Genomic DNA, 224,814 nt, shown 5'->3' with positions numbered 1-224,814 from the left:
TGCTCGCCGGACAGGTTGGTACGCCCACGGAACACGGCGAAGGTCAGCCCTTTCGATTCCGCCTCGCGCATGAACGTCTCGAATCCCTCCATGGTGTGCTTCAGGGCACTCATCGCCTCGCGTACCGTGCCGCTTTCCAACAACCGGCCGTGCATGCGGCCGAAGCGCTTGCCCAGAACCCCGTATAGACGGATGGTGGTGAGGCCCTGACTCAGGGTGTCATTCATGGACCTGTTCCTCTCGTAAAGAGCCGATTCCGACGGCTCGCTTGAATATGTCGTTCACTGCGGCATCCGCGTATGCCGCAAGACCAGGCGCGTGCGTTCGATCCAGGGTCCGCCGAACACGTCTCGGGTCGACAGCCGTCCGTACAGGTGGTGCAGCAGGAACGGTCCGTCGCCGCCGAGCGCCTGGACCGGCTCGCTGTCCAGACGCCAGTCATTGCCCAGGTAGATGCCCGCGTGGTTCGGGTGCAGCGCCCTCCCGACCTGCATCACCAGCATGTCGCCGCGGCGGATTCCGGCCAGCGGCACCGGCCGGAATCCGGCCGCCGCATAGTGCTGCTCGTAGAGGCTCTCGCCGGTTTCCCACCAACCGTCGCGGCGCGGATAGTCCGGAAGCTCCAAACCTGCCTCGCGGCGGTACCAGTCGCGACAGAGGCTCCAGCAGTCGAGCACGCCGTGGGCGAACTCGCGGCCGAGCAGCGGCGCCCGATAGCCCTCCGGCGCTAGATGCGCGACATCGCCTTCCGGCCAGGACAGGATCACCCAGGGCAGACCATGCAGTTCGCAACTGACCCGATCGGCCATGCTCGGCGTGGCCGGAACGTCCGGGTGGCTGTGGACGATGGCCAGGACCTCGCCCTGGTCCTCGGCAGCGCACCAGTCCTGGTGATCGATCACGAAGTGCTCGCTGGGCGATCCGGCTGCGTTGCGACAGGCCACGTAGCGGCGTTGACGCACACCGCGAACGATCAGCCCGCAGCATTCGCGCGGATGCTCGCGGGCGGCGTGTGCGGCGATGGCCCGCTGCAGGCTGCGGCTCAGTTCCATGCTCACATCCTGACCAGGCCGGCGCCGGCGAAGCCGCCGTGGGACAGCGGGTTGTCCGCGCCGAAGCGCAGCTTGCAATCGCTGACCCGGCCGCCGCAGCGGTCCAGCGCCGGATCGTCCACCGGATTGCCGTCGGCATCGAACATCGCCGTACCGATGTAGTTGCAGTCCTGCCCGCGGTACTCGTTGGTGATGCACCAGTGGCACAGCGAGGTGATCTGGCGCGCCGGGATCTGCTGGCCCTGGAAATCCGGCGGAGCGGACAGCTCCCAGGTCACCTGGACGCTGTTCTCGGCGGTCTTCTGCTCGAGGAACCAGATGTTCAGGCGCTCCTGGGAGGGGTCGGCCTGCGGGTTGCCTTCGGCGAAGTTGGCCGCATCCAGGTAGTGCGCATAGGTCTCGCGCACGGTCAGGCGCGCGCCTACCAGGCCATCGAAGAACAGGCAGAGCGCGCTGATGCTGCCGTCGATGTTGCCCACGCTAAGGGTCGGCGAACTGGCCCGGCCGTCGCCGCGCTGCTCGAAGCCGCGCGCCTCCAGTGGCCAAGCTTGGTAGGCGTTGCCCTGCCAGTGGATCGGCCCCTGCTGCAGGTGGCCGTGGAAGCGCAGCATCTCGCCGCCGAACCCGGTGCAATCCAGGTCGAACAGGCGCACCAGCGCCCCAGGCTCGAGGGCCTGGTCATCGGCTGTGATGGTCATGCTTACCTCACGGATTGAAGACTTGCTGGAAGGTGGTGTTCAGGGTGAACACGCCGTTGCCGCGCGGCCGCAATTGCCAGCCCTGGGCGCGCACCCGTACCGGTTCGCCAGTGGGCAAGGTCCAGAGGAACGAGCGGTAGCCGCCGTGGCGCTTGAGGAAATCGCGGATCGGGCCGATCAGCGCGAGATCGCCGGTACGCGAAACCTGCCAGGTCTCGCTGAGGTTGTTCAGCCCGTCGCCGAGCGCCTGGCTGTAGCCGCCGCCGTACTGCACCTGACGTACCAGTTGGTTCGCCTGGCCGGCGGAATCGATCGAGATGTCCCAGGTAAAGCGTTCCAGATCAGCCATTCACCATCCTCCATACCAGGCCGCCGGGGCGCAGCTCCTGCGCCACCACGTTGCGCGCGGCATCGTTGATCATTCCCGCCAGCTGCTGTCCCGTACCGTCGTCGCCGCTGGCCGTCGCCGCGCCCTCGCGGCCACCGCCCAGGCTGACGCTGGTGGAGAAATTGAAGACGTTGCCCCCCTCGCCGCCGCCGAGCGCGCGCACGCCGAGCACGCCATCGGAACCGCGACTCAGCGGCATGATGGCTTCCGGCCCACGCTCGCCGATCAGCGCCGGACGACCGCCGGCCATGCTGAACAGCGCCGGCGCGCTCTGGATGCCATCGTTGAAGGCACCGCCCCTGGCGAACCCAGGCATGCCTCCGGCGCGTTGCTTGCTGACCCAATTGGCCATGTCCGAGCCGGTATAGTCGGAAATCCGCGAGCCCGCCGTTGCGCCGCTACCGAAGAACCCGCTGACCGCACCGACGATGCTGCCGATGATCTGCAGCGTCGCCTGCCGCGCGGCGATCCGCGCCATATCCTGGATCACCGAGTCGGCGAAATCCTTGAACGACAGCTTGCCCGTGGTGGCAAAGGTGAACAGGGCGTTCTCCATATTGGTGAAGGCGTTGGTAAACAGCATGTCCATCATTCCCGAGACGTCCTGCGCCTGGTCGCGCAGGCTCGCCCAGGAGGCGTCCATCTGTTCGACCCAACTGCCCACCGGCTTGCCAGCGGCCGAAGCCCCTCCAGCCGAGACCTTGGAACCGTCCCCGGTCTGCCCGGAAGCAGTGGCCACCATCGCGCCGACATCCATCGCCGCTGCCGGCATTGGCGCGGCACCCTGGGCCGCGGGAGCGCCCGCTGCCGCTTGTCCCGCAGCTGCGCGGGCCTTTTCCAGTAGCGAGGTATAGGGCTTCTGGCTGGCCAGTTGCGCCTCGGTGATGCCGGCCTTGCCATTCATCCAGCCGAACAATCCGTCCAGGGCGAGCATTGAAAGCTGCCGCGCGGCGATCCGGGCGACATCGTCGATCACCGTCTTGGCGAAGTTGCTCAAGGACAGCTTTCCGCTAGTGGCGAAATTGAACAGCGACTTCTCGAGCTTCTCCGACGCATTCCTGAACAGCTCGTCGGTCATCCCGGAGATATCCTGCAGGGGCGCGCGGTAGGCGCCCCAGACACTGTTCATCTGCAACAGCCACTGCTTGAAGACCTGCGACTGGAGCGACGGCTGTTCCTTCTCGTCGTCGCCAGCCTTCGCCTGTCCCTTGCCCGCCTTGTCGTCGACCTTGGGCTTCTCGGTACCGACGCTGGCGACCCAGCCAAACAGCCCGTCCAGCAGCATCAGGGTCATCTGCCGCGAGGCGAGGCGCGCAGCATCGGCGTAGGCGGCCTTGCCCACGTTGGCAAGCGACAGCTTGCCGGTCTCGCTGAGATTGAGCAGCGCCTTGTCGAGCTTGTCGGAAGAGTTCTTCAGTAGTGCTTCGTTGAGCTTGGACAGATCCTGGAGTGGTTCGCGATAGCTCTTCCAGGCTTCGCCCAGCTCCTTCTGCCGGGTCTTCCACTCGGCCAGTACCTTGTCCTGGGCGCTCTGCACAGGCTTCTTGGCCTGACCCGCCTGGCGACTGGTCCTGCCCAGCATGTCCAGCGCCTGGTCCAGCACGCTGCTGGCAATCAGTGCCGAACTGTCCAGGCTTTTGCCGATAGCCTTGCCAGCCTTTTCCGCGCGCGCCTCCATGGCGCGCATTTTCTGATCGTTGATCCTGCCAACCTTGTCCATCCCGGCCCTGTACCCTTCGCTGCGAAGGACCAGGTCGAGCGTCAGGCTGCCGTCGGTATTCGTGGCCATGATTCATGTCTTCCAGAAAAAGACCCCGCCGCAGCGGGGTGGCCTGTCATGCCCATTGATCCATCGCCTGGTGCAGCGAAAGGGGCTGGAGAGCCATATGCGGACGGAACGCGTCGGGATCGGCGTCCGCTCCCAGCGCATGCCCGAGCAACGCAGCGATCCGAGCCAGCGCAAGCTCCAGCCGGTGTCCCGGATGGAGCGAGCCGCGCTTGTTCAGATAGGCGACCCAGGCGCGGTACTCGGCGTAGCTGAGCCGCTCCTTGGCCTCGGCAATGGTCGACCCGCCGACGCCGTTCAGCACCAGTTCGTGCCAAACCTCGTCGGCGGGGGTCAGTTTTTTTCCGCGTCCTCGACCCGGTTGACCTCGCCGACCGCCTGCAGCAGCAGGAAGCCCAGCGCCGGGTCGAGGTCGTAGGCCTGTTCGTAGGTCAGGCTTTCCTCTCCCGTCTCGCCCAGGCGAATGCATTCGGCGAGGTAGCGCGCGTTGCGGCTCTGCTGGTCGCCTTCGGCGGAGAACAGGCGCTCCACCGCGCCAAAACTGTTGCGTCGGACGAACACCTGGAAGGTGTCGCTGACCGCCTTCTTCCTGCCGGCGGGAACGCGGGTCCAGCTAATCTCCTTGCGCACCAGCGCCGACTCGATGAAACCGCCCGCCGCACGAAGTTCGTTGAGATTCATCTACGCGCTCCTCAAGCCGACTTCGGCGTCCACTTGCCGGCGCCGGAACGCTGGATGGTGGCCTGGGTAGCGACCAGCGTGTTGCTGGCGAAATCGAAGGGGAAGTCACTGACGTAGCCTTCGAAGGTGAACCAGGTGCGCGCCGGCGGCAGCACGAAATCGTCGCCTTCGGTGCTGACGGTCGGCTTTACGTCGATTCCGTCGGACCAGCCGATGGCCCACTTGACGCTCGTCTCGCCATCTTTCTCGGACAGCTGGAACAATCGAACGTGACTGGCCAGGCGTGGATCGGCGTTGATGCCGAGTGTCGCCTGGCCAGGGGTGCGCAGGCCTTTCTTGTACTTGCGCGAAGTGTCGCTCAGGCACGGGTCTTCGATCTGGTCGGCCGGATTGCCGCCCGGGTTGAACGAGGTCACGCCTTCGATCTCCAGGACGGTAGCGGCACCGGTACCGGATACCGGCGGAACCAGGGCGTAGATCTGGGTACCTTGAGTCAGGATGGACATGGAAAACTCTCCTTTATGCACATGAAAAGACCCGCACCAGGCGGGTCGTCTGGCCCCGTCCCCAGGACGGTCGGCCGTGGCGCGGTACGCGGTCGGCGAGGAGCCTCCACGTCCCGAGCCGTTGTCGGATGCAAACGAAAAAGCCCGGCACACGGGCCGGGCTCTGAGGTTGCAGGTGACATCCCTTGGGGGGACACACCTGTACAAGCATGACTACGTTGTACCGGCCGATTCCCGGCTCAACAACGCTGCGGAATCAATACACGGCAATATGCGCCGGACACACGTCCATCGACGTCCATATGCGCCCAGTGTCTCAGCGGCAGGCACGCAATGCCGCCTGCAATTCGAGTTCATAGCCCTGCCGCTGGCGGCGCTCGGCGAGCAATGCGCGAACCTTGGCCTGCAGCGAATCGCCGGCCTTCAGCGTGGCGCCGGCCCAGCTCGGCGGGCGCACGTCAGGTACACGGCAGGGCACTGCCAGGGGAACCTCGACGCGCACTGGGCGAGGTGTCGTCGGTGAGGCTGCGCAGCCCGCGAAAAGCAGACAAAGCCCCAGCAGGAGACGAGTCATAGTCCCAGCTCCCGGTCGATCGCCGCACCTGCCGCCTGGCAGTCCGTGCCAAAGTCGGGTTCTTGGAGCAGACGCACGGCCGCGGCATACTGCTCCGCGGCTTGCGCCCTGGCCTCGCCGAGTGCCTGCTCGGCATCCTTCGCGCGCCTCTCGGCGCTCGCCCGCACCGCCGCCAGCGCGCGCTGCTGCTCATCGAGCAAAGCCTCGAGCTGGCCGCTGGCGACGCGGCTGGCAGTCAGTTGGCCCAGGGCCTCCTCCAGTTGCGGACGATAATGGCGGGCAACCAGGCCGCCGCCGAGCAAGGCGCCGGCCAGCAGGACCAGCAACACGGCCGGCAGGAGCAGAGCGAGCCGGCTCATGACAGCACCGCCCTGGCCCGCTGCCACAACGCCAGGCGCTCCGCCTGGCCATTCAGGCCGCCGTTGATGCGGCGGGTGATGGCAGCGAACTCGCCGCGGTCGGCCAGCTCGTTGAGCCCGTGACCGGCCCACCACCAGGCGGCGCTGCGGGCCGCCGGCACGGGCTGCTCCAGGCGCCAGGGCTCGGCTTCCAGCGGCTCGCCGAGGGCCTCGCCGACCAACCGGTAGTTGGCACGCCCGGTGATTTGTAGCAAGCCACGCCCGCGAAAGCGCCAGCCATCGCCGGACGCTTCGTCGCCATTGCCGTTGCGCGTGGCGTAGGTGTTGTCGGCAATCGCCTGCGGATTGCGCGCCAGCCGCAAGGCCAACGCGTTGGGCTGCCCGTCGGGGCCGAGATAGCGGCTCGGCCAGGTCGCCGCCAAGCCTTGGGCGCTGTAATTGAGGTTCTCCACCAGCCGGGTCAACTGGCTGCTTTCGTGGCCGACCTGGGCGAGAAACGCGGCACGCCGCGCCGGTGTGTCGATCTCCCTCTCGTCCATGGCCCGTTGCAACGCCGCAACGAAAACGCCCGCGACGAGGCGGGCGTTGGGAAAAATGCGCAGCAATTGCTGCTCGGTCAGTTTCATCGATCCTCCTGCACTCCGATGGGTTTCAGGCGTCACCCCTTGCCGCCTCGGCCGCCGTTGCATTGCACGACAGTGGTCCATCCGCTGGAGCTGTAGGTGTGCTCCACCGAGTCGATCAGGAACTCGCCGTCGATTCCCGCCTTGAAGCCTTGGAGCAGCAGGCTGCGCTCGGCGAACAGGTCGCCACGCCCTGGCAGCTCCAGGCGCACACTGGCACTGGAGCGGCTGAAGCTCGCCAGGCGAGCCTTCGCCGCCTGCTCGGCCTCTCCACGGCTGGCATAGAGATGCCGGTCGACATGCTCGCCCGTAGCCGTAGCCGGTGCCTTCGGGTTCTTCAGCTCGACGCTCTTGACCTCGCCGCTGCCGAGCAATTGGTAGCGGGTCTTCACCGTTCTCATCAGGCTGCGGTCGTCGTAGGTAACGTCGAAGCTGCCGACGTCAGCACGTCCCAACACCAAAGGTTCGATCCGACGCCCCGTGGCGCTCTGCCCGCTCTGTCGCGGCAGCACCATGAGCATGCCCTCGGCCAGCTTGGCGGTGCAGTCGTATTGGCGCGCCAGACGGGTGACGAAGTGGTAGTCGGACTCGTTGACCTGGTCGACCCGGGCGATCGCCACCTGCAACGGACACTCCACGCGCCAGCCGTTGCGTGCGCCAACATCGCGGCAGACCTGAGCCAGGGTAGTGCCCTCCCAACCTCCGCTGCGTATCGTCTTGCCACTGCCGCGCATGTCGCCGGCCTTGGCAGTGACGGTCAGGCAGTCCGGCGGACCAGCCCACTGCAAGGTGTCCACGGTAAAGCGTCCCATGCGCATCAGTGGCTCGCCGGCATAGCCGAGATGAACCTCCAGCACCGCACCGCGCCTGGGTAAGGCCACCTGTCCATCGCGATCGTCGATCCTCAAGGTCAGGCTGTCGGACTCCATGCCCGGCTTGTCCAGCAGGGTCAGCTTGAGCAGGCGGTCATTCAGCCGCTGGGTGACGTCGGTGCCGTCGGCAACGATACGGAAACTCGGTTGCACCTGGTTTCTCCAGAAAAGAAAAACCCCGCCAAGGCGGGGTTGCGGGTGAGCGGTCGATCAATCCCACAGGCGCACCTGTTCGACATTGACCACCGGCATGTCAGGGAAACTGATCAGCAAGCCGGCGCGGAATGGCTGCTGCTCATCGGCCAGCCCGGGATTGGCGTCGAGGGTCGCCTCGACGCAGCCCAACAGATGGCCATAGACGTGGTAGCAGAGGCTGTCCAGCATGTCGCCGTCAGCGGTTCGGCAGGTCGTCGCCATAGCGCTTGAACTCCAGGTCGAAGGTTTGTTTGCGGGGAGCGCCGTTGCCCAGTAGGGCGCTCTGGTTCTCGCTGATCCGCACCAGACACCAGAGGCCCATCTGCACCTCGCCGTAGCCGCTGCTCAGGATCAGCGGCTCACGCCGCTCCGCCAACCGGCGCAGCGCTTCGAGCTGCTCCAGACCGACGACCTTTTCCTGGTTACCTACCTGTCGACGCAGCGGGAATACCGCACCCTTGAGCAGGATGCTCTCCTCGCCCATGCCGACGCTCTGCAGCGCCGGCCGCCGACCCAGGCGCACCTGCCCGCTCCAGTTGTAGGCACTGTTGCGCTGCAGGGCGTCGAAGGCGGCAGTATTCAGGTTGAAGTAGAACGGTTGGGCATTGGCGGTCAGCGGCTGCAGTACCAGCAGGTGCGGCAAGGGCGCTGCGGCCTCGCTCGGGGGCGTCGCCGAGGGTGCCAGCAGCCACGACGGCAGCACCCCCGCCAGCGTCGGACTGATGTCGCCAGCGACCTTGCCGACCGCCTGCGCGGCACTGTTCACCTGCACCTTCAGCGCATCCAGGCGTTCGTCGATACCAAGCAACGCCCGGCTCGCCCGGTCATAGGTGGAGACCACGCGGTTCACCTTGCCCTGCGCCTGGCCGATGCCGCGCATGGCACGCTGCAGCCGGGCAGCCATTTCCGGCGATACGCCGGGCAGGTTCTCCAGCTCCGCGGCTGCGCCGCGGATCTCGCTGATCGCGCCGTTCACCGGAGCGACCACCTTGTCCAGACTCTTGCGTCCGGACTCGCCGGCGCGACCCAGGTACCTCAGGCCGGCCTGCAATTGTTCCAGATATGCCATGGGGACTCCTTAAACCATCGCCGGGTCGTAGAGGCTGCGCCGCTGCCGCTCGTCGGCGAAGTCGACAAGCATGCGTTGCAGGTAGGGCAGCAGCTCGTCGGCCAGGCGCTGCGGCTCGTGCACGTTGCCTTGCACCGTCAGGTTGATCTGCGGCGCGAAGGTCCAGTTGGGCGCAGCCGCGACGGGTCCGGCCTGTGGTACGGCCACCGCCGGCTTGTTGTCCGAGGCCGCCGGCGGATCGCCAGCCAGACTGCGCCCCAGGCGCCCCCCCAGTTCGCTACCGCCCCAGGCGCCGATAGCGCCGCCAACCAATCCACCGATCAGCGTACCGACCACCGGCACCACCGAGCCGATGCTCGCTCCCAGAGCGGCGCCAGCCAGGGAACCAGCCAGGGAGCCACCTGCCTCGCCATAGGCAACGGTCTTTTCGCTCTCCGACAGGTCGCTGGAGTAGACCTCAGCAACATCGATCAACGACGAGGCCACTTGCAGCGGCGCGTTGCGTATGGGCAAACGCGACAGGCGCGGCAGCTTTCCTGCCATCGCCCCCAAGCCTCCTCCAGCCGAGAAGCCAAGGGATGGAAGGGAGCGGGCCTTCAGCCCACCGCCCTTGCCTCTCTTCCTGCGTGGTGTTTGACCGCGCTTTCGTTGTGCTGGCCTCCTCGCGGACTCCAGCGTAGAGTCGCCTCCCGGCACCGGCCAGTTGGTAACGAACACGCGCTGTATTTCGCTACCACCCGATACCCGGCCTGCACCCCGTTCGATCAGGTCGCCGACGGCAGCGGTCCCTCGCCGACCGAGCCGACCGCCACGCAGCACGTCGATAGCGCCGCGCCCTCCCTTGTAGGCGAGATACCCGGATAACACCGCACCTGCGGCGGCGGTAAGACCGGCCGTCGTCCGCGGATAGGCTTCGAGCAGCTCCGCAGTCGACTCGCCGAGTACCGCGCTCCCCTTGGCCAGGTTGTCCAGATATGGATTCAGGGCGCTGCCCAAAGCGGTCTGCGCCCTCTCCCAACTGTCGCTGGAAGCCTTCCACAGCTCCTGGGACATCCCCTTGCGACGCTGCGCATCGCGCTCCGAAGAGCCTACGGAAGACTGCTGGGATTCGAGCAAGCCCTGGAACTCGCCGCGCGACGCTCGATAGGCTTCAAGCGCCGGCGACGCCGCACCGGCGCTGAGCTTGCCGCCCTTATCCCGATAGCGCGCAGCCAGCTCCAGGTTGGCCTCCAGCAGACTCGCTCCGTCCTTGCGCAGCGCTTCCAGGTCCCGGTCGTAGTCCTGGCCATAAGCGCGTTTCAAGCTGCCGCTGCTGACGAACTCCAGCCAGGCCTTCATCCGCACGTCCGCTTTGTCTGGCGTGGTGTTCTTTGCCTGAATCTCCAGCAAGGCCCCCAGTGCACCGACATCGCCGGCCGTGGCCTCTCCCGCATTGCCCAGCGCTGACAACAAGACAGGCAGGCGACGCGCCAGGGCCTCACTGCCAACTCTGCCTTTACCCAGGACGACCAGGCGGTCGAGGGAGGCGGACAATTGCTCTGGCGAGTCCGAACCCTGGGCCAGTTGCAACGCTCGAACCAGCCCCGCAGCCTCGGCTGAAGCAATCCCTTGGCCAAAGCCGAAGCGGCCCGCCAGTCCCAGATTCATTTGCGCGGCGGCGAACCCCATGCCGGTGGCGTTCAAGTGCTCCAGCATGTCCAGCGTCGCCGTGCGTCCCAGGCCGCTCTGGCTGGCACTGTCCTGGATCAGGGATGCCAAGGCTGGCTCCCGGCCGACGTCCAGGCCGTTGCGGATCGCCAGGTCGCGCAACCGCGCTTGATAACCGGCAGCCGTCTTGCTGGCTTCCACGACCAGTCCAGAAAATGCGCTAGCCAATGGCATTGCCTGGCTGGCCTGCTCCAGCCGTTGCAGGCCGCGGACCTGCATATCCAGGCCACGCTGCATCTCGCCCAGTCGAGCGTAGGCATCGCCCGCGGCCCTGGCCTCGATGCCGAGTCGCTTCAGTTGCTCCTGGCGTTCGCCAAGCTGCCGGGCATGCTCAGCAACGCCGCGGTCCCCGACCTTGCGCATATCGGCGAGTTCTCGCTCCAGGCGTATGGCGTCTCCCAGCACATCTCTCAGGCTGGACGCCTGGCGGGAACGTTCCTGGAGACTGTCGAGCCGTGCCTTGACGGTCTCGAATGCCTTGCCCAAGGAGGGGTCGGCGATGCCGCCGATGGAGACCACCAGGTCCATGTCTTTACTCATGACGGTTCGTCTCGTCTGTTATCGATGTCCGCCTCCGCGGACCTACTGAAGTAGCGCGGGCGCCGCTCGCCTGGCGGACGGCGCCGTCGCTCACTCCTCGCCCTCGGCGAGCCACCAGAGCAGGTCGCCCAGGGTCATGCGCTCCAGTTCGCTGGCCTGGAAGCCCAGCTCAATGGCCAGGCGCCTCGCCAGTTGACGCATACGCGAAGGTGTCGTCCGTGTCGTCTTGCACCAGGCGAAAGTAGGCGCCTTGCAGCCGCTGGTAGTCGCTCAGCTTCAGCCCCTCCAGGTCCTGGCGGCTGACCTGTGCCAGCGAGGCGAACAGTTGCAGTTCGCGCTCCTCGGCATCGTCGCCGGCCACCTTGCCGGCCAGGCGGATATCACGCACGGTGGGTGCACGCAGGGTCAGCGTGTCGACGCTGACCCCGTTGCACTGTGCCGGACGCGAGAGACGAACGAGGGCGGCGTCAGCATCCAGCGTCAGCCAGCCCGGCAGTCGATTCTCTTGGGTCATGTCCGGAGCTCCTCTTACAGGCCGAGGTCGTTGCGCATGCCGGCCAACTGGTCGACACCGTTGATCGCACGGACACCGTTGACCGGATCGATCTCGTAGACCTCGCGGCCATCGACTTCCAGCTTGTAGTAGCTGACCGCAACGGCGTACTTGAACTCGGCTTTCTCGCCGGCCTTCCAGTCGCCCGGGTCGACTTCCTTGAGCAGGCCGCGCAGGGTAGCCACCACTGGCACGCTGGCGCCCTTCTGGCCCTTGAAGGAGCCGCGGAACACGCCATTGAAAGCGCTCTGGTCGGCCAGGCCGAAGAAATTCAGTGCTTCTCGGCGGGCACCGTTGGTCGAGAACTTGGCCTCCATCGCCTCCAGGCCCATGTCGATGGATACCGGCGCATCCATGCCGCCGGCACGGTATTGCTCGGTCTTCACAGCCAGCTTGGGCAGGGTCAGGGATGGCACGTCACCGGCGAAGCTCACGCCGTCGATGAACAGGTTGGTATTGGTCAGGGTTTGCGGAATCATCACGGGCGCTCCTTAGGCGACATCCAGAACTTCGGTGAGCCACTGATCGGTCACCTCGACACGGAAATTGGGGTTCTCGGCAGGCGGCACATCGGTGAAGCGGATGTTCCAGTACACCTTGCCCTGGGCCAGCTGGCTGGCGCTGTTCAGGTCCGGGTCGGCATAGACCTCGAAGTTGATCACCGCGCCCTGGTTCTTCAGATCGCGCATGAAGGCGCGCAGGCCCTCGGTGACATCCTTCACGTAGGTCTTGGTGATGCCGCGGTCCACCGCCCACTTGTGCCCGGCGAGGATCGCATCCATCACCAGGTCCATGGTCCGAACGCGGGTGACGAAAGCCCACTTGCTGTCGCTGGACAAGGTGCGATTGCCCCACAGGCGATAGCCATCGTCGCGAATGATCGTGGCGATATTGGCGTTGTTGAGCAGGTTGGCGCGACAGGTCTCATCACCGTCGAGGAACTCCACCGGACGGCTGGTGCCGGTGATGCCCTTGATCTCCTTGTTCGACGGCGAGGACCAGAAGCCGTACTCGGCGTCGGTCCAGGCGAACAGGCCGGCGGCGTAGGCCGAAGCCGGGGCCTTGCGTGCGGCATTGGTGGCGCTGTCCCAAACCTGCACGCCCGGGTCGACCATGAACAGGCGCTTGCTGCCGAAGTTCTTGGCGTAGGCGACGGCCGCCTCGTCGGTGCTATTGGGGCCATCGAGAATGGCGATGGCCCGCAGTTTCTCGGCCAGCCCGTCCATGGCGGTGGCCACCGCTTGCTGGGCCGAATGACCCGGCGCAACTAGTAGACGCGGCTGAGCATTGAAGCGGCTCTTGCCGTCTAGCAGAGCCTGAAGTCCGGTGCGCTCGCCGGCGGCGCTGACACCACCTATGACGGCGCTGGCCTGGGCCTCGGGAGTCTCCGCGGCTTCCACGCCCACCGCCACGATCACGGCCTGGGCACGGTTATAGATGGCCTCGCAGGCCAGGTAGATAGACGAGCCGATGCCGAACGCCGCGGCGGCGTCCTTCTTGCTGGTGAGCAGCACCGGAACGTTGGGCTTGGCGCTTGCCTGCGCCCCCGGCGTGAACACATCGCAGAGGCCGATGACGGAGCTGGCCGGCAGCGCGATGGTGCGCGCACCGATATCGACGTTGGTTACCGTAACGCCGTGGAAGAAACTCATAGGTAGATCTCCATTAATGAAAAACCCCGCACGGGGCGGGGTTCAGGGGGTGATGAGCGATTGGAGCCAGGCAGGCGGCTCGGGCCTTGCGTTCAGGTCGGGAAACTCCGCGGCAATAGGCCAGTCGCGAAGAACGGCGCGATAGAGAGTTAGCTCACGAAGCTGCTCCTGGCTCAGAGTCGTAGTTTTTCCCAGGTCCTGCTCGTCACGATGCCGAGCGAGAGGCCCGTCGGTGAGCTGTAACTGCCGGTCGCGCCAGATGCGTTCCCGTTGGACGAGAATGTCCTTGGCCGGAGCCGGCGGATCGACGCAGATAGGGCGACCGGTGTGGTCCGTGACAATTCGTTTCCCTTCGCTCTGCGCACGAAGAAGAGCCTGGTACTCGGCGTCTTCGAGAGGATGCATTTCATCCTCCAGAGGCATGCGGGACCCATGAATTTCCTTCGAATAAAAGCCGCCCGTGGCGGCATGGAAAAAAATCATTTTCACCTCAATAGCCGATGGCCATCACTCTGATGCCATAGTTTTGAGCCAGTCCGTAGTACTCGGAGGAAACGATCACACATCCCGTGTTGCTGACGCTGACATCGGCGACCGTAACGGTCGACGCGGACGTCGCTGGTCGCCCCACCTCCTTGACCGTCGGTACGACATGCAGACAGGCGCTAGGGAATGCGATCGGGAACGTCAAGGTACGATCAATTATTCCACCGGGATGATCTCCTACGTTCACCTGCATCCACTGGACGATCAGACCGGTATCGTTGTCCTTCCACCAACCATTGAGCGCCCGGCTCGCCGTGGCCGGCACTCCGGCACCAATGTTGTTGCGTGCTCCGGCCGCTGTATTGGCGCCAAGGCCACCACGAGCGAGAGGCAAGATGCCGGAGGTGATCTGGCTGGTATCGTGGTTATGCCCTGAGGGCGGGAAAGTTGCCGGCTTACCCGGCAAAGCCGCCCAGGTAAATCCCGCCTTTGGCAGGTAGCTGGCCGGATCGAAGTTTCCATCGTCCCAGTTCTGCCGCCACGGACGCCAAGAGCCCGCATAGCAGCAGCGCGAATATGTGCTTCCGTTGAGTGTTACGTAGGTCTGATAGATATGGTCTGCATGTGCGCGGTAGACAATCAGCAAACCGGCCAGCCCCACGGGATAGTTAGCTCCACCCGCCGCCCATTCCGATGTCGATTGCAACCACCATCCGGAATTGACGAAGCTGTTTATATTGACGCCATTTCCAATGGCCCCGTCAGTCGTCTTCGTGAAGGAACCTCCAATGTCGCAGCGCTGCCAGGGCAACCACTCCCGGATGCTAGGGTTGGCCGCGTAGGACACCCGTACATACATCTCAGATGTAGCGTTGTAGCTCGTTGCAATCTGCGAAGCATTGCCGTTCTGATCCGGATAGAACATCGACTGGATGTAGAAGTATCGTCCGGCAACAGGTCCGTTCGCATGATTGGTCAGCATCAACGGCACGGTCGCGGTGTTCGGATCGCTACTGTTCGAGACAGCAGTAGCCAACCCGCGCGCGAATACCGGCAAACGCTGCTCGGCCAGCACCCCGCTGACCAGCTTCGACGCATCCAGCCCGGGAATGTCCGTCGCCGCCAGCGCCATTCCAGCAGTCACCCTTCCCTTCGTATCCACGGTCACCTTCGGATAGCTGCCCGCCGCCACACCGGTAGCGGAAAGACTCAGCGGCGCAGAAACATTGGCACTGCCGTCGAAGGTCACCGACCAGGAGGCATCGCCACTGGCTGCCAGGCTGCGCGGTGCGGCCAGCCTGCTGGATGACACGGCGTTGCCATCGACTCGCAGCGCATCGGTGATGCCATAGCCGGCCAGGGTGGTGGCCTTGTTCGCTTTCTGCGCCAGTTTTCCGTCGGTATCGGCCTTGGTATAGGCATCTCCGATCGCATAGCCGGCCAGGGTGGTCGGATTGCTGCCCTGGGTGACCACCCCGTTGGCGTTCACCGTGACCGAACGATAGCTGCCCGCCGTCACGCCGGAAGGCGCCAGGCCAATGCTGCGGTCGGCAGAAAGATCGCCCCCACCGAGCAGGCCATTGCCAGCCAGGATCTTGCGGCCCTTGAAATCGGCAGCGACCTTTTCCTTCACCCAGTCCTGAGTGGCGTAGATGATGCCGTTGTCGATCAGCAGCTGGACATTCTCCAGGCCGGAGAGCGCGATGTTCACCCGAATGGTCTGGGTCCGCGCACTGCCACTTTCCATTGCAGCCTTGTAGCTGGGCGGGCAGTTGGATACCGCGACGAACTTGCCGTCGGCATCCTGCAGGCCGATCTCGCGGATCCAGAAGCCACCTACCTCAACTGGCAGCACCACCTCGGCAACCAAGGTATTGGCGTTCTTGTCGGAAACGAACAGCCGATTCAGCTGGGCCCGATGGCGTTGGTTGATCAGGCTCTTCTGCGCCGCAGAAGGCAATGGATCCGGCGTGTCGCCCGGCGCACCGCCGGCATCGCCGATCAGCATATGAGTCGGCTGCCATTTCTTGCCTGCTGCGCTGGCCGTAGCCAGCGCAGCGGCACCTATGTCGGTGAGCAGGCCACCGTATTTTGGAGTATTGGTCGTCATGTCACTGTTTCCAGGGGAAGATTTCCAGGGTGTCGCCGTCGGTCACGGCTAGTCCGTGACGGGACCGGATTACCGGGGTAATGCGCAGGTCCAGCCGGGTCAGGTGTCTGCTCACCGGGCGGACGTCATCGAGCAAGCGCTCCAGCTCCAGTACGGTGCCTTCGTCGATGCCACGGTCGCTGACGTCCACGGTGATCTCGAAGGTCCCCGGCACGCCGGTCGGGCTTCGCTGCCACCATTCGGTGACCTCGCTCAGCGCACCGATCGGCTCGACCACTTGGCGCAACGCAGTCAGCGTGCCTTTGCGCTGGTGCAGGACGAAGGACGTCGCTACCGCATTGCGCTTGGCCTCGTCGCTCCAGTCCGGGTCCCAGCGGTCCACCGAGCGCGTCCAGGCCAGGTAGGGCAACAAGGCCGCCTCACAGCGTGCCGGATCGTGAAGCTCACGAAGCGGCACCGGCAGTTCGGCAGGCAATACATCACCCAGAGAGCGTTCCAGAGAACTCCTGTTTGGCGGCAGCAGTCGGCTACTCATCGACGCCTCCCAAGGTGATCGCGTACCCCGTGCAATAGGCCGCCTGGGTTTCATCCAGGACCACGTCGGCCGCAGGCTCCTGCAGTTCGACGCGCTGCACGCCTTCGACATGCAGGGTGGCGAACAGGGCCGAACGCCGGATGTCGCGGCCCAGGCGGCGCTGGGCGGAAATGTAGTCGCGCAGCGAAGCCTCGGCGGCGGCACGGATCAGCTCGGCCTCGGGACCGGGAAACAGGTAGAGCTGCGCCTTGACCTGATAGGGAACGATTCCTGCCGAGCGCACCGTTACCCGATCCGCGACAGGACGCACGTCCTCCGCGTTCAGCGCCAGGCGCACTGCCTGCAACACCGCTTCCGGTGCCTGCCCGTTGCCTTCCACCCCGAGCACGCTGATCAGCACTTCGCAGGGCGCCGGACTGGTCGCAGAGGCATCCGCCACCCTTCCATCCGCGCCCAGCGCATGGGCTATATAGGCGTTCCGCGGTCCTGCGACGGACAGCTGCTCGAACGCGAGCTGGATGCGATTGCGCAGCGACTTGTCGCTCTCGTATTGCGCCTCCACCGGCGGTACCGCCTCGGGCTGAGCGGGCCTGATCAGCAAACGCTGCACATTGAAGCCGGCACCGATCTGGTCGAGATCGGCACCGCTGGCGTATGCCAGCATCACCGCCCGCGCCGCATCGTTGATCCGCGCCCGCAGCAGCAGTTCTCGATAGGCCGCCAGTTGCAGAAGCTTGAGAACCGGATCGGACTCCACCTCCGCTGTCCATTCGCCAGCCATGGCTTCGCGGAAGTCGCCCAACAGCTCTTGGTAAATCGTCTCGAAATCGAGGTTTTCGATAACCTCTGGCTCCGGCAACTGGGAAAGATCGATGATCACGCCGAGACCTCCATATTGATGTTCTCGCCCTCGAACACGCCGCTCAGGAGCAGATCCACGCGGCCATCGACGACCGCGACGACTCGCACGGCAGACAATCCGATGCGCGGTTCCCAGCGCCCCAGGGAACGGGCTACCTCGGCCTGCACGGCGCTTTTCCAGCCTTCGCTCACCGGCATGTCGACCATCCGCCGCAGCTTGCTGCCGTACTCGGGGCGCATGCGCCTGCTGCCCAACGGGGTGGTCAGGATGTCCTCGACGGACTGTTTAAGATGAGCCAGGCCGGACAGGGGTAGCCCGCTACGGCGATCCATCCCGATCATCGCCCTGCCCTCCCGCTCCGGCAGAGACAGGCCGCGCCTGGCTCCGAATGGCTGTGAGTGTTGCCCATGGCGAACTCCGCAAACGAAAAGGCCCGCTCGCGCGGGCCGGTTGAATGTTCGACGGACCGCCCTTCGGCAGCCCCGTCGTATGTTCAATGGGTGTGGTGGTTGCTGTTGCCGGCGGTGTCGATGATCGAGCCGCCGCCGAGGATGTCTCCGCTGACCGTCAGTGTCCCGGCGATCTCCACCGGTCCTTCCAGGCTGATCTTCGGCGCCTTGAGACTGACCGCCCCGTCGCTGACCCGCACCTCGCTGGCGCCGACCCTCACTTCCACGGTGCCGCTGGGCAGCTCGACGCGGTAGCGATGCGCAGCCCAGTCGTAACTCAACGAGGCGCCGTCGTCGAAACGCCAGGTCTCACTGCTGGCGCTGTTGTCCGGCGCCGTGCCCGCATCGCCGTACAGACCGGGAATAAAGGTGCCCATTGACACTCCGCCCGACGGGCTGAGCAGTACCCCCTGTTCGCCTATGCTCGGCGCACGCCAGTGGCGAACCTTGCCGGCTGCCAGGGAGTGCCAGCGCAGCCAGCCGCTGGTCCAGTCGCCGGAGCGCACCCGTACCCGCGCCGCTGCCAGGTCCACGGCGACCACCACGCAGGGCAGGATCATCGCGGCGAGCATGCGGTCATGCTCCGCACTGACATAGCTCATGCCAACGCCTCCGGAGCGAAGTAGTCCGGCTCATGGCCGGGGCCGGTCTGCGGGTCGAAGCCCAGCATCAGGCTGCCGGGCGGCTGGTCCTCCCAGGCCCACTCCGGGTCTCCGAGACGCAGCGACTGCGTCCACTCGACCAGCCAGACACGCAGGCTCTTCAGCTCCTCGCGACTGCCGTCGACGGCCGAGCGTACGAAGCGCGCCGGCTGCAGAGACAGGTTCCAGGTCTGCTCGCGCAATGTCCGAACGATTCCGCAAGCAATGGATACCGCCTGGCGATCGGCACCAGGCGGCACCATTATCCGCGCCTGCAGGCGGCACAGCAGGGCACTCTCGCCGGTACCGGGATCGCGCTCGGGCAGTAGCTCGGCTATTTCCAGGGAAACCGCCGGGGTATTTTCCGGCACGCCTGGCCAGAAGCCGATCAACTGCGCCTCCGGCAGACGCTCACGCAGTACCTGCTCGATGGCCGCGTACAGAGCCTCGAGCGTAACAGCCTGTTCAGGCATGGTTGACTCCTTCGATCAGTTTCAATGCGGGCCACGGTCGTCCGACTGTTCCTCGGGCAGCTCGCAAACCCCCAGGCGCCGGGCGGCCCAGCGTTCGTAGAGACCGACTGCGATCTCCGCGCCGGCCGCGGCGGTCAGGCTGCCCAGCGCCGCGGCGAACAGCAGCGCGGCGCCGCAAGCCAATGCCAGCAGCATCACCGCCACGCCGCAGACGATCGACGCGCCGGAGCGCAGCGCCAGGCGCCGCAACAAGGCCCAGCCGCCGAGACCGGCCTTGTCGGCACGCCACATCTCGCCGCTGACGCCGCCCAGCGCGGCGAGCAGGATCAGTACCCAGAGCGGCATTTCCGTCAGTGTCTGCGGTTCGTTGCCCATGGGTCCCTCCTTGGCAGGCAGCGCCGGGCACGTCCGCACGAACGTTTTCCCGGGCAATAAAAAAACCCGGCGCCAGGGCCGGGTTCCGGTGCTTCACGAGTGCCTCCCTGGGGACGCACCTTTACAAGAATGACTACTTTTTACCGCCCGATTCCCAGCCCGGCAATGCCTTCTCGACAATCCACTGCAATAGGAGGGAGACGCACCACGATATGAGGGTGATATACCACCCTGGGAACCTTCGCCAGGCATCCGGGCAAGCGCATACCCACTTCCGATGTGGAAAGCCCGGCATCGACTGACGAAAAGGATGGCTACGCCAGCCCGAATCCGCCTCTACCGTGCAGGGTCCGCTGCTGTGCATGGGACTCACCGCCTCCATGGGCGACAGGCATAAAAAAACCGGCTCGAAGGCCGGTTGGAAAATTCCAGGGGGGACACGGTATCCGGTCCAGGAACTCAGGCCACCCGCCGCAGCAGGCCGTCCTGGATACCCTGGTGCGCCACATGCAGGCGCAGATAGAAGGTGTTGCGGCTGCAACCGCAGTGGCGGTACTTCTGCTCGGGGAAGCTGTCGCGATTGAGATAGTGCTCCACCACCACGTTCTTCAGTTCCTCGGGTAGGCGATTTACCAGGCGATCGACCTCCGCCACACGGTCGAGGATCACCCGGCTGCCACGGTGGCCGCGGACCACCTCGCCCTTGCTGGCGATCAGCATGGCGATCAGGTTGCCGCCGGCGTAGCCGCCTCCGTTGCTGCCTGGCGCGTGCATTTCCTCGGCCCAGAGCTTGAGCATTTCATCGATGGCTTTGATCACGGTCGTGTCTCCTTTCACTGCCCGCGAGGGCTCGGCATGAGGTCGGTTCAACGGCGCTCGTGGCGGTCCTGGCAGTCGATGCAGCGACTGCAGCCCGGTGCCGCCCGGCGGCGCGCCTGGGGAATGGGCTCGCCGCAGTCCTCGCAGTCTTCCGCGGACTCGCGGATGGCCAGCGCCGGGCGCGCCGCCAGGAGGCCGTCGAGGCGAGCCAGGACCAGTTCGTTGGCGTGATCGGCAAGGTCAGCCATGGAAAGCCTCCCTGGCGTGCCCGACGCCCGACGGCCGAATGGATGGAACATGACAGATGCGCGGCGCCGGTTCGGCGACCTGCGTTCCTCTGCGCGGAAATGGCGAGTGCGTATCTCGCGACATGGCAATGACTCCCTGTACGACGCCGCCGTACCTGAAGCAGGTCGGCGACAGAATGAATGAGCGGGACGGAGCGTCTGCATGGACGGCGCTCCGGCCCTCCAGGTGCCGGAGCGCTTTCCCATGGCCCCGGCACCCAAGCAGTCGGCACCTGCATCGTCGGTCGCCGACAACCGGGTGCGTCCCTGCACCCATGTGAAATCTCTGAAAGGCGGGTGGGAAGTTGTGGAACTCACCCCTTCCGCTTTCTGACGGAAGAGAAATTACAACCAAAGCTATTTATCGTCAACACCTAGGCTCTTTACAGAAAATCCATCGGTCTGTAGATTGCCGAGCATGGACAAGAGCACCCAGATCCCGCCCGACAGCTTCGCCGCTCGCCTCAAGCAGGCCATGGCGATGCGCAACCTGAAGCAGGAAACCCTCGCCGAAGCGGCAGGGGTTTCGCAGAACACCATTCACAAGCTGACCTCGGGCAAGGCCCAGAGCACCCGCAAGCTGATCGAGATCGCGGCGGCCCTGGGCGTCTCGCCGGTCTGGCTGCAGACCGGCGAAGGCGCTCCAGCCGCGCGCAGTGCCGTGTCCGTGGCCGATGGCAGCCCATTGGTGCTGGAACCGCTGCATCCGTGGGACAGCGACACACCGCTGGACGAAGACGAAGTGGAACTGCCGCTGTACAAGGAAGTGGAGATGTCCGCCGGCGCCGGACGCACTGCGGTACGCGAGATAGAGGGGCGCAAGCTGCGTTTTTCCTATGCCACGCTGCGTGCCTCGGGCGTCGATCCGTCGGCGGCGATCTGCGCCCAACTCACCGGCAACAGCATGGAACCGCTGATCATGGATGGCTCCACCATCGGCGTGGACACCGCCACCACCCATATCACCGATGGCGAGATCTACGCCCTCGAACATGACGGCATGCTGCGGGTGAAGTTCGTCTATCGCCTGCCCGGCGGCGGCATTCGCCTGCGCAGCTTCAACCGCGAGGAATATCCGGACGAGGAGTACTCGCCGGAGGACATGCGCAGCCGCCAGATCAGCATGATCGGTTGGGTCTTCTGGTGGTCCACCGTACGCCACCGGCGCGGCCCGTCCCTGGTGCGGTGAGCGCCTGGCGCTCGCCCGCTCTACAACTTCAGCTATTGAATAAAAAAACAACCTAAGCTATATTCCCCTCAACGACGTGTAGCCGCAGGAGGGAATACCATGCAGCCATCCATCGCCCCTAGCACTCCGATTCCACGCCAGGAAACCGTGGAATTGGTCTACCGCATCTTCGGCGACGTCCTGGTGCCGCTGGAGCAGGTTCGCGAACGCTGGTTTCGCAACCTGAACAAGGAAAACTTCAGCAAGGCCCTGGCATGCGGGCGGATCGCCCTGCCGGTGACAACCCTCGACGATAGCCACAAGGCCATGCAGTTCGTGGCCCTCGATCACCTCGCCGCCTACGTCGACCAGCGCGCGAACCAAGCCGGAAGCGCCCGTCGAGCACAGCCGGGCGCTGATAGCATCGCATCCTGAGCGGCCCGCCGTTGCCAGCATCGTAGGGAGCGACACCATGCTCCGCCTGGCGGATATCGCGTGGTGATGTCCCCCCTACGAAAGCGCCTTCTGCGTGGGCAAGTAATGCCGAAGGCGTCATCCGCCAACCGGACATATCGATCACTTCACCTTGAGGCGGGTTCGGCGTCCTGCTCCCTGGCGGATATCGCGCCGCGATATTCGCCCTACGAAAGCGGTGCCGCGTAGGGCGAAGCCAATGCGTGGGTCCAGCCGGGCACAAAAAAGGCGGATGACGCAAACGCCATCCGCCTTCTTTTCTTCCGCCTCGCGCCGTCTTATTCGACGCTCTGCTCGGCCAGCGCCACGGCGCGGAACATCGCCCGGCGCTTGTTGATGGTTTCTTCCCACTCCAGCGCGGGCACCGAGTCGGCAACGATACCGCCGCCGGCCTGCACGTGGAGTTCACCGTTCTTGATCACCGCGGTGCGGATGGCGATGGCGGTGTCCATGTTGCCGTTCCATGCCAGGTAGCCGACCGCGCCGCCGTAGACTCCACGCTTGACCGGCTCCAGCTCGTCGATGATCTCCATGGCGCGGATCTTCGGCGCGCCGGATAGAGTGCCCGCCGGCAGGATCGCCCGCAGCGCGTCCATCGCGCTGAGCCCCTCGCGCAATTGCCCGGTGACGTTGGACACGATGTGCATGACGTTGGAGTAACGTTCGATCACCATTTTTTCGGTGACCTTCACCGCGCCGATATCGGACACCCGCCCCACGTCGTTGCGCCCCAGGTCGATCAGCATCAGGTGCTCGGCGATCTCCTTGGCGTCCGACAGCAGATCCTGCTCCAGCGCCAGGTCGGCCTCTTCGTTGATCCCGCGCGGACGGGTACCGGCGATCGGGCGCACCGTCACCAGGCCATCCTCGACCCGTACCAGCACCTCCGGCGAGCTGCCCACGACATGGAAGTCGCCGAAGTTGAAGAAGTACATGTAGGGCGTCGGATTGAAACAGCGCAGCGCGCGGTACAGGTCGATGGGCGCCGCCTTGAATTCGATGGACATGCGCTGCGACGGCACCACCTGCATGCAGTCGCCGGCCAGGATGTAGTCCTTGATCCTTCCTACCGCGTTTTCATAGTCCTCGCGGGTGAAGCTGGCACGAAACGCCGGCTCACGACCCTGGGCCGCCTCGAGGTCGAGGCCGCGACGCGGGGTGATCGGCTGACGTAGACGCTCCAGCAGCTCCTCCAGACGTGCCTGGCCGCGCTCGTAGGCATTTTCCTCGGAGGGATCGGCGAGGACGATGGCGTGGATCTTCCCGGCCAGGTTGTCGAATACCACTACGGCATCGGACACCATCAACAGGATATCCGGGTTGCCCAGCGGGTCCGGGTTCGGACAGGTGGCCAGGCGTTTTTCCACGTAGCGCACGCAGTCGTAACCGAAGTAGCCGACCAGGCCGCCATCGAAACGTGGCAAGCCGGGCACGGTGGGCACCTGGTAGCGCGCCTTGAACTCCTCGACGAAAGCCAGCGGGTCGGCGCAATCGAAGCGCTCGGTTTCCATGCCATCGATGCTGATCCGCACTTGATGGTCGTAGACCCGCAGCACCGTGCGGCACGGCAGGCCGATGATCGAATAGCGCCCCCATTTCTCGCCGCCCTGCACCGACTCCAGCAGGTAGGAGTTCGGCGCGTCGGCCAGCTTCAGGTAGATCGACAGCGGCGTGTCGAAGTCGGCAAGGGTCTCGAAGGACAGCGGGATGCGGTTGTAGCCATCGGCGGCCAGCCGCAGGAATTCTTCGCGATTCATGATCAGCCTCATCGGAGGAGAGAACGGTCAACAGGGTGCAAACGCGCGCCGGCTATCCGGCGGAGGATGATGTCAGGCGCGCCAGCGCCAACGCGCCAGGGCCTTGATGACCTTCATCCAGAGTTTGCTGACCGCCACGGCTTGATCTCGCTGGTCGGAGGGGGAAAGGGAGTCGTCCGGCAACACTATCTCAGCGGCCTGGTCGGCGCAAGGCAGCAGGTCGCGCAGGTTGTCGATGACCAGGGTGGGCGCTTCCTCGGCGATCGGCCGGCCGTGGTTGTAGCCATAGGTCAGCGCCGCGCAGCGCACGCCGGCAGCTTTGGCGGCGAGCACGTCGTTGCGCGAGTCACCGACGAACAACGCATCTTCGGGCTCGATGCCGGCCATCTTCATCACGAACAGCAGCGCCGCCGGGTCGGGCTTCTGCTGCGGCAGGGTGTCGCCGCCGATGATCCAGCGAAAATAGCGACCCAGCTTCATCTCATCCAGCAGCGGAGCGACGAAGCGCTCCGGCTTGTTGGTGATCAGCGCCATTTCCACGCCGTTGCGCTTGAGCCACTTGAGGGTGTCGACGACGCCGGGGTAGACCTCGGTGAGCGCATGACTGTCGGCATAGGCCTCCATGAACAACGCCAGCGCGGCTTCGGTTTCCTCCTCACCGATGCCGTCGTGCTCGATGCTTCCGGCCAGGGCGCGACGCACCAGGACGCGTGCGCCGTTACCGATCCACTGGCGGACCTTCTCGATGCCCGCCGGCGGCCGCCCGAGGCTGGCGAGCATGCTGTCGACCGCGGCGGTGAGGTCGGGAACGGAATCGACCAGCGTGCCATCCAGGTCGAACATCACCAGACGCGGCAGGCGCGTGGCGAAGAACGGCTCCGCAGCGCTCATTACTGGTGCGCCTGGGCCAGTTCGGCATGCATGGCGCGGATGACCTCGGCGTAGTCCGGGGCGTTGAAGATGGCCGAGCCGGCGACGAAGGTATCGGCGCCCGCCGCGGCGATCTCACGGATGTTCTTGACGTTGACGCCGCCATCGATCTCCAGGCGGATCTCGCGACCGGAGGCATCGATCAGGGCGCGTGCCTCGCGCAACTTGTCGAGGGTACCGGGGATGAATTTCTGCCCGCCGAAGCCGGGGTTGACGCTCATCAGCAGGACCATGTCGACCTTGTCCATCACGTACTTCAGCACCTCCAGCGGAGTGGCCGGGTTGAACACCAGGCCCGCCTTGCAACCGCCGTCACGGATCAGTTGCAGGGAACGGTCGATGTGCTGTGAAGCTTCCGGATGGAAGGTGATGTAGGTGGCGCCAGCTTCGATGAAGTCGCCGATGATGCGATCCACCGGGGACACCATCAGGTGCACGTCGATCGGCGCGCTCACGCCGTACTTGCGCAGCGCCGAGCAGACCATCGGGCCGATGGTCAGGTTCGGCACGTAGTGGTTGTCCATCACGTCGAAGTGAACGATGTCGGCACCGGCGGCGAGCACCTTGTCCACGTCCTCGCCCAGGCGGGCGAAATCGGCGGAAAGGATCGACGGAGCGATGGCGAAGGGTTGCATGGCGCACCTCAAAGGGGATCACGGAAGGCGCGCATTGTAGCCGTTATCGGTTTTTGGCGGTGAAAATGACGACTTTTCGCCGCAGCAGCCGACGCCCGGACCAAGCCGGGCGCGCCCTGCGCCTCAGCCGCCGGGTTGTGCGGTACGCATCTTCTCGCTGCGCCCGCGCAGCCATTCCAGGGTCAGCAACAGCAGTACGGAGAAACCGATCAGCAAGGTCGCCGCGGCGGCAATGGTGGGGCTCAGGTTCTCGCGAATGCCGCTGAACATCTGCCGCGGCAGGGTGGCCTGCTCGGGACCGGCGAGGAAGAGGGTCACTACCACTTCGTCGAACGAGGTGGCGAAGGCGAACAGCGCGCCGGAAATCACTCCCGGAGCGATCAGCGGCAGGGTCACCCGGAAGAAGGTGGTCAGCGGCGGCGCGCCGAGGCTGGCGGCGGCGCGCACCAGGTTGTAGTTGAACCCCTGCAGGGTCGCGGAGACGGTGATGATCACGAACGGCACGCCGAGCACCGCATGCACCACGATCAGCGACAGGTAGCTGTTGCCGAGCCCCAGCGGAGCGAAGAACAGGTAGCTGGCCACGCCGATGATCACCACCGGCACCACCATCGGCGAAATCATCAGGCTCATCACCAGTGCCTTGCCGCGGAACTCGCCGCGGGTCAGGCCGATCGCGGCCAGAGTGCCGAAGACCATTGCCAGCAGGGTCGCCGCCGGAGCGACGATCATGCTGTTGGTCAACGAGCGCATCCACTCGGCGGACTGGAAGAAGTCGGCGTACCAGCGCAGGGAGAACCCTTGCAGCGGGTAGACCAGGAAGGTGCCGGAGTTGAACGACAGCGGCACGATGACCAGCACCGGCAGTACCAGGAACAGCAGTACCAGGCCGCAGAGGATGCGCAGGGAGTAGAACCACAGGCGCTCGACCGGGGACATGTAGGGACTCAGCATGACTCGCTCTCCAATGTGTTTCGTGCGGATCCCCCTCTCCCCGCCCTCCGGGCAACCTTTTTTCCGAAGGCAGAGGGGAATCGGTTGGCCTTCTCGGAAGGCCCTCTATCCCAGGCGCAGGCGGCTGGCGCCCACCAGCCAGCTGTAGACGACGTAGAGCACCAGGGTGGCGAGCAGGAGCAGGCCGCCGAGGGCGGTGGCCATGCCCCAGTTGATGGTGCTGTTGGTATAGAAGGCGACGAAGTAGCTGACCATCTGGTCGTTCGGGCTGCCCAGCAGCGCCGGGGTGATGTAGTAGCCGATGGACAGGATGAACACCAGCAGGCAACCGGCGCCGACGCCCGCGACGGTCTGTGGGAAATACACCCGCCAGAAGCTGGCGAACGGGTGGCAGCCGAGGGAAATCGCGGCGCGCATGTAGCTCGGCGAAATGCCTTTCATCACGCTGTAGATCGGCAGGATCATGAACGGCAGCATGATGTGCACCATCGCGATGTATACGCCGGTGCGGTTGAACACCAGTTGCAGCGGCTGGTCGATCAGGCCGAGCTTGAGCAGCGCGCCGTTGATCAGGCCACCCGATTGCAGCAGGACGATCCAGGCAGCGACACGTACCAGGATCGAGGTCCAGAACGGCAGCAGGACCAGGATCATCAGCAGGTTGCTCTTGCGCGTCGGCAGGTTGGCCAGCAGGTAGGCCAGTGGGTAGGCCAGCAGCAGGCAGATGACGGTGATCACCGCACCCATCCAGAAGGTGCGGGCGAAGATGTCCAGGTAGATGGCCTGGTCCGGGGTGGCGCGCGCCACTTCGCCGAGATCGTCGATCCGGTGGTCGAGGGCTGCGAGCAGGTAATAGGGCGTATAGCTGCTGGCGTTGCGGCGGATCACCTGCCAGTAGGCGGGGTCGCCCCAGCGCTCGTCGAGCTGCTCCATGGCGTCCTTGTAGGAAGCGGGCTCCTCCTTGAACGGCAGCTTGCGCGCGGTCTTCGCCATCAGGCTGCGATAACCGGCCAGTTCCATGTTCAGGCGCTTGGAGAGATCGCCGATGGTCTGGTTGCGACGAGCCTCGGCGAGATCCTGGCTGAGCGCCTTGTAGACGGAGTCGGCCGGCAGCGACTTGCCGTCCCAGGCGGAGATGGCTTCTACCGTCAGCGGCAACGAGCGAACCACTTCCGGGTTGGACACGCTCTTGTAGAGCAGGGCGGCGATCGGCACCAGGAAGGTCAGGACCAGGAAGGCCAGCAGGGGCAGGATCAGCGCCTGGGACTTCAGGCGGTTCATCCGCTCGGCGCGCGCCAGGCGTTGCTTGAGGGTGCTGCCGGCGGCCTGGGACATGGGCACAGCTGTGGCCATAGCGAACTCCGGAAAAAAAGCGGGCCGTCGGGGCGACCCTGGAAAGTGTGGAACGGTAGGAGGAGCCGCCGCGCGGCGGCCCCTCCGGCCCTCTCTGGAGGGTCAGGCGAGGATTACCTGGCCGCCCAGGCGTTGAAGCGCTGTTCCAGTTGTTCGCCGTAGTCGGCCCAGAAGGTCACGTCCATTGCCACCTGGTTCTGGATGTTTTCCGGAGTGGTCGGCATGTCCTTCAGCAGGGCCTTGTCCAGCAGCGGCACCGCCTGCTTGTTGGCCGGACCGTAGGCGATGTTTTCCGAGTAAGTCTTCTGCTGCTGGGGCTGCACCGAGAAGGCGATGAACTTCAGGGTCTCTTCCCGTTTCTTCGCCCCCTTCGGGATGGCCCAGGCGTCGAAATCGTAGATGCCGCCGTTCCATACCACCTTCAGGTTGCTTTCCTTCTGCACCGCGGCGATCCGACCGTTGTAGGCAGAACTCATCACCACATCGCCGGAAGCCAGGTACTGCGGCGGCTGGGCGCCCGCCTCCCACCACTGGATGCTCGACTTGATCTCGTCGAGCTTCTTGAAGGCACGATCCTGGCCTTCCTTGGTGGCGAGCACGCCGTAGACGTCCTTCGGCGCCACGCCATCGGCCATCAGGGCGAATTCGAGGGTGTACTTGGCGCCCTTGCGCAGGCCGCGCTTGCCGGGGAATTTCTTGATGTCCCAGAAGTCCGCCCAACTGGTCGGCGCGCTTTTCAGCTTGTCGGCGTTGTAGGCGAGCACCGTGGACCAGACGAAGAAACCCACGCCGCACGGTTGGATGGCGCCGGGCACGAAGTCCTCGGTCTTGCCGAACTGCGCCGGGTCGAGTTCCTCGAACAGGCCTTCGTCGCAGCCGCGCGACAGCTCCGGCGACTCCACTTCCACCAGGTCCCAGGACACGCTGTTGGTATCGACCATGGCCTTGACCTTGGCCATCTCGCCGTTGTATTCGCCGGCGACGATCCTGTTGCCGGTGGCTTTCTGGTAGGGCTCGTAGAACGCCTTGATCTGGGCGCTCTTGTTGGCCCCGCCGAAGGACACCACGGTCAGGTCCACCGCCATGGCCTGGGCCGCGCAGGCCAGGCCGGCCGCCAGGGTGGCGAACTTCAGGCTGGCCGCTTTCAGGGATTTCGACATTATTGTTCTCTCCACAGTGCAGGGTTGCTTCGGTACGGTTCGGGACTGCCGGCGCTCACGCCGCCGGCAGAGGGTCGAGCGCCCTCACATGCTCGACCTGCCAGCCCAGCGGAACCACATCACCGACGCTCAGCGTCGGGTCCAGCTCGGCGATCGGCTGCTTGACGAAGAAGTCGTCGCGGCCGCAGACCTCCAGGCGCACACGCACGTGGTCGCCCAGGTAGACGAATTCGGCCACGCGGCCGGAGAAACGGTTGACGCAAGACTCGCTGGCACCGTTCAGGCGCACCCGCTCGGGGCGGATCGACAAGGTCACCGGCTCGCCCGGCTGGCCGACGTTGACCGCCAGCGCCTCAACCTTCTCGCCGCGCGGCAGCCCGACCACGCAGCGCTCGCCGTCGCAACTGAGAAGCTGCCCGGATAGACGGTTGTTCTCGCCGATGAAGTTGGCCACGAAGGTGTTGCGCGGCTGCTCGTAGAGATTGCGCGGCGGCTCGATCTGCTGGATTTCGCCCTGGTGGAACACCGCCACCCGGTCGGACATGGTCAGCGCCTCGCCCTGGTCGTGGGTGACGTAGACCACGGTGACGCCGAGGCGCTGGTGCAGATGCTTGATTTCCATCTGCATGTGCTCGCGAAGTTGCTTGTCCAGCGCTCCCAGGGGCTCGTCCATCAGCACCAGTTGCGGCTCGAAGACCAGCGCGCGGGCCAGCGCCACGCGCTGCTGCTGGCCACCGGAAAGCTGCGCCGGATAACGCCCGGCGAAGGCGTCGAGCTGGACCATCGACAACGCGCGCTTGACCCTTTCCTTCACGTCGGTCTTGCTCATGCCACGGACGCTGAGGGGAAAGGCCAGGTTCTCGGCCACGGTCATGTGCGGGAACAGCGCATAGTTCTGGAACACCATGCCGATGTCGCGCTTGTGCGGAGGGACATTGTTGATCGAGCGACCGGCCAGGAGGATTTCGCCGGCGGTGGGGGTTTCGAAACCGGCCAGCATCATCAGGCTGGTGGTCTTGCCGGACCCGGAGGGGCCGAGCAGGGTGAGGAATTCGCCCTTGCGAATGTCCAGGTTGAGATCCTTCACGATGAGGGTCTCGCCGTCGTAGCTTTTCTGCACGCCACGGAAGCTGACCAGCACATCGCCGCCTTGAGTCTCGGCCATAACCGCACCTTTGTTCGTTTTATGGATGCTGTGCGAACAGCCTAGAGAACCCGGCGCAGGACGCAAATCGGCCGGCAAGAGAGTTTTCTATCAGGGGAAAGGAAAGCTCTTTGTAGGAATCGCCCTACAAAAAAGATGCCCCCCGGAATGGGCCAGACCGCTCTGGGAAGGAGCTTTCGAGAAGAGCAAAGGTTTGCGCGCCAGCGCTCTCCGGCTGGCGCGCAACGGCCTCCTCAGCGCTTGGCCCAGTTCTGGAAACGCTGCTCCAGGGCCTCGCCGTGCTCCGCCCAGAAGGCCACGTTCATACCCACCGCGTTCTGCATGTTCTGCGGCGCGGTCGGCAGGTTGGCAGCCACTTGCGGATCGAGCAGGCCTACCGCCTTGCGGTTGGCCGGGCCGTAGGCGATGTTCTCGGCGAAAGCCTTCTGCTGCTCCGGCTGGCTGGCGAAACGGATGAACTCCTCGGCCAACTGCTTCTTCCAAACCCCGACCGGCAGCGCCCAGAAGTCGAAATCGTAGACGCCGCCGCTCCAGACCATTGCCAGGCGCTGCTTCTCGGCCTGCGCCGCGGCGATCCGCCCGTTGTAGGCCGAACTCATCACCACCGTGCCATCGGCCAGGTCGCGCACAGGGTCCTGCCCGGACTTCCACCAATGGATATAGGGCTTCAGCTCGTCGAGCTTGCGGAATGCCCGCTCGACGCCGGCGGGCGTCGCCAGCGTCTGGTAGACGTCCTTCGGCGCCACGCCATCGGCCATCAGGGCGAACTCCAGGCTGTACTTGGCGCCCCAGCGCAGGCCGCGCTTGCCGGGAAACTTCTTCACGTCCCAGAAATCCGCCCAGCCCTGCGGGCTGCCCGCAACCTTGCCGGGGTTGTAGGCAAGCAGCGTGGTCCAGACGAAGATGCCGACTCCGCAGGGCTGCACCGCGCCGGGAACGAAATCCGCGGGATCGCCGACCTTCGCCATGTCCAGCTTCTCGAACAGACCTTCCTCGCAACCGCGCGCCAGCTCCGGCGCCTCGACTTCCACCACGTCCCAGGAGACGTGGCTGATCTCCACCATGCGCTTGAGCTTGGCCAGGTCGCCATTGTAGGAGCCATGCACCACGCGATTGCCGGTGGCGCTCTTGAAGGGTTTGTAGAACGCGGTTTCCTGGGCTTCCTTGTTGGCGCCGCCGAAGGAAATCACGGTCACGTATTCCGCCCAGGCGGGCGCGGTAACTCCGAGAAGGGCGCACAACAGGCCCGTCCTCATGGCTGGCAACATCGTTTCTTCTCCTTATCGTGTTGGCCGGCAAGCATCATTCCCTGCCGCGCGGAAGCCAGGTAGACAGCAGATCGCGAAAACCGGACCTGGCGCACAAGCCGCGAGCAAAACCTGGGCGAACGCCCCTGTCAGAGCAGGCGGTGCTCCATCGCGTAGCGCACCAGGTCGGCTACCGAATGCGCGTTGAGCTTCTGCATCAGGCGTGCCTTGTGGGTACTTATGGTCTTGTTGCTGACCGCCAGTTGCTGGGCGATCTCGTTGACGTTGGCGCCCTGCACCAGCCGCTCGAACACCGAGAACTCGCGCTCGGAGAGCAGCGCATGGGGCGGACGCGAATCGGTCAGGCCGACCTCGAAGACCATCCGATCGGCAAGGTCCGGGTCGATGTAGCGTCCGCCGCCGGCGACCCTGCGGATCGCGGTGAGCAGCAATGCCGGATCGCTGTCCTTGGTGGCATAGCCGGCAGCACCTATCTTCAGGGCGCGGGCGGCCATCTGCGCCTCGTCGTGCATCGACAGCACCAGGATCGCCGGCGGCTCGTTCAGCGCGCGAATCCGCGGAATCGCCTCGAGGCCATTGACGCCGGGCATGGAGATATCCAGCAGGACCACCTCGCAAGGCGTTCCGCGCAGGGTTTCCAGCAACTGCTCGCCATTGGTGGCCTCGCCGACCACCTGCAGGTCCTTGGCCATGCCAATCAGTTGCTTGATGCCTTCCCTGACAATCGTGTGGTCTTCAGCGACCAGGACTCGGATCACCACTCTTTGCTGCCTCACGCTGTTCCGCCTTGTCGGCGGTTGTTCTTGTCACGGGCCCGCGACGCCCAGCGGAATCCTCACGCTGAGCGTGGTGCCCTCGCCGGGGGCACTGTCGATGTCCAGCGTACCGCCCATCATCAGCACCCGCTCGCGCATGCCGACCAGGCCGAAGGAACTGCCACGCCCCACCGTGGCAACATCGAACCCGCGACCGTCGTCGCTGACGCTCAGGCACAGCTCGTCGCCCTCGCGCAGCAGACGCAGTTGCACAGTATGCGCCTCGGCATGCCGCATGACATTGGTCAACGCCTCCTGGAGGATGCGGAACAGGCCGATAGCCTTGGCGTCGACCAACTGCGGCGAGTTCTCCGGCACCTCCACCAGGCAGGGAATCTGCGTGCGCGCCTCGAAGCGCCGCGCCTGCCACTCCACCGCCGAGCCGATTCCGGCGTCGAGGATCGGCGGGCGCAGTGCGGTAGCCACGTCGCGCACCAGCTGGAACAACTGGGCGATCAGCTTTTTCATGTTGCCCAGGCGTTCGCGCAGGCCCTCCTGGGCATCGGCATAGGCCAGCTCGCACATCGAGGTTTCCAGCTTCAGCACCGTCAGCACCTGGCCCAGCTCATCATGGACCTCGCGGGCGATACGCGCCTTCTCCTCCTCCCGCACCGACTCCAGGTGCGCCGACAGCTCGCGGAGCTGGGCGCGCGACTCGCCGAGTTCGAGTTCGATCTGCTTGTTCGCGGTGATGTCCCAGACCACCCCGTCCCAGACCGCACGACCATCCTCGAAACAGCGCGCCGAAGCCTTGATGTCGGCCCAGCGCAATTCGCCCTGGCGGGTGAGGATGCGGCCCTGCCAATGCCAGTCGCGATTCTCGTCGAGGGCAGCCATCTGGCTCGACCAGTAGCGCTCGCGGTCGTCGGGATGGACCAGGCCACGAATGCCGCGGCCGCTTTCGATCAGTTCGCGAGCGCTGTAGCCGACCAGCGCCTCGCTGCCCTCGCTGATATAGGCGAAGTCGGAAAACGCGCCGGCCCGCGGGCGCTCCAGGCGGAAGACCATGCCCGGCACGTTGGAGGCGATGCCCTTCATCCGCGCCTCGCTTTCCTGCAATGCCTCGCGGGCACGGCGGCGCTCGGTGACGTCGCTGAGGAACACCACCAGATACTCGGACGTGCCGAAGCGCAGGAAGCTAAGCGAGACGTCGGCCGGCAGCCAACTGCCGTCGGCGCGCAGGCAGCGGGTCTCGAAGCTGAGCGGGCCCTCCTCGCTATTGCGCGCACGACGCCAAAGATTCAACCAGCGGTCCATGTCCAGGCCGGGCTCGAAGTCGGCCAGCGGACGGTCCACGAGTTGGCCGTCGGCATGGCCGAGCATCTGTTCGGCGGCGCGGTTGGCGTAGCGTACGCGGCTGTCCCAGTTGACCCAGAGGATGCCCAGGGTGCTGTTGTCGATGGAGAACTGGGTCAGGCGCAGCGCCTCCTCGGCCGCCTGGCGCAGCTCCAGGTCGCGGCGGGCGCCGTACAGCCGGGCTTCCAGCGCATGCTGCTGGCGCCGCTGGAGGAACACCGCCACCAGCGCGCCGGCCAGCAGCAGGCCGAGGAGGATCGACAGGTTCTGCCAGAACCCCGGCGACTCGCCGAGGCGCGGATACTTGGGTTGCAACCAGCGCTCGTGCAACTGGTCCAGGGACTTGCGCGGCAGCGAGCGCAACGCCTGGTCGACCACCATCGCCAGTTCCGGCCAGTCGCGACGGGTCGCCACCCGCAGCAGCTGCGGGTAGCCGATATCGCCAACCACCGCTAGCTCGGCGAACTCCGGTTCGCGGGTCAGGCGGCTGAGTTGCGCTTCGTCGATCACCGCGTAGCGTGCCTGTCCGGCGAGCACGGCGCGCAGCACCTCGCGTTCGGAATCGGCCGACACCCATTGCAGGCCGCTATAGGTGCTGCTGAGGTAGTCGGCTACCGAACTGCCGGCCCGCACGGCAACCCGGGTATCGCGCTCCAGTTGCTCCAATTCGACGCTGCCGCTGCCATCGCGCTTCCCCACCACCAGCCGGGAAACCCGCAGGTAGGGATCGGAGAACAGCCACAAGCGCAGCCCGGCTGGGGTCTGGCTGAGGCCGGGAGCGATATCCACGCGCCCAGCGCGCAGGGCATCGTCGAGCGCCGCCTGGTCGGGATAGCCCTGCCACCGCAAGGTCACCTGCATTGCCGTGGCCAGCCAGCCCATCAGCTCCACGTTGGCCCCGGAATACTGTTGCAGGCGGCGGTCGTACTGGGCATAGGGCGCTTCGGTGACCACCCCGACGCGCAATTCCCGATGCTCCGCCAGCCAGGTCCGTAGCTCCGCCGTCAGCGGCAAGGCGACCGACTCCTCCGCTCGCACGGGCAGGCTCAACAGCAGACAGAAGAAGAGCAGACAGCAACGACGCAACATGCCGGCGACACTCCACGGAATACACCGCAACGGAAGGAAAAGCGGGCATACCTTACCGCGAGCGCGACCGGCGAACCATGCGAAGGCTCGGCCTGACAAAGAAGTGCTCTGGGTTTAGGCTGCCTTCTGGATTGTCTATCAGGAATTTCCAATGCCGGCCTTCTCTCTACTGCCGAAGCCCTCCGCCCTGCTGCCGCTGCTATTGGCCGCCGCTTTCCTGCCGCCGGCTTTCGTTCATGCCGAAGAGGAGGCCGCCAAGGACCAGCCGCAGGCCCCCGTGGAACGCCCGGCGGTCAGCGAGCGCAGCCAGGACGAGGCCAAGGGGCTGGAGCGCCAGTTGCCGGAGGACGGCCAGCAGATCCTCAAGGCCGGCGACGAAAGCTTCCTCACCCTCTGGTTGCCAGCCAACACCGCCGAGGCCGAAGGTGTAGTGATCCTGGTTCCCGGTGATGGCGAAAGTCCGGACTGGCCGCAAGCCATCGGCCCGCTAAGGCGCAAACTGCCGGATGCCGGCTGGCAGACCCTGAGCCTGGCCCTGCCCGACCCGCAGAGCACCGCGCCGGTTACCCGCCCTGCGGAATCCGCCGCCAGCGCCAGCGCCGACAAGGACGCCAGCGCCGCGGACAGCGCAAGCAAGCCTGACGTGAAAGGCGAAAGCGGCAACGCGCCGGCGCCGGAAAGCACCGCCGAAGCCGGCAGCGGCGAACCGGCGCAGAGCGAGGACCAGGCCCCTCCCCCAGCCATCGATCCGGTCGAGCAGCGCAAGGCGCACGCCGAACGGGTCATGGCGCGCCTGCAGGCGAGCATCGACCTGGCCCTGCAGCACGAACCGAAAAGCGTCGTCCTGCTCGGTCATGGCACGGGCGCCTATTGGGCGGCACGCTACCTGGCGGAGAAGGAGCCTGCGGAAATCCACAACCTGCTGCTGGTTGCCGCGGAGGTACCGCGCGATTTTCGCCCGGCGCTGGAAGATATGGTGCCGAAGCTGAAACTGGCGACCGGCGACTTCTATTACCGCGACGCCCGCGCCGACCGCGAGGCGGCCAGGCTGCGCATGCAGGCCGGCAAGCGGCAGAAACACCCAGCCTACGTACAAATCGCGATGCAGGCGCTACCGGCCGACCCCAAGGCGGAGCAGGAGCAACTGTACCGACGAATCCGCGGCTGGCTCAGCCTTCACCTGCAGGCCGATGCGCAGAAACCTGCGGAGTGATCAGCGAAACCCCTCACGCTCTCGGACCAGGGCGTAGGCCGCCTGCAATTCACGGGTTTTCTCGGTAGCCGCACGCACGCGCTCGACGCTGGCGCCGGCTCCCGCCAGTTTGTCCGGATGGTGCTGGCTGATCAGCTTGCGATAGGCGCGTTTGATCAGCGCCGGCTCGCTTCCGGCCTCCACGCCGAGCAGCAGCAGGGCCTCACGGTAGCTATCCCGGGCGACAGCGCGCGTCCGCTTCGGCATGACCCGCGCCGACAAGCGTTCCGTTCGCTCCGCCGACCAACCCAGCCAGCGCCCCCATTGCAACACCAGTTGTCGCGCCGACTGGCTGAGCACGCCGCCAGCCCAGGCCATCCGCCAGCAGGCGAGCAATACTGCCTCCGCACGTTCGCCCTTCAGACGCGCGACCTCCGCCTGCAGATGGGCGATGCCGGCCTTGCCCTTGCCGAAGGACGCGATGGCACGCCGCTGGGCTCGCCTATCGAGCTTGCGCAACGCCATCTCCTCGCGCGCCTGGCGGATATGCATCTCCTCCACCCGCCCGCCGCTCTTGGCCAGATAGCCGAGCAACTGAAACAGCAGGTCGTCCTCATCGTTCACCGCCCGCCCGCGCAAGCGCGCCAGCAGGCCGCGCCAGGACTCCAGGCGCAACCTGCGGTCCAGCAGTTGCCCCAGCAGGCCGCCGAGCAGGGCGCCGGGGATGCTGGCCAGGGCCCAGCCGGCTCCGGCTCCGATCAGCGTAGCGGGCCAGAGCATCTCAGGCGTGCTCCGCCAGCAATCGCTCGACTTCCGCCAGGCGCTCGTGGGTACCGACGTCGACCCACTGCCCACGATGGTGTTCGCCGCTGACCCGCCCCGCGGCGATGGCCTTGCGCAATAGCGGCGCCAGCTTGAAGGCGCCCGGCTGGCAGCCCTCGAACAGCGCGGGATGCAGTACGGCGATCCCGCTGTAGGTAAGGTTGCCGCCCGCTTCGCGGGTCTCGCCCACCCGTCCGCCGGCATCCAGGTGGAAATCGCCGGCGGGATGGTGCGCCGGGTTGTCGACCAGCACCAGATGCGCCAGGTCGCCGTCGGCAAGATGCAGCCGAGAGTAGTCGAAGTCGCTCCAGACATCGCCGTTGAGCAACAGGAACGGCTGCTCGCCGAGCAACGGCAGGGCGCGGAAGATTCCGCCACCGGTTTCCAGCGGTTCACCCTCCGGGGAATAGGCGATCCGCCCGCCCAGGCGCGAACCGTCGCCGAGATAGGCCTCGATCTGCTCGCCAAGCCAGGCATGGTTGATCACCCAGTCGTCGACTCCGGCCTGGCGCAGCGCCAGCAACTGACGCTCGATCAATGGCACGCCGGCGGCCTCGATCAGCGGCTTGGGCGTGTGCAGGGTGGTCGGCCGCATGCGCTCGCCACGCCCGGCGGCGAGGATCATCGCCTTCATGCCTCGGCTCCCTGCGGCAGCGAGGCCAGCAGCTCGCCCAGTTCGGCCAGCTCGGGACGGCGCGCCACGGCGGTTTCCAGATAACGGAAGAAGCGCGGCACGTCACCCAGGTAGCGCGGCTTGCCGTCGCGGTGACAGATACGGGCGAAGATGCCAATCACCTTCAGGTGGCGCTGCACGCCCATCAGGTCGCTGGCACGGAGGAAGTCTTCGAAGCTTGGCGGCAGCGGGATGCCGGCCCAGGTCGCCTTCTTCCAGTAACGGTTCAGCGCGGCATGCACGCGCGGCTCCGGCCAACTGACGAAGGCGTCCTTGTACAGGCAGGTGACATCGTAGGTGACCGGGCCGTGCAGGGCGTCCTGGAAGTCGAGGACGCCCGGGTTGGGCTCGCTGAGCATCAGATTGCGCGGCATATAGTCGCGATGGACGAACACCCGCGGTTGCTCCAGCGCGCTGCGTACCAGCAGGTCGCAGATCCGTTTCCAGCGGGCCAGCGTCTCGCCCTCCAGCTCCACGCCGAGGTGGCGGGCCAGGTACCAGTCGGGGAACAGCTGCAGCTCGCGGCGCAGCACCGCTTCGTCGTAGGCAGGCAGGACACCGGCGACATCGACCTTCTGGAAGGCGATCAGCGCATCCAGGGCCGGTTCGAACAGCTCGTCGGCATTCCCGGGATGAAGCACGTCGAGGTAGGTCTGCCGGCCCAGGTCACTGAGCAGCAGGAAACCGTTCTCCAGATCCTGGGCGAGAATCCTCGGCACATGCACGCCGGCTCCGGCGAGCAGTCCGGCGACCTTGACGAACGGTCGGCAGTCTTCCTGGGGCGGCGGCGCGTCCATCACCACCAGGCTGCGGTCCCCTCCCTGCCAGCGGAAATAACGACGGAAGCTGGCGTCGCTACTGGCCGGGATCAGTTCGGCGGGGGGCACTTCCCCCCAACCTTCGGCAACGAACAACTCGGGCAAACAAGAGTCCAACCAGCGATTCAGCTGCTGGAAACGGGCATCATCAGACATTTACGGGGTTCTCCACGGCCCTAGCCGTTGCGCAGGTCATGCTTTATTATCCAGCATCTTTTTCAGCCCATCGAGAGGCGTGCGGCCCACCGGGCCGATGGCGCGCAGGAAGCCCGGATTAACAAGATGGCAGTGAAATCCCTCGTGTTTCGAAGAAAGTTTCCCCTGCTGGTCACCGGCAGCCTGCTGGCTCTGCAGCCGGTCGCAGCATTGACTGTACAGGCCGCCGATCAGTTCGACTGCAAGGTGTCGGCCACCGGCGGCTGGGATTGCTCCCCGCTGCAGAACGCCAATGCCAACCTGCCACCGCGCCCGGCGCATACCGCGACCTCGGTCAGCACCGCCGCGGCGGGCAGCAGCGTGTCCGGCAGCGGAGGCGAAACCGTCGAGGCAGAGCCGACCCAGCGCCTGGTCACCGAGTCCGGCGGTCGCGCGCTGAAATCCCGCAGTGCGGACTATTCGCACCTCGACTGGATTCCTCGGGAAAAACTGACCGCCGCCCAGTTGGCGGAAATCGGCCCCTATTGCGGCGGCTCCTACATCGAGCCGGTGCGTCCGGGCATGGATGACGGCGCGCCCAGCGACGAGAGCCCGACCTACGTATCCGCCAAGGCTTCGCGCTACGAGCAGGAAAAACAGATCGCCACCCTCGCCGGTGACGTGGTCCTGCGCCAGGGAAGCATGCAGGTGGAAGGCGACGAGGCCAACCTGCACCAGCTGGAAAACCGCGGCGAACTGGTCGGCAACGTCAAGCTGCGCGACAAGGGCATGCTGGTGGTCGGCGACCACGCCCAGGTCCAGTTGGACAACGGCGAAGCCCAGGTCGACAACGCCGAGTACGTGATCCACAAGGCCCATGCCCGCGGCAGCGCGCTCTACGCCAAGCGCAGCGAGAACGCCATCATCATGCTCAAGGATGGCACCTACACCCGCTGCGAACCGAGCAGCAACGCCTGGACCCTGAAGGGCAACAACGTCAAGCTGAACCCGGCCACCGGCTTCGGCACCGCGACCAACGCGACCCTGCGGGTCAAAGACTTCCCGGTGTTCTACACCCCGTACATCTATTTCCCGATCGACGACCGCCGCCAGTCCGGCTTCCTGCCGCCGAGCTTCAGCAGCACCAGCGACACCGGCTTCACCCTGGTCACCCCGTACTACTTCAACCTGGCGCCGAACTACGACGCCACGTTGTACCCGCGCTACATGGCCAAGCGCGGCATGATGCTGGAAGGCGAGTTCCGCTACCTGACCCACAGCAGCGAAGGCACCGTCAACGCCGCCTACCTGAACGACAAGGACGATCACCGCGAGAACTTCCCGGACTACAGCAAGGACCGCTGGCTGTACGGCCTCAAGAACACCACCGGCCTCGATTCGCGCTGGCTGGCCGAGGTCGACTACACGCGGATCAGCGATCCCTATTACTTCCAGGACCTGGATACTGACCTGGGTGTAGGCAGTACCACCTATGTCAATCAGCGCGGCAGCGTGACCTACCGGGGCGATACCTTTACCGGTCGCCTGAACCTGCAAGGTTATCAACTGGCGACCACCACCGACGTGACGCCTTACAACCGTCTGCCGCAGGTCACCTTCGACGGTTTCTTGCCATACAATCCGGGCGGCCTGAAATTCGACTACAAAACCGAATTCGTCCGCTTCGACAGAGACCTCGATGACGGATACTACATCGCGGACGAGAACGACCCTATCGGTTCCCGAGTACCCCGTGTCGACAACAACCTGAAGGGTCTGGCCCGGGCCAATGGCGACCGGGCACACCTGGAACCCGGCATGAGTCTGCCGATGACCCGGAGTTGGGGTTATCTGACCCCGACCCTGAAGTTCCTCTATACGAAGTACGATCTGGATCTGGACAGCCAGGGCAAGCAAACCCTTACTGCATATGACGAAACATTCGATAGCAGTCAGGATCGCTCGCTTCCGTTGGCCAAGGTTGACAGTGGCCTGTATTTTGACCGTGATATGACCTTTGCCGGCACGCAGTTTCGGCAAACCCTGGAACCAAGAGCGATGTATCTGTACGTTCCGTACAAGGACCAGGACAATATTCCAGTATTCGACACCAGCGAACCGTCGTTCAGCTATGACTCCCTCTGGCGAGAGAATCGGTTCTCCGGCCGTGACCGTATCGGAGACGCCAACCAATTGTCGCTCGGCGTGACTACCCGCTTCATCGAACCCAATGGATTCGAGCGCGCCAGCTTGAGTGCTGGACAGATTTACTACTTCCGTGATCGTCGTGTACAACTGCCCGGCCTGACCGAAAAAGATTTGGATCGTCTGCGTGCGACCAATCCTGATCTGAAAGATCCGGATACCGATAGCTGGCGTTCTCCATATGCACTGATGGGGCAATACCGCTTCAACCGCGACTGGAGGGTCAGCTCCGACTTCAACTGGAATCCCAACACCAGCCGTACAGAATCTGGCAGCGCCATGTTCCACTATCAGCCAGAAGACAATCCAAACAAGGTGGTCAATGCTGGCTATCGCTACCGCGAAGATGCTCGCCGCTTCAACAGCTCCACGGGACGGTTCATGTACGGCCGCGAGGACGACATCATCAAACAGCACGACTTCTCGGTCATCTGGCCGATGGTGCCGCAGTGGTCCGTGCTCGCCCGCTGGCAGTACGACTACAACAAGAACCGCACCCTCGAAGCCTTCGGTGGCTTCGAATACGACAGCTGCTGCTGGAAGCTGCGTCTGATCAACCGTTATTGGCTGGATGTGGACGACGATGCCTTCCTTACGCAGAACGCAAAGGCCGACCGCGGCGTCTTCCTGCAGATCGTCCTGAAGGGCCTCGGCGGCATCGTAGGCAACAAGACGGAAATGTTCCTCGACAAAGGCATCCAAGGTTATCGTCAACGTGAAGATCAAGCTATGTAATCGGCTGCGCCCCCTTGCATTGGGCGCAGCACTCCTTTGCTCCTTCGCGCATGCCGAAGTGGTACCACTGGACCGGGTCGTCGCCATCGTCGACAACGATGTGATCATGCAGAGCCAGCTCGACCAGCGCCTGCGTGAAGTGCACCAGACGCTGCTCAAGCGCGGCGCGCCGCTGCCGCCCGAGCACGTGCTGACCCAGCAGGTGCTGGAACGCCTGATCATCGAGAACATCCAGCAGCAGATCGGCGACCGCTCCGGCATCCGTATCTCCGACGAGGAGCTGAACCAGGCGATGGGCACCATCGCCCAGCGCAACGGCATGAGCCTGGAGCAGTTCCAGGCCGCCCTCACCCGCGACGGCCTGTCCTACGCCGACGCCCGCGAGCAAGTCCGTCGCGAGATGGTGATCAGCCGTGTGCGTCAGCGCCGGGTCGCCGAGCGCATCCAGGTCAGCGAGCAGGAGGTGAAGAACTTCCTTGCCTCGGACATGGGCAAGATCCAGCTTTCCGAAGAGTACCGCCTGGCCAATATCCTGATCCCGGTGCCGGAAGCCGCGTCCTCGGACGTGATCCAGGCCGCCGCAAGGCAGGCCCAGGAGCTCTACCAGCAGCTCAAGCAGGGCGCCGACTTCGGCCAACTGGCGATTTCCCGCTCGGCCGGCGACAACGCCCTGGAAGGCGGCGAGATCGGCTGGCGCAAGGCTGCCCAGTTGCCGCAGCCGTTCGACAGCATGATCGGCTCCCTGGCCGTCGGCGACGTCACCGAGCCTGTCCGCACCCCCGGCGGCTTCATCATCCTCAAGCTGGAAGAGAAGCGCGGCGGCAGCAAGATGGTCCGTGACGAGGTGCATGTCCGCCATATCCTGCTCAAGCCCAGCGAGATCCGCAGCGAAGCGGAGACCGAGAAGCTGGCGCAGAAGCTGTACGAGCGCATCCAGTCCGGGGAAGACTTCGGCGAACTGGCGAAGAGCTTCTCCGAAGATCCGGGTTCCGCCCTCAACGGCGGCGACCTGAACTGGATCGATCCGGAAGCCCTGGTGCCCGAGTTCCGCCAGGTGATGAACGATACCCCGCAGGGCGAGCTGTCCAAGCCGTTCCGCTCGCAGTTCGGCTGGCACATCCTGCAGGTCCTCGGCCGTCGCGCCACCGACAGCAGCGAGAAGTTCCGCGAGCAGCAGGCGGTAAGCGTACTGCGCAACCGCAAGTATGACGAGGAACTGCAAGCCTGGCTGCGGCAGATCCGCGACGAGGCCTACGTGGAAATCAAGCAGTGAGCCTGCGCTTCGCGCTCACTCCAGGCGAGCCGGCAGGTATCGGACCCGATCTGTGCCTGCTGCTCGCCCGCTCCGCCCAGCCCCACCCCCTGATCGCCATCGCCAGCCGCACGCTCCTGCAAGAGCGCGCCGGCCAACTGGGCCTGGCGATCGACCTTAAGGACGTTTCCCCGGCCGCCTGGCCAGAGCGACCGGCCAAGGCCGGCCAACTGTACGTATGGGATACGCCCCTGGCCGCCCCGGTCCGGCCCGGGCAATTGGACCGAGCCAACGCCGCCTACGTCCTGGAAACCCTGACCCGCGCCGGCCAGGGCTGCCTCGACGGGCACTTCGCCGGGATGATCACCGCACCGGTGCACAAGGGCGTGATCAACGAAGCCGGCATCCCCTTTTCCGGCCATACCGAATTCCTCGCCGACCTCACCCACACCGCCCAGGTGGTGATGATGCTGGCCACCCGCGGCCTGCGCGTGGCCCTGGCGACCACCCACCTGCCGCTGCGCGAGGTCGCCGACGCCATTAGCGATGAGCGCCTGACCCGGGTCGCGCGCATCCTCCACGCCGACCTGCGCGACAAGTTCGGCATCGCCCATCCGCGCATCCTGGTCTGCGGACTCAACCCGCATGCCGGCGAAGGCGGTCACCTGGGGCGGGAAGAGATCGAGGTGATCGAACCCTGCCTCGAGCGCCTGCGTGGCGAAGGCCTCGACCTGATCGGCCCGCTGCCGGCCGACACCCTCTTCACTCCCAAGCACCTGGAGCATTGCGACGCGGTGCTGGCGATGTACCACGACCAGGGCCTCCCCGTGCTCAAGTACAAGGGCTTCGGTGCCGCCGTGAACGTGACCCTCGGCCTGCCGATCATCCGCACCTCTGTCGACCACGGTACCGCCCTCGACCTGGCCGGCAGCGGCCGCATCGATAGCGGCAGCCTGCAGGTCGCCCTGGAAACCGCCTACCAGATGGCGGCCAGCCGCTGCTGACGGCGGTCGGCCATCGTTTAGCCCTGCCGGCCCGACGCTTCGCTGTTAAAATGGCGCCCTTTCGCATCCGCGCCTCCCGCCTTGGCCTGGGGCCCGCAGCATGGAACCGTTTCCAATGTCCGAGCTTTACCAACACCGCGCGCGCAAGCGCTTCGGCCAGAACTTCCTGCACGATGCCGGGGTGATTCACCGCATCCTCCGTGCCATCCATGCCCGCGAGGGTCAGCGCCTGCTGGAGATCGGCCCGGGCCAGGGCGCACTGACCGAGGGACTGCTGGGCAGCGGCGCACGCCTGGACGTGATCGAGCTCGACCAGGACCTGATCCCCCTGTTGAAGCTGAAATTCGGCCTCGAGTCGCGCTTCAGCCTGCACCAGGGCGACGCCCTCAAGTTCGATTTCGCCTCGCTGGTGGAGAGCGGCGAGAAGCTGCGAGTGGTCGGCAACCTGCCCTACAACATCTCCACGCCACTGATCTTCCATCTGCTGGAGCACGCGCCGGTGATCGAGGACATGCACTTCATGCTGCAGAAGGAAGTGGTCGAGCGCCTGGCGGCCACGCCGGGCGGCGGGGACTGGGGCCGGCTCTCGATCATGGTCCAGTATCACTGTCGGGTGGAGCACCTGTTCAACGTCGGCCCCGGCGCGTTCAACCCGCCGCCCAAGGTCGACTCGGCCATCGTCCGCCTCACCCCCTTCGCCGAGCCGCCCCATCCGGCACGCGACCCGAAACTGCTCGAACGGGTGGTCCGCGAGGCCTTCAACCAGCGCCGCAAGACCCTGCGCAACACCCTCAAGCCTCTCCTGAGCGTCGAGGACATCGAGGCCGCAGAGGTCGATCCGACCCTTCGTCCCGAACAACTCGACCTGGCCGCATTCGTCCGCCTGGCCAACCGGCTGGCCGAGCTGCCAGGCAATCGTTAGTCTGGTGAGACACTCGTCAGGAATCAGGCAAGCCGTATGAGCGATACCCAGCACCAGGTCAACGTCAGGGTCGACACCCGCTACCTTCCGGAACAGTCCGCCCCGGAGCAGAACCGTTTCGCCTTCGCCTACACGGTGACCATCGAGAACCAGGGCGAGGTTCCGGCCCAACTGCTGTCGCGCCACTGGATCATCACCGACGGCGACGGCCGCACCCAGGAAGTTCGCGGCGCCGGCGTGGTCGGCGAGCAACCGCTGATCGCCCCCGGCGCGCAACACACCTACACCAGCGGCACGGTGCTGGCGACCCGGGTCGGCAGCATGCGCGGCAGCTATCAGATGCTCGGCAGCGACGGAATCGCCTTCGACGCCGCGATCCCGGTGTTCCGCCTGGCCGTACCGGGAGCGCTGCACTGATGGCGGTCTACGCGGTAGGCGACCTGCAGGGTTGCCTGGATCCCCTGAAATGCCTGCTGGAGCGCGTCGCCTTCGACCCGGCCAAGGACCGCCTGTGGCTGGTCGGCGACCTGGTCAACCGCGGCCCGCAGTCCCTGGAGACGCTGCGCTTTCTCTATGCCATGCGCGAGTCGGTGGTCAGCGTCCTGGGCAACCACGACCTGCACCTGCTGGCGGTGGCGCACAAGTCCGAGCGCCTGAAGAAGTCCGACACGCTGCGGGAAATCCTCGAGGCGCCGGACCGCGAGCCACTGCTCGACTGGCTGCGTCGCCTGCCGCTGCTGCACTACGACGAACAACGCAAGGTCGCCCTGGTGCATGCCGGCATCCCCCCGCAGTGGAGCCTGGAAAAAGCCCGCCTGCGCGCAGCCGAGGTGGAGCAAGCATTGCGCGACGACCAGCGCCTGCCGCTGTTCCTCGACGGCATGTACGGCAACGAGCCGGCCAAGTGGGACAAGAAGCTGCATGGCATCGATCGCCTGAGGGTGATCACCAACTACTTCACCCGCATGCGTTTCTGCACCGAAGATGGCAAGCTCGACCTGAAGAGCAAGGAAGGCCTCGACACCGCGCCGCCCGGCTACGCCCCCTGGTTCAGCTTCCCTTCGCGCAAGACCCGCGGCGAGAAGATCATCTTCGGCCACTGGGCGGCCCTCGAAGGCCACTGCGACGAGCCCGGCCTGTTCGCCCTGGATACCGGCTGCGTCTGGGGCGCGCGGATGACCCTGTTGAACGTCGACAGCGGCGAACGCCTGAGCTGCGATTGCGCCGAACAGCGCGCGCCGGCCAGACCCGCCGCCACGCCCGCATGAATCCCCGGCGTCCGGTGGACGCCCTGTACAGAGGTACCCCGACATGAGCGACACCTTCCAGCGCATCGCCCCCGAACAGGTCCGCCAGCTCCGCGAAAACGGCGCCCAGGTGGTCGACATCCGCGACCCGCAGAGCTTCGCTGTCGGCCATATCAGCGGCTCGCGGCACATCGACAACCACTCGGTGGCGGACTTCATCGCCGCCGCCGACCTCGACGCTCCGCTGGTGGTGGTCTGCTACCACGGCAACTCCAGCCAGAGCGCCGCCGCCTATTTCATCCAGCAGGGCTTCAGCGACGTCTACAGCCTCGACGGCGGCTTCGAGCTATGGCGCAGCGTCTATCCCGCGGATACCAGCAGCGGCGAAGCGGAGTAGGCCACGCCGCTACCCCGCCAAAAAAACTGTAACTTCTCTCGCCTTTCTTCCTTTACTCCGTCCAGAACGAACTATTCTTTTCCTCAGGCCATCCAAAACAGGGGAGAGCCGGCACACCGGCTTCCGGGCCATCGGCTGTGACCGTTAGGAGCGCTGGCGGAAAGGGAAGCACCGTGCAGCGACGGAGTCTGGGGGATTCTCGCCGGCCTGGCTGGCGGCCCCCCCGCACCCGCACGACCGATCCCGCGCCGGCTCACTGCATCGAGCGAGGAGACGTCATGAGCATTTTCAGTCACTTCCAGGAACGCTTCGAAGCGACCCGCCAAGAGGAATATTCCCTCCAGGAATATCTCGACCTCTGCAAGCAAGACAAGACAGCCTATGCCTCTGCCGCCGAGCGCCTGCTGATGGCGATCGGCGAGCCGGAATTGCTGGACACCTCGGTGGACTCCAGGCTGTCGCGGATCTTCTCCAACAAGGTGATTCGCCGCTACCCGGCGTTCGCCGACTTCCACGGCATGGAGGAATGCATCGACCAGATCGTCGCGTTCTTCCGCCATGCGGCCCAGGGCCTGGAGGAGAAGAAGCAGATCCTTTACCTGCTCGGCCCGGTCGGCGGCGGTAAATCCTCCCTGGCGGAAAAACTCAAGCAACTGATGGAGAAGGTGCCCTTCTACGCGATCAAGGGCTCGCCGGTCTTCGAGTCGCCGCTGGGCTTGTTCAACCCCGACGAAGACGGCGCCATCCTCGAGGAGGACTACGGCATCCCGAGGCGCTACCTGCGCTCGATCATGTCGCCCTGGGCAACCAAGCGCCTCAACGAGTTCGGCGGCGACATCAGCCAGTTCCGCGTGGTCAAGCTGTACCCCTCGATCCTCAACCAGATCGCCATCGCCAAGACCGAGCCCGGCGACGAGAACAACCAGGACATATCCGCGCTGGTCGGCAAGGTCGACATCCGCAAGCTGGAGGAATACCCGCAGAACGACGCGGACGCCTACAGCTACTCGGGCGCCCTCTGCCGGGCCAACCAGGGCCTGATGGAATTCGTCGAGATGTTCAAGGCCCCGATCAAGGTCCTGCACCCGCTGCTGACCGCGACCCAGGAAGGCAACTACAACAGCACCGAAGGCCTCGGCGCCCTGCCCTACAGCGGCATCATCCTGGCCCACTCCAACGAGTCGGAATGGCACAGCTTCCGCAACAACAAGAACAACGAGGCCTTCATCGACCGCATCTACATCGTCAAGGTGCCGTACTGCCTGCGCGTGGCGGACGAGATCAAGATCTACGACAAGTTGCTGGTCAACAGCTCGCTGGCGCATGCCCACTGCGCGCCGGACACCCTGAAGATGCTCTCGCAGTTCTCCGTGCTGTCGAGGCTGAAAGAGCCGGAAAACTCGAATATCTACTCGAAGATGCGGGTATATGACGGCGAAAACCTGAAAGATACCGATCCCAAGGCCAAGTCGATCCAGGAATACCGCGACTCGGCCGGGGTCGACGAAGGCATGGCCGGGCTTTCCACCCGCTTCGCCTTCAAGATCCTCTCCAAGGTATTCAACTTCGACCCGCACGAGGTAGCGGCCAACCCGGTGCACCTGCTCTACGTCCTCGAACAGCAGATCGAGCAGGAACAGTTCCAGCCGGAAACCCGCGAGCGCTACCTGCGCTTCATCAAGGAATACCTGGCGCCGCGCTACGTCGAGTTCATCGGCAAGGAAATCCAGACCGCCTACCTGGAGTCCTACAGCGAATACGGTCAGAACATCTTCGACCGCTATGTGCTGTACGCCGACTTCTGGATCCAGGACCAGGAATACCGCGACCCGGAAACCGGCGAGATCCTCAACCGCGCCGCCCTCAACGAGGAACTGGAGAAGATCGAGAAACCCGCGGGCATCAGCAACCCGAAGGACTTCCGCAACGAGATCGTCAACTTCGTGCTGCGCGCCCGCGCCGGCAACAACGGCAAGAACCCGAGTTGGCTGTCCTACGAGAAGCTGCGCGTAGTGATCGAGAAAAAGATGTTCTCCAACACCGAGGACCTGCTTCCGGTCATCAGCTTCAACGCCAAGGCCAGCAAGGAGGACCAGCAGAAGCACAACGACTTCGTCAAACGCATGGTCGAGCGCGGCTACACCGAGAAGCAGGTCCGCCTGCTGTCGGAATGGTACCTGCGGGTTCGCAAGTCGCAGTAGTCTGCCATCGGTACGGTCGCTGCGACCGTACCGGTCGCCGTCGCATTCGGACCTCGGCGCCTCCGCTCCGGCGGGGCGCCACAGGCCCTGAGGAGCATTCATGAGCTACGTCATCGACCGGCGTCTGAACGGCAAGAACAAGAGCACGGTGAACCGCCAGCGCTTCCTGAGGCGCTACCGTGAACACATCAAGAAGGCCGTCGAGGAGGCCGTCAGCCGGCGTTCCATTACCGACATGGAGCACGGCGAGCAGATCAGCATTCCCGGGCGCGATATCGACGAACCGGTGCTGCACCATGGCCGCGGCGGGCGGCAGACCGTCGTCCACCCCGGCAACAAGGAATTCACCGCCGGCGAGCACATCGCCCGCCCATCCGGCGGCGGGGGCGGCCGCGGCGGCGGCAAGGCCAGCAACAGCGGCGAAGGCATGGACGACTTCGTCTTCCAGATCACCCAGGAGGAATTCCTCGACTTCATGTTCGAGGACCTGGAGCTGCCCAACCTGGTCAAGCGCCACATCACCGGCACCGACACCTTCAAGACCGTCCGCGCCGGCATCAGCAACGACGGCAACCCGTCGCGCATCAACATCGTCCGCACCCTGCGCTCGGCCCATGCGCGGCGCATCGCGCTGTCCGGCGGCAGCCGGGCCAAGCTGCGCGCGGCGCTGAAGGAACTGGAGCGGATCAAGCGCGAAGAGCCGGACAACCTCGGCGATATCCAGGAACTCGAGCTGGAAATCGCCAAGCTCCGCGCGCGCATCGACCGGGTGCCGTTCCTCGATACCTTCGATCTCAAGTACAACCTGCTGGTCAAGCAGCCCAACCCCACCTCCAAGGCGGTGATGTTCTGCCTGATGGACGTCTCCGGCTCGATGACCCAGGCGACCAAGGACATCGCCAAGCGCTTCTTCATCCTGCTCTACCTGTTCCTCAAGCGGAACTACGAGAAGATCGAAGTGGTGTTCATCCGCCACCACACCAGCGCCCGCGAGGTCGACGAGGAGGAGTTCTTCTACTCCCGCGAGACCGGCGGCACCATCGTCTCCAGCGCGCTGAAGATGATGCAGGAGATCATGGCCGAGCGTTATCCGACCCATGAGTGGAACATCTACGCCGCCCAGGCCTCGGACGGCGACAACTGGAACGACGACTCGCCGGTGTGCCGGGACATCCTCCTCAAGCAGATCATGCCGTTCGTCCAGTACTACACCTACGTCGAGATCACCCCGCGCGAACACCAGGCCCTGTGGTTCGAGTACGAGCGCGTGCGCGAAGCCTTCGAAGACAGCTTCGCCCAGCAGCAGATCGTCTCGGCATCGGACATCTACCCGGTGTTCCGCGAGCTGTTCCAGAGGAGGCTCGTCGCATGAGCAAGCGCCAGCCCATCGCCACCGGCTCGGAATGGACCTTCGAGCTGATCCAGCAGTACGACCGGGAAATCAGCAGGATCGCCGAGCGCTATGCCCTGGATACCTATCCGAACCAGATCGAGGTGATCACCGCCGAGCAGATGATGGACGCCTACGCCTCGGTGGGCATGCCGATCGGCTATAACCACTGGTCCTACGGCAAGCACTTCCTCAGTACGGAAAAGAACTACAAGCGTGGCCAGATGGGCCTGGCCTACGAGATCGTGATCAACTCCGATCCCTGCATCGCCTACCTGATGGAGGAAAACACCCAGTGCATGCAGGCGCTGGTGATCGCCCACGCCTGCTACGGGCACAACAGTTTCTTCAAGGGCAACTACCTGTTCCGCACCTGGACCGATGCCAGTTCAATCATCGATTACCTGGTGTTCGCCAAGCAGTACATCATGCAGTGCGAGGAGCGCTACGGGATCGACGCGGTGGAAGACCTGCTCGACTCCTGCCACGCCCTGATGAACTACGGTGTCGACCGCTACAAGCGTCCTTACCCGATTTCCGCGGAAGAGGAGCGGCAGCGGCAGAAGGAGCGCGAGGAACTGATCCAGCGCCAGGTCAATGACCTCTGGCGGACCATCCCGCGCGTCGGCGGCAAGGACAAGGAACAATCCATGGCGCGCTATCCGAGCGAGCCGCAGGAGAACATCCTCTACTTCATCGAGAAGAACGCGCCGCTTCTGGAGCCCTGGCAGCGCGAGGTGATCCGCATCGTGCGCAAGATCGCCCAGTATTTCTACCCGCAACGCCAGACCCAGGTGATGAACGAAGGCTGGGCGACCTTCTGGCACTACACGCTGCTCAACGACCTCTACGACGAAGGCCTGGTCAACGACGGCTTCATGATGGAGTTCCTGCAATACCACACCAGCGTGGTCTACCAGCCGTCCTTCGACAGCCCCTACTACAGCGGCATCAACCCCTACGCCCTGGGCTTCGCCATGTACCGCGACATCCGCCGCATCTGCGAGGAACCTACCGACGAGGATCGCCGCTGGTTCCCGGATATCGCCGGCAGCGACTGGCTGGCCACGCTGAAGTTCGCCATGAAGAGCTTCAAGGACGAAAGCTTCATCCTGCAGTTCCTCTCGCCCAAGGTGATTCGCGACCTGAAGCTGTTCAGCATTCTCGACGACGACCAGAAGGACGACCTGCTGGTCGCGGCGATCCACGACGAAGCCGGCTACCGCACCATCCGCGAGACCCTGGCGGCGCAGTACAACCTCGGCAACCGCGAGCCGAACATCCAGATCTGGAACGTCGACCGTCGCGGCGACCGCTCGCTGACCCTGCGCCACCAGCAGTTCGACCGCCAGCCGCTGAGCGACTCCACCGCCGACGTGCTCAAGCACCTGCATCGCTTGTGGGGCTTCGATATCCACCTGGAGACCCTGCAGGGCGACCAGCTCGTGCAGACCCACCACATGCCGCCCAAGGGCGCCAGCGAGGGCGAGGAAGGCTACCCGCGCCTGGACCTGATCATCCCGCCCATTTGATCGGTTGACGTCCACCCCGACCGCCGGCCAGCATGCCGGCACGGTCGGGGCCGCCCACAGCAGAACAAGAAGCCGGCCGTCCACGGGAGCCGCCATGCGCCTGTTCGCCATCGTCCTGCTCTGCCTCGTCCTGGCCACCTGCGCCAGCCACATCCCCAGCGCCCGGGTGACCCATCCGGCCAGCGCCGGACTGCCCGGCCTGCAAGGTTTCCAGTTGATGCCGCCGGAACAGGCGGTCGACGCCCTGCCCTACCGCAACCGCTATCCGCTGATAAACGCAGAGCTGCGCCAGGGACTGGCGGCCCACGGCTACCACGAGAGCGCCACCCCGCAATTCCGCGTCTACTACTGGCTGGCGCTACGCGACGCACCGCTGGAATTCCGCCCCGACCTTCCGCCCACCTCCGGCATGGGGCCTTATCTGGCGATCCACCGTCTGCGCGACGAAACCGGGACATTGCGCGTGCGCCTGGTCGACCTGGAGGAGCGCGTTCTCTGGGAAGGTATGGTAAGCACCGGCCTCAGCCCCGCCAGGGCCAATCCGGAACAGCTCGAACTGGCGGTCGGCGCCCTGCTCCGGCAGCTTCCACGCGCCCGCTAGGACACCCTGGGGTAGACTTCCGCCTATCACGCGGAGGATTCCCATGCAGATTTACAAGGTCGGCGGCGCCGTGCGCGATCGCCTTCTCGGCCGTCCGGTCACCGATATCGACTGGGTGGTGGTCGGTGCCAGCAGCGACGAGATGCTCGCCCGCGGCTACCGCCCGGTGGGCGCCGACTTCCCGGTCTTCCTTCATCCGCAGAGCGGCGAGGAATACGCCCTGGCGCGCACCGAGCGAAAGAGCGGGCGCGGCTACGGCGGCTTCACCTTCCATGCCAGCCCCGAGGTGACCCTGGAGGAAGACCTGACTCGCCGTGACCTGACCATCAACGCCATGGCCGAGGACGAACAGGGCCGGGTAATAGACCCCTACGGCGGCCAGGCCGACCTCGAGGCGCGCCTGCTGCGCCACGTTTCCCCGGCGTTCGCCGAGGATCCCCTGCGGGTCCTGCGCGTAGCGCGCTTCGCCGCCCGCTACGCCGGCCTGGGCTTCCGGGTCGCCGCCGAAACCCTCGCCCTGATGCGCCAACTGGCGGAATCCGGCGAGTTGCAGGCGCTGACCCCGGAGCGCAGTTGGAAGGAAATTTCCCGAGCCCTGATGGAACCCAACCCCGAGGTCTTCATCCAGGTCCTGCACGACTGCGGCGCCCTGGCCGAACTGATCCCGGAAGTCGAGGCGCTATTCGGCGTACCGCAGCCGGCGGCCCACCATCCGGAAATCGATACCGGCGTCCATGTCCTGTCGGTATTGCAGCAATGCGCCCGCCACCGGCAGCCGCTCAGCGTACGCTGGGCCTGCCTGCTGCACGACCTGGGCAAGGGACTCACCAGCGAAGCGGACTGGCCCCGCCATATCGCCCACGAGGCTCGCGGCGTGCCGTTGATCGATGCGGTGAACCAGCGCTTCAGGGTGCCGCGCGACTGCCAGGAACTGGCGCGCCTGGTGGGCGAGTACCACACCCACGCCCATCGGGCGCTGGAGCTGCGCCCGAATACACTGCTGGAGCTGTTGCAGAGCTTCGACGTGTATCGCCGCCCGCAGCGTTTCGAGGAGTTCGTCGCCGCCAGCGAGATGGACGCACGCGGCCGCCTCGGCCTGGAACAGCGGGACTATCCGCAGGCCGCCTACCTGCTCGGCGCGGCGCAGGCAGCGCGGGCAGTCAGCGTGAAGCCGCTGGTGGAAAAGGGCTTGAAGGGCGCGGAACTGGGCGAGGCGCTGAAGCGTGCGCGCCTCGCCGCACTCAAGGCCTACAAGGAAGAACGCGGAAAGGCCTGAAGCAGCGCTTCGGGAGTCAACGCCTGGCCACGCCATTCGAATGGCGCCGGCCAGAGCTTCTGCTGGATCCTCGTCTCGCGCCAGAGATCGCCCAGCGGCTGGCGGGCGACCGGATGCTCCAGGTTCGGCGCCAGCTCGGACAAGGGCCAGAGCACGAAAGCGTTCTTCAGCACTTCGGCGCGCGGCAGCACCAGGCCATCGAAATCGCCCACCAGGTCGCCGTAGAACAGCACGTCGATATCCAGCGGCAGCCCCTTGCGCTCTGGCGCATAGCGGCCATTGTCGGCCTCGATGTGCTTGAGTCGCAGGCTCAGTTCGGCCAGCGGCAGATCGGTGCGGGCAGACACCACCAGGTTGAAGAACGGCCCGCTCTTGATACCCACCGGCTCGCTCTCGAATACCGGCGAACAACGCAGGTCATGAAGGAAAGCGGCCAGCGCATCGAGGCCGGCATGCAGATGGCGCTCACGCTCGACATTGCTGCCGAGGCCGAGGTAGACCGGGATCAGCGACATCCGCGTTCGATCTCCACGCCAACGCCACGGGCCGCCGGCACCGCGCCGGGCTTGGTCACGCGGATGCGCAGCCAGGGAATGCCGCGCTCGCCCATCAGTACCTCGGCGAGGCGCTCGGCGAAGGTTTCCACCAACTGGAAATGCGATTCCCGGGCGAACTCCTGCACCCGCTCGGACAACGCGGCATAGTCCAGCGCCAGGGCGAGATTGTCGCCCGCGGCGGCCGGACGGTTGTCCCAGCCCAGGGTCAGGTCCAGGCGCAGGCACTGACGGATGCCGCGCTCCCAGTCGTACACGCCGATGACGGTATCGACCTCCAAGCCTTCGATAAAAACTCTGTCCACTTCGCTACCCGCTCCAAGGGATGCCACGACAAGCGTGCGCCGCCCCGTTAGAATCGAGGACATCCTCGTCCTCGGTGGAATCCATGGTCTGGCTACTGGCGATCCTCGCCTACCTGCTCGGTTCCCTCTCCTTCGCCGTCCTGCTCAGCCGCTGGTTCGGCACCCAGGACCCGCGCGCCAGCGGTTCCGGCAACCCCGGCGCGACCAACATGCTGCGCGTCGCCGGGAAGAAACTCGCCATCCTGACCCTGCTCGGCGACGTCGGCAAAGGCCTGCTGCCGGTGCTGGTCGCCCGCTGGCTGGGGCTCGGCGTGATGGAGGAGGCCTGGGTCGGCATCGCCGCCGTGATCGGCCACCTGTACCCGCTGTACTTCAACTTCCGCGGCGGCAAGGGTGTCGCCACCGCCGCGGGCATGCTCCTCGGCCTCTATCCGCCGGCCGTACTGCTGGCCGCGGCGGCCTGGCTGCTGACCTTCAAGCTGTCGCGCACCAGCTCGCTCGCCTCGCTGGTGGCCACCCCGCTGACCCTGCCGTTGCTGGCCTGGCAGCAGCCCGGAGCGCTGCTGCCGATGACCGTGCTGACCGGCCTGATCGTCTGGCGGCACCGCGCCAACTTACGCGATCTGTTCGCCGGCCGCGAACGGCATTTCTAATCCATAAAAGGAAAAAACTTCATGCAGTCTGGCCCAGCTGCGTCATCGACACCTGCCTGACTGCGACCTGGCGGCCACTCAGACCGCCGGCAGCGACTCCATCGGCCAGCGCGGCTGGACGCTGATCGCCGGGCCGTCATGCTGGCCGGCGAGCAGGCGCTGGCAGCCGGCGTAGGCGATCATCGCGCCATTGTCGGTGCAGAAGCGCGGGCGGGCGTAGAACACCTGCCCCTTCATTTCGCCGAGCATCTTTTCCAGGCCGCTGCGCAGCGCCTGGTTGGCGCTGACGCCGCCGGCGATCACCAGGTTCTTCAGGCCGGTCTGCTTCAAGGCGCGACGGCACTTGATCAGCAGGGTCTCGACCACCGCGATCTGGAACGCCAGGGCGATGTCGCAGCGGGTCTGCTCGCTGTCGTCGCCGGCCTCGACGCAACGCTGCCAGGTGTTCAGGGTAAAGGTCTTGAGCCCGCTGAAGCTGAAGTCCAGGCCGGGGCGATCGGTCATCGGCCGCGGGAACACGAAGCGGCCAGGAGTGCCGAGCTCCGCCAGGCGGGCGATTTCCGGACCGCCGGGATAGCCCAGGCCGATCAGCTTGGCGGTCTTGTCGAAGGCTTCGCCGGCGGCGTCGTCCACCGATTCGCCAAGCAACTGGTAGCGACCGATGCCGTCCACCCGCACCAACTGGGTGTGACCGCCGGAAACCAGCAAGGCGACGAACGGGAACCGCGGTGGCTGCTCTTCCAGCATCGGCGCCAGCAGGTGCCCTTCCATGTGGTGCACGCCGACCGCCGGCACGCCCCAGGCGAAGGCCATCGCCTGGGCACAGGAAGCCCCCACCAGCAGGGCGCCGACCAGGCCGGGGCCGGCGGTATAGGCGATCGCGTCGATATCCGCCGGCGTGCAGCCGGACTCGTCGAGCACCTGGCGGATCAGCGGCAGCATGCGCTTGACGTGGTCGCGCGAGGCCAGCTCGGGCACGACGCCGCCGTAGACGCGATGGAGGTCGATCTGACTGAACAGCGCGTCGGCCAGCAGGCCGCGTTCGCTGTCGTAAAGGGCGACGCCGGTTTCGTCGCAGGACGTTTCCAGTCCCAGCACGCGCATGGGCTTGAGCCTTAGAGCTTGGCAAATACGAAGCCGCGCATGATAATCGGCGGCTTTGCGCCAGACCAGTGTTTTTCGATCGGAGGCTTTGCATTCCTCCGGCCGAACCGTTAATATCCGCAACCCTTGAAAACCGACGTATCCGCGCCACCTTGCCGGAGTACGTTCAACCCCCGGTAATCAGTGAAGGTACGACCTGGATGCCAGCCGTCAAAGTAAAAGAGAACGAACCCTTCGACGTAGCCCTGCGTCGTTTCAAGCGCTCCTGCGAAAAAGCAGGTGTACTGGCTGAAGTTCGCAGCCGCGAGTTCTACGAGAAGCCCACTGCCGAGCGCAAGCGCAAGGCCGCTGCCGCAGTGAAGCGCCACGCGAAGAAAGTACAGCGCGAACAGCGCCGTCGCGAGCGCCTGTACTGATCCACTCGACGCCCACGCGTCAGTGATCGTGCCTCAGCCCGGCCCCGGCCGGGCTTTCGGCTTTCCGCCATGAGCGAAATCAAATCCCGCCTCCTCGACGCCGTCAAGGTCGCCATGCGCGCCCAGGACAAGCCGCGGCTGACCACGTTGCGCCTGGCCCTCGCGGACATCAAGCGCGTCGAAGTCGACGAACGCATCGAGGTGGATGACGCCCGAGCCCTGCTGATCCTCGACCGGATGATCAAGCAGCGCCGCGACGCCCAGCGCCAGTTCAGCGACGCCGGCCGCCAGGACCTCGCCGAGGTCGAGGCTGCCGAGATCCTCGTGCTCCAGGACTTCATGCCCAAGCCCCTGGACGACCATGAGATCGACGCCCTGATCGAGCGCAGCATCGTCGACAGCGGCGCCCAGGGTCCGCAGGACATGGGCAAGGCGATGAACCTGCTGCGACCGCAGGTCCAGGGTCGCGTCGACATGGCACAGGTCAGCCAGCGCCTGAAGGCGCGCCTCTCCTCCTGAAACACCGCGCCGGCCTGATCGGCCCGGCGATAATTGCTATGCTGCCGCTCTGCGCCCACGCGCCGTCGTTTTCGAGAACACCATGGCCGGCCTGATACCGCAAAGCTTCATCGATGACCTGCTGAACCGCACCGACATCGTCGAGGTGGTGAGTTCACGCATCCAACTGAAGAAAACCGGCAAGAACTACAGCGCCTGCTGCCCGTTCCACAAGGAAAAGACTCCCTCGTTCACCGTCAGCCCGGACAAGCAGTTCTACTACTGCTTCGGCTGCGGCGCCGGCGGCAACGCGCTCGGCTTCGTCATGGACCACGACCAGCTGGAGTTCCCCCAGGCGGTCGAGGAACTGGCCAAGCGCGCCGGCATGGACGTGCCGCGCGAGGAACGCGGCGGACGCGGGCACACGCCGCGCCAGCCGACCGACTCGCCGCTCTACCCGCTGCTCAGCGCCGCCGCCGAGTTCTACAAGCAGGCGCTGAAAAGCCACCCGGCGCGCAAGGCCGCGGTGAACTACCTGAAGGGCCGCGGCCTGACCGGCGAGATCGCCCGCGACTTCGGCCTCGGTTTCGCCCCGCCCGGTTGGGACAACCTGCTCAAGCACCTGGGTGGCGACAACCTGCAACTCAAGGCCATGCTCGACGCCGGCCTGCTGGTGGAGAACAGCGACACCGGCAAGCGCTACGACCGCTTCCGCGATCGCGTGATGTTCCCGATCCGCGACAGCCGCGGGCGGATCATCGCCTTCGGCGGCCGGGTGCTCGGCGACGACAAGCCGAAGTACCTGAACTCCCCGGAGACTCCGGTCTTCCACAAGGGCCAGGAACTCTACGGACTCTACGAGGCCCGGCAGAAGAATCGCGACCTCGACGAGATCATGGTGGTCGAGGGCTACATGGATGTCATCGCCCTGGCCCAGCAAGGCATCCGCAACGCGGTGGCGACCCTCGGCACGGCGACCAGCGAGGAACACATCAAGCGCCTGTTCCGCCTGGTACCGAGCATCCTGTTCTGTTTCGACGGCGACCAGGCCGGGCGCAAGGCGGCCTGGCGCGCCCTGGAGTCGGTGCTGCCGAACCTGCAGGACGGCAAGCGCGTGCGCTTCCTGTTCCTCCCCGAGGGCGAGGACCCGGACAGCCTGGTACGCGCCGAGGGCGAGGATGCCTTCCGCGCACGCATCACCCAGCAGGCCCAGCCGCTGGCGGAGTACTTCTTCCAGCAACTGATGCTCGAGGCCGACCCCGCCACCCTGGAAGGCAAGGCCCACCTGGCGACCCTCGCCGCGCCGCTGCTGGAGAAGATTCCCGGGAACAACCTGCGCCTGCTGATGCGACAACGTCTGTCGGAAATCACCGGCCTGTCCGGCGAAAACATCGGACAACTGGCGCACCACAGCCCGCCGCCGTCGTCCATGGACCACGGAGCGAGCGGCGCCTTGGACGGCGACGACTATTTCGCCGCCAGCGCCTACTACGAGAACGAGCCCTCCCATGCGCCGTTCGACGCTGCGCCAGGCTATGGCGAGGCGCAACCGCGCAAGAGCTGGAACAAGGACAAGAAGCCCTGGGACGGCAAGAAGTGGGATGGCAAGAAGAAGTGGGACAAAGGCGGCCGCGGCGACTTCAAGGCTCCGCAACGAACGCCGGTCAGCGTGGAGTCCACCACCCTCAACGCCCTGCGCACCTTGCTGCATCATCCGCAGTTGGCCTTGAAGGTCGACGATGCGGGCACCCTCGCCAGGGAGCAGGATACCTACGCCCAGTTGCTGGTGTCCCTGCTGGAAGCCCTGCAGAAGAACCCGCGGCAGAGCTCGATGCAACTCATCGCGCGCTGGCACGGCACGCCCCAGGGCCGCCTGCTGCAGGCCCTGGGCGAGAAGGAGTGGCTGATCGTCCAGGAGAACCTTGAAAAGCAGTTCTTCGACACCATTACTAAACTCTCCGAGAGCCAGCGTTTCGGCGAGCGGGAGGAGCGTTTACGCAGCGTCATGCAGAAGAGCTACAGTGAACTGACCGATGAAGAGAAAGCCTTGCTCAGAGAGCACTACAGTGTTGCCGCTTCATCGCCTTCCCAGAGCTGAACTGGCGCCTCAGCCCAGGCATCAGGTATAATCCTCTGCTTATTTTTTGCCCGCCAAGACCTTCAGTGGATAGGGTGTTATGTCCGGAAAAGCGCAACAGCAATCTCGTCTGAAAGAGTTGATCGCCCGAGGCCGTGAGCAGGGATACCTGACTTACGCGGAGGTCAACGACCACCTGCCGGAGGATATTTCCGATCCGGAACAGGTGGAAGACATCATCCGCATGATCAACGACATGGGGATCAACGTATTCGAGACAGCCCCGGATGCGGATGCCCTGTTGCTGGCCGAGGCGGATACCGACGAAGCCGCAGCGGAAGAAGCCGCAGCGGCCCTGGCCGCGGTGGAAAGCGACATCGGTCGCACCACCGACCCGGTGCGCATGTACATGCGTGAAATGGGTACCGTGGAACTGCTGACCCGCGAAGGCGAGATCGAAATCGCCAAGCGCATCGAGGAAGGCATCCGCGAAGTGATGAGCGCCATCGCCCAGTTCCCGGGCACGGTGGACAGCATCCTGGCCGACTACAATCGCATCGTCGCCGAAGGCGGTCGCCTCTCCGACGTCCTCAGCGGCTATATCGATCCCGATGACGGCAGCCTGCCCGCCGAAGAGGTGGAGCCGGTCAACCTGAAGGACGATTCCGCCGACTCGAAAGAGAAGGACGACGAGGAAGAAGAAAGCGACGACAGCAGCGACAGCGACGACGAAGGCGACGGCGGTCCGGATCCGGAAGAAGCCCGCCTGCGTTTCACCGCGGTCTCCGAGCAGCTCGACAAGGCCAAGAAGGCCCTGAAGAAGCACGGTCGCGGCAGCAAGCAGGCCACCGCCGAACTCACCGGCCTGGCCGAGCTGTTCATGCCGATCAAGCTGGTGCCCAAGCAGTTCGACGCCCTGGTCGCCCGCGTGCGCTCCGCCCTGGAAGGCGTGCGCGCCCAGGAACGCGCCATCATGCAGCTCTGCGTGCGTGATGCGCGCATGCCGCGTGCCGACTTCCTGCGCCTGTTCCCGAACCACGAGACCGACGAGAAGTGGGTCGACAGCGTCCTGAAGAGCAAGCCGAAGTACGCCGAGGCCATCGAGCGCCTGCGCGACGACATCCTGCGCAACCAGCAGAAGCTGGCGGCCCTGGAAAGCGAGGTCGAGCTGACCGTCGCCGAGATCAAGGAAATCAACCGCGCGATGTCGATCGGCGAAGCCAAGGCTCGCCGGGCGAAGAAGGAAATGGTCGAGGCCAACCTGCGCCTGGTGATTTCCATCGCCAAGAAGTACACCAACCGCGGCCTGCAATTCCTCGACCTGATCCAGGAAGGCAACATCGGCCTGATGAAGGCGGTGGACAAGTTCGAATACCGTCGCGGCTACAAGTTCTCCACCTACGCCACCTGGTGGATTCGCCAGGCGATCACCCGTTCGATCGCCGACCAGGCACGCACCATCCGCATCCCGGTGCACATGATCGAGACGATCAACAAGCTCAACCGCATCTCCCGCCAGATGCTCCAGGAAATGGGTCGCGAGCCCACCCCGGAAGAGCTTGGCGAGCGCATGGACATGCCTGAGGACAAGATCCGCAAGGTACTGAAGATCGCCAAAGAGCCGATCTCCATGGAAACCCCGATCGGTGACGACGAAGATTCGCACCTGGGCGATTTCATCGAGGACTCCACCATGCAGTCGCCGATCGAGATGGCGACCAGCGAGAGCCTCAAGGAATCCACCCGCGAAGTCCTCGCCGGCCTCACTGCCCGGGAAGCCAAGGTGCTGCGCATGCGCTTCGGCATCGACATGAACACCGACCACACCCTCGAGGAAGTCGGCAAGCAGTTCGATGTGACCCGCGAGCGGATCCGCCAGATCGAAGCCAAGGCGCTGCGCAAGCTGCGCCATCCGTCGCGAAGCGAGCACCTGCGCTCCTTCCTCGACGAGTGACGAACGAACCCCCGGCCTGAAAAACCGGGGGTTTTTCTTTGCCGCTTGCCCCGCCGCCCGGCGTCTACACTTCCGCTTATATTCCCGTCCACCGCGAGACCGCCTCATGCAGCGTCTGCAGGCCGTGCTTCTCCTGTGTCTGGCCTGCTGGCCGGCGCCCTCACGCTCACGCCCGAGGAGCGGGCCTGGCTGGCCGAGCACCCGAGCATCCGCCTGGGCGTGGACACCTCCTGGCCGCCATTCGAATACCGCGACGAACAGGGCCGCTACCAGGGACTCGCCGCCGGCTACGTCAGCCTACTGCAGGAACGCCTGGGCGTCAGCCTGACGCCTGTCGAACCGAAGACCTGGACGCAGGTCCTGGAGCAGGCCAAGGACGGTCGGCTGGACCTGCTGCCCGGCATCATGGCTACCCCGGAGCGCCAGGAGTACCTGAGCTTCACCCGGCCCTACCTGGACTTCCCGATCATCATCCTGGCACGCAAGAACGGCACGATGCCGAAGCGCATCGACGAGCTCTACGGGCTCAAGGTCGCGGTGGTCGACCACTATGCTCCTCACGAACTGCTGATCGCCCAGCATCCCGACCTTACCCTGCTGCCGCTGCCTTCGGTAGCGGCAGCCCTGCAGGCGCTGGCCACCGGCCAGGCCGACGCCTTCGTCGGCGACTTCGCCTCCAGCGTATGGAACCTCCGCCAGCTCAAGCTCAACGGCCTGGAGATCAGCGGCGAGACGCCATACCGCTACCAACTGGCGATGGCCGTGCCGCGCGGACAACCGATCCTCGCCGGGATCGTCGACAAGGTCCTCGCCGACCTCAGCGCCGAGGAGATCGAGCGACTCCAGGCCCCCTGGGTCGGCGGCCTGCTCGACCGACGTCCGGCCTGGCGCGAGATGGCGACCTACGGTCTTCCCATCGTCCTGCTGATCCTGGTCTCGGTCGCCATACTGCTGGCCATGAACCGCCGCCTGCGCCGCGAGGTGAATCGCCGGCGGCAATTGGAGCGCGAACTGCGCGACAGCGAACAGCACTACCGAGGACTGGTGGAAAGCCTGAATGCCATCGCCTGGGAAATGCGCCTCGAGGAGAACCGCTTCACCTACGTCTCGCCCCACGCCGAACGCCTGCTCGGCTATCCCCTTGGCGAATGGCTGCAGCCGGGCTTCTGGCAGCGGACCCTGCACCCCATGGACGCCGAGTACGCCATCCACTACTGCATGAGCGAAAGCCAGGCCGGACGCGACCACAGCTTCGACTACCGGATGCTCGCCGCCGACGGCCGGGTAGTCTGGATTCGCGATCTGGTCACCCCGATCACGCAAGGCCGGGACCTGCTCCTGCGCGGTCTGATGATCGACATCACCGAGGCCAAGCTCACCGAGCAGGCCATGCGCCTGTCCGAACAGAAGTTCGCTTCGGTGTTCCACCACTGCCCGGACATGGTGGTACTGGCCAACGGCGCCGACGGCCGCTTCCTCGCGGTGAACAGCACCTTCGAGCAGCAGATCGGCATCGCCGCCGACGACGCCATCGGCAAGACCGCCACCGAGCTGGGCATCTGGGCACTCCCCGGCCTGGGCCCGCAGGTCCTGGAAAAGCTCGGCCACGGCAACCTGACCAACCTCGAGGTGCCCCTGCGGCGCCGCAATGGCAGTACCTTCAGCGCGCTGCTCAGCGCCCAGCACGTGGCCCTCGACCAGACCCCGGCGCTGGTGGTAGTGATCCGCGACATCACCCACCTGGTGGAGACCCAGGAACTGCTGCGGATCTCCGAGGAGAAGTTCGCCAACGCCTTCCATGCCTACCCCGACGGTCTGCTGATCAGCCGCCTCGAAGACGGCACGCTGATCGACGTGAACGAAGGCTTCACCCGTCTCACCGGCTACCGCCGCGACGAGGTCATCTCCCGCTCCACGCTCGAACTCGGCCTGTGGGTCGACACCGAGGACCGCAAGCGCCTGATCTCGCTGGTACGCCACCACACCCTGACCCAGGGCTTCACCGCCCCTGTACGGGACCGCAACGGTGGCATCCGCCAGTGCGAGATGTCCGCCCACCGGATCAGCATCGATGGCGAGGACTGCGTGCTGACCATCGCCCGCGATATCACCGAGCGCCAGCTCATGCAGGAGAAGCTGCAGCAGGCCGCCACCGTCTTCGAAAGCACCGCCGAAGGCGTGATGATCACCGATACCCGCCAACGCATCACCGCGGTCAACCGCGCCTTCAGCGAGATCACCGGCTACAGCGAGCAGGAGGCGCTGGGACGCTCGCCCAGCCTGCTCTCCTCCGGACAACACGACTCCAGCTTCTACCTCGCCATGTGGAACCAGCTGGAACGCGACGGGCACTGGCAGGGCGAGATCTGGAACCGACGCAAGACCGGCGAGCTGTACCCCGAATGGCTGACCATCAGCGCGGTACACAATCCGCAGGGCGAGATCACTCACTTCGTCGGCGTCTTTGCCGATATCTCCACCCTCAAGTACGCCCAGGCCCGGCTCGACTACCAGGCCCACCACGATCCGCTCACCGGTCTGCCCAATCGCCTGCTGTTCGAGAGCCGGCTCAATCACGCCCTCGACGAGGCCCGCGAAGAGAGCCGTCCCGGCGCCGTGCTGTTCATCGACCTGGACCGCTTCAAGCACATCAACGACAGCCTCGGCCATCCCATCGGCGACCTGCTGCTCAAGGCCATCGCCGAACGCCTGCGCGACCAGTTGCGCGACGTCGATACCGTGGCCCGCCTGGGGGGCGACGAATTCATCATCCTGCTCCCCGGCCTGCACCAGGAAAGCGACGCCGAGCACGTCGCGCGCAAGCTGCTGAATGCCTTCACCGCGCCGTTCCAGGCCGACGGTCATGAATTCTTCGTCAGCGCCAGCGTCGGCATCGCCCTGTTCCCCAAGGACGGCGACGACGCCCCGACCCTGGTGAAGAACGCCGACGCCGCCATGTACCGCGCCAAGTCGCGGGGCCGCAGCCGCATCGAGTACTACACCCGCGAACTAACCTACCTGGCCACCGAGCGCATGGCGCTGGAAACCGAACTGCGCCGCGCCCTCGAGCGCGACGAGTTGCAGCTCTACTACCAACCCAAGCTGAGCCTGGAGAGCGGCTTGCTGGTCGGCGCCGAGGCACTGGTGCGCTGGTACCATCCGCTGTTCGGGGAAATTTCCCCGGAGCGCTTCATCCCCCTCGCCGAGGATTGCGGCCTGATCCTGCCCCTCGGCGACTGGGTGCTGGAACACGCCTGCCAGCAGATGGGCGAATGGCAAAAGCTGCACGCGCCGTTCGGCCCGCTGTCGGTCAACCTCGCCGGCGCCCAGCTCGGCCAGCCGCAACTGATCGAACGCCTCGAGCAACTGCTGGAGCTGTCCGGCCTGGAACCGTCGCGGCTGCAACTGGAAATCACCGAGAGCTTCATCATGAACCAGACCGAGGAGGCCCTCGCCGTCCTCCATGGCCTCAAGCGCCTCGGCGTACAGCTGGCGATCGACGACTTCGGCACCGGCTACTCCTCGCTCAGCTACCTCAAGCGCCTGCCGCTGGACATCCTGAAGATCGACAAGTCGTTCATCCGCGGCCTTCCCGACGATCCCCACGATGCCGCCATCACCCGCGCCATCATCGCCCTCGGCCGCAGCATGCAGCTCACGGTGATCGCCGAAGGCGTGGAAACCGAAGGCCAGCAGAGCTTCCTCACCCACGAAGGCTGCGAGCAGATCCAGGGCTTCGTCCTCAGTCCGCCGCTGCCCGCCGAGCTGTTCGCCAGCAAATTCCTCAAACCGCGCCAGCCGATTGGCGCTCCCCGAGAAGCGCCGGTATAATCCGCCGACCTTCTGGGGGCCTATAGCTCAGTCGGTTAGAGCAGAGGACTCATAATCCTTTGGTCCACGGTTCGAGTCCGTGTGGGCCCACCACCTTCAAAGCCGCGCACTGCGCGGCTTTGCGCTTTCTAGGGTAGTGGCCTCATAAACGACTCCATGGCCAAAAGGTACAAAGTCGGTACAGTACTGGTTAGCCAGTTTGCCTTTGGAGTCCTTATCTGATGGCAACAGTCGTCCCCCCTTCCCGTGGGCCGCAAAACGGATTGGCCGACCAACGAAAAAACCTTCCGCACCAAGCGCGACGCCGAAGACTGGGCACGCCGCACCGAAGACGAGATGGTACGCGGCGTGTACATCCAGCACTGCGGCTCCGAGCGCATGTGACCTGCCCCCATTTTGTAGCCCGAGAGCTACATGTCCCTGCATCAAATTTTATCGATGCCCAAGGGGTACGGCCGACCTCTGTCCACAAGGTTTTTGACGTGCTGAAACAGGCGCTTTAGCTGACTCAGTCACCCTGAACAGGCATGCTCATCAAGCTATCAACCCAGCTTGAGAATTAGACAGTGAGCCGAATAGTTGCCATTATCGGCTCACAAAATGAGCCGAATAGGCTCTCTAATCGGCTCATGAATATCCCTTATGAACGACCCACTCTGGATCTGGCAGCAGCCCGACTGGCCGCAGTTCAACTGGCAAGCCGAAGCGCTTGCACCAATGCTGCGCTCCTGTAGCCAGGCTCAGGGTCGTTTGTTAGGAATGCTCGGTGCCGTGGGGAGTGACACCGAAGTGCAGAGCAGCCTGGATGCCATGCTGCAGAACATCGTCACCTCTTCAGCCATTGAGGGAGAGCAACTGAATGTCGGTTCGGTGCGCTCATCACTGGCACGGCGACTGGGATTGCACGAAGAAGGTCGAACCACCTCTCGCTCCGAAGGCCTGGCGGAACTGCTGCTCGATGCCACCCACGCACATCAAGAGCCGCTAGACGAACAGCGACTGTTCACCTGGCACCGTTGGCTATTCCCCACTGATGAGCAACTGCTGACTCGACCGCTACACATCGGTGCACTGCGTGGCGAAGAGCCCATGCAGGTGGTTTCCGGTCGCATCGACCGCCCGACAGTCCATTTCGAAGCCCCTCCCCGCGCTGGGCTGGAAGCGCAACTGGCGGACTTTCTCGCCTGGTTCGAGAGCAGCCGCCGCGATGCCAGCCTCGATCCCTTTCTGCGCGCCGGCATCGCCCATTTCTGGTTCGTGACCCTGCACCCCTTCGACGACGGCAACGGTCGCCTCACCCGCGCTATCACCGATCTGGCATTGGCTCAGGGTGAGCAGCAAGCCATTCGCTTCTACGCCATGTCTGCGAGCATCCTCGACGACCGCGCCGGTTACTACCGCATTCTCGAAGCAAGTCAGAAAAGCACGCTGGATATCACCAACTGGCTGCAATGGTTTCTCGCGACGTTGCTCAACAGCCTGGAGCAGGCTCTTGCTCGTATCGACCGCGTGCTGGTCAAGGCGCGCTTCTGGCAGGCACACCGCAGCCAAACCCTATCGGCGGAGCAAGTCAAAGTGCTTAACCGCCTGCTCGATGGCGGCGAAAGGGGGTTCGAGGAGGGCATCAGTGCGGCGCAATACCAAGCTGTGGCCAAGGTTTCCAAAGCCACCGCGACCCGCCACCTGAGCGACCTGCTGGAAAAGGGCTGCATCGAGCGACTGCCCGGCAGAGGGCGTAGCACCCGTTACCAGATAGCACGCTGAGCGCCTGCACCGGGCTCACCAGTCCTTGATGCGTCATCGCGCCATAGGACAATGGTCGCCTCTCCATTAAGCAGCTCGGCTCAAGGAAGAAAGTGGATTACAGCCCGATAGTCGCCCAGGTCTGGGGCATGCTGACCTGGTTTATCCCGGCAGCCCTGCTGATCGGCCTGCTCAAATCGCCTTGGGCCAAGGGGCAGATCGGTGAACTGCTGGTGCGCCTGTTCGCCCATTGGCAACTGGACAGGCACACCTACCGCCGCCTGCACAACGTCACCCTGAACACGCCGGACGGCACGACACAGATCGACCACGTATTTCTCTCACCCTACGGCATCTTCGTGCTGGAAACGGCAGGTTTCCAGCACCTGCCGATAGGTCTCTACCATTGCATCGGCGAGCCGTGCTGCAGGTCACAGGCTTTGGTATGAAACGCCCCCCCACTGCGCGATCAATCGCAGGGTGTCGGCGGCAGCAGCGCAAGTTTCGGCGAAGGCGAACTGGCGCTGGCGGAGCGGAATCCGATGGACGTGGCGCTCTGCTCTCCGCCTGAGCGTGGGAAGGCACTTATCAGGCACTTCCGAAGGCACTACCGGACGATATCGATTCCATCGCCAACGCGGTAACTTCGAAGTACCTAAACCTTCATGAAACTGCAACTTCCAACTCGATCGACAGCTCTGGAAATACATCCTCGGTATTTTCCAAGCCCCTAACCAAAGTCTGGATCGTTTCGTCACAGGAAACGCTGGAGCGCCTATTCCAGAGCGCTTCGAACAATCGGTAAAAATAAAAACAAAATAATCAGACGCAGTTCAAAAACAACCAGAACAGATAGTTTTTCCGCCTTTCCCAACATGCTCCTCTCGCCTTGACTCGTTCGATGCAGCGGATCGCCCATGCGTATTTCCGGCATTGTCCGAGGCCCATTCCCTGTTCGACGCGATACCCGGCGCACCCATAACAATATGCCGCCCTCCACGGGCCGATAGCGCCAGTTGTGAGCCTGTCCACCACTGCATTTCCCTCACTGCAAGGAGAGAACATGAGTCGCTCACCCATCCCTCGCCACCGAGCGTTGCTGGCCGGTTTCTGCCTGGCTGGCGCGCTGTCCGCCCAGGCGGCCACCCAGGAAGAAATCCTCGATGCGGCACTGGTCAGCGGGGATTCCTCGCAACTGACCGACAGCCACCTGGTCGCCCTGCGCCTGCAGCAGCAGGTCGAGCGCATCCGCCAGACCCGCACCCAGTTGCTCGACGGTCTCTACCAGAACCTCAGCCAAGCCTATGATCCTGGCGCCGCCAGCATGTGGGTCCTGCCGGCAAACCCGGACAATACCCTGCCCTTCCTCATTGGCGACAAGGGGCGCGTGCTCGCCAGCCTGAGCCTGGAGGCCGGCGGCCGCGGGCTGGCCTATGGCACCAACGTGCTCACCCAGTTGAGCGGGGCCAATGCCGCCCACGCACCGCTGCTGAAGCGGGCGGTGCAGTGGCTGGTGAACGGCGACCCGGGCGCGGCTACTGCGAAGGACTTCAAGGTCAGCGTGGTCGGGGTGGACAAGACCGCCACTCTCAACGGCCTGAAGAGCGCCGGCCTGCAACCGGCGGACGCCGCCTGCAACGCGCTGACCGACGCCAGTTGCGCCAGCACCAGCAAATTGCTGGTACTGGGCAACGGCGCCAGCGCCGCTAGCCTGAGCGCCACGGTGCGCGCACGGCTACAGGCCGGGCTGCCGATCCTCTTCGTGCACACCAATGGCTGGAACCAGAGCAGCACCGGCCAGCAGATCCTCGCCGGCCTGGGCCTGCAGGAAGGCCCCTACGGCGGCAACTACTGGGACAAGGACAGGGTGCCATCCAGCCGCACCCGGACGCGTTCGGTCGAGCTGGGCGGCGCCTATGGCCAGGACCCGGCGCTGGTGCAGCAGATCGTCGACGGTAGCTGGCGCACGGACTACGACTGGTCGAAATGCACCTCCTACGTCGGTCGCACCACCTGCGACGACGTGCCGGGACTGAGCGACTTCAGCAAGCGCGTCGATGTATTGAAAGGCGCCCTCGACGCCTACAACCAGAAGGCGCAGAACCTCTTCGCCCTGCCCGGCACCACCTCGCTGCGGCTCTGGCTGCTGTGGGCCGACGCGGTGCGGCAGAACATCCGCTACCCGATGGACAAGGCCGCCGACACGGCGCGCTTCCAGGAAACCTTCGTCGCCGACGCCATCGTCGGCTACGTGCGCGAGGCCGGCGCGGCGCAGAAGGAACTGGGCAGCTACGCCGGCCAGCGCCAACAGTCGATGCCGGTATCGGGCTCGGAGGAAACCCTGACCCTCACCTTGCCGTCGGCCCAGGGCTTCACCGCCATCGGCCGCATGGCGGCGCCGGGCAAGCGCCTGAGCATTCGCATCGAAGACGCTGGCCAGGCCAGCCTGGCGGTCGGCCTGAACACCCAGCGCATCGGCTCGACGCGGCTGTGGAATACCCGCCAGTATGACCGCCCGCGCTTCCTCAAGAGCCCGGACATCAAGCTCCAGGCAAACCAGTCGGTGGCGCTGGTATCGCCCTACGGCGGCCTGTTGCAACTGGTCTACAGCGGCGCCACGCCGGGTCAGACGGTAACCGTCAAGGTAACCGGCGCGGCCAGCCAGCCGTTCCTCGACATCCAGCCGGGCGAGGACAGCAGCCAGGCGATTGCCGACTTCATCCAGGCGCTGGACGCCGACAAGGCCGACTGGCTGGAGATCCGCAGCGGCTCGGTGGAGGTCCACGCCAAGGTGGAGAAGGTCCGTGGCTCGATCGACAAGGACTATGGCGGCGACGTCCAGCGCTTCATCCGTGAGTTGAACGAGGTGTTCATCGACGACGCCTACACCCTGGCCGGCTTCGCCATTCCCAACCAGGCGAAGACTCCGGCAATCCAGCAGGAATGCGCGGCGCGCGGCTGGGACTGCGACAGCGAGACCCTACACAAGCTGCCCGGCACCCAGCACATCAACGTCGACCAGTACGCCCAGTGCGGCGGCGGTTGCAGCGGCAACCCCTACGACCAGACCTGGGGCCTGAACCCGCGTGGCTGGGGCGAAAGCCATGAGCTGGGCCACAACCTGCAAGTGAATCGACTGAAGGTCTACGGCGGGCGCTCGGGCGAAATCTCCAACCAGATATTCCCGTTGCACAAGGACTGGCGCGTGCTCCGCGAGTTCGGGCAGAACCTCGACGATACGCGGGTCAACTACCGCAACGCCTACAACCTGATCGTCGCCGGACGCGCCGAGGCCGATCCGCTGGCAGGCGTATACAAGCGCCTGTGGGAAGACCCGGGCACCTACGCGCTGAACGGCGAGCGGATGGCCTTCTATACCCAGTGGGTGCACTACTGGGCCGACCTGAAGAACGATCCGCTGCAGGGTTGGGACATCTGGACCCTGCTCTACCTGCACCAGCGCCAGGTGGACAAGTCCGACTGGGACGCCAACAAGGCCGCTCTCGGCTACGGCACCTACGCCCAGCGCCCGGGAAACAGCGGCGATGCCAGCAGTACGGACGGCAACGACAACCTGTTGCTCGGCCTGTCCTGGCTGACCCAGCGCGACCAGCGGCCAACCTTCGCGCTATGGGGCATCCGTACCTCGGCAGCGGCCCAGGCGCAGGTGGCGGCCTACGGTTTCGCCGAGCAGCCGGCGTTCTTCTATGCCAACAACCGGACCAACGAATACAGCACGGTGAAGCTTCTGGACATGAGCCAGGGGTCGCCGGCGTGGCCGTTTCCGTGAGTCGTAGCTGAGGGGGCTGGCGCGGGGTGATGCTTCTCGCTCCGCGCCGGTCCTCATGCCCCTCTCCCCGAAGGGATAGAGGGTCGGTCATGCCAGCGGGCAATGCCGTGCCAGGCTGGCAAGCCAAACTGTCGTTCAAGCTGAACGATCCTGCGCAATAATGAGCCCCTTCCACCAGCAAGGACCGCTCATGACCGACCGCCTTCCCTGCCGCGCCTGCGGCCATCTCATTCTCCCGACCACGGCGGCGAGGAACGACGGACTGTGCATTCCCTGCAAGGGCGGCTACCGGCAGAACATCGAGGATGGCAAGCGTTTCCACACGGAGCGACGGCGCTACCTGGCGAGTCCGCAGGCGCTGTACTGGAGCGCGCTGGTGAATCGCGTCTACGATGGCCGCGAGGGATTCGCCGGGCTGTCGCCGGCCGAACGGAGCTACTACGCAGTGAGCGTGCTCAGCGGCGAAGTGCACAACGGCGGCTTCGACCAGTACTTCGGCAACTCCTCCGGCGACCAGTACCAGGCGGCGCGCGCGGGTCTTCGCGAATTGGAGGCGGAGGACGCCCTGGCCCTGCTGGAGCGAGCCGCCGCCCTGCTGTTCGGCGACGGTCCGGTGCCAGTCTCCCAGGCCGAACGCCAATTGCGCATGCCGACCTGGGCCGATGAACCCGACCGCGACTGCGAAGCGGCCCTGGATGCGCTGGACACGCGCTTCTACGCCCTGGCCGACGCGCTGGGCGAACGCCTGCTGGCCCATGCCCGCCACCATGCATTGTTCGCCCTGGACGAGCCCGATGAAGCCTGAATTGGATGCCCTAGAGGCCTGGCTCGGACGACCGCTGCCGGCTGCCTTCGTCGCCGCTCTGGAGCAGCACGGCGGCCGCCTCGTCGAGCCGGGCCTGCTGCTCTACGCCGCCGACGAGTTGCTGGAACGCAACCGGGCCTTCGAAACCTCTCTCTACTGCCCCGGCTACCTGGCCATAGGCGACGACAGCGGCGGCCGCGCCGTGGTGATGGCCCTGGACGATCACCGGCAGGCGCTGTTCCTGGTCGACCATGGCGCGATGACGCCGGACTGCTTCGAACCCCTGGCACCCAGCCTGGAGGCCTGGCTGGAAGCCGGGCCCTGCCTGCCCGAATGACGGAGAAACGCCCATGATTCCTTTCGGCCTCAGCCCCGAACAATTCCGCGAGCGCTACCGCCGCGACCTGCAACGCGCCGCGCCGGGCGTGATCCAGCGCCTGCGCGAGCTGCTCCGGCAACCCCTGGAGGAAGGACTGCGCGACGGCGAGATCCAACTGTTCCTCGGCGAGGACGGACGCGACGCAGCGGAAGCGTGGTTGTACCTGAATGGCGCCAGCAACCGGGTGGACGCCAGCGACCCGCGCCTGTTTCCCGGCAAGGCGCTGGACCTGGCGCTCGGCCTGGGACATGCCCCGGATTTCGACGAAGCCTATTTCGCCGACGGCTTCGGCGGCGTCGATCTGCTCGCCGATACGCTGCAAGCCTGGTTCGCCGAGTGCTGGTGGAAGGCCGGCGGCTGGGCCTGGCCGATCCCGCTGTGGCTGCACGTACACGATGGCTTCGGCGACGGCCGTGGCATCGCCCTCACCGAACGCTGCTGAACAGGGAGACCACGCATGGAACTGATCCGCAACCTGGACGATGCGAACATGGGCGAAGTGTATTGGCGCCTGTACCGGCGCTACATCAGCCTGTTCATCGAGAACGAGGCCGACGACGCCTACGCCTGGCGCTGCGCCCGAGCCCTCGACGAACTGGATGACGCCGTGGTCGAGCGGCTTTGTGCCGCCAGCCTGCGCTACCGCGCCGCGCGCCTGGAGCGGCTGGGCGAGTCTGCGGAGGAAGTCGCGCCGGCGCGCGGGGTGCTGGAACGGATCGAGCCGGGCGAGCTGATCGTGCCCGACCCGGAACAGGGCGACGAAGCGGTGATCCACCTGTCGCTGAACTGCGAATGGGACCGCGAACACGGTATGGAATGGATCGTCCGGGGCGGCGAGGTGCTCTATGTCGGCCCCTTCCACGGCGAAGACCCGTGGCGGGACTTCACCGTGAAGGAACCATGGAACTACGCCTGAGCAGGGGCCTCAACGCTTGGCGATGATGTACACCGCGTGGACGATGCCCGGGATGTAGCCGAGCAGGGTGAGCAGGATGTTCAGCCAGAAGGCGCCGCCGAAGCCGACTTGCAGGAACACGCCCAGCGGCGGCAGGAGGATGGCGATGAGGATGCGGATCAGGTCCATGAACGGAACTCCTTGGTCCAGGGTCGATACGGTGTCCGGCGCGTGAGCCGGCGTTTTTTCGCGTCACCCTATGACTGACTCCCGCCATTCGCGGAGGGTTCAACCGCAACGGTACTCGCCGCCTGTCACGCGCAGCGGTACGCTTGAGCCTACGCTCATGCGAGCGGACAACCCGCAAGGAACATCCATGTCCGACCTGCCCCCGCGTCCCGCCTTCTGGCCGTACCTGCCGGGCTACGCCCTGTTGCTGCTTTCGGTGCTGCTCTGCGCCAGCGGCAGCTACCGTTTCGTCACCCCGATGGCGCTCGCCGACGGCGTCGACCTGGTCTACCTCAGCCAGGGCCTGGCGCTGCTACCGCTGGGTACCGGGCTGGTCGGCCTGCTCGCGGCCTTCCTCCTGCATGTCCGCGGGCGCTGGCTCGGCGCGCTGCTGGCGCTGCTGCCGGCGACGCTGATCTGCGCCTGGAACCTGTACAACTATGCCGCCCACGGCGACGAGGCGTTGTCGCCGAGTTTCGCCCAGTACACCCAGGCGCTGCTCGGCCTGCTGTTGCTCGGTGGCATGCTGAGCCTGGTCGACCTGCTCCATGGCAGGCCCTCGACGCTGCTGCGCAAGGGCCTGCTGGGGCTGGGCTGGCTGGCCCTGGTGGCCTGGCTGGGGTTGCTGTTCTACCTGCAGCGCCTGTACGGCCTCACTTTTTGAACTGGTCGTAGGCTTCCAGCGCGCGCAGCGAATAGACATAGGCGGCGCCGGCATTCAGGGAGATGGCGGTAGCCAGGGTCTGGGCGATTTCCGCCTCGCTGGCGCCGGCCTTCAGCGCGGCCTCGGTGTGCACGCCGATGCAACCGTCGCAACGGGTGGTAATGGCCACGGCGATGGAGATCAGTTCGCGGGTCTTGGCATCCAGGGCGCCCTCGGCGCTGGCTTCCTCCAGCGCGCCATAGGCGGCGAGCATCTTCGGGTGTTGCTTGCCCAGGGCACCGAAGGCTTTTTTCACGGCGGGGACGAACTCGGTCCAGTTGTTCAGCATGGTGATATTCTCCGTTGCTTTCGCGCCGGGAGTGGCGCGTCGGGTTACCAGTCTCGACCAGTCTGGACCGCGCCGCCTGCCCATGCGTCTCTACTTTCGACCTGATCGGCTCATCCCATGGACCCACTCGACCGGCTCATCCAGCTCGCCAACCTGCAGGGCCGCCTCGACCAGCGCTGCCAGCTACAGGGCAGCTGGGCGCTGGAGCACCCGCAAGCGGTGCCCGGCGAGGCGACCTTCCATATCGTCATGGCCGGCACCTGCTATTGCGAATTCCTCGATGGCGGTCGCCTCGACCTGCATCCCGGCGACCTGATCCTGTTGCCACGCGGCACCCCGCACCTCCTGCGCAGCGACAGCCCGGCGCAACCCTGCGAACCCACCGTAGAGCACCGCGGCAGCATCCCGCTGTACCAGTTGAACGGCCCCGGCGAGGCCCTCGACATGCTTTGCGGCAGCTACCGCTATCACGCCGGTGCCAGCCTGTTCGGCGCGCTACCCGAGCGCCTGCTGGTGCATATGGACGAGTCGACCCAGCAGCCCCTGCGCGCGCTGATCGGGTTGATGCGCGAGGAAGCCGAGAGCACCCGCAGCGGCGCCCGCTCGATCATCGACGCGCTGGCCACCGCGCTGTTCGCCCTGGCCCTGCGCGCCTACCTGGACCGCCAACCGCTGGGCGACGGCCTGTTCGGCCTGCTGGGCGACGCCCGCCTGGGACGAGCCCTGCGGGCCATGCTGGAACGCCCGGAGCATGCCTGGACCCTGGAACAGCTTGCCCAGCAGGCGGCGATGTCGCGGGCCAGTTTCGTCCGCGCCTTCTCCGCCCTCGGCGGGACCTCGCCGTGGAACCTGCTGACCCGCATCCGCATGGAAAAGGCCCGCGGCCTGCTGCGACAAACGCAGAAGAGCCTGCTGGATATCGCCGCCGAGACCGGCTACCAGTCGGAGGCGGCGTTTTCCCGCAATTTCCGCCAGGCCTTCGGCGAATCGCCGGGCCGTTTCCGCCGCCAGGCCGACTCCGCTCGCTGAAAGCGCTACCGGCGCACATTTCGGCGATCCGCTGCTATGCAATGTGAATGATTTTCGCAACATCCTGTACGAATTCACTGACAGTACGGCTACACTGTGCTTTCCCGGCAAGGAGGCGCGGGGGTACTTGTCGCGGCACCCACTCTCCCGCTTTACCAGTACGCCCAGGAGGCAAACATGGAATGGTTTCTGAAATGCGTGAAGGAACACTACTTCGACTTCAACGGGCGTGCCCGTCGCAAGGAATACTGGATGTTCACCCTGGTGAACATCATCATCTCCGTCGCGCTGAGCGTCGTGCTCGGCCTGATCAGTGAAAAGCTCCTGCCGATCGCCAATCTCTACTCGCTCGCCGTGCTGCTGCCGGCCCTGGGCGTCACCGCCCGGCGTCTGCACGACATCAACAAGAGCGGCTGGTGGATGCTGATCGCGCTGATCCCGATCGTCGGCCTGTACCTGATCTACCTGCTGGCCAAGGACAGCGACGCCGGCCAGAACCAGTACGGCCAGAACCCGAAGGGCATCGCCTGATTCCTTCCCGCCGGGCCGCACGGCCCGGCGTTCTCCCTCTCCCTGTTTCCCTTCCCGCCCCTGACCGGGGTTAGAATGCCTCGCTCCCACTCCGGCGCCCTGCGCCAACGCCCGCAGCGAGGTAGCCCATGCCCCACCCCATCGACGCACTGATTTCCGACTGCGACGGCGTCCTGGTCGACAGCGAGGTCATCGCCGAGCGCGTGATGTACGAGGCGCTCAGCGCCTACGCGCCGCTGGAGGAGCTGCAGCGCCTGCTGGAAGGCACCTTCGGCCTGACCAGCCGCGACATCCTCGATCGCGTCGAGAAGCACTTCGGCCTGCGCATCCCCGACAGCTTCAACCGCGAGGTGCGCCAGCGCAGCGAGGAGATGGTCGCCCAGGTCCAACCCATTCCCGGCGCACGCGAGGCGCTGCTGGCCCTGGACCTGCCCGTCGCGGTGGCCTCCAACAGCCGCCGCCACAGCCTGGAGCGCTCGCTGGCGCGCGCCGGGCTCAGCGAACTGATCGGCGAACGCCTGGCCAGCGCCGATATGGTCGCCCTGCCCAAGCCCGCACCCGACGTCTACCTGCACGCCGCCAGCCTGCTCGGCGTCGCCCCCGAGCGTTGCCTGGTGGTGGAAGACAGCAGCACCGGCACCCGCGCCGCCCTCGCCGCGGGGATGCGGGTGATCGGCTTCGTTGGCGCCGGGCACATTCCCGCCGGGCACGCCCAGGTACTGCGCGAGCTGGGCGCCATCGCCATCGTCGAGCACATGCGCGAACTGCCGGAGACCGTGGCGCGCCTGCGCCGCGAGAGCCGAGTGGCGCTGGGAACGCCGTAACCGGGCGTCAGAGACTCTTCCAGGTCAGGTACACCCGCAGGTCGAACTCCAGCTGGTGATAGTCCGGCAGCATGTACTGGCAGAGCTGGTAGAACGCCTTGTTGTGCTCGCTTTCCTTCAGGTGGGCGAGTTCGTGGACGACGATCATCCGCAGGAACTCCGGGGCGGCGTCCTTGAACAGGGAAGCCACGCGGATTTCCTTCTTCGCCTTGAGCTTGCCGCCCTGCACCCGCGAGATCGCGGTGTGCAGGCCGAGGGCGCGCTGGACCACGTCGAGCTTGTTGTCGTAGAGCACCTTGTCCAGGCCCGGCGCGTTGCGCAGGTGTTCCTGCTTGAGGTTCATGGTGTAGGCGTACAGCGCCTTGTCGCTCTGCACATCGTGACGCCCCGGGTAGCGGCGCTCGAGGTACTCGCCCAGGCGGTTCTCGGCGATCAGCTGGCGGACCTGGTCCTGCAGCGATGCGGGATAGACCTGGAGGTACTTGAGGGGGATCATGCACGGGTCCGGCGGTTCGCGGAAAACGCCCAGTGTACCGCGTCGGGAGCTCCGGCGGCCGACCGCCGCTTCGGGTAAGATGCGCGCCGTTTCCGATGAGCGGAGTGGGACAGTGGCAAGTACAGATGTGCTGATCGTTGGCGCCGGGGCGGCCGGGCTGATGTGTGCGATGACGGCGGCCGGACGCGGGCGCCGCGTGCGGGTGCTCGACCACGCCAACAAGGCCGGCAAGAAGATCCTCATGTCCGGCGGCGGGCGCTGCAATTTCACCAACCTGTACACCGAGCCGGCCAACTTCCTTTCGCGCAATCCGCACTTCTGCAAGTCGGCGCTGGCCCGCTACACCCAGTGGGACTTCATCGGCCTGGTGGCCAAGCACCAGGTGCCGTACCACGAGAAGAAACTCGGCCAGCTGTTCTGCGACAACAAGTCCAGCGACATCCTCGAGATGCTGCTGCGCGAATGCGCCGAGGCCGGAGCGGAAATCCTGCTGGACACCTCGATCGAAGAGATCGCCCGCGACGACGACGGCTACCGCCTGCGTACCAGCGCCGGCGAGATGCGCTGCGAGTCGCTGGTGATCGCCAGCGGCGGCCTGTCGATCCCGACCCTCGGCGCCAGCGGTTTCGGCTACCAGGTGGCGCGCCAGTTCGGCCACGAGGTGCTGCCGACCCGCGCCGGGCTGGTGCCGTTCACCATCACCGACCAGTTGAAGGAGCTGTGCGCCGAGCTTTCCGGCACCTCCGTGGATTGCCGGGTGAGCTGCAACGGCCAAGTGTTCCGCGAGAACCTGCTGTTCACCCATCGCGGCCTCAGCGGCCCGGCGATGTTGCAGATTTCCTCCTACTGGCAACCGGGCGATACCCTGGAAATCGACCTGCTGCCGGACCACGACGCCAGCGAATGGCTGGCGCAGCAACAGCGCGAGCGTCCCAACAGCGAGCTGAAGACCCTGCTCGCCGAGCTGCTCACCAAGAAGCTCGCCGGACTGCTGGCCGACCGCTGGTTCGTCTCCAAGCCGATGAAGCAGTACACCCCGACCGAACTGGCGGGTATCGCCGGGCAGCTTTCGGCCTGGCGGGTCACGCCCTCGGGCACCGAGGGCTACCGCACCGCGGAAGTGACCCTGGGCGGGGTGAGCACCGACGAAGTGTCGTCGAAGACCATGGAGTCGCAGCGCTCGCCGGGGCTGTATTTCGTCGGCGAAGTACTGGACGTCAGCGGCCACCTCGGCGGCTTCAACTTCCAGTGGGCCTGGGCCTCGGGTTATGCGGCGGGGCAGTACGCCTAGCGCGCCTCGGCCAGATAGGCCTCGGTGCGATAGGGCAGCGCTACCTGCTCCCTCCCCTTGAGCGCCGGATGGCTGGCGACCAGCTCGCGCAATTGCGCCGCCACGGCGTTCTTTTCCGTCTCCGGCAAGGCGGCGATGAAGCTCACCGAAAGGAAGCGCGAGACGATCACCTGCTCCGGCGGGCCGACATGCTCGTAGGCGAAGGTGGACAAGCGCAGCGGTCCGAAGGGCGCGCGCTCGAACGGCCGACGCCAGTCGCCCTTGTAGAAACGCGGCGCATCGCCTTCGTAGGGGGTGATGATGCGGGTAATCTCGGCGACCCAATCCAGCGACTCGTCACGCACGTTCCACACCAGCCCCAGCCTGCCTTCCGCCGTCAGCACGCGGCGCATTTCCTCCAGCGCCTCCACGGTGGCGAACCAATGGAAGGCCTGTGCGCACACCAGGGCGTCGGCGAAGCCGTTGGCCAGCGGAATCGACTGGGCGCTACCGGCCAGCGCCTGGACCTGCGGCAAGGCCTCGGCGAGCTGGGCGCGCATCGCATCCACCGGTTCCACCGCGACCACTCGCGCGCCGGTACGGGCCAGCAGGCGGGTGAACTTGCCGGTGCCGGCGCCGAGGTCCACCGCGACGGTCTGCGGACGCAGGCCAAGGGCATCGCGCAGCCAGTCGGAGAGCGCTTCCGGGTACTCGGGCCGGCCCTGGGCGTAACGCTGGGCCTCGGCGCTGAAACCTTGCTGGGCGGCGCTGTGTACGGACGACATGAGGGACCTCCTGGGCGGCAGGGAAAGCCCGAGGTATAGCACAGCGGTTTTCCTCCGAATTCCAGACGAACGGTTCAAAGCCTTGCGCGGCGTGGCTCGCAGCCATTGGTCAGGGGCTTCGTGGACCTCTCGGGGAAGAGGCTATTGTCGATCCGAAGGCCCACCCGACGACCAGGGTAAAAGCATCCCGGCACACGCCGGCGTCCCCCGCCACAACCAGGAGTCAGCCATGAGCAGCGAAGTCAGCGCCATCCGCCAATTGATCGAAGACTGGCGAGCCGCCGTCCGCGCCAGCGACGTTCCGCGCATCGTCTCGTACTACGCGGAGGACATCGTCGCCTTCGACGCCATCCTGCAATTGCAATTCAAGGGGCGCGACGCCTACCAGAAGCACTGGCAGGCCTGCACCGAGATGTGCAAAGGACCGATGACCTTCGATATCGCCGAACTGCAGATCCATGCCGACCCGCAGGTCGCCTTCGCCCACTACCTCTGCCACTGCGGCGGCACCGGCCCAGACGGCCAGCCGCACTCCTCGTGGATGCGGGTCAGCGCCGGCTACCGCAAGCACGGCGACGGCTGGAAGGTGATCCACGAGCATTTCTCGGCGCCGTTCGACATGGACGGCAAGGCGCTGTTCGACCTGCAGCCCTGACTCAGCGCCGCGCGGCGGTCGCCGCCGGGTCGACGCAGCGTTTCACTGCGCGAGGGCTGAGCAGCGAGCAAGGCTTGCCGACCAGGTAGCTGCGGTAGACCTTCAGCAGCATAGCCTGGCTGTAGCGGCAACCCTTGCCGCTCTTGCGCAGGCAGGGGCTCTCGAACTCGAAGCGACCGTTGACCGGCTCGGCCAGTTGGATGCGCAACGCCGGCCAGGTGGAGCGTTGCGGCGCCGGCGGGGTTTCCAGTTGGCGGCCGTCGCGCACCACCAGTTCGCCGCCGGCCTCTGCATAGTCGAAGACGAACAGCAGGGTGCGCGAAGTCTTGGTGGTGCAGTCGCTGCGCGCCAGGCAATCCTGCGGGTCGGCGGGATCGCGCGCTACGCTCGGCGACGCGGCCTCCTCGACGTCGCGGGACGGCGCGTGCAGGCCAGCGCAACCGGCCAGCAGCAGGAACGGCAGGGTCAGGAGCCAGCGGCGCATCGGATTTCCCCGGGGCGGATGTGCAAGAGCCCCGACCAGCGGGGCTCCCGTTCGAACGAAGGCGCTTAGTTGACCTTCGGATCCAGCTCGCCGCGAGCGTAGCGCTGGAACATGCCTTCCAGGGAGATCGGCTTGATCTTGGAAGCGTTGCCGGCGGTGCCGAAGGCTTCGTAGCGAGCGATGCAGATGTCGCGCATGGCCTCGACGGTCTTGGAGAAGTACTTGCGCGGGTCGAACTCGCTCGGGTTCTGCGCCAGGAAGCGGCGGATGGCACCGGTGGAGGCCAGGCGCAGGTCGGTGTCGATGTTCACCTTGCGCACGCCGTACTTGATGCCCTCGACGATTTCCTCGACCGGCACGCCGTAGGTCTCTTTGATCTCGCCGCCGTACTCGTTGATGATCGCCAGCCAGTCCTGCGGTACCGAGGAAGAGCCGTGCATCACCAGGTGGGTGTCCGGGATGCGCGCGTGGATTTCCTTGATGCGCTGGATCGACAGGGTGTCCCCGGTCGGCGGCTTGGTGAACTTGTAGGCGCCGTGGCTGGTGCCGATGGCGATGGCCAGGGCGTCGACCTTGGTCTTCTTCACGAAGTCGGCGGCTTCTTCCGGATCGGTCAGCAACTGGCTGTGGTCCAGCACGCCTTCCGCGCCGACGCCGTCTTCCTCGCCGGCCATGCCGGTTTCCAGGGAACCCAGGCAGCCCAGCTCGCCTTCCACGGACACGCCGCAGGCATGGGCGAACGCCACGGTCTGCTGGGTCACGCGGACGTTGTAGTCGTAGTCGGCAGGGGTCTTGCCGTCTTCACGCAGGGAGCCGTCCATCATCACCGAGCTGAAGCCCAGCTGGATGGAACGCTGGCAGACGTCGGGGCTGGTGCCGTGATCCTGGTGCATGACCACCGGGATGTGCGGGAATTCTTCGATCGCGGCGAGGATCAGGTGGCGCAGGAAGGGCGCGCCGGCGTATTTGCGAGCACCGGCGGAAGCCTGGACGATCACGGGCGAATCGGTCTTGTCGGCCGCTTCCATGATGGCGCGCATCTGCTCGAGGTTGTTGACGTTGAAGGCCGGCACGCCGTAGCCGAATTCGGCGGCGTGATCCAGCATCTGGCGCATGCTGATGAGTGCCATGGTTCTCGTATCTCCCAATCGCGGGGTCGTTCAGTGATTCAGAAGCCTGCCGCAGGGGCAGGCCCGGTTCAAGTTCCTTGCGAGGAGCGGTCGCGGCGCCGCGCCCCTGCCGGCGCGACTCAGCGCGCCTTGCAACCGCGACCGATGAGGTCGTCGGTTTCGACCCAGTACACCAGGCCTTCGTCGTTCTCCAGGTGGAAGCCCAGGCGTCCGTCGCTATAGAAAGCGCCGACGGCCGCAGGTTCCTGCTCCAAGTGGTGGACCACGTCGTCCTCGTCCTTCAGGCGCAGGTCGACGATGTTCTTGCTGCCGTCGATATAGCGCCATTCGATCACCGCCTTGCTGTCGCAGGTCCAGCGGGTCCAGTCCTTGCCGCCCGGCTTGCCGGAGGAAGCGGAGCAGCCGGCCAGCAGCGCCGCGGCGGCGAAGCCGCCGAACAGGGCGATACGCGAGTAGTTCATGTCCATCCTCCATCCGTGCGGAACGCTCCGCCGCACCTCGCCGGGCCGCAAGCGGCCCGCGCGGCGGCCGGCTGGCCTTGCCTGTCACAGGAAAGGCGCAATGCTACTGCGTACGCTGGCGAATCCCCAGCCCTTTCCGTAGAAACTGGCAGAAAAGCACTACGGGCATTCCACCGGCTTTTGTCCGGCGGTCGGATCGCCGCTGCTCTGCTGCTCGACCCGCTGGCGGTTCTGCTCGGTCGGCACCATCACGTCCGGCGGACTGATCACCTCGCAGGTGCTCGGGCGTCGACCGCCATCGCCGCTACAGGCGGCCAGGCCCAGGCAGAACATCAGGAGTGGCAAGGTTACGGAACGCATGGGGCACCTCCTTTTTTCGTCGTCCTCAAAGGTGTGACCCCCGAGGACGGCGAATGGTTTGCCCCGTCTGCGTCAGCCCTTGGCGCGCTGCTCCAGGATTTCCACGGCCGGCAGGACCTTGCCCTCGACGAACTCGAGGAACGCGCCGCCACCGGTGGAAATATAGGAGATCCGCTCGGCGATGCCGTACTTGTCGATCGCCGCCAGGGTATCGCCGCCGCCGGCGATGGAGAACGCCGCGCTATCGGCGATGGCATTGGCCAGGGTACGGGTGCCCTCGCCGAACTGGTCGAACTCGAACACCCCGACCGGACCGTTCCACAGGATGGTCTTCGAGGTCTTCAGCAGCTCGGCGAACTGCGCGGCGGTCTGCGGGCCGATGTCGAGGATCATGTCGTCGTCGGCGACCTCGGCGATGGCCTTGACGGTCGCCACGGCGCTCTCGGCGAATTCCTTGGCCACCACCACGTCCACCGGCAGCGGCACCTTGACCTTGGCGGCGATGGCCTTGGCGGTCTCGACCAGGTCGGCCTCGTACAGCGACTTGCCGACCTTGTGTCCGGCCGCGGCGAGGAAGGTGTTGGCGATGCCGCCGCCGACGATCAGCTGGTCGCAGATGCCGGCCAGGCTGTTCAGCACGTCGAGCTTGGTGGAAACCTTGGAGCCGGCGACGATCGCCGCCATCGGCCGCGCCGGGTTGTCCAGCGCCTTGCCCAGCGCGTCCAGTTCGGCGGCCAGCAGCGGGCCGGCGGCGGCGACCTTGGCGAACCTGGCCACGCCGTGGGTCGACCCCTCGGCGCGGTGGGCGGTACCGAAGGCATCCATCACGAACACGTCGCACAGCGCGGCGTACTTCTGCGCCAGCTCGTCGGCGTTCTTCTTCTCGCCCTTGTTGAAGCGCACGTTCTCGAACAGCACCAGGTCGCCCGCCTTGACCTCGACGCCGTCGAGGTAGTCGGCCAGCAGCGGCACTTCGCGGCCCAGGGCCTTGGACAGGTACTCGGCCACCGGCTTCAGGCTGTTCTCGGCGGAGAACTCGCCCTCGGTCGGTCGGCCCAGGTGCGAGCAGACCATCACCGCCGCGCCCTTCTCCAGGGCCAGCTTGAGGGTCGGCAGGGCGGCCTTGATCCGTGCATCGCTCTGCACCTGGCCGTCCTTCACGGGCACGTTGAGGTCCTCGCGGATCAGCACGCGCTTACCTTTGAGGTCGAGGTCAGTCATCTTCAACACGGTCATGACAATCAGTCCTTGGGTACTTGTTGATCAGGCACGGCGGCGCGCAGGTAGTGTCCGGCGACGTCGAGCATACGGTTGGCGAATCCCCATTCGTTGTCGAACCAGGCCAGCAAGTTGACCAGGCGAGGCCCGGAAACGCGGGTCTGGCTGCCATCGACGATGGCCGAATGGGGGTCGTGGTTGAAATCGCAACTGGCGTGCGGCAGCTCGGTATAAGCCAGCAGTCCGCGCAGCGGGCCGCTTTCGGCAGCCTCGCGAAGCACCCGGTTGATCTCGGCGGCGGAGGTGTCGCGGGAAGTCTGCAGGGTGATGTCCAGCGCCGAGACGTTCACCGTGGGCACGCGTATGGCTTTGGCCTGGATGCGCCCGGCAAGTTCCGGCAACAGGCGTTCGATGCCGCGCGCCAGACCGGTGGACACCGGGATCACCGACTGGAACGCCGAACGGGTACGGCGCAGGTCCTCATGGTGGTAGGCGTCGATCACCGGCTGGTCGTTCATCGCCGAGTGGATGGTGGTGATCGACACGTATTCCAGGCCGATCGCCTCGTTCAGCAGCTTGAGCAGCGGCACCCCGCAATTGGTCGTGCAGGAGGCGTTGGAGACCAGCGTTTCGCGGCCGCTGAGGTCCTGCTGGTTGACCCCATAGACGATGGTGGCGTCGATGTCCGCCTCGCTCGCCATCGGCTGCGAGAACAGCACCCGCGGCGCGCCGGCGCGGAGGAAACGCTCGGCCTGGGCGCGGTTGGTGTACTGGCCGGAGCACTCCAGCACCAGGTCGACCCGCAGCGCCTGCCAATCGATGGCCTCCGGAGTCGGGCTGCGCAGCACCTTCACGCAATCGCCGTTGATGTGCAGGCAGTCGCCGTCGACCTTCACTTCGCCGGGAAAGCGGCCATGGGTGGAGTCGAAGCGGGTCAGGTACTCGACGCTGGCCTGGTCGGCCAGGTCGTTCAGCGCGACGATCTCGAAGCCCAGTTGCTCCGGGCGCTCGTGCAGCGCGCGCAGGACGCAGCGGCCGATACGGCCATAGCCATTGAGCGCGACGCGAAAAGGCGGGGTGGACATCGGCAGGGATAGCTCCGGCAAGGGGCCAGTGAAAGGCGCCAATTATGCGGGGGATGGGCCCGCCTGGGAACCGTCCGCGACCCGCGCGGCGCGGCGTGCGCCGCGGCAACGGCTCGCGCGCAGGCGCTGAAACGATTCATGCGACACCTGGCTGGCGCGACCGCGTTCCGTTGTGCAAGGCTCGCCCGCATCCACCGACCGCCAGGAGCGCCAGATGCCCCGCTTCGCCGCCAACCTCAGCATGCTCTACCCCCGCCACGACTTCCTCGAACGCTTCGCCGCCGCCGCCGCGGACGGCTTCGAGGGCGTGGAGTACCTGTTCCCCTATGCCTACCCTGCGGCCGAACTGAAGGCCCGGCTGGACGACCACGGCCTGCGCCAGGTGCTGTTCAATGCCGCACCCGGCGACTGGGACAAGGGCGAGCGCGGCCTGGCCAGCCTGCCGGGGCGCGAGGCCGAATTCCGCCGCGCCATCGCCCAGGCCATCGACTATGCCCAGGTCCTCGGCAACCGCCACATCCATGTCATGGCCGGACTGCTGCCGGCCGGCGCCGACCGCATCCGCCACCGCGAGACCTACCTCGACAACCTCGCCCATGCCGCCCGCGAGGCCGCCGGTGCCGGGCTGACGGTGCTCATAGAGCCGATCAACAACCGCGACATGCCGGGCTTCTTCCTCACCCGCCAGGACGACGCCCAGGCCATCTGCCGCGAGGTCGGCGCGGACAACCTGCAGGTACAGTTCGACTGCTACCACTGCCAGATCGTCGAGGGCGACCTGGCCACCACCCTGCGTCGCGACATCGGCAATATCGGCCACGTCCAGATCGCCGGGGTACCCGACCGCCACGAGCCGGATGACGACAACGAAGTGAACTACCCCTACCTGTTCGAGCTACTCGACCGGCTCGGCTACCAGGGCTGGATCGGCTGCGAGTACCGTCCGCGCGGCGACACCTCGGCAGGCCTGGAATGGCTGCGGCGCTGGCGCGCTACTCGACGCGACGGATGATCGGCTCCAGCGCGTCCAGACGCTCGCGGGCGGCCAGCCAGTCGCGCACTTCCGCGCACCACTGTTCTTCCTTCAGCACCGCGCGGGCACGGGTCAGCACTCGCGGCCAGGGACGGTCGTCGAACAGGCGCAGCAGCACCTGGTTGAGCTGTTCGCTATCCAGCGGCCGGCGTCCACGGCGCACCGGCGCGTCGACCCGCTGCGCCAGCGATTGCAGCACCCGTTCGCGCTGCGCCGTATCCACCGGCATCGGCTGCTCGTCGTAGGCACAGAGCACCAGGATCTCCGGCGCGACGTTCTCCAGCAGGCCGGCGCGCAGCCGGCAGTGGCCATCGAGGATCACGCAGGCATCCAGGCAGTTCAGGCGCAGCGCCAGCACCGGCGGCAGCTCGCCTTCGCGGGCCTTCTTGCGCCACCACTTGACCCGCCCCTCGTCATCCTCGACCCGGCGCAGGGCGATCAGGGCGTCGTTGTCGCGCCCCCACCAGTCGAGCCACTGCACCCAGTCGTCGTCGAGGACCTTCTCCAGGCTGTAGAAGCGCCAGTCCGGCAACAGTGCGTCGCGCCCGACGCTGCGGTAGCGCCAGCGTTCCAGCACCCGTTCGCGCGGATCGTGGCTCTGCGGTGGCTGCCAGGCGGGCACCTGCTCGGCGAGCGACAGGCGCAGCAACCAGCGCCCGGCCTCCAGGCAACTGCCCGGGCTGGTACGCAGGGTCTCGACGAAATAGCGGCTCCAGGCCTTGTAGCGGGCCTCGCCGCGCAGGCCGCGCAACGCTTCCAGGGTCGGCGAGTCGATGGGCGGCACGCTGGCCTGCGCCGGGCTCGCCGCGACCAGGCTCTTCACCAGCCAGATGCCATCGTGGTACGGCAACTGGGTGGCCCAGAGCAGCGGCTGATCGCCACGCATCAGGCGAATGCGGGCCTGGCCGCCGGATTGCAGATGAAGGAAAGAGGGCGCCCGATGGGCGCCCTCCACCTGGACCGCGAGGCCCAGCCATTCGCCATTGGCGGGGCTTTCGAGGTCCCGCCAGTAGAGCGTGTGCATCAGTCTTCCAGCAGCTCCTCGGCCACCGCCAGGACGTTGTCCAGGGTGAAGCCGAAGTGCTCGAACAGCGCCGGGGCCGGCGCCGACTCGCCGAAGCTGGTCATGCCGATGATGCGCCCGTCGAGACCGACGTACTTGTACCAGTAGTCGGCATGGGCGGCCTCGATGGCGATGCGCGCGCCGACTTCCACCGGCAGCACGGACTGCTTGTAGGACTCGTCCTGCTGCTCGTAGACGCTGGTGCATGGCATCGATACCACGCGGACCTTGCGGCCCTGCTCGCTGAGCTTGTCGTAGGCCTGCACGGCCAGGCCGACTTCCGAACCGGTGGCGATCAGGATCAGTTCCGGCTCGCCTTCGCAGTCCTTCAGCACGTAGCCGCCGCGGGCGATGTCGGCCACCTGGGCGACGTCGCGCGCCTGGTGCGGCAGGTTCTGGCGGGAGAAGATCAGCGCGGACGGACCGTCGGCGCGCTCGATGGCATGCTTCCAGGCCACCGCCGACTCGACCGCGTCGGCCGGGCGCCAGGTGTCCAGGTTCGGGGTCAGGCGCAGGCTGGCCAGTTGTTCGATCGGCTGGTGGGTCGGGCCGTCCTCGCCGAGGCCGATGGAGTCGTGGGTGAACACGTAGAGCACGCGCTGCTTCATCAGTGCGGACATGCGCACGGCGTTGCGCGCGTATTCCATGAAGATCAGGAAGGTCGCACCGTAGGGAATGAAACCGCCGTGCAGGGCGACGCCATTCATGATCGCGCTCATGCCGAATTCGCGCACGCCGTAGAACACGTAGTTGCCGGCGGCGTCGTCGGCGCTGACGCCCTTGCAGCCCTTCCACAAGGTCAGGTTGGAGCCGGCCAGGTCGGCGGAACCGCCGAGCAGCTCCGGCAGCAGCGGGCCGAAGGCGTTCAGCGCGTTCTGGCTGGCCTTGCGGCTGGCGATGGTCTCACCCTTGTTGGCAACATCGGCGACGTAGGCCGCGGCCTTCTCGGCGAAGTCGGCCGGCAGCTCGCCCTTCAGGCGGCGCAGCAATTCGGCGGCCAGTTCCGGATGGGCAGCCTGGTAGGCGGCGAAACGCTTGTTCCACTCGGTTTCCTGGGCGGCGCCGGTTTCCTTGGCGTCCCACTCGGCGTAGATCTGCGCCGGGATCTCGAACGGAGCGTGCTCCCAGCCCAGCGCGGCGCGGGTCGCGGCGATCTCGTCGGCGCCCAGCGGCGCGCCGTGGCACTCTTCCTTGCCCTGCTTGTTCGGCGAGCCGAAACCGATCACGGTCTTGCAGCAGATCAGGGTCGGCTGGTCGCTCTTGCGCGCGGTATCGATGGCGGTCTTGATTTCGTCGGCGTCATGCCCGTCGACGTTGCGGATCACTTGCCAGCCATAGGCCTCGAAGCGCTTCGGGGTGTCGTCGGTGAACCAGCCGTGGACCTCGCCGTCGATGGAAATGCCGTTGTCGTCGTAGAAGGCGATCAGCTTGTTCAGGCGCAGGGTGCCGGCCAGCGAGGCGACCTCATGGGAAATGCCTTCCATCATGCAGCCGTCGCCGAGGAAGGCGTAGGTGTAGTGGTCGACCACCGCGTGGCCGTCGCGGTTGAACTGGGCGGCCAGGACCTTCTCCGCCAGCGCCATGCCCACCGCATTGGCGATGCCCTGGCCGAGCGGACCGGTGGTGGTCTCGACGCCGGCGGTGTAGCCGTACTCCGGGTGGCCCGGGGTGCGCGAGTTGAGCTGGCGGAAGTTCTTCAGGTCCTCGATGCCGAGGTCGTACCCGGTGAGGTGCAGCAGGGAGTAGATCAGCATCGAGCCGTGGCCGTTGGACAGCACGAAGCGGTCGCGGTTGGCCCACTGCGGGTTGCTCGGGTTGTGCTGCATGTAGTCGCGCCAGAGGACCTCGGCGATATCGGCCATGCCCATCGGGGCGCCCGGGTGGCCGCTGTTGGCTTTCTGCACGGCATCCATGCTCAGTGCACGGATGGCATTGGCTCGCTCACGACGGCTGGGCATCGCAATTCTCCTACGGGGGTTGCTGGTCGGAAGACCAGGAGTGAAAAAAAGGGCGCCATTTTCGCCCACCGAAGGCCCAAGGGGCAATGACAGATCGGCAGGGGGACAGTATGTCGCTGCCGACCGGTTTTGCCAGAAGCCTGGCGCAGCCGGATTGCAATTGCGCGACGGCCACCCGTCATCAATATCAAAAATTTTTGATACAGGCATTGCCGGGGTTCGGACCCGGTACTAGACTGCGCCTCCATGAGCCTTCGCGTGCCTTCGATACGACCAGACGACTACGACCCGCTCGCCGCGCTGTGCAAGGCGGCTGGCGACTCGCTGCGACTGAATGTGTTGCGCGCCCTGGCCAACGATTCGTTCGGCGTGCTGGAGCTGGCGCAGATCTTCGCCATCGGCCAGTCGGGCATGAGCCACCACCTCAAGGTGCTGGCCCAGGCCGGGCTGGTGGCGACGCGCCGCGAGGGCAACGCGATCTTCTACCGACGTTCGCTGCCCCTGGCCGAACGCACCGGCGGCGCGCTGCACGCGGCGCTGCTGGAGGAAGTGGACGAACGGGCGCTACCCGACGACGTGCGGGCGCGGATCGATGCCGTGCACGCCCAGCGCGCGGCGGTCAGCCAGGACTTCTTCGCCCGCGCGGCGGACAAGTTCCAGGCCCAGCAGGACCTGATCGCAGGACTGCCGCAATACCGTGAGAGCGTGTTGGCCTTGCTCGACGCACTGGCCTTCGCCCCCGGCGCCACGGCGCTGGAGGTCGGCCCGGGGGACGGCGGATTCCTGCCGGAACTCGCCAGGCGTTTCCGCCAGGTCACGGCGCTGGACAACAGCGCGGCGATGCTGGAACTGGCGCGCCAGCGCTGCAAGGAAGAAGGATTGGGCAACGTCCGCCTGGAATTGGCCGATGCCCTGCAGGACGCCGCCGAACCGGCCGATTGCGTGGTGCTGAACATGGTCCTGCACCACTTCGCCGCGCCGGCGGAGGCGCTGAAACAGTTGGCCCGCCTGGTCCATCCGGGCGGCAGCCTGCTGGTGACGGACTTGTGCCGGCACAACCAGGGCTGGGCCAGGGAGGCCTGCGGCGACCTCTGGTTGGGTTTCGAACAGGAGGACCTGGCCCAGTGGGCCGACGCCGCAGGGCTCACGCCCGGCGAGAGTCTTTACATTGGTTTACGCAATGGCTTCCAGATCCAGGTCCGGCACTTCGCCAGGGATGCATCCGAAAGCCGCCTCACCCACCGGTAATGTAGGAACCGATTGATGAGCGAATATTCCGTTTTCACCTCCGAGTCCGTGTCCGAAGGCCATCCGGACAAGATCGCGGACCAGATCTCCGACGCGGTGCTGGACGCCATCATCGCCAAGGACAAGTACGCTCGCGTGGCATGCGAAACCCTGGTCAAGACCGGCGTGGCGATCATCGCCGGTGAAGTCACCACCTCCGCCTGGGTCGACCTGGAAGAGCTGGTGCGCAAGGTCATCATCGACATCGGCTACGACAGCTCCGACGTCGGCTTCGATGGTGCCACCTGCGGCGTGCTGAACATCATCGGCAAGCAGTCGGTGGACATCAACCAGGGCGTCGACCGGGCCAAACCGGAAGACCAGGGCGCCGGCGACCAGGGCCTGATGTTCGGCTACGCCAGCAACGAGACCGACGTGCTGATGCCGGCGCCGATCTGCTTCTCCCACCGCCTGGTCGAGCGCCAGGCCGAGGCGCGCAAGTCCGGCCTGCTGCCATGGCTGCGCCCGGACGCCAAGTCCCAGGTGACCTGCCGCTACGAAGGCGGCAAGGTGGTCGGCATCGATGCGGTGGTGCTGTCCACCCAGCACAACCCGGAAGTCTCCTATAACGACCTGCGCGACGGCGTGATGGAGCTGATCATCAAGCAGGTGCTGCCGGCCGAGCTGCTGCACAAGGACACCCAGTTCCACATCAACCCGACCGGCAACTTCGTGATCGGCGGCCCGGTCGGCGACTGCGGCCTGACCGGACGCAAGATCATCGTCGACTCCTACGGCGGCATGGCCCGCCACGGCGGCGGCGCGTTCTCCGGCAAGGACCCGTCCAAGGTCGACCGCTCCGCCGCCTACGCCGGCCGCTACGTGGCGAAGAACATCGTCGCCGCCGGCCTCGCCGAGCGTTGCGAGATCCAGGTTTCCTACGCCATCGGCGTGGCCCAGCCGACCTCGATCTCGATCAACACCTTCGGCACCGGCAAGGTCAGCGACGAGAAGATCGTGCAACTGGTCCGCGAGCACTTCGACCTGCGCCCGTACGCGATCACCAAGATGCTCGACCTGCTCCACCCGATGTACCAGCCGACCGCGGCCTACGGCCACTTCGGTCGTCATCCGTTCGAGCTGACCGTGGACGGCGATACCTTCACCGCGTTCACCTGGGAGAAGACCGACAAGGCCGCTCTCCTGCGCGACGCCGCCGGCCTCTGAGCGACCGCGCGATAAAAAGCCCCGCTTCGGCGGGGCTTTTTCGTTTCCGGCAGGCTCAGCGCATGCGGAAGGCTTCCTGGTGGAACAGCCGCAGCGGCATGCCCTGCCGGCGCAGATCGCGGCGCAGGCTGTCGGCCAGCCCCTGCGGACCGCAGAACCAGACGCTCGGCCAGCGTCCTTCGGCGCTCTTCAGCACGCCCAGTTGCGCCGCCTGCGGCTTGCCCTGCTCGTCGCTATAGCGGATGTGCAGGGTCACGCTGGGCAGGTGTTCGCAAAGCTCGCGCAAGCGCCCGGCGAACAGCGCTTCCTGGGAATTGCGCACGCAATAGTGCAGCTCCACCGATGGCGCGCTTTCCGGCGCGGCCTGCAGCGACTCCAGCCAGGCGATGAACGGCGTCACGCCGATCCCGGCGGCGACCCAGACCTGCCGCCCGGCCAGGCCACGGCGGAAGTCGAAGCAGCCGTATGGCCCCTCCACCTCGACCCTGGCGCCGACCTCCAGGTTGTCCTGCAGGCGCCGGGTGTAGTCGCCCAACGCCTTGATGCTGAAGCGCACCTCGCCGCAGCCGCGGTCGGCGCTGGCGATGGTGAACGGATGGGCACCCTCCAGGCGGTCGCAGGTGAGAAAGGCGAACTGCCCGGCCCTGTGCGACCAGTCGCCCTGCAGCCGGCAGGTCACCTCGAGCAGGCTTTCGCCGTGCCGCTCGACGGCGGTGACCACGCCCGCATGGCGACGCGTGCGACCGATCCGCCCGCTCAGAGACAACAGTGCGCAGGCCGAACCGAGCAGTGCGCAGGCCGCCACCAGCCAACCGGCCGGCTGGCTCCAGTAGCTGGCCGGGGCGAGCACCACGGAATGGAAGGCCAGTACCAGGTAGACCAGGGCCAACGCCTTGTGCACATAACGCCAGAGGTGATACGGGAAGCGCTGCCAGAGAGTGACCAGCAGCATCCCGCCGAGAATCCACGCCGACCATTCACCCAACTCCTTGGCCGAGCCACGGAAGACATCGAGGAAGGTTTCCACCCGCGGGCCTTTCACCGGTTTGCCGACGATACCCGCCAGCCAGGGGCCGGCCAACTCCAGCAGGTAGTGCAACAGGCCGAGGACGATGGCCAGGATGCCCGCCCACTTGTGCAGGCGGTACATGCGGTCGAGCCCGTCCAGCGGCTTCTCCAGCCAGACCGGACGCACCGCCAGCAGCATGATCAACGTCATCAGGGCGAAGGACACTACCCCGGTAAGCAGGATCGCCTGCTTGCGCACCACCCAGATGTCCAGGCTCGCCGGCGGATCGACGGCCAGCGTCAGGCCCCAGGCCGCCAGCGCGGCGGCGAGAACTCCCCATAACAGTTTCATTGGCACCACTCCCCGACAGAACGCGCGAATCGCTGGAATGAACCCTGCGCGTCCAGTCTTAATTGTCCCTTAACTTCATGGGGGAATTAGCGAGGCCAGCGAGGTTTTCCCGCACAGCCATGACCTGCGTCAATCGTTGTCGGCCTTCAACCCCGGGGTGGGCGGAGCTATGCTGGTCCGCCGCGCCTACCGCCGAGCCGTGCCATGAAGATCCGCCTGCTGTCCGACCTCCACCACGAACATTTCGACGGGCGACGCCAACTGCCAGAGGTCGAGGCCGACGTGGTGGTGCTGGCCGGCGATATCCACAGCCACCTGGAAGGCCTGCACTGGGCCCGCGAGACCTTCGCCGACAGCGAGATCGTCTACGTCGCCGGCAACCATGAGTTCTACTCCTCGGAAATGACCGACCTGACCCAGGCGATGCGCAATATCGCCCGGGCGCTGGAGATCCACTTCCTGGAAAACGACGAAGTGCGGATCGGCCCGGCGCGCTTCCTCGGCGCCACCCTGTGGACCGACTTCCAGCTCTATGGCGCGGACGGCTATGCACCCGCCCATGAGCTGGCCCTGCAATCGATGCCGGACTTCAGCTGCATCGACTGGTTCGGTGGCGACTTCACCCCCGAGCAGAGCATCGCCCTGCACCAGGCCTCGCGCGACTGGCTCGCCGGACAGCTGGCGCGGCCCCACGACGGCCCGACGCTGGTGGTCAGCCACCACGCGCCCAGTGCGCTGTCGATCCCGCCGCAGTTCGTCGGCAACCCACTGTCGCCAGCCTTCGCTTCCAACCTCGACGAACTGGTGGCGCAGGCCGACTACTGGCTGCACGGTCACGTCCACGACGCCCTCGACTACCGCATCGGCCGGGCACGGGTGCTGGCCAATCCGGGCGGCTATCCCCACGAGAGAGGCGGGTTCCGTCCGGAATTCGTCTTCGAGGTCTGAGCCTCAGCGCGGCAACTGGCTGAAGAAGCGCCAGATTTCCACTGGCGCGTCCAGTTCCGGGTCGCTCTTGCCGAGAATCCGCGGGAAGCGATAGTCCGGCTGCGCCAGCACGTGGCCGCCGCCATGCACGCTGAGCAGCTCCACCGGCGGATGGCCGTCTTCCTGCCAGCGCTGGCGCTCGGTCCAGACCGGGCCGGGACGGGTCAGCGGCGCCACGTCCGGCGGCGCTGCGATGCCGTTCAGGCCGGCCCACCAGCGTGCCGAGTCCAGGGTCGAGCGTACCGCGCCCCGGTCGCCGAAGCCGAACAGGCTGACCTTGCCGCCGAGATAGGGATTGATCGGATCGCGCGTGCCGTTGATCAGCAACGCCGCGGTCGGCCGCTCGACCGGCCGACAGGCATCGTTCCCCGTGGTCGGCAGGCTCGCCGCCACCGCTGCGATCGCCGCCGGCAACCCCGGCGCTTCGGCGGCCAGGCGGAAAGCCATCTGGCCGCCATTGGAGTAGCCGGCGACATATACCCGCTGCGAATCGACGCGGTATTCCTGGGCCAGCCGCGCCACCAGCGCGCGGAGGAAAGCCACGTCATCGACGTCACGCAGCCGCGCCGAATAGCTGGCGGCCTTGCGGCAATCGTTCCAGTGGCCCTCGAAGCCGTCCGGGTAGGCCACCAGGAAACCTTCTTGCGCCGCCAGCCGGTCGAAGCCGTAGCCGCTGATGCGGCGCATCTGCGCGCCGTCGCCCCATGAGCCGTGCAGCACCACCAGCAACGGCGCTCCCTCGGACACGCCCGGCGGCACGTAGAGCAGGTAATGCCGGCGCAGGCCTGCGACCTTCAGACTCGAGTCCTCGCTGTGGCCGGCCAGCGCGGGGGGGCGCAGGGCCTCGTCCTGCAACCACCACCAGGCGCCGGCGAGCAGCGCCAGGACCAGCAGCAGGATAAGCGTGCGAACCAGGCGGATCAGCGTACGCATCGCGGTTCTCCCGTTCTCGGTGTCTTCGGACAACGTTAGGCCGGGTTGTGCCGGAATGCCCGAACCATGGCCCTTCTCCAGAGACCCCGGGGCGGCGTACTTTGCTCCCGGACAACCACAACCGTGCCGTTTGCTGGCACACTTGCGCCTTTGTCACGCCGGCTGCCGCCTGCCTCATCCGCCTGCCAGGACGCTCGGCCGAGCCGTCGTCCGGCAACCGCACCGGCCGTTCGATCAAGGAGCCAACCGATGTCCATTCGTCCTTCACTGCCGCTGGCCGGGCTGCTGCTCGCCGTCGCCCTGCCGCTCTCTGCCGCCCAGCCGGGCGCCGCCAAAGGCGCCCCACTCAGCGGTTGCGCCGCCAAGCAGGCCGCCATCGAGGCGAAGCTGGAAACGGCCCGCTCGTTCGCCAACGAAGGCCAGGTGGCCGGCTTGGAAAAGGCCCTCTCCGAGGTCAAGGAACACTGCACCGAAGCCGGCCTGCTGAGGGAAAACAAGCAGAAGGTGATCGACAGCGAGCGCGAGGTCAGCGAACGCGAGAAGGATTTGCGCAAGGCCATGGGCAAGGGCGATCCGGAGAAGATCGAGAAACGCAAGGCCAAGCTGGCCGAGGCCCGCGCCGAACTGGAAGAGGCCAAGAAAGGCCTGGAACAGGCCCAGGCGCAGTAGGACACCAGATACCGCCCTACGCCTCGCGCCTCCCACGCAAGGCGTATGACGCCCATGGTGTTATCCGCCATCCGCGCCGCAGCGGGACACCAGGTGCCGCCCAGCGCTGCCGCAACGGCGGATGAGCGCCAGCGCTCATTCGCCCTACCCCTCGCGCCTTCCAGGCACGGCGTATGACGCCCGGTCCGGCCTCAGAGCGCGCGGAATTTCTTGTGGCAGGCTTCGCAGGCGTCTTCCACCGCGGCGAAGTCCTTGCGCACGCCATCCGGGGTCGGCGTGGCCTGGCGGGTGTTGTCCTGAAGACGGTTCATCGCGTCGATGAAGACCTGGGTGGCGGCCTTGAACTCCTGCTGGCGCTGCCAGACCTCGTCCTTGGCGCGGGTGTCCTCGCCCTCCTCGCCGGCCTTGGGACTGGGGAAGTACTGCCAGGGCTGGTCGGCCAGTTGGTGCAACTTCGCCGATCCGGCGCGGAACTTCTCCGCGTCGAAGGGCAGGCGTCCGCGGAGCATCCCGCCCATGTCCTCGCTGGTCCGTAGCATTTCCTTGAAGATCGCCTGGCGCTTGGCCTCGGGCGAATTGGGATCCATACGGTGACAGCCGCTCAGGGCGACGCCGGCCAGCAGCACGACGAGCAGGGACTTCAGCTTCATGGCAAGGCTCTTTTTTCAGGGTCGATCACGGAAGCGGCGGATTATCCGCCGCCACCGCCGATTGATCCAGAGCCGCGCGCCCGCACTGCGGCCATAGGCCGCAGCGGGCTGCTCAGGCGGAAACCACGAAGAACGCGGCGATGAGCAGCATGCCGACGAACCAGACCAGCGAGCGCAACGGCCCCCAGTCGGCGAGGTAGCAGATGACGTAGAGCAGGCGACTGGTGATCCAGGCAATGGCCAGGCTATCCAGGGTCGCCTGCGAAGCGTTGCCGACCAGATGGGCGATGATCACCGCCGCGGCGAACGCCGGGGTCACTTCGAAAGCGTTCAACTGGGCGTTGTTGGCACGCCGGCGAAAGCCTTCGAGCGAACCGAGGAACGCCCGCGGGTCGGCGTTGGCCCGACCGCCGTAGCCCTCCCCGCCGAACTTGGCGATGGAGGTACAGACGTAAGGCAGGAAGATCGCGATCAGCACGCACCAGAAAGCGATGGTCATGGCAGTTCCTTGTAGTTGTGGAACTGCAACTCAAGCTGGCGCCGCTCGTTCTGTAAAGGCACAGCCCCTTCAGAGCTTCATCAGCAGCATTCCGGCCAGCACCAGGCCGCACGCCAGCAGGCGTGGCAGTCCGAACGGCTCGTTGAGGAAGCGCATGCCGAACAGCACCGCCAGCAGCACGCTGGTCTCGCGCAACGCTGCCGCTTCGGCGATCGACCCCAGCTGCATGGCCCACAGCACCAGGCCGTAGCTGGCCAGCACGCAGACCCCGACCGCAAGGCCGAGCTTCCACTCCAGCGCCCAGAAGCGGGCGAAGGCGCGGGTTCGCGCGCCAACGGCGATCAGCGGGAACGGCAGGCCGGAAAGCAGCGTCAGCCAGACCAGGTAGTCAAGCGCCAACGGCCAGCGCTTCAAGGCGTTGCCGTCGCTCCAGGTGTAGCCGCCGATGCACAGGCCGATCAGCAGCACCACCGGCAGGGTCCGCCAGGGCAGCCGCGAACCGCCGCCGCCCCAGAGCAGGCAAAGCATGCCGAAGGGGATCAACAGGATGCCGAGGATCTGCCGGCCGCTGAGCTGCTCGCCGCCGAACGCCAGGGTCAGGCCCAGCACCACCAGCGGCGACAGCCCGCGCATCAGCGGATAGACCAGGCCCAGGTCGCCGACCTTGTAGGCCTCGATCAACAGTACCCGGTAGAGCAGTTGCAGGACGGTGGCGCCGAGCAGCCAGGGCCAGACTTCGGCCGGCGGCAGGCTGACGAAGGGCAACAGCAGGATGGCGCAGAGCACGCCGACCACGTCCATGCAGGCGACGACCAGCAAGCGGTCGCTGCTGAACTTGACCAGGGTGTTCCAGGTAGCGTGGAGAACGGCGGCGCACAGCACCAGGCTGGTGGCTAGCATGACGGACCTTATTGGTATAGACCAAGATAATCTATCCCGGCGGAGGCTCCAAATGCTCGCCTCGTTGCGGCGTTTTTCCCTGAAAGCTCCTACGAAAGCGGAGAAACATGCAGCAGACATCGTCACGTCAAACGGCTTAATCTTCGGACAATCCTGATGGACTACCATCGGCCAGCGCCGCACAGTGCCGGCCCGGCCTCCCTTATCAACGACACAGGAATCCCTGCCTTGAGCGCTCTCCTCAAGCCCCTCGACAATCGCTTGTTCTGGCCCGCGGTCGCCATCGGCGGCCTGCTGATCCTCGCTTTCGTACTCTACCTCCAGCACGTGCGCGGCTTCGCGCCCTGCTCGCTATGCATCTTCATCCGCCTGGACGTGCTCGGCCTGGTGCTCGCCGGGATCGTCGGCAGCCTCGCCCCGCGTTCGCGGATCGCCGGCAGCATCGCCGCGCTGGGCATGCTCGCCGCCAGCCTGGGCGGGATCTACCACGCCTGGTCGCTGGTCGCGGAAGAGAGACTGGCTGCCCAGGGCATGGGCAGTTGCAAGATGTTCATGGGCTTCCCCGAATGGATACCGCTGGACACCTGGCTGCCGCAGGTCTTCCAGCCCGAGGGGCTGTGCGGCGAAGTGGTCTGGACCCTGCTCGGCCAGTCCATGGCGGTCTGGTCGCTGGCGCTGTTCGTGTTCTGCCTGCTGGTCCTGGCGGCCAAGCTGGCGTTCGGCCGCCGCACCGCCTGACAGCGCCGATATCCGTGCCGGCACAAGGAACGTGCTGGCCATTGGCTGGTCTACAATCGAGCTTTCTCAACCCGGATGAGTACCACCATGCCTCGATTCCTCAGAAATGCCCTCCTTCCCGTCCTCGCCCTGCTGCTCAGCGGCTGCGGCTACAACGCCATGCAGGCCGGCGACGAACAGGTGAAAGCCGCCTGGTCGGAAGTGCTCAACCAGTACCAGCGGCGCGCCGACCTGGTGCCCAACCTGGTCAGCACGGTGAAGGGCTATGCCTCCCATGAGGCGTCGGTCCTGACCCAGGTCACCGAGGCCCGGGCCAAGGTCGGCAGCGTGCAACTGAACGCCGACCAACTGGACGACGAGCAGGCCGTGCAGCGCTTCCAGAAGGCCCAGGGCGAACTGAGCTCGGCGCTTTCGCGCCTGCTGGTAGTCACCGAGAACTACCCGCAACTGAAGGCCGATGGCCTGTTCAAGGACCTGCTGACCCAACTGGAAGGCACCGAGAACCGCATCGCCGTCGCTCGCGGCCGCTACGTCAAGTCGGTACAGGAATACAACGTGCTGCTGCGCCAGTTCCCCGGCGTGATCACCGCCAAGCTGTTCGGCTACAAGCCCAAGGCGAACTTCAGCGTGGAAAACGAAGCGGCCATCTCCACCGCGCCGAAAGTCGATTTCGGCAACCCGCAACCGGCGCAGTAAGCCATGCGCCGGCTGCTACTGGGCGCCGGGCTGCTGCTCGCCAGCCTGGTCGCCTGGGCCGATGTGCCACCGATACCCGCGTTGACGGCGCGGGTCACCGACCTCACCGCGACCCTTTCCGGCGACCAGCGCCAGCACCTGGAGCAACAGCTCGCCGCCCTGGAAGCCAAGAGCGGCGCGCAGCTCGCGGTGCTGCTGGTCCCGACCACCGGCGACGATTCCATCGAGGAGTACGCGGTGCGTACCTTCGAGAAATGGAAGCTGGGCCAGAAGAAGGTCGACGACGGCGTCCTGCTGCTGGTGGCGAAGAACGACCGCACCCTGCGCATCGAGGTCGGCTACGGCCTGGAAGGGGCCATCACCGACGTCCAGGCCGGACGGATCATCAGCGAGCGGATCACGCCGCAGTTCCGCCAGGGCAATTTCTATGGCGGAATCCAGGCCGGCGTGGACAGCCTGGTGCAACTGATCGATGCCGAGAAGAACCCGGAAAGCGCTACCGCCAGCGCTCCCGTCGACGCCTTGCCGGCAGTTCCCGAGGCCACGCCGCCGCGGGCCCTGCCGCCACCGGTCGACGAGGGTGAGGTGTATGACAGCGCCCCGCCGGAGCCGAAAAAGAAGAGCGGCCTGAGCGGACAGCTCTGGGGCAACCCGGTCTACCTCGGTGTCTATGTGGCGGTCCTGCTCGCCGTGGCCCTACTCGGACGCCTGCTGCCGTTGCAGTGGATGCGGCGGCGCAGCATCGGCCGCTTCCTGCTTTGCAGCGCGGCGGTCGCCGGCCTGGCCTGGCTGTTGAGCATGGGCCTGTGGCAGAACGTCGACCGCGCGGCGGACGACAGTCTCGGCGTACTGGCCCCGACCCTGTTCATCTACGCCCTGTTCCTGCTTCCCGGCGAAGTGCTGATGGCCATCCTCAGCGCCATCCTCAATAGTCGCGGCGGCGGTGGGGGAGGCGGCAGCGGCGGTGGCAGCATCTTCCGCGGTGGCGGCGGCTCCAGCGGCGGCGGCGGCGCCTCCGGACGCTGGTGACGAAAAGCCCGAGGCCTGTGCCTCGGGCTTTTTTCATCGGTCGGCGACGGTTCTCGCCGATGCCGGAAGTCTTCGCGCAACGGGCGACGCCAGCCTTTCCCCGGCGTTATCCGGCAAACGACAGGGTAACTCGCCTCGTCAGGCGTATACCCAGAGCACCCTGACCGGCGCCTGGCTGCGGTTGGCATAGCGGCTGCGCATATGGCTGGGAATCTGGAAACCGTCGCCGGCCTGCAGGCGCAGCTCCTCGTCCTCCAGCCACAGGGTCAGCTCGCCTTCGAGCACGTAGCCGCCCTGCTCCGAGCTGTCCAGCAGGTCGCGCTCGCCGCTGTCGGCACCCGCTTCAAGGCAGGTTTCGAGCATGAAGAAGGCACCGCCAAGACGCGGCGACACCAGGTTGTCGCTGGCGCCACGAGCGTAGGCCAGGGTCCGACGCTCGCCCGGACGGGTCACCCAGGGCGAGGCCTGGGTCTTCGGCGAGCAGAAGAAGTAGGTCGCCGGCACCCCGAGCACCTGGCTGATGGCGACCAGGTCGTCCACCGCCGGCCGCGACAGGCCGCGCTCGACCTGGGAGACGAAGCCCACCGAACGGCGAATGCCGTCGGCCAGCGCCTGCAGGGTGATGCCCTTGCGCTTGCGCAATTCGCGCACCAGGCTGGCGATCTCCGCCAGGTCGTCGGCTACTTCGCTCATCTCGGCTCCGGGCCCTCTCAGAACAGGTCGCGCAAACGGTAATACGCTTTGCCCAGGGCTTCCAGCGGCGCGGCGAAGCGCTGGCCACCGGGAAACTTCGGATTGCGCAGACGCTGGTAGAGCGCCAGGGTCTCGTCGTCGCCGAGCAGCGCGTCGCTGACCGCCCTGGCCGCCGCCAGACTCGGCAGCACGCCGTGGCCGGAGTAGCCTTGCAGCCAGTAGCGGTTGCCCTGCCGGCCGATGTCCGGGGTGCGCCGCATGCTGCAGTCGATATGCCCGCCCCAGGCGTATTCCAGCGCCACCCCGCGCAACTGCGGGAACACCCGTTCGAGATAGGGCCGGGTGGCGGCGCGGATGTCGCTGGGCATGCCGCCCAGGTAGGTGCAGCCGCCGCCGAACAGCAGGCGGTGGTCCGGGGTCAGGCGGAAGTAGTCGAGGACGAACTGGTTGTCGGTCACGCAGCAGTTGCGCGGCAGCAACGACTTCGCCCGTTCCTCGCCGAGCGGCTCAGTGGCGACCTGATAGGTGCCCACCGGCAGCATCCGTTGCGACAGCTCGCTGTCCAGCCCGTCGATGTAGGCGTTGCAGGCCAGCACCAGCGCCGCGCAGCGGATCTCGCCGTGCTCGGTACGGACCCGGTAGCCGTCGCCCTCCTCGCGATAGTTCAGGGCCCGGGTCCGCTCGTGGATACGCCCGCCGGCGCGCTCGATGGCGGCGGCCAGGCCGAACGCCAGCTTGAGCGGATTCAGGTGTGCGGCGTGGGGATCGTAGAGACCGGCAAGGTAGCGCTCGCTGGCGATCCATTCGGGCAACTCGTCCTTCGCCACGAAGCGTAGCCCCTCGTAGCCCCAGCGACGGTTGGCCTCGGCCTGCCAGTCGTAGAGCAGGCCGACCCGGCGCGGCAGGATCGCCGTCCATAGGTGGCCGACCCGGTAGTCGCAGTCGAAGCCATGTCGCTGCGGCAACTCGCGCATCTCGCCGGCCGCCCAGAGCATGCCGTCCCAGAGACGGCGTGCGCCTTCGTAGCCGAGGTCGGCCTCCAGCGGCGGCAGGTCGCTGGACCAGCCGGGCAGCGCCTGCCCGCCGTTGCGCCCGGAGGCCGCCCAGGCGATCCGGCTGGCTTCGATGACGCATACCTGGCTCCCGCCTTCGACCAGCCGCAGCGCCGTGTGCAAGCCGCTGAAACCGGCGCCGACCACCAGCACCTCGCAGTCGAGGTCGCCCTCCAGGGACTGGCGCGGCTGGATCAGTTCGGGATTGACGGCGGCGTAGTAAGTGCCGACATGCTCGTTGGATTGCAGGAACATCGCGACCTCCGTGAAATTATATTGGTTATTTTTCATGAAAAATAACACTTAAAATTTCACGACACCAGTCCCGAGCATTCGCAAACGGCCGGCAGGATGCCGTCGCGCACCAGCAGAGGCAGAGGGGCAAATATTCGAAAGGAGGCGGGAAGCCCCCCGCCAGAGCGAAACTGGCGAGGGGAACAGACGTGCGGACGGCGCGGCTCGCGCCGCGGAGAAAAGGTGCACGACCACGGGCGGGGGCATGCCGGGCGTGCTGCGCCAGTGTCGGCGCCGACGGGAGCGGGCGACAGGTACGAATGCACCAGCCGCCCTGGTGCATTCGTACCCTCTTCGTTTATTTGCGCCCGTTGCCGTTGCGCGGCTCCGGCGCGAATCCGCGTTCGCGTGCCCAGACGATGGCCTCGCCACGGCTGTGGACATCGAGCTTGGCGTAGATGGTCGCCACGTGGTTGCGCACGGTGTTCGGCGCCAGGCCCAGTTCCTTGGCGATCTCCTTGTCCGCCAGGCCCTGGCAGATGAGGTCGAACACCTCGCGCTCGCGCGCAGTCAGGTCGGCCAGTTCGGCGCCGGTGCCCGGCGCGTTGGCGCGGCGAACGTTGGCGAGCTTTTCGATCAGGGTGCGGCTGAACCAGGAAGCGTCCTGCATCACCGTCTCGATGGCGTGCACCAGCTCCATTTCGGTGCGCCGCCGGTCGCTGATGTCCAGCAAGGCCACCAGCACGCAGTCCTGCTCGTTGAGGCTCACCGCCTCGGCCGAGACCAGGCAGTCCAGGCCGTTGCGATCCTTGTGCTGCAGGCGCAGCTGGACGTTGCGCACGCTGCCGCTCTGCGCCAGCAGCTCGCCCAGGCGCTCGGCGCCGCCGTCCTGCCACAGCCCGCAGGCGACGGTGGACTCGCCGAGCAGTTCCTCGGCCTGGTAGCCGAAGGTTTCGCTGAAGGCCTGGTTGATGTCCAGCACCTGCAGGTCGTCGCCGCACAGCACCAGGCTCGGCACCGGTGCCATGCGGAAGGCCTTGGCGAAGCGCTCCTCGCTCTTGCGCAGGGCCTCCTCGGCCTTCTTCCGCGGTTCGAGATCGGTGAAGGTGAAGAGCATGCAGGCCTCCTCGCCGACCTCTATCGGCTGCCCGGCGACCACCACGCACTTGCGTCCGCCCTCCGCCACCCGCAGGCTCGCCTCCATCTGCGGGATGGTCTCGCCGGCGCCCAGACGCTCCACCGCCAGTTCGCGGCGCTCGGCCTGGTCGAGTACGTCCAGCTCGTACACCGAACGGCCGATCACCTGGTCGCGGGCATAGCCGGTCATTTCCAGGAAACCGACATTGACCTTCACGTAGCGGTAGTCGCTGAGCCGGCAGATCACCGCCGGCGCCGGGTTGGCATTGAAGGTCTTCTCGAAGCGCTGCTCGGCGCTGGCCCACTCGGTGGCGTCGTGGAGGATCAGCACCAGGCAGTCGGGCTTGTCCTCGGGGGTGGTCAGCACCAACCCGCGCACGCGGTGCACCCAGCGGGTGTCCTCGTCGGCGGCGGGAAACACTTCCACCACCACGTCGCTGAAGCACTCGCCAGCCACCAGGCGCTCGGCCGGGTACTGCCCCTCCTGCAGCGGATGATTGTTGCGGTAGCGCAGGCGAAAGCGTTCGCGATACTCGCCGGTATCGGCGCCCAGGCCTTCCAGCGAATCGACGCCGTGCATCGCCAGGGCCGCCTCGTTGGCCCAGAGGATGCGCTGGTCCGGCTCGATCAGGATCACCCCTTCGGTAAGGCCGGCGATGATCTGCTGCAACTGGCGGCGGTCGGTCTGGGTACGCAGTACCTGGTCGTTCATGCTGTTCCTCTTGGATGGAGCGATTTTCCGGGGGCAGCAAGGATGCCCGCCCGCCCTGACCGCGCACGCGTGACGATTGCACTAGCGGTGCTAGTGCATTTGCATCGCGAAACGATAGCGGAGGCACCCCTACCCTGGCGATACAGGAAGCAATGTCCGGGCGGGAAGCCCAGACGCCGCGCCGGCCGGGAGGCTACGCCGCCCCTCGGTCCCGAGGTCGTCGACGCATCCACCCGACTCGCCCTGCACGAGAAGAAAGCCCCATCCCCTTGCATGAGCGACGCGATGAGCAAGAACAAGCACCCCGATCTCGGCGAGATCCAGCGCAGCCTGAACCAGGCGCTGGAAGGCTACGACTGCCAGTGCCGGATGCACTACGACGGCACCGTCAGTATCAATGTCGCCGCCCGAGAGCACGACGAAACCTTCACCTTCGTCGGCATCCAGCCCGGCGAGCTGGACAACCCCACCCGCCTGCACCTGTTCGCCGAAAGCCTGCGTCGCGACCTGGCACTACTGGAGCCCTGGTTGGGAAAGCACGCAGCCTAGAATAAAAAAAGCGCCCCACAGGACCAAAACGACGTCCGGAGGCGCATGCGAGGACAGAGGAATCTTTCTGGCGATCAGGCCCGGCGTGCGATCTCCGCCGGCCGATGCGCCAGGTAATCGAGCAACAGGAACAGCACCGGCGCCACCTCGCGGCAATGCGCGACACCCTGGCGGATCCTCCCGGCGCTCTGCACCGCCCCTTCCCGTTGCAGGTCCTGCGGGCAGGCATCGAGCAGCGCCTCGATGCTCTCCGCGGTGCTTTCCAGGTGACATTGCAGGCCGATAGCCTGCTCGTTCCAGATGAAGCCCTGGTTTGCGCAGGCAGCCGAACCATAGAGCGGCACGCTGCCGGCCGGCAGGTCGAAGGTCTCGCCGTGCCAGTGGAACGCCATCAGCCGTTCCGGCAGGCGCTCGCCCAGCGGCGAGCCCAGCGCCTGGCTGTACCTGTGCAGCGGCCACCAGCCGATCTCCGCCTGGCGTCCCGGGCGTACCGCAGCCCCCAGCGCCTGGGCCAGCAGCTGCGCGCCGAGGCAGATGCCGAGGACCTTCTTGCCGGCATCCAGCGCCGCGCGGATCAAACGCTTCTCCGCCACCAGCCAGGGATATTGCGCTTCGTCGTGGACGCTCATCGGCCCGCCCATCACCACCAGCAGGTCGAAGCTGTCCAGCGCAGGCAGGTGGGCGTCGGCGTAGAGGTAGCAGACGTGCTCGTGCTCGCAGTGGCGGCCGATCCAGTCGCCGATCCGCGCGCTGCCTTCGAAGGGAACGTGTTGCAATACCAGGGCGCGCATCAGGCCACCTCCTCGTGTCGGTTGGCGACCCGGGCCAGGGCCCGTTCCAGTCGCCGCAGCATTTCGTCGACGTTGGCCCGGCTCACCGTCAGCGCCGGGGAAAAACGCAGGCAGTGCGGCTGCGGCGCGTTGATCAGCAGGCCTTCGCCGAACGCCGCGCGAACCACCGCCGGCGCGCGCTGGCCGATCAGCGGCAGCCCCCAGAACAGTCCCTGGCCGCGCAGCGGACCATGCCCATAGCGACGCGCGACACGGGCCAGGCCATCGCGCAGGTGAGTGCCCTGCTCGCGCACCTGCTCCAGGAAACCCGGCTCCAGCACGGTATTCAGTACCGCCAGCCCGGCAGCGGTCATCAACGCGTTGCCGTGGTGGGTGCCAAGCTGGTCGCCCGGTTCGAAGCAGCAGGCGTTGCCACGCGCCAGCAGCGCCGACAGCGGCACCCCGGCGCCGAGGCCCTTGCCGAGGGTAACGATGTCGGCGCGTACCCCGTACAGTTCCTCCGCCAGCAGCGCGCCGCAGCGGCCGATGCCGGTCTGCACCTCGTCGAGGATCAACAGGACGCCACGCTGTCGGCACAGCCGCTCGATGCCACGCAGGTAGTCGAGGGTCGCCGGGATCACCCCGGCATCGCCCTGCACCGGCTCCAGCATCACCGCCACCGTCTCTTCGTCGATGGCCGCAGCCATCGCGTCGAGGTCGTTGAACGGCACCCTGGCGAATCCCTCCAGGCCATGCTGCGCCGGCTTGCCACAAGCCGTCAGGGTGCCCGAGGTACGTCCATGGATGCTGTTGACAGTGCTGACGATCCGTTGCGCGCCGCCGCGATGCAGGCGGCCCCACTTGCGCGCCAGGGCGATGGCCGCTTCGTTGGCCTCGGCGCCGCTGGTGAGGAAGTAGGCCTGGTCGCTGCCGGTCGCCAGGCACAGGCGCTGCGCCAATGCCAGCACCGGCCGGTTGAGCAGGCAGGGGCCGGCGCTGACCAGCTCCCGCGCCTGCCGGGCCAGGGCCTGGACCAGCACGCTGGGACTGTGGCCAAGGCAGTTCACCGCCAGGCCCTGGGTGAAGTCGAGGAAGGCGCGTCCGTCGCTGTCCCACAGCCACGAGCCCTGGCCACGGACGAACACCTGTTCGGGCCGTTCCTGGGTGCGCATCAGGCGCAGGCTATCCAGCGCATCAGCCATCTTTCAGTTCCTCGGTCATGTACTCCACCGCCAGCAGGCGCACGCCCTGTGGCCCCTGCTCCAGCAGCCGACGCTTTTCCCGGCGCGTTTCGAAGCGCAGTTCGAAGCCGTCGCCGGCGGGGAAGCGCTGGCGCATCAGCTCGCGCACCTCGGCAAAGCGCGCGGCGCTCACCGTCATGCTGGCCAACAGCCGGCCGGACTGGCTCAGGGTGATCAGGTAGTCGCTCAAGAGGCATGCTCCCGGTAATCCGACGGTCCGCGCAGGCGCGGCCCCCAGTCTTCCACCACGCCGCTGGACAGGCGTTTCGCCGCTGTCTTGCGCCAACGCTGGGATAGCGCGTCGCAGGCCATCATCTGGCGCAACCCGAGAGGCTCCAGGGGATCGCCGAAATACCACTGCAACAGGCGGGCGACGGTCAGTTCAGGGTAATGCCGCTGGACCAGCTTCAGCTCGTCCCCGGGAGTCACCATGCCGCTGCGCAGGACCCGATAGAACCAGCCGCAGCGGCCGCCGCTCTGCAATTCGTCGGGCAGCTCGGGAAGATTCCAGCGCTGGCCCTGGCGATAGCAGGGCGAACGCGGCTGGCTGACTTCCAGCAGGGCATCGCCCCAATGGAACTGGTCGCCGATGCAGACCTCGGCTTCGGTGATGCCGTAGGTCGAGATGTTCTCGCCGAACGCCGGCAGTTGCCAGCGGTTCAGCGGGTGGCGCTTGCGCCAGTAGCGGTAGTGCTCGGCGGGATAGTGATGAAGAGCGCGCTCGAGGCCGCCGTGGTGGCGGATGTCGGCCTGTTCGTCGCCGGGCAGGCCATCGTGGCCCAGCCAGAACTCCTGCTCGACCGGCAGTTTGTCGATCGCGCTGACCAATCCGCCCCAGGTTTCTTCGACTTTACCTATGAAAACACCGTTTACGACTATCTGCTCCATTGCTCCGCGACCACCCGATGTACCGCCAATGCAGCTAGACTATTGCCTCACGCGGGACCCACTCCATTTCGATTTTCCAGTTTCATCGATAAGAACAGCTTATGGATTTTCGCCAACTCCGCTATTTCGTCGCGCTCTACGAGGAAGGCCACGTCGGCCGCGCCGCCGAACGCCTGGCCCTGTCGCAACCGGCCCTCTCGCAGCAGATCCGCCAGTTGGAGCAGAACCTCGACGTCTCGCTGTTCCAGCGCAGCGGCAAGCGCCTGCTGCCGACCGTCGCCGCCCACACCCTGTACAACCATGCGGTACCGCTGCTGGAGGGATTGGAAAGGGCCCGCGAGGCGATGCGCGTATTCCGCGGGCAGACCCCGCGCAGCCTGGCGATCGGCGTGCTGCAGACGGTCAACGCCAGCCTGGTGCCGTACATGGTCGAACGCCTGCATGCCGCGCAGCCGCACCTGCGGGTGCAGATCTACGAACTGTCGGGAATCGACATCGAGCGGCGCCTGCTCACCGGTAACCTGGATATCGGCATCGGTTTCCTGCCGCCGCGCCAGCCGGGCCTGCACAGCGTCGAGCTGTACGAGGACGAATTGCAGCTGGTGATCCCCGAGGAACACCCGTTGAAGGAATTCAGGAAGGTGTCCCTGGCCCAGGCCGCGGAGTTGCCGATGCTGCTGCTCGGCGAGGAGTTCCGTGCGCGCCAGATCTGGCAGGAGCAACTCGCCGCGATCGGCCGGCGGCCGCGGGTGCAGGCGGAACTGAACCACATGAGCGGGATTCTCGACAGCCTGCCGCAGACCCGCTTCGCCACCGTTCTACCGGGCAAGGCACGGCAGATGCACTCGAACCAGCGGCTGCTGTGGAAACCGCTCAGCGAACCGCGCATCCCGCTGAAGGTCGGCCTGGTCTACCGCGACGCGCAACGCCAGCACGCCAGCGTCGAGCTGCTGCGCTCGCTGCTGGAAGGCGTGGTCTGAGCGACGCGGTTTTCCTCGGGCAATAAAAAACCCCGCCTTTTGGGCGGGGTTTTGCAGACCTCTATCCTGACATCCGTGCTACGCCACCATCCATGGTGGATTCCCTGAGTTTCCGTATTGTCTTTGGCGCTTCCTGCGCAATGTCCTGACGGTTTGAAGATTACGCATCTCCGCGAGGGGGAGAAAGCAGCCAAAACCACCGCCGTTTGTAAGCCTTGGCTTACACGCTGTAATAGTTCCGCTCGCCGGACCGACGGCAACACCCAGCCGCCGGGAGCTTGCCGTGCGTCAAGATGATCTGCGCCGGGCCCGCTACAGTGGCCAGTCCCCTCATCATCGCGAGCCTTCCCAGCATGGAATTCCAGCGCGTCCACCAGCAGTTGCTGCAAAGCCACCACCTGTTCGAACCGCTTTCTCCCGTCCAGCTCCAGGAACTGCTCGCCAGCAGCGACCTGGTCAACCTCGACAAGGGCGCCTACGTGTTCCGCCAGGGCGAGCCGGCGCACGCCTTCTACTACCTGATTTCCGGCTGCGTGAAGATCTACCGGCTGACCCCGGAAGGCCAGGAGAAGATTCTCGAAGTGACCAACGAACGCAACACCTTCGCCGAGGCGATGATGTTCATGGACACCCCGAACTACGTGGCCACCGCCCAGGCCGTGGTGCCCAGCCAGCTGTTCCGTTTCTCCAACAAGGCCTACCTGCGCCAGTTGCAGGACAACACCCCGTTGGCCCTGGCCCTGCTGGCCAAGCTCAGCACTCGCCTGCACCAGCGCATCGACGAGATCGAGACGCTTTCCCTGAAGAACGCCACCCACCGCGTGGTGCGCTACCTGCTGACCCTCGCCGCCCACGCGCCGGGGGAGAACTGCCGGGTGGAAATCCCGGTGGCCAAGCAACTGGTGGCCGGTCACCTGTCGATCCAGCCGGAAACCTTCTCGCGAATCATGCACCGCCTCGGCGACGAGGGCATCATCCGCCTCGACGGCCGCGAAATCAGCATCCTCGACCGCGAACGCCTGGAGTGCTTCGAGTGAACAGCGCCGCCGCTTGATCGCGGTCAAGCGCGCCACGGCCCGTCCGCCGGCAAGCTGGCGGGGTCGAGCCCGCGAGAACGCCCATGCGCCAATGCCTGTATTGCCTCCATGAAACCGAAGGCGCGGAAAGCGCCTGCGAACAGTGCGGCATGCCGCTGCCCAGCGCTTCCCAGCACCAGCTCCAGGGTCGCCGGCAGCGGCGCTTCGCCTGGTTCTGCGTCGGGCTGGCGCTGTTCTGCCTGGGCATGATGCTCTGGCTGCCTCGCGATGTTCCCTGAGGCCTCTCAGCGGCGCAGGCGCCGATAGAGCTGGAGCAGGCGCTCGGGCAACTGCCCGGCGCGCTCGACCAGCGCGAAGCCGTCGGCGCCGAACAGGTAGGGCAGGTAGTCCGCCGCCTCCTTGTCGATGGTGATGCAGAACGGCACCAGTCCCTGGCTGCGCGCCTCGATCACCGCCTGGCGGGTGTCCTCGATGCCGTAGCGGCCCTCGTAGCGGTCCAGGTCGTTGGGCTTGCCGTCGCTCAACAGCAACAGCAGGCGACGCTTCTGCGGCTGCCCGCCGAGCACCTGGCTGGCCCGGCGGATCGCCGCGCCCATCCGCGTGTAGTAGCCCGGCGAGAGCGCCAGCACGCGACCGCGGACCTCGCCGCCGTAGCCTTCGTCGAAGTCCTTCAGCACCTGCCAGCGCACCTGCTGCCGGCGCACCGAGGAAAACCCGTACAGCGCGAAGGGGTCGCCCAGCGCCTGCAACGCCTCGCCGAACAGCAGCAGGCTGTCGACGATGCTGTCGATCACCCGCCGCTGGTCGTCGAGGTAGGCTTCGGTGGACATCGACAGGTCCGCCAGCAACAGGCAGGCGAGGTCGCGCCGGCGCGGCCGCTGTTCGAGGAACAGGCCTGGCTGGGTGGAACCGCCGCGGCGCCGCTCGACCTGGAAGTCGAGCCAGGCATCGAGGTCGATCTCGTCGCCCTGCGGCTGCTGGCGCAGGCGTTGGCGGCCGTCGCGCAGGCAGGCGAACTGGCGGCGCAGATGCAGCGCGGTCTTCTCCAGGTGCGCCGGCAGGCTGGCGCTGGTCGCGCCGCGCGGCCGCATCGGTTGCAGCAGCACGTGGTCGCTCAGCAGGCGCTGCTGCCGATAGTCCCACTCGGGCAGCTTCAGCCCGGGGCCGAGCGGCAGGTCGTCGTAGTCGGCGGCCGGCAGGTCGAGGTCAAGGCGCAGGCCGCCGCCCTTCTGCGTGCGCTGGCGCGACAGCGACAGGTAGTCGAGGTCTTCGGCGACGCGCGCGCCGTCCGGGTCGTCCTCGTCGTCGCTACAGCGGTCCAGGGCCAGGTGCTCCGACCAACTGAGCAGGCTTTCCAGGCGGAACAGCAGCAGGTTGCGTTCGCTGTCGCGTTCCTCGACACGCTCGGCGCGCTTGCGCGCTCCGCTGCGGGCGACCTGGCGCTTGCCGGCGCCGGCGGCCGCTTCCTCGCCGTCCTCCGCGCTGGCGGAAGGCGTCCAGCGCTCGCCGGGATACAGCCACAGCGGCACCGGCCAGGGCGCCCGCTCGACTCGCGGGAAGCGCTCGACGCTGCCCGGCTCGGCAAGCGCGCGGCGCAGGGCGATTTCCAGTTCGGCGTCTGCCGCCGGGCAATCGTCCAGCGACGGGCGCTGGCGCAGATGCGCGGCGACCAGCCGGGCGTAGCGCGGGCGCAGCGCCGGATAGGCGTCGAGCAACTGCCGCGCCCAGCGCTGGTTGTCCTGGGCCCAGTGCCGCAGCGGCCCGGCGCTGGCCGCCAGCAGCGCCAGCCAGCGATACAGTTCACGGTTCAGCTCGGCCTGCGGATAGACCGCGAGGGATTCCGGCAGGCGCAGGCTGTCGCCGTTGAACCAGGACACCGGGGCCTGCTCGCAGGTCCCGGCGACCCGCTGCAACCAGGTGCGGCGTAGCAGCAGGCGGCGCGCCGGGGTCGCCTCGAGGGCTACCCCCGGTGCGCCGCCGAGCGCCCGGAAGAGCATGCCGAGCGGACGCCGCATGCTCTCCAGGGTCACCCGCGCCGCCTCGAACTCGCCGCTGGCATGGCGGGTGATGAAGCGGTGCCAGTGGGCGCCGACCCATTCCTCCAGCTCGACGGCGAAGGCCATCTCAGGCGGCCGCCTTGCCGCGCCGGAAGCTCAGCAGGTAGGCGACCAGGCCGATGAGGAACACCACCCCGGCGCCTTCGCGCAGCCAGTAGAAGATCGCCAGCTGGTCCTGGGTGGCCATGAAGGTCATCGCCGCGCCGTCCGCCGGCATCCGTTGCAGCCAGACCTGCAGCACCCCGGCCGCGGAGAGGAACAGGGTGATGAACACCATCGCCACGGTCATCAGCCAGAAGCCCCACATCTCCAGGACCTGCGAGCGGTTGTCCATCGCCTCGCCGATCCCGCGCAAGCGCGGCATGGCGTAGGAGATGATGGTCATCACGATCATCGCGTAGGCGCCATAGAAGGCCATGTGGCCGTGGGCGGCGGTGAGCTGGGTGCCGTGGGTGTAGTAGTTGACCGGCGCCAGGGTATGCATGAAGCCCCACACTCCCGCGCCGAGGAAGGCCATCACCGTGGTGCCCATGGCCCACAGTGCGACCGCGCGGTTCGGATAGTCGCGGCGGCGGCGGTTGATGGTGTTGAAGGCGAACAGCACCATGGCGAAGAACGGCAGCGGCTCCAGCGCCGAGAATACCGAGCCGAGCCACAGCCAGTAGCCGGGCACGCCGATCCAGAAGTAGTGGTGGCCGGTGCCGATGATGCCGCTGATCAGCGCCATGGCGATGATCACGTAGAGCCACTTCTCGATCACCTCGCGGTCGACCCCGGTGATCTTCACCAGCACGAAGGCGAGGATCGCACCCATGATCAGTTCCCACACGCCTTCCACCCACAGGTGCACCACCCACCACCAGTAGAACTTGTCGCGGGTGAGGTTTTCCGGATTGTAGAAGGAGAACAGGAACAGCAGGGCGAGGCCGATCAGGCCGGTCATCAGGACCATGCTGATGGCGGTCTTGCGCCCGCGCAGCACGGTCATGCCGACGTTGAACAGGAAGCCCAGGGCGACGATCACGATGCCCGCCTTGCTGATGGTCGGCTGTTCGAGGAACTCGCGGCCCATGGTCGGCCACAGTTCGTTGCCGGTGAGCCTGGCCAGGCCGGCGTAGGGCACCAGCAGGTAGCCGAGGATGGTCAGCACGCCGGCGGCGGCGAATACCCAGAACAGGATCCAGGCCAGCTTCGGGCTGTACAGCTCGCAGTCGCTCTCCTCCGGCACCAGGTAGTAGGCAGCGCCCATGAAGCCGAACAGCAGCCAGACGATCAGCAGGTTGGTGTGCACCATGCGCGCGACGTTGAAGGGGATCGCCGGGAACAGGAAGTCGCCGACCACGTACTGCAGGCCCATGATCAGGCCGAACAGGATCTGCCCGACGAAGAGGATCAGGGCGAACACGAAGTAGGGTTTGGCGACCGCCTGCGAGGCGAATTTCAGGGAGCCATTGGGCGACATCATCAACCCTCCTTGTTCGGCGGCCATTGGTTGGTATCGATCTTCGAGCTCCACTTGAGGAACTCGGCCAGGTCGTCGACCTGGCCCTCGCTGAGATGGAACTGCGGCATGGCGCGGCGGCCCGGCACGTTCAGCGGCTGGATCTTCATCCAGGCCTGGAGGAAGGTGTTGAAGCCCTCCTCGCCGCCACGGCGCCCGACCACGTTGCCCAGCTCCGGCGCGAAGTAGGCGCCCTCGCCGAGCAGGGTGTGGCAGCCGACGCAGTTGTTCTGTTCCCAGACCAGCTTGCCGCGCACCACCGCGGCGCTCATCGCGGCCTCGTTGGTGCGCTCGGGCAGGGTCTTCTCGGTGTGGTAGGTCAGGGCCAGGAACAGCAGGATGAAGAACACACTCCCGCCGAAATAGATGTTCCTGGCCATGCCTTTGGTAAAGGTCTCGGACATGCGGCCTCCTGGAATGGGTGGTGCGGCGATTCTAGGAAGCGGCGGCGGCGAACCCGCTTGATGGCAATCAAGATTCCCGAACGATTTACTCAGTTATTCATCCGCGCCAGGTACAGCGCAGCGCCCACCGCCAGGGCCATCAGCAGCGGCCAGGCCAGCAGCAGGCGGCGCCATAGCGCCGGGGCATGGGCCAGCTCCATGAAGCGCTCGCCGATCAGCCAACCCTTGGCCACCGCGCAGGCCAGCACCGCCGCCAGCAGCCAGGGAGAGTCGCCGGCGCCACCCAGCAGCACACCGGTCACGGCCAGCGCCAGCAACGCCAGCCAGCAGAGGGTCAGGGTTCGCATCGGCACCTCATTGCAGGACGTAGACCAGCGGGAACAGCAGCACCCAGACCAGGTCGACCATGTGCCAGTAGAGCACTCCCGACTCCAGTCCCGAGCAAGCCTGCGGCGTATAACACCGGCGCCAGCAGGCCTGCGCCAGCCAGCCGAGGATCAGCAGGCCGAGCAGGACGTGGAGGAAATGGAAGCCGGTCAGGCACCAGTAGAGGGTGAAGAAAGTGTCGTGCTCGATGTCCAGGCCGAGATCGGCGAGCCGCCCGTACTCGTGCAGCTTCAGGCCGACGTAGACCAGCGCCAGCAGCAGCGCCGCCAGCAACCAGCCGCTCGCCTGGCGCGGCCGTCCGCGGCGCACCGCATGCACCGCCAGCGCGGCGAGCCAGCCGGAGCTGAGCAGGGCCACGGTCAGCAACAGGCCCCAGCGGCTATCCAGTTGCTCCCGGCCGGCACGGAACAGCTCCGGCTGCCAGGCCTGGGCGCCGGCGAACGCCAGCAGCAGCAGGCTGAACACGCTGAGTTCGGCGAGGATGAAGAACCACATCGCCAGGTCGCCGGGCAGGCGCCGCTCGACGGTATCAGGCGACATGGAGATCGACGATGTCCATCAGCGCCGCCACCGTCGCCGGGTCGTCCGAGAGCGGTTCGGCCAGCGCCACCCGGCACGCCTCGCGCGGGTCCATGCCGTCGCCGATGAGGCGCGCGGCGAAGATCAGCAGGCGGGTCGAGGCGACTTCCTCCAGGTCGTGCTGCTCCAGCCGCCGCAGCGCCTGGCCCAACTGCACCAGGCGCTGCGCCAGGGTCTCGGCACAACCGCTCTCGCCGACCAGGATGCGTGCCTCCTGCTGCGCCGCCGGGTAGTCGAAGCGCAACGCGACGAAACGCTGCCGGGTGCTGGGCTTCAGGCCCTTGAGCAGGTTCTGGTAGCCGGGGTTGTAGGACACCACCAGCATGAACGAAGGCGGCGCCTGCAACGTCTCGCCGGTGCGCTCCAGGTACAGCTCGCGGCGGTCGTCGGCCAGCGGGTGGATGGCGACCGTGGTGTCCTGGCGCGCCTCCACCACTTCGTCCAGGTAGCAGATACCGCCTTCGCGCACCGCGCGGGTCAGCGGGCCGTCCTGCCACCAGGTGCCGTCGGCGCCGATCAGATGGCGGCCGAGCAGGTCGGCGGCGCCCAGGTCGTCGTGGCAGGCGACGCTGTACAGCGGCAGTTCCAGGCGCCGCGCCATGTACTGGACGAAGCGGGTCTTGCCGCAACCGGTGGGGCCCTTGAGCAACACCGGCAGGCCGTGCCGCCAGGCGCGCTCGAAGACCTCGATCTCATGGCCGGTGGCCTCGTAGAAGGGTGTCGCGTCCCGCATGTCCTACTCCTGCGCTAGGGATTAGGACCGCACGCTATTCACAGTTGGAAGGTGCCACAAGCGCAAAGCAACGCAATCTTGATTCCGGTCAAGCAAGGGTAAAGACCCTGCTTTCTATGATCCTTTCGCGCCATGAATTCCCGGGAGTTCCCGACGCAGCCACCCCCAAAACACTGCTAAGGGAGCGCCTCGCAGGGCTCCTGAGGAGATAGACCATGCCATTTGGCAAGCCACTGGTGGGCACCTTGCTCGCCTCGCTGACGCTGCTGGGCCTGGCCACCGCTCACGCCAAGGACGACATGAAAGCCGCCGAGCAATACCAGGGTGCCGCTTCCGCCGTCGATCCCGCTCACGTGGTGCGCACCAACGGTGCCCCCGACATGAGTGAAAGCGAGTTCAACGAGGCCAAGCAGATCTACTTCCAACGCTGCGCCGGTTGCCACGGCGTCCTGCGCAAGGGCGCCACCGGCAAACCGCTGACCCCGGACATCACCCAGCAACGCGGCCAGCAATACCTGGAAGCGCTGATCACCTACGGCACCCCGCTGGGCATGCCGAACTGGGGCAGCTCCGGCGAGCTGAGCAAGGAACAGATCACCCTGATGGCCAAGTACATCCAGCACACCCCGCCGCAACCGCCGGAGTGGGGCATGCCGGAGATGCGCGAATCGTGGAAGGTGCTGGTGAAGCCGGAGGACCGGCCGAAGAAACAGCTCAACGACCTCGACCTGCCCAACCTGTTCTCGGTGACCCTGCGCGACGCCGGGCAGATCGCCCTGGTCGACGGCGACAGCAAGAAGATCGTCAAGGTCATCGATACCGGCTACGCCGTGCACATCTCGCGGATGTCCGCTTCCGGCCGCTACCTGCTGGTGATCGGCCGCGACGCGCGGATCGACATGATCGACCTGTGGGCCAAGGAGCCGACCAAGGTCGCCGAGATCAAGATCGGCATCGAGGCGCGCTCGGTGGAAAGCTCCAAGTTCAAGGGCTACGAGGACCGCTACACCATCGCCGGCGCCTACTGGCCGCCGCAGTTCGCGATCATGGACGGCGAGACCCTGGAGCCGAAGCAGATCGTCTCCACCCGCGGCATGACCGTAGACACCCAGACCTACCACCCGGAACCGCGCGTGGCGGCGATCATCGCCTCCCACGAGCACCCCGAGTTCATCGTCAACGTGAAGGAGACCGGCAAGGTCCTGCTGGTCAACTACAAGGATATCGACAACCTCACCGTCACCAGCATCGGTGCGGCGCCGTTCCTCCACGACGGCGGCTGGGACAGCAGCCACCGCTACTTCATGACCGCCGCCAACAACTCCAACAAGGTTGCCGTGATCGACTCCAAGGACCGTCGCCTGTCGGCCCTGGTCGACGTCGGCAAGACCCCGCACCCGGGGCGTGGCGCCAACTTCGTGCATCCCAAGTACGGCCCGGTGTGGAGCACCAGCCACCTGGGCGACGGCAGCATCTCGCTGATCGGCACCGATCCGAAGAACCATCCGCAGTACGCCTGGAAGAAAGTCGCCGAACTACAGGGCCAGGGCGGCGGCTCGCTGTTCATCAAGACCCATCCGAAGTCCTCGCACCTCTACGTCGACACCACCTTCAACCCCGACGCCAGGATCAGCCAGAGCGTCGCGGTGTTCGACCTGAAGAACCTCGACGCCAAGTACCAGGTGCTGCCGATCGCCGAATGGGCCGATCTCGGCGAAGGCGCCAAGCGGGTGGTGCAGCCCGAGTACAACAAGCGCGGCGATGAAGTCTGGTTCTCGGTGTGGAACGGCAAGAACGACAGCTCCGCGCTGGTGGTGGTGGACGACAAGACCCTGAAGCTCAAGGCCGTGGTCAAGGACCCGCGGCTGATCACCCCGACCGGCAAGTTCAACGTCTACAACACCCAGCACGACGTGTACTGAGACCCGCGTGCGGGGCACGCCCCGCACGCTCCCCCCTACGAGGAACCGTGATGAAACCGTACGCACTGCTTTCGCTGCTCGCCACCGGCACCCTGCTCGCCCAGGGCGCCTGGGCCGAAGACCCCGAAGTGCTGTTCAAGAACAAGGGCTGCGTGGCCTGCCATGCCATCGACACCAAGATGGTCGGCCCGGCCTACAAGGACGTCGCCGCCAAGTTCGCCGGCCAGGCCGGCGCCGAAGCGGAACTCGCGCAGCGGATCAAGAACGGCAGCCAGGGCGTCTGGGGCCCGATCCCGATGCCGCCGAACGCGGTCAGCGACGACGAGGCGCAGACCCTGGCGAAGTGGGTCCTGTCGCAGAAATGAACGCCCCTCCGGACTTCCGGCGCGCCGCCAGCCACGCCTTGTGGCTGGCCCTCGCGCTGACGTTCGCCTGTCCTCTTCCGGGCCTGGCCGACGAGCATCCCGATGCCCGTCGCCAGGCCCAGTTGCGTCACCTGCTGTTGCAGGACTGCGGCTCCTGCCACGGCCTGCGCCTGACCGGCGGCCTCGGCCCGGCGCTGACCCCCGAGGCCCTGCGCGGCAAGCCGCGCGAATCGCTGGTCGCCACCGTGCTCATGGGCCGTCCGCAAACCCCGATGCCCCCCTGGGCCGGCCTGCTCAGCGAAGACGACGCCGGCTGGCTGGTGGACCGCCTGATCGAAGGAGAGATCGCCCCATGAACCTGCGTCCCCTCGCGCCGCTTTTCCTCGCCCTGCTCGCCGGCTGTAGCCAGCAGCCGCCCTTGCGCGGCAGCGGCGACCTCGGCGTGCTGATCGAACGCGCCGACGGCAGCGTGCAGATCCTCGACGGCACGGCGAAGACCTCGCTGGCGCGGGTCGAAGGCCTCGGCGACCTGTCCCACGCCTCCCTGGTGTTCTCCCGCGACCAGCGCTACGCCTACGTATTCGGTCGCGACGGCGGCCTGACCAAGCTCGACCTGCTGGCCCAGCGCATCGACAAGCGCCTGATCCAGGGCGGCAACAGCATCGGCGGAGCGATCAGCCAGGACGGTCGGCTGGTCGCGGTATCCAACTACGAGCCGGGCGGGGTCAAGGTGTTCGACAGCCGCACCCTGGAGCTGGTCGCCGAGATTCCCGCCACCCGCCTCCCCGGCCAGGACAGGAACTCCCGGGTGGTCGGCCTGGTCGACGCGCCCGGGCAGCGCTTCGTGTTCAGCCTGTTCGACAGCGGCGAGATCTGGATCGCCGACTTCAGCCAGGGCGACACGCCGCACCTGACCCGCTTCCGCGATATCGGCAAGCAACCCTACGACGCCCTCATCAGCCCCGACGGGCGCTACTACATGGCCGGGCTGTTCGGCGAGGACGGCATGGCCCAGCTCGACCTCTGGCACCCGGAGCGCGGCGTCAGGCGCGTACTCGGCGACTACGGCCGCGGCCAACGCAAGCTGCCGGTGTACAAGATGCCGCACCTGGAGGGCTGGACCATCGCCAGCGACCAGGCCTTCGTCCCGGCGGTCGGCCATCACCAGGTGCTGGTGCTCGACGCGCGCGACTGGAAGCAGACCGACGCCATCGACGTCGCCGGCCAGCCGGTGTTCGTCATGACTCGACCGGACGACCGGCAGATCTGGGTCAACTTCGCCTACCCGGACAACGACAAGGTGCAGGTCATCGACAGCGAGACCCACGAAGTGATCGAAACCCTGCGCCCTGGCCCCGGCGTACTGCACATGGAATTCAGCGGGCGCGGCGACCAGGTCTGGATCTCGGTGCGCGACGCCGACCAGTTGCAGGTCTGGGACCCGTACCGCCTGAAGCGCATCGGCAGCCTTCCGGCCCGCAGCCCGAGCGGCATCTTCTTCAGCCACCGCGCCCAGCACATCGGACTCTAGGAGGCACCATGGACGACCTCTCCCGCCGCCTCCTCGCCCGCTACCAGAAAGGCCTGCCGATCTGCGCGGAACCCTATCGGCGGATGGCCGAGACCCTGGGTTGCAGCGAAGCCGAGGTGCTCGAACGGCTGCGTCGCCTGGAAGCCGACGGCGCGTTGTCGCGGGTCGGCCCGGTGCTCCGCCACCAACGCGCCGGGGCCAGCACCCTGGCAGCCCTGGCGGTGCCCGAGGAGCGTCTGCAACGGGTCGCCGAGCGCATCAGCCAGTACGCCGAGGTCAACCACAACTACCAGCGCGAACACCGCTACAACCTGTGGTTCGTGCTCACCGCCGGCGACCGCGCGCAACTCGACCGGGTACTGGCGGAGATCGCCGCCGACACCGGCCTGCAACCCCTCGACCTGCCGATGCAGGAAGCCTACTGCATCGACCTCGCGTTTCCCCTGGAGGCCAGCCGATGAACCCCGTCGAACCCCTCGCCGCGCCGCAGCGGCAACACCTGCGCTACCTGCTGGAACAGGGCCTGCCGCTGGCCAGCCGGCCCTATCGGGTGCTCGCCGAACGCATCGGCGCCGGCGAAGACGAAGTGCTGGAACAGGTCCGCCGCTGGGACGAAGACGGCCTGTTCCGCCGCTTCGGGGTGATCCTCCACCACCGCGCCCTGGGCTATACCGCCAACGCCATGCTGGTGCTGGACGTCGCCGACGCGGAGGTCGACGCCGTCGGCCGCGCCCTCGCCCACGAAACGATCGTCTCGCTCTGTTACCGCCGCCCGCGTCGCCTGCCGATGTGGCCATACAACCTGTTCTGCATGATCCACGGCCGCGAGCGCGGCGAAGTGGAACGCCAGATCGAGGCCCTGCTGGAGCGCCACGCCCTGCGCCAGACACCGCACCGCTGGCTGTTCAGCCTGCGCGCCTACAAGCAGTGCGGCGGCCGCTACACCGCGCCGCCGGCCGACCTGGAGCGCCGCCATGGATGAGTTCGACCGGCGCCTGCTGAACCGCCTGCAACACGGCCTGCCGCTGGAGCCGCATCCCTACGCGCTGCTCGCCGCCGAGCTGGATTGCCGCGAGGAAGACATCCTGCGCCGCCTCGACGACCTGCTCGACGACGGCACCCTGACCCGCTTCGGTCCGCTGTTCGATATCGAGCCCCTCGGCGGTGCCTTCACCCTGGCCGCCATGAGCGTGCCGGAGACACGTTTCGAAGAGATCGCCGCGCTGCTCGCCGGCTGGCCGCAGGTCGCCCACAACTACCGTCGCGAGCACGCCCTGAACATGTGGCTGGTGGTCGCCTGCGACAGCCCGGCGGAGGTCGCCGAGACCCTCGCACGGCTGGAGCGCGAGAGCGGGCTGGCGGTACTCGACCTGCCCAAGGAGGCGACCTACCATGTCGGCCTGCATTTCCCCCTCTGACGCCCTGCTCGCCCGCCGCCTGATCGAACTTACCCAGGCCGGCCTGCCGCTGGTCGCCGACCCTTGGGCGTGGATCGCCGCGCAACTGCGGCTGAGCGAGGCGGAGACCCTGGCGCTGCTGAAGCGCCTGCGCGACGCCGGGGTGATCCGGCGCATCGCCGCGGTGCCCAACCACTATCGCCTTGGCTACCGGCACAACGGCATGACCGTCTGGGACGTCGCCGACGAACGCATCGAACGCCTCGGCCGGCTGGTAGGCGGGCTGTCCTTCGTCAGCCATTGCTACCGGCGCCCGCGCCATCTGCCGCAGTGGCGCTACAACCTGTTCGCCATGGTCCACGGCCGCAGCGAAGCGGAGATCGAAGGCTACCGCCAGCAGATCCGCCTGCTGCTCGGCGAGGACTGTCGCGCCGACGAGATGCTGGTGAGCAGCCGCATCCTGAAGAAGACCGGCCTGCGCCTGGCGCAGAAGGAGGAACGTCCATGCTGAGGATCAGCCATTACCTGCGCAGCCTCGCCGAGGACGCGCCGACGCCGCGCCGCGCCGGCGGCAGGCGCGCCCCGGTGGTGATCTGGAACCTGCTGCGGCGCTGCAACCTGACCTGCAAGCACTGTTACTCCACCTCCGCCGACAGCGACTTCCGTGGCGAGCTGGAGACCGCGGAAATCCTTCGCGGCATCGACGACCTGCGCGCCGCCGGAGTGCGCGTGCTGATCCTCTCCGGCGGCGAGCCGCTGATGCACCCGGACCTCTTCGAGATCGCCGCCCATGCGCGCCAGGCCGGGATGTTCGTGGCGCTGTCGAGCAACGGCACGCTGATCGACGAGGGCAACATCCAGCGCGTCGCCGAGGCCCGCTTCGACTACGTCGGCATCAGCCTCGACGGCCTGCGCGAGACCCACGACCGCTTCCGCCAGAAGCAGGGCAGCTTCGACGCCGCGCTGGCGGCCATGCGCCTGTGCCGCGAGGCGGATATCCGCGTCGGCATGCGCACCACCCTGACCGAGGAGAACGCCGCGCAACTACCGGCACTGCTCGACCTGATGCGCGAACTCGACGTGCAGAAGTTCTACCTCTCGCACCTCAACTACAGCGGCCGCGGCCGCCGCAGCCGCGCCCTCGACGCCCACCACCGGCGCACCCGCGAGGCCCTCGCGCTGCTCTTCGAACGGGCCGACGAGGACATCCGGCAAGGGCGCGACAGCGACTTCGTCACCGGCAACAACGACGCCGACGCGCTCCTCCTCCTCGACTGGCTCAAGCGCCGCCGCCCGCAGCAACTAGCGCGTCTCTGCGAGCTGCTGCTGGACTGGGGCGGCAACGCCTCGGGCGAAGGCATCGCCAACATCGACAACACCGGCGAGGTGCATCCGGACAGCTACTGGTGGCACCACAGCGTCGGCAACATCCGCCATCAGCGCTTCGCCGACTTCTGGTTCGAGCGCCCCGACCCGCTGCTCCTGCAACTGCGCCAGCGCCCGCGGCCGGTGGGCGGGCGCTGCAGCCAATGCCGCTGGCTGGACATCTGCAACGGCAATACCCGCACCCGCGCCTGGGCCGGCGGCGAACTCTGGGGCGAAGACCCCGGCTGCTACCTCAGCGATCAGGAAATCGGCCTCGAGCGCATCGCGCTGCACGCCGTCTAAGGAAAGCCTCATGAACACTACCGTGATTCCGCCGTCCCTCCTCGATGTCGATTTTCCCGCCGGCAGCGTCGCCCTGGTCGGCGCCGGCCCCGGCGATCCGGGCCTGCTCACCCTGCGCGCCTGGGCCCTGCTGCAACAGGCCGAGGTGGTGGTCTACGACCGCCTGGTCGCCCGCGAACTGGTCGCCCTCCTGCCGGAAAGCTGCCAGCGCATCTACGTCGGCAAGCGCTGCGGCCACCACAGCCTGCCGCAGGAAGAAATCAACGAGCTACTGGTGCGCCTGGCCCGGCAGCAACGCCGGGTGGTCCGCCTGAAGGGCGGCGACCCGTTCATCTTCGGTCGCGGCGCCGAGGAGCTGGAGCGCCTGCTCGAAGCCGGCGTCGACTGCCAGGTGGTCCCCGGCGTCACCGCCGCCTCCGGTTGCAGTACCTACGCCGGCATCCCGCTGACCCACCGCGACCTTGCCCAGTCCTGCACCTTCGTCACCGGCCACTTGCAGAACGACGGCCGCCTCGACCTCGACTGGGCCGGCCTGGCGCGCGGCAAACAGACCCTGGTGTTCTACATGGGCCTGGGCAACCTCGCCGAGATCGCCGCGCGCCTGGTCGAGCACGGCCTCGCCGGCGACACCCCGGCGGCGCTGGTCAGCCAGGGCACCCAGGCGGGCCAGCAGGTGACCCGCGGCGCCCTTGCCGAGCTGCCGGCGCTGGCGCGACGCTACCAGTTGAAGCCGCCGACGCTGATCGTCGTCGGCCAGGTGGTGGCGCTCTTCGCCGAGCGCGCGATGGCGCATCCGTCATACCTGGGCGCCGGCTCGCCGGTCAGCCGCGAGGCCGTCGCATGCGCCTGATCGGCCTCGCCCTCGGCCTGCTCCTCGGCGCCCTCGCACAGGCCGGCGAAGCGCCGGGGGAAGCGCTCTACCGCCAGCACTGCCAGGCCTGCCACGGCGCCGGACGGCTCGGCGGCAGCGGCCCGACCCTGCTCCCGGAAAGCCTTTCGCGGCTGAAGCCGGCGCAGGCCCGCGAGGTGATCCTGCACGGTCGCCCGGCAACCCAGATGGCCGGCTTTGCCGGTCAATTGGACGCCGCCGCGGCGGACGCCCTGGTCGCCTATCTCTACCAGGCGCCGCCGCGCGAACCGCAGTGGAGCGCCGAGGACATCCGGGCCAGCCAGGTTCAGCCGCATCCCCTCGCCACCCTGCCGTCCAGGCCGCGCTTCGAGGCCGACCCGCTGAACCTGTTCGTGGTGGTGGAATCCGGCGACCACCACGTGACCATCCTCGACGGCGATCGCTTCGAGCCCATCGCCCGCTTCCCCTCGCGCTACGCCCTGCACGGAGGTCCGAAGTTCTCCCCGGACGGGCGCCTGGTGTACTTCGCCTCGCGCGACGGCTGGGTAACCCTCTACGACCTGTACAACCTGAAGGTGGTCGCCGAGGTCCGCGCCGGCCTCAACACGCGCAACCTGGCGGTCAGCGACGACGGGCGCTGGGTCCTGGTGGGCAACTACCTGCCCGGCAACCTGGTGCTGCTGGACGCCCGCGACCTGTCCCTGGTGCAGGTCATCCCGGCGGCCGACGCCCAGGGCCAGGCCTCGCGGGTCAGCGCGGTATACACGGCACCGCCACGGCACAGCTTCGTGGTCGCCCTGAAGGACGTCCACGAGTTGTGGGAGCTGCCCTATGCCAACGGCAAGCCGGTCGCGCCGAAACGGCTGGCGGTCGCCGACTACCTCGACGACTTCTCCTTCAGCCCCGACTACCGCTACCTGCTGGGCAGCTCACGGCAGGCCAGGGGCGGCGAGGTGATCGAGCTGGACAGCGGCGCGCGGGTCGCCTCGATCCCGCTGTCGGGCATGCCGCACCTCGGCTCGGGCATCTACTGGAAGCGCGACGGGCGCTGGGTGTTCGCCACGCCGAACATCAGCCGCGGGGTGATCTCGGTGATCGACCTGCAAAACTGGAAGCCGTTGAAGGAAATCGTCACCGACGGCCCCGGCTTCTTCATGCGCAGCCATGCCGACTCGCCCTACGCCTGGACCGATACCTTCCTTGGCAAGAAACACGACGAGATCCTGCTGATCGACAAGCAGACCCTGGAAATCGCCCATCGCCTGCGCCCCAGCCCGGGCAAGGTGGCCGGCCACGTCGAGTTCACCCGCGACGGCCGCTACGCCCTGCTCAGCGTCTGGGACCGCGACGGCGCGCTGGTGGTCTACGACGCGCACAGCCTGGAGGAAGTGAAGCGACTGCCGATGAACAAGCCGTCGGGCAAGTACAACGTCGGCAACAAGATCGGCTATGCGGAGGGAACCTCGCACTGAGGCGGTCGAGACGCCATCAACGGATATCCCCGTATCCTCCGCGACGGACCGCGACAACCCTGTCCCCTCACGGCACGAGAAAAACCACGGGAATGGCGGATAACCGCAAGCGGTTATTCGCCCTACCGCCCACCCTGCGCGAGGAGCCGTAGGGCGCATAACGCCAACGGCGTTATCCGCCGATCACCCTGTCCCATCACGGCCCCGAGAAAACCCTGGGAATGGCGGATAGCCGCAAGCGGATATCCCCCCACCCGTCCCGCGCGCCGAGCCCCCGGCGCCCAGAAAAAAGCCCCGCATCGCGGGGCTTTCCGTCTCAGGCGCCAGGCCTCAGAACTGCTCGGCGTCCAGCAGGTACAGCGACTCGCTGCCGGCGCGCACGGAGGCGCTCAGGGAATGGATGCGCGGCAGCAGGCGGGCGAAGTAGAAGCGCGCGGTACCCAGCTTGCTGGCGTAGAAGTCGTCCTCGCCCTGCTTGGCCAGCGCGGTGCGCGCCATCAATGCCCACATGTAGGCATAGGCGGTGTAGCCGAACACATGCAGGTATTCGACCGACGCCGCGCCGATCTCGTTGGGATTGCCCTTGGCGCGGTCGAGCAGCCAGGCGGTCAGCTCTTCCAGGTTCTCCACGGCGGCCGCCAGCGGCTTGCTGAACTCGCCCAGGGCCTCGTCGGCGGAAGCGACGAAGGCCTTGATCTCGTCGGTGAAGTGACGGGAGAAGGCGCCGCCGCTGCCGATCACCTTGCGGCCCACCAGGTCGAGCGCCTGGATGCCGTTGGTGCCTTCGTAGATCTGCGTGATGCGACAGTCACGCACCAGTTGCTCCTGGCCCCATTCGCGGATGAAGCCGTGGCCGCCGAAGATCTGCTGGCCATAGATGGTGGTTTCCAGCCCCATGTCGGTGAGGAATGCCTTGGCCACCGGGGTCAGCAGCGCCACCAGCTCTTCCGCGCGCTTGCGGGTGACCGCGTCTTCGCTGTACTTGGCGGTGTCCAGTTGCATCGCGACGTAGCTGGAGAAGGCGCGGCCGCCTTCGTTCAGCGCCTTCATGGTGAGCAGCATGCGGCGCACGTCGGGGTGCACGATGATCGGGTCGGCGGCCTTGTCCTTGGCTACCGGGCCGGTCGGCGCGCGGCTCTGGATACGCTCGCGGGCATACTCGATGGCGCTCTGGTAGGAGCGCTCGCCGGTGGCCAGGCCCTGGATGCCGACGCCAAGGCGCTCGTAGTTCATCATGGTGAACATCGCCGCCAGGCCCTTGTTGACCTCGCCCACCAGCCAACCGGTGGCGCCGTCGAAGTTCATCACGCAGGTGGCAGAGGCCTTGATCCCCATCTTGTGCTCGATGGAGCCGCAACCCAAGCTGTTCTTCTCGCCCAGCGAGCCGTCGGCGTTGACCAGCACCTTCGGCACCAGGAACAGCGAGATGCCCTTCGGCCCGGCCGGGGCGTCGGGCAGCTTGGCCAGCACCAGGTGGATGATGTTCTCGGTCAGGTCATGCTCGCCGCCGGTGATGAAGATCTTGGTCCCGCTGATCTTGTAGGAACCGTCGGCCTGCGGCTCGGCCCTGGTGCGGATGATGCCCAGGTCGGTGCCGGCATGCGGCTCGGTCAGACACATGGAACCGGCCCAGGTGCCGGCGTACATGTTCGGCAGGTACTTGTCCTTCAGTTCGTCGCTGGCATGGGCATTGAGCGCCAGGCAGGCGCCGGCGGTCAGCATCGGGTACAGGCCGAACGACAGGTTGGCCGAGTTGACCAGTTCCTCGACCTGCGCCGAGATCACCTTGGGCATCCCCATGCCGCCGTAGGCCGGATCACCGCCGACACCGACCCAGCCGCCTTCGGCGTAGGTCCGGTAGGCCTCGGGGAAGCCGGCCGGGGTGCTCACCGCGCCAGCGTTCCACTGGCAGCCTTCCTCGTCGCCCGGACGGTTCAGCGGGGCGATGGTACCGGCGGTGACCTTGCCGGCCTCTTCGAGGATCGCCGCGGCGGTCTCGGCGTCGACCACTTCGGCCAGCGCCGGCAGTTGCGCCCAGAGCCGGGAGACCTCGAACACCTCATTGAGGACGAAGCGCATGTCGCGCAGCGGAGCTTTGTAATCAGCCATGTGGGGAATCCTCGATCGTACCGATCGCCGGCCGGGGGCCAGCGGCAACAAAATGGAGGCACGAAAGGCGTGCCGCGGCCGAGTCTACACCACCAACATTTCGGACTTGTAGCGTCACGTCGTGACCATTAAGTCTCTATCGGTCTTCTATGCGACAGGCATGAAAAAGCCCGCTTTTCGCGGGCTCGAGCGAGTTCGCCGGGAGTCCGACGGGCCCGGCGGGTGGGGGAGAAACCGGGGGGAAGAAGCGCCGCGCCCCTGCCCCGGCAGCCGCTAGAGCGAAAACTGCTCCGCCGACAGGCTCATCAGGCCCGCCGCGCCGGCCTGGATCGCCGCGGCGTGCGCCGCGGTGCGCGGCAGCAGGCGACTGAAGTAGAAGTCGGCGGTGGCCAGCTTGGCTTCGTAGAACGCGGCCTCGCCGCTGCCGGCATCCAGCTTCTCGCGCGCCACCAGGGCGATGCGCAACCAGAAATAGGCCAGGGTCACGTAGCCGGAGAACATCAGGTAGTCCACCGAGGCGGCGCCCACTTCGTCGGCATTCTTCATCGCCGCCAGGCCCACCTGCTGGGTCAGTTCGCCCCACTGCGCGTTCAGCGCCGCCAGTTGCGCGACCTGTCCCTTCAGTTGCGGATGCTCGGCCTGGGCCTGGCACAACTGGTGGACCAGTTTGGTGAAACCGCGCAGCAGCTTGCCCTGGCTGCCCAATACCTTGCGGCCGAGCAGGTCGAGGGCCTGGATGCCGTTGGTGCCTTCGTAGATCTGTGCGATGCGACAATCGCGGACCAACTGCTCCATGCCCCACTCGCGGATGTAGCCGTGGCCGCCGTAGACCTGCATGCCGAGGTTGGTCACCTCCTGCCCGGTCTCGGTCATGAAGGCCTTGCAGATCGGTGTCAGGAAGGCCAGCAGGTCGGCGGCCCGCTCGCGCTCGGCGGCGTCCTGCGACAGGTGCTCGGTGTCGAGCAACTGGGCGGTGAAGTAAGCCAGCGCGCGGTTGCCTTCGTTGAACGCCTTCATGGTCAGCAGCATGCGCCGTACGTCGGGGTGCACGATGATCGGGTCGGCCGGCTTGTCCGGCGCCTTCGGCCCCGTCAGCGAGCGCATCTGCAAGCGCTCCCGGGCGTAGCGCACGGCGCCCTGGTAGCTGGTCTCGCCAAGGCACAGGCCCTGCATGCCGGTGCCCAGGCGGGCGTGGTTCATCATGGTGAACATGCAGTGCAGGCCCTTATTCGGCTCGCCGATCAGGTAGCCGGTGGCGCCGTCGAAGTTCATCACGCAGGTGGCCGAGGCCTTGATCCCCATCTTGTGCTCGATGGAGCCACAGGAAACCGCGTTGCGCACGCCTACCTCGCCGGCGGCGTCGGGGAGGAACTTCGGCACGATGAACAGCGAGATACCCTTGGTCCCGGCCGGCGCATCGGGCAGCTTGGCCAGCACCAGGTGGACGATGTTCTCGCTCAGGTCGTGCTCGCCGGCGGAGATGAAGATCTTCGTCCCGCTGATCGCATGGCTGCCGTCGGCGTTCGGCACCGCGCGGGTCTTGATGATGCCCAGGTCGGTGCCGCAGTGCGGCTCGGTCAGGCACATGGTGCCGGTCCAGGTGCCGGCGGTCATCCGCGCCAGGTAGAGGTCCTTCTGCGCCTGGCTGCCGTGGGCGTGGATCGCCGACATGGCGCCGCGGGTCAGGCCCGGGTACATGCCCCAGGAGACATTGCTGGCGCCGATCATCTCGCTGAGCAGCAGACCCAGCGAGTGCGGCAGGCCCTGGCCGCCGTACGCGGGATCGCTGGCGACACCGTTCCAGCCACCCTCGACGTACTGTGCATAGGCTTCCTTGAAGCCCTTGGGCGTGGTCACCACGCCGTTGTCGAAGTGGCAGCCTTCTTCGTCGCCGGAGCGGTTCAGCGGCGCCAGCACCTGTTCGCAGAATTTCGACCCTTCATCGAGGATCGCCGCCACCATGTCCGGGGTCGCGTCGCTGGCGCCGAGCGCCTGGTAGCGCCCATGGAAGTCGAATACCTCATCGATCAGGAAGCGCATGTCGCGCAGCGGAGCCTTGTATTCCGGCATCTCTGTTCTCCTCGGCAGGGGCGCCCCACAGGCGCGAATCCCTCGAAGCTACTGCGCCGGGCGGGCGCCTACAATCACGCTGCGGACGCTGAATGCAACGCCATAACCCCGAGGTCGAAAGGCCAGGATGCAGCGGATCGCAGGCATGAAAAAGCCCGCCGAAGGGCGGGCTCTTTCTCACCTGGGGAACGGGCCGCCAGCGGCCCGTACCATCAGTAACCGAGGGCGAAATCTTCCTCGGCCATCTCCATCAGGTTGTTGGCGCCGGACAGCATGGCGGCGACGTGGGCGCGGGTACGCGGCAGGATGCGCTGGAAGTAGAAACGCGCGGTCTGCAGCTTGGCCTTGTAGAAGGCTTCCTCGCCGGTGCCGGCGGCCAGCTTCTCGGCGGCCAGGCGCGCCATGTCGGCCCAGAAGTAGGCCAGGCAGGCGTAGCCGGAGTACATCAGGTAGTCCACCGAAGCGGCGCCGACTTCCTCGCGATCCTTCATGGCGGCCATGCCGACCTTCATGGTCAGGTCGCCCCACTCCTTGTTCAGCTGTGCCAGCGGAGCGACGAATTCCTTGACGGCTTCGTTGGCTTCGTTGGCCTGGCAGAACTTGTGCACGATCTTGGTGAAGCCCTTCAGCGCCTCGCCCTGGGTCATCAGCACCTTGCGGCCCAGCAGGTCGAGGGCCTGAACGCCGGTGGTGCCTTCGTACAGCATCGAGATGCGGCTGTCGCGGACGTTCTGCTCCATGCCGTGCTCGGCGATGAAACCGTGGCCGCCGAAGATCTGCACGCCGTGGTTGGCGGATTCGAAGCCGACTTCGGTCATGAACGCCTTGGCGATCGGCGTGAGGAAGGCCAGCATCGAGTCGGCAGCTTTCTTCTGCTCTTCGTCCTGGCTGCGCTGGACGATGTCGACCTGCTTGGCGGCGAAGTACAGCATCGCGCGGTTGCCTTCGGCGAAGGCCTTCATGGTCAGCAGCATGCGGCGCACGTCAGGATGCACGATGATCGGGTCGGCGGGCTTCTCGGGCGCCTTCGGACCGGTCAGCGAGCGCATCTGCAGACGCTCGCGAGCATAGGCGATGCCGCCCTGGAAACCGACTTCGGCGTGGGCCAGGCCTTGCAGCGCGGTACCCAGGCGAGCGGTGTTCATGAAGGTGAACATGCAGTTCAGGCCCTTGTTCGGCGGGCCGATCAGGAAGCCAGTGGCGGCGTCGAAGTTCATCACGCAGGTGGCGTTGCCGTGGATGCCCATCTTGTGCTCGATGGAGCCGCAGGAAACCGCGTTGCGCTCGCCGGCGTTACCTTCGGCGTTGGGCAGGAACTTCGGCACGATGAACAGCGAGATGCCCTTGGTGCCCTGCGGGGCGTCGGGCAGGCGGGCCAGGACGATATGGACGATGTTGTCGGCCATGTCGTGCTCGCCGGCGGAGATGAAGATCTTGGTGCCGGTGACCTTGTAGCTGCCGTCGGCCTGCGGCTCGGCCTTGGTGCGCAGCATGCCCAGGTCGGTGCCGCAGTGCGGCTCGGTCAGGCACATGGTGCCGGTCCACTCGCCGGAGACCAGTTTGGTCAGGTAGGTCGCCTGCTGCTCGGCGGTGCCGTGGGCATGCAGGGTGTTCATGGCGCCGTGGGACAGGCCCGGGTACATGCCCCAGGACCAGTTGGCCTGGCCGACCATCTCGCTGATGGCCAGCCCGAGGGATTCCGGCAGACCCTGGCCGCCGTGCTCGACGTCATGGGCCAGGCTCGGCCAGCCGCCTTCGACGAACTGCTGGTAGGCCTCCTTGAAGCCGGTCGGGGTCTTCACGCCGTCGGCGCTCCAGGTGCAGCCTTCCAGGTCGCCAACGCGGTTCAGCGGAGCGATCACCTGTTCGCAGAACTTCGCACCTTCCTCGAGGATGGCGTTGACCATGTCGGGAGTCGCGTCTTCGGCGCCCGGCAGGCTCTGGTAGTGCGCTTCGTAGCCCAGCAGCTCGTCGCGAACGAAACGGATATCACGCAAGGGGGCCTTGTAATCAGGCATAGCAGTCAACCTCTACGAAGGGTTCTGGTTAATCGGCGACCGGACGGATGTCCAGAGTCTGCGGTCGCAGTGCGGGATCGCTCCCGGTCGCCTTGCCGGACGCACTCATGCGTCCCGACTCTCAAACAGGCGTTTGAAACATACGTTTACGCCAATCCCTTGTCAAGCATCCGAACCGACCGCTCGGTCATGCCCGAAATCACTGGCTGCAACGACCATCCAAAGCGCTTTCGTCTCTCTCAGTAAAGCCCATGGCGAAGCGCCCGGCAGGCTTCAGGGGCCGCCGGGTGACAGTCGGAAAAGAAAGAGTCGGGGACGACCGCTGCCGGCCGCCAGGGAGTCAGGCGTGGGTGTCGATCAGGGTGCCGAGGGTCTCGTCGGCTACCTCGATGACCCGGGCGCCGCTCTGCGCCTCGAGCTTGCCGCGGGTCAGCTCGACCATCTGCTCGGCCTGGGGCGAACGGGCCTCCACGGTGTTGCGGGCGATCTCGCTGCCGGCCTGGGCGACGCGGGCGCTACCCGACTGCACCGCATTGAGGCCACTGACGAAAGCGTTGCCGGAAATTTCCACCCTCTACTCCTGGGGACGCGCACGCGCCGCTACGATAGCAAGTGGCTTCTATTCAAGCAGACTTGGCCGGCGCTGGGTACCGCCCGTTGGTTATGGACGGCCCGCTGTTTATAGCCCGATACCCAGGGGCCGCAGGTCGAGGTGCGCGGCCACGGCCGCGGGAGTGGCTTCCTCCAGGCGCGGTACCCGGCCCAGGCAGGGCGCCGGCAGGCGCTCGGCGAGGGTCGCCAGGTTCTCCTCCAGGCGCGAGGTAGCCGGGTCGACGACGTTGGCCACCCAGCCGGCCAGCGCCAGGCCGTCGCCCAGGATCGCCTCGGCGCTGAGCAGCGCATGGTTGATACAGCCCAGGCGCACGCCGACCACCAGCACCACCGGCAGCGCCAGCAGGCGCGCCAGGTCGGACAGGTTCTCGCGGCCCAGCAACGGCACGCGCCATCCGCCGGCGCCCTCCACCAGGGTGAAGTCGGCCTGTAGCGCCAGCACCTCGCGCACCGCCTCGTGCAAGCGTGCGGCGCTCAGTTCGACGCCAGCCTCGCGCGCCGCCAGGTGCGGGGCGATGGCCGGTGCGAAGGCCAGCGGGTTGACCTGCTCGTAGGCCAGCGCCAGCGAGCACTGGCCGAGCAACACCAACGCGTCGCCATTGCGCAGGCCTTGCGCCGTGGGCTCGCAGCCGGAGGCCACCGGCTTCGCCGCGGCGGTGCTCAGGCCGGCACTCCGGGCCGCGTGGAGCAGGCCGGCGGCGATGGTGGTCTTGCCGATCTCGGTGTCGGTACCGGTGACGAAGAACGCCGGCATGGTTCAGGAATCCTTGCGCAGCACGCCGAAGACGACGCGGTAGGTAGCGGGCAGCCCCTCGGGCTGGCGGAAACGCTCGTAGGCGGCGACCAGCGCGCGGATGCGCTGGCGCCCGGTCAGGCCGTCGGGTCGCCCGGGGTTGAGGTTGTGCGCGCCCAGCGCCTTGAGTTCGTGGGTCAGGCTGCGCAGGTCGGGGAAATGCAGGAGCCGGTCCTCGTGGCGCAGGGTCAGCGGCAGCAGGCCGCTGCCGGCCGCGTGTTGCAGGTAGTCGGCGAAGGCGCGGAAGCGATTGACGTGGACGAAGCCGTCCACCACCCGCCAACTGTCGCGCAACTCGCCCAGGGTACCGACGCACAGGCTGCTGAACGCCAGCACGCCGCCCGGCCGCAGGACCCGCCGCGCCTCGGCCAGGACCGCCGGGAGGTCGGCGCACCACTGGATGGCCAGGCTGGAGAACAGCAGGTCGCAACTGCCGGCGCGCAACGGCAGCCTCTCGGCGTCGCCGCCGATGAAATGGCTGGCGCCGCCGCGCGCGCGGGCATGCCGCAGCATGCCTTCGGCGATATCCACGGCCAGGCCCTCGGCCGCACCGAAGCGTCGTTCCAGGGCCCGGCTGAAATAACCGGTGCCGCAGCCGAGATCGACCCAGCGGCGCGGCGAGAAGCCTTCCGGCAATGCCGACAGCAGGCTCTCACCGACGCCGCGCTGGAGTTCGGCCACCGCGTCGTAGCTGGCCGCCGCGCGGGAAAACGACGCGGCGACCTGGCGCTTGTCGGGCAGCGCGGCAACGCCATGGGGCGCCAGCAGCGGCGAGGAATCGTCAGGCATCGTCACCCTCGCGAAGGAATCTCAGGATTGCGCCGGCCACCTCGTCCGGACATTCCAGCGGCAGGCCGTGACTGGCCGCCAGGGTCGAGACCTCGACGTCCGGCAGCCACTCGAGCAGGGCCTCGGCGGCGGCCAGCGGCACCAGCGCATCGGCTTCGGCGAACAGGTGCAATTGCGGCCCGCGGAAGTTTTCCAGGGCGGCCCGGGTATCCAGTTGGCCGAGCAACTGCAGGCCGGCGACCAGCGCCTCGCGCTCCAGTTGCGGCAGCGCCACCTGCAGTTGCCGCGCCAGGGTCCGAGGGTCGCGCGCACCCTGGCTGACCAGCAGGGTGAAACGCTTGCGGGTCAGGTGCGGTTCGAGCAGGAAAGCCTCGAAGAAGTCCTCGAAGGTTTCCGCCGGCATCGCGTTCGGCCAGTCCTCGCGCACGCGGAAGCACGGATTGCTGGCCAGGGTCAGCAGTCCCCGGCAATCGTCGCCGCGGCGCGCCGCCAGTTCGCCGGCGAGCATGCCTCCCAGCGACCAGCCGGCCAGCCAGCTATCGCGCGGCAGGTTATCGTCGAGTTCGTCGAGCCAGTCGGCGGCGTCGTCCAGCGACGGCAGCGGCTCGATCAACACGTTCAGGTGCGGCTCGCGCTCGTGCAGCGCGTCGCGCAGCGGTTCCAGCGGTGCGCTACCCAGGCCCCAGCCCGGCAACAGGATCAAGTGGTCACGCATCGTCTCCCTCCTCGGCTTCGATCTCTGCCAGAAGGCTAGACGACAGCTGTCGCCAGCTTTCGCCGAGGGCTTCGAGCAAGCGGTCGACCTGCGCTTCGCTGTGCGCGGCGGACAGCGTGACGCGCAGCCGCGCGCTGTTGGCCGGCACGGTTGGCGGGCGGATCGCGCCGACCATGATGCCACGGGCTCGAAGCATGCCGGCCAGGGCCACGGCCTGGCGGCTGCCGCCGACCAGGATCGGCTGGATCGGCGTGAAGCTGTCCATCAGGGTCAGGCCAAGCGCCTCGGCGCCATGGCGGAAACGGGCGATCAGCGCCGCCAGGTGTTGCCGCCGCCAGCTTTCGCGGCGCAGCAGCTCCAGGCTCTTCAGGGTGGCGCAGGCCACCGCTGGCGGCTGGCTGGTGGTGTAGATGTAGGGCCGGGCGTACTGGATCAGGGTCTCGATCAGTTCCTCGCTGCCCGCTACGAAGGCGCCGGCGGTACCGAAACCCTTGCCGAGGGTGCCGATCAGCACCGGCACCTGCTCCTGGCCGAGGCCGAAGTGTTCGACGATCCCGCCGCCGCTGGCGCCCAGCGGGCCGAAGCCATGCGCGTCGTCGACCATCAGCCAGGCGCCGCGGGCCTGCGCGACGGCGGCCAGGGCCGGCAGGTCGGCGAGATTGCCGTCCATGCTGAAGACCCCGTCGGTGACCACCAGGGTATTGCCCTCGGCCTTGTCCAGGCGCGCGGCGAGGCTTGCCGGGTCGTTGTGCAGGTAGCGCGAGAAACGCGCGCCGGAGAGCAATCCGGCATCCAGCAGCGAAGCGTGGTTGAGGCGGTCCTCCAGCACCGTGTCGCCCTTGCCGACCAGCGCGGTCACCGCACCGAGATTGGCCATGTAGCCGGTGGAGAACAGCAGCGCGCGCGGCCGCCCGGTGAATTCGGCGAGGGCCAGCTCCAGTTCGTGGTGCGGGCCGCTGTGGCCGACCACCAGGTGCGAGGCGCCACCGCCCACGCCCCAGCGCTCGGCGCCGGCGCGCAGCGCGGCGATCACCTCGGGATGGTTGGCCAGGCCGAGGTAGTCGTTGGAACAGAAGGCCAGCAGCGGCTGGCCGTCGACCACGACGTCCGGGCCCTGGGCCGACTCCAGCAGCGGCCGCTGGCGGTAGAGGTCTTCCGCGCGCCGGCTGGCGAGGCGGGAAGCGAGATCGAAGGACATGGCAGGTCGCTCGTGTTGCTGGACGGACGCAGGCGCACCCGTCCACGCAGGGCCGACATCAGCGGCTGCAACGAAGGGACGGCGGCACCCTCCCTTCCAGTATGGTCAGGCGGAAGCGGCGTTATAGAACAGCTTCGATTCGCGTTGTTCCACCAACGCCTGCTCGATGGCGGCCTGGTGCACTTCGTCGGCGTGCTCTTCGCGCTCTTCCGGCTTGATGCCGAGACGGGCGAACAACTGCATGTCCTTTTCGGCCTGCGGGTTCTTCGTGGTCAGCAGCTTTTCGCCGTAGAAGATCGAGTTGGCCCCGGCCATGAAGGCCAGCGCCTGCATCTGCTCGTTCATCTGCTCGCGGCCGGCGGACAGGCGCACGTGGGACTTCGGCATCATGATCCGGGCCACCGCCAGGGTGCGGATGAAGTCGAAGGGATCGACGTCCTTCTCTTCCGCCAGGGGCGTGCCCTTGACCTTCACCAGCATGTTGATCGGCACCGACTCCGGGTGCTCCGGCAGGTTCGCCAGTTGGATCAGCAGGCCGGCGCGGTCGTCCACCGACTCGCCCATGCCGAGGATGCCGCCGGAGCAGATCTTCATCCCCGCCTCGCGCACGTAGGCCAGGGTCTGCAGGCGCTCGCTGTAGGTGCGGGTGGTGATGATGTTGCCGTAGAACTCCGGCGAGGTATCCAGGTTGTGGTTGTAGTAGTCGAGGCCGGCGTCCGCCAGCGCCTGGGTCTGTTCCTGGGTCAAGCGACCGAGGGTCATGCAGGTCTCCAGGCCGAGCTTCTTCACGCCCTTGACCATCTCCAGGACGTAGGGCATGTCCTTGGCCGACGGGTGCTTCCAGGCAGCGCCCATGCAGAAGCGGGTCGAACCGATGGCCTTGGCCTCGGCCGCCGCCTCGAGGACCTTCTGCACCTCCATCAGCTTCTCCTTGTCCAGGCCGGTGTTGTAGTGGCCGGACTGCGGGCAGTACTTGCAGTCCTCGGGACAGGCGCCGGTCTTGATCGACAGCAGCGTCGAGACCTGCACGCGGTTCGGGTCGAAGTGCGCGCGATGCACCGTCTGCGCCTGGAACAGCAGGTCGTTGAACGGCTGCTCGAACAGGGCACGGACTTCGGCGAGGGACCAGTCGTGACGGGTGGCGACGGAAGCGGTTGCACTCATGGGGAAGATTCCTTCGACGCTTGTATGGCGCCTTTTGTCGGGGAGCCCCGGCACGCCGGGGGTCAGGCTCAAGGGCATCATAAGTGGCTGTATGACGCTGTCAACCCAACCCAGGACACAGGCCTACATCTGATCAATATTTGATCTCCAATGTAGAAGCCAGCAGTCATCGACTGCTCCAATCGGCCTCGTCCTCTATGCGGCATTCGGCTCCCTGGAAAAAACGAGGCAACTACCTCGGGAAATTACAAGTAAAGCTTAGGATATTTCCTACAAGAAATAGGAAATATCTTATTTATATATTCCCTGGCAGGTTTCTAACATGGAGAAACATTGAATCTCTTGCCACCCTAGCGGTGCGCAACGAAAAAAAGTTATCCAGACTTGAACCATGAACGCAACCAACCACCCTAGATATAGCCATTCAAAGCGCAGCGGAAGTATAACGAAAAATATATTCGATCCTTCCGACCAACCACTTTCCAAAACACGATACGGGTTTCATTCGGGCACATTCAGGAATATGAATGGAAAGCGCCTCTTCCAGGTCCGAAGTTGGCTTCGGATGGTTCTTGCATCGATATTCGCCTGGCTGTGCATGTCCGCCCATGCCGATCTCTCGTTCGACGGCCAGAACCGTTTCGTGATGAAAGGCAAGCGCCTGCCGATCACGCTGGTCAACGAGGGCAAGGAGCCGGCCCTGGCGGAAATCTCCCTGGATTGGGGTACCGACGGCACGGGGCAGGCGCTGCCCTTCGCCGTGTCCAGGCCGCTGCTCCGCCTGGGCGCCGGCCAGCGGGCCAAGGTGGAGGTGCTCTACCAGGGCCAGGGCCTGCCCACCGACCGCGAGACCTACCTGCTGTTGAGTGTGCTGGACGTGCCGCACGCGACTGGCAAAGGCGATGCTCTGCAAATCGCTCTGCGCCATCGTTTCAAACTGTTCTACCGACCGTCCTTGAAAGCTACCGTCGAGCAAGCCATGGCTGGCTTAACCTGGTTCTACGATCCTGAGGGTAGTCCCAGGACGCGGAATCCCTCTCCCTATTACGTGACCCTCAGCCAGGTGGAGTTTCTCGATGCGCCCGGGCGGCTCTGCACCCCACCCATCGATCACCTGATGCTGGCTCCTTATACCGAACACTCATTCGACAGCATCGATTGCCAGGCCATCAAGGCTCGATATGAGGTAGTCAGCGACGCCGGCAACCTACGACCCTTTCAGGTCATATTGCCAACGAATGGGAAAGCTACCGCCAATCCACTCTGACCTAGAAGAGACTCCCTATGAAGCCAACCATCCGACTCCTGTTCCTGGGACTGCTCCTGGCTCTATCCCAAAAAAGTCTCGCTTTGACTTGTCTGAAAAACGCGAAGGACGTATCTGATCAAATCTCGATGGATACGACCATCGCGGTACCCATTGCGCTTCCCAAGGACACCATTCTCTGGCGCTCCCCCAACTACAGCGTCAATATAAGTTGCTGGGCGAACCAGTTCTGGAACGACGAAGAGGAGATCTTTTTCTACCTCAGCCCCAAGGATCCTGGCTTGAGCATGATCGGACCCGACCTGGAGGTCGGACTGAACATCGACGGGCGGGACATACGGTGTACGCAAGTCGATCGCTGCCGAATCAAGCTTCCCTATAAAACCAAACGCTGCCTGAGCAATGGCCCCCTCGGCTGCCCGCACCTGACAACCGATTTCACGCTGCACTACAACTTCTTCATTTCCAAGCGAAGCCTTCCCGGCACCAACAAGGAAGGACCGATGGCTGGCCACGATAACTACGTGATTTTCCAGTTGGATGGTATTAAAGGCCCTATCGCCGACAACTTTCGCATGGTGCTCAATGGCCTGAACCAACTGCGCTATATCGCATGCTCGTCGACCCTGAGCATTTCACCCGAGACACTCGACTTCGGCCTACTTCAAGCGTATCAAGCCACCGCCAACCAGACCATCAAGGAAAAACCCTTCCAGATCACTGCAAGCAAGAACTGCAATAGCGCCTATGGCCTGGGAGCACTTCTGAGACCCGTGAATTCTTCCAGCACCGTAGGCGACACGTTGGTGCCGGGAGACAACAAGTCCGTAGGCATCACCGTGCTCAGGCAAGAAGACCGTAGCATCGTCCCCTTCAACGAAGAGTTCCAACTAGTGGAACACAGCAAAGACCAGGTCGTGGTGAAGAACTTCTTGGCCCAACTGAAATGGATGACCGACATGCCTACGCCGGGTCGATTCAATGCCACCGCTGCGATAGATATCTACTACAAGTGAGCGGGAGGCCGCTTCGCAGACGGAAGCGGCCGGTATCGACGACTCAGCGCAGGAAGAAGTGCTGGAGTCGTTGCACTTGCCAGTTGTAACGGCGACGCGCCTCGAGACCTTCCTCCAGGCTGACGGCGACGAAACGCGCCTTCTGGTTCGGTTGCATCTGCGCCAGCCGGTTCAGGTCGGGGCTGATCACCGTGCCCAGCGTGGCATATCCCCCACCGGACACCGCATCGCGATGCAGGACGATGGGTTCGAGCCCGCCCGGTACCTGGATCGAGCCGATGGGATAGCAGGCGTCGACGATGTTGGACGGGTCCGAGCCTGCGCCGAATGGCTGTTCGCGCGGCTCGAACCGGAGCGCCGTGCCGCCCTTGAAGCGGTAGCCGGTGCGGTCCGCCTCCGAGCCGACGGACCAGGTCTCGGCGAAGAAACGCTCGACCGCGTCGGGAGTCAGGCGATGGACGTAGAGTCCGGGAACCACCCGCAAGCTCACCTCGCCGCCGACCTCCACCTGCAACGAACGCGGCAGCGCCAAGCCCTCCACGGCAGAGGGCGAGGCAGGCCCCAGGGGCAGCAGGTCGCCCTCTGCCAGCCGTCGTCCCTGCAAGCCACCGATCGTCCCCAGACCGTAGGTCGAACGGCTGCCCAGCACCTCGGGTACCGCGATGCCGCCGTCGATGGCGAGATAGCCACGGGCGCCGGCACGGATGAAATCGAACCCCAGGACCTGGCCGGCGCGAACCCGGAAGGAAGTATCCAGCGGCATCTCCGCGCCCTCCAGGCGAGGCGTCATGCGCGCCCCGCACACGGCCACCAGGGCGTCGCGCTGGAACTCCAGCTGCGGCCCCAGCAGCGCGCACTCCAACACGGCGGCGGTCGGTGCGTTGCCCACCAGCAGGTTGGCAGCGCGCAGGGCATACTGGTCGAGCGCGCCGGACGGCGGGATGCCCAGGTGATAGTGGCCTTCGCGGCCGGCGTCCTGCACCGAGGTGGCGAGGCCGGGCTTGAGCACCTTAATCGACATACAGCACCTCCTGCAGATGTTGCGTGCAGCCTCGCGGATCGGCGAGGAACGCGTCGAGATCGAAACTCACCGGACGGATGCGCAGGTCGAATGTGCCCGCTTCGACTTCGGCCGCCATGCGCTCGTATTCGGTCCGCTCGATGGGGCGGAACTGGACGATGTCGCCAGCGCGGAAGAACACCATCGATTCCTCGAGATAGGGCAGGCCCTGGCGGGGATCGAAGATCGGCGCCGGAGTCACGCCGAACATCTGATAGCCGCCGGCACCGCGCACCGAATAGATGCAGCCGAAGCAACCGCCGTGGCCGAGGGTCAGCTTCGGCGTGTCGATGCGCGGACGCAGGTACTTGGGCACCTGCAACTGCCGCTCGCGCTCGACCATCTGGTACATGAACGGCAGGCCGGCGACGAAACCGACCATCGAGACGAACCACGGCGTGCCGCTGTGCGCCTGGATGAACGCCTGCACGTCGGCGTAGCCGTTGATCCGCGCAGCGTACTCGAGGTCGGTGGAGTCCGGGTCCTGGTGACGGTCGCGGAAGCGCATCAGGGTCTCGTGGGTCCAGGGATCGTTGTACAACACCGGCACTTCGACGATACGCGTCTCGATGCTGCGCGCGGCGACCGCCTCGACCTCCAGGCCACGCACCGTCTCCAGCAGCGCCTGCGGGGCCAGCCGGTCGGGGTCGAAGCGGACCTGGAACGAGGCGTTGGCCAGGCATACGTCGAGCACCCCGGGCAATTGCAGGGTCTCGATGGCGCGGGTGATCGCCATGCCGCGGAAGAAGGCTTCCAGCGACATGGACTCGGCGACCTCGGCGAACAGGTGCTCGTCGCCGCCGAAGCTGTAGCGGATGTTGGCATGCATCTCAAACCTCCTGCGCGGCGGCGGTCCGCTCGGCGAGCCAGGTTTCCAGGGTAGCGGTATCGAACTGCGCGGCCTGTACCCGCGCATCGGCGAGCAGCCAGCGGTGCAGCGGCAGGGTAGTGGCCATGCCGGCCAGCACGGTGCGCTCCAGCGCCTGGCGCGCGCGGGCGAACGCTTCGTCGCGGTCGCGACCATGGACGATCAGCTTGGCCAGCAACGAATCGTAGTACGGCGGCACCCGGTAGCCGGGATACAGGTGGCTGTCCACTCGCACGCCCTCGCCCTGCGGCCATTCCAGGCGCTCCACGGTGCCGGGGCTGGGGAAGAAATTGCGCGCCGGGTCTTCGGCGTTGATCCGCATCTCCAGCGCCGCGCCGTTCAGGCGAATGTCCTCCTGGCGCCAGGGCAGCGCCTCGCCGGCGGCGATGCGCAGCATGGCCTGGACCAGGTCGATGCCGGTGACCATCTCGCTGACCGGATGCTCGACCTGGATACGGGTGTTCATCTCGATGAAGAAGAACTCGCCGCTGTGCGCGTCGAACAGATATTCCAGGGTGCCCGCGCCACGATAGCCGAGACTCTGCGCCAGGCGCACCGCGCTCTCGCAGAGGGCCTGGCGCTGCGCGCCGTCCAGCGCCGCCGAAGGTGCCTCCTCGAAGACCTTCTGGCGCCGCCGCTGCAGCGAGCATTCGCGTTCGAACAGATGCACCGCGCGCTTGCCATCGCCGAGGATCTGCACTTCGATGTGCCGCGCCTGGCGGATGAAGCGTTCCAGGTACACCGCCGGCGAACCGAAGGCGGCCTGCGCCTCGCGCTGGGCGATGGGGAATTCCCGACGCAGTTCGTCGGCGTCGTGGGCGATACGGATGCCACGCCCGCCGCCGCCGGCGGAGGCCTTGACCAGCAGCGGATAGCCGACCTCTTCGGCGCAAGCCAGCGCCGCGTCGAGGTCCCCCAGCTCGCCGGGCGAGCCCGGCACCACCGGCACCCCGGCGGCCATCGCGGTACGCCGCGCCTCGGCCTTGTCACCCATGCGGCGGATGGTCTGCGCATCCGGACCGACGAAGACCAGTCCGGCCGCCTGCACCGCTTCGGCGAAGGCGGGGTTCTCGGAGAGGAAACCGTAGCCGGGATGGATCGAGTCGGCACCGGTTTCCCGCGCCGCCATGAGAATCGCCTCGATATCCAGGTAGCTCCGCTCCGCCCGCGCAGGGCCGATCAGGCGTACCTCATCGGCCAGCCGCGCGGCCAGCGAATCGCGATCCGCCTCGCTGCACACCGCTACCGTGGGAATGCCCAGTGCCTGCGCGGCGCGGATGATGCGCACGGCGATCTCGCCGCGATTGGCCACCAGCAGCTTGTTCAGTCGCTTGTGCATGGCATCCTCCTCAGGTAGCGCTGGCGATCACCGCCAGCACCTGGCCCGGCTCGATGGCCTCGCCATCTTCCACGTGGAACGCCTGGAGTATGCCGGCCTGCCCGGCCTGCACTTCGGAAAACTGCTTCATCACCTCTATCAGCCCGATCACGCTGCCGGCCTCGACCGCCTGCCCGACCTCCGCGTAGGGCGGCGCGTCGGGGCTGGCCTTGCGATAGAAGGTGCCGGGCAAGGGGGACTGCACGTTATGTTCGGCCATGACGAATCCTCATTATTCGAACGTTGTAGGAAATGGCAGAAAAGCTTGTCGCGAGGCTCGCCGAGGCGAGCGGTGCTCAACGCGGCGCCTTGATGCGGATGCCGGCGCCCTCCAGGCGCGCACGGGTGCTGGCGACCAGCTCCAGGGCACCGGGGGTATCGCTGTGGATGCACACCGAGTCGAAGGCGATGTCGAGGTCCTCGCCCTCGACGGTGCGCACCTTGCCCTCGCGGCAGGCGCGCAGGACCTTGTCGGCGACCTGCTGCGGATCGAGGGCGGCGACCCGCCGGGTGAAGACGATGGAGCCGCTGCGGTCGTAGTCGCGGTCGGCGTAGAACTCGCGCACCAGCGGCTGGCCCAGTTCCCGGCCGATGCGCCAGGTGGCCGAACCGGGCATGCAATAGAGCAGCAGTTCCGGTTCCAGGCGTTGCAGGGTCTCGACGAACAGGCGCGCGGCGACCTCGTCCCGCGCCAGGTGCATGTAGAGCGCGCCGTGGGGCTTGACGTGTTGCAGCGACAGGCCCTGCAGCCGGGCGAATTCGCGCAGTGCGCCAAGCTGGTAGAGCATGTCGTTGACCAGCTCGATGGCCGGCGCGGCGATGTGCCGACGCCCGAAGCCGACCAGGTCGCGGAAGCCCGGATGGGCGCCGATGGCCACGCCATGCTCGGCGGCCATCTCCACGGTGCGGCGCATGCTGCTCGGGTCGCCGGCATGGAAACCGGTGGCGATGTTGGCGCTGCTGATCAGCGGCATGATCGCCGCATCCACGCCATCGCCGATGGTCCATGGGCCGAAGCCTTCGCCCATGTCGGAATTGAGGTCGACTTCAGTCATTGCCGGCTGGCCTCATCTGTCTTGTTGTTGGATGGAGCCACGGTAAAAGCCGGGAAAGGTATTGGGTAGATTTATTATTCGATAGACTGGTTTCTGAAAAACAGATACCTCTTCCGGATGCTGCCCATGGCCCTGACCCTCCGCCAGGTTCGCTACTTCATCGCCACCGCCGAGTTCGGCCAGATCTCCCAGGCCGCCATCCACCTGAACATCTCGCAGTCGGCGGTGACCAGCGCGATCCAGGAACTGGAGGGCATGCTCGGCGTCGCCCTGTTCACCCGCACGGCCCAGGGCATGAACCTGACCGACAGCGGCCGGCACTTCCTCAACCACGCCTATTCGATCCAGCGCAGCGTCGACGACGCGCTCAACAGCCCGCAACCGGACACCCGGGTCGAAGGCACCCTGAAGGTCGCCGCCAGCTATACCGTGATGGGCTATTTCCTCCCCCACCACCTGCAACGCCTGGCGCAGTGGTACCCGGAACTGGAGCTGCAACTGTTCGAGGACGAGCGCGCCAGCATCGAGCGCGGCCTCCTCGACGGTCGCTACGACATCGCCGTGCTGCTCACCGGCAATCTCACCGAGCCCGGGATCGCCGCCGAAACCCTGTTCAACTCCGAGCGCCGGTTGTGGCTGCCCAGCCGCCATCCGCTGGGTGAGAAGGCCGACCTGGGCCTGGCCGACGTGGCCGGCGAGCCCTACATCATGCTCACCGTCGACGAGGCCGGGCAGAGCGCGCTGCGCTACTGGCAACAGAGCGGCCACCGGCCGCAGGTGATCCTCCATACCAGTTCGGTGGAAGCGGTGCGCAGCATGGTCGCCAACGGCTCCGGCGTGGCCATCCTCTCCGATCTGGTGTACCGGCCCTGGTCGCTGGAAGGCAAACGCATCGAGACGCTATCGCTGGTCGACCCGGTGCCGTCGATGAGCGTCGGCCTGGCCTGGCGCCGCGACACCGAAGCGAGCGCCGGGATGCGCGCGTTCCGCGAATACTTCCGCCAGTCGTTCCTCGCTCCGCAGCAAAGCAGCAGCCGGCGCTGAACCCGGCGGCTAATCTCTGATCCAACGCTGGGAACACTCAGGACAGGACACTCATGGGTACAGAAGGCTTTTTCGACGGACTGGGCGAGATGCTGGGCAGGGCGATCCGCTTCGTGGTGGACCTGCTCTCCGGCCTGCTGGGCGGCATCTGGGGCGCCATGGACGACTTCCTCCACGGCCTGGCCAGGGCCATCGGCATGGACGCATCGCTGTTCAGCTTCGTCTTCCTGGTGCTCGGCCTGTTGCTGCTCTACAGCGGCATACGCGCCTTCATGCGCCGCTCGATAGTCGGCGGGGTGATCTGGACGGTGCTCGGCCTGATCGTCATGAGCTGGCTCATCCACTGATCCACGCGTCGGCCGTTTCCGCAAGGAGCGAAGGAAGGTTTCGGTTATCCACAGGCGAGTTCCGAACCCGCTGGCAACGGCTGGTCGGCGGCGCGCGCCTGCGGTTGCATGGTGCGACATCCGCCAGGAAGTCCCGCCATGTCGTTCCCGCTTCGTCCTCTCACGCGCTGGCTTTTGCCGCCGCCGGCCTGCCTGCTCTGCGCCGCCCGCAGTGACCAGCCGCCCCGCCCGCTGTGCCGCGCCTGTGCCGCCGACCTGCCCTGGTCGCGCCAGCAGTGCCGGCGCTGCGCCCTGCCCCTGCCGCTGGACGGCCAGGTGTGCGGCGAGTGCCTGCGCCGCCCGCCGGCCTATGAACAGGCGATCGCGCCCTGGCGCTACGCCTTTCCGCTCGACAGCCTGATCAACCGCTTCAAGCACCAGGCGGCCTGGCCGCTGGGGCGGCTGCTCGGCGAGTTGCTGGCGGAACACCTGCGGCAACGCTACGCCGAAGGCCTGCCGCGCCCGGCACGCCTGCTGCCGGTCCCGCTGGCGCCTCGGCGCGAACGTCGTCGCGGCTTCAACCAGGCGCAACAGCTCGCCGAGCGACTGGCTGGCGAGCTGGACCTGCGCTGCGATCCGCACAGCCTGCGGCGAGTGCTGGATACTCCGGCCCAGCAGGGCCTGGACGCGACGGTGCGGCGGCGCAACCTGCGCCACGCCTTCGCCCTGGCGCCCACCAGCGATGTTCGCGGGCTGCACCTGGCACTAGTGGACGACGTGCTCACCACCGGGGCCACCGCCGAGTGCCTTTCCCGCCTGTTGCGCCGGGCGGGCGCCGCGCGGGTCGACGTCTACTGCCTGGCGCGCACGCCGAAGCCCGGCTGAGCTGGGCTAAACTGCCGCGCAACCGATACGGGAGAGGATCCATGCGCGCACTGCTGGTCGCGGCCTGCCTGTTGCTCGGCGGTTGCAGCCATTTCGCCGAAGACGACTGGCTGGGCGAAGACAAGGCCCTGCATCTCGCCAGTTCCGCGGCCCTTGCCGCGGCGGGCATGCGGATGGCCCACGACCGCGGCCTGCACGGTGCTCGCCAGGCACGCTTCGGCCTGAGCTTCTCGCTCGCCTTCGGCGTCGGCAAGGAGTTCTACGACAGCCGTTCCGCCGGCAGCGGCTGGAGCTGGAAGGACCTCGCCTGGGACCTGGCCGGCGCCGCCGCCGGCTACGGTCTCTACCAGGCCGCCGAGTGACGCCCTTGCGTTTTGCCCATGGCTGTTGGAGCCTTCGCCGTATACGTCCGCTCATAGCGAAGCCTCCATGTCCGCACTCTCCACTCTCGCCCAGCACGTCACCCGTCGCCCGCAACGCATCGCCCTGCTCGCGCAGATCGCCGAACTGGGCTCCATCACCCGTGCGGCGAAGGCCGTGGGCATCAGCTACAAGGGCGCCTGGGACGCCATCGACGAACTGAACAACCTGGCCGAGCGCCCGCTGGTCGAGCGTAGCGTCGGCGGCAAGGGCGGCGGCGGCGCCCGGCTGACCGCCGAGGGCGAACGCCTGCTGGCTCTCTACCGGCGCCTGGAAGCCTTGCAAGCGCAGGTGTTGCAGGCCGCGGAAGACGCCGAGGACCTCAACCTGATCGGCCGCCTGATGCTCCGCACCAGCGCACGCAACCAATTGCACGGGCGGGTCCTGTCGATCCATGGCGAAGGCTTCCACGACCGCATCGCCATCGAGCTGCCAGGCCAGCAACGCATCGAGGCGCTGATCACCCGCGCCAGCACCGAGCAACTCGAACTCGGTCGCGGCCGCCCGGTACTGGCGCTGATCAAGGCCGGCTGGCTGGACGTCGGGCTGGAACCGCGCGAGGACCAGCCGAACCAGTTGCACGGCACCCTGGAGGAAATCCTCGCGGCCAAGGCCGGTCCCAGCGAGGTGCGCATCGCCCTGGGCAGCGGTCTTACCCTCTGCGCGCTGTTGTCCGGCGAACGCCTGGCCAGCCTGGGGCTGAAGAAGGGTCAGAAGGTGATCGCCTCCTTCGATCCGGCCCAGGTCCTGCTCGGCACGCCGCTGTGAACCTGCCGGCCCGCGCCGGCTTGCGTACACTAGGGGTCTTTCGAGCCTTGGATGCCCCGTCATGTCCCATCCCTTCGACCAACTGACCCCCGACCTCGTCCTGGATGCCGTGGAAAGCCTCGGCTATCTCAGCGACGCACGGGTGCTGGCGCTCAACAGCTACGAAAACCGCGTGTACCAGGTCGGCATCGAGGACGGCGAGCCGCTGATCGCCAAGTTCTACCGACCGGACCGCTGGAGCGACGCGGCGATCCGCGAGGAGCACGCCTTCTCCGCCGAGCTGGCGGAATGCGAGGTGCCGGTGGTGGCGCCGCTGTCGCGCGACGGCGAAAGCCTGTTCGCATTCTCCGGCTTCCGCTTCGCCCTGTTCCCCCGGCGCGGCGGGCGCGCGCCCGAGCCGGGCAATCTCGACCAGCTCTACCGCCTCGGCCAGTTGCTCGGCCGCCTGCACGCGGTCGGCGCCACGCGGCCGTTCGAGCACCGCGAGGCGCTCGCTGTGGATAACTTCGGCCACGCCTCGCTGGCCACCCTGCTGGAAGGCAATTTCATCCCCAGGAGCCTGCTGCCGGCCTACGAGTCGGTCGCCCGCGACCTGCTGAAACGCCTCGACGCCCTGTTCGCCGAGGTGCCCTACCAGCCGATCCGCCTGCACGGCGACTGCCATCCAGGCAACCTGCTGTGCCGCGACGAGGTCTACCACATGGTCGATCTCGACGACTGCCGCATGGGCCCGGCCCTCCAGGACCTGTGGATGATGCTCGCCGGCGAGCGCCACGAACGCCTGGCGCAGATTGCCGAACTGGTCGACGGCTACAACGAGTTCCACGACTTCGACCCGCGCCAGCTACCGCTGCTCGAAGGCCTGCGCAGCCTCCGCCTGATGCACTACAGCGCCTGGCTCGCGCGGCGCTGGGACGACCCGGCGTTCCCGCCGAGCTTCCCCTGGTTCGGCAGCGAACGTTACTGGGGCGAGCAGGTGCTGGTGCTGCGCGAACAACTGGCGGCGCTGGACGAGGAACCGCTGCGGCTGTTCTGAGCCTCCTGCGGACGGGACGAATGGCGCGCGGCGCTATCCGTCCCGCCGCGGGGCAGGCGAGGGAACGGCAAGTGTGCCGGTGCTTTTCCGCGGGAACTGTGCGCAGACAACCCCGTCACCCCCCTACTAGAATTCACAGGTCATCCGCTCGTGCATGCCGTGCACGGCCATTCTTACCTGCCTGACGTTTCAAGGATTCTCCATGGCGACCGCCAACCTCCGTCGGGGCTATGTCCTCGGCCTGACGGCTTATGTGATCTGGGGATTGTTCCCGCTCTACTTCAAACTGCTCGAACGCATTCCCGCGGTGGAAATCATCGTCCAGCGCGCGGTCTGGTCGGCCTTGTTCGGCGCCGTCCTGCTGCTGTTCTGGAAGCACCCGGGCTGGTGGCGTGAGCTGCGCCAGAATCCGCAGCGCTTCGTCGTGCTGGCCGCCAGCGGACTGCTGATCGCCAGCAACTGGATGACCTATGTCTGGGCGGTGAACAACGGCCACATGCTGGAAGCCAGCCTGGGCTACTACATCAATCCGCTGATCAACGTGATGCTCGGCATGTTGCTGCTCAAGGAACGCCTGCGTCCCCTGCAATGGCTGGCGGTGGCCCTGGCTTCGCTGGGCGTGGCGCAGCAGGTCTGGCAACTCGGCAGCCTGCCCTGGGTGTCGCTGGTGCTGGCCCTGACCTTCGGCTTCTACGGCCTGATCCGCAAAAAGGCGCCGGTCGCCGCGCTGCCCGGACTGGTGGTGGAAACCTGGCTGCTGCTGCCGCTGGCGCTGGTCTGGTTGCTGTTGTTCGCCGACGGGCCGACCAGCGAAACGGCTTTCTGGAGCACCCCGGAAGCCCTGTGGGTGGTCGCCGCGGGCCCGGTGACGCTGGTTCCGCTGGTCTGCTTCAACGCTGCGGCAAGGCACCTGCCCTACGCCACCCTGGGCTTCCTGCAATACCTGGCGCCGACGCTGGTCCTGCTACAGGCGATCCTGCTGTTCGGCGAGCATCTGGACTCCAGCCGCCTGACCGCCTTCGCTTTCATCTGGCTCGCCCTGGCCGTCTACAGCTTCGACGCCTGGCGCAGCCTGCGCCGCCTTCCCCAGCCGGGCTGACGTTATCCCCAGGCTTGCGGAACTCCGCAAGCCTGGCGAAAAAACACGCACTCCTTCCTATCCCCCGCCAATACTGACGCTCAGCGATCCACCCCAGGCTTTTCCACAGGATCATGCACGCACTTTGTGCATAGACCTGCCTTCTCCTCTCCGCAGGCACGTGGATAACTCGTCGGAAGAAGCCCTGCAAAGCGCCTGATCAGTCTTTGAGCACACCGCTGTATGCCAGTATTACCAAGGGTTACACCGATATACACAAGGCTTATCCACAAAGCTGCCCAAGGCTTTTGTGAGCAACTGTGGATGAACCGGAAAAGCCATCGATCAAAAAACGTACGGATTCTTGGACTGCCGATGGATAAAGGCCTGCATGGATTTTTCCCCGGCTTACCCACAGACTGCTCCACGTTATTTGTGCACAGGGGCAATAACAGCGGCGAAGGTTAATCCACAAGCAAAAGCGCAAGAGAGGCTGTTCAGAAAACGATCAAACCCTTGTATCGCCCATGGATAAAGACCTGCAAGGTTATCCACACAGAATACCCACAGGCTGGTCCACCTGGCTTGGGAATAACCGCAACGTAGCTGGTCAAAAAACGCGCTACGACCTCCAAGCCTCGCGGCGCCTGGGTTTCAGGGTTTCACCCAAGGCTTTTCCACAGGCCCGTCCCCGGCTTTCCTGAACAACTTCAGGACGCGTCCAGCACCAACTCCACCATCAGGTCGTCGGCCAGGTCTTCCAGTCGCTCGCGCAGGGTGTCCAGCGACAGGGTCAGCGGCACCGCCAACAGCGCATCGGCATGGAACAGCGGTTCGCTGCTCATCGGCGCCGGGCGCACTTCGGTGGACAGGCTCTCCAGGTTCACCCCGTGCTCGGCCAGCAACCGGGTGATGTCGCGCACGATACCGGGGCGGTCGTTGCCCACCAGGTCGAGGTGGATAGGCTTCCAGTTGCATACCGGCTCGATCCCGCTTTCCGCCAGGAGCACGCGGATACCGTGGCTGGACAGGCCCTGTAGCCCTTCCACCAGTTCGTCGTAGCCTTCCGCCGGCACGGCCACCCGCAGTATCCCGGCGAACTGCCCGGCCATCCGCGACATGCGGCTTTCCAGCCAGTTGCCGCCGTGGGAGGCGATGCATTGGGCGATGCGCTCGACCAGGCCGGGATGGTCGGTGGCGATCACGGTCAGGACCAGGTGATCCATGAGCTTGCCTCCTGCTGGGACGAATGGGAGTTCAGAGCTGCAGCCAGTAAGTGTAGAACTGTTCGTCACGGACATAGCCGAGGCGCTCGTAGAGCGACTGCCCGGCGTGGTTGGTCTTCGCCGTCTCCAGTTGCAGGCCGCAGGCGCCCATGCTTTCGGCGAAACCCCGGGCCTGGTTCATCAGGGCCTCGCCGACACCCCGGCGACGCGCCTCCGGGCGGACGTAGAGATCGCTGAGCAGCCACGAAGGTCGTAGCGCCAGGGAGGCGAACAGCGGATAGAGTTGGACGAAGCCCAGCGCCCGCGCCTCGGCATCCCTGGCCAGGAACAGGGTCGAATCGCCCTGGCGCAGGCGCTCGGCGAGGAATGCGCGGACCTGCTCTTCCGGCGCCGGCACTTCGTAGAAGTCGAGGTAGGCGGAAAACAGCGGAACCAGGTCGGCGAGATCGGCGAGGGATGCGGCATGGACGGGCATGGCGAGGCTCCTGGGGCGATTCCGGGAGTATAGGCAAGGCGCTCGCAGCGCAGTGAAACATCCTGCGACGCCGCGCCGCAGTTGGGCTCGCGATAAATCGTGTACTGTTTTTAGATTTATCTGGAACAAAGTACAGTTTTTTTGCGAACATTGAGCCTGGCCAACGTGACCGTGAAGCGTCATCCAGTCGTAACGCGACGCGTAACCACTGATTTTTCCCGCGGCATCATGTAGTATGCCGCGGCTCGGACTACAAGGCCGTGCGGCCCGGGTCCAGAGCTGGTCTAGAGCAGAGTGAGGCAAACAATGACTGAACGCGTTCAAGTCGGTGGCCTGCAGGTCGCCAAAGTCCTGTTCGACTTCGTGAACAACGAAGCCATCCCCGGAACCGGCGTCTCTGCCGACACGTTCTGGACCGGTGCGGAGGCCGTGATCAACGACCTGGCGCCGAAGAATAAAGCCCTGCTCGCCAAGCGCGACGAACTCCAGGCCAAGATCGACGGCTGGCACCAGGCTCGCGCCGGCCAGGCCCACGACGCAGCTGCCTACAAGGCCTTCCTCGAGGAAATCGGCTACCTGCTGCCCGAGGCGGAAGACTTCCAGGCCGGCACCCAGAACGTCGACGACGAGATCGCCCGCATGGCCGGCCCGCAGCTGGTGGTGCCGGTGATGAATGCGCGCTTCGCCCTCAACGCCTCCAACGCCCGCTGGGGCTCGCTGTACGACGCACTCTACGGCACCGACGTGATCAGCGAAGAAGGCGGCGCCGAGAAAGGCAAGGGCTACAACAAGGTTCGCGGCGCCAAGGTCATCGCCTTCGCTCGCGCCTTCCTCGACGAGGCCGCGCCGCTGGAGTCCGGCTCCCATGTCGACGCCACTTCCTACAGCGTGAAGAACGGCGCGCTGGTCGTCGCGCTGAAGAGCGGCAGCGAAACCGGCCTGAAGAATGCTGGCCAGCTCCTTGCCTTCCAGGGCGACGCCGCCAAGCCGCAAGCGGTACTGCTCAAGCACAACGGCCTGCACTTCGAAATCCAGATCGACCCGAGCAGCCCGGTCGGCCAGACCGATGCCGCAGGTGTGAAGGACGTGCTGATGGAAGCCGCCCTCACCACCATCATGGACTGCGAGGACTCGGTCGCCGCGGTCGACGCCGACGACAAGGTAGTGATCTACCGCAACTGGCTGGGCCTGATGAAAGGCGACCTGGCCGAGGAAGTCAGCAAGGGCGGCAGCACCTTCACCCGCACCATGAACCCGGACCGCGTCTACACCAGGGCCGACGGTTCCGAACTGACCCTGCACGGCCGCTCGCTGCTGTTCGTGCGCAACGTCGGCCACCTGATGACCAACGATGCGATCCTCGACAAGGACGGCAACGAAGTGCCGGAAGGCATCCAGGACGGTCTGTTCACCAGCCTGATCGCCATTCATGACCTGAACGGCAACACCAGCCGCAAGAACAGCCGCACCGGCAGCGTGTATATCGTCAAGCCGAAGATGCACGGTCCGGAAGAAGCCGCCTTCACCAACGAGCTGTTCGGCCGCGTCGAGGACGTCCTCGGCCTGCCGCGCAACACCCTGAAGGTCGGCATCATGGACGAGGAGCGCCGCACCACCGTGAACCTGAAGGCCTGCATCAAGGCGGCCAAGGATCGCGTGGTGTTCATCAACACCGGCTTCCTCGACCGCACCGGCGACGAGATCCACACCTCCATGGAAGCCGGCGCCGTGGTGCGCAAGGGCGCCATGAAGTCGGAGAAGTGGATCGGCGCCTACGAGAACAACAACGTCGACGTCGGCCTGGCCACCGGCCTGCAAGGCAAGGCGCAGATCGGCAAGGGCATGTGGGCCATGCCCGACCTGATGGCCGCCATGCTCGAGCAGAAGATCGGCCATCCGCTGGCCGGCGCCAACACCGCCTGGGTCCCGTCGCCGACCGCCGCGACCCTGCACGCCCTGCATTACCACAAGGTCGACGTGTTCGCCCGCCAGGCCGAGCTGGCCAAGCGCACCCCGGCCTCGGTGGACGACATCCTGACCATTCCGCTGGCGCCGAACACCAACTGGACCGCGGAAGAGATCAAGAACGAGGTGGACAACAACGCCCAGGGCATCCTCGGCTATGTCGTCCGCTGGATCGACCAGGGCGTCGGCTGCTCCAAGGTGCCGGACATCAACGACGTCGGTCTGATGGAAGACCGCGCCACCCTGCGCATCTCCAGCCAACTGCTGGCCAACTGGCTGCGTCACGGCGTGATCAGCCAGGAGCAGGTGGTCGAGAGCCTCAAGCGCATGGCCGTGGTGGTCGACCGGCAGAACGCCAGCGACCCGTCCTACCGGCCGATGGCGCCGAACTTCGACGACAACGTCGCGTTCCAGGCCGCCCTGGAGCTGGTGGTGGAAGGCACCCGGCAGCCGAACGGCTATACCGAGCCGGTCCTGCATCGCCGCCGCCGTGAGTTCAAGGCGAAGAACGGGCTGTAGGCCATTCGCCGCAGCGCAACGAAAAGCCGCCCCGAGGGGCGGCTTTTTCATTTCTTCGGGTAGCCATGCACACGCTCCCAACAGTCGTCGCGCAGCTCCTCGGCGTGGCTACGGATGCTGTCCCAACCGTTCTGCCGCAGCGCCTCCCGGGCCTCTCGACGTACCGCCTGCCATCCGGGGTGGGCATAGATGTCGAAGTCGAAGCAGCCCAGCGCTTCCTCGGGCAGCTCGTTGCACAGCGCCCAGACACGCCTCAAGGCATCGCGAAAACTCCCGGCCTGGTGACCCGGACAGCCTTCGAGCCACTCGTGCAACGGCACGACCTTCTCCGACCAGGTAGAGCAGCCCGGGCAACTGCCGATGGTCTCTCTCTGCATGGCACCGTCAAGGGCCAGGAAATCGAGCGCCAGGAACGCCTCTGCGCTGAGCAGGACCCATCGATGCTCATCCTGCCCGTACCACGTCCAGATGAAACTGCCCGGCTCGTTCATGTCGGCTCCTGCGCCGAGGGAAAAGGCGCGACGATAGCGTAATCAGCCTGCGCCGAGAAAGCTCAGCACCGCGCCTTCGAACGCCTGCGGGAACTCGACGTTCGACAGATGCACCGCCGGCAGCGTAACCAGCCTGGCCCCGGCAATCGACGCGGCGATCAGCTCGCCGTGGCTGGCGGCGGTGACCGTGTCGTACGCCCCTGCGATCACCAGGGTCGGCCGCTCGATCCGCGCCAGTTGCGCGCGCAGGTCGGTATCGCGCACCGCCGCGAAGGAGCCGGCCAGGCCGTGCCGGTTGGTGGCCATGAGCATCGCCCGGAAGCGCTCGACGACGGGCTCGGCGCGCTCCAGCAGCGCCGGCGGAAACCAGTTGCCGAGGAAACCCGCGGCGGTCTCGCTCATGTCCTCGGCCTGCAGCACCGCGGCGATGCGCTCGTCCCACTGCGCCGCCGGGCCGAGCCAGGCCGAGGTGTTGGCCAGCACCAGCCGCTCGATCCGCTGCGGCGCATGCAGCGCCAGCCACTGGCCGACGATCCCGCCCAGGGACAGGCCGAGGAAATGCGCGCGCCGTACCTCCAGCGCGTCGAGCAGCTCCAGTACGTCCTCGCCCAGCCGGGCCAGGGTGTAGGGCCCCGGCGGCACGCTGGAGGCGCCATGGCCGCGGGCGTCGTAGCGCAGGACGCGGAAGTGCCGGGTCAGTGCCGGGAGTTGCGCATCCCACATGTGCAGGGTGGTGCCGATGGAGTTGGAGAGCGCCAGCAGCGGTTTCTCTGCCGCACCATCCAGGCGATAGGCGAGGCTGGCGCCGTCGCTGGTAGCGAGAAAAGACAGGTTGCCCATGGGAGCCTCCGGGGTCAGGGTGATTGCCATGCACGCCAGGCTAGTTGCGACGGTCCCTGGGAAAAACTACAAAGAATGGAACGACTCTGTCAGGGAAGCTGACATGCACGACTTCACCCTCCACGACCTCCAATGCTTCGACGCGGTGGTCGACGCCGGCGGCTTCCAGGCCGCCGCACAGCGCCTGCACCGCTCCCATCCGGCGGTGTTCGCCGCCGTTGCCCGGCTGGAGCGCCAGCTCGGCCTGGTGCTGCTGGAACGGGGCGGCTACCGGGTCGGCCTGACCGCCGCCGGTCGCTCCTTCCACCAGCGTGCCCAGGCCCTGCTCTACGAACTGGAAGGGCTGCGTGACCACGCCGCGCACCTGGCCCAGGGCGAGGAAAGCGAGCTGCGCGTGGTACTGGGCGACCTCTGCCCGCCGCGCCCGGCCCTGGCGCTGCTCGCAGGGTTCTTCGGCAGCCAGCCGCAGACCCGCCTGCAATTGCTGTTCGAAACCGTCAGCGGCCCGCTGGAGCGCCTGCTGGACGGCGAGGCCGACCTGATCCTGCATCGCGTGGACAAGTCCGACCCACGCCTGGAATGGCTCGACCTGTGCAGGGTCGGGCTGGTCCCGGTCATCGCGCCGGGCCTGCTCGGCGATCCTCCGCCGCGACCGGTGCGCCCGGAACAACTGCGCCCCTTCGCCCAGTGTGTGATGCGCGACAGCGCCCGCCATTCTCCGCCGACGGACTATTTCATGCTCGCCGGCGCGCGACAGTGCAGCGTGCCGGACCAGCGAACGAAGAAAGAGGTGATCCTCCAGGGCCTCGGCTGGGGGCACCTGCCGGACTTCCTGGTCGACGAGGAACTGGCCGACGGCCGCCTGCTCGCTCTGGCCGGGCCGCATCTGCCAGGACGCAGCGAAGAGGTGGTGGCGGCGCGCCGGCGCGATCGCGCGCAGGGCCCGGTAGCGGAACGCCTGTGGGCGTTCCTGCGGGACAACGCTACAGCGCTACGGGAGAGCGGCATGGATACCGGTGGCGATGACTCGGCAGGCGCCAGGCGTCCTCGGTGAGAAACTGGCGGATATCGCCAGGCGCTATTCGCCCTACCCCCACACACTCCCCCGGCATCAACGTCGGCTTGCCGCCAGCTACTCCGCCATCTTGCGCAACGCCTCGCCATCCAGGCGATAGCGCACCCACTCGTCCTGCGGCAGCGCGCCGATGGAGCGGTAGAAGTCGATGGCCGGCTGGTTCCAGTCCAGCACGCTCCACTCCAGGCGTCCGCAGTCGTTGGCCACGGCCTCGCGGGCCAACTCGCGGAGCAGCCGGCGACCGGCGCCGACGCCACGGTATTCCGGGGTGACGTAGAGGTCTTCGAGGTAGATGCCGTTGCGCCCCAGCCAGGTCGAGTAGCTGTAGAAATACACCGCATAGCCGATCGGCCGGCCCTCGCTCAGGCACATCAGCGCGCGGGTCGGCGAGCCTTCGGCGAACAGGCTGCGGCGGATGCCTTCGACATCGGTGACCACCTCGTGGCGGGCGCGCTCGTAGTCGGCCAGTTCGATGATGAAGGCAAGGATCTGTTCGGCGTCGGCCGGTACGGCGGGACGGATTTCGAGAGTCATGGGCAACCTTCCGGTGGGGGATCCGGCCATCCTAGTGCGACTGCTAAGATGCATGAAGTGCATTCTTCTCATCGGCAACTGAATAACATGCATCCCCTGCTGCGCCGCCTCGATCTCAACCTCCTGCTTGTCTTCGACGCCCTGTATCGCCACCGCAACGTCGGCACCGCAGCCAGCGAACTGGCGATCAGCGCCTCGGCCTTCAGCCATGCGCTGGGGCGCCTGCGCCAGGGGCTGGACGACGAGCTGTTCCTGCGCCAGGGCAACCGCATGCAGCCGACCCAGCGTGCCGAGCACCTGGCCGCTGCGGTGGCCGCCGCCCTGCGCGCCCTCGGCGAGGGGCTGGAAGAGTGGCGGCCGTTCGTACCGGGACAGAGCCAGCGCACCTTCGTCTTCGCCGCCACCGACTACACCGCTTTCGCCCTGCTTCCGCCGCTGATGAACCGCCTGCAGCACAGCGCGCCCGGAGTGCGCCTGCGCCTGGTCAATGCGGAACGCAAGCTGTCGGTGGAGGCCCTGGCCAGCGGGCGGATCGATTTCGCCCTCGGCTACGACGAGGAACACGAGCGCCTGCCCGAAGGCATCCAGGCCCATGACTGGTTCGCCGACCGCTACGTGGTGGTAGCGCGGCGCGACCACCCGCGCCTCGCCGGGGCGCCGACGCTGGAGGGCTACCTGGCCGAACGGCATGCGGTGGTGACGCCGTGGAACGAGGACAGCGGGGTGATCGACCGGCTGCTGGCCCGCTCCGGCCTGCGTCGCGAAGTGGCGGTGCAACTGCCGACGGTGTTGGCGGCGCTGTTCCTGGCAGGCTCCACCGATTTCCTGCTCACCGCTCCGCGACATGCCGCACGGGCCCTGGCGGACGCCGCCGGCCTCGCCCTGTATCCCGCGCCGTTCGACATTCCACCCTACGTGCTGCGGCTCTACAGCCACGTCCAGCATGTCGGGCGTGACGCCCATGCGTGGATGATCGGGCAGTTGAAGGGCCTGGATATTTCCCGGACGGGCTGAGCCTCGCGCCGCGCACCGTCGACGGGCGCGGCGGTAACACTGGGCACAATTATTGTGCACAATTTTCCCAATGCGACCTCCTGGCGTCCCGCTTTTTTTCCCTCTCCCTCGTCCGTCTGCATAAGCCTATGAATCGGTTCGAAATTCTTACCTGATCGAAGCGACAGCTTTTTCCCAAGCGGTTTCAGGGGCTTGCCGCCGAAAGGCCGGTTTCCGCAGAGCGCGGAAAATTCGGTCGAGGATCGGTTGGCACATAACTGGCTTAAATCTTCGAAATTCTTGTATACAAAAACAACAGACGAACCCGACCTCGCGCCGAGTTCTTCCGACTGCCGGAGGAGACCGCCATGTCCAGCCCCCCGAAGCCGCCCGCCTCGCCCCGCGAGTTTTCTCCCTCGCTGCTCGACCTCGGCACCCTGGAAAGCCTCGACAGCCTGCCGCGCGCCGGTCAGCGGAGCGCCGAGTTCTCCGCCTCGCTGCTCGACCTGGGCACTCCGGCCAGTCTCGACTGCCTGCCACGCGCCGGGCTGCGCGCAGCGGAGTTCTCGGCGGCACGCCTGGACCTGGGCACTCCCGCCAGTCTCGATTGCCTGCCCCGCGCCAGCCATCACGCCGGCCCCGAACTGCCGCCGCTGAGCCCGCGCCTGTACAGCGCCGATCTCGCCCCGACCAAGGCCGAAGGGCGCCGCTGGGGACGCTACAGCCTGTTCGCGCTGTGGACCAACGACGTGCACAACATCGCCAACTACTCCTTCGCCATCGGCCTCTTCGCCCTCGGCATGAGCGGCGCGCAGATCCTCGCCGCGCTGGCCCTGGGCGCGCTGATGGTCTACGGGCTGATGAACCTGTCCGGCTACATGGGCCAGAAGACCGGGCTGCCCTACCCGGTGATGTGCCGCATCGCCTTCGGCATCCACGGCGCGCAACTCCCCGCGCTGATCCGCGCGGTGATCGCCATCGCCTGGTTCGGCATCCAGACCTATCTCGCCTCCATCGTCCTGCGCGTGCTGCTGACGGCGATCTGGCCGGGGCTCGCAGCCTACGACCAGGACGCCATCCTCGGCCTGTCGAGCCTGGGCTGGGCGACCTTCGTCGCCATCTGGTGCGTGCAACTGCTGATCTTCGCGTACGGCATGGAGATGGTGCGTCGCTACGAATCCTTCGCCGGACCGGTGATCCTGCTCACCGTCGCCGCCCTCGCCGCCTGGATGTACCTGCGCGCCGGCGCCTCCATCGCCTGGTCCAGCGGCGAACCCATGAGCGGTTCGCAGATGTGGTTGAAGATCTTCGGCGGCGCGGCGTTCTGGGTGACCCTGTACGGCACCATGATCCTGAACTTCTGCGACTTCGCCCGCGGCTGCCCGGACCGCCGCACCATCAGCGTCGGCAACTTCTGGGGGCTGCCGGTGAACATCCTGCTGTTCGGCCTATTCGCGGTGGTCCTCGCCGGCGCCCAGTTCAGGATCGACGGCCAGCTCATCCAGAGCCCCACCGACATCGTCGCCGCGATCCCCGACACCCTCTTCCTGGTGCTGGCCAGCCTGGCGCTGCTGATCGTCACCGTGGCGGTGAACATCATGGCCAACTTCGTCGCCCCGGCCTACGTACTCACCAACCTGGCGCCGAACCTGCTGAACTTCCGCCGCGCCGGGCTGATCAGCGCGACCATCGCAGTGCTGATCCTGCCCTGGCACCTGTACAACAGCCCCGGGGTGATCCTCTACTTCCTCGGCGGCCTCGGCGCGCTGCTCGGCCCGCTGTACGGGATCATCATGGTCGACTACTACCTGGTGCGGAAAGGCCGGGTGAACCTGCCGGAGCTGTACACCGAAAGCCGCGCCGGCGCCTATCACTACGCGGGAGGGGTGAACCCGCGGGCCATCGCCGCGTTCGTCCCGGCGGCGATCATCTCCACCCTGCTGGCATTGTTGCCGGCATTCGCCGAGCTATCGCCGTTCTCCTGGTTCTTCGGCGCCGGCCTGGCCGGCCTGATCCACTACGCCCTGGCCAAGCGCCGCACGGCCTACCACGAAGTTTCCGGCGAAGCGATCGCGGTGGACAGCGTGCAGCACTGACGGATACCTGGCCGGCCTGGGCGCGACACCCGCCTAGGCCGGCAGTAGCGCCTGCAATTCTTCCTCGATCGCATCCAGCGCCTGGAACGACCGCTCGACGCGGGCCACCGCGACCGCCCCCTCCAGCGCCGCGAGGATCAGCCAGGCACGCGAGGCGGCGAGCTTTTCCGCCAGTCCGTCGGCGCGCAACGCACGCTCGATGCTGGCGTGCCAGGCGCGGAGCGCCCGGCGGCATTCAGCGTGCACCGGGGCCAGCTCGGCGTCGATGCTCAGGCTGGTGGAAAGCACCGGGCAGGCCTCTTCGAAACGCGAATGCTCCAGCCAGCCACGCAGGGTCGCGGTGAACTGGCGGAGGACGTTGCGCGCATGGGGGGCCTGGGTCCCGGCGCGGTCGAGGAAGGACGCCACCTCGTCGGCGACGAAGCCGATCGCGGCGCTGGCGATCTGCGGCTTGCCCTCGGGGAAATAGTGATAGAGCGAGCCTTTCGGCGCCTCGGCGCGAGCGATGATGTCGCTCAGCCCGGTGCCGAAATACCCGCGGCTGGCCAGCAGCGAGGCGGTGGCATGGACGATCCGTTCGGCGGCATTGGACTTCTTCGGCAAACCTGACTCCCCAACTCACGGCAGACGACCGGGCAAGCATGCCCGAGCCTCAGGGCAGATGAAACACGCCGCTGGCGCTGGCCACCAGGCGCTCGCCGCTGTGCAGCCGGGCCGAGGCGAAGGCCATGCGCTGGCCGAGCTTGTCGACCCGGGTATGCACCTCCAGCCAGTCGCCGACCCGCGCGACCCCGCAGAAGTCCAGACGCAGGCCGACGGTGACCATCGGCTGCGGCGGTTCGCGGGAGAACGCCATGGCGTAGCCGAGGCCAACGTCGGCCAGGGTCGAGAGCAGGCCGCCGTGGGCGGTGCCACCGTGGTTGCAGTGCTTTTCGTCGATGCGCAGCGCCACCACCAACTGGCGCTGGGCGTCCTGCCGGCAGAAGAAAGGACCGAGCAGGTCGAGCAACGGACTGCTGCGGAACAGCGGCTGGAACCCTTCGGGGACGTTCATCACGGTGCGGCCTCCGTTTTATATAGACTGGTCTATATAAAATATGCCCGGACGCTGGATCCACCAGCGCCGCGAAGGTCTTATCGAGGCGCTGAATGGCGCTTCATCAGGACGGCGCCCTGGGCGCCGCCCGCACTCCCTCTCAGCGGCTCATCGGACCGCGCACCGGCCGCTCGCGGGCGTGGCTGGTCGCGCTGAGCGGCGCGCCGGCCTCGCGCAGCGCCTGGCGCTGTTCGGCGACCGGGGTCTGCGCGGTGGCCTTCTCGAAACGCGCCAGATGCTGGAAGGCCGGCAGGGCGAAAGCGTCAGCCAACAGGCGCGCCAGGCGCGGCCAGCGCTCGCCGTCGACCTGGTAGCGCGCCAACTGGGCATTGCGGAACAGGCAGGCGACGGCGACATCGGCGATGGACAGCTCGCCGCACAGCCAGCCGCTCGGCGGGACCCGCCCTTCCAGGTAGTTGCAGATCGATGGCAGGTCTTCGTCGTAGGTGCGTTGCAGGATCGCCTGGTCGGGTTCGCGCTGCCAGATGCCACGGTTGATCACCAACTGGTGGAACAACTGCCAGATGATCACCTGGCCCAGCCGCGAATCGGCGTACTCCTCCAGCCAGCGGGCCTGGGCGCGCTGGCCGATGTCGACGGGATACAGGCTCGGCTGCGGGTAGCGCTCCTCCAGGTACTGGCAGATCACGCTGGAATCGTTGAGGACGAAGTCACCGTCCACCAGCACCGGAATCTGGCGCAACGGACTGAGGCGCTCGAAGGCCTCGTCGCCGAAGAACGGCACGATGGGGTCGATGCGGTAGGCGATGCCTTTCAGTTCCAGCAGCACCAGCACCTTGCGCACATAGGGGGACAGATAGGAACCGATGATCAGCAAAGGTTCGGCCACGGCGAGACTCCTGTTCTTGTTATGGGAACACCGATCCTCCGGCAAACCAGCGGGACGACTCAAGTGGCTTCCCGACGGACGCCAATTGCAGGGATAGTCGCACTTTGCGATCATTTGCGAATAATTCTCGTTTTTCCATTCAATCCCGTTTCGGGATGGGGAGCGGTCGTGTCGGCGGGTGACGTCAGCAACAGCGAATTCGTGGGTAGCCTGTACCGGGACCACCGCGGCTGGCTGCTTGCCTGGCTGAACCGCAACCTCGGCTGCCGCCAGCGCGCCGAAGACCTCAGCCAGGACACCTTCGTTCGCCTCCTCGGCCGCCCGGAGCTGCCCGGCCTGCGCGAACCGCGCGCGTTCCTGGCGAAGGTGGCGCGCGGTCTGATGATCGACCACTTCCGCCGCGCCGCCCTTGAACAGGCCTATCTCGCCGAACTGGCGCTGGTTCCGGAAGCGGAGCAGCCTTCGGCCGAAGAGCAGTACCTGATTCTCGAGGACCTCCGCGAGATCGATCGCCTGCTTGGCACGCTGTCGCTGAAGGCGCGTAGCGCGTTTCTCTATAGCCGCCTGGACGGCATGCCCCACGCGGAGATCGCCGAGCGTCTCGGAGTCTCGGTGCCACGCGTGCGCCAATACCTGGCCCAGGGTCTGCGCCAGTGCTACATCGCCCTCTACGGAGAGCCCCGGTGAGCGCCGACGATCGTCATTCGCCGGTACGCGCGCGGGTGCTCGACGAAGCCATCGCCTGGCAATTGCTGCTCGACTCCGGCGAAGCCCATCCCGACGATCACCGCGCCTTCCACCGCTGGTACGCGGCGCATCCCGAACACGAACGCGCCTGGGAACAGCTCGGCGGCCTCGACCGGCACCTGGCGAGAGCCGCCAACGGGCCGGCGCGCAACGCCCTGCTGTCCGGCAACGCACGCTTCAAGCGCCGCCTGCGCCGGCTCGGCGGCAGCGCCCTGGGGCTAGTGCTGGCGCTAGGCGTCGGGCTCGGCGTGGCCAACCGCTACGTCCCGGTCCGCTACCTGCTGGCCGATGCCTACAGCGCCACCGGCGAGCAGCGCGAGCTGACCCTCCCGGATGCCACTCATGTGCGCCTGAACAGCCGCAGCGCCATCGACGTCCGCTTCGACGGCGAACGCCGCCAGGTCGTGCTACTGGCCGGCGAGATCCTGGTGGAAACCGCCCATGGCGACCCGCGCCCCTTCGTGGTCAGCAGCGCCGATGGCGACATGCGCGCCCTCGGCACGCGCTTCCTGGTGCGCCGCGAGGAACCCGGCACGCGCCTCACCGTGTTGCAGTCGGCGGTGGCCGCGCGCGCGGAAACGCTCAGCGAAGAGCGTGTGATCAAGGAAGGCCAGCAGGTGCTGATCCTGCCGCAAGGCCTGCAGGCCAGCGAAGCGGCCCCGGCTCTGGCCGGCGCCTGGGCACAAGGCATGCTGGTGGTGGAGAACGCCCGGCTGGCCGACCTGGTGGCGGAACTGGGGCGCTATTCGCCGGCGCTGCTGCAGGTCGACCCGAGCATCGCCGACCTGCGCGTCACCGGCAGTTTCCCGCTGAAGGACACCCGCCTCGCCCTTCAGGCTTTGGAGCCGAGCCTGCCGGTGCGCAGCGTGAGGCACAACGCCTGGTGGTTCGAAGTGGTGCCACGCTGAACCGAACGGGCCGGCGAAAAATTTTTCCCGCCGGCCCTATCACTTTTTCCGACTCGTCCGGCAAGGAGGCATTGAGACTCGTTTCCATCCAGGAGCCCCGCACATGCCCCGCCCGACGTTCCGTCCCGGCCTGCTCGCCCTAGCCATCGCCCTCGCCGTTCCCGCACCGTTCCTCCACGCCGCCCCGGCCGAACAGGCCAGCGTGCGCGACTACCGCATCGCCGCCGGGCCGCTGGCAGGCACCCTGAACCGCATCGCGGCCCAGGCCGGCCTGGTCCTCACCCTGGATCCGGCGCTCGCCGAAGGACGCAGCGCCCACGCCGTGCAAGGTCGCTTCGACGCGCCCGGCGCATTGCGCGAAGCGCTCAAGGGCAGCGGCCTGGAACTGGTGGAAAATGCCGGCGGCACCTACAGCCTGCGCAAGGTGCCGGAAGACACCCTGTCGCTGCAGGCGATGACGGTCAGCGGCGCCGAGGAAGACCCACTGGGGCCGACCAGCGGCTACGTGGCCAAGCGCAGCATGACCGGCACCAAGACCGATACGCCGATCCTCGAGACCCCGCGCTCGATCTCGGTGGCGACCCGCCAGCAGATGACCGACCGCGCCGTGCACAGCCTCGACGACGCGGTGCGCTACATGCCCGGCGTCGTCGCCAGCAGCTTCGGCAGCGACACCCGCTCCGACTGGTTGAAGGTGCGCGGCTTCAAGCCGACCCAGTTCCTCGACGGCCTGCCGATGGCGGTCGGCGTCTACAACAACCCGAAACTGGAAACCTGGAACCTGGAGCGTGTCGCCCTGTTGCGCGGCCCGGCCTCCTCGGTCTACGGCCAGACCCCGCCGGGCGGCATGCTCGACATGGTCAGCCTGCGTCCGCAGAACGTCGCCAGTCACGAGGTGAAGGCCGAGGTCGGCAACTACAACCACAAGCAGGTCAGCTTCGACAGCACCGGCCCGCTCGACGACGAGGGACGCTTTCTCTATCGCGTCTCCGGCGTGGTGCGCGACAGCAACACCCAGGTCGACCATATCGACGACAAGCGCTACAACATCGCCCCGAGCCTGACCTGGAACATCGACGACGACACCAGGCTGACCTTCCTCGGCCAGTTCAACCGCGACGATACCGGCATCACCAGCCAGTTCCTGCCGCTACGCGGAACCAAGTACGACGCGCCGTTCGGCAAGGTTTCCCATCACAAGAACCTCGGCGATCCGGACTGGGAATACTACGACCGCACCTACTACTGGCTGGGCTACGCCTTCGAGCGGCGGATCAACGATGTCTGGCAGTTCCGCCAGAACCTGCGCTACCTGCGCAACGACCTGTCGTTCCAGGCGCTGACCCCAGCCAGCTATTACGCTGCCGCCAGCGACGACGGTACCCTGCAGCGCACCAGCACATCAGTGGACGAAGACGTCAGCCAGTTCGTGGTGGACAACAACTTCCAGGCCGACTTCGACACCGGCGCGCTGCGCCACACCCTGCTGCTGGGCCTGGACCACAACCGGACCACCAACGAATACACCTCGATCTTCGGCTTCAATGTACCGCCGACCAACATCAACAACCCGATCTACGGCCAGCCGATTCCCAAGCCGCCGCGTTCCGACGCGTACTACGACTACAAGCAGAAGACCTACCAGACCGGCCTCTACGTCCAGGACCAGATCGCCCTCGACAACTGGCGCCTGACCCTCGGCGGTCGCGAGGATTGGGTGCACACCGGGGCCACCTTCTACAACAAGGGCGACGCCACCAATACCAGCCGCGACAAGAAGTTCAGCGGCAACGCGGCGCTCAGCTACATCTTCGACAATGGCGTGGCGCCCTACATCTCCTATGCGGAGTCGTTCCAGCCCACCACTGGCGCCGATATGAACAGCACCAGTTCGCTGAAGCCGACCGAAGGCAAGCAATGGGAAATCGGTGTGAAGTACCAGCCGGTGGGCTCCGACTCGCTGTTCACCGCCGCGGTCTATGACCTGCGCCAGGAGAACGTCAGCGTGTCGCAGAACATAGGCGGCACGCCGGTCACTTCGCAGACGGGCGAAGTGAAGGTCTCCGGGATAGAGCTGGAAGCCACCAGCAACGTCACCGACAACCTGAAGATGATCGGCGCCTATAGCTACACCGACACCGAAGTGAAAAAAGGCCAGTACGCAGGCAACCGCCTGCAACAGGCGCCGCGCAACCAGGCCTCGCTATGGGCCGACTACACCTGGCACGAGGGTACGCTGAACGGTTTCAGCGTGGGTGCCGGCGCCCGCTACGTAGGCTCGACCTACGGCGACCAGGCCAACACCTACGACGGCTACGCCGGCTCGTACACCCTGTACGACGCCGCCGTGCGCTACGACCTGGGCCAATTGAACGGCAGCCTGAAAGGCGTCAGCGTGGCGGTCAATGCCAACAATCTGTTCAACAAGGACTACCTGGCGTCCTGCGACGGCTACTACTGCTACTACGGCGACCAGCGCAGCGTGGTGGGCAGCGTCAGCTACAAGTGGTGAGCGACGCGTCACAGGTGCGCAACGGCGGATAACCGCTTCGCGGTTATCCGCCCTACCGCAGAACGTACCTTCCGGGCACCGGATGCCCTCCTCCCGCCTGTGGGAGAGGGCCGGGATATCGGTAGCCGGCGCATCGGGGAGGACCTGCATTCCGGGCGCCGGAGATCGTCGTTCACCCCGCGATCCGACCCCACAGCGCGCTGGCGTCGTCGTGGATCTTGAAACGCGGGAAAGCCAGGGCCTGGTCGTCGCCCTGTTCGATCTCGCGCAACTCGTCGAGCATGGCGCTCACTCCGACGTCCTCGAGGCGCCGCAGCAACTGTTCGTCGGTATAGCGGCGGAAAGGCTCGACCAGCCGGTCGAAGCCGTCGGTCATCAGCACGAAGGAACGCAACGCGGCGAGCGGCAAGGTCTCGCGCTGCACCTGGCCGAGCCAGCGGTCGCTGATGTCCAGCGCCCAGTAGCCCTCGGGCTTGTTCATCAGCAGGCGGTTCTGCCGCACGCGCGGGCGGCTGGCCTTGAACAGTTCGGCGTGATCCCACTGCGGATGTTCCTCGCGCATCCGGCAGAAATGCGCCAGGGATTGCCGATCCAGTTCGTACAGGGCCGAATCGCCGAAGCTGCGTACCTGGCCGTCGGCGCCTTCGACGAGAATCCGGCTGTCGCCGATGTTGAGCAGTTCGATTTCTCCGCCGCGAATCCGCAGCAGGCTCAGGCAGGCCGCCGGCATGTCTTCGAGGTCGTGCCAGTCGCGGCCGCTCTGGGCGCGGAAGTCGCCCTGGATATCGTTGAGCAGGCGCCGCAGCAGGGTCTCGCTGGATTGCTCGGGCTCGACTTCCAGCAGCAACCGCAGGTGCCGGTCCACCGCCTGGGCCAGCCAGCGCGCGTCGCTTTCCACGCCCAGCACGCTGCGACCGATGCTGGTGGCACCGTCGATCACCCAGGCGGCCTGCGCCGTGCAGCCCAGCGCATCGTCGTTCACCGCGCCCCCCGCGCGGCATTCCGCCCCGAGTATTTCCACTGTGGCCATTCGCAGTTCCTCCTATGCTCAATGCGCTGCCAGAATAGCAAGACAGAGCCTTTCCACGTTCCGCTCGTCGTTCCGGGAGAACCGTATGCGTCACCTGCCCTACCCGCTGCTGGGCCTGCTCCTGGCCCTGTCGTCGACCGGCGCCGCCCTGGCCGGCGAACAGTACTACCCGCTGGACAAGGGCTCCGCGCCCTACGCGGTCGCGCCCAGTGCACAGGGTGCGGTCTGGTACGGCGCGGACGGCGGGCATTCGCTGGGGCGCCTCGACCCGACCAGTGGCGAGAGCGTGCAGGTGCCGCTCGGCGAAGGCGCGCGGCCACGAGCCATCGTCAGCGACGAGAGCGGCAACGCCTGGGTGCTCGACAGCGGCCTCAACGCCATCCTTCGCATCGGCGGCGAGCGCCTGGGCAGCGAACGTTTCCCGCTACCGGCCAAGGCCGCGCCGGCCGGGCTCGACTCCGCGGTATTCGACGACGACGGGCGCCTCTGGTTCACCGGCAGCCGCGGCTTCCACGGTCGCCTCGACCCAGCCAGGCGCCTGGTGGAGGTCTGGCCCTCGCCCCAGGGCAAGGCGGCGAACGGCATCTGCGTCACCCCGGACGGCGAGGTCTGGTACGCGCAGGACGACGCGCTGGTGCATGTCGATCCGCTCGACGGCAGCACCGAGCGGTTGCCCGCGCCTGAAGGCACGAAGGCCTTGCGCGGGATCGGCGCCGACTCCATCGGCAGGCTCTGGGCCAGCGACAGCGGTGGCGCCCGGCTGTACCGCTACGATCCCAGCGATGCCTCGTGGCAGAGCTGGCCGCTGCCGGACAGCCAGGCCCGCCCGGACAGCCTGCGGGTCGACGCCATGGACCGTGTCTGGCTGCACGACGCCGCCAGCGGGGCGCTCTTGCGTTTCGACAGTGAGCAGGCGACATTCCGCGTCCTGCCCAGCGACCGGCCGGCGCCCGGCAACGCCCTGCTCGGCGGTCGCCCCGGAGAAACCTGGAGCGCCGAGCCTGCCGCCGATCGTCTGCGCGTCGTCCGCGACTGATCCTTCCAAGGAGCCCGCATGAGCGCTACCCATACGCTGTTCTACGCCGCCGCCTCGCCCTTCGTGCGCAAGGTCCTGGTCCTGCTCCACGAAACCGGCCAACGCGAGCGCGTGGCGCTCGAGGAAGTCACGCCGACGCCGGTCGCGCCCATCCGGCAGCTCAACGCCAGCAACCCGGCCGGCAAGATTCCCGCCCTGCGCCTGCCGGACGGCCAGGTGCTGCACGACAGCCGGGTGATCTGCGACTACTTCGACCAGCAGCACGTCGGCGAACCGCTGATCCCCCGCGAAGGCAGCGCCCGCTGGCGACGCCTGACCATCGCCTCGCTGGCGGACGCCGTCCTCGACGCCGCGGTGCTGACCCGCTACGAGACCTTCGTCCGCCCCGAGGAGAAGCGCTGGGACGCCTGGCTCGAGGCACAGCGGGAAAAGATCGCGCGGTCCCTGGCATGGCTGGAGAGCGACTGCATCGCCGAACTGCAGGCGCGCTTCGACATCGCCGCCATCGGCGTCGCCTGCGCCCTGGGCTATCTCGACCTGCGCCAGCCGGAGTGGGACTGGCGCGGCCGCTACCCGCGACTCGCCGCCTGGTTCGCCGAAGTCAGCCAGCGCCCGTCGATGCAGGCCACCCGCGCCTGACCCCGAGGCCCGCCGACGCCTGCTGCCGCCGCAGACGTTCGGCGCGTTGCAGCCAGGCCGCCGAGGGGCCGGGGAACAGCAGGCCGATCCGCGCCGCCAGGCGCTCACCGTCGCGACGGTCGTCGCGCAGGCCGACATAGCCGTTCATTTCCAGCACACCAGGCGGAACAGCAGCAGGCCCAGCAACAGCGCGCTCTGTCCGAGCCCCATGCAAAGCTCCAGGAAGGAGCGCACGTGCGGATTGCCGGCGGCGCCCTCGATGCCGCTGAGGCCTTCCCAGAATCCGTCCGGCATCAGCACCAGCATGGCGTGGGCCAGGGGCTTGCCGCTGGCGATCCAGTACTCGATCAGGCCGAACTTGCCGAAGAACAGCAGGAAGATCAGGATCACGCCGCTGACCAGCAGGCCGAGGGCGGCACAGAGGGTGAACTCGAAGAACAGGCGCATGCTTTTCCTCCTTGGAAATCGGCGGCGGCCGGCGCCGCCGCCCTCGTCGTCAGGCCTTGGCGGGTACGGCCGGGAGGTCCTTGCGGCCGACCCCGTACCAGTCCAGGCGGCGGGTCAGCACCATCACCGCGGCAAGCACCGCGAACAGCAGCAGCGAGCCCATCAGCAAGGCGTAGTCCTCCGCGCTCAGCAAGCCGTAGAGCAGGCCGTACAGCCCTGCCAGGCCGGCGCTGAAGCCCAGTCCTCGGGCCACGCTGCGCAGGACGAAGCACAGGTAGAAGCCGATCAGGCCGACGCAGGCTCCGGCGGAGACCAGGTAGGCCAGCTCGAAGCCGACGTGCTCGGCCAGCGACAGCAGCAGCAGGTAGAAGAACGCCAGCGCCAGGCCGACCAGCGCGTACTGGATCGGGTGTACCGCCAGGCGCTTGAGCACCTCGAAGAGGAAGAAGCCGGCGAAGGTCAGGGTGATGAACAGCAGCGCGTACTTGATCGCGCGGTCGGCCTTCAGGTACTGGTCCACCGGATCGACCAGGCCGACGCCGAAGGCGCGCGCCTGGAAACCGTCGCAGCGCTGCTCCTCCACGCAACTGCGCAGCGCCTCTTCCATGTTGGTGGCGAAGAAGCTGGTCTGCCAGCGCGCGGTGAAGCCCTGGGCGGTGATCTCCCGCTCGCTGGGCAGGAACTCGCCGCCGAAGCTCGGGTGCGGCCAGTCGGCCTTCAGGATGACCTGGCTGTCGCGGCCCACCGGCACGATGTCCAGCCGCTCGCTGCCGAGCAACGACAGGTCGAAGGCGTACTCCAGGCGCTGCGCCTGGCGCCCGTCGACGCCTTGCAGCGGTGCGTGCACACCGCTGCCGAGCAGGCCGACCCGGCTACCCGGCTCGAAGTCGACGCTGGCACCGTCGAGGGACAGGCGTAGGGCATTCTCGATGCCGCGGATGTCGCTGATACCCATCGCCAGGAACGGCGTTTCGAACTGGTAGTCCTCCAGGTCTTCTTCGATGCCATAGTGCGCAGGCACCTGGAAGTAGCCGGCGACCTTGTTGTCGACGTGGTACAGGCGCGCCTGGTAGATGCCGCGGTAGCGCAGCTCGGTGCGCATCTGCCCGTCGAGGGCGAAGCGGTCGGGCAGGAAGTACAGCTCGCCGCGCTGCTCGCGCTCCTGCAACACGCGCTTCTCGGTCTTCTCCTCGGTGACCCACTCGCGCACCGTCCTGCGGTACGGCACCACCAGCAGCGGGCCGGTGAGGCGCTGGCTGTAGCTGGAGCTGCGGGCGATATCCTGCAGCACGCCGTCACGAACCTCCTGGCGATCGCGGATCAGGCCGTCGATCATCAACAGGGGAATCAGCAATAGCAGGATGAGTAGGGCGATGGCGCCGAGCTTGTAGGCCAGCGTGCGGTTCATGGGGGACTCTCCGTCGGGGTGATGGCGGAAAGTCTGCGGCGCCGCGATGGCGGGCTTCGGGTCGCCGTGTGGAGAGTCGATGGAGTTTCCGTGGAGGCGCCTCAGCCGCGCGGCAGCCAGAGCAGCGCCTCGACGCCGTCGTCGCGGTTGCCGACCTGCAACCGGCCGCCATGCAGTTGCGCCACCTCGGCGACGAAGTTCAGTCCCAGCCCGGTGCTCTTGCGCCCGCTGGCCGGGCGCGGCAGCGAGTAGAAGCGTTCGGTGAGGCGCGCCAGGGCGTAGTCGGGGATCGCCGGCCCCTGGTTGAACAGGCGCAGGGCGATACCCTCGCCGTCGGCCTCGGCGAGCAGGCGAAGGATGCCGCCGGGCGGGGTGAAGTCGAGGGCGTTGTCGAGCAGGTTGGCCAGCGCCTGGCGCAGCAGGAACTGCTCGCCGCGAACCTCGCAGGGACCTTCCAGGCGGTTCTCCACCCGCAATCGCTGGCGCTGGATACGCGCCGCCTGGCCTTCCAGCAGGGACGCGGCGACCTCCCGCAGGTCGACCTTGCCGACCTCCTCCAGGCCTTGCCGCTGCTCCACCTGGGCCAGGCTCAGCAGGCGCTCGATCAGTTGTTGCAGGCGCTCGCTCTCGCCGGCGATGTTGCCGACGAAGCGCGCCCGCTGCTCGGCCGGCATCTCGCCGTCGAGCAACTCGGCGGCGCCACGGATCGCCGCCAATGGGCTCTTCAGTTCGTGGGTCAGGGTATGCACGTAGCGCTCGACGTAGTCCTTGCCTTCCAGTTGCGTGCGCATGCGTTCCACCGCGTCGGCCAGTTGCGCCATCTCGCCGCCGCGATAGCGCGGCAGCTCGGCGCGGCGCCCCTCGCTGACCGCCTGGGCGTACTGGGTGAGGCGCCGCAGCGCGCCGCTGAGCCACCAGGAGAGCAGGCCGCCGACCAGCAGCCCGAGGGCGATCAGCCCGGCACCGAGCCAGGCCAGGCGCCGCTGCGAGCGGTCGATGTAGGGTTGCAGGCTGCTGTTCGGCTTGGCCACCGAAACCACCCCGATGATCTTCCCACCATCCTTGATCGGCGCCGCCACGTACATCACCGAGGAATCCGGGTCGTCCGGGTCTTCGCGGCTGGAGCGCGCGCCGTACTGGCCCCGGAGAGTCAGGTAGACGTCGTTCCAGCGCGAATAGTCCTGGCCGACAGCCACCCCGGCGGAGTCCAGCAGCACCTTGCCGCTGGCGTCGGTGACGTAGATGCGGTGGTTCACCGCCTCCTTGCGCAAGCCCCAGATATCCGCCTGCGGCACGCGCTTGCCGTAGTCCTCGAGCATCTCCGGCAGGTCGCTCTGTGCCAGGGTGCCGTTCTTCACGTCCTGGCGGAGGATCTCGGCGAGCAGGTTGGCGGTGTCCACCAGGGTTTCCTCGGTGGACTGGCGCACGCCGGGGCGCACTTCGTCCATCACCGTGCTCAGCACGAAGTAGCCGGTGAGACCGACGAACAGGAAGTAGACCAGGAAGATCCGAACGCCGAGCGGCATCAGGCGTGGTCCGGGCTGTAGCTGTAGCCCAGGCCGCGATGGGTCTGGATCGCTTCGCCGCGTTCGTTCACCTGGCGCAGCTTGGCGCGCAGGCTCTTGATGTGGCTGTCGATGTTGCGCTCGTAGCCGGCCTCGCTGGCGACGCCGAGGGCGTCGAGCAACTGCTCGCGGCTGAATACCCGCTCGGGCTGCCCGAGCAGCGTCTGCAACAGGCGGAACTCGTGGCGGGTGAGGTTGAGCGGGGTGTCGCGGTAGTGGATCCGCACGCGCTCCTCGTCGACCTGGAACGGCCCGCTCGGCGCGGCCCCTTCCAGCGCCGCCGGGCGCGGCGCCATGCGCTTGAGGATGGCCTTGACCCGAGCCGCCACCTCGCGCGGGCTGAACGGCTTGACCACGTAGTCGTCGGCGCCGATCTCCAGGCCGACCACGCGGTCGATCTCGGCATCGCGCGCGGTGAGGAAGATCACCGGCACCTCGGAGAACCGCCGCAGGCGCTTGCAGGCCTCGAAACCGCTGATGTCCGGCAGACCGACGTCGAGGATCAGCAGATCCGCCGGCTGGCGCTCCTGCAACGCCAGCGCCTCGCCGGCGAGGGTCACCCAGGTGGTGGCGAAGCCTTCGGCCTGCAGGGCGTAGAGCAGGGTGTCGGCAATCGCGGCTTCATCTTCGACGATCAGGATATGCGGCATGGCGTGACGGCGGCTGACGGGAATGCCGGAACGGTGCCGCAAGCCGGCGCGCGCGTCAATCGCGCCGCCGGTGGCGTAGGACGCTTACTTGCAGGTGGGCTTGTCGGCGACGAAGCGCTCGGAGGGATCGACCGCGACGTGGAATTTGCGCAAGCCCTTGGTGCCCATCAGGAACGGATAGTTGAAGGCGCTGCGGTCGGTGAGGTTGACCTCGATGGTCTTCATCGCTCCGCCCAGGCAGACCTGCAGGTCGATCACCGGGCGTTCGCTCAGGCGGTCCTCATCCTCGTCCTCGCCGTTGCGGTTGTCGGCGCGGTTCTTGATCTTGCCGATGCGCGCCAGCTTGTGCTCGAACACCGAGCCGTCGGCCTCCTTGGTGGCCAGGCGGAAGCGCACCCACTCCTCGCCGTCGCGCTGGAACAACTCGATGTCCTTGGCCGACAGCGAGGAGGTGTAAGCGCCGGTGTCCATCTTCGCCTGCAGGGTGCGGTCCAGCTCCGGCAGGGAGACCCATTCGTAGCGGCCGTAGAGGTTGGGTTCGGCGGCGAGGACCGGCAGGGCGAACAGCGAGAGCAAGGCAAGGGCACGCTTCACGCGGGCATCTCCTGAAGTGATACGAGGTCCACATAGGACTAGCACGGCGCGGTTTCGTTCGCCACGCCGGCGGCTTGGGCGGCGCGGCGCGGATGCGTATGATGGGCCGCGTCGACCCACACCCAGGACAGGGAAACCAACCATGCGGGAACTGTTGACCGGCCTGACCAGCAGCCTTCTGCTGCTTCTCAACACGCTGATCCTGATCGGCCCGATGATGCTGATCGCACTGCTCAAGCTGGTGCTCCCCGGCCAGCGCCTGAAAGACCTCTGCTCCAGGGGCGTGATGTGGATCGCCGAGACCTGGGCGGAGATCGACAAGTGGATCTTCGCCACCTGCACGCCGACGGTCTGGGACGTGCGCGGCGCCGGCGACCTGCGCCAGGACACCTCGTACCTGGTGGTGAGCAACCACCAGTCCTGGGTCGACATCCCCGCGTTGATCCAGGTGTTCAACCGGCGCACCCCGTACTTCAAGTTCTTCCTCAAGAAGGAGCTGATCTGGGTGCCCTTCCTCGGCCTGGCCTGGTGGGCGCTGGAGTATCCGTTCATGAAGCGCTATTCCAAGGCCTTCCTGGAGAAGCACCCGGAACTCAAGGGCAAGGACCTGGAGATCACCAAGGCCGCCTGCGAGAAGTTCAAGCGCATCCCGGTGACCGTGGTGAACTACCTGGAAGGCACGCGTTTCAGCGAGCAGAAGAAGGCCCGGCAACAGTCGCCCTATCGCCACCTGCTCAAGCCCAAGGCCGGCGGGGTGGCCTTCGTCCTCGCCGCGCTGGGCGAGCAACTGGACGCCCTGCTCGACGTCACCGTGGTCTACCCGAGCGACAAGGTGCCGGGATTCTGGGACCTGCTCTGCGGACGGGTGCCGAAGGTGATCGTCGACATCCAGACCCGGCCGATCGATCCCGCCCTGTGGCAGGGCGACTACGAGAACGACCCGGTGTTCCGCCAGTACGTGCAGGAATGGGTCTCGCGCATGTGGGAAGAAAAGGACGAACGCATCGCCCGCTTGCGGCAACTGCGCTGAAGTACCGGCCGAAACACACCCATCTCGTAGGGCGGATAACGCCGGGGGCGTTATTCGCCCTACCGGAGCGGGCAACGAATACCCGGGGGTCGCACCCACCTCGTAGGGCGAATAACCGCAACGCGGTTATCCGCCGTTTCCACGGAGCGGCGGCGGATAACGCCGGGGGCGTTATTCGCCCTACCGGTGCAGGCAACGAATATCCGGGCGCCGCACCCACTTCGTAGGGCGAATAACCGCAACGCGGTTATCCGCCGTTTCCACGGAGCGGCGGCGGATAACGCCGGGGGCGTTATTCGCCCTACCGGTGCGGGCAACGAATATCCGGGCGCCGCACCCACTTCGTAGGGCGAATAACCGCAGCGCGGTTATCCGCCGATCCGCTGGCGGCAGATCAGAGCAGCGACGAGCCGCCCGCCTTGCTCACTCCCCAGAGATTGCTCAGGCTGCCCAGCAGCTCGCTGTTGGCGCCCTGCTTGCCGAAGTAGTCGACCAGCACCTGGGCGAACTTCTCGGTCATCCCGCTATCCATGCCCAGGGTGCCGAAGGCCTTGTTCACGTCGCCCATGCTGTCCGCATTGCCGAGCAGCGAACCGAGGCCCTTGCTGTCGCCGCCGCTCTTGCCGAGCACGTTGCCGAGCCCGCCGAGACCGGCCAGGGCGTTGTTGCCGGCCAGCTTGTCGAGGCCGGGGATGGTCTTAACCAGTTGCGAATAATCGTTGCCGGCCAACTGGTTCTTGGCCAGGCCGAGCAGGGCGCCGGTACCGCCGACCGCCTGCTCCTGGCTGACCCCGAGCTGGCCGGTGAGTGCGCCGAGCAGACCGCTGGTCTGCGGGGTGGTGGCTACCTGGGCGGAGTCGCCCTGGGATGCCCCGGCGACCGCCTTGGCGGCATCCCCGAGATTGAAGGCGAACGCGGAGGCGGCGCTGAGCAGCAGGGCCGCGGCCAGGGTAGCGTGAGTGGTGACGCGCATCGGCAATTCCTCATGAGATATCGAACGCCCCGGCCGCATTCGCAGGCCGGGGTGAGATTTCGACCGGCCGGCCGGTGCCTTGTTCCCCAACCTTGGTCGGGTCACTTGGCCTTCGGCTTGTCGGCCTTGCCCTTGGCGGCGGCGCCTTTCTTCGCCGCCGGCTTCCTCGCCGCCGTCGCGCGGCCCCTGGGCGTCTCGCCGGCACCGGACTTCTTGCGTGCCGCCGGCTTCGGCGCGGCGCCCTTGCGGTAGCCGACGCCGTCCTTGGCGTCGTAGAAGAAGGTGACCGTCTCGCCCTCCTTCACCTCGCCCTTGAGCATCGCCGTGGCCAGGCGCGTCTCCAGTTGCTGGCGGATCTGCCGCTTCAGTTCGCGGGCGCCGAACTCCGGCTGGTAGGCCTCTTCGGCGAGGTGGCCGACCAGGCTGTCGTCGATGTGCAGGTAGATGTCCTGGGCGTGCGCGGCGCGCTTCACCCGCTCCAGTTGCAGGCGCACGATGTCCTCGATCTGCGCCTTGCTCAACGATTCGAAGACGATCACCTCGTCGAGGCGGTTGAGGAATTCCGGGCGGAAATGCCCGCGCAGGGTAGTCATCAGTTCGCGCTTGAGCTGCTCCGGCGGCTGGGCGAACTCGCCGGCCTGGGCGTTCTTCATGATCAGCTCGGAGCCGAGGTTGCTGGTGGCGATGATGATGGTGTTGGTGAAGTCCACCACGCGCCCCTTGCCGTCGGTCAGGCGGCCGTCGTCGAACACCTGCAGGAGGATGTTGTTGACGTCGGCGTGGGCCTTCTCGATCTCGTCGAGCAGGATCACGCTGTACGGCCGCCGGCGCACCCGCTCGGTGAGCTGGCCGCCCTCGTCGTAGCCGACGTAGCCCGGCGGCGCACCGATCAGCCGGGACACCGCGTGGCGCTCCATGTATTCGCTCATGTCGATGCGGATCATCGCGTCTTCGTCGCCGAACACCACCTCGGCCAAGGCCTTGGCCAGCTCGGTCTTGCCCACCCCGGTCGGGCCGAGGAACAGGAAGGTGGCGATCGGCCGGCTGCCCTGGCGCAGCCCGGCGCGGGCCAGGCGCACGGCGTCGCTGACCGCGGTGATCGCTTCCTGCTGGCCGATCACCCGCTGGTGCAGGCGCTCTTCCATCTGCAGGAGCTTCTCGCGCTCCTCGGCGGTCAGTTCGGTGACCGGGATGCCGGTGAGCTTGGAGATGATCTCGGCGATGTCCTCGACCCGCACCTCCTCGGTCTTCGACCCCTGGGTCTGCTGCCAGCGCTCGGTGATCTGCTCGAGGTGTTCCTTGCGTTCCTGGATGCGTTTCTCGAAGACCTTCGCCTCGTCGTACCACTTGCGGCTGGCGGCGTAGTCCTGCTCGCGCTTGAGCTGCGCCAGCTCGGCCTCCAGTTCCTGGATCTCGGCCGGCCGCGAGGTGCTGGCGATGCGCACGCGGGCGGCGGCCTGGTCGATCAGGTCGATGGCCTTGTCCGGCAGGAAGCGGTTGCCGATGTAGCGGTCGGACAGCTCGGCGGCGGCGACGAAGGCCTCGTCGCGGATGGTCACCTTGTGGTGGCCTTCGAGCTTGTCGCGCAGGCCACGGAGGATGGAGATGGTCTGCTCCACCGTCGGCTCGGGGACGAACACCGGCTGGAAGCGCCGCTCCAGCGCGGCGTCCTTCTCGATGTACTTCTGGTACTCGTTGAGGGTGGTGGCGCCGATCAGGTTCATCTCGCCGCGCGCCATCGCCGGCTTCAGCACGTTGGCCACGTCCAGCCCGCCTTCGCCGCCGCCCTGGCCGGCACCGACGATGGTGTGCACCTCGTCGATGAACAGGATGATCTCGCTCTGCGCCGCCTGCAGTTCGTCCATCACCTGCTTGAGGCGTTCCTCGAACTCGCCGCGGTACTTGGCGCCGGCGACCATGGCGTTGATGTTCAGTTCGACCAGGCGCTTGTCGCGCAGCACCTCCGGCACCTCGCCCTGGACCATGCGCTGGGCCAGGCCTTCGACGATGGCGGTCTTGCCGACGCCGGGCTCGCCGATCAGCACCGGGTTGTTCTTCTTGCGCCGGGCGAGAACCTCGATGGTGGTCTCGACTTCCTTCGAGCGGCCGATCACCGGATCGAGCTTGCCTTCGCGGGCCAGCCGGGTCAGGTCGCGGCTGAACTTGTCCAGTTGCGGAGTGTTGCTCGGGCCGTCCACGCGGCCGTCCTCGGCGCCCTTGCCGACCACCTTGACCGCTTTCTGCCGTAGCGCCTGCTCGGTCAGGCCGTACTTCTTCAGGAGCGTCCCGGCGAAGCTGTCCGGCACCGCCGCCAGGCCGAGCAACAGGTGCTCGGGGCCGACATAGCTGTGGCCGAGTTCGCGGGACAGGGCGAAGGCATGCTGCAAGGCGCTCTTCACCCGCGGCGAGATGGTCATGTCCTCGCTCGCCTCGCCCTTGCTGGCGCCGCGCACGGCGTTGGCCTCGATGTACTGCTTGAGGTCGGCCGGCGACAGGCCGAACTGCTTGAGCACCGCCTGCACCACGTCGGCGTCGGCCAGGGCGTAGAGCAGGTGCTCAGTGTCCACTTCGCGCTTGCCGAATTCGGCGGCGACCTGCGCGGCGCGTTGCAGGTACTCGGTGGTCTGCTTGCTGAAGTACTCGGCGATGTCCACCGCCTCCGGCTCGCGGGCGCGCACCGGGGTGACCGGGCTCTGCTCGCCGAAGCCGGAGAAGATCTCGTCGAACGGGCTGCCGCCGCCGAACAGCGACTCCAGCGGCGAGCGCATGCGCTGCTGGCGCATCAACTGGCGGTAATGCAGTTCGCAGAGGGCGAGTTCGCGGCGCTGGCCGTTCTGTACCAGGCTGACGCGGGCGACGGCGGGACGTTCGTGGCAGATAGCGCAAAGTTCCTGGGCCATGGGAGGACTCCTGTTTCCACGGAAGGTGGGCTTCGGCGACGGCAGCGGCGACCGGGGTCGCCGAGCGCTGCGTGGAGAACATCGCGACAAGGCGGTGAAGCACGCGCCGTCGAGCATGCAACGCGGGACATGTCCGTGCGATGACGAAGCGCCGACGTCGCATCCGCAGCCACTGACGGGGTGACTCTTGAGTACTAGCACAGCAGCCGGCGAGCGCCAGCGCTTCGGCTTGACCCAGGACAATGAAAGGCGACCTCTCTGGCCGCGACTTCCGCCGCAATGCCCGCTGTTCGCCCCGATCCGGTCGCCGGCCGTCCCATCGCGGCGAGAACTTCTCTATGCTTGGGCCCTGTCCGCCCGAGGGAGCCCGTCCATGAGCGAGCCGTTCCAGCTCACCCCCCGCATCGCCCGCCAACTGCCCTGGCTGGTTGCCGTCGCCTTCTTCATGCAAGCCCTCGACGGCACCATCCTCAACACCGCGCTGCCGAGCATGGCCAGTTCGCTGAACGAAAACCCGCTGCGCATGCAGGCGGTGGTGATCGCCTACCTGCTCACGGTGGCCCTGCTGATACCGGCCTCGGGGTGGATCGCCGACCGTTTCGGCACGCGCCGGGTGTTCCTCGGCGCGGTACTGCTGTTCAGCCTCGGCTCGTTGCTTTGCGCGCTGTCGCCGAGCCTCGAACTGCTGGTCGGGGCGCGCATCGTACAGGGCGTCGGCGGCGCGCTGATGATGCCGGTGGGACGGCTGGTGATCCTGCGCGTCTACCCGCGCCAGGACCTGGTGCGGGTGCTCAGCTTCGTCACCATTCCCGGCCTGCTCGGCCCGCTGGCGGGACCGACGCTGGGCGGCTGGCTGGTGGAGTACGCCTCCTGGCACTGGATCTTCCTGATCAACCTGCCGGTCGGCCTGCTCGGCTGCCTGGTGGCGATGAAGCTGATGCCGGACCTGCGCAGCCCGGTGCCGAGCCGTTTCGACAGCATCGGCTTCCTGCTCTTCGGCGGCTCCATGGTGCTGATCTCCATCGCCCTGGAAGGACTCGGCGAGCTGCACCTGTCGCACCTGCGCGTGGTCCTGCTGCTGATCGGCGGACTGGTCCTGCTCACCGCCTACTGGCTGCGCGCGCTACGCATCGACAAGCCGCTGTTCCCACCGAGCCTGTTCAAGGCGCGGACCTTCGCCGTCGGCATCCTCGGCAACCTGTTCGCCCGCCTGGGCAGCGGCGCCCTGCCCTTCCTCACCCCGCTGTTGCTGCAGGTGGGACTGGGCTACCCGCCCTCCACCGCGGGCATGACCATGATCCCGCTGGCGCTGTTCGCGATGGTCGCCAAGCCGATGGCCAAGCCACTGCTGGACTTCTTCGGCTATCGCAAGCTGCTGGTCGGCAACACCCTGATCCTCGGCTGCCTGATCGCCGGCTTCGGCCTGGTCGACCAGGACACCCCCTACGTCTGGCTGCTGCTGCACCTGAGCCTGCTCGGCGCGGTGAACTCCCTGCAATTCACGGCGATGAACACCCTCACCCTGATCGACCTGCAGGACAGCAACGCCAGCAGCGGCAACAGCCTGATGTCGGTGGTCGTGCAGTTGTCGATCAGCCTCGGCGTGGCTTGCGCGGCGGCGTTGCTGGGCGGTTTCCAGACCGACCTGGATACGGGGCAGGACACCGTACTCGGCGCCTTCCACGCCACCTATGTCAGCGTCGGCCTGATGTCGATGCTGGCCGCGGCGATCTTCTTCCAGCTCGGCAGCGAGGACGGTCGCACCAGCCCGCGCCGGGTCGATCCGGAAAAGGACCCGGACCTCTAGCCGGGCTCGCGAGGACGAGGCGCGCCCGCGCAACCTGTGGATGACGGCGCTGATCGTGCTGCCCCGGCTGGCGCTGGCCGCCGGACTGCCGCGCGGGTTCTTCTACTGAGCGGCAAGCGCGCCGCAGGTGGGTTTGCGGGTGAAGGTTCGGGACACGTCGACCGCGCCGAGGTGTTCGAGCGTGCGGCGGCCGAGCAGCACCGGATAGTTCATGTTGCCGCGGTCGCGCAGGGAGAACTGCTCGCGCAGCAGCTTGGCGCCCAGGCAGATGTCCATCGCCACCACCGGACGGCTGTCGCTGCCACCGGCGCCGCGCACCTTGATCAGCCGCAGCACCTTGCGCTCGAAGGTCACGCTGACCGGCGCCTTGCTGTCGGCGGTGGGCAGCACGACATCGAAGCGCACCCAGCGCTCGCCGTCCTTCTTGTAGCGATGGATATTCCTCGCGTCCAGCGACGAGGTCAGCGCGCCGGTATCCAGCTTGGCCTTGGCCTGCATGCGCTCGGGCATCAGCCAGGACTGCTCGATCCAGCCCCAGTGCTCGGTGGCGGCATGGCAGGACGCGGAAGAGAACCACAGCGACAACAGCGCGGCGAAGGCCAGACGAAGGGATTGCACAGGCTTCATCGAAACGACTCCGAACGGGACCGGGCCACTCTGGGCGGGAACTCGTCAAGACAGGGTGAACGGCAGGCGAAGACAGTGTGACGGTTTTCTCCGGGCAATAAAAAACCCGGATGCTTCCATCCGGGTTCTTCGGGCTGGGGCCCAGGGATCTTAGTTGATCACCTGAACGCGCTCGGCCTGCATGCCTTTCTGGCCTTGTACGACTTCGAAGCTGACCTTCTGGCCTTCGGCCAGGGTCTTGAAGCCGTTACCTTCGATGGCACGGAAGTGAACGAAAACGTCCGGGCCGCTTTCCGGGGTAATGAAGCCGTAGCCTTTGGTTTCGTTGAACCACTTAACGGTGCCGTTCTGACGGGACATTGCAAGTTCTCCTTGGAACTATGGGTATTGATTTAGCCACGAAATCGTAGCCGGTAACTGAGTTGCAAGGAGTTACAAGGAGTCGAGCAGGACGGGCTGGAATTTCCGACCGCATCAGGTCACGATCGACGGCGACCCATGCAAACACAGTGTCAGCACTCTACGACAAAAAACTGAGGAAAGCGAACCTGTATAAAAATACAGAAACGCGCTTTTTTCGTTTTTCGGACGAACGGTACTGGCCAAAGATACATTGCCTGTCGCTGCTGCTCCGGCGGCGATCGCACGCGGCAAGCCGCCGCAGGCTGCTAGACTAGCCGCTCGTATCGCCTGCCGAGCCCTGCCCCGTGACCTCCACCGCTTTCTCCTCGCTGCCGCTTTCCGCGGACCTCCTGGCCAATCTCGACTCCCTCGGTTACCGGGAGATGACGCCGATCCAGGCGCAGAGCCTGCCGCTGATCCTCCAGGGCCACGACCTGATCGCCCAGGCCAAGACCGGCAGCGGCAAGACCGCGGCCTTCGGCCTCGCCCTGCTCAGCCCGCTGAACCCGCGCTACTTCGGCTGCCAGGCGCTGGTGCTGTGCCCGACCCGCGAACTGGCCGACCAGGTCGCCAAGGAGATCCGCCGGCTGGCCCGCGCCGCCGACAACATCAAGGTCCTGACCCTCTGCGGCGGCGTCCCCTACGGCCCGCAGGTGGCTTCGCTGGAGCACGGCGCGCACGTGGTGGTCGGCACCCCGGGGCGCATCCAGGAGCACCTGCGCAAAGGCACCCTGGTCCTCGACGGGCTCAATACCCTAGTCCTCGACGAAGCCGACCGGATGCTCGACATGGGCTTCTACGACAGCATCGCCGAGATCATCGGCCAGCTCCCCGAGCGCCGGCAGACCCTGCTGTTCTCCGCCACCTACCCGGACGGCATCGAGAAGCTGGCGAAGACCTTCATGCGCGATCCGCGACAGGTGAAGGTCGAGTCGCTGCACGCCGACAGCCAGATCGAGCAGCGCTTCTTCGAGATCGATCCGAAGCAGCGCATGGACGCCGTGGTACGCCTGCTCCAGCATTTCCGGCCGCAGTCCTGCGTGGCCTTCTGCCAGACCCGCCAGCAGTGCCAGGAGCTGGCCGACGCACTGAAGGCGCAGCGGATTTCCGCCCTGGCCCTGCACGGCGACCTGGAGCAGCGCGAGCGCGACCAGGTCCTGACGGTGTTCGCCAACCGCAGTTGCAACGTACTGGTGGCCACCGACGTGGCCGCCCGCGGGCTGGACATCGCCGCCCTGGAAACGGTGATCAACGTCGAGCTGGCGCGTGACCCGGAGGTCCACATCCATCGCATCGGACGCAGCGGTCGCGCCGGCGAGAAAGGCCTGGCCCTGTCGCTGGTGGCGCCGGCCGAGGCCAGCCGCGCGCAGGCCATCGAGGACCTGCAGAAGCAGCCGCTGGCCTGGTACGCCCTCGGCCAGTTGAAGGCCAGCCCGGAACCATTGCTGCCGCCGATGAGCACCCTGTGCATCGCCGGCGGACGCAAGGACAAGGTGCGCCCCGGCGACCTGCTCGGTGCCCTCACCGGCGACGCCGGGCTGCCCGGCAGCGCGGTGGGCAAGATCGCCATCTTCGACTTCCAGGCCTTCGTCGCCATCGAGCGCGGCCTCGCCCACCAGGCCCTCAAGCGCCTGAGCGAAGGCAAGATCAAGGGTCGCTCGTTCAAGGTCCGCCTGCTTTAGCGCGCCGCCGCTTCGCTCGCCGGGCCCGCTCCGGCGCGCGATATCGCCGCCGGGTAACGTTCGGCGCGGCGACGACGTCTTAGCGTTCGCAGGCACGAAGCCTGCATCCGCCAGATGCCCGGCTCGACCGAGTTGCCCACGGCAGCGCTTCCTGCGACTGCGGCGGGCAGCGGACTTCCAGTCGCGCGAAATCGGCCGATTGAATTAGCCGGACAGGCCACATAGGCTGAACCACGGACCATCGGATAGCACTCCGCCCCCATGCCGCCCTCTTCGTTGACACACACGCTCCGCCGCCTCTGGGCCCTCGACAAGTTCGCCTACAGCCTGCGGGTGTTCATCGCCCTGGCCGGCGCCCTGCTGCTGTGCTGGTGGCAGGACCGCATCGAGCTGCTGATCCCGCTGTTCCTCGGGATCATCGCCAGCGCCCTGGCGGAGACCGACGACAACTGGCTCGGCCGCCTGCAAGCGCTGCTGGTGACCCTGCTGTGCTTCAGCGTCGCCGCCTTCGCCGTCGAGTTGCTGTTCCCCTATCCCTGGCTGTTCGTTTCCGGGATGGCGCTGTCGGCGTTCGGCATGATCCTCCTCGGCGCCCTCGGCGAGCGCTATGCGGCGATCGCCTCGGCGACCCTGATCCTCTCGATCTACACCATGATCGGCGTGGACCAGCGCGGCGGCGAGGTCGCCGATGTCTGGCACGAACCGCTGCTGCTGGTGGCCGGGGCGGCCTGGTACGGGCTGCTCTCGGTGCTGTGGAACGCGCTGTTCTCCAACCAGCCGGTGCAGCAGAGTCTTTCCCGCCTGTATTTCGAGCTGGGCGAATACCTGAGGATCAAGTCGAGCCTGTTCGAACCGTTGCGCCAGCTCGACGTGGAGGGCCAGCGCCTCGCCCTGGCACGGCAGAACGGCAAGGTGGTGGTGGCGCTGAACCAGGCCAAGGAGACCATTCTCAACCGCCTCGGCCATGGTCGGCCGGGCCCCAAGGTGAGCCGCTACCTGAAGCTCTATTTCATCGCCCAGGACGTCCACGAGCGCGCCAGTTCCTCGCACTACCCGTACAACCGGCTGGCCGAGGCGTTCTTCCACAGCGACGTGCTGTTCCGCTGCCAGCGCCTGCTCAACCAGCAGGGCAAGGCCTGCCAGGCCCTGGCGCGGGCTATCCGCCTGCGCCAGCCGTTCGACTACGCCGACCGCGAGCTGGCCCTGGAAGACCTCCAGGCCTCGCTCGAACACCTGCGCCAGCAGAGCAACCCGGCCTGGAAGGGCCTGCTGCGCTCGCTCGGCGCCCTGGCCGCCAACCTCACCACGCTGGACCGCAAGCTGGCCGGGGCGAGCAACCCGGACGCCATCGCCGACGAACAGGACAGCGCCCTGCTCGACCGCTCGCCGCGCAGCCTGAAGGATGCCTTCGAGCGCCTGCGCCAGCAGCTCACCCCGACCTCGCTGCTGTTCCGCCACGGCCTGCGCATGGCCCTGGCGCTGACCGCCGGCTACGGCGTGCTGCACTGGATCCATCCGACCCAGGGCTACTGGATACTGCTCACCACGGTGTTCGTCTGCCAGCCCAACTATGGCGCGACCCGCCTGCGCCTGGTGCAGCGGATCCTCGGTACGGTGGTCGGCCTGGTGGGCGGCTGGGCGCTGATCGACCTGTTCCCCAGCCCGCTGGTGCAGTCGCTGTTCGCGGTCGCCGCCGGGGTCGCCTTCTTCGCCACCCGCAGCAGTCGCTATACCCTGGCGACGGCGGCGATCACCCTGCTGGTGCTGTTCTGCTTCAACCAGGTCGGCGATGGCTACGGGCTGATCCTGCCCCGCCTGTTCGATACCTTGCTAGGCAGCCTGATCGCCGGCCTCGCGGTGTTCCTGGTGCTGCCCGACTGGCAGGGCCGCCGGCTCAACCGCATGCTCGCCAACACCCTCGCCTGCAACAGCCGTTACCTGCGGCAGATCATGCAGCAGTACGCCACCGGCAAGCGCGACGACCTCGACTACCGCACCGCCCGGCGCAACGCGCACAACGCCGACGCGGCGCTCTCGACCACCCTGTCGAACATGCTCCTGGAACCCGGCCACTTCAGGAAGGACGCCGAGATCGGCTTCCGCTTCCTGGTCCTCTCGCACACCCTGCTCAGCTATCTATCCGGTCTCGGCGCGCACCGCGAAAGCCTGCCCGAGGACGCCAGCGACGGCCTCCTGGAGCGCGCCGCCGAGCGGCTCTCCGCCAGCCTCGAGGAAATCGCCGCGAGCCTGGAACAGAAACGCCCGGTCGCCATCTACAGCGAAGAGGAGGAAGCGCTGGCCAAGGAACTGGAGCAGATGCCCGAGGACATGGACGACAGCCATCGCCTGGTACAGACCCAACTGGCGCACATCTGCCGCCAGCTCGCCCCGCTGCGCACCCTGGCCGCGCACTTGCTGAAGAAGGAACTGGCCGGCGCGCAGCCGCTGCCAGGCCAGCCCTAGCGCGCGCCGTAGCGCTCCAGCAGGCGCTGGTAGCTGCCGTCGTCGCGCATGCCGCGGATGGCCAGGTCGAAGCCGTCGACGATCTCGTCATGCCGGGGATTCCTCAGGCTCACCAGCAGGTGCAGGCCGTTCTCGCCAAGCGGGATGGGCAGTACCTCCAGCTTGTCGCGCAAATCGGCCAGTTCGCCCTTGAAGGCGACCCCCAGCGCCAGCTCGTCCTCCACCGCCAGGTCGACCCGCCCCGCCTCGAGCATCCGCGCGGCGTTGGCGAAGCTGGTCACGTTGACCTTCTGCAGACGGCTGTCACGGTCGAATTCGGGCGCGTAGGCATAGTCGCGCACGACCGCGATGCGGTAGGGACGCAGGTCGCTCAGGCGGGAAAACTCGATACCCCGCCCCTTGCGTTGCAGCAGGCGGATGCGGTTGCTCAGGTAGGCGCGGGAAAACTGCCCGTAGAGGCTGCGGGCGGGCTCGTACCAGGCGCTCAGGGCGATGTCGTAGTCGCCGCTGCGCACGCCGTACAGGGCACGCGACCAGGGTACCTGCTGGAAACTCGAGTCGAAGCCGGCGCGCTTGAGCGCGGTGGTCACCAGTTCCACCGCCAGGCCGTTGCCAGGCAGGCGCGAATCGACGAAAGGCGGCCAGGAGTCGCCGACCAGGCGCAGGTTGGCGGCAGGCAGCGCGCAAGGGAGGAGCAATGTCAGCAGCAGGAGTGCGCATCGCAGCATGAAGGAGCGTCCCGGGAGTGGATCGCCACAGCATAGCCATCCCGACCCCGGGCACGCATGTCCCCGTGTCGCGGCTCGATGATATTTCCATCACAAACCGCACGCGTTCACCTCTCCTCTTCCTCTCCGGCGGCCTTTTCGTTCCGCGGCGCGGCACCTGCGTACTTGCCGCCGAAGAGTTCGATCGGCATCGGGAAGACGATGGTCGAACTCTTGTCGCCGGCGATCGCGCCGAGGGTCTGCATGTAGCGCAACTGCATGGCGCCACTCTGCCGGCCGAGCATCTGCGCCGCCTGCATGAGTTTCTCCGAGGCTTGCAGCTCGCCCTCGGCATGGATCACCTTGGCCCTGCGCTCACGCTCCGCCTCGGCCTGCCGGGCGATGGCGCGAACCATCGATTCGTTGAGATCGACGTGCTTGATTTCCACATTCGCCACCTTGATGCCCCAGGCGTCGGTCTGCGCATCGAGCACTTGCTGGATATCCAGGTTCAGGCGCTCGCGCTCGGCGAGCATCTCGTCCAGCTCGTGCTTGCCCAGCACCGCGCGCAGGGTGGTCTGGGCCAACTGGCTGGTGGCGGCCAGGTAGTTCTCCACCTGGATGATCGCCTTCTGCGGATCGAGCACGCGGAAGTACACCACCGCGTTGACCTTCACCGAAACGTTGTCGCGGGAAATCACATCCTGCGGCGGCACGTCGAGGACGATGGTGCGCAGGTCGATGCGCACCATCTGCTGGATCGCCGGGATCACCAGCACCAGCCCCGGCCCCTTGACCTTCCAGAACCGCCCGAGCTGGAACACCACGCCGCGCTCGTACTCGCGGAGGATGCGCAGCGCGCTGAACAGCAGCAGCGCGAGGAACACCAGCAACATCGCCAAACCATAGGAAATACCCATCATCCACCTCCTTCATCGGCCAGCGCGACTTCCAGGAGCAGGCCCTTGCGCGCCAGCACCCAGACCGGCTGGCCCACCGCCAGCGGCCGCGCGGCGAGCACCCGCCAGCGCTCGCCCTGGAGCTGCACCCAGCCTGCGCAGGGTTGTTCGGAATCCACCGCCGCCACCGTCGCCAGGCTGCCGACCAATCCGGCGGTGCCACTTACCACCGCTTGCCGGCGAGTACGCAGGGCCATGCCCAGCAGACCGACGATCAGCGCGGCGCTGAGCAACGCCAAGGCCACCACCAGGCCGGGCGGAATGCCGTAGCCGGGCACCTCGGTATCGATCAGGATCAGCGCGCCGACCACGAACGAGACGATTCCGCCGATTCCGAGCACGCCGAAGCTGGCGACGAACGCCTCGCCCACCATGAACGCCAGGCCCAGCGCGATCAGCGCCAGCCCGGCGTAGTTGACCGGCAGCATCTGCAGGGCATACAGGCCAAGCAGCAGGCAGATGCCGCCGAGCACGCCGGGCAACGCCATGCCGGGATTGGCCAGTTCGAAGATCAGCCCGTAGATGCCGATCATCATCAGGATCAGCGCCACGCTGGGATCGGTGAGCACCGCCAGCAACCGCGCGCGCCAGTCCGGTGCCTGGCGCTCGACCGTGGCGCCGGCGGTAGCCAGGGTAAGCGCGCGCTCGCCGACGCGCAGGCTGCGGCCGTCGAGCTGGCGCAGCAGGTCGGGCAGGTCGCGGGCCTGCAGGTCGATCACCTTCTGCGCCGCCGCCTCGTGCGCCGCCAGGCTGACCGCCTCGCGCACCGCGCGCTCGGCCCATTCGACGTTGCGCCCGCGCAACTGCGCGAGGCCACGGATATAGGCGGCGGCGTCGTTGACCTGCTTGCGCGCCATGGGTTCGGCGTCCCGCGCCGGGGGCTTCTCTGCGGGCTTGTCCGGCGTCCCCAGGCGCACCGGGGTGGCGGCGCCGAGGTTGGTCCCCGGCGCCATCGCCGCGATATGGCAGGCATACAGGATGTAGGTGCCGGCGCTCGCCGCCCGCGCCCCGCTGGGCGCGACGAAACCGGCGACCGGCACCTGGCTGGCGAGGATCGCCTTGACGATGCGCCGCATCGATGCGTCCAGGCCGCCGGGCGTGTCCAGTTCCAGCACCACCAGTTGCGCGCCGTCCTCGGCGGCACGCTCGATGCCGCGCACCAGGTAATCGGCGCTGGCCGGGCCGATCGCACCATCCACCGAGAGCACCCGTACCGGTCCGGAGGCCGCGAGACAGGCCGGGCCGGCGAAGCACAGCAACAGCGCCAGCGCGAGCCGGCACGGCATCCGCATATCGACCTCCCCGACCGCCCGGCCGGGCCACCCCGGGACGAAGGCGCTCGTCCCGCGCACCGGGCCGGCAAGCGACCGGCCCCGCCGCGCACTTCTCAGTCTAGTCCAGTGGCTCTCGCCTTCCCCGCGCGTGTCCGGATCGGCAAATCCCTCAACATGCCAACTTTTTAGCGACGAAATGATGGCACTCGCCACAGGAATTCATTAATCTTCGCGGCCGCAGCGGGCAGGCCGCCTGGCGCCCGACCCCATCCGGCTTCCGGCGGCCTCCCGCGGCCCTTGTCCTTTCTTCGCCAGACGAAGCCGGTATGCGAAAGACATAACTTGTCACAATCGCCTGCCCATCATGTGCCGGTCATCCCCAGCGCGGACCCGCACCATGACCTCCGATGTCCTTCCCGCCGTCGCCGTCGCCAGTGCCGCCGGCAACGCGCACAAGCCCCATCTCGAGCAGCGCCCCGGCCGCCTCACCGCCTTCGTATTCTTCGCCGTGCTCGCCACCGGACTGCTGTTCAGCGCCTACAGCCTGATGCAGGACGTCGATGACGTCGGTTCCGCGATCACCACCTGGACGCCCTTCCTGCTGCTCGGCGTGGCCCTGCTGATCGCCCTCGGCTTCGAGTTCGTCAACGGCTTCCACGACACCGCCAACGCGGTGGCCACGGTGATCTACACCCACTCGCTGCCGCCGCACTTCGCGGTGGTCTGGTCGGGTTGCTTCAACTTTCTCGGCGTATTGCTCTCCAGCGGCGCGGTGGCCTTCGGCATCATCGCCCTGCTGCCGGTGGAACTGATCCTGCAGGTCGGTTCCTCGGCCGGCTTCGCCATGGTCTTCGCCCTGCTGATCGCCGCCATCCTGTGGAACCTCGGGACCTGGTGGCTGGGCCTGCCGGCGTCGTCCTCGCACACCCTGATCGGCTCGATCATCGGCGTCGGCGTGGCCAACGCGCTGATGCATGGGCGCGATGGCACCAGCGGGGTGGACTGGGGCCAGGCGACCAAGGTCGGCTACTCCCTGCTGCTCTCGCCGCTGATCGGCTTCGCCTGCGCCGCCCTGTTGCTCCTGGCGCTGCGCCTGCTGGTGAAGAACCGCGCGCTGTACAAGGCGCCGAAGGGCAAGGCGCCGCCGCCCTGGTGGATCCGCGGCCTGCTGATCCTGACCTGTACCGGGGTGTCCTTCGCCCACGGCTCCAACGACGGACAGAAAGGCATGGGCCTGATCATGCTGATCCTGGTCGGCACCCTGCCGATGGCCTACGCCCTGAACCGCACCATGCCGGCGGACCAGGCGGTGCAGTTCGCCGCCGTCGCCGAGGTCACCCAGCAAGCGCTGGTGAAGAGTGCGCCGCAACCGGCGCCGGCCGATCCGCGCCAGGTACTCTCCGACTACGTGCGCAGCAAGCAGGCATCGCCTGAGCTGATCCCGGCGCTGGCCGCCCTGACCGGCTCGATCGGCCAGGAAGTGAAAGGCTATGGCGCGTTCTCGCGGGTACCGGCGGAAGCCATGGGCAACGTGCGCAACGACATGTACCTGACCTCCGAGGCGATCCGCCTGATGGACAAGGACGGCGTCGGCCGCTTCGACGCCGACACCCGCGGCAAGTTGCAGGCGTTCAAGCAGAAGATCGACGACGCCACCAAGTTCATCCCGCTATGGGTGAAGATCGCCGTGGCCATCGCCCTCGGCCTGGGCACCATGGTCGGCTGGAAACGCATCGTGGTGACGGTCGGCGAGAAGATCGGCAAGACCCACCTGACCTACGCCCAGGGCGCCTCGGCGGAAACCGTGGCGATGCTGACCATTGGCGCGGCGGACCTGTATGGCTTGCCGGTATCCACCACCCATGTACTGTCTTCCGGGGTGGCCGGGACCATGGCGGCGAACGGTTCGGGACTACAGTGGAAGACCATCCGCAACCTGCTGATGGCCTGGGTGCTGACGCTGCCGGCGGCGATCCTGCTCTCGGCCTCGCTCTACTGGCTGCTCACCCGGCTGTTCTGAAACACGGCGGCCGGCACGGGTGCCGGCCGCTCGTCGCGCCGATCAGGGCAGGACTTCGTCTTCCTTGAACTGGTCCTTGATGTAGGTGATCTCGGTCTTGCCGTGGGGCGCCGGCAGGCCGTCCGGGCCGAGGTTGACGAAGACCATCTTGTCGATGGTGAGGATGCTCTTGCGGGTGATCTTGTTGCGCACGTGGCAGGTCATGGTCAGCGAGGTACGACCGAAGTCGGTGGCGGTGATGCCCAGCTCGATGATGTCGCCCTGGCGCGCCGAGCTGACGAAGTTGATCTCGGAAATGTACTTGGTGACCACGCGCTGGTTGCCCAGCTGGATGATCGCGTAGATCGCCGCTTCTTCGTCGATCCAGCGCAGCAGGCTGCCGCCGAACAGGGTGCCGTTGGGGTTGAGATCTTCTGGCTTGACCCACTTGCGGGTGTGGAAATTCATGTGAACTCCTGGTGTGGTGCCCCACGGCCGCCATCCTGGCCGTCGTGGAGGATGCCCGGCGGTATCGCCGCCGCGGCTCCGCGGGACCCGGCGGATCGGCCCGGTCCCGGGGCGGCGCGTCCTGCCTGCGCCACCCGATGTTCCTGCGCGTTCAGCCCAGCCCGTTGGCCTCGCGGTACTGCCTGGCCTCTTCCACCAGCCAGTCGCGGAAGGCATTGAGCATCGCCGATTCGACCCTGCGCTCGGGAATGATCAGGTAATACGCATTCTCGCTCAAATAGGCATGTTGCATGGGCACGATAAGCCTTCCGTCGGCCAGCTCGTCCTGGATCAGGAAGGGCGGTATGAGGGCCACGCCCATGCCGTGCATGGCCGCCTGGGCAAGCATGGAGAACAGCTCGTAGCGCGGCCCGCTCATGTCGTGGGCGACGTTCAGTCCCTGGGAGTGAAACCACTGGCGCCAAGCGTAGGGCCGGGTGCTCTGCTGCATCAGCGGCAGCCCGGCGACCTGCTCGGCGCTCAGCGTTCGACGCCCGCCCAGCAGCTCCGGGCTGCACACCGGCACCGGATTCTCGCGCATCAGGAAATGCGAGACGGTACCCGACCAGTCGGCGTCGCCGAAGTACAGCGCGGCGTCGAACTCGGTGTCGGCGAAGAGGAACGGGCGGGTGCGGTTGGTCAGGTTGACCGTGACCTCCGGGTGCAGCCGCTGGAAACGCTTGAGCCGCGGCAACAGCCATTGGGTGCCGAAGGTCGGCACCACCGCCAGTTCGATCGCGCCGCCGCCCTGGTGCCCCATCACCGCCAGGGTGTCGCGCTCCACCGCGTCGAGGCGTACCGCCACCCGCCGGCTATAGGACAGCCCGGCCTCGGTGAGCTTGACCCCGCGCCGCGAGCGACGGAACAGCTCGACACCGAGGAACTCCTCGAGCGTGGCGATCTGCCGGCAGATCGCGCTCTGGGTCAGGGACAACTCCTCCGCCGCCTTGGTGAAGCTCTCGTGGCGCGCGGCGGATTCGAAGCTGACCAGCGCGGCGGTGGAAGGGATCTTGCGTCGCATGGAGGACTCCGGAGTGCCGGTTTCGCATCTATGACGCCCAGGTCACGATTCCTCGCGCCTCTTCAAGGGCATGAAATACGAGACTCATTTTCTCGGAGTGAGAAAATAGCACAAGTGCGTGCGAATTCCTCGTTTGCCGCCCCATTCGCTAGGCTCTTAGGATGCTTCCATTCCGGCTGGCCCACGCCAGCCTCCGCTCCGCTTGACGAGGATGTACGCATGGCCACCAAAGCTAGCTTCAACTGGGAAGATCCCCTGCTGCTGGACCAGCAGCTCACCGAAGAAGAGCGCATGGTTCGCGACAGCGCCCAGCAGTTCGCCCAGGACAAGCTGGCCCCGCGCGTGCTCGAAGCCTTCCGCCACGAACAGACCGACCCGAAGATCTTCCGCGAGATGGGCGAGACCGGCCTGCTCGGCGCGACCATTCCCGAAGCCTACGGCGGCAGCGGCCTCAACTACGTCTGCTATGGCCTGATCGCTCGCGAAGTCGAGCGCGTCGACTCCGGCTATCGCTCGATGATGAGCGTGCAGTCCTCGCTGGTGATGGTGCCGATCCATGAATTCGGCAACGAAGCCACCCGGCAGAAGTACCTGCCCAAGCTGGCCAGCGGCGAATACATCGGCTGCTTCGGCCTGACCGAGCCGAACCACGGTTCCGACCCGGGCTCGATGGTCACCCGGGCGAAGAAGGTCGACGGCGGCTATCGCCTGAGCGGCAGCAAGATGTGGATCACCAACAGCCCGATCGCCGACGTCTTCGTGGTCTGGGCCAAGGACGACGAAGGGCAGATCCGCGGCTTCGTCCTCGAGAAGGGCTGGGAAGGCCTGAGCGCCCCGGCGATCCATGGCAAGGTCGGCCTGCGTGCCTCGATCACCGGCGAGATCGTGATGGACAACGTGTTCGTTCCGGAAGAGAACGCCTTCCCCGAAGTGCGCGGCCTGCGCGGTCCGTTCACCTGCCTGAACTCGGCGCGCTACGGGATCTCCTGGGGCGCCCTGGGCGCCGCCGAATTCTGCTGGCACACCGCCCGCCAGTACGTGCTCGACCGCCAGCAGTTCGGCCGCCCGCTGGCCGCCAACCAACTGATCCAGAAGAAGCTGGCCGACATGCAGACCGAGATCACCCTGGCCCTGCAAGGCTGCCTGCGCCTGGGGCGGATGAAGGACGAAGGCACCGCGGCGGTGGAAATCACCTCGATCATGAAGCGCAACAGCTGCGGCAAGGCCCTCGACATCGCCCGCCTGGCCCGCGACATGCTGGGCGGCAACGGCATCTCCGACGAATTCGGCATCGCCCGCCACCTGGTCAACCTGGAAGTGGTGAACACCTACGAGGGCACCCACGATGTCCACGCGCTGATCCTCGGCCGCGCGCAGACCGGCATCCAGGCATTCTTCTGAGCCACCGAGCAACACCCCGGCGCGCTTTTTCACGGTAGCGCGCCGGCCGCCGGGGAGACGGGCAAGGAACCCGTCTTCCCGGCCATTTCCGTTTCCAGCCCCCAGCAGCGAGAACCGTCATGCCCGGCGCCCTTTCCCATATCCGCGTACTCGACCTGTCCCGTGTCCTGGCCGGCCCCTGGGCCGGGCAGATCCTCGCCGACCTCGGCGCCGAGGTGATCAAGATCGAGCGCCCCGGCAGCGGCGACGACACCCGCGCCTGGGGCCCGCCGTTCCTCAAGGATGCCGAAGGCAACGACACCAGCGAGGCGGCCTACTACCTGTCGGCCAACCGCAACAAGAAGTCGGTGACGGTGGACTTCACCCAGCCGGAAGGCCAGCGCATCGTTCGCGAACTGGCGGCCAAGGCCGACATCCTGCTGGAGAACTTCAAGGTCGGCGGGCTCAAGGCCTATGGCCTCGACTATGAATCGCTGAAGCAGGTCAACCCGAAGCTGATCTACTGTTCGATCACCGGCTTCGGCCAGTCCGGCCCCTATGCCAAGCGCGCCGGCTATGACTTCATGATCCAGGGCCTGGGCGGCCTGATGAGCCTCACCGGGCGCGCCGACAACGAGGAAGGCGCCGGTCCGGTGAAGGTCGGCGTGGCGCTGACCGATATCCTCACCGGGCTGTACTCCTCCACCGCGGTGCTCGCCGCCCTCGCCCACCGCGACGTCAGCGGCATCGGCCAGCACATCGACATGGCCCTGCTCGACGTGCAGGTCGCCTGCCTGGCCAACCAGACCCTCAACTACTTGACCACCGGCGTGCCGCCGCGGCGCCTGGGCAACGCACACCCGAACATCGTGCCGTACCAGGACTTCCCCACCGCCGACGGCGACATGATCCTCACGGTCGGCAACGACAGCCAGTTCCGCAAGTTCGCCGAGCTGGCAGACCACCCGGAATGGGCCGACGACCCGCGCTTCGCCACCAACAAGGCGCGGGTGGCCAACCGCGAGGTGCTGATCCCGCTGATCCGCCAGGCCACGGTGCTGCACACCACCGCCGAGTGGATTCTTTCCCTGGAGCGCGCCGGCGTGCCCTGCGGGCCGATCAACGACCTGGCGCAGGTGTTCGCCGACCCGCAGGTGCAGGCCCGCGGCCTGCGCGTGGAGCTACCGCACCCGCTGGCCGGGACGGTGCCGCAGGTAGCCAGCCCGATCCGCCTGTCCGAGACGCCGGTGGAATACCGCAACCCGCCGCCCACCCTCGGCCAGCACACCGACGAGGTCCTCGAGACGCTCCTCGGCCTGGACGCGGCCGCGCTGGAAAGGCTGCGCGACAGCAAGGTGATCTGAGCCCCGCGCCCCGCCCCAGCGACGCATCGGCGGACAACGCCCCACCGTACCCCGCGCAACACCGCGACGTAGGGCGCATAACCGCAACGCGGTTATCCGCCGGCCAGCCGAGCATCGGCGGATAACGCCCCTGGCGTTATTCGCCCTACCGACCCCGTGTAGAAGGCGGTCGATGCCGGCGCCTCGATGGAAGCGCCACTCAGGCCGCCAGGCGGCCGCCGGCGATCGCCTCGGAGGCCTTGAGCATGGCCCGCAACAGCACCGCGCAGCCGGCGGCCAGGTCGTCGGGGCTGGCGTTCTCGATCTCGTTGTGGCTGATGCCGTTCTCGCAGGGCACGAAGATCATCCCCGCCGGACCGAGTTCGGCGAGGAAGATCGCGTCGTGGCCGGCGCCGCTGACGATGTCCATCTGCGGCATGCCCAGCGCCTGCGCCGCCTCGCGCACCGCGCCGACGCATCCCTGGTCGAAGTACAGCGGCGGGAAATCGGCGGTCGGCACCAGCTCGTATTGCAAGCCATGCTTCTCGCAGGTAGCGGCGATCACCTGGCGGACCTCGGCGATCATCGAGTCCAGGCGCTCCGGTTGCAGATGGCGGAAGTCCAGGGTCATCTTCACTTCGCCGGGTATCACGTTGCGCGAACCGGGATAGGCGTGCAGGCAGCCGACCGTGCCGCAAGCATGCGGCTGATGGCCGAGGGCCGCGCGATTGACCGCCTCGACCACCGCCGCGGCACCGACCAGGGCGTCCTTGCGCAGGTGCATCGGCGTTGGCCCGGCGTGTGCCTCGACGCCGCGCAGGGACAGGTCGAACCATTTCTGCCCGAGCGCGCCGAGCACCACGCCGATGGTCTTCTCCTCGTCCTCGAGGATCGGCCCCTGTTCGATGTGCGCCTCGAAATAGGCGCCCACCGGATGTCCGAGACAATCGCGCGCTCCCGCGTAGCCGATGGCGTCCAGCGCCTCGCCTACGCTGACACCGTCGGCATCGCGCTTGGCCAGGGTCTCCTCCAGGGTGAACTTCCCGGCGAATACGCCCGAGCCCATCATGCAGGGCGCGAAGCGCGAGCCTTCCTCGTTGGTCCACACCACCACCTCCAGCGGCGCCTCGGTTTCCACCCCGAGGTCGTTGAGGGTGCGGATCACCTCGAGGCCGGCCATCACCCCGAAGCAGCCGTCGAACTTGCCACCGGTGGGCTGGGTGTCGATGTGGCTACCGGTCATCACCGGGGGCAAGTCCGGGTTACGCCCGGGACGACGGGCGAAGATGTTGCCGACCCGATCGACGCTGACCGTGCAGCCGGCCGCTTCGCACCATTGCACGAAGAGATCGCGGGCCTGGCGGTCGAGATCGCTCAGGGCCAGGCGGCAGACCCCACCCTTGGCGGTGGCGCCGAGGCGGGCGAGATCCATCAGCGATTGCCAGAGGCGCTGGCCATCGATGTGTCGCTGGGTGGATTGCAGGACGTTCCGGGCAGTGCTCATTGTCGTCTCCTCAGGCTTGGAGTAGGTGTCGGCGGCTCGCCGGCCGCCTGTATGCCCATCAGGGCAGCGGTTTGGCCAATGCCGCCGGGCTCCGCGCACGGCGGCCGCAGAGGCCGTAGTAGAGCGCGCCGCCGAGCAGCGAGCCGGTGAACCAGCCGTAGTCGTAGAACCAGTGGAACTGGCGGTTGCCGAGGGCCATGACGGTCAGCGCCACCGGCACCGCGAAGGCGGCGAAGCCGGGCCAGTTCCAGGCCGGGTAGACGTCGTCGCGGTAGAGTCCGGCGAGGTCGAGGCGTTGCCTGCGCACCAGGAAGTAGTCCACCACCATGATCCCCGCGATCGGCCCGAGCAGGCTGGAGTAGCCGAGCAGCCAGTTGGAGTAGACGCTTTCCAGGCTGAGGTCGGAAACGATCCAGCCGAGCTTCTTCAGCAACTCGTGGGCCATCAGCGCCAGGCCGATGAAACCGGTGAGCCAGACGGCGCGGGTGCGGCCGATGAGTTTCGGTGCGATGTTCTGGAAGTCGTTGGTCGGCGAGACGATGTTCGCCGCGGTGTTGGTCGAGAGGGTGGCGACGATGATCAACGCCATCGCCACCGCCACCCAGCCGGGGCTGGGGATGTGCCCGATCAGGCTGACCGGGTCGGAAACCGTCTCGCCCACCAGCGAAGCCGAGGCGGCGGTCATCACCACGCCGAGGGCGGCGAACAGGAACATGGTCAGCGGCAGGCCGAAGATCTGCCCGAGTATCTGGTCCTTCTGGCTACGCGCATAGCGGCTGAAGTCGGGGATGTTCAGCGACAGCGTGGCCCAGAAGCCGACCATCGCCGTCAGCCCGGCCATGAAGTAGCCGGTGACGCTGGCGCCTTCCGGGCGCTTCGGCGGCTGCGCCAGCAGTTCGCTGACCGATATGTGCGGCAGCGCCCACACCAGCAGGCCGAGGCCGACCAGCACCAGCAGCGGTGCCGAGAGTGTCTCCAGCCATTTGATCGACTCCGCGCCGCGCAGCACCACCCACAGGTTCAGCCCCCAGAACAGGAGGAAACCGATCACCTCGCCGGTACCGCCGAGGGCTTTCCAGGCGGGAAAGATCGAACCGAGGAAGAGATGGATCGCCAGCCCGCCGAACAGCGTCTGGATGCCGAACCAGCCGCACGCGACCACGGCGCGGATCAGGCATGGCACGTTGGAGCCGATGATGCCGAACGAAGCGCGCAGCAGCACCGGGAAGGGAATGCCGTAGCGGGTGCCGGCGAAGGCATTGAGGGTCAGCGGGATCAGCACCACCAGGTTGGCCAGCAGGATCGCCAGCAGCGCTTCGCCGACGCTGAGGCCGAAGTAGGCGGTGAGGACGCCGCCGAGGGTGTAGGTGGGCACGCAAATGGACATGCCGATCCACAGCGCGGTGATGTGCCACCTGTTCCAGGTACGCTGTTCCACCCGGGTCGGGGCGATGTCGTGGTTGTAGCGGGGGCTGTCGAGTACGTCGCTGCCGGCGGACAGCTCGACCAAGCCGTCGCGCTCGGTCACTTCCGATCTGCTCTGTTGCATGGGCCTCTCCAGAATTCTTTTAGTTATTCGCTCATCGGGCTAATGCGATGGCCGGAGTACCGCACCACCAGTACTGCACCTCCGGTCCGGACAATGCCGTGGCGGGCGGCACTCAATAAGCGTGCCGAAAACCCCGCGACGTCACTGGGCAGGCCGGTCTACTGGAGGTAACCGACTGATCTGAAACACTTCATCGACAACGTCGGTGACACGCCGACGGGCAGTCCGGCGTGTCACCGGGGGAAATGCGCGAGCCTGTCGCCCCGGTCAGGAACCAAAGGAGTGCAGGCGAACTTTTTTCATCTCCCCACAACCGTTCGAACACGGCTTTCAAGCGGCTGATTTTGCATGGGAAATCTCGACCTTTTTGAATTCTTGTCAAGCGCGTCAAAATGGTGAGAACCCTCACCATTTTGGTGATATTTATTTTTAATTATTTAAAATCAATAAGTTACAAACTCAAACAACCATTTGAAAATAATCTTGCTCAATCGATGATCAGCATCTAGATTCGAATCCTGTCAGCGCTGACAGGATTACAAAAGTCCTCGGCGCATGGCGAAAAAACAATTTCAAGAACCGGCAACGACCGGTCAGCCTGCGAGGAAAGACGGCATGTCCCTGTTGATCCGTGGCGCCACCGTGGTTACTCACGAAGAGAGTTATCGAGCCGACGTGCTCTGTGCCAACGGCCTCATCCAGGCCATCGGCGAGAACCTCGAAACCCCCTCCGGCTGCGACGTCCTCGACGGCGGTGGCCAGTACCTGATGCCGGGCGGCATCGACCCCCATACCCACATGCAGTTGCCCTTCATGGGCACGGTGGCCAGCGAGGACTTCTTCAGCGGCACCGCGGCCGGGCTGGCCGGAGGGACCACCTCGATCATCGACTTCGTCATCCCCAACCCGCGACAGTCGCTGCTGGAGGCCTTCCACACCTGGCGCGGCTGGGCGCAGAAATCCGCTGCGGACTACGGCTTCCACGTCGCCATCACCTGGTGGAGCGACGAGGTCGCCCGGGAAATGGGCGAGCTGGTGGCACAGCACGGGGTGAACAGCTTCAAGCACTTCATGGCCTACAAGAACGCCATCATGGCCGCCGACGATACCCTGGTGGCCAGCTTCGAGCGCTGCCTGGAGCTGGGCGCGGTGCCGACGGTGCACGCGGAGAACGGCGAACTGGTCTTCCACCTGCAGCAGAAACTCCTCGCCCAGGGCCTCACCGGCCCCGAGGCGCATCCGCTGTCGCGTCCGCCGCAAGTCGAGGGCGAGGCCGCCAGCCGCGCCATCCGCATCGCCGAGACGCTGGGTACGCCGCTGTACCTGGTGCATATTTCCAGCCGCGAGGCGCTGGACGAGATCGCCTATGCCCGCGCCAAGGGCCAGCCGGTCTACGGCGAGGTGCTGGCCGGGCACCTGCTGCTCGACGACAGCGTCTACCGCCACCCGGACTGGGCCACCGCGGCCGGCTACGTGATGAGCCCGCCGTTCCGTCCCGTCGAACACCAGGAAGCGCTGTGGCGCGGCCTGCAGTCCGGCAACCTGCATACCACCGCCACCGACCACTGCTGCTTCTGCGCCGAGCAGAAGGCCATGGGCCGCGACGACTTCAGCAAGATTCCCAATGGCACGGCCGGCATCGAGGACCGCATGGCGCTGCTGTGGGACGCCGGGGTCAACAGCGGGCGCCTGTCGATGCACGAGTTCGTCGCGCTGACCTCCACCAACACCGCGAAGATCTTCAACCTGTTCCCGCGCAAGGGCGCGATCCGCGTCGGCGCGGATGCCGACCTGGTGCTCTGGGACCCGCAGGGCAGCCGCACCCTCTCGGCCGCCACCCATCACCAGCGGGTCGATTTCAACATCTTCGAAGGTCGCACCGTGCGCGGCATTCCCAGCCACACCATCAGCCAGGGCAAGCTGCTCTGGGCCGCCGGCGACCTGCGCGCCGAACCCGGCGCCGGACGCTACGTGGAGCGCCCGGCCTACCCGTCGGTGTACGAAGTGCTCGGCCGCCGCGCCGAACGCCAGCGCCCGGTCGCCGTCGAGCGCTGATCCTTCCCGCAATACCGGACCGGCCCGTAGAGGCCGGACGGTGCCGTATTGCCGTTGACTGCCCCGAGAAGAAACCAGAAGAGAGGCTACAACCGTGATCGATTCCCTGAACCACCTCCCCCGTCCGGACGCCGGCGCGGACACGCTCGCCGAGCGCTTCGCCGACCTCGCGCCGCCGCTCAATGCCCGCCAGGCCGCCCTGGAAAGCGCCCGCTGCCTGTACTGCTACGACGCGCCCTGCGTCAACGCCTGCCCGACCGAGATCGACATCCCCGGGTTCATCCGCAGCATCGCCCAGGAGAATGTCCAGGGCGCGGCGCAGAAGATCCTCTCGGCGAACATCCTAGGCGGCAGCTGCGCCCGCGTCTGCCCCACGGAAATCCTCTGCCAGCGGGCCTGCGTACGCAACAACGCCCAGGAATGCGCACCGGTGCTGATCGGCCAGTTGCAACGCTACGCCCTCGACCACGCCGGCTTCGACGAACATCCGTTCAAGCGCTCGCCGGCCACCGGCAAGCGCATCGCCGTGGTCGGCGCCGGGCCGGCCGGGCTGTCCTGCGCCCACCGCCTGGCCATGCACGGCCACGACGTGGTGCTCTTCGAGGCCCGCACCAAGGCCGGCGGCCTCAACGAGTACGGCATCGCCCGCTACAAGCTGGTGGACGACTTCGCCCGGCGCGAAGTGGAATTCCTCCTGCAGATCGGCGGTATCGAACTGCGCCACGGCCAGCGTCTCGGCGACAACCTGGCGCTCGGCGCCCTGCACGACGAGTACGACGCGGTGTTCCTCGGCATCGGCCTGGCCGCCAGCAAGCGCCTCGGCCTGGAAGACGAGGACGCCCCCGGCCTGCTCGCCGCCACCGACTACATCCGCGAGCTGCGGCAGAGCGACGACCTGCTCGACCTGCCCGTCGCCGACCGTTGCATCGTCATCGGCGCCGGCAACACCGCCATCGACATGGCGGTGCAGATGAGCCGGCTCGGCGCCCGCGACGTCAACCTGGTCTACCGCCGTGGCTTCGAGGAAATGGGCGCCACCGGCCATGAGCAGGAGATCGCCAAGGCCAGCCAGGTGCGCCTGCTGACCTGGGCCCGACCGGAACGGGTACTGCTCGACGAGCATGGCCGGGTGCGCGGCATGCGCTTCGCCCGCACGCGCCTGGAGAACGGTCGCCTGGGCGACACCGGCGAGCACTTCGAACTGGCCGCCGACGCCATCTTCAAGGCCATCGGCCAGGCCTTCGAAGGCGCCAGCCTGGGCGATCCGCTGGCAGCGCAACTGCGGCGCGACGGCGAGCGCATCCAGGTCGACGGACAGATGCGCACCAGCATCCCCGGCATCTACGCCGGCGGCGACTGCGTGGCGCTCGGCGAGGACCTCACCGTGCAGGCGGTGCAGCACGGCAAACTGGCGGCGGAAGCGATCCACGCCCAACTCATGCTCAACGTGGAGGCTGCGTGATGGCCGACCTGTCTATCGAATTCGCCGGCATCAAGTCGCCCAACCCCTTCTGGCTGGCCTCCGCGCCGCCCACCGACAAGGCCTACAACGTGGTCCGCGCCTACCAGGCGGGCTGGGGCGGGGTGGTCTGGAAGACCCTCGGCGAAGACCCCGCGGCGGTCAACGTGTCGTCGCGTTATTCCGCGCACTTCGGACCGAACCGCCAGGTGCAGGGGATCAACAACATCGAGCTGATCACCGACCGCTCGCTGGAGATCAATCTGCGCGAGATCGCCCAGGTGAAGAAGGACTGGCCGGACCGCGCGCTGATCGTGTCGCTGATGGTGCCCTGCGTCGAGGAGTCGTGGAAATACATCCTGCCGCTGGTGGAAGCCACCGGCGCCGACGGCATCGAGCTGAACTTCGGTTGTCCCCACGGCATGCCCGAGCGCGGCATGGGCGCGGCGGTAGGCCAGGTACCGGAGTACGTGGAGATGGTCACCCGCTGGTGCAAGACCCACTGCTCGCTGCCGGTGATCGTCAAGCTCACCCCCAACATCACCGACATCCGCCAGTCGGCGCGCGCCGCCCATCGCGGCGGCGCCGACGCGGTGTCGCTGATCAACACCATCAACTCGATCACCAGCGTCGACCTGGAGCGCATGGTCGCCCTGCCCGTGGTCGGCACCCAGAGCACCCACGGCGGCTACTGCGGCTCGGCGGTGAAGCCAATCGCCCTGAACATGGTCGCCGAGATCGCCCGCGACCCGCAGACCCGCGGCCTGCCGATCTGTGGCATCGGCGGTATCGGCAGTTGGCGCGACGCAGCGGAATTCGTCGCGCTCGGCTGCGGCGCGGTGCAGGTATGCACGGCGGCGATGCTGCACGGCTTCCGTATCGTCGAGGACATGCAGGACGGTCTCGCGCGCTGGATGGACAGCCATGGCTACCAGCGGCTGTCCGATTTCAGCGGCGGCGCGGTGGGCAATACCACCGACTGGAAGTACCTGGACATCAACTACCAGGTGATCGCCCGCATCGACCAGGACGCCTGCATCGGTTGCGGCCGCTGCCATATCGCCTGCGAGGACACCTCGCACCAGGCCATCGCCAGCCTGCCCCGGGCCGACGGTACGCACCGCTACGAAGTGATCGACGCCGAGTGCGTGGGCTGCAACCTGTGCCAGATCACCTGTCCGGTGGAGAACTGCATCGAAATGGTGCCGCAGGACACCGGCAAGCCCTATCTCAACTGGACCCAGGATCCGCGCAACCCCTACCGCGAAGCCTCCTGAACGCAGGGCGGCGCCCGCATCCCCGGCGGACGCCGCCCTGCCGCGCGCCGGCACGCTTCCTGCGTGCCGCTGCGGTCCGACGACGCGCAACGGCGTCTGTCGGATCGACCCGCCTTCGACTACCATTCGCCGCGGCCCGGCCGACGCTCCCGGACGGCCGGCGCCCCACGGAGACTCGCGCATGTCCGCAGACAGCAACTACAGCCAGCAACCGGTCCCGCTGGCAGCGCGCAAGAGCGCGCTGGCCCTGAGCGTGGTGATGCTCGGCCTGACCTTCTTTTCCGCCAGCATGTGGACCGGCGGCACCCTCGGCACCGGCCTGAGCTACGACGACTTCTTCCTCGCCGTGCTGCTGGGCAACCTGATGCTCGGCCTGTACACCGCGATCCTCGGCTTCATCGGCGCGCGCACCGGCCTTTCCACCCACCTGCTGGCGCATTACTCGTTCGGCAGCAAGGGCTCCTGGCTGCCCTCGGCGTTGCTCGGCGGCACCCAGGTCGGCTGGTTCGGCGTCGGCGTAGCGATGTTCGCCATCCCGGTGGCCAAGGCCACCGGCCTCGACGTCAACCTGCTGATCCTGGTTTCCGGAGCGCTGATGACCCTCACGGTGTTCTTCGGCATCGCCGGTCTGACCCTGCTGTCGGCCATCGCGGTCCCGGCGATCGTCGTTCTCGGCAGCTACTCGGTATGGCTCGCGGTGCGCGACGCCGGCGGCCTGGCGGCGCTGCAGCAGGTGACGCCGAGCGCGCCGCTGAGCCTCTCGACCGCGATCGCCCTGGTGGTCGGCTCGTTCGTCAGCGCCGGCACCCTCACCGCCGACTTCGTCCGCTTCGGCCGCAGCGCGCGTACCGCCGTGGTGGTGTGCCTGGTGGCGTTCTTCCTCGGCAACTCGCTGATGTTCATCTTCGGCGCGGCCGGCGCGGCGGCGGTGGGCAAGTCGGACATCTCCGACGTGATGATCGCCCAGGGCCTGCTGATCCCGGCGATCCTGGTCCTCGGCCTGAACATCTGGACCACCAACGACAACGCGCTGTATGCCTCCGGCCTCGGCTTCGCCAACATCACCGGCCTCTCCAGCCGCTTCCTGGCGATGCTCAACGGCGCCCTCGGCACCCTCGCCGCGCTCTGGCTGTACAACCACTTCGTCGGCTGGCTGACCTTCCTCTCCGCCGCCATCCCGCCCATCGGCGGGGTGATCATCGCCGACTACCTGAGTCGCCGCCGGCGCTACCGCCAGCACCCCTGCGCGGACATCCAGGCGATCAACTGGGCGGCGATCCTCGCCGTCGCCTGCGGCACCGCCGCCGGCCACTGGCTGCCGGGGATAGTGCCGGTCAACGCGGTGCTCGGCGCCGCCATCGCCTACCTGCTGCTCAATCCCCTGCTGAGCCGCAGCCCGAACAAACCAGAAGAGGTCCTCCATGCTGATTGACAACCTGCGCCTGCGCGGCCGCGAAGGTCTCTGGCAACTGCGCGTCGCCGATGGCCGTATCGCCGCCCTGGTGCCGATGGAACAGGCCGCCGACGACGCCGGCGAGCGCCTGGACGGCGCCGGCGGTCTTGCCGTGCCGCCGTTCATCGAGCCGCACATCCATCTCGACACCACCCAGACCGCCGGCCAGCCGGAGTGGAACCGCTCCGGCACGCTGTTCGAAGGCATCGAGCGCTGGGCCCAGCGCAAGGCCCTGCTCAGCCACGAGGACGTCAAGCAGCGCGCCTGGCAGACCCTGAAATGGCAGATCGCCAACGGCGTGCAGCACGTGCGCAGCCACGTCGACGTCTCCGACCCGACCCTCACCGCGCTCAAGGCCATGCTCGAGGTGCGCGGCGAAGTGGCGCCCTGGGTCGACCTGCAGATCGTCGCCTTCCCCCAGGAGGGCATTCTCTCCTACCCCAACGGCCTGGAACTGCTGGAGGAGTCGCTGCGCCTGGGCGCCGACGTGGTGGGGGCGATCCCGCATTTCGAATTCACCCGCGAGCTGGGCGTCGAGTCGCTGCACAAGGCCATCGACCTGGCCAAGCGCTACGACCTGCCGGTGGACGTGCATTGCGACGAGATCGACGACGAGCAGTCGCGCTTCCTCGAGACCCTGGCCATGCTCGCCCATCGCGACGGCCTCGGCGCACGGGTCACCGCCAGCCACACCACGGCGATGCACTCCTACAACGGCGCCTACACCTCGCGGCTGTTCCGCCTGCTGAAACTGTCGGGAATCAACTTCGTCGCCAACCCGCTGGTGAACATCCACCTGCAGGGTCGCTTCGACGACTACCCGAAGCGCCGCGGCATCACCCGGGTCAAGGAACTGCTCGGTGCCGGGATCAACACCTGCTTCGGCCACGACGACGTGTTCGACCCCTGGTACCCGCTGGGCACCGCGAACATGCTGCAGGTGCTGCACATGGGCCTGCACGTGACGCAGATGATGGGCTACGACGAGATCGACGGCGGCCTCGACCTGATCACCCGCAACAGCGCCCGCACCCTCGGCCTGCGGGAATACGGCATCGAGGTCGGCCATCCGGCCAACCTGCTGGTGCTGCCGGCCCGCGACGGCTTCGACGCGGTGCGCCGGCAGGTCCCGGTGCGCTACTCGATCCGCGGCGGACGGCTGCTCGCCGAGACGGTCCCGGCGCAGACCACGGTGTTCCTCGAACAGGCGGAAGCGGTGGACTTCACCCGCGCCAGCTGAGCCTTCGCCGGAGCCTTCTAGCGAAGGCTCCGCTGCTCAGGGCTCCAATCCGATTCCGCGCAGGACCACGCTGGTCACCGTCTGTACCGCCCTTTCGAACTGCATGTCGCTGAGCGGCTGGTGGCCGTTGAGCACCTCGACCTGGTAGCCGAAGTCGGCGTAGTGCTGGGTGGAGGCCCAGATCATGTAGAGCAGGCTGCTCGGTTCGATCGACAGGATGCGCTTTTCCTCGACCCACTGGCGGATCTTCGCCTCCTTCATCTTGGCCCATTCGTAGAGGCTGTCGTCGAGGGTGGCGCCGAGCAGCGGCGCGCCATGCATGATTTCGTTGGCCCAGACCTTGGAGCCATGCGGGCGGGTACGCGAGTGGTTCATCTTCGCGCGGATATAGCTGGTCAATACCACCCTTGGGTCATCGAACATCTCGAAGCAGAGGGCGTCCTGCTTCCAGACCTCGAGCAGGCCGAGGAGGACGTCGCGGTACAGCTCGTCCTTGGTGCTGAAGTAGTAGTGCAGGTTGGAGCGCGGCAGTTCGGCTTCTTCGGCGATGTTGCCCATGGAGGTGCCGGCGTAGCCTTTTTCGGCGAAGACTTTTTCGGCGGCCAGGAGAATCTTCTCGACGTTGCGGCGGCGGATCTCGATCTTGTGTGTGCCCATGTGCGATCCATTACTGCGAATTCAACCAAGGCTACCAGCAAATCCGGGCGTGCGGCGACGCCCAGTCTTGCCAGGTAGCCCCTCTCAGCGACGCTTCGGACGGCGGCCGCGCAGGCGACGCCAGCCGATCCAGCAGCCGCTGGCGCAGACCACCAGGCCGCCGAGGCTGAAACCGAGCATCCACAGGTCCCACAGCGGACGCCGGGTCAGCAGCGGCAGCCAGTCCCAGCTATGCAACAGGGAAAACAGCCAGCGGCTGCCGCGCCGACCGTCGTCGAGCACGCCAACCACCGCGCCGCTGTAGGGATCCAGGTGCACCCAGGTATGCCGGGGATCGTCGAAACGCAGGCGCCAGACCGGCAGGCGCCGTTCCAGGTAGCCCATCATGCTGTGTTCTTCGCGCGGGTAGTAATAGAAGTCGTAGCGTTCCAATCGTTCGGCCTGCATCGGCACGCCCGGCAGCAGCGCGCGAGCCGCCGCCAGTAGGCGATCCGCGGGTAGCTCGCGGAGGATTTCGCCATCCGCCGTCAGCAGCAGGCTGTTGCCGCTGGCGCTGCGCCCGAGCGCATAGGGCTCGCCGTCGAGCGCCCGCCACTCCAGCTCGCGCACCCGCAACCCGGCGGCACGCAAGCGCCGCAGGACAGCGTCCGCCTCCAGTCCGGCGGGCAGCGCCCGGTCCCAGCTACCGCCCTGGTAGGCCGCGAGGTCGAGCGGCGTACCGCGGCCGAACAGGTTCCACGGATTCATCGACATCAGCCCGCTGAAGATCCAGCTCAGCACCAGCGCGCCGAAGAGCAGGCCGGCGAGGTGGTGCCAGCGCTGGAAACCGCCCGCATAGGGCGAGCGCGAGCCGCTGCGATAAGGCTTGCGGAAGCGCCAGCGGAGCAGGCCGACGAGGATGCCGAGGACGGTCGCCAGGGTCGCCAGCAGCGACAGGCCGATCACCAGGTTCGCCCACTGCCCGTCGAACCAGCCGCCGCGCAGCGGATAGAGCCAGTGCAGCCAGGCGCCGAGCCAGTTCCAGGCGCGCTCCCGGCGGCTGGCGTCGCGTACCACCTCGCCGGTCTGCGAGGACAGGTAGAGCAGCCGGCCCTGCTCGTCCGCGGTCTGCACCCGCCATAGCGGCCGGTGCGGATCGAGGTTGCGGGTATGGGTCCAGGCGTCTTCCTCGATCCGCCCTTGCAACTGCATCGGTACTTCGCCGCTGAAAGCACGGGCCGAAGCCAGCACCCTGTCCGCGTCCACCGCCAGCGGTCGGCCGTCGCGCGCCGCCAGCGCACGCGTGCGTCCGTCGGCATCGTCCAGCAGGTAGGTCGGCAGGCCTCCTACGCTGGCCAGCCGGATGCTCCGCGGGGTCTTTCCGTCGCCGCCGGCGAGGGCCGTCCGCAGCGGTACGCAGGCCTCGCAGCCGTCCAGCTCGGGCAGGTGGGCCAGGCGTTCCAGCGGAGTCAGCTTGGGATAGCCGACATACAGCATGACCATGCCGGAGACGAACCAGAGCACCATCAGCAGGCAGCAGCCGATGCCCAGCCAGCGGTGCCACAGGTACAGGTAGCGTTTCATCGACGACTCCTCAGAAGCGCGTCTGCACGCTCAGCTCGAAGGTGCGCGGGTCGCCGACGTAGTACAGCGGCGTGCTCTGCACGAAGCGCGCGTAGACCTCGTCGGTGAGGTTGCGCACGCGCCCGGTGATCCGCGTGCGCTCGTCCAGCCGGTAGCTGAGGAAAGTCCCGTAGACCGTATAGGACGACGCGTGCCAGGTGTTGGCGTTGTTGGCGTACACCGAGGATACGTAGCGCGCGTCCACCCCGCCCTGCCAGGCCGGGTCGAAGTCGTAGGTCAGCCACAGGTTGCCGACCCGCTCCGGCACGTTCGGCGGCGTCTTGCCCTTGCGCGAGACAGCGACGCCGCCGACGTTCTCGGTGAACTCGTCGTACTGCGCGTCGACCCAGGCGAAATTGCCCTCGGCCAGAAGCTTCGGGGTGATCCGCAGGGAGGCGGCGGCCTCGATGCCCCTGGAGGTCTGCTGACCCACCGGCACGCTGAGGTTGGGGTTGTTCGGGTCGGCCACCGAGAAGTCCCGGCGGACGATGCGGTAGGCGGCCAGGGTGGCGCTGCCGCGACCCTCGAGGAAATCGAACTTGCTGCCCAGCTCCCACTGGTCGCCGGTGGACAGGTCGTAGTCGCGGACCTGGCCGAAGCTGGCGCTGGTCAGCACCCCGCCCGGCGGGTCGGCGGCGGTACTGTATTGCAGGTAGACGTTGGCGTGCGGAGTGAACTGGTAGACCAGCCCGGCGCGCCCGGTGAGCACGTCCCAGCGCCGTTCGAAGTGTGCAGGATCGCTGGCGGTCACCGTCCGATGGTTGCGCACGTCGAGGTCGAGGTGGTCGTAGCGCAGCCCGGTGACCAGCGACAGCTCGTCGGTCAGGCCCAGGCGGTTCTCGGCGAACAACGCGCTGGTGCGCACCTCGTTGCTGCGGTCCTTCCGGTGGCCGGGACGCATGCCCGGCAGGTCGTAGAAGTGGCCCGGCTCGAAACTGGCCGGATCGACCGTACCGAACGGCCCGGAGGCGGTACTCGGGAAGCGCGTCTGCTTGTTGATGCTGTAGTCGAAGCCCAGCGCCCAGTCGCTGGCCAGTCCGAACAGCGGCTGGCTGTGCTGTAGCTCGAAGCGGTTGCCGTTGAGCTGCTGGTCGTGGCGCTGGAGGAATGCGTTGGAGCGCACCACCCCGCTGTTGTCGGCGTTGTAGCGGTAGGTCTCGAGGTTGCGGTAATCGCGCTCGGCGTCGTAGTGGTAGAAGGTGTTGCGCCAGCGCGTGCTGTCGCTGACCCGGTATTCGAGGATCGAGCGCAGCCAGCGCACGCGCTGTTCGTAGCGGCCATCGGCGACGTTGTAGTTCTCGCGGCGACGGCTCTTGTCGATCTTCAGCTCGCCGGCGTAGGGATTGAGCACCGGCGTGCCCCAGTAGGGGCTGTCTTCCTGCTCGTCCTGGTACTCCAGGGCCAGGGTGTGGGAAAGGTCCGGGGTCAGGTCGCTGAGCAGGGAGAAAGCGACGTTCCACGATTCGCGCGAATTGCGGTCGACGTAGCCGTTGCCGCCGCTGCGGCTGACGTCCAGGCGCACGAAGTGCTTCGGCTCGGGGCCGATGCCCAGGGCCTGGTTGAAGCCGAAGGCGACTTCCGAATCGTCGTAGCTGCCGTAGCGCACCCGGCCTTCCATGAAATCGCCGTAGCGGTCGGCGAGCTTGCTGATGTAGTCCAGCGAGCCGCCGACGGCACCGGCGCCGTTGAGGAAGGAGGACGGACCGCCGACCAGCTCGACGCGGTCGACGATCCAGTCGTCCAGCGGACGCATGGCGCTGCTGTATTGCACTGGAATGCCGTTGAACAACTGGTTGACCTGGTTCGAGCTGAAGCCGCGGTAGGTGACGAAGCCGCCGAAGCCGGGCGGCGCCGAGGCGTTCACGCCGGGCAGGCTGTTGGCGATGTCCTGGGTGCTGCGCAGGCCGCGCCGCTCGAAGCTGGCACGGTTGGCCACGCTTACCGAGCCGGGAGTCTCGCGCAGGCTCAGGCCCAGGCGCGAGCCGCCGCCGGCGCTGTCGTCGAGATCGAGGGCCGGCGGGGTTTCCCCGGCGGCGCCGGCGCTGACGGTGAGGGCGGGCAGTTCGGTGGGTTCCTCATCGGCCCAGAGCAAGGCCGGAACGCCGGCCAGGGTGAGGTTGAGGCCCAGCGCGAGGACGCGGCGGGCCGTGGAGTGCTTTTTCATCGAGCGATCCTGAAGCAAGGCATGGTGGGCACGCCCGCCTCGCCCGGATGGACAGCGGCGAGCGCTGCGCGGACGAGGCAGGACGGGCGACGGATGCAAATGCCCGGCGCGGCGGGCGTTCAGGATCAGGCGGGGGAAGCGCGCGGGTTGGCCGGCGGCCAGACGTACCGGGGCGGCACCGGCTCGCGCGTGGCGGGCGGGCGGAAACGTGCCTGGCGTCGCCGTTGCAAGCGCCAGGACCAGATCACCCCGAGCGCGACGAACAGCACCAGGGCGCTGCACATCGGGCAGCTCATCGGCAACTGGGGATTGACCGGTGCCGGATCGCCGGCGGACCCGTCGTCGGGATCCAGGGATAGCCATTGGCTGGCACCGGCGACGCAGAACAGCCCGACGCTGGCCTTCTGCCCTTTGTCGCTGCCCACTCCCAGCGCCTGCAGGTGCAGGACGCCGCAAGCCAGCGCGTTGACCAGCACGCAGGCACAGAGGGCGAAGCTCAGCCACTGCAGCAGCGGCGAGCGGGAGATGGGAGCGATTCTCATGACCGCGCACTCTAGCATCCTGACCCGCAAATTCCCCGCGCTTCTGCGCTGCGGTGCATCGCCGCAGGCCGAGGGCGCCACGCACGGCGACGAGCGGCGTATCAGGGGTGACTTGGGAGTTTCATGTGGCGCCGCTATAATCGCCCGCTCAGGCGGCCCTTCGGGTCGCTCCCGCCTTCCGTTCGAGGGGCGCTGCAGCAGGCCTAGGCCTGTCAGGCTCGAACGGAGCGCGCTCTCAGGCCGGTCTCGCCGGTCTGTCAACGCACCAACGGCGCCCATTCGCAGACAACGAATGGAGAGTTACGCATGAGCGCTGTCATGACGCCCGCCGGTTTCACCGACTACAAGGTCGCCGACATCACCCTGGCCGCCTGGGGCCGCCGCGAGCTGATCATCGCCGAATCGGAAATGCCCGCACTGATGGGCCTGCGCCGCAAGTATGCCGGCCAGCAGCCGCTGAAAGGCGCAAAGATCCTCGGTTGCATCCACATGACCATCCAGACCGGCGTGCTGATCGAGACCCTGGTCGCGCTGGGCGCCGAAGTCCGCTGGTCGAGCTGCAACATCTTCTCCACCCAGGACCAGGCCGCCGCCGCCATCGCCGCCGCCGGCATCCCGGTGTTCGCCTGGAAGGGCGAGACCGAGGAAGAGTACGAATGGTGCATCGAGCAGACCATCCTCAAGGACGGCCAGCCGTGGGACGCCAACATGGTGCTGGACGACGGCGGTGACCTGACCGAGATCCTGCACAAGAAATACCCGCAGATGCTCGAGCGCATCCACGGCATCACCGAAGAGACCACCACCGGGGTCCACCGCCTGCTCGACATGCTCAAGAACGGCACCCTGAAAGTCCCGGCGATCAACGTCAACGACTCGGTGACCAAGAGCAAGAACGACAACAAGTACGGCTGCCGCCATAGCCTCAACGACGCCATCAAGCGCGGCACCGACCACCTGCTGTCGGGCAAGCAGGCCCTGGTGATCGGCTACGGCGACGTGGGCAAGGGCTCCTCGCAGTCGCTGCGCCAGGAAGGCATGATCGTCAAGGTCGCGGAAGTCGACCCGATCTGCGCCATGCAGGCCTGCATGGACGGCTTCGAAGTCGTCTCGCCGTACAAGAACGGCATCAACGACGGCACCGAGGCCAGCATCGACGCCGCGCTGCTGGGCAAGATCGACCTGATCGTCACCACCACCGGCAACGTCAACGTCTGCGACGCCAACATGCTCAAGGCGCTGAAGAAGCGCGCGGTGGTCTGCAACATCGGCCACTTCGACAACGAGATCGACACCGCCTTCATGCGCAAGAACTGGGCCTGGGAAGAGGTCAAGCCGCAGGTGCACAAGATCCACCGCACCGGCAAGGACGGTTTCGACGCGCACAACGACGACTACCTGATCCTTCTCGCCGAAGGCCGCCTGGTCAACCTGGGCAACGCCACCGGCCATCCGAGCCGGATCATGGACGGTTCCTTCGCCAACCAGGTGCTGGCGCAGATCCACCTGTTCGAGCAGAAGTACGCCGACCTGCCGGCCGCCGAGAAGGCCAAGCGCCTGAGCGTCGAAGTGCTGCCGAAGAAGCTCGACGAGGAAGTGGCCCTGGAGATGGTCAAGGGCTTCGGCGGCGTGGTCACCCAACTGACCCCGAAACAGGCCGAGTACATCGGCGTGAGCGTGGAAGGCCCGTTCAAGCCGGACACCTATCGCTACTAAGCGGACCACGGGGCAGGCGCCATGCGCCTGCCCCGTTCGCATGAGCGCTCCCACGATGTCCACGCACCTCGCCGATCGCTACAACCAGGCCTGGCTGTTCGCCGCCCGCGCCCACCGCAACCAGACCCTCAGCGGCTCGCCGCTGCCTTATCTGGTGCATCTGGGCATGGTCGCCAACGAGCTGCTGGCCGCCGATCACGACGGTGCCATCGAACGGCTCGGGGAAACCCTGCAGATCGCGGTCCTGCACGACACCCTGGAAGACACGGCGACCTCACCCGAGGAGCTGCGGCAACAGTTCGGCGAGTTCGTCTGTGCCGGCGTGCAGGCCCTGAGCAAGCGCGTCGGCGACGGCCCCAAGCGTTCCCTCGACGACTATCTCCAGGCGCTTGCCGAGGGCCCGGCGCAGTACGCCCTGGTCAAGCTGTGCGACCGCATCACCAACCTGCAGCCACCGCCGCAGACCTGGAACCAGGACAAGATCGCGAACTACCACCAGGAGTCGCAGCTGATCCTCGCTCGCCTCGGCCATGCCCACGCCGCGACGGCCCGACGCCTGCGGGAAAAAATCGAGCACTACCGCCAGTACTACTGAAGTACCCGGCGCTAGTCGGAATCAACAAGAAGAGGCGCGGCCGTGGTCGCGTCCAAGGAACCGATCATGAGTCAGAGCGAACGCCGTTTCAGCTTCGAGTTCTTCCCGGCGAAGACCGAGGCCGGCCATGAAAAGCTGTTGGCCACCGCCCGCAACCTGGCGGGCTACAAGCCCGACTTCTTCTCCTGCACCTACGGCGCCGGCGGATCCACCCGCGACCGCACGTTGAGTACCGTGCTGCAACTGGACGGCGAGGTGAAGGTGCCGACCGCGCCGCACCTGTCCTGTGTCGGCGACTCGAAAGCCGAGTTGCGCGAACTGCTCGGCCGCTACCGCGAGGCCGGCATCCGCCGCATCGTCGCCCTGCGCGGCGACCTGCCGTCGGGCATGGGCATGGCCAGCGGCGAACTGCGCTACGCCAACGAACTGGTGGACTTCATCCGCACCGAGACCGGCGACCACTTCCACATCGAGGTCGCCGCCTATCCGGAGGTCCACCCCCAGGCGCGCAGCTTCGAGGATGACCTGGCGAACTTCGTGCGCAAGGTGAAGGCCGGCGCCAGCAGCGCCATCACCCAGTACTTCTTCAACGCCGATGCCTATTTCTACTTCGTCGAGCGGGTCGCCAAGCTCGGCGTGGACATCCCGGTGGTCCCCGGCATCATGCCGATCACCAACTACTCCAAGCTGGCGCGCTTCTCCGACGCCTGCGGCGCCGAACTGCCGCGCTGGATCCGCAAGCAACTGGAAGCCTACGGCGACGACAGCCGCAGCATCCAGGCCTTCGGCGAGCAGGTCATCAGCGAGATGTGCGAACGCCTGCTGGAGGGCGGCGCACCGGGACTGCATTTCTATACTTTGAACCAGGCCGATCCGAGCCTGGCGATCTGGAAGAATCTCCAGCTGCCACGCTGATACCGCCCACGCGGTTCGGCCCGGCAGCGTATACCGGCAGGGATGCCTCTCACGCGATCCACGACAGACATGGCCAACTCACGCAAGCATCTGATCTACCTGGTCTACGGGCGACAGACCTACCACCAGGAAGCCCTGTTCAGCATCGCCAGCGCCTTCGCCCACCTCCGCGACGGGGCGGCGCATGGCCTGACGGTCAGGGTCTATACCGACGACCCCAGTCCCTACGCCGGCCTGCCGGTGCAGGTCCGCGAAGTGACGGCCGAGGAGCTGGTCGCCTGGTGCCAACCGCACGGCTATCACTTCCGCGCCAAGCACGTGGCCCTGCGCGACGCCCTGGAAGACGCCGACCAGGCATTGCTGATCGACACCGATACCTTCTTCCACAGTTCGCCCCTGCGCCTGTTCGACCGCATCCAGCCCGGCAGCCTGCTGTGCAACGCGATCGGCGCGCGCTATGGCGAACACCGTAACTTCCCGCTCTACCGCGACCTCTCGCCCTACCTGTTCGAGCGCGGCTGGGCCGACGACGAGATGCACCAGCTCAACTCCGGCGTCATCGGCCTGCCTCGGGAAGAGGCGAAAATACTCGACCGTTCGTTGGAATTAATGGATGAACTCTATCCAATTGCCAACGGTGCCTATACTCTTGAGGAATTCGTCCTGGCCGTCGCCGCCCACAAGCGGCTGGAGCTGGTGGGTTGTACCGACCTGATCCACCATTACTGGAGCCGGAAACAGCTGTTCCGCGCGAAGATTCAGGCCTGGTTGTGCAAGCACGGTTCCTCCCTTCTCAGCGCTGCAGCCCTCGACGACACCCTCAAGGTGACCGATCGACTGCCACGCCCACCGCGTGCCAAGCGTCTGCTGTACAAGCTGGGAACCCTGCCGTTGCCGGCTCCGATGCGCCAGTTCAGTATCGAACTGCTCTACGGTTGCCACGAATACAGTAACGAGTTCGACCGGGCCTGCGGCCCCGTCTGGTGGGAGAAAGCCGCGACCAATGCCATCGAACGCTATCCGCAGGAACCGATTGCGGAACAAATCGAGGATTGGCTGAATCACAGCTTGCTGCGCAACCTCCTTGGCTCCCGGGCCAACGAGATCCGCCAGCATTTGCGCCAGCGTGACCTGCTCTGACCGCAGCCCTCCGTTGACGCTGCCCCCGGCCCCCCCACCCAGGGCCGGGAGCGAACCGGCCAGCGCCCCCGACCAGGTGCGCGGCCATGCCCGCGAGGGCACCCGTTCGACACCGGCCACCGAGCGCATACGCAGCGCCGCGGCCAGACCTTCCGCCCTGGCCGACAGGGCCCGAAGGTAGACAGGAGTTCGCAGAACTTGGTGATTTCACAGCAGCCGGCCTCGCCCCGGCCCATATAGGAAAACCCGCATGTCCTTTTCTTCCCTCGGACTCTCCGAGGCGCTTGCCCGCGCTGTGGAGGCTGCGGGCTACAGCCAGCCCACTCCCGTGCAACAGCGGGCGATTCCCGCCGTGTTGCAAGGTCGCGACCTGATGGTTGCGGCACAGACCGGCACCGGCAAGACCGGTGGTTTCGCCCTGCCGGTACTGGAGCGCCTGTTCCCCGCCGGTCATCCCGACCGCGAACACCGCCACGGCCCGCGCCAGGCGCGCGTGCTGGTACTGACCCCGACCCGTGAGCTGGCCGCCCAGGTGCATGACAGCTTCAAGGTCTACGCCCGCGACCTGCCGCTGAACAGCACCTGCATCTTCGGTGGGGTTGGCATGAACCCGCAGATCCAGGCCCTGGCCAAGGGCGTCGACGTACTCGTCGCCTGCCCCGGCCGCCTGCTCGACCTGGCCGGGCAGAACAAGGTCGACCTGTCCCACGTGGAAATCCTCGTCCTCGACGAAGCCGACCGCATGCTCGACATGGGCTTCATCCACGATGTGAAGAAGGTTCTCGCCAAGCTGCCGCCCAAGCGCCAGAACCTGCTGTTCTCGGCAACCTTCTCGAAAGACATCGTCGACCTCGCCAACAAGCTCCTGCACAACCCGGAACGCATCGAGGTAACGCCGCCGAACACCACGGTCGAGCGCATCGAGCAACGCGTGTTCCGCCTGCCGGCGCCGCAGAAGCGCGCCCTGCTGGCGCACCTGGTAACCGTCGGCGCCTGGGAACAGGTGCTGGTCTTCACCCGTACCAAGCACGGCGCCAACCGTCTCGCCGAGTACCTGACCAAGCACGGCCTGCCGGCCGCCGCGATCCATGGCAACAAGAGCCAGAACGCGCGGACCAAGGCGCTGGCCGACTTCAAGGCCAACGACGTGCGTATCCTGGTGGCGACCGACATCGCCGCCCGCGGCCTGGATATCGACCAGTTGCCCCATGTGGTCAACTACGAGCTGCCCAACGTCGAGGAAGACTATGTCCACCGCATCGGCCGTACCGGCCGAGCCGGACGCAGCGGCGAGGCGATCTCGCTGGTGGCGCCGGACGAAGAGAAGCTGCTCAAGGCCATCGAGAAGATGACCAGACAGCGTATTCCCGATGGCGATGCCCAGGGTTTCGACCCCGAGGCCGTGCTGCCCGAGGTGGCCCAGCCGGAGCCCCGCGAAGCGCCGCAGAAGCAGCCGCGCCGCGACAAGGAACGGCGCAGCAGCCGCGAGCGCAAGCCGAAAGACGCCCAGGCGAGCAACCCCGACAGCAATGTCGCTGCGGCCCAGGACGGTACCGAGAAGCCGGCTGGAAAGCGCCGCCGTCGCGGTGGCAAGAACAAGGAAAACCGCGAGGCCGGCCAAGCGCAGCAGCCGCGGCAGAGCCGCGAAGCGCGTCCGGCCAAGCCCAATCGGCCGCCGGAAGTCGACGGTAATCGCGATCCGGAAGAGTTCCTCGACGACGACTTCGACAATTTCGGCAACCGCGCCGACTACGTCAGCCCCTACCAGGGCCAGGAAAACAAGGGACGCGGACGCCGCGGTGGCCAGCAGAAACCCCAGGGCGGCACCGGCCAGCAGGGTCGTGGCCAAGGCCAGGGCCAAGCTCGCGGCAAGAGCCAGGGCGCCGCTCAAGGCGGCGCTCGCGGTCAGGGTGCCGGCCAGGGCAAGGCGAAGAAACCGCGCGCCGGCAAGCCGCGCGGCCAGGGTCGCGAGAATGCCTCGCGGATGAGCGACGCGCCGCTGCGCGAGCCGTCCGAGTATGGCACCGGCAAGCAGCCGAGCCGCCAGCCGGTGGTGATCAACAAGCGCGACCTGGTGCGCATGGATCGCTTCCCCACCGCCGAGCAGCTCGACGAGCTGGAACCGCGGCGCAAGGGCGAGCGCCCCGCACTGCTGACCCGCAACCGCTAAGGCCGAGCGGGTCCGTGACGCGGACCCGCCGACTTCCGCGAGGATAAAAAAACGCCGACCCTAGGGTCGGCGTTCTTGCATGGCGCGGAAGGCGATCAAGCCTGGGGATCTTCCTTCTTCGCGGTCTGCTGCTGGGTCACGGTCTGCTGGTTCCAGCCGCCGCCGAGGGCCTTGTACAGGTTGACCTCGCTGGTCAGCTGATTGAGGCGGTCGGTGATCAGTTGCTGCTGCGCGGTGAACAGCGAGCGTTGCGCGTCGAGCAGGGTCAGGTAGTTGTCCACCCCCGTGCGATAGCGCTTGTCGGCGAGCTGGTAGTACTCGTCGCTGGCCTTGACCAGATCGCGCTGCGCCTGCAACTGCTCGGTGAAGGTACCGCGCGCGGCCAGGCCGTCGGCGACTTCCTGGAACGCCGTCTGGATCGCCTTCTCGTACTGCGCGACGTTGATGTCCTTCTGGATCTTCGCGTAGTCCAGGCTGGCACGCAGGCTGCCGGCGGTGAAGATCGGCAGGTTGATCGACGGCTGGAACAACCAGGAACCCGAACCGGCGTCGAACAGGCCGGACAGTTGGCGGCTCATGGTGCCGGCGTTGGCGGTCAGGCTGATGCTCGGGAAGAACGCCGCGCGCGCGGCGCCGATGCTGGCGTTGGCAGCCATGAGCTGGTGCTCGGCCTCGAGGATGTCCGGGCGCCGTTGCAGCAGATCCGACGGCAGACCCGCCGGCACTTCGGTCAGCAGGGTCTGGTCCAGGCCCAGGCCTTGCGGCAGGTTCGCCGGGATCCCGGAGCCCAGCAGCAGGACCAGCGCATTCTGGTCCTGGGCTACCAGGCGGGTGTACTGCGCCAGGGTCGCGCGGGCGCCTTCCACGGCGGTCTGCGCCTGGCGCAGGTCGAGCGCGGAGGCGACGCCGACGTCGTAGCTGCGCTGGGTCAGGTCGAAACTCTTCTGGTAGGTGCCCAGGGTGTCCTTGGTCAGCTGCAACTGCGCCTGGTCGGCCTTCAGCGTCAGGTAGGCGGTCGCCACGCTGGCCACCAGGGTGGTCTGCGCGCTGCGCTGCGCCTGTTCGGTCGCCAGGTACTGCTCCAGGGCCTGGTCGCGCAGGCTGCGCAGGCGGCCGAAGAGATCGAGTTCCCAGGCGGTAGTGCCCAGGGTCACCCCGTACTGGCTGGAAATCGCCGGACTGCCGGTGGTCGACAGGTCGCCCGGCAAACGCTGGCGGGTGCCGCTACCGTCCACGCCGATCCGCGGGAACAGGTCGGCCCGCTGGATGCGGTACTGCGCCCGGAAGGCCTCGACGTTCAGCGCGGCGACCCGCAGGTCGCGGTTGTTTTCCAGCGCCACGCCGATCAGTTGCTGCAACTGCGGGTCGCGGAAGAACTCGCGCCAGCCGATGTCGGCGGCCGGAACGGCCGCCGCGCCGGTGTTCTGCCCGTAGGCCTGCCCTTGCGGGTAGGCCGCGGCTACCGGCGCCTCGGGGCGCTGGTAGTCGGGGATCAGCGAGCAGCCGGACAGAACGACAGCGGCTACCGCCAGGGAAAGGAAGGACCGTTTCATATCATTGCCCCTTTTCGACGGACGCCTGCTGCTTGGACGCCTCGTCCTTGAACAGCGTGCTGACCGCCACGTAGAACAGCGGTACCCAGAAGATCGCCAGGACGGTCGCAGTGACCATGCCGCCGATCACGCCGGTACCGATCGCATGCTGGCTGCCCGAGCCGGCGCCGGTGGAGATCGCCAGCGGGACCACGCCGAGGATGAACGCCAGGGAGGTCATCACGATCGGCCGCAGACGCATGCGGCAGGCTTCGATGGCCGCCTCGACGATGCCCTTGCCCTGCTCGTGCAGCTCCTTGGCGAACTCCACGATGAGAATGGCGTTCTTCGCCGACAGGCCGATGGTCGTCAACAGGCCCACCTGGAAGAACACGTCGTTGGACAGGCCGCGCATGGACGTCGCCAGCAGCGCGCCGATCACGCCCAACGGCACCACCAGCATCACCGAGAACGGAATCGACCAGCTTTCGTACAGGGCCGCCAGGCAGAGGAACACCACCAGCAGCGACAGCGCATACAGCGCCGGCGCCTGCGAGCCGGACAAGCGCTCCTCGTAGGACAGGCCGGTCCAGGAGTAGCCAACGCCTTTCGGCAATTGCTTGACGATCTCCTCGACCGCCGCCATGGCGTCACCGGAACTCAGGCCGGGCGCCGGCTCGCCGAGGATCTCCATCGCCGGCACGCCATTGTAGCGCTCCAGCTTCGGCGAACCGTATTCCCACTTGCCGGTGGCGAAGGCGTTGAACGGCACCATCTCGCCCTTGTCGTTGCGCACGTACCACTTGCTCAGGTCGTCCGGGTTCATCCGCGCGTCCGGCCTGCCCTGCAGGTAGACCCGCTTGACCCGGCCACGGTCGATGAAGTCGTTGACGTAGCTGGAACCCCAGGCGATGGACACGGTGCTGTTGATGTCGGCAAGGGACACGCCGAGGGCGCTGGCCTTCTCGTCGTCGATCTCCAGCTTGTACTGCGGTTCGTCGCTCATGCCGTTGGGGCGCACGCGTTGCAGCGCCGGGTTCTGCGCGGCGAGCATGAGGAACTTGTTGCGCGCCTGGAGCAGGACTTCGTGGCCGACGCCCGCCTGGTCCTGGAGGAACAGGTCGAAGCCGGTGGCGTTACCCAGTTCCAGTACCGACGGCGGCGCGAAGGCGAACACCATCGCGTCCTTGAAGCTGAAGAAGTGCATCTGCGCGCGCTTGGCCAGTTCGAATACGCTGTTCTCGCCACCGGGACGCTCTTCCCAGGGCTTGAGCATGATGAACGCCATGCCCGAACTCTGGCCGCGGCCGGCAAAGTTGAAGCCGGTCACGGTGAACACCGAGCTGACCGAAGAGCTTTCCTTCTCCAGCAGGTATTCGCGCATCGAGTCCACCACCACCTGGGTACGCTCGGCACTGGAGCCCGGCGGGGTCTGTACCTGGGCGAACAGTACGCCCTGGTCCTCGTCGGGGAGGAACGCGGTGGGAATGCGGGTGAACATCCAGATCATCCCGGCCACGATCACCACGTAGATCAGCAGGTACGGCGCGCGATGCTTGAGGATCGACGCCACGCCCCGCTCGTAGCCGTGGGTGGTGGAAAGGAACATCCGGTTGAACCAGCCGAAGAAGCCGCCCTTGTGCTCGCCATGGTCGCCTTTCTCGATCGGCTTGAGCATGGTCGCGCAGAGCGCCGGGGTGAGGATCAGCGCCACGATCACCGAGAGGGCCATGGCCGACACGATGGTGATGGAGAACTGCCGGTAGATCACCCCGGTGGAGCCGCCGAAGAACGCCATCGGCAGGAATACCGCCGAGAGCACCATGGCGATACCGACCAGCGCGCCCTGGATCTGGCCCATGGACTTGCGCGCCGCCTCCCTTGGCGACAGGCCTTCCTCGGCCATCACCCGCTCGACGTTCTCCACCACCACGATGGCGTCGTCCACTAGCAAGCCGATGGCCAGCACCATGCCGAACATGGTCAGGGTGTTGATCGAGAAGCCGAACGCGGCGAGCACGCCGAAGGTCCCCAGCAGCACCACCGGTACGGCGATGGTCGGGATCAGCGTGGCGCGGAAGTTCTGCAGGAACAGGTACATCACCAGGAACACGAGGAGGATCGCCTCGCCGAGGGTCTTCACTACCTCATGGATCGAGGCCGAGACCACCGGGGTGGTGTCGTACGGGTAGACCACCTTCATGCCCTGCGGCATGAACGGTTCCAGGTTGGCGATGGTCTGGCGGATCGCCTTGGCGGTATCCAGCGCGTTGGCGCCGGTGGCCAGCTTGATCGCGATACCGGACGCCGGGCTGCCGTTGAACTGCGCGTTGATGCTGTAGTCCTGGCCGCCCAGGCCGACATCGGCGACGTCCTTCAGGCGCACCTGGGAACCGTCGGGATTGACCTTGAGCAGGATGTTCTCGAATTGCTCCGCGGTCTGCAGGCGGGTCTTGCCGATGATGGTGGCGTTGAGCTGCTGGCCCTTGACCGCCGGCAAGCCGCCGAGCTGGCCGGAGGAAATCTGCACGTTCTGCGCCTGGATCGCGCTGCTCACGTCGCCGGGGGTCAGCTGGTAGCTGTTCAGCTTGGCCGGGTCGAGCCAGATGCGCATCGAGTACTGCGAGCCGAACACCTGGAAGTCACCGACGCCCTTGGTCCGCGAGAGCGGGTCCTGGATGTTGGAAACGATGTAGTTCGACAGGTCTTCCTTGGTCATGCTGCCGTCGGTGGAAACCACACCGACCACCATGAGGAAGTTCTTCACCGCCTTGGTCACCCGGATCCCCTGGCGCTGCACTTCCTGCGGCAGTAGCGGGGTGGCCAGTTGCAGCTTGTTCTGCACCTGGACCTGGGCGATGTCGGGGTCGGTGCCCTGTTCGAAGGTCACGGTGATGGTCATGCTGCCGTCGGAGTTACTCTCCGAGGAGATGTAGCGCAGATTGTCGATCCCGTTCATCTGCTGCTCGATCACCTGGACCACGGTGTCCTGCACCGTCTCGGCCGAGGCGCCCGGGTAGCTCACCTGCACGGCGATGGCCGGCGGGGCGATGGCCGGGTACTGGTTGACCGGCAGACTGAGGATCGACAGGCCGCCCGCGAGCATGATCACCAAGGCGATCACCCACGCGAAAATGGGCCTATCAATGAAAAACTTCGACATTACGAATCCCCTTGATCAGCCCTTGCTGTCGGTTTTCGCCGGAGCGGCGTCGGCCTTCTGCGCGGACGCGACATTCTTCGCCGGCACGGTCTTCACCTCGACACCCGGCTGCACGAACTGCAGGCCTTCGGTAATGATCTTGTCGCCGGCGTTCAGGCCTTCGGTAACCAGCCACTTGTCGCCGATCACCCGGTCGGCCTTGATCACCCGCAGCTCGACCTTGTTCTGCGCGTTCACCACCAGCGCGGTAGCCTGGCCCTTGAGGTCGCGGGTCACGCCTTGCTGCGGAGCGAGGATGGCCTTCTGCTTGACGCCTTCCTGCAACTGCGCGTGAACGAACATGCCGGGCAGCAGCTCGTTGTTCGGGTTGGGGAACACGGCGCGGATGGTGACCGAGCCGGTGCCTTCGTCGACGGAAACCTCGGAGAATTCGAGGCGGCCTTCCAGCGGGTATTGGCTACCGTCCTCCAGCTTCAGGGAGACCTTCGCAGCGTTGTCGCCGGCGCGCTCCAACTGGCCGCTGGCCAGTTCGCGGCGCAGGCGCAGCAGGGCGGTGGACGGCTGGGTGACGTCGACGTAGATCGGGTCGAGCTGTTGCACGGTGGCCATCGCGTTGGCCTGGCCGTTGGTCACCAGGGCGCCTTCGGTCACCGCGGAACGGCCGATGCGGCCGGAGATCGGCGACAGCACCTTGGTGTAGCGCAGGTTGATCCGCGCCTGTTCCACCGCCGCCTTGGACTGCAGGTAGGCGGCATTGGCGTCGGCGTACTGCTGCTTGCTCACGGCCTGGTCGGCGACCAGCAGCTTGTAGCGCTGGGCCTGCTCCTGGGTCGAGGCCAGGTTGGCCTGGGCGCTTTGGTAGTCGGCCTCGTAGGTGGCGGGGTCGATCTGGTAGAGCTGCTGCCCGGCCTTGACGTCGCTGCCTTCCTTGAACAGGCGCTTGAGGATGATGCCGTTCACCTGGGGACGCACCTCGGCGATGCGGAACGCATTGGTCCGGCCCGGCAGCTCGGTATTCAGGGTCACCGTCTGCGCTTCCAGGGTCACGATTCCGACCTCCGGCGTTTGCGCCGGCGGCGGCGCCTCGCTTTTTCCGCACCCGGAAAGGGCCGAAATCGCGACCAGCAGGGCCGGAACCAGTACACGCATGGCTGGCGTTCGTTGCATAGCGTTGTCCTCATGAGCGAAAGCGGCCGATGCAGCGTGAAGGCGCTGCACCGGCTCGAAGAAGGCAGGCAAAATACTTACATTCATAGGTGTTTGTAAACGTCCGAAAGCCTCGCGTGAAAACACCTGAAACGTTTTAGCTCGATGGCCGGTTATCCACCCGGCGCCATGGCCCATATTCAGAACCTGAAACAAGGTTGATAAGGTCAACTAAAATAAGCAAAATGGTTGACTGGATCAACCACATTTACATTAGGTTTACTCGGCCAGACCAATGAACTACCCCGTGAATCCCGACCTGATGCCCGCGCTGATGGCGGTCTTCCAGCATGTGCGGACGCGCATCCAGAGCGAGCTCGATTGCCAGCGACTCGACCTGACCCCGCCCGACGTCCATGTATTGAAGCTTATCGACGAACAACGCGGGCTGAACCTGCAGGACCTGGGACGCCAGATGTGCCGCGACAAGGCACTGATCACCCGGAAGATCCGCGAGCTGGAGGGAAGAAACCTGGTCCGCCGCGAGCGCAACCCCAGTGACCAGCGCAGCTTCCAGCTCTTCCTCACCGACGAGGGGCTGGCCATCCACCAGCATGCGGAAGCCATCATGTCACGCGTGCATGACGAGTTGTTTGCCCCGCTCACCCCGGAGGAACAAGCCACCCTGGTGCATCTCCTCGACCAATGCCTGGCCGCGCAACCGCTTGAGGATATTTAAGAACATTCTTTTCGAAGCACAATGAAAAACGCCGGCGATCGCCGGCGTTTTTCGTTTCAGGTATCCGCTTACTGGCGAATGCCTTCGACGGAGAGCAGCAGCTCGACTTCCTGGGATGCGGGGCCGAGGTCCATCTTGATGCCGAAGTCTTTCAGCTTCAGGGTGGCGCTGCCTTCGAAGCCGGCACGGTAGCCGCCCCACGGGTCGTCGCCCTGGCCGATCAGCTTGGCCTTGATGGTGACCGGCTTGGTCACGCCGTTCAGGGTCAGGTTGCCGGTGATGTCGGCGCTGTCGCCGTTGGCCTTCACTTCGGTGGATTCGAAGGTAGCGGTCGGGTTCTTGCTGACGTTGAGGAAATCACCGCTGCGCAGGTGCTTGTCACGCTCGGCATGGTTGGTGTCCACGCTGTTGGTGTTGATGGTCACCTTGACCTTGTCGGCCGACGGGTTCTTCTCGTCGAAGGTGAAGCTGCCGTCGAAGTCGTTGAAGCGGCCGTACAGCCAGCTATAGCCCAGGTGCTTGATGCGGAACTCGATGAAGGCGTGCTGGCCTTCCTTGTCGATCTTGTAGTCCGCGGCCATTGCCTGGCCGGCGGTGAACAGTGCGGAGCCGAGCGCCAGCGCGGCAAGGGTCTTCTTCAGCATGGACATTCTCCTTAACGTGGTTGTTGATCATTCGACGAGCGACCGAGCATGCGCTTTAGGGTCGGGTCGCGGTCGACGAAGTGATGCTTGAGGGCGGCCAGGGCATGGAGGACGGCGAAGACCACCAGCGCCCAGGCCAGGTAGAGATGGATTTCACCCGCGACGTCCGCCTGGTCGGGCAGCCCGCTGAGGGTCGCCGGCACGGAGAACCAGCCGAATACGCTGATCGGTTCGCCGTCGGCGGTGGAAATCAGGTAGCCCGCGACGATCACCGCCAGCAGCAGCCCGTACAGCGCGAGGTGGCCGAGCTTGCTCGCTACCCGCGTGAGCGGACCGTGGTTGACCGGCGCCGGCGGCGGCGGGCTGACGAAACGCCAGACGATCCGCACCAGCAGGGCAATGGCCAGCAGGATGCCGATGCTTTTATGCAGGGCCGGCGCGGGGTGGTACCAGGGGTCGTAATAGCTCAGTTCGCGCATCCACAGGCCCAGGCCGAACAGGCCGAAGACCACCAGCGCGCTGCCCCAGTGCAGGAACAGGCTGAATACGCCGTAACGGGATGAGGTATTGCGCCACTGCATGAAAAACTTCCTTGAAAAGCGAAGCCTCAAGACTAGCGGCAAATCCATCGAGTTAAAGCAGAAAATTCTGCTTTGAAACATCGATTCACAAGATAGGTTCGCAGGCTAAGAAAAAACCCCGGATTGCGCTGCGAACCGGGAAGCGCAAGGCGCCGGAGCTTCCGGCGCCGGCGAAGGGGATCAATCGAACAGGCGGGTGAACCAGGCAAACGGGTTCTTCTTCTCGCCGCCGGTCGTCGGTGCGGCCACCTTCTCGGCCTTCGCCACCATCGGCGCGCCCTCGATCACCGGCGTCTTGCCGGCATACAGGTCGCGCACCTGGCTGGCCGCGCGCTTGCCGCTACGCAGCGCCCCCTCGATGGTGCCGGGGTACAGCGCATCGGTGTGCTCGCCGGCGAAGGCGACCCGCGACAGCGGCTGTTCCCAGATCCGCCAGAAACGCGTCACCTGGCCCGGACCGTAGGCCAGGTAGGAACCACCGGTACCCGGATCGGCGCTGTAGCGACGAATTTCGTAGCCGGCGAAGGCACCGCGCATCTTCGGATAGAACTTGTTCATGCGGATCAGCACCTGATCGACCATCTGCCGGTCGCCGAAAGCCTGCAGCACGCGGGCGTTGTCGCCGGACAGGTTGATCAGCACGTTGGCGCCGCCTTTCAGCGCCGGCTCGACCCAGATCATGCCCAGGCCCTGGTCGCTGAAGATCTCGCCGGAGAGGCGCGACTTGTCGTCCCACACCGGACGCTTGAACTTCAGCAGGATCTGGTCGCGCCAGCCATAGTTGGTGCCCTTCAGCGCGGACATCTGGGTACCGCTCAGGGACGGGGTCATCTGGATCTGGCCGAGCGCCTTCAGCGGCACGGCGAGAACCACGTAGTCGGCCTTGTAGGTCTCGCTGCCGGCCTTGACGGCGACGCCGTCCTTGGCCTGGACGATGCTCGACACCTTGGATTTGGTCTTGATCGTCTTGATCTGCTTGACGAAGGCTTCCGCCAGCACCTGGCTGCCGCCGGGCAGGCGCGCCGCGCGCAGGTCGCGGTCGTCGACGCCACGGTAGGCGCGGCCCTGCTGGGCGAGGTAGAGCAGCGACAGGCGCGACGGTTCGTCGTAGCGCGAACGGATACGCTGGTTGACCAGCAGGCGCGCGGTCGGCGACAGGTTCAGCTTGTCCAGCCAGCGCGCGGCGTTCATCTGGTCGAGGGCGAACAGGGTATTGCTCGAGGCAGGGTTGAGCGGGTCGGAGATCGATGCCGAGAGATCGTCCAGGGTCGACTCGAAGCGCTTGAGGTCGGCGGCGACGTTCGGCTGCTTGAGCGCGAGATCGCTGCTGCTGTAGTACAGGCCGTCGATCAGGTAGCTGGGGGTGCGGACGAAGTCCGGCGCCGGCACCGGCTTCAGCTTGAAGGTGTCCAGGTAGGCATTGAGCGTGGGCTGGACCTTCTGGTTGCCGACCCATTCGCTGGTGGCCAGGCCGGAACGCCCGCCCACCTGCGGCCGCGCTTCGAGCACCGTGACCTGCCAGCCGTCCTTCTGCAATTCGTAGGCCGCGCTCAGGCCTGCCAGGCCCGCGCCGACGACGATCGCCGTAGGCTGTTTATCCTTGCCCAGCGCCACCGCGCTGAACACCCCCAACATGAGAAACGCCGCGGCGCGCAGCCACCTTAACGACATACCGGACTCCCCAGGAAAAAAGCAAAGACGCAACGGCGCGCAGCATACGCCAGAGCCGTTTGGGCCACCATAGGAGTCCGTCGGCGGCTGCTGTCGGATGTGTCCCAACCCGCCGGGTTGTTCATCTCACCCCCATTGCATAGGCTTTGCCGATCGATCCGAGGAGACAGCCCATGGGCCTTAACGCCGACTGGATGCAGCGCGACCTGAACGTACTCTGGCATCCCTGTACCCAGATGAAAGACCACGAACGCCTGCCGGTGATCCCGATCCGCCGCGGCGAAGGCGTCTGGCTGGAGGATTTCGAAGGCAAGCGCTACATCGACGCGGTCAGTTCCTGGTGGGTCAATGTGTTCGGTCACGCCAACCCGCGCATCAACCAGCGCATCAAGGACCAGGTCGACCAGTTGGAGCACGTGATCCTCGCCGGATTCAGCCACCAGCCGGTGATCGAGCTGTCGGAGCGACTGGTGAAGATCACCCCGCCGGGGCTCGACCGGGTGTTCTACGCCGACAGCGGCTCGGCGGGCATCGAGGTCGCGCTGAAGATGAGCTACCACTTCTGGCTCAATAGCGGCAGGCCGCGCAAGAAGCGCTTCGTCACCCTGACCAACAGCTACCACGGCGAAACCATCGCGGCGATGTCGGTGGGCGACGTGGCGCTGTTCACCGAAACCTACAAGTCGCTGCTGCTCGACACCATCAAGGTGCCCAGCCCGGACTGCTTCCTGCGTCCGGACGGCATGTGCTGGGAAGAACATTCGCGGAACATGTTCGCCCACATGGAGCGCACCCTGGCCGAAGGGCACGACGAGATCGCCGCGGTCATCGTCGAACCGCTGATCCAGGGCGCCGGCGGCATGCGCATGTACCACCCGGTCTACCTCAAGCTGCTGCGCGAAGCCTGCGACCGCTATGGCGTGCACCTGATCCACGACGAGATCGCGGTGGGCTTCGGCCGCACCGGGACGATGTTCGCCTGCGAGCAGGCCGGCATCGCCCCGGATTTCCTCTGTCTGTCCAAAGCCCTCACCGGTGGCTACCTGCCGATGTCCGCGGTGCTGACCAGCGAGACCGTCTACCGGGGCTTCTACGACGACTACCAGACCCTGCGCGCCTTCCTCCACTCGCACACCTATACCGGCAACCCGCTGGCCTGCGCCGCCGCCCTGGCGACCCTGGACATCTTCGAGGAAGACAAGGTGATCGAGGCCAACCGCGCGCTGTCCACCCACATGGCCAGGGCCACCGCGCACCTGGCCGACCACCCGCATGTCGCCGAGGTGCGCCAGACCGGGATGGTCCTGGCCATCGAAATGGTCCAGGACAAGGCATCCAGGACGCCCTACCCCTGGCAGGAGCGCCGCGGCCTGAAGGTCTTCCAGCATGGCCTGGAGCGCGGCGCGCTGCTGCGCCCGCTGGGCAGCGTGGTGTATTTCCTGCCGCCCTACGTGATTACCCCGGAGCAGATCGACTTCCTCGCCGAGGTGGCCAGCGAAGGCATCGACATCGCCACCCGCGACGCGGTCAGCGTGGCGGTCAGCGACTTCCACCCGGACCACCGCGATCCGGGCTGAACGTCGCCGCCCCTTCGTTCCGAGGGGGCCGGTTCCAGCGCCCCGCGGCAGGCAGTAAACTGCGCGCCTGTCGCCACTACCCTCGAATCGCCATGCGCCTGTCCCGCTTCTTCGTCGACCAGCCTCTCTCTCTCGGCCAGCACGACCTGCCCGAGGCCCAGGCCCACTACATCGGCCGCGTGCTGCGGCACGCCACGGGCGACGCCGTGCAACTGTTCGACGGCAGCGGCCGGGAATACCTCGGCGAGCTGGTCGAGGTCGGCAAGAAGAATGTCCGCGTCGAACTCCGCGAGCAGTTCGCCGGCCAGCCCGACTCGCCCCTGCGTATCCACCTGGGGCAAGGCCTGTCGCGCGGCGAGCGGATGGACTGGGCGATCCAGAAGGCCACCGAGCTGGGGGTGGCGGAAATCACCCCGATCGTCAGCGAGCGTTGCGAAGTGCGCCTGAAGGACGAGCGCGCCGACAAGCGCCTGCAGCACTGGCGCCAGGTGGCGATCAGCGCCTGCGAGCAGTGCGGCCGTTCGAGCCTGCCGCTGATCCATCCGCCGCTGGCCCTGGAGGACTGGCTGCGCGGGCGGGACGATGACCTCAGGCTGGTCCTGCACCCTGTGGCCGCCCCCCTGGCCAGCCATGCGCCGCCGTCGCGCCTGGCCTTCCTGGTGGGTCCCGAAGGCGGCCTGAGCGATGCCGAGGTGGAGCAGGCTCAGGCGGCCGGTTTCCACTCCGCGCGCCTCGGCCCGCGAGTGCTGCGCACCGAGACCGCGCCGGTGGTAGCGTTGGCGGTGGCCCAGCAACTCTGGGGCGACTTCGCCTGATATCCCTCCCGCCGCTTTACAACGGCGACAG

Annotated in this window: 218 protein-coding genes, 1 tRNA gene, 3 pseudogenes and 1 riboswitch (1 of these 223 running past the window's edge); of the genes and pseudogenes, 97 read left to right on the top strand and 125 right to left on the bottom strand. The window is 66.5% G+C overall.

Annotated features, from left to right (window positions below; genetic code table 11):
- From FHW81_RS29390 to FHW81_RS29255, 28 genes are all read right to left on the bottom strand, one after another.
- Positions 1-227: the start of a tail assembly protein gene (locus tag FHW81_RS29390; RefSeq protein WP_003118924.1), read on the bottom strand. It extends 376 nt beyond the left edge of the window; 227 of the gene's 603 nt are visible here — the first part of the coding sequence; it begins with the start codon at positions 225-227; the stop codon falls past the left edge of the window.
- 54 nt (positions 228-281) lie between these two features.
- Positions 282-1,052, bottom strand: coding sequence for a C40 family peptidase (locus FHW81_RS29385; RefSeq protein WP_003113184.1), 771 nt, complete (start codon positions 1,050-1,052; stop codon positions 282-284).
- Positions 1,053-1,054: 2 nt separating this feature from the next.
- A complete protein-coding gene (locus FHW81_RS29380; RefSeq protein WP_023091410.1) occupies positions 1,055-1,750 on the bottom strand; it encodes a phage minor tail protein L in 696 nt (231 codons plus the stop codon).
- A 7-nt stretch (positions 1,751-1,757) separates the two neighbouring features.
- The gene (locus FHW81_RS29375; RefSeq protein ID WP_003113186.1) at positions 1,758-2,099 is read right to left on the bottom strand and encodes a phage tail protein; all 342 of its coding nucleotides are present in this window, start codon (positions 2,097-2,099) and stop codon (positions 1,758-1,760) included.
- Entirely contained in the window at positions 2,092-3,927 is a 1,836-nt protein-coding gene (locus FHW81_RS29370; protein ID WP_003113187.1) for a phage tail tape measure protein, read from the bottom strand. Before FHW81_RS29370 ends, FHW81_RS29375 begins: the two co-directional genes overlap by 8 nt.
- A 46-nt stretch (positions 3,928-3,973) precedes the next feature.
- The gene (locus FHW81_RS29365) at positions 3,974-4,228 is read right to left on the bottom strand and encodes a hypothetical protein (RefSeq protein ID WP_003113188.1); all 255 of its coding nucleotides are present in this window, start codon (positions 4,226-4,228) and stop codon (positions 3,974-3,976) included.
- Positions 4,229-4,257: 29 nt separating this feature from the next.
- Positions 4,258-4,605 (bottom strand): phage tail assembly chaperone family protein, TAC, encoded by a 348-nt coding sequence (locus FHW81_RS29360; protein WP_004352265.1) that lies wholly within the window; start codon positions 4,603-4,605, stop codon positions 4,258-4,260.
- Between the two features lie 11 nt (positions 4,606-4,616).
- Complete coding sequence (locus FHW81_RS29355; RefSeq protein ID WP_003113190.1) at positions 4,617-5,111, bottom strand: phage tail tube protein; 495 nt, start codon at positions 5,109-5,111, stop codon at positions 4,617-4,619.
- A 316-nt stretch (positions 5,112-5,427) separates the two neighbouring features.
- Positions 5,428-5,685 carry a hypothetical protein gene (locus tag FHW81_RS29350; RefSeq protein WP_003118919.1) on the bottom strand — a complete coding sequence of 86 codons (258 nt, stop codon included), beginning with the start codon at positions 5,683-5,685 and terminating at the stop codon, positions 5,428-5,430.
- Positions 5,682-6,044: a hypothetical protein gene (locus FHW81_RS29345; protein ID WP_014602438.1), complete on the bottom strand. Its 363-nt coding sequence runs from the start codon at positions 6,042-6,044 to the stop codon at positions 5,682-5,684. Before FHW81_RS29345 ends, FHW81_RS29350 begins: the two co-directional genes overlap by 4 nt.
- The gene (locus tag FHW81_RS29340; protein WP_003085188.1) at positions 6,041-6,670 is read right to left on the bottom strand and encodes a glycoside hydrolase family 19 protein; all 630 of its coding nucleotides are present in this window, start codon (positions 6,668-6,670) and stop codon (positions 6,041-6,043) included. Before FHW81_RS29340 ends, FHW81_RS29345 begins: the two co-directional genes overlap by 4 nt.
- Before the next feature lie 32 nt (positions 6,671-6,702).
- A complete protein-coding gene (locus FHW81_RS29335; protein ID WP_034071690.1) occupies positions 6,703-7,692 on the bottom strand; it encodes a phage late control D family protein in 990 nt (329 codons plus the stop codon).
- A gap of 57 nt (positions 7,693-7,749) precedes the next feature.
- Complete coding sequence (locus tag FHW81_RS29330; RefSeq protein ID WP_003101635.1) at positions 7,750-7,956, bottom strand: tail protein X; 207 nt, start codon at positions 7,954-7,956, stop codon at positions 7,750-7,752.
- Positions 7,931-8,803 carry a phage tail protein gene (locus FHW81_RS29325; RefSeq protein WP_003085182.1) on the bottom strand — a complete coding sequence of 291 codons (873 nt, stop codon included), beginning with the start codon at positions 8,801-8,803 and terminating at the stop codon, positions 7,931-7,933. Before FHW81_RS29325 ends, FHW81_RS29330 begins: the two co-directional genes overlap by 26 nt.
- 9 nt (positions 8,804-8,812) lie before the next feature.
- Positions 8,813-11,050: a phage tail tape measure protein gene (locus FHW81_RS29320; protein WP_106120594.1), complete on the bottom strand. Its 2,238-nt coding sequence runs from the start codon at positions 11,048-11,050 to the stop codon at positions 8,813-8,815.
- Between the two features lie 169 nt (positions 11,051-11,219).
- Positions 11,220-11,564, bottom strand: a complete 345-nt coding sequence (locus FHW81_RS29315; protein ID WP_003085178.1) for a phage tail assembly protein — start codon at positions 11,562-11,564, stop codon at positions 11,220-11,222.
- A 14-nt stretch (positions 11,565-11,578) separates the two neighbouring features.
- Positions 11,579-12,082, bottom strand: a complete 504-nt coding sequence (locus FHW81_RS29310; protein ID WP_003085175.1) for a phage major tail tube protein — start codon at positions 12,080-12,082, stop codon at positions 11,579-11,581.
- 12 nt (positions 12,083-12,094) lie between these two features.
- On the bottom strand, positions 12,095-13,255 hold the full coding sequence (locus FHW81_RS29305) for a phage tail sheath subtilisin-like domain-containing protein (protein WP_003109051.1): 1,161 nt from the start codon (positions 13,253-13,255) through the stop codon (positions 12,095-12,097).
- 42 nt (positions 13,256-13,297) lie between these two features.
- Positions 13,298-13,738, bottom strand: coding sequence for a hypothetical protein (locus FHW81_RS29300; RefSeq protein WP_016852415.1), 441 nt, complete (start codon positions 13,736-13,738; stop codon positions 13,298-13,300).
- 7 nt (positions 13,739-13,745) lie between these two features.
- Positions 13,746-15,851 (bottom strand): phage tail protein, encoded by a 2,106-nt coding sequence (locus tag FHW81_RS29295; protein WP_106120593.1) that lies wholly within the window; start codon positions 15,849-15,851, stop codon positions 13,746-13,748.
- Between the two features lies 1 nt (position 15,852).
- Positions 15,853-16,386, bottom strand: coding sequence for a phage tail protein I (locus tag FHW81_RS29290; RefSeq protein WP_010895511.1), 534 nt, complete (start codon positions 16,384-16,386; stop codon positions 15,853-15,855).
- The gene (locus tag FHW81_RS29285; RefSeq protein ID WP_003085151.1) at positions 16,379-17,266 is read right to left on the bottom strand and encodes a baseplate assembly protein; all 888 of its coding nucleotides are present in this window, start codon (positions 17,264-17,266) and stop codon (positions 16,379-16,381) included. The genes FHW81_RS29290 and FHW81_RS29285 overlap by 8 nt, the downstream gene beginning before the upstream one ends.
- Positions 17,263-17,589: a GPW/gp25 family protein gene (locus FHW81_RS29280; RefSeq protein ID WP_003113199.1), complete on the bottom strand. Its 327-nt coding sequence runs from the start codon at positions 17,587-17,589 to the stop codon at positions 17,263-17,265. Before FHW81_RS29280 ends, FHW81_RS29285 begins: the two co-directional genes overlap by 4 nt.
- Positions 17,590-17,741: 152 nt before the next feature.
- A complete protein-coding gene (locus tag FHW81_RS29275) occupies positions 17,742-18,299 on the bottom strand; it encodes a phage baseplate assembly protein V (RefSeq protein WP_003085141.1) in 558 nt (185 codons plus the stop codon).
- Entirely contained in the window at positions 18,296-18,811 is a 516-nt protein-coding gene (locus tag FHW81_RS29270) for a hypothetical protein (RefSeq protein ID WP_003113200.1), read from the bottom strand. The genes FHW81_RS29275 and FHW81_RS29270 overlap by 4 nt, the downstream gene beginning before the upstream one ends.
- A gap of 21 nt (positions 18,812-18,832) precedes the next feature.
- Positions 18,833-19,186, bottom strand: coding sequence for a phage holin family protein (locus tag FHW81_RS29265; protein ID WP_003101619.1), 354 nt, complete (start codon positions 19,184-19,186; stop codon positions 18,833-18,835).
- Positions 19,187-19,645: 459 nt separating this feature from the next.
- Complete coding sequence (locus FHW81_RS29260; RefSeq protein WP_003118907.1) at positions 19,646-20,005, bottom strand: hypothetical protein; 360 nt, start codon at positions 20,003-20,005, stop codon at positions 19,646-19,648.
- A gap of 47 nt (positions 20,006-20,052) precedes the next feature.
- Positions 20,053-20,253: a TraR/DksA C4-type zinc finger protein gene (locus FHW81_RS29255; RefSeq protein ID WP_003085132.1), complete on the bottom strand. Its 201-nt coding sequence runs from the start codon at positions 20,251-20,253 to the stop codon at positions 20,053-20,055.
- A 457-nt stretch (positions 20,254-20,710) separates the two neighbouring features.
- Here FHW81_RS29255 and prtR point away from each other — a divergent pair, with 457 nt between their 5' ends.
- The gene (prtR, locus tag FHW81_RS29250; RefSeq protein WP_003113202.1) at positions 20,711-21,481 is read left to right on the top strand and encodes a transcriptional regulator PrtR; all 771 of its coding nucleotides are present in this window, start codon (positions 20,711-20,713) and stop codon (positions 21,479-21,481) included.
- Between the two features lie 99 nt (positions 21,482-21,580).
- A complete protein-coding gene (gene prtN, locus FHW81_RS29245) occupies positions 21,581-21,895 on the top strand; it encodes a pyocin genes transcriptional regulator PrtN (protein WP_003113203.1) in 315 nt (104 codons plus the stop codon).
- Between the two features lie 317 nt (positions 21,896-22,212).
- Here prtN and trpE read toward each other — a convergent pair whose 3' ends face one another.
- From trpE to FHW81_RS29195, 10 genes are all read right to left on the bottom strand, one after another.
- Positions 22,213-23,691, bottom strand: coding sequence for an anthranilate synthase component I (trpE, locus tag FHW81_RS29240; protein ID WP_003085126.1), 1,479 nt, complete (start codon positions 23,689-23,691; stop codon positions 22,213-22,215).
- A gap of 72 nt (positions 23,692-23,763) precedes the next feature.
- A complete protein-coding gene (locus FHW81_RS29235; RefSeq protein ID WP_003099532.1) occupies positions 23,764-24,582 on the bottom strand; it encodes a phosphoglycolate phosphatase in 819 nt (272 codons plus the stop codon).
- Positions 24,582-25,256, bottom strand: coding sequence for a ribulose-phosphate 3-epimerase (gene rpe / locus FHW81_RS29230; RefSeq protein ID WP_003085122.1), 675 nt, complete (start codon positions 25,254-25,256; stop codon positions 24,582-24,584). The genes FHW81_RS29235 and rpe overlap by 1 nt, the downstream gene beginning before the upstream one ends.
- 123 nt (positions 25,257-25,379) lie before the next feature.
- The gene (locus FHW81_RS29225) at positions 25,380-26,210 is read right to left on the bottom strand and encodes an ABC transporter permease (protein ID WP_003099535.1); all 831 of its coding nucleotides are present in this window, start codon (positions 26,208-26,210) and stop codon (positions 25,380-25,382) included.
- Between the two features lie 105 nt (positions 26,211-26,315).
- On the bottom strand, positions 26,316-27,563 hold the full coding sequence (locus tag FHW81_RS29220) for an ABC transporter permease (RefSeq protein WP_010793491.1): 1,248 nt from the start codon (positions 27,561-27,563) through the stop codon (positions 26,316-26,318).
- A gap of 113 nt (positions 27,564-27,676) precedes the next feature.
- Positions 27,677-28,723, bottom strand: a complete 1,047-nt coding sequence (locus tag FHW81_RS29215; RefSeq protein ID WP_003099539.1) for an ABC transporter substrate-binding protein — start codon at positions 28,721-28,723, stop codon at positions 27,677-27,679.
- Positions 28,724-28,778: 55 nt separating this feature from the next.
- On the bottom strand, positions 28,779-29,888 hold the full coding sequence (locus FHW81_RS29210) for an ABC transporter ATP-binding protein (RefSeq protein ID WP_003085109.1): 1,110 nt from the start codon (positions 29,886-29,888) through the stop codon (positions 28,779-28,781).
- Between the two features lie 233 nt (positions 29,889-30,121).
- On the bottom strand, positions 30,122-31,156 hold the full coding sequence (locus tag FHW81_RS29205) for a polyamine ABC transporter substrate-binding protein (protein ID WP_003085106.1): 1,035 nt from the start codon (positions 31,154-31,156) through the stop codon (positions 30,122-30,124).
- A 128-nt stretch (positions 31,157-31,284) separates the two neighbouring features.
- A complete protein-coding gene (locus FHW81_RS29200; RefSeq protein ID WP_003085103.1) occupies positions 31,285-31,917 on the bottom strand; it encodes a response regulator in 633 nt (210 codons plus the stop codon).
- A 45-nt stretch (positions 31,918-31,962) separates the two neighbouring features.
- Positions 31,963-34,356 (bottom strand): PAS domain-containing sensor histidine kinase, encoded by a 2,394-nt coding sequence (locus FHW81_RS29195; protein ID WP_003113207.1) that lies wholly within the window; start codon positions 34,354-34,356, stop codon positions 31,963-31,965.
- A gap of 151 nt (positions 34,357-34,507) precedes the next feature.
- Between FHW81_RS29195 and FHW81_RS29190 the strand changes: the two genes are divergently transcribed.
- Entirely contained in the window at positions 34,508-35,569 is a 1,062-nt protein-coding gene (locus tag FHW81_RS29190; protein ID WP_003099546.1) for an alpha/beta hydrolase family protein, read from the top strand.
- Here FHW81_RS29190 and FHW81_RS29185 read toward each other — a convergent pair whose 3' ends face one another.
- Genes FHW81_RS29185 through FHW81_RS29175 form a run of 3 tightly spaced genes read right to left on the bottom strand, consistent with a single transcriptional unit; the run spans position 35,570 to position 38,017 of the window.
- Entirely contained in the window at positions 35,570-36,328 is a 759-nt protein-coding gene (locus FHW81_RS29185) for a DnaJ domain-containing protein (RefSeq protein WP_003099547.1), read from the bottom strand.
- A gap of 1 nt (position 36,329) precedes the next feature.
- Positions 36,330-37,004: an N-acetylmuramate alpha-1-phosphate uridylyltransferase MurU gene (gene murU / locus FHW81_RS29180; protein ID WP_003099549.1), complete on the bottom strand. Its 675-nt coding sequence runs from the start codon at positions 37,002-37,004 to the stop codon at positions 36,330-36,332.
- Positions 37,001-38,017 (bottom strand): aminoglycoside phosphotransferase family protein, encoded by a 1,017-nt coding sequence (locus FHW81_RS29175; protein ID WP_003099554.1) that lies wholly within the window; start codon positions 38,015-38,017, stop codon positions 37,001-37,003. Before FHW81_RS29175 ends, murU begins: the two co-directional genes overlap by 4 nt.
- Positions 38,018-38,143: 126 nt before the next feature.
- On the opposite strand from FHW81_RS29175, the gene lptD reads away from it, so the two are divergent.
- From lptD to FHW81_RS29115, 12 genes are all read left to right on the top strand, one after another.
- A complete protein-coding gene (lptD, locus tag FHW81_RS29170; protein ID WP_003459402.1) occupies positions 38,144-40,936 on the top strand; it encodes an LPS-assembly protein LptD in 2,793 nt (930 codons plus the stop codon).
- Positions 40,917-42,209, top strand: coding sequence for a peptidylprolyl isomerase (locus tag FHW81_RS29165; RefSeq protein ID WP_003109024.1), 1,293 nt, complete (start codon positions 40,917-40,919; stop codon positions 42,207-42,209). The genes lptD and FHW81_RS29165 overlap by 20 nt, the downstream gene beginning before the upstream one ends.
- Positions 42,206-43,192, top strand: coding sequence for a 4-hydroxythreonine-4-phosphate dehydrogenase PdxA (gene pdxA / locus FHW81_RS29160; protein ID WP_003109023.1), 987 nt, complete (start codon positions 42,206-42,208; stop codon positions 43,190-43,192). The genes FHW81_RS29165 and pdxA overlap by 4 nt, the downstream gene beginning before the upstream one ends.
- A gap of 115 nt (positions 43,193-43,307) precedes the next feature.
- Positions 43,308-44,114, top strand: coding sequence for a 16S rRNA (adenine(1518)-N(6)/adenine(1519)-N(6))-dimethyltransferase RsmA (rsmA, locus tag FHW81_RS29155; RefSeq protein ID WP_003099569.1), 807 nt, complete (start codon positions 43,308-43,310; stop codon positions 44,112-44,114).
- Positions 44,115-44,150: 36 nt separating this feature from the next.
- Positions 44,151-44,531: a Co2+/Mg2+ efflux protein ApaG gene (gene apaG, locus FHW81_RS29150; RefSeq protein ID WP_003085085.1), complete on the top strand. Its 381-nt coding sequence runs from the start codon at positions 44,151-44,153 to the stop codon at positions 44,529-44,531.
- Positions 44,531-45,382 carry a symmetrical bis(5'-nucleosyl)-tetraphosphatase gene (locus FHW81_RS29145; protein WP_003113213.1) on the top strand — a complete coding sequence of 284 codons (852 nt, stop codon included), beginning with the start codon at positions 44,531-44,533 and terminating at the stop codon, positions 45,380-45,382. The genes apaG and FHW81_RS29145 overlap by 1 nt, the downstream gene beginning before the upstream one ends.
- A 43-nt stretch (positions 45,383-45,425) precedes the next feature.
- Entirely contained in the window at positions 45,426-45,758 is a 333-nt protein-coding gene (gene glpE, locus FHW81_RS29140) for a thiosulfate sulfurtransferase GlpE (protein WP_003085081.1), read from the top strand.
- Positions 45,759-46,036: 278 nt separating this feature from the next.
- Positions 46,037-47,959 (top strand): PrkA family serine protein kinase, encoded by a 1,923-nt coding sequence (locus FHW81_RS29135; protein WP_003085078.1) that lies wholly within the window; start codon positions 46,037-46,039, stop codon positions 47,957-47,959.
- Between the two features lie 100 nt (positions 47,960-48,059).
- Positions 48,060-49,331 carry a YeaH/YhbH family protein gene (locus FHW81_RS29130; RefSeq protein ID WP_003099579.1) on the top strand — a complete coding sequence of 424 codons (1,272 nt, stop codon included), beginning with the start codon at positions 48,060-48,062 and terminating at the stop codon, positions 49,329-49,331.
- Positions 49,328-50,881: a SpoVR family protein gene (locus FHW81_RS29125; protein ID WP_003099581.1), complete on the top strand. Its 1,554-nt coding sequence runs from the start codon at positions 49,328-49,330 to the stop codon at positions 50,879-50,881. Before FHW81_RS29130 ends, FHW81_RS29125 begins: the two co-directional genes overlap by 4 nt.
- A 94-nt stretch (positions 50,882-50,975) precedes the next feature.
- Positions 50,976-51,482 (top strand): DUF4136 domain-containing protein, encoded by a 507-nt coding sequence (locus FHW81_RS29120; RefSeq protein WP_003085071.1) that lies wholly within the window; start codon positions 50,976-50,978, stop codon positions 51,480-51,482.
- A gap of 43 nt (positions 51,483-51,525) precedes the next feature.
- Entirely contained in the window at positions 51,526-52,758 is a 1,233-nt protein-coding gene (locus FHW81_RS29115) for a multifunctional CCA addition/repair protein (RefSeq protein WP_003099584.1), read from the top strand.
- Here FHW81_RS29115 and folK read toward each other — a convergent pair.
- Both folK and folB read right to left on the bottom strand, forming a co-directional pair.
- Positions 52,731-53,273, bottom strand: coding sequence for a 2-amino-4-hydroxy-6-hydroxymethyldihydropteridine diphosphokinase (gene folK, locus FHW81_RS29110; RefSeq protein WP_003099585.1), 543 nt, complete (start codon positions 53,271-53,273; stop codon positions 52,731-52,733). The two genes, FHW81_RS29115 and folK, sit on opposite strands and share 28 nt — an antisense overlap.
- A complete protein-coding gene (gene folB / locus FHW81_RS29105; RefSeq protein WP_031628438.1) occupies positions 53,264-53,617 on the bottom strand; it encodes a dihydroneopterin aldolase in 354 nt (117 codons plus the stop codon). Before folB ends, folK begins: the two co-directional genes overlap by 10 nt.
- An 83-nt stretch (positions 53,618-53,700) precedes the next feature.
- On the opposite strand from folB, the gene plsY reads away from it, so the two are divergent.
- Positions 53,701-54,270 (top strand): glycerol-3-phosphate 1-O-acyltransferase PlsY, encoded by a 570-nt coding sequence (gene plsY, locus FHW81_RS29100; RefSeq protein ID WP_003085061.1) that lies wholly within the window; start codon positions 53,701-53,703, stop codon positions 54,268-54,270.
- A gap of 78 nt (positions 54,271-54,348) precedes the next feature.
- Here the strand turns inward: plsY and tsaD are convergent, their stop codons facing one another.
- Positions 54,349-55,374 carry a tRNA (adenosine(37)-N6)-threonylcarbamoyltransferase complex transferase subunit TsaD gene (gene tsaD / locus FHW81_RS29095; RefSeq protein ID WP_023113352.1) on the bottom strand — a complete coding sequence of 342 codons (1,026 nt, stop codon included), beginning with the start codon at positions 55,372-55,374 and terminating at the stop codon, positions 54,349-54,351.
- Between the two features lie 200 nt (positions 55,375-55,574).
- Between tsaD and rpsU the strand changes: the two genes are divergently transcribed.
- The 9 genes and pseudogenes from rpsU to FHW81_RS29050 all read left to right on the top strand — a co-directional run.
- Positions 55,575-55,790, top strand: coding sequence for a 30S ribosomal protein S21 (gene rpsU / locus FHW81_RS29090; protein WP_003085057.1), 216 nt, complete (start codon positions 55,575-55,577; stop codon positions 55,788-55,790).
- A 69-nt stretch (positions 55,791-55,859) separates the two neighbouring features.
- A complete protein-coding gene (locus FHW81_RS29085) occupies positions 55,860-56,309 on the top strand; it encodes a GatB/YqeY domain-containing protein (RefSeq protein WP_003085042.1) in 450 nt (149 codons plus the stop codon).
- An 82-nt stretch (positions 56,310-56,391) separates the two neighbouring features.
- A complete protein-coding gene (gene dnaG, locus FHW81_RS29080) occupies positions 56,392-58,386 on the top strand; it encodes a DNA primase (RefSeq protein WP_023091418.1) in 1,995 nt (664 codons plus the stop codon).
- Positions 58,387-58,465: 79 nt separating this feature from the next.
- Complete coding sequence (gene rpoD / locus FHW81_RS29075; protein WP_003085035.1) at positions 58,466-60,319, top strand: RNA polymerase sigma factor RpoD; 1,854 nt, start codon at positions 58,466-58,468, stop codon at positions 60,317-60,319.
- A gap of 106 nt (positions 60,320-60,425) precedes the next feature.
- A pseudogene (locus FHW81_RS29070) lies at positions 60,426-64,150 on the top strand (EAL domain-containing protein).
- Positions 64,151-64,166: 16 nt separating this feature from the next.
- Positions 64,167-64,243 (top strand) — tRNA-Ile (locus tag FHW81_RS29065).
- Between the two features lie 153 nt (positions 64,244-64,396).
- Positions 64,397-64,531: pseudogene (locus FHW81_RS29060) on the top strand (integrase); the annotation flags it as partial.
- A gap of 261 nt (positions 64,532-64,792) precedes the next feature.
- Positions 64,793-65,914 carry a Fic family protein gene (locus tag FHW81_RS29055; RefSeq protein ID WP_016263877.1) on the top strand — a complete coding sequence of 374 codons (1,122 nt, stop codon included), beginning with the start codon at positions 64,793-64,795 and terminating at the stop codon, positions 65,912-65,914.
- A gap of 92 nt (positions 65,915-66,006) precedes the next feature.
- Positions 66,007-66,264, top strand: a pseudogene (locus FHW81_RS29050) (nuclease-related domain-containing protein); the annotation flags it as partial.
- Positions 66,265-66,668: 404 nt separating this feature from the next.
- On the opposite strand, the gene FHW81_RS29045 reads toward FHW81_RS29050, so the two are convergent.
- Complete coding sequence (locus FHW81_RS29045) at positions 66,669-66,812, bottom strand: hypothetical protein (RefSeq protein WP_153274318.1); 144 nt, start codon at positions 66,810-66,812, stop codon at positions 66,669-66,671.
- 99 nt (positions 66,813-66,911) lie between these two features.
- On the opposite strand from FHW81_RS29045, the gene impA reads away from it, so the two are divergent.
- The 5 genes from impA (at position 66,912) to FHW81_RS29020 (ending at position 71,783) form a co-directional block, all read left to right on the top strand.
- On the top strand, positions 66,912-69,683 hold the full coding sequence (impA, locus tag FHW81_RS29040) for an ImpA family metalloprotease (protein ID WP_017148715.1): 2,772 nt from the start codon (positions 66,912-66,914) through the stop codon (positions 69,681-69,683).
- Positions 69,684-69,873: 190 nt separating this feature from the next.
- Entirely contained in the window at positions 69,874-70,488 is a 615-nt protein-coding gene (locus FHW81_RS29035; RefSeq protein ID WP_023105711.1) for a DMP19 family protein, read from the top strand.
- Positions 70,478-70,825 (top strand): SMI1/KNR4 family protein, encoded by a 348-nt coding sequence (locus tag FHW81_RS29030; protein ID WP_003113222.1) that lies wholly within the window; start codon positions 70,478-70,480, stop codon positions 70,823-70,825. Before FHW81_RS29035 ends, FHW81_RS29030 begins: the two co-directional genes overlap by 11 nt.
- A gap of 13 nt (positions 70,826-70,838) precedes the next feature.
- Positions 70,839-71,309, top strand: coding sequence for a hypothetical protein (locus FHW81_RS29025; protein ID WP_003099612.1), 471 nt, complete (start codon positions 70,839-70,841; stop codon positions 71,307-71,309).
- 15 nt (positions 71,310-71,324) lie between these two features.
- On the top strand, positions 71,325-71,783 hold the full coding sequence (locus FHW81_RS29020; RefSeq protein WP_003084991.1) for a DUF6985 domain-containing protein: 459 nt from the start codon (positions 71,325-71,327) through the stop codon (positions 71,781-71,783).
- Between the two features lie 9 nt (positions 71,784-71,792).
- Here the strand turns inward: FHW81_RS29020 and FHW81_RS29015 are convergent, their stop codons facing one another.
- Positions 71,793-71,951 carry a YqaE/Pmp3 family membrane protein gene (locus tag FHW81_RS29015; protein WP_003084988.1) on the bottom strand — a complete coding sequence of 53 codons (159 nt, stop codon included), beginning with the start codon at positions 71,949-71,951 and terminating at the stop codon, positions 71,793-71,795.
- Positions 71,952-72,138: 187 nt separating this feature from the next.
- Here FHW81_RS29015 and FHW81_RS29010 point away from each other — a divergent pair, with 187 nt between their 5' ends.
- The gene (locus tag FHW81_RS29010) at positions 72,139-72,654 is read left to right on the top strand and encodes a hypothetical protein (RefSeq protein WP_106120510.1); all 516 of its coding nucleotides are present in this window, start codon (positions 72,139-72,141) and stop codon (positions 72,652-72,654) included.
- Here FHW81_RS29010 and FHW81_RS29005 read toward each other — a convergent pair.
- The gene (locus tag FHW81_RS29005; protein ID WP_003084980.1) at positions 72,644-72,982 is read right to left on the bottom strand and encodes a carboxymuconolactone decarboxylase family protein; all 339 of its coding nucleotides are present in this window, start codon (positions 72,980-72,982) and stop codon (positions 72,644-72,646) included. The genes FHW81_RS29010 and FHW81_RS29005 overlap by 11 nt on opposite strands.
- 117 nt (positions 72,983-73,099) lie before the next feature.
- Here FHW81_RS29005 and FHW81_RS29000 point away from each other — a divergent pair, with 117 nt between their 5' ends.
- The 3 genes from FHW81_RS29000 (at position 73,100) to FHW81_RS28990 (ending at position 75,366) form a co-directional block, all read left to right on the top strand.
- A complete protein-coding gene (locus FHW81_RS29000) occupies positions 73,100-74,011 on the top strand; it encodes an AraC family transcriptional regulator (protein WP_003113225.1) in 912 nt (303 codons plus the stop codon).
- A gap of 177 nt (positions 74,012-74,188) precedes the next feature.
- Positions 74,189-74,542: a DUF805 domain-containing protein gene (locus FHW81_RS28995; RefSeq protein ID WP_003084974.1), complete on the top strand. Its 354-nt coding sequence runs from the start codon at positions 74,189-74,191 to the stop codon at positions 74,540-74,542.
- Positions 74,543-74,670: 128 nt separating this feature from the next.
- Positions 74,671-75,366 carry an HAD family hydrolase gene (locus tag FHW81_RS28990; protein ID WP_003459362.1) on the top strand — a complete coding sequence of 232 codons (696 nt, stop codon included), beginning with the start codon at positions 74,671-74,673 and terminating at the stop codon, positions 75,364-75,366.
- Between the two features lie 7 nt (positions 75,367-75,373).
- Here the strand turns inward: FHW81_RS28990 and FHW81_RS28985 are convergent, their stop codons facing one another.
- Complete coding sequence (locus FHW81_RS28985) at positions 75,374-75,862, bottom strand: M48 metallopeptidase family protein (protein WP_023086824.1); 489 nt, start codon at positions 75,860-75,862, stop codon at positions 75,374-75,376.
- A 112-nt stretch (positions 75,863-75,974) separates the two neighbouring features.
- Between FHW81_RS28985 and FHW81_RS28980 the strand changes: the two genes are divergently transcribed.
- A complete protein-coding gene (locus FHW81_RS28980) occupies positions 75,975-77,153 on the top strand; it encodes an NAD(P)/FAD-dependent oxidoreductase (RefSeq protein WP_023104670.1) in 1,179 nt (392 codons plus the stop codon).
- Here the strand turns inward: FHW81_RS28980 and FHW81_RS28975 are convergent.
- Entirely contained in the window at positions 77,150-77,917 is a 768-nt protein-coding gene (locus tag FHW81_RS28975; RefSeq protein WP_003101607.1) for a class I SAM-dependent methyltransferase, read from the bottom strand. The genes FHW81_RS28980 and FHW81_RS28975 overlap by 4 nt on opposite strands.
- Before the next feature lie 229 nt (positions 77,918-78,146).
- Between FHW81_RS28975 and FHW81_RS28970 the strand changes: the two genes are divergently transcribed.
- Positions 78,147-78,572, top strand: coding sequence for a YybH family protein (locus FHW81_RS28970; RefSeq protein ID WP_003101606.1), 426 nt, complete (start codon positions 78,147-78,149; stop codon positions 78,570-78,572).
- A 1-nt stretch (position 78,573) separates the two neighbouring features.
- On the opposite strand, the gene FHW81_RS28965 is transcribed toward FHW81_RS28970, so the two are convergent.
- The 6 genes from FHW81_RS28965 to epd form a co-directional block, all read right to left on the bottom strand.
- Positions 78,574-79,056 (bottom strand): hypothetical protein, encoded by a 483-nt coding sequence (locus FHW81_RS28965; RefSeq protein WP_003113228.1) that lies wholly within the window; start codon positions 79,054-79,056, stop codon positions 78,574-78,576.
- 65 nt (positions 79,057-79,121) lie between these two features.
- Positions 79,122-80,186, bottom strand: a complete 1,065-nt coding sequence (fba, locus tag FHW81_RS28960) for a class II fructose-bisphosphate aldolase (protein WP_003084964.1) — start codon at positions 80,184-80,186, stop codon at positions 79,122-79,124.
- Positions 80,187-80,305: 119 nt separating this feature from the next.
- On the bottom strand, positions 80,306-80,647 hold the full coding sequence (locus FHW81_RS28955; RefSeq protein ID WP_003113229.1) for an MliC family protein: 342 nt from the start codon (positions 80,645-80,647) through the stop codon (positions 80,306-80,308).
- A gap of 159 nt (positions 80,648-80,806) precedes the next feature.
- Entirely contained in the window at positions 80,807-81,007 is a 201-nt protein-coding gene (locus FHW81_RS28950) for a hypothetical protein (RefSeq protein ID WP_003084961.1), read from the bottom strand.
- Between the two features lie 72 nt (positions 81,008-81,079).
- The gene (locus FHW81_RS28945; protein WP_003101603.1) at positions 81,080-82,243 is read right to left on the bottom strand and encodes a phosphoglycerate kinase; all 1,164 of its coding nucleotides are present in this window, start codon (positions 82,241-82,243) and stop codon (positions 81,080-81,082) included.
- A 5-nt stretch (positions 82,244-82,248) separates the two neighbouring features.
- Entirely contained in the window at positions 82,249-83,310 is a 1,062-nt protein-coding gene (epd, locus tag FHW81_RS28940) for an erythrose-4-phosphate dehydrogenase (protein ID WP_003084958.1), read from the bottom strand.
- Positions 83,311-83,524: 214 nt separating this feature from the next.
- Here epd and otnI point away from each other — a divergent pair, with 214 nt between their 5' ends.
- On the top strand, positions 83,525-84,322 hold the full coding sequence (otnI, locus tag FHW81_RS28935; protein ID WP_003113230.1) for a 2-oxo-tetronate isomerase: 798 nt from the start codon (positions 83,525-83,527) through the stop codon (positions 84,320-84,322).
- On the opposite strand, the gene FHW81_RS28930 is transcribed toward otnI, so the two are convergent.
- Both FHW81_RS28930 and tkt read right to left on the bottom strand, forming a co-directional pair.
- Positions 84,303-85,367, bottom strand: coding sequence for a hypothetical protein (locus FHW81_RS28930; protein WP_003101600.1), 1,065 nt, complete (start codon positions 85,365-85,367; stop codon positions 84,303-84,305). The two genes, otnI and FHW81_RS28930, sit on opposite strands and share 20 nt — an antisense overlap.
- The gene (gene tkt, locus FHW81_RS28925; RefSeq protein WP_106120511.1) at positions 85,367-87,364 is read right to left on the bottom strand and encodes a transketolase; all 1,998 of its coding nucleotides are present in this window, start codon (positions 87,362-87,364) and stop codon (positions 85,367-85,369) included. The genes FHW81_RS28930 and tkt overlap by 1 nt, the downstream gene beginning before the upstream one ends.
- Before the next feature lie 246 nt (positions 87,365-87,610).
- Here tkt and FHW81_RS28920 point away from each other — a divergent pair, with 246 nt between their 5' ends.
- Together FHW81_RS28920 and metK are read left to right on the top strand one after the other, a co-directional pair.
- A complete protein-coding gene (locus tag FHW81_RS28920; protein WP_003113231.1) occupies positions 87,611-88,612 on the top strand; it encodes an ArsR/SmtB family transcription factor in 1,002 nt (333 codons plus the stop codon).
- A gap of 15 nt (positions 88,613-88,627) precedes the next feature.
- Positions 88,628-89,818 carry a methionine adenosyltransferase gene (gene metK / locus FHW81_RS28915; RefSeq protein ID WP_003084948.1) on the top strand — a complete coding sequence of 397 codons (1,191 nt, stop codon included), beginning with the start codon at positions 88,628-88,630 and terminating at the stop codon, positions 89,816-89,818.
- Between the two features lie 55 nt (positions 89,819-89,873).
- On the opposite strand, the gene FHW81_RS28910 is transcribed toward metK, so the two are convergent.
- Positions 89,874-91,178, bottom strand: coding sequence for a ferredoxin reductase family protein (locus tag FHW81_RS28910; RefSeq protein ID WP_015649725.1), 1,305 nt, complete (start codon positions 91,176-91,178; stop codon positions 89,874-89,876).
- A 204-nt stretch (positions 91,179-91,382) separates the two neighbouring features.
- On the opposite strand from FHW81_RS28910, the gene FHW81_RS28905 reads away from it, so the two are divergent.
- Positions 91,383-92,126 carry a metallophosphoesterase family protein gene (locus FHW81_RS28905; RefSeq protein WP_003160861.1) on the top strand — a complete coding sequence of 248 codons (744 nt, stop codon included), beginning with the start codon at positions 91,383-91,385 and terminating at the stop codon, positions 92,124-92,126.
- A 3-nt stretch (positions 92,127-92,129) separates the two neighbouring features.
- On the opposite strand, the gene FHW81_RS28900 is transcribed toward FHW81_RS28905, so the two are convergent.
- Complete coding sequence (locus tag FHW81_RS28900; RefSeq protein WP_003160862.1) at positions 92,130-93,098, bottom strand: alpha/beta hydrolase family esterase; 969 nt, start codon at positions 93,096-93,098, stop codon at positions 92,130-92,132.
- Between the two features lie 249 nt (positions 93,099-93,347).
- Between FHW81_RS28900 and FHW81_RS28895 the strand changes: the two genes are divergently transcribed.
- Positions 93,348-93,767, top strand: coding sequence for a DUF1090 domain-containing protein (locus tag FHW81_RS28895; protein ID WP_003101589.1), 420 nt, complete (start codon positions 93,348-93,350; stop codon positions 93,765-93,767).
- Positions 93,768-93,958: 191 nt separating this feature from the next.
- On the opposite strand, the gene FHW81_RS28890 is transcribed toward FHW81_RS28895, so the two are convergent.
- The 3 genes from FHW81_RS28890 to FHW81_RS28880 all read right to left on the bottom strand — a co-directional run bounded on the left by FHW81_RS28890 (position 93,959) and on the right by FHW81_RS28880 (position 95,816).
- Complete coding sequence (locus tag FHW81_RS28890; protein WP_003110213.1) at positions 93,959-94,417, bottom strand: c-type cytochrome; 459 nt, start codon at positions 94,415-94,417, stop codon at positions 93,959-93,961.
- 112 nt (positions 94,418-94,529) lie between these two features.
- Entirely contained in the window at positions 94,530-94,916 is a 387-nt protein-coding gene (locus FHW81_RS28885; RefSeq protein WP_003101585.1) for an MAPEG family protein, read from the bottom strand.
- Between the two features lie 69 nt (positions 94,917-94,985).
- Positions 94,986-95,816, bottom strand: a complete 831-nt coding sequence (locus FHW81_RS28880) for a DMT family transporter (protein ID WP_003101583.1) — start codon at positions 95,814-95,816, stop codon at positions 94,986-94,988.
- Between the two features lie 228 nt (positions 95,817-96,044).
- Between FHW81_RS28880 and FHW81_RS28875 the strand changes: the two genes are divergently transcribed.
- The 3 genes from FHW81_RS28875 to FHW81_RS28865 all read left to right on the top strand — a co-directional run bounded on the left by FHW81_RS28875 (position 96,045) and on the right by FHW81_RS28865 (position 98,279).
- Complete coding sequence (locus tag FHW81_RS28875) at positions 96,045-96,554, top strand: disulfide bond formation protein B (RefSeq protein WP_031772098.1); 510 nt, start codon at positions 96,045-96,047, stop codon at positions 96,552-96,554.
- A gap of 87 nt (positions 96,555-96,641) precedes the next feature.
- Positions 96,642-97,250, top strand: coding sequence for a LemA family protein (locus tag FHW81_RS28870; RefSeq protein WP_003084923.1), 609 nt, complete (start codon positions 96,642-96,644; stop codon positions 97,248-97,250).
- A 3-nt stretch (positions 97,251-97,253) separates the two neighbouring features.
- Positions 97,254-98,279 carry a TPM domain-containing protein gene (locus tag FHW81_RS28865; RefSeq protein WP_004352197.1) on the top strand — a complete coding sequence of 342 codons (1,026 nt, stop codon included), beginning with the start codon at positions 97,254-97,256 and terminating at the stop codon, positions 98,277-98,279.
- A 138-nt stretch (positions 98,280-98,417) separates the two neighbouring features.
- On the opposite strand, the gene FHW81_RS28860 is transcribed toward FHW81_RS28865, so the two are convergent.
- The 3 genes from FHW81_RS28860 to FHW81_RS28850 all read right to left on the bottom strand — a co-directional run bounded on the left by FHW81_RS28860 (position 98,418) and on the right by FHW81_RS28850 (position 102,107).
- Entirely contained in the window at positions 98,418-98,972 is a 555-nt protein-coding gene (locus FHW81_RS28860) for a helix-turn-helix domain-containing protein (RefSeq protein WP_003084911.1), read from the bottom strand.
- Between the two features lie 17 nt (positions 98,973-98,989).
- Positions 98,990-100,279: an NAD(P)/FAD-dependent oxidoreductase gene (locus FHW81_RS28855; protein WP_023119542.1), complete on the bottom strand. Its 1,290-nt coding sequence runs from the start codon at positions 100,277-100,279 to the stop codon at positions 98,990-98,992.
- A gap of 337 nt (positions 100,280-100,616) precedes the next feature.
- Positions 100,617-102,107: a helix-turn-helix transcriptional regulator gene (locus tag FHW81_RS28850; RefSeq protein WP_003121801.1), complete on the bottom strand. Its 1,491-nt coding sequence runs from the start codon at positions 102,105-102,107 to the stop codon at positions 100,617-100,619.
- A gap of 285 nt (positions 102,108-102,392) precedes the next feature.
- Here FHW81_RS28850 and FHW81_RS28845 point away from each other — a divergent pair, with 285 nt between their 5' ends.
- The gene (locus FHW81_RS28845) at positions 102,393-102,656 is read left to right on the top strand and encodes a hypothetical protein (RefSeq protein ID WP_003084903.1); all 264 of its coding nucleotides are present in this window, start codon (positions 102,393-102,395) and stop codon (positions 102,654-102,656) included.
- Positions 102,657-102,730: 74 nt separating this feature from the next.
- On the opposite strand, the gene FHW81_RS28840 is transcribed toward FHW81_RS28845, so the two are convergent.
- The 4 genes from FHW81_RS28840 to FHW81_RS28825 are packed head-to-tail and all read right to left on the bottom strand — an operon-like array spanning position 102,731 to position 105,555.
- Positions 102,731-103,447 (bottom strand): type 1 glutamine amidotransferase, encoded by a 717-nt coding sequence (locus tag FHW81_RS28840; RefSeq protein WP_003084901.1) that lies wholly within the window; start codon positions 103,445-103,447, stop codon positions 102,731-102,733.
- On the bottom strand, positions 103,447-104,628 hold the full coding sequence (locus FHW81_RS28835) for an aspartate aminotransferase family protein (RefSeq protein WP_003160863.1): 1,182 nt from the start codon (positions 104,626-104,628) through the stop codon (positions 103,447-103,449). Before FHW81_RS28835 ends, FHW81_RS28840 begins: the two co-directional genes overlap by 1 nt.
- Entirely contained in the window at positions 104,621-104,857 is a 237-nt protein-coding gene (locus FHW81_RS28830; protein ID WP_003113233.1) for a hypothetical protein, read from the bottom strand. Before FHW81_RS28830 ends, FHW81_RS28835 begins: the two co-directional genes overlap by 8 nt.
- Positions 104,854-105,555 (bottom strand): MOSC domain-containing protein, encoded by a 702-nt coding sequence (locus tag FHW81_RS28825; RefSeq protein WP_003084895.1) that lies wholly within the window; start codon positions 105,553-105,555, stop codon positions 104,854-104,856. Before FHW81_RS28825 ends, FHW81_RS28830 begins: the two co-directional genes overlap by 4 nt.
- Positions 105,556-105,656: 101 nt before the next feature.
- Between FHW81_RS28825 and FHW81_RS28820 the strand changes: the two genes are divergently transcribed.
- The 3 genes from FHW81_RS28820 (at position 105,657) to FHW81_RS28810 (ending at position 107,850) form a co-directional block, all read left to right on the top strand.
- Positions 105,657-106,535 (top strand): LysR family transcriptional regulator, encoded by an 879-nt coding sequence (locus FHW81_RS28820; RefSeq protein ID WP_003084893.1) that lies wholly within the window; start codon positions 105,657-105,659, stop codon positions 106,533-106,535.
- 353 nt (positions 106,536-106,888) lie between these two features.
- Positions 106,889-107,572, top strand: a complete 684-nt coding sequence (dnr, locus tag FHW81_RS28815) for a transcriptional regulator Dnr (RefSeq protein ID WP_003084891.1) — start codon at positions 106,889-106,891, stop codon at positions 107,570-107,572.
- Between the two features lie 83 nt (positions 107,573-107,655).
- Positions 107,656-107,850 (top strand): hypothetical protein, encoded by a 195-nt coding sequence (locus FHW81_RS28810; RefSeq protein ID WP_023091428.1) that lies wholly within the window; start codon positions 107,656-107,658, stop codon positions 107,848-107,850.
- 6 nt (positions 107,851-107,856) lie between these two features.
- On the opposite strand, the gene FHW81_RS28805 is transcribed toward FHW81_RS28810, so the two are convergent.
- The 6 genes from FHW81_RS28805 to nirQ all read right to left on the bottom strand — a co-directional run bounded on the left by FHW81_RS28805 (position 107,857) and on the right by nirQ (position 113,233).
- Positions 107,857-109,695, bottom strand: a complete 1,839-nt coding sequence (locus FHW81_RS28805; RefSeq protein ID WP_003117939.1) for a nitric oxide reductase activation protein NorD — start codon at positions 109,693-109,695, stop codon at positions 107,857-107,859.
- Between the two features lies 1 nt (position 109,696).
- The gene (gene norB / locus FHW81_RS28800; RefSeq protein ID WP_003084883.1) at positions 109,697-111,094 is read right to left on the bottom strand and encodes a nitric-oxide reductase subunit NorB; all 1,398 of its coding nucleotides are present in this window, start codon (positions 111,092-111,094) and stop codon (positions 109,697-109,699) included.
- On the bottom strand, positions 111,094-111,534 hold the full coding sequence (norC, locus tag FHW81_RS28795) for a nitric oxide reductase subunit NorC (RefSeq protein ID WP_003084881.1): 441 nt from the start codon (positions 111,532-111,534) through the stop codon (positions 111,094-111,096). Before norC ends, norB begins: the two co-directional genes overlap by 1 nt.
- Positions 111,535-111,623: 89 nt before the next feature.
- Complete coding sequence (locus tag FHW81_RS28790; RefSeq protein WP_003113239.1) at positions 111,624-111,881, bottom strand: cytochrome C oxidase subunit IV family protein; 258 nt, start codon at positions 111,879-111,881, stop codon at positions 111,624-111,626.
- 7 nt (positions 111,882-111,888) lie between these two features.
- Positions 111,889-112,416, bottom strand: a complete 528-nt coding sequence (locus tag FHW81_RS28785; protein ID WP_003118864.1) for a cytochrome c oxidase subunit 3 — start codon at positions 112,414-112,416, stop codon at positions 111,889-111,891.
- Between the two features lie 34 nt (positions 112,417-112,450).
- The gene (gene nirQ / locus FHW81_RS28780) at positions 112,451-113,233 is read right to left on the bottom strand and encodes a transcriptional regulator NirQ (RefSeq protein ID WP_003113240.1); all 783 of its coding nucleotides are present in this window, start codon (positions 113,231-113,233) and stop codon (positions 112,451-112,453) included.
- A gap of 215 nt (positions 113,234-113,448) precedes the next feature.
- Between nirQ and nirS the strand changes: the two genes are divergently transcribed.
- Genes nirS through nirN form a run of 11 tightly spaced genes read left to right on the top strand, consistent with a single transcriptional unit; the run spans position 113,449 to position 122,438 of the window.
- Positions 113,449-115,155 (top strand): nitrite reductase, encoded by a 1,707-nt coding sequence (gene nirS / locus FHW81_RS28775; RefSeq protein WP_003111532.1) that lies wholly within the window; start codon positions 113,449-113,451, stop codon positions 115,153-115,155.
- A 50-nt stretch (positions 115,156-115,205) separates the two neighbouring features.
- Positions 115,206-115,520, top strand: coding sequence for a cytochrome C-551 (gene nirM / locus FHW81_RS28770; RefSeq protein WP_003084872.1), 315 nt, complete (start codon positions 115,206-115,208; stop codon positions 115,518-115,520).
- On the top strand, positions 115,517-115,876 hold the full coding sequence (gene nirC, locus FHW81_RS28765; RefSeq protein WP_003084870.1) for a cytochrome c55X: 360 nt from the start codon (positions 115,517-115,519) through the stop codon (positions 115,874-115,876). Before nirM ends, nirC begins: the two co-directional genes overlap by 4 nt.
- The gene (gene nirF, locus FHW81_RS28760; protein ID WP_003084866.1) at positions 115,873-117,051 is read left to right on the top strand and encodes a heme d1 biosynthesis protein NirF; all 1,179 of its coding nucleotides are present in this window, start codon (positions 115,873-115,875) and stop codon (positions 117,049-117,051) included. Before nirC ends, nirF begins: the two co-directional genes overlap by 4 nt.
- Positions 117,052-117,059: 8 nt before the next feature.
- Complete coding sequence (locus tag FHW81_RS28755) at positions 117,060-117,512, top strand: AsnC family transcriptional regulator (RefSeq protein WP_003084864.1); 453 nt, start codon at positions 117,060-117,062, stop codon at positions 117,510-117,512.
- The gene (locus FHW81_RS28750) at positions 117,509-118,033 is read left to right on the top strand and encodes an Lrp/AsnC family transcriptional regulator (protein ID WP_003111534.1); all 525 of its coding nucleotides are present in this window, start codon (positions 117,509-117,511) and stop codon (positions 118,031-118,033) included. Before FHW81_RS28755 ends, FHW81_RS28750 begins: the two co-directional genes overlap by 4 nt.
- Positions 118,026-118,469: an Lrp/AsnC family transcriptional regulator gene (locus FHW81_RS28745; RefSeq protein ID WP_023091430.1), complete on the top strand. Its 444-nt coding sequence runs from the start codon at positions 118,026-118,028 to the stop codon at positions 118,467-118,469. The genes FHW81_RS28750 and FHW81_RS28745 overlap by 8 nt, the downstream gene beginning before the upstream one ends.
- Positions 118,444-118,959, top strand: a complete 516-nt coding sequence (locus FHW81_RS28740) for an Lrp/AsnC family transcriptional regulator (RefSeq protein ID WP_003084858.1) — start codon at positions 118,444-118,446, stop codon at positions 118,957-118,959. The genes FHW81_RS28745 and FHW81_RS28740 overlap by 26 nt, the downstream gene beginning before the upstream one ends.
- Positions 118,953-120,116 (top strand): heme d1 biosynthesis radical SAM protein NirJ, encoded by a 1,164-nt coding sequence (gene nirJ, locus FHW81_RS28735; protein WP_023126939.1) that lies wholly within the window; start codon positions 118,953-118,955, stop codon positions 120,114-120,116. Before FHW81_RS28740 ends, nirJ begins: the two co-directional genes overlap by 7 nt.
- Before the next feature lie 10 nt (positions 120,117-120,126).
- Positions 120,127-120,966 (top strand): uroporphyrinogen-III C-methyltransferase, encoded by an 840-nt coding sequence (gene cobA / locus FHW81_RS28730; protein WP_058152871.1) that lies wholly within the window; start codon positions 120,127-120,129, stop codon positions 120,964-120,966.
- Positions 120,957-122,438 carry a dihydro-heme d1 dehydrogenase gene (nirN, locus tag FHW81_RS28725; RefSeq protein ID WP_033941623.1) on the top strand — a complete coding sequence of 494 codons (1,482 nt, stop codon included), beginning with the start codon at positions 120,957-120,959 and terminating at the stop codon, positions 122,436-122,438. Before cobA ends, nirN begins: the two co-directional genes overlap by 10 nt.
- A gap of 330 nt (positions 122,439-122,768) precedes the next feature.
- On the opposite strand, the gene FHW81_RS28720 is transcribed toward nirN, so the two are convergent.
- From FHW81_RS28720 to bioB, 9 genes are all read right to left on the bottom strand, one after another.
- On the bottom strand, positions 122,769-124,547 hold the full coding sequence (locus tag FHW81_RS28720) for an acyl-CoA dehydrogenase C-terminal domain-containing protein (RefSeq protein ID WP_033960791.1): 1,779 nt from the start codon (positions 124,545-124,547) through the stop codon (positions 122,769-122,771).
- 273 nt (positions 124,548-124,820) lie between these two features.
- Positions 124,821-126,617 (bottom strand): acyl-CoA dehydrogenase C-terminal domain-containing protein, encoded by a 1,797-nt coding sequence (locus FHW81_RS28715; protein WP_015502250.1) that lies wholly within the window; start codon positions 126,615-126,617, stop codon positions 124,821-124,823.
- Positions 126,618-126,829: 212 nt separating this feature from the next.
- The gene (locus tag FHW81_RS28710) at positions 126,830-128,635 is read right to left on the bottom strand and encodes a phenylacyl-CoA dehydrogenase (protein WP_003084842.1); all 1,806 of its coding nucleotides are present in this window, start codon (positions 128,633-128,635) and stop codon (positions 126,830-126,832) included.
- Positions 128,636-128,975: 340 nt separating this feature from the next.
- Entirely contained in the window at positions 128,976-129,206 is a 231-nt protein-coding gene (locus FHW81_RS28705) for a hypothetical protein (RefSeq protein WP_003103338.1), read from the bottom strand.
- 108 nt (positions 129,207-129,314) lie between these two features.
- The gene (gene bioD / locus FHW81_RS28700; RefSeq protein ID WP_003103336.1) at positions 129,315-130,001 is read right to left on the bottom strand and encodes a dethiobiotin synthase; all 687 of its coding nucleotides are present in this window, start codon (positions 129,999-130,001) and stop codon (positions 129,315-129,317) included.
- Between the two features lie 3 nt (positions 130,002-130,004).
- A complete protein-coding gene (gene bioC / locus FHW81_RS28695; RefSeq protein WP_080911345.1) occupies positions 130,005-130,829 on the bottom strand; it encodes a malonyl-ACP O-methyltransferase BioC in 825 nt (274 codons plus the stop codon).
- On the bottom strand, positions 130,822-131,544 hold the full coding sequence (locus FHW81_RS28690) for an alpha/beta fold hydrolase (protein ID WP_003103332.1): 723 nt from the start codon (positions 131,542-131,544) through the stop codon (positions 130,822-130,824). Before FHW81_RS28690 ends, bioC begins: the two co-directional genes overlap by 8 nt.
- A complete protein-coding gene (gene bioF, locus FHW81_RS28685; RefSeq protein ID WP_003084826.1) occupies positions 131,537-132,742 on the bottom strand; it encodes an 8-amino-7-oxononanoate synthase in 1,206 nt (401 codons plus the stop codon). The genes FHW81_RS28690 and bioF overlap by 8 nt, the downstream gene beginning before the upstream one ends.
- Positions 132,743-132,847: 105 nt before the next feature.
- Positions 132,848-133,906, bottom strand: a complete 1,059-nt coding sequence (gene bioB / locus FHW81_RS28680) for a biotin synthase BioB (RefSeq protein ID WP_003103330.1) — start codon at positions 133,904-133,906, stop codon at positions 132,848-132,850.
- Positions 133,907-134,471: 565 nt separating this feature from the next.
- Between bioB and FHW81_RS28675 the strand changes: the two genes are divergently transcribed.
- On the top strand, positions 134,472-135,173 hold the full coding sequence (locus tag FHW81_RS28675; RefSeq protein WP_003121794.1) for a fimbrial biogenesis chaperone: 702 nt from the start codon (positions 134,472-134,474) through the stop codon (positions 135,171-135,173).
- Between the two features lie 17 nt (positions 135,174-135,190).
- Positions 135,191-136,189: a fimbrial protein gene (locus FHW81_RS28670; protein ID WP_003163218.1), complete on the top strand. Its 999-nt coding sequence runs from the start codon at positions 135,191-135,193 to the stop codon at positions 136,187-136,189.
- 43 nt (positions 136,190-136,232) lie between these two features.
- On the opposite strand, the gene FHW81_RS28665 is transcribed toward FHW81_RS28670, so the two are convergent.
- The 5 genes from FHW81_RS28665 to FHW81_RS28645 form a co-directional block, all read right to left on the bottom strand.
- The gene (locus FHW81_RS28665; RefSeq protein WP_003163217.1) at positions 136,233-137,210 is read right to left on the bottom strand and encodes a biotin-dependent carboxyltransferase family protein; all 978 of its coding nucleotides are present in this window, start codon (positions 137,208-137,210) and stop codon (positions 136,233-136,235) included.
- Positions 137,200-138,078 (bottom strand): 5-oxoprolinase subunit B family protein, encoded by an 879-nt coding sequence (locus FHW81_RS28660; protein WP_003103323.1) that lies wholly within the window; start codon positions 138,076-138,078, stop codon positions 137,200-137,202. Before FHW81_RS28660 ends, FHW81_RS28665 begins: the two co-directional genes overlap by 11 nt.
- Position 138,079: 1 nt before the next feature.
- The gene (locus FHW81_RS28655; RefSeq protein WP_080911343.1) at positions 138,080-139,456 is read right to left on the bottom strand and encodes an acetyl-CoA carboxylase biotin carboxylase subunit; all 1,377 of its coding nucleotides are present in this window, start codon (positions 139,454-139,456) and stop codon (positions 138,080-138,082) included.
- 10 nt (positions 139,457-139,466) lie between these two features.
- Positions 139,467-139,715: an acetyl-CoA carboxylase gene (locus tag FHW81_RS28650; protein WP_003084813.1), complete on the bottom strand. Its 249-nt coding sequence runs from the start codon at positions 139,713-139,715 to the stop codon at positions 139,467-139,469.
- A 76-nt stretch (positions 139,716-139,791) separates the two neighbouring features.
- Positions 139,792-140,550: a 5-oxoprolinase subunit PxpA gene (locus tag FHW81_RS28645; RefSeq protein ID WP_003103315.1), complete on the bottom strand. Its 759-nt coding sequence runs from the start codon at positions 140,548-140,550 to the stop codon at positions 139,792-139,794.
- 117 nt (positions 140,551-140,667) lie between these two features.
- Here FHW81_RS28645 and FHW81_RS28640 point away from each other — a divergent pair, with 117 nt between their 5' ends.
- From FHW81_RS28640 to rarD, 7 genes are all read left to right on the top strand, one after another.
- The gene (locus FHW81_RS28640; protein ID WP_003118849.1) at positions 140,668-141,594 is read left to right on the top strand and encodes a LysR family transcriptional regulator; all 927 of its coding nucleotides are present in this window, start codon (positions 140,668-140,670) and stop codon (positions 141,592-141,594) included.
- A 53-nt stretch (positions 141,595-141,647) separates the two neighbouring features.
- Complete coding sequence (locus FHW81_RS28635; RefSeq protein WP_003084806.1) at positions 141,648-141,941, top strand: hypothetical protein; 294 nt, start codon at positions 141,648-141,650, stop codon at positions 141,939-141,941.
- Between the two features lie 138 nt (positions 141,942-142,079).
- On the top strand, positions 142,080-142,805 hold the full coding sequence (locus FHW81_RS28630; RefSeq protein WP_023100155.1) for a ComF family protein: 726 nt from the start codon (positions 142,080-142,082) through the stop codon (positions 142,803-142,805).
- Positions 142,806-142,846: 41 nt separating this feature from the next.
- A complete protein-coding gene (locus tag FHW81_RS28625; RefSeq protein WP_106120512.1) occupies positions 142,847-143,167 on the top strand; it encodes a YfiM family lipoprotein in 321 nt (106 codons plus the stop codon).
- Between the two features lie 67 nt (positions 143,168-143,234).
- Positions 143,235-143,993, top strand: coding sequence for a TOBE domain-containing protein (locus FHW81_RS28620; RefSeq protein WP_003084796.1), 759 nt, complete (start codon positions 143,235-143,237; stop codon positions 143,991-143,993).
- 61 nt (positions 143,994-144,054) lie between these two features.
- Positions 144,055-145,029 carry a serine/threonine protein kinase gene (locus FHW81_RS28615; RefSeq protein WP_003084794.1) on the top strand — a complete coding sequence of 325 codons (975 nt, stop codon included), beginning with the start codon at positions 144,055-144,057 and terminating at the stop codon, positions 145,027-145,029.
- A 202-nt stretch (positions 145,030-145,231) separates the two neighbouring features.
- Positions 145,232-146,128, top strand: a complete 897-nt coding sequence (gene rarD / locus FHW81_RS28610; protein WP_003121788.1) for an EamA family transporter RarD — start codon at positions 145,232-145,234, stop codon at positions 146,126-146,128.
- Positions 146,129-146,817: 689 nt separating this feature from the next.
- On the opposite strand, the gene FHW81_RS28605 is transcribed toward rarD, so the two are convergent.
- Both FHW81_RS28605 and FHW81_RS28600 read right to left on the bottom strand, forming a co-directional pair.
- Positions 146,818-147,333 carry a glycine cleavage system protein R gene (locus tag FHW81_RS28605; protein WP_003084789.1) on the bottom strand — a complete coding sequence of 172 codons (516 nt, stop codon included), beginning with the start codon at positions 147,331-147,333 and terminating at the stop codon, positions 146,818-146,820.
- 31 nt (positions 147,334-147,364) lie between these two features.
- The gene (locus tag FHW81_RS28600; protein WP_003105215.1) at positions 147,365-147,808 is read right to left on the bottom strand and encodes a GNAT family N-acetyltransferase; all 444 of its coding nucleotides are present in this window, start codon (positions 147,806-147,808) and stop codon (positions 147,365-147,367) included.
- Between the two features lie 306 nt (positions 147,809-148,114).
- Between FHW81_RS28600 and FHW81_RS28595 the strand changes: the two genes are divergently transcribed.
- On the top strand, positions 148,115-150,292 hold the full coding sequence (locus FHW81_RS28595) for a malate synthase G (RefSeq protein WP_060774155.1): 2,178 nt from the start codon (positions 148,115-148,117) through the stop codon (positions 150,290-150,292).
- Positions 150,293-150,339: 47 nt separating this feature from the next.
- On the opposite strand, the gene FHW81_RS28590 is transcribed toward FHW81_RS28595, so the two are convergent.
- Both FHW81_RS28590 and pcaD read right to left on the bottom strand, forming a co-directional pair.
- Positions 150,340-150,783, bottom strand: a complete 444-nt coding sequence (locus tag FHW81_RS28590) for a hypothetical protein (protein WP_003105223.1) — start codon at positions 150,781-150,783, stop codon at positions 150,340-150,342.
- A gap of 42 nt (positions 150,784-150,825) precedes the next feature.
- The gene (gene pcaD, locus FHW81_RS28585; RefSeq protein WP_031688819.1) at positions 150,826-151,623 is read right to left on the bottom strand and encodes a 3-oxoadipate enol-lactonase; all 798 of its coding nucleotides are present in this window, start codon (positions 151,621-151,623) and stop codon (positions 150,826-150,828) included.
- A gap of 103 nt (positions 151,624-151,726) precedes the next feature.
- Here pcaD and FHW81_RS28580 point away from each other — a divergent pair, with 103 nt between their 5' ends.
- Positions 151,727-152,677 (top strand): LysR family transcriptional regulator, encoded by a 951-nt coding sequence (locus FHW81_RS28580; RefSeq protein ID WP_003142707.1) that lies wholly within the window; start codon positions 151,727-151,729, stop codon positions 152,675-152,677.
- Between the two features lie 78 nt (positions 152,678-152,755).
- Here FHW81_RS28580 and FHW81_RS28575 read toward each other — a convergent pair whose 3' ends face one another.
- Entirely contained in the window at positions 152,756-153,232 is a 477-nt protein-coding gene (locus tag FHW81_RS28575; RefSeq protein WP_003084777.1) for a GNAT family N-acetyltransferase, read from the bottom strand.
- An 87-nt stretch (positions 153,233-153,319) separates the two neighbouring features.
- Here FHW81_RS28575 and FHW81_RS28570 point away from each other — a divergent pair, with 87 nt between their 5' ends.
- Complete coding sequence (locus tag FHW81_RS28570; protein WP_003117923.1) at positions 153,320-154,246, top strand: LysR substrate-binding domain-containing protein; 927 nt, start codon at positions 153,320-153,322, stop codon at positions 154,244-154,246.
- A 347-nt stretch (positions 154,247-154,593) separates the two neighbouring features.
- Positions 154,594-156,321, top strand: coding sequence for an NCS1 family nucleobase:cation symporter-1 (locus FHW81_RS28565; RefSeq protein ID WP_079760223.1), 1,728 nt, complete (start codon positions 154,594-154,596; stop codon positions 156,319-156,321).
- Positions 156,322-156,354: 33 nt separating this feature from the next.
- Here the strand turns inward: FHW81_RS28565 and FHW81_RS28560 are convergent, their stop codons facing one another.
- The 3 genes from FHW81_RS28560 to FHW81_RS28550 form a co-directional block, all read right to left on the bottom strand.
- Positions 156,355-156,924, bottom strand: coding sequence for a TetR/AcrR family transcriptional regulator (locus FHW81_RS28560; protein WP_003084771.1), 570 nt, complete (start codon positions 156,922-156,924; stop codon positions 156,355-156,357).
- Positions 156,925-156,973: 49 nt separating this feature from the next.
- Positions 156,974-157,378: a PaaI family thioesterase gene (locus FHW81_RS28555; RefSeq protein WP_003118845.1), complete on the bottom strand. Its 405-nt coding sequence runs from the start codon at positions 157,376-157,378 to the stop codon at positions 156,974-156,976.
- Positions 157,379-157,517: 139 nt separating this feature from the next.
- Positions 157,518-158,267: a glutathione S-transferase family protein gene (locus FHW81_RS28550; protein WP_003105233.1), complete on the bottom strand. Its 750-nt coding sequence runs from the start codon at positions 158,265-158,267 to the stop codon at positions 157,518-157,520.
- 168 nt (positions 158,268-158,435) lie between these two features.
- Between FHW81_RS28550 and FHW81_RS28545 the strand changes: the two genes are divergently transcribed.
- From FHW81_RS28545 to fiuA, 3 genes are all read left to right on the top strand, one after another.
- On the top strand, positions 158,436-158,954 hold the full coding sequence (locus FHW81_RS28545) for an RNA polymerase sigma factor (protein WP_003084762.1): 519 nt from the start codon (positions 158,436-158,438) through the stop codon (positions 158,952-158,954).
- The gene (locus FHW81_RS28540) at positions 158,951-159,922 is read left to right on the top strand and encodes a FecR domain-containing protein (RefSeq protein WP_003113263.1); all 972 of its coding nucleotides are present in this window, start codon (positions 158,951-158,953) and stop codon (positions 159,920-159,922) included. Before FHW81_RS28545 ends, FHW81_RS28540 begins: the two co-directional genes overlap by 4 nt.
- A gap of 103 nt (positions 159,923-160,025) precedes the next feature.
- Entirely contained in the window at positions 160,026-162,434 is a 2,409-nt protein-coding gene (fiuA, locus tag FHW81_RS28535; protein ID WP_060774153.1) for a TonB-dependent ferrichrome receptor FiuA, read from the top strand.
- A 172-nt stretch (positions 162,435-162,606) separates the two neighbouring features.
- Here fiuA and FHW81_RS28530 read toward each other — a convergent pair whose 3' ends face one another.
- Positions 162,607-163,464: a PP2C family serine/threonine-protein phosphatase gene (locus FHW81_RS28530; RefSeq protein WP_003084748.1), complete on the bottom strand. Its 858-nt coding sequence runs from the start codon at positions 163,462-163,464 to the stop codon at positions 162,607-162,609.
- An 85-nt stretch (positions 163,465-163,549) separates the two neighbouring features.
- Between FHW81_RS28530 and FHW81_RS28525 the strand changes: the two genes are divergently transcribed.
- Both FHW81_RS28525 and FHW81_RS28520 read left to right on the top strand, forming a co-directional pair.
- A complete protein-coding gene (locus FHW81_RS28525; protein ID WP_106120513.1) occupies positions 163,550-164,500 on the top strand; it encodes a virginiamycin B lyase family protein in 951 nt (316 codons plus the stop codon).
- 18 nt (positions 164,501-164,518) lie between these two features.
- Positions 164,519-165,139, top strand: coding sequence for a glutathione S-transferase (locus FHW81_RS28520; RefSeq protein WP_003142695.1), 621 nt, complete (start codon positions 164,519-164,521; stop codon positions 165,137-165,139).
- Here FHW81_RS28520 and FHW81_RS28515 read toward each other — a convergent pair.
- The 6 genes from FHW81_RS28515 to FHW81_RS28490 form a co-directional block, all read right to left on the bottom strand.
- Positions 165,102-165,287 (bottom strand): hypothetical protein, encoded by a 186-nt coding sequence (locus FHW81_RS28515; protein ID WP_003084739.1) that lies wholly within the window; start codon positions 165,285-165,287, stop codon positions 165,102-165,104. The two genes, FHW81_RS28520 and FHW81_RS28515, sit on opposite strands and share 38 nt — an antisense overlap.
- The gene (locus FHW81_RS28510; protein WP_003084737.1) at positions 165,284-165,586 is read right to left on the bottom strand and encodes a hypothetical protein; all 303 of its coding nucleotides are present in this window, start codon (positions 165,584-165,586) and stop codon (positions 165,284-165,286) included. Before FHW81_RS28510 ends, FHW81_RS28515 begins: the two co-directional genes overlap by 4 nt.
- Positions 165,587-165,635: 49 nt before the next feature.
- A complete protein-coding gene (creD, locus tag FHW81_RS28505) occupies positions 165,636-166,994 on the bottom strand; it encodes a cell envelope integrity protein CreD (protein ID WP_088135568.1) in 1,359 nt (452 codons plus the stop codon).
- A gap of 101 nt (positions 166,995-167,095) precedes the next feature.
- Positions 167,096-168,520, bottom strand: coding sequence for a two-component system sensor histidine kinase CreC (creC, locus tag FHW81_RS28500; RefSeq protein ID WP_106120514.1), 1,425 nt, complete (start codon positions 168,518-168,520; stop codon positions 167,096-167,098).
- Entirely contained in the window at positions 168,520-169,209 is a 690-nt protein-coding gene (creB, locus tag FHW81_RS28495) for a two-component system response regulator CreB (RefSeq protein WP_003084734.1), read from the bottom strand. The genes creC and creB overlap by 1 nt, the downstream gene beginning before the upstream one ends.
- Positions 169,210-169,293: 84 nt before the next feature.
- On the bottom strand, positions 169,294-169,803 hold the full coding sequence (locus FHW81_RS28490; RefSeq protein WP_003084733.1) for an ATP-dependent zinc protease: 510 nt from the start codon (positions 169,801-169,803) through the stop codon (positions 169,294-169,296).
- Between the two features lie 142 nt (positions 169,804-169,945).
- On the opposite strand from FHW81_RS28490, the gene FHW81_RS28485 reads away from it, so the two are divergent.
- A complete protein-coding gene (locus FHW81_RS28485; protein WP_003099939.1) occupies positions 169,946-170,833 on the top strand; it encodes an acyltransferase in 888 nt (295 codons plus the stop codon).
- Between the two features lie 394 nt (positions 170,834-171,227).
- Here the strand turns inward: FHW81_RS28485 and FHW81_RS28480 are convergent, their stop codons facing one another.
- Both FHW81_RS28480 and clpG read right to left on the bottom strand, forming a co-directional pair.
- Complete coding sequence (locus FHW81_RS28480) at positions 171,228-171,806, bottom strand: DUF2780 domain-containing protein (protein ID WP_003084725.1); 579 nt, start codon at positions 171,804-171,806, stop codon at positions 171,228-171,230.
- A gap of 101 nt (positions 171,807-171,907) precedes the next feature.
- Positions 171,908-174,706: an AAA family protein disaggregase ClpG gene (clpG, locus tag FHW81_RS28475; protein ID WP_043095956.1), complete on the bottom strand. Its 2,799-nt coding sequence runs from the start codon at positions 174,704-174,706 to the stop codon at positions 171,908-171,910.
- Positions 174,707-175,079: 373 nt separating this feature from the next.
- Here clpG and mdtD point away from each other — a divergent pair, with 373 nt between their 5' ends.
- Positions 175,080-176,513: a multidrug transporter subunit MdtD gene (mdtD, locus tag FHW81_RS28470; protein ID WP_003084717.1), complete on the top strand. Its 1,434-nt coding sequence runs from the start codon at positions 175,080-175,082 to the stop codon at positions 176,511-176,513.
- A gap of 102 nt (positions 176,514-176,615) precedes the next feature.
- Here mdtD and FHW81_RS28465 read toward each other — a convergent pair whose 3' ends face one another.
- Together FHW81_RS28465 and FHW81_RS28460 are read right to left on the bottom strand one after the other, a co-directional pair.
- Positions 176,616-177,140 (bottom strand): ATP-dependent zinc protease, encoded by a 525-nt coding sequence (locus tag FHW81_RS28465; RefSeq protein ID WP_106120516.1) that lies wholly within the window; start codon positions 177,138-177,140, stop codon positions 176,616-176,618.
- Positions 177,141-177,290: 150 nt separating this feature from the next.
- Positions 177,291-177,500 carry a cold-shock protein gene (locus FHW81_RS28460; protein WP_003084710.1) on the bottom strand — a complete coding sequence of 70 codons (210 nt, stop codon included), beginning with the start codon at positions 177,498-177,500 and terminating at the stop codon, positions 177,291-177,293.
- Between the two features lie 347 nt (positions 177,501-177,847).
- On the opposite strand from FHW81_RS28460, the gene dbpA reads away from it, so the two are divergent.
- Together dbpA and yccS are read left to right on the top strand one after the other, a co-directional pair.
- Positions 177,848-179,224, top strand: a complete 1,377-nt coding sequence (gene dbpA / locus FHW81_RS28455) for an ATP-dependent RNA helicase DbpA (protein WP_003084703.1) — start codon at positions 177,848-177,850, stop codon at positions 179,222-179,224.
- Positions 179,225-179,485: 261 nt separating this feature from the next.
- Positions 179,486-181,687 carry a YccS family putative transporter gene (gene yccS / locus FHW81_RS28450; RefSeq protein WP_003113274.1) on the top strand — a complete coding sequence of 734 codons (2,202 nt, stop codon included), beginning with the start codon at positions 179,486-179,488 and terminating at the stop codon, positions 181,685-181,687.
- Here yccS and FHW81_RS28445 read toward each other — a convergent pair.
- From FHW81_RS28445 to FHW81_RS28435, 3 genes are all read right to left on the bottom strand, one after another.
- Positions 181,684-182,415 carry a substrate-binding periplasmic protein gene (locus FHW81_RS28445; protein WP_003099929.1) on the bottom strand — a complete coding sequence of 244 codons (732 nt, stop codon included), beginning with the start codon at positions 182,413-182,415 and terminating at the stop codon, positions 181,684-181,686. The genes yccS and FHW81_RS28445 overlap by 4 nt on opposite strands.
- Positions 182,416-182,522: 107 nt before the next feature.
- Entirely contained in the window at positions 182,523-183,317 is a 795-nt protein-coding gene (locus FHW81_RS28440) for a slipin family protein (protein ID WP_003118835.1), read from the bottom strand.
- Complete coding sequence (locus FHW81_RS28435; RefSeq protein ID WP_003459283.1) at positions 183,314-184,645, bottom strand: NfeD family protein; 1,332 nt, start codon at positions 184,643-184,645, stop codon at positions 183,314-183,316. The genes FHW81_RS28440 and FHW81_RS28435 overlap by 4 nt, the downstream gene beginning before the upstream one ends.
- 379 nt (positions 184,646-185,024) lie before the next feature.
- Here FHW81_RS28435 and FHW81_RS28430 point away from each other — a divergent pair, with 379 nt between their 5' ends.
- Positions 185,025-186,647 (top strand): inorganic phosphate transporter, encoded by a 1,623-nt coding sequence (locus FHW81_RS28430; protein ID WP_014602399.1) that lies wholly within the window; start codon positions 185,025-185,027, stop codon positions 186,645-186,647.
- A 42-nt stretch (positions 186,648-186,689) separates the two neighbouring features.
- Here FHW81_RS28430 and FHW81_RS28425 read toward each other — a convergent pair whose 3' ends face one another.
- On the bottom strand, positions 186,690-187,094 hold the full coding sequence (locus FHW81_RS28425) for an acyl-CoA thioesterase (RefSeq protein WP_003084686.1): 405 nt from the start codon (positions 187,092-187,094) through the stop codon (positions 186,690-186,692).
- Between the two features lie 151 nt (positions 187,095-187,245).
- Complete coding sequence (locus FHW81_RS28420; RefSeq protein WP_003109731.1) at positions 187,246-188,154, bottom strand: LysR family transcriptional regulator; 909 nt, start codon at positions 188,152-188,154, stop codon at positions 187,246-187,248.
- A 219-nt stretch (positions 188,155-188,373) separates the two neighbouring features.
- On the opposite strand from FHW81_RS28420, the gene FHW81_RS28415 reads away from it, so the two are divergent.
- A complete protein-coding gene (locus FHW81_RS28415; RefSeq protein WP_003084682.1) occupies positions 188,374-189,555 on the top strand; it encodes an acyl-CoA dehydrogenase in 1,182 nt (393 codons plus the stop codon).
- A 119-nt stretch (positions 189,556-189,674) separates the two neighbouring features.
- Positions 189,675-190,898, top strand: coding sequence for a CaiB/BaiF CoA transferase family protein (locus tag FHW81_RS28410; protein ID WP_023086912.1), 1,224 nt, complete (start codon positions 189,675-189,677; stop codon positions 190,896-190,898).
- A gap of 199 nt (positions 190,899-191,097) precedes the next feature.
- On the opposite strand, the gene FHW81_RS28405 is transcribed toward FHW81_RS28410, so the two are convergent.
- Together FHW81_RS28405 and FHW81_RS28400 are read right to left on the bottom strand one after the other, a co-directional pair.
- On the bottom strand, positions 191,098-192,381 hold the full coding sequence (locus tag FHW81_RS28405) for a Zn-dependent hydrolase (RefSeq protein WP_003084676.1): 1,284 nt from the start codon (positions 192,379-192,381) through the stop codon (positions 191,098-191,100).
- Between the two features lie 58 nt (positions 192,382-192,439).
- Complete coding sequence (locus tag FHW81_RS28400) at positions 192,440-193,930, bottom strand: NCS1 family nucleobase:cation symporter-1 (RefSeq protein WP_003084674.1); 1,491 nt, start codon at positions 193,928-193,930, stop codon at positions 192,440-192,442.
- Between the two features lie 615 nt (positions 193,931-194,545).
- On the opposite strand from FHW81_RS28400, the gene hydA reads away from it, so the two are divergent.
- The 5 genes from hydA to FHW81_RS28375 all read left to right on the top strand — a co-directional run bounded on the left by hydA (position 194,546) and on the right by FHW81_RS28375 (position 201,414).
- Positions 194,546-195,985 (top strand): dihydropyrimidinase, encoded by a 1,440-nt coding sequence (gene hydA / locus FHW81_RS28395; protein ID WP_003099919.1) that lies wholly within the window; start codon positions 194,546-194,548, stop codon positions 195,983-195,985.
- Between the two features lie 94 nt (positions 195,986-196,079).
- Positions 196,080-197,447 carry an NAD(P)-dependent oxidoreductase gene (locus FHW81_RS28390; RefSeq protein ID WP_003114904.1) on the top strand — a complete coding sequence of 456 codons (1,368 nt, stop codon included), beginning with the start codon at positions 196,080-196,082 and terminating at the stop codon, positions 197,445-197,447.
- Positions 197,444-198,721, top strand: a complete 1,278-nt coding sequence (gene preA / locus FHW81_RS28385) for an NAD-dependent dihydropyrimidine dehydrogenase subunit PreA (RefSeq protein WP_003118829.1) — start codon at positions 197,444-197,446, stop codon at positions 198,719-198,721. Before FHW81_RS28390 ends, preA begins: the two co-directional genes overlap by 4 nt.
- Positions 198,722-198,902: 181 nt before the next feature.
- Entirely contained in the window at positions 198,903-200,153 is a 1,251-nt protein-coding gene (gene codB, locus FHW81_RS28380; RefSeq protein ID WP_003084659.1) for a cytosine permease, read from the top strand.
- Positions 200,143-201,414, top strand: coding sequence for a cytosine deaminase (locus FHW81_RS28375; RefSeq protein ID WP_003084657.1), 1,272 nt, complete (start codon positions 200,143-200,145; stop codon positions 201,412-201,414). The genes codB and FHW81_RS28375 overlap by 11 nt, the downstream gene beginning before the upstream one ends.
- Positions 201,415-201,450: 36 nt before the next feature.
- Here the strand turns inward: FHW81_RS28375 and FHW81_RS28370 are convergent, their stop codons facing one another.
- The 4 genes from FHW81_RS28370 to FHW81_RS28355 form a co-directional block, all read right to left on the bottom strand.
- Entirely contained in the window at positions 201,451-202,071 is a 621-nt protein-coding gene (locus FHW81_RS28370) for a TetR/AcrR family transcriptional regulator (RefSeq protein ID WP_003084655.1), read from the bottom strand.
- 84 nt (positions 202,072-202,155) lie between these two features.
- Positions 202,156-203,634 (bottom strand): PepSY domain-containing protein, encoded by a 1,479-nt coding sequence (locus FHW81_RS28365; protein WP_003118826.1) that lies wholly within the window; start codon positions 203,632-203,634, stop codon positions 202,156-202,158.
- 10 nt (positions 203,635-203,644) lie between these two features.
- Positions 203,645-205,837, bottom strand: a complete 2,193-nt coding sequence (locus FHW81_RS28360; RefSeq protein WP_003099905.1) for a TonB-dependent receptor — start codon at positions 205,835-205,837, stop codon at positions 203,645-203,647.
- A gap of 125 nt (positions 205,838-205,962) precedes the next feature.
- On the bottom strand, positions 205,963-206,379 hold the full coding sequence (locus FHW81_RS28355; protein ID WP_003109726.1) for a DUF2946 domain-containing protein: 417 nt from the start codon (positions 206,377-206,379) through the stop codon (positions 205,963-205,965).
- Positions 206,380-206,557: 178 nt separating this feature from the next.
- Positions 206,558-206,663, top strand: a riboswitch (S-adenosyl-L-homocysteine riboswitch).
- Positions 206,664-206,685: 22 nt separating this feature from the next.
- Between FHW81_RS28355 and ahcY the strand changes: the two genes are divergently transcribed.
- The 5 genes from ahcY to FHW81_RS28330 all read left to right on the top strand — a co-directional run bounded on the left by ahcY (position 206,686) and on the right by FHW81_RS28330 (position 212,915).
- Positions 206,686-208,095: an adenosylhomocysteinase gene (gene ahcY, locus FHW81_RS28350; protein WP_003099900.1), complete on the top strand. Its 1,410-nt coding sequence runs from the start codon at positions 206,686-206,688 to the stop codon at positions 208,093-208,095.
- Positions 208,096-208,135: 40 nt separating this feature from the next.
- On the top strand, positions 208,136-208,690 hold the full coding sequence (locus FHW81_RS28345) for an HD domain-containing protein (RefSeq protein WP_083318405.1): 555 nt from the start codon (positions 208,136-208,138) through the stop codon (positions 208,688-208,690).
- Positions 208,691-208,756: 66 nt separating this feature from the next.
- On the top strand, positions 208,757-209,605 hold the full coding sequence (metF, locus tag FHW81_RS28340; RefSeq protein WP_003084639.1) for a methylenetetrahydrofolate reductase [NAD(P)H]: 849 nt from the start codon (positions 208,757-208,759) through the stop codon (positions 209,603-209,605).
- A gap of 69 nt (positions 209,606-209,674) precedes the next feature.
- Positions 209,675-210,745, top strand: coding sequence for a hypothetical protein (locus FHW81_RS28335; RefSeq protein WP_003084637.1), 1,071 nt, complete (start codon positions 209,675-209,677; stop codon positions 210,743-210,745).
- A 250-nt stretch (positions 210,746-210,995) separates the two neighbouring features.
- The gene (locus FHW81_RS28330; protein WP_003099895.1) at positions 210,996-212,915 is read left to right on the top strand and encodes a DEAD/DEAH box helicase; all 1,920 of its coding nucleotides are present in this window, start codon (positions 210,996-210,998) and stop codon (positions 212,913-212,915) included.
- Positions 212,916-213,010: 95 nt separating this feature from the next.
- Here FHW81_RS28330 and oprM read toward each other — a convergent pair whose 3' ends face one another.
- From oprM to mexA, 3 genes are read right to left on the bottom strand one after another with little or no spacing between them, the layout of a single operon-like run.
- Entirely contained in the window at positions 213,011-214,468 is a 1,458-nt protein-coding gene (gene oprM / locus FHW81_RS28325) for a multidrug efflux RND transporter outer membrane channel subunit OprM (RefSeq protein WP_003084633.1), read from the bottom strand.
- A 1-nt stretch (position 214,469) separates the two neighbouring features.
- Positions 214,470-217,610, bottom strand: coding sequence for a multidrug efflux RND transporter permease subunit MexB (mexB, locus tag FHW81_RS28320; protein ID WP_003107312.1), 3,141 nt, complete (start codon positions 217,608-217,610; stop codon positions 214,470-214,472).
- A 15-nt stretch (positions 217,611-217,625) separates the two neighbouring features.
- On the bottom strand, positions 217,626-218,777 hold the full coding sequence (gene mexA, locus FHW81_RS28315) for a multidrug efflux RND transporter periplasmic adaptor subunit MexA (RefSeq protein WP_003118819.1): 1,152 nt from the start codon (positions 218,775-218,777) through the stop codon (positions 217,626-217,628).
- Between the two features lie 274 nt (positions 218,778-219,051).
- Between mexA and mexR the strand changes: the two genes are divergently transcribed.
- Complete coding sequence (mexR, locus tag FHW81_RS28310) at positions 219,052-219,495, top strand: MarR family transcriptional repressor MexR (protein WP_004365054.1); 444 nt, start codon at positions 219,052-219,054, stop codon at positions 219,493-219,495.
- A gap of 68 nt (positions 219,496-219,563) precedes the next feature.
- Here mexR and FHW81_RS28305 read toward each other — a convergent pair whose 3' ends face one another.
- From FHW81_RS28305 to FHW81_RS28295, 3 genes are all read right to left on the bottom strand, one after another.
- On the bottom strand, positions 219,564-220,139 hold the full coding sequence (locus FHW81_RS28305; protein WP_003084626.1) for a YceI family protein: 576 nt from the start codon (positions 220,137-220,139) through the stop codon (positions 219,564-219,566).
- A gap of 11 nt (positions 220,140-220,150) precedes the next feature.
- Positions 220,151-220,720: a cytochrome b gene (locus tag FHW81_RS28300; RefSeq protein ID WP_003084623.1), complete on the bottom strand. Its 570-nt coding sequence runs from the start codon at positions 220,718-220,720 to the stop codon at positions 220,151-220,153.
- A 180-nt stretch (positions 220,721-220,900) separates the two neighbouring features.
- Positions 220,901-222,391, bottom strand: coding sequence for a flavin monoamine oxidase family protein (locus FHW81_RS28295; RefSeq protein WP_003118815.1), 1,491 nt, complete (start codon positions 222,389-222,391; stop codon positions 220,901-220,903).
- Positions 222,392-222,564: 173 nt separating this feature from the next.
- Here FHW81_RS28295 and FHW81_RS28290 point away from each other — a divergent pair, with 173 nt between their 5' ends.
- Together FHW81_RS28290 and FHW81_RS28285 are read left to right on the top strand one after the other, a co-directional pair.
- On the top strand, positions 222,565-223,968 hold the full coding sequence (locus FHW81_RS28290) for an adenosylmethionine--8-amino-7-oxononanoate transaminase (protein WP_003117900.1): 1,404 nt from the start codon (positions 222,565-222,567) through the stop codon (positions 223,966-223,968).
- Between the two features lie 92 nt (positions 223,969-224,060).
- Positions 224,061-224,783 carry a 16S rRNA (uracil(1498)-N(3))-methyltransferase gene (locus FHW81_RS28285; protein WP_003106127.1) on the top strand — a complete coding sequence of 241 codons (723 nt, stop codon included), beginning with the start codon at positions 224,061-224,063 and terminating at the stop codon, positions 224,781-224,783.
- The last annotated feature ends 31 nt before the right edge of the window (positions 224,784-224,814 follow it).

The organism is Pseudomonas sp. RC10-4-2 (assembly GCF_050433085.1).
Classification (GTDB): Bacteria; Pseudomonadota; Gammaproteobacteria; order Pseudomonadales; family Pseudomonadaceae; genus Pseudomonas; species Pseudomonas aeruginosa.
This window is presented reverse-complemented; position numbering and strand designations above follow the sequence as displayed.

Coding starts and splice junctions, on each gene's coding strand:
- metK (WP_003084948.1), top strand. CDS start 88,628: ATGAGCGAATATTCCGTTTTCACCTCCGAGTCCGTGTCCGAAGGCCAT.
- plsY (WP_003085061.1), top strand. CDS start 53,701: ATGGTCTGGCTACTGGCGATCCTCGCCTACCTGCTCGGTTCCCTCTCC.
- FHW81_RS28530 (WP_003084748.1), bottom strand. CDS start 163,464: ATGGCCACAGTGGAAATACTCGGGGCGGAATGCCGCGCGGGGGGCGCG.
- FHW81_RS28365 (WP_003118826.1), bottom strand. CDS start 203,634: ATGAAACGCTACCTGTACCTGTGGCACCGCTGGCTGGGCATCGGCTGC.
- murU (WP_003099549.1), bottom strand. CDS start 37,004: ATGAAGGCGATGATCCTCGCCGCCGGGCGTGGCGAGCGCATGCGGCCG.
- FHW81_RS28835 (WP_003160863.1), bottom strand. CDS start 104,628: ATGGCTGATGCGCTGGATAGCCTGCGCCTGATGCGCACCCAGGAACGG.
- FHW81_RS28845 (WP_003084903.1), top strand. CDS start 102,393: ATGAGCAAGAACAAGCACCCCGATCTCGGCGAGATCCAGCGCAGCCTG.
- nirQ (WP_003113240.1), bottom strand. CDS start 113,233: ATGCGGGACGCGACACCCTTCTACGAGGCCACCGGCCATGAGATCGAG.
- FHW81_RS29325 (WP_003085182.1), bottom strand. CDS start 8,803: ATGGCATATCTGGAACAATTGCAGGCCGGCCTGAGGTACCTGGGTCGC.
- FHW81_RS28810 (WP_023091428.1), top strand. CDS start 107,656: ATGCGCCAATGCCTGTATTGCCTCCATGAAACCGAAGGCGCGGAAAGC.
- codB (WP_003084659.1), top strand. CDS start 198,903: ATGTCCGCAGACAGCAACTACAGCCAGCAACCGGTCCCGCTGGCAGCG.
- FHW81_RS28910 (WP_015649725.1), bottom strand. CDS start 91,178: ATGAAACTGTTATGGGGAGTTCTCGCCGCCGCGCTGGCGGCCTGGGGC.
- metF (WP_003084639.1), top strand. CDS start 208,757: ATGAGTCAGAGCGAACGCCGTTTCAGCTTCGAGTTCTTCCCGGCGAAG.
- FHW81_RS28345 (WP_083318405.1), top strand. CDS start 208,136: ATGAGCGCTCCCACGATGTCCACGCACCTCGCCGATCGCTACAACCAG.
- FHW81_RS28520 (WP_003142695.1), top strand. CDS start 164,519: ATGAGCGCTACCCATACGCTGTTCTACGCCGCCGCCTCGCCCTTCGTG.
- FHW81_RS29385 (WP_003113184.1), bottom strand. CDS start 1,052: ATGGAACTGAGCCGCAGCCTGCAGCGGGCCATCGCCGCACACGCCGCC.
- nirN (WP_033941623.1), top strand. CDS start 120,957: ATGCGCCTGATCGGCCTCGCCCTCGGCCTGCTCCTCGGCGCCCTCGCA.
- FHW81_RS28605 (WP_003084789.1), bottom strand. CDS start 147,333: ATGGATCACCTGGTCCTGACCGTGATCGCCACCGACCATCCCGGCCTG.
- FHW81_RS29195 (WP_003113207.1), bottom strand. CDS start 34,356: ATGTTGCGTCGTTGCTGTCTGCTCTTCTTCTGTCTGCTGTTGAGCCTG.
- bioC (WP_080911345.1), bottom strand. CDS start 130,829: ATGCCTGACGATTCCTCGCCGCTGCTGGCGCCCCATGGCGTTGCCGCG.
- FHW81_RS28720 (WP_033960791.1), bottom strand. CDS start 124,547: ATGGCTGATTACAAAGCTCCGCTGCGCGACATGCGCTTCGTCCTCAAT.
- FHW81_RS29370 (WP_003113187.1), bottom strand. CDS start 3,927: ATGGCCACGAATACCGACGGCAGCCTGACGCTCGACCTGGTCCTTCGC.
- FHW81_RS29315 (WP_003085178.1), bottom strand. CDS start 11,564: ATGACCCAAGAGAATCGACTGCCGGGCTGGCTGACGCTGGATGCTGAC.
- FHW81_RS29055 (WP_016263877.1), top strand. CDS start 64,793: ATGAACGACCCACTCTGGATCTGGCAGCAGCCCGACTGGCCGCAGTTC.
- FHW81_RS28445 (WP_003099929.1), bottom strand. CDS start 182,415: ATGCTGCGATGCGCACTCCTGCTGCTGACATTGCTCCTCCCTTGCGCG.
- FHW81_RS28590 (WP_003105223.1), bottom strand. CDS start 150,783: ATGAACGAGCCGGGCAGTTTCATCTGGACGTGGTACGGGCAGGATGAG.
- FHW81_RS28425 (WP_003084686.1), bottom strand. CDS start 187,094: ATGAATTTCCACACCCGCAAGTGGGTCAAGCCAGAAGATCTCAACCCC.
- FHW81_RS28995 (WP_003084974.1), top strand. CDS start 74,189: ATGGAATGGTTTCTGAAATGCGTGAAGGAACACTACTTCGACTTCAAC.
- bioF (WP_003084826.1), bottom strand. CDS start 132,742: ATGTCCTTCGATCTCGCTTCCCGCCTCGCCAGCCGGCGCGCGGAAGAC.
- FHW81_RS28640 (WP_003118849.1), top strand. CDS start 140,668: ATGCTGCCCATGGCCCTGACCCTCCGCCAGGTTCGCTACTTCATCGCC.
- FHW81_RS28755 (WP_003084864.1), top strand. CDS start 117,060: ATGGACGACCTCTCCCGCCGCCTCCTCGCCCGCTACCAGAAAGGCCTG.
- FHW81_RS28985 (WP_023086824.1), bottom strand. CDS start 75,862: ATGATCCCCCTCAAGTACCTCCAGGTCTATCCCGCATCGCTGCAGGAC.
- FHW81_RS28355 (WP_003109726.1), bottom strand. CDS start 206,379: ATGAGAATCGCTCCCATCTCCCGCTCGCCGCTGCTGCAGTGGCTGAGC.
- FHW81_RS29220 (WP_010793491.1), bottom strand. CDS start 27,563: ATGGCCACAGCTGTGCCCATGTCCCAGGCCGCCGGCAGCACCCTCAAG.
- FHW81_RS29045 (WP_153274318.1), bottom strand. CDS start 66,812: ATGGGCGATCCGCTGCATCGAACGAGTCAAGGCGAGAGGAGCATGTTG.
- FHW81_RS28565 (WP_079760223.1), top strand. CDS start 154,594: ATGTCCAGCCCCCCGAAGCCGCCCGCCTCGCCCCGCGAGTTTTCTCCC.
- pcaD (WP_031688819.1), bottom strand. CDS start 151,623: ATGGGCAACCTGTCTTTTCTCGCTACCAGCGACGGCGCCAGCCTCGCC.
- FHW81_RS29375 (WP_003113186.1), bottom strand. CDS start 2,099: ATGGCTGATCTGGAACGCTTTACCTGGGACATCTCGATCGATTCCGCC.
- FHW81_RS28750 (WP_003111534.1), top strand. CDS start 117,509: ATGAACCCCGTCGAACCCCTCGCCGCGCCGCAGCGGCAACACCTGCGC.
- FHW81_RS28975 (WP_003101607.1), bottom strand. CDS start 77,917: ATGTCGTCCGTACACAGCGCCGCCCAGCAAGGTTTCAGCGCCGAGGCC.
- FHW81_RS28945 (WP_003101603.1), bottom strand. CDS start 82,243: ATGACCGTGTTGAAGATGACTGACCTCGACCTCAAAGGTAAGCGCGTG.
- FHW81_RS28580 (WP_003142707.1), top strand. CDS start 151,727: ATGCACGACTTCACCCTCCACGACCTCCAATGCTTCGACGCGGTGGTC.
- FHW81_RS28860 (WP_003084911.1), bottom strand. CDS start 98,972: ATGAGCGAAGTAGCCGACGACCTGGCGGAGATCGCCAGCCTGGTGCGC.
- FHW81_RS28285 (WP_003106127.1), top strand. CDS start 224,061: ATGCGCCTGTCCCGCTTCTTCGTCGACCAGCCTCTCTCTCTCGGCCAG.
- prtN (WP_003113203.1), top strand. CDS start 21,581: ATGCAGCCATCCATCGCCCCTAGCACTCCGATTCCACGCCAGGAAACC.
- FHW81_RS29175 (WP_003099554.1), bottom strand. CDS start 38,017: ATGTCTGATGATGCCCGTTTCCAGCAGCTGAATCGCTGGTTGGACTCT.
- oprM (WP_003084633.1), bottom strand. CDS start 214,468: ATGAAACGGTCCTTCCTTTCCCTGGCGGTAGCCGCTGTCGTTCTGTCC.
- FHW81_RS28635 (WP_003084806.1), top strand. CDS start 141,648: ATGGGTACAGAAGGCTTTTTCGACGGACTGGGCGAGATGCTGGGCAGG.
- FHW81_RS29190 (WP_003099546.1), top strand. CDS start 34,508: ATGCCGGCCTTCTCTCTACTGCCGAAGCCCTCCGCCCTGCTGCCGCTG.
- FHW81_RS29345 (WP_014602438.1), bottom strand. CDS start 6,044: ATGAGCCGGCTCGCTCTGCTCCTGCCGGCCGTGTTGCTGGTCCTGCTG.
- FHW81_RS28790 (WP_003113239.1), bottom strand. CDS start 111,881: ATGCGAACCCTGACCCTCTGCTGGCTGGCGTTGCTGGCGCTGGCCGTG.
- creB (WP_003084734.1), bottom strand. CDS start 169,209: ATGCCGCATATCCTGATCGTCGAAGATGAAGCCGCGATTGCCGACACC.
- FHW81_RS29135 (WP_003085078.1), top strand. CDS start 46,037: ATGAGCATTTTCAGTCACTTCCAGGAACGCTTCGAAGCGACCCGCCAA.
- glpE (WP_003085081.1), top strand. CDS start 45,426: ATGAGCGACACCTTCCAGCGCATCGCCCCCGAACAGGTCCGCCAGCTC.
- dnaG (WP_023091418.1), top strand. CDS start 56,392: ATGGCCGGCCTGATACCGCAAAGCTTCATCGATGACCTGCTGAACCGC.
- cobA (WP_058152871.1), top strand. CDS start 120,127: ATGAACACTACCGTGATTCCGCCGTCCCTCCTCGATGTCGATTTTCCC.
- FHW81_RS28655 (WP_080911343.1), bottom strand. CDS start 139,456: ATGCACAAGCGACTGAACAAGCTGCTGGTGGCCAATCGCGGCGAGATC.
- mdtD (WP_003084717.1), top strand. CDS start 175,080: ATGAGCGAGCCGTTCCAGCTCACCCCCCGCATCGCCCGCCAACTGCCC.
- FHW81_RS28970 (WP_003101606.1), top strand. CDS start 78,147: ATGAGCAGCGAAGTCAGCGCCATCCGCCAATTGATCGAAGACTGGCGA.
- FHW81_RS29355 (WP_003113190.1), bottom strand. CDS start 5,111: ATGTCCATCCTGACTCAAGGTACCCAGATCTACGCCCTGGTTCCGCCG.
- yccS (WP_003113274.1), top strand. CDS start 179,486: ATGCCGCCCTCTTCGTTGACACACACGCTCCGCCGCCTCTGGGCCCTC.
- FHW81_RS28440 (WP_003118835.1), bottom strand. CDS start 183,317: ATGATGGGTATTTCCTATGGTTTGGCGATGTTGCTGGTGTTCCTCGCG.
- FHW81_RS28625 (WP_106120512.1), top strand. CDS start 142,847: ATGCGCGCACTGCTGGTCGCGGCCTGCCTGTTGCTCGGCGGTTGCAGC.
- FHW81_RS28785 (WP_003118864.1), bottom strand. CDS start 112,416: ATGTGGTTCTTCATCCTCGCCGAACTCAGCGTGTTCAGCCTGCTGCTG.
- FHW81_RS28650 (WP_003084813.1), bottom strand. CDS start 139,715: ATGGCCGAACATAACGTGCAGTCCCCCTTGCCCGGCACCTTCTATCGC.
- bioD (WP_003103336.1), bottom strand. CDS start 130,001: ATGCCGGCGTTCTTCGTCACCGGTACCGACACCGAGATCGGCAAGACC.
- rpe (WP_003085122.1), bottom strand. CDS start 25,256: ATGCAACCCTTCGCCATCGCTCCGTCGATCCTTTCCGCCGATTTCGCC.
- nirC (WP_003084870.1), top strand. CDS start 115,517: ATGAACGCCCCTCCGGACTTCCGGCGCGCCGCCAGCCACGCCTTGTGG.
- FHW81_RS28885 (WP_003101585.1), bottom strand. CDS start 94,916: ATGACCATCGCTTTCTGGTGCGTGCTGATCGCGATCTTCCTGCCTTAC.
- FHW81_RS28965 (WP_003113228.1), bottom strand. CDS start 79,056: ATGCGCCGCTGGCTCCTGACCCTGCCGTTCCTGCTGCTGGCCGGTTGC.
- FHW81_RS28305 (WP_003084626.1), bottom strand. CDS start 220,139: ATGCTGAAGAAGACCCTTGCCGCGCTGGCGCTCGGCTCCGCACTGTTC.
- FHW81_RS28335 (WP_003084637.1), top strand. CDS start 209,675: ATGGCCAACTCACGCAAGCATCTGATCTACCTGGTCTACGGGCGACAG.
- FHW81_RS29030 (WP_003113222.1), top strand. CDS start 70,478: ATGAAGCCTGAATTGGATGCCCTAGAGGCCTGGCTCGGACGACCGCTG.
- FHW81_RS28745 (WP_023091430.1), top strand. CDS start 118,026: ATGGATGAGTTCGACCGGCGCCTGCTGAACCGCCTGCAACACGGCCTG.
- FHW81_RS29130 (WP_003099579.1), top strand. CDS start 48,060: ATGAGCTACGTCATCGACCGGCGTCTGAACGGCAAGAACAAGAGCACG.
- FHW81_RS28410 (WP_023086912.1), top strand. CDS start 189,675: ATGCCCGGCGCCCTTTCCCATATCCGCGTACTCGACCTGTCCCGTGTC.
- FHW81_RS28955 (WP_003113229.1), bottom strand. CDS start 80,647: ATGAACTACTCGCGTATCGCCCTGTTCGGCGGCTTCGCCGCCGCGGCG.
- FHW81_RS29215 (WP_003099539.1), bottom strand. CDS start 28,723: ATGTCGAAATCCCTGAAAGCGGCCAGCCTGAAGTTCGCCACCCTGGCG.
- FHW81_RS28575 (WP_003084777.1), bottom strand. CDS start 153,232: ATGACTCTCGAAATCCGTCCCGCCGTACCGGCCGACGCCGAACAGATC.
- FHW81_RS28820 (WP_003084893.1), top strand. CDS start 105,657: ATGGATTTTCGCCAACTCCGCTATTTCGTCGCGCTCTACGAGGAAGGC.
- mexR (WP_004365054.1), top strand. CDS start 219,052: ATGAACTACCCCGTGAATCCCGACCTGATGCCCGCGCTGATGGCGGTC.
- nirS (WP_003111532.1), top strand. CDS start 113,449: ATGCCATTTGGCAAGCCACTGGTGGGCACCTTGCTCGCCTCGCTGACG.
- FHW81_RS28515 (WP_003084739.1), bottom strand. CDS start 165,287: ATGAACGGCTATGTCGGCCTGCGCGACGACCGTCGCGACGGTGAGCGC.
- FHW81_RS29185 (WP_003099547.1), bottom strand. CDS start 36,328: ATGCTCTGGCCCGCTACGCTGATCGGAGCCGGAGCCGGCTGGGCCCTG.
- FHW81_RS28525 (WP_106120513.1), top strand. CDS start 163,550: ATGCGTCACCTGCCCTACCCGCTGCTGGGCCTGCTCCTGGCCCTGTCG.
- FHW81_RS28290 (WP_003117900.1), top strand. CDS start 222,565: ATGGGCCTTAACGCCGACTGGATGCAGCGCGACCTGAACGTACTCTGG.
- FHW81_RS28890 (WP_003110213.1), bottom strand. CDS start 94,417: ATGAAGCTGAAGTCCCTGCTCGTCGTGCTGCTGGCCGGCGTCGCCCTG.
- FHW81_RS29310 (WP_003085175.1), bottom strand. CDS start 12,082: ATGATTCCGCAAACCCTGACCAATACCAACCTGTTCATCGACGGCGTG.
- FHW81_RS29115 (WP_003099584.1), top strand. CDS start 51,526: ATGCAGATTTACAAGGTCGGCGGCGCCGTGCGCGATCGCCTTCTCGGC.
- FHW81_RS28460 (WP_003084710.1), bottom strand. CDS start 177,500: ATGTCCCGTCAGAACGGCACCGTTAAGTGGTTCAACGAAACCAAAGGC.
- FHW81_RS29275 (WP_003085141.1), bottom strand. CDS start 18,299: ATGAGCTATGTCAGTGCGGAGCATGACCGCATGCTCGCCGCGATGATC.
- FHW81_RS29015 (WP_003084988.1), bottom strand. CDS start 71,951: ATGGACCTGATCCGCATCCTCATCGCCATCCTCCTGCCGCCGCTGGGC.
- FHW81_RS29085 (WP_003085042.1), top strand. CDS start 55,860: ATGAGCGAAATCAAATCCCGCCTCCTCGACGCCGTCAAGGTCGCCATG.
- FHW81_RS28375 (WP_003084657.1), top strand. CDS start 200,143: ATGCTGATTGACAACCTGCGCCTGCGCGGCCGCGAAGGTCTCTGGCAA.
- FHW81_RS29280 (WP_003113199.1), bottom strand. CDS start 17,589: ATGATCGGGATGGATCGCCGTAGCGGGCTACCCCTGTCCGGCCTGGCT.
- FHW81_RS28645 (WP_003103315.1), bottom strand. CDS start 140,550: ATGACTGAAGTCGACCTCAATTCCGACATGGGCGAAGGCTTCGGCCCA.
- FHW81_RS29350 (WP_003118919.1), bottom strand. CDS start 5,685: ATGACTCGTCTCCTGCTGGGGCTTTGTCTGCTTTTCGCGGGCTGCGCA.
- FHW81_RS28465 (WP_106120516.1), bottom strand. CDS start 177,140: ATGAAGCCTGTGCAATCCCTTCGTCTGGCCTTCGCCGCGCTGTTGTCG.
- norB (WP_003084883.1), bottom strand. CDS start 111,094: ATGATGTCGCCCAATGGCTCCCTGAAATTCGCCTCGCAGGCGGTCGCC.
- FHW81_RS28595 (WP_060774155.1), top strand. CDS start 148,115: ATGACTGAACGCGTTCAAGTCGGTGGCCTGCAGGTCGCCAAAGTCCTG.
- dnr (WP_003084891.1), top strand. CDS start 106,889: ATGGAATTCCAGCGCGTCCACCAGCAGTTGCTGCAAAGCCACCACCTG.
- FHW81_RS29265 (WP_003101619.1), bottom strand. CDS start 19,186: ATGGGCAACGAACCGCAGACACTGACGGAAATGCCGCTCTGGGTACTG.
- FHW81_RS28300 (WP_003084623.1), bottom strand. CDS start 220,720: ATGCAGTGGCGCAATACCTCATCCCGTTACGGCGTATTCAGCCTGTTC.
- hydA (WP_003099919.1), top strand. CDS start 194,546: ATGTCCCTGTTGATCCGTGGCGCCACCGTGGTTACTCACGAAGAGAGT.
- fiuA (WP_060774153.1), top strand. CDS start 160,026: ATGCCCCGCCCGACGTTCCGTCCCGGCCTGCTCGCCCTAGCCATCGCC.
- FHW81_RS28430 (WP_014602399.1), top strand. CDS start 185,025: ATGACCTCCGATGTCCTTCCCGCCGTCGCCGTCGCCAGTGCCGCCGGC.
- prtR (WP_003113202.1), top strand. CDS start 20,711: ATGGACAAGAGCACCCAGATCCCGCCCGACAGCTTCGCCGCTCGCCTC.
- FHW81_RS28665 (WP_003163217.1), bottom strand. CDS start 137,210: ATGTCGATTAAGGTGCTCAAGCCCGGCCTCGCCACCTCGGTGCAGGAC.
- rarD (WP_003121788.1), top strand. CDS start 145,232: ATGGCGACCGCCAACCTCCGTCGGGGCTATGTCCTCGGCCTGACGGCT.
- FHW81_RS29025 (WP_003099612.1), top strand. CDS start 70,839: ATGATTCCTTTCGGCCTCAGCCCCGAACAATTCCGCGAGCGCTACCGC.
- otnI (WP_003113230.1), top strand. CDS start 83,525: ATGCCCCGCTTCGCCGCCAACCTCAGCATGCTCTACCCCCGCCACGAC.
- apaG (WP_003085085.1), top strand. CDS start 44,151: ATGAGCGATACCCAGCACCAGGTCAACGTCAGGGTCGACACCCGCTAC.
- creD (WP_088135568.1), bottom strand. CDS start 166,994: ATGAACCGCACGCTGGCCTACAAGCTCGGCGCCATCGCCCTACTCATC.
- FHW81_RS28950 (WP_003084961.1), bottom strand. CDS start 81,007: ATGCGTTCCGTAACCTTGCCACTCCTGATGTTCTGCCTGGGCCTGGCC.
- FHW81_RS28630 (WP_023100155.1), top strand. CDS start 142,080: ATGTCGTTCCCGCTTCGTCCTCTCACGCGCTGGCTTTTGCCGCCGCCG.
- mexA (WP_003118819.1), bottom strand. CDS start 218,777: ATGCAACGAACGCCAGCCATGCGTGTACTGGTTCCGGCCCTGCTGGTC.
- FHW81_RS28840 (WP_003084901.1), bottom strand. CDS start 103,447: ATGCGCGCCCTGGTATTGCAACACGTTCCCTTCGAAGGCAGCGCGCGG.
- FHW81_RS29305 (WP_003109051.1), bottom strand. CDS start 13,255: ATGAGTTTCTTCCACGGCGTTACGGTAACCAACGTCGATATCGGTGCG.
- FHW81_RS28930 (WP_003101600.1), bottom strand. CDS start 85,367: ATGCACACGCTCTACTGGCGGGACCTCGAAAGCCCCGCCAATGGCGAA.
- FHW81_RS28990 (WP_003459362.1), top strand. CDS start 74,671: ATGCCCCACCCCATCGACGCACTGATTTCCGACTGCGACGGCGTCCTG.
- FHW81_RS29330 (WP_003101635.1), bottom strand. CDS start 7,956: ATGGCGACGACCTGCCGAACCGCTGACGGCGACATGCTGGACAGCCTC.
- FHW81_RS29290 (WP_010895511.1), bottom strand. CDS start 16,386: ATGAGTAGCCGACTGCTGCCGCCAAACAGGAGTTCTCTGGAACGCTCT.
- FHW81_RS29005 (WP_003084980.1), bottom strand. CDS start 72,982: ATGCTGAACAACTGGACCGAGTTCGTCCCCGCCGTGAAAAAAGCCTTC.
- epd (WP_003084958.1), bottom strand. CDS start 83,310: ATGTCCACCCCGCCTTTTCGCGTCGCGCTCAATGGCTATGGCCGTATC.
- rpoD (WP_003085035.1), top strand. CDS start 58,466: ATGTCCGGAAAAGCGCAACAGCAATCTCGTCTGAAAGAGTTGATCGCC.
- bioB (WP_003103330.1), bottom strand. CDS start 133,906: ATGAGTGCAACCGCTTCCGTCGCCACCCGTCACGACTGGTCCCTCGCC.
- FHW81_RS28570 (WP_003117923.1), top strand. CDS start 153,320: ATGCATCCCCTGCTGCGCCGCCTCGATCTCAACCTCCTGCTTGTCTTC.
- FHW81_RS28370 (WP_003084655.1), bottom strand. CDS start 202,071: ATGGGCACACACAAGATCGAGATCCGCCGCCGCAACGTCGAGAAGATT.
- FHW81_RS28480 (WP_003084725.1), bottom strand. CDS start 171,806: ATGCGCGTCACCACTCACGCTACCCTGGCCGCGGCCCTGCTGCTCAGC.
- FHW81_RS29010 (WP_106120510.1), top strand. CDS start 72,139: ATGTCCGACCTGCCCCCGCGTCCCGCCTTCTGGCCGTACCTGCCGGGC.
- FHW81_RS28865 (WP_004352197.1), top strand. CDS start 97,254: ATGCGCCGGCTGCTACTGGGCGCCGGGCTGCTGCTCGCCAGCCTGGTC.
- FHW81_RS28615 (WP_003084794.1), top strand. CDS start 144,055: ATGTCCCATCCCTTCGACCAACTGACCCCCGACCTCGTCCTGGATGCC.
- FHW81_RS28360 (WP_003099905.1), bottom strand. CDS start 205,837: ATGAAAAAGCACTCCACGGCCCGCCGCGTCCTCGCGCTGGGCCTCAAC.
- folK (WP_003099585.1), bottom strand. CDS start 53,273: ATGTCGCTGATCCCGGTCTACCTCGGCCTCGGCAGCAATGTCGAGCGT.
- mexB (WP_003107312.1), bottom strand. CDS start 217,610: ATGTCGAAGTTTTTCATTGATAGGCCCATTTTCGCGTGGGTGATCGCC.
- FHW81_RS28330 (WP_003099895.1), top strand. CDS start 210,996: ATGTCCTTTTCTTCCCTCGGACTCTCCGAGGCGCTTGCCCGCGCTGTG.
- FHW81_RS29235 (WP_003099532.1), bottom strand. CDS start 24,582: ATGAGCGCTGCGGAGCCGTTCTTCGCCACGCGCCTGCCGCGTCTGGTG.
- FHW81_RS29320 (WP_106120594.1), bottom strand. CDS start 11,050: ATGAGTAAAGACATGGACCTGGTGGTCTCCATCGGCGGCATCGCCGAC.
- FHW81_RS28405 (WP_003084676.1), bottom strand. CDS start 192,381: ATGAGCACTGCCCGGAACGTCCTGCAATCCACCCAGCGACACATCGAT.
- FHW81_RS28420 (WP_003109731.1), bottom strand. CDS start 188,154: ATGCGACGCAAGATCCCTTCCACCGCCGCGCTGGTCAGCTTCGAATCC.
- FHW81_RS28400 (WP_003084674.1), bottom strand. CDS start 193,930: ATGCAACAGAGCAGATCGGAAGTGACCGAGCGCGACGGCTTGGTCGAG.
- tkt (WP_106120511.1), bottom strand. CDS start 87,364: ATGCCCAGCCGTCGTGAGCGAGCCAATGCCATCCGTGCACTGAGCATG.
- ahcY (WP_003099900.1), top strand. CDS start 206,686: ATGAGCGCTGTCATGACGCCCGCCGGTTTCACCGACTACAAGGTCGCC.
- FHW81_RS28855 (WP_023119542.1), bottom strand. CDS start 100,279: ATGTTCCTGCAATCCAACGAGCATGTCGGCACTTACTACGCCGCCGTC.
- rsmA (WP_003099569.1), top strand. CDS start 43,308: ATGTCCGAGCTTTACCAACACCGCGCGCGCAAGCGCTTCGGCCAGAAC.
- FHW81_RS29270 (WP_003113200.1), bottom strand. CDS start 18,811: ATGCCTGAACAGGCTGTTACGCTCGAGGCTCTGTACGCGGCCATCGAG.
- lptD (WP_003459402.1), top strand. CDS start 38,144: ATGGCAGTGAAATCCCTCGTGTTTCGAAGAAAGTTTCCCCTGCTGGTC.
- norC (WP_003084881.1), bottom strand. CDS start 111,534: ATGTCCGAGACCTTTACCAAAGGCATGGCCAGGAACATCTATTTCGGC.
- FHW81_RS28295 (WP_003118815.1), bottom strand. CDS start 222,391: ATGTCGTTAAGGTGGCTGCGCGCCGCGGCGTTTCTCATGTTGGGGGTG.
- FHW81_RS28900 (WP_003160862.1), bottom strand. CDS start 93,098: ATGCGTACGCTGATCCGCCTGGTTCGCACGCTTATCCTGCTGCTGGTC.
- FHW81_RS29225 (WP_003099535.1), bottom strand. CDS start 26,210: ATGCTGAGTCCCTACATGTCCCCGGTCGAGCGCCTGTGGTTCTACTCC.
- FHW81_RS29145 (WP_003113213.1), top strand. CDS start 44,531: ATGGCGGTCTACGCGGTAGGCGACCTGCAGGGTTGCCTGGATCCCCTG.
- FHW81_RS29205 (WP_003085106.1), bottom strand. CDS start 31,156: ATGTTGCCAGCCATGAGGACGGGCCTGTTGTGCGCCCTTCTCGGAGTT.
- clpG (WP_043095956.1), bottom strand. CDS start 174,706: ATGGCCCAGGAACTTTGCGCTATCTGCCACGAACGTCCCGCCGTCGCC.
- FHW81_RS29360 (WP_004352265.1), bottom strand. CDS start 4,605: ATGAATCTCAACGAACTTCGTGCGGCGGGCGGTTTCATCGAGTCGGCG.
- FHW81_RS28920 (WP_003113231.1), top strand. CDS start 87,611: ATGAGCCTTCGCGTGCCTTCGATACGACCAGACGACTACGACCCGCTC.
- FHW81_RS28895 (WP_003101589.1), top strand. CDS start 93,348: ATGTCCATTCGTCCTTCACTGCCGCTGGCCGGGCTGCTGCTCGCCGTC.
- FHW81_RS29120 (WP_003085071.1), top strand. CDS start 50,976: ATGCGCCTGTTCGCCATCGTCCTGCTCTGCCTCGTCCTGGCCACCTGC.
- FHW81_RS29295 (WP_106120593.1), bottom strand. CDS start 15,851: ATGACGACCAATACTCCAAAATACGGTGGCCTGCTCACCGACATAGGT.
- FHW81_RS28825 (WP_003084895.1), bottom strand. CDS start 105,555: ATGGAGCAGATAGTCGTAAACGGTGTTTTCATAGGTAAAGTCGAAGAA.
- tsaD (WP_023113352.1), bottom strand. CDS start 55,374: ATGCGCGTGCTGGGACTGGAAACGTCCTGCGACGAAACCGGCGTCGCC.
- FHW81_RS28510 (WP_003084737.1), bottom strand. CDS start 165,586: ATGCGCCTGTTCTTCGAGTTCACCCTCTGTGCCGCCCTCGGCCTGCTG.
- FHW81_RS28690 (WP_003103332.1), bottom strand. CDS start 131,544: ATGCGTGACCACTTGATCCTGTTGCCGGGCTGGGGCCTGGGTAGCGCA.
- FHW81_RS29210 (WP_003085109.1), bottom strand. CDS start 29,888: ATGGCCGAGACTCAAGGCGGCGATGTGCTGGTCAGCTTCCGTGGCGTG.
- rpsU (WP_003085057.1), top strand. CDS start 55,575: ATGCCAGCCGTCAAAGTAAAAGAGAACGAACCCTTCGACGTAGCCCTG.
- FHW81_RS28660 (WP_003103323.1), bottom strand. CDS start 138,078: ATGCATGCCAACATCCGCTACAGCTTCGGCGGCGACGAGCACCTGTTC.
- creC (WP_106120514.1), bottom strand. CDS start 168,520: ATGCCGCTCGGCGTTCGGATCTTCCTGGTCTACTTCCTGTTCGTCGGT.
- FHW81_RS28435 (WP_003459283.1), bottom strand. CDS start 184,645: ATGCGGATGCCGTGCCGGCTCGCGCTGGCGCTGTTGCTGTGCTTCGCC.
- nirJ (WP_023126939.1), top strand. CDS start 118,953: ATGCTGAGGATCAGCCATTACCTGCGCAGCCTCGCCGAGGACGCGCCG.
- FHW81_RS28715 (WP_015502250.1), bottom strand. CDS start 126,617: ATGCCGGAATACAAGGCTCCGCTGCGCGACATGCGCTTCCTGATCGAT.
- FHW81_RS28415 (WP_003084682.1), top strand. CDS start 188,374: ATGGCCACCAAAGCTAGCTTCAACTGGGAAGATCCCCTGCTGCTGGAC.
- FHW81_RS29380 (WP_023091410.1), bottom strand. CDS start 1,750: ATGACCATCACAGCCGATGACCAGGCCCTCGAGCCTGGGGCGCTGGTG.
- FHW81_RS29340 (WP_003085188.1), bottom strand. CDS start 6,670: ATGAAACTGACCGAGCAGCAATTGCTGCGCATTTTTCCCAACGCCCGC.
- FHW81_RS28710 (WP_003084842.1), bottom strand. CDS start 128,635: ATGCCTGATTACAAGGCCCCCTTGCGTGATATCCGTTTCGTTCGCGAC.
- nirF (WP_003084866.1), top strand. CDS start 115,873: ATGAACCTGCGTCCCCTCGCGCCGCTTTTCCTCGCCCTGCTCGCCGGC.
- FHW81_RS28870 (WP_003084923.1), top strand. CDS start 96,642: ATGCCTCGATTCCTCAGAAATGCCCTCCTTCCCGTCCTCGCCCTGCTG.
- FHW81_RS29020 (WP_003084991.1), top strand. CDS start 71,325: ATGGAACTGATCCGCAACCTGGACGATGCGAACATGGGCGAAGTGTAT.
- FHW81_RS29000 (WP_003113225.1), top strand. CDS start 73,100: ATGGACCCACTCGACCGGCTCATCCAGCTCGCCAACCTGCAGGGCCGC.
- FHW81_RS28805 (WP_003117939.1), bottom strand. CDS start 109,695: ATGGCCTTCGCCGTCGAGCTGGAGGAATGGGTCGGCGCCCACTGGCAC.
- nirM (WP_003084872.1), top strand. CDS start 115,206: ATGAAACCGTACGCACTGCTTTCGCTGCTCGCCACCGGCACCCTGCTC.
- FHW81_RS29255 (WP_003085132.1), bottom strand. CDS start 20,253: ATGGCTGACCTTGCCGATCACGCCAACGAACTGGTCCTGGCTCGCCTC.
- FHW81_RS29300 (WP_016852415.1), bottom strand. CDS start 13,738: ATGATTTTTTTCCATGCCGCCACGGGCGGCTTTTATTCGAAGGAAATT.
- FHW81_RS28670 (WP_003163218.1), top strand. CDS start 135,191: ATGAAGCCAACCATCCGACTCCTGTTCCTGGGACTGCTCCTGGCTCTA.
- FHW81_RS28485 (WP_003099939.1), top strand. CDS start 169,946: ATGCGGGAACTGTTGACCGGCCTGACCAGCAGCCTTCTGCTGCTTCTC.
- FHW81_RS28740 (WP_003084858.1), top strand. CDS start 118,444: ATGTCGGCCTGCATTTCCCCCTCTGACGCCCTGCTCGCCCGCCGCCTG.
- FHW81_RS28850 (WP_003121801.1), bottom strand. CDS start 102,107: ATGAACGACCAGGTACTGCGTACCCAGACCGACCGCCGCCAGTTGCAG.
- FHW81_RS29125 (WP_003099581.1), top strand. CDS start 49,328: ATGAGCAAGCGCCAGCCCATCGCCACCGGCTCGGAATGGACCTTCGAG.
- FHW81_RS29035 (WP_023105711.1), top strand. CDS start 69,874: ATGACCGACCGCCTTCCCTGCCGCGCCTGCGGCCATCTCATTCTCCCG.
- FHW81_RS28600 (WP_003105215.1), bottom strand. CDS start 147,808: ATGCCCGTCCATGCCGCATCCCTCGCCGATCTCGCCGACCTGGTTCCG.
- FHW81_RS28880 (WP_003101583.1), bottom strand. CDS start 95,816: ATGCTAGCCACCAGCCTGGTGCTGTGCGCCGCCGTTCTCCACGCTACC.
- trpE (WP_003085126.1), bottom strand. CDS start 23,691: ATGAATCGCGAAGAATTCCTGCGGCTGGCCGCCGATGGCTACAACCGC.
- FHW81_RS28620 (WP_003084796.1), top strand. CDS start 143,235: ATGTCCGCACTCTCCACTCTCGCCCAGCACGTCACCCGTCGCCCGCAA.
- fba (WP_003084964.1), bottom strand. CDS start 80,186: ATGGCACTCATCAGCATGCGCCAGATGCTGGATCACGCCGCCGAATTC.
- FHW81_RS28905 (WP_003160861.1), top strand. CDS start 91,383: ATGAAGATCCGCCTGCTGTCCGACCTCCACCACGAACATTTCGACGGG.
- FHW81_RS28675 (WP_003121794.1), top strand. CDS start 134,472: ATGGTTCTTGCATCGATATTCGCCTGGCTGTGCATGTCCGCCCATGCC.